223 protein-coding genes, 2 tRNA genes and 1 riboswitch (2 of these 226 running past the window's edge) are annotated in these 225,593 nt (G+C 58.4%); of the genes, 91 read left to right on the forward strand and 134 right to left on the reverse strand.

Annotated features, from left to right (window positions below; translation table 11 throughout):
- Both trpA and IT763_RS12685 read left to right on the forward strand, forming a co-directional pair.
- Window positions 1–142, forward strand: partial view of a tryptophan synthase subunit alpha gene (trpA, locus tag IT763_RS12680; RefSeq protein ID WP_016927516.1) — the 3' end only. The gene continues 665 nt to the left of window position 1, outside the view; only the last 142 of its 807 coding nucleotides appear in the window; the start codon falls outside the window, past its left edge; the stop codon is at window positions 140–142.
- Between the two features lie 217 nt (window positions 143–359).
- Window positions 360–674, forward strand: coding sequence for a BON domain-containing protein (locus IT763_RS12685; protein WP_016927515.1), 315 nt, complete (start codon window positions 360–362; stop codon window positions 672–674).
- 44 nt (window positions 675–718) lie between these two features.
- Here IT763_RS12685 and ompW read toward each other — a convergent pair whose 3' ends face one another.
- Complete coding sequence (gene ompW, locus IT763_RS12690; RefSeq protein WP_016927514.1) at window positions 719–1,351, reverse strand: outer membrane protein OmpW; 633 nt, start codon at window positions 1,349–1,351, stop codon at window positions 719–721.
- Between the two features lie 286 nt (window positions 1,352–1,637).
- Here ompW and IT763_RS12695 point away from each other — a divergent pair, with 286 nt between their 5' ends.
- Window positions 1,638–2,078, forward strand: a complete 441-nt coding sequence (locus IT763_RS12695) for a YkgJ family cysteine cluster protein (protein WP_049299411.1) — start codon at window positions 1,638–1,640, stop codon at window positions 2,076–2,078.
- Between the two features lie 34 nt (window positions 2,079–2,112).
- Window positions 2,113–2,865 carry a YciC family protein gene (locus IT763_RS12700; RefSeq protein WP_016927513.1) on the forward strand — a complete coding sequence of 251 codons (753 nt, stop codon included), beginning with the start codon at window positions 2,113–2,115 and terminating at the stop codon, window positions 2,863–2,865.
- A gap of 53 nt (window positions 2,866–2,918) precedes the next feature.
- Here IT763_RS12700 and IT763_RS12705 read toward each other — a convergent pair whose 3' ends face one another.
- Window positions 2,919–4,622 carry a SulP family inorganic anion transporter gene (locus IT763_RS12705; RefSeq protein WP_016927512.1) on the reverse strand — a complete coding sequence of 568 codons (1,704 nt, stop codon included), beginning with the start codon at window positions 4,620–4,622 and terminating at the stop codon, window positions 2,919–2,921.
- A 221-nt stretch (window positions 4,623–4,843) separates the two neighbouring features.
- Here IT763_RS12705 and IT763_RS12710 point away from each other — a divergent pair, with 221 nt between their 5' ends.
- Together IT763_RS12710 and yciA are read left to right on the forward strand one after the other, a co-directional pair.
- Window positions 4,844–5,383 (forward strand): septation protein A, encoded by a 540-nt coding sequence (locus IT763_RS12710; RefSeq protein WP_016927511.1) that lies wholly within the window; start codon window positions 4,844–4,846, stop codon window positions 5,381–5,383.
- Window positions 5,384–5,459: 76 nt separating this feature from the next.
- Window positions 5,460–5,888, forward strand: coding sequence for an acyl-CoA thioester hydrolase YciA (gene yciA / locus IT763_RS12715; RefSeq protein ID WP_004932085.1), 429 nt, complete (start codon window positions 5,460–5,462; stop codon window positions 5,886–5,888).
- A 68-nt stretch (window positions 5,889–5,956) separates the two neighbouring features.
- Here yciA and tonB read toward each other — a convergent pair whose 3' ends face one another.
- Both tonB and IT763_RS12725 read right to left on the reverse strand, forming a co-directional pair.
- A complete protein-coding gene (tonB, locus tag IT763_RS12720) occupies window positions 5,957–6,700 on the reverse strand; it encodes a TonB system transport protein TonB (RefSeq protein ID WP_016927510.1) in 744 nt (247 codons plus the stop codon).
- Between the two features lie 236 nt (window positions 6,701–6,936).
- Complete coding sequence (locus IT763_RS12725) at window positions 6,937–7,590, reverse strand: epoxyqueuosine reductase QueH (RefSeq protein WP_016927509.1); 654 nt, start codon at window positions 7,588–7,590, stop codon at window positions 6,937–6,939.
- 175 nt (window positions 7,591–7,765) lie between these two features.
- On the opposite strand from IT763_RS12725, the gene IT763_RS12730 reads away from it, so the two are divergent.
- A complete protein-coding gene (locus IT763_RS12730) occupies window positions 7,766–8,062 on the forward strand; it encodes a YciI family protein (protein ID WP_016927508.1) in 297 nt (98 codons plus the stop codon).
- Between the two features lie 109 nt (window positions 8,063–8,171).
- Here IT763_RS12730 and IT763_RS12735 read toward each other — a convergent pair whose 3' ends face one another.
- The gene (locus IT763_RS12735; RefSeq protein ID WP_197766376.1) at window positions 8,172–9,026 is read right to left on the reverse strand and encodes a LysR substrate-binding domain-containing protein; all 855 of its coding nucleotides are present in this window, start codon (window positions 9,024–9,026) and stop codon (window positions 8,172–8,174) included.
- Between the two features lie 91 nt (window positions 9,027–9,117).
- Between IT763_RS12735 and IT763_RS12740 the strand changes: the two genes are divergently transcribed.
- Complete coding sequence (locus IT763_RS12740) at window positions 9,118–10,074, forward strand: DMT family transporter (protein ID WP_193842835.1); 957 nt, start codon at window positions 9,118–9,120, stop codon at window positions 10,072–10,074.
- Window positions 10,075–10,097: 23 nt separating this feature from the next.
- Here the strand turns inward: IT763_RS12740 and IT763_RS12745 are convergent, their stop codons facing one another.
- Together IT763_RS12745 and IT763_RS12750 are read right to left on the reverse strand one after the other, a co-directional pair.
- Window positions 10,098–11,099: a LacI family DNA-binding transcriptional regulator gene (locus tag IT763_RS12745; protein ID WP_049299419.1), complete on the reverse strand. Its 1,002-nt coding sequence runs from the start codon at window positions 11,097–11,099 to the stop codon at window positions 10,098–10,100.
- A 71-nt stretch (window positions 11,100–11,170) separates the two neighbouring features.
- Entirely contained in the window at window positions 11,171–11,725 is a 555-nt protein-coding gene (locus tag IT763_RS12750) for a D-lyxose/D-mannose family sugar isomerase (protein WP_028127467.1), read from the reverse strand.
- Window positions 11,726–11,953: 228 nt separating this feature from the next.
- Between IT763_RS12750 and IT763_RS12755 the strand changes: the two genes are divergently transcribed.
- From IT763_RS12755 to IT763_RS12775, 5 genes are all read left to right on the forward strand, one after another.
- On the forward strand, window positions 11,954–12,988 hold the full coding sequence (locus IT763_RS12755; RefSeq protein ID WP_004932112.1) for an NAD(P)-dependent alcohol dehydrogenase: 1,035 nt from the start codon (window positions 11,954–11,956) through the stop codon (window positions 12,986–12,988).
- A gap of 4 nt (window positions 12,989–12,992) precedes the next feature.
- A complete protein-coding gene (gene xylB / locus IT763_RS12760; protein WP_016927503.1) occupies window positions 12,993–14,510 on the forward strand; it encodes a xylulokinase in 1,518 nt (505 codons plus the stop codon).
- Complete coding sequence (locus tag IT763_RS12765) at window positions 14,507–16,012, forward strand: sugar ABC transporter ATP-binding protein (RefSeq protein ID WP_016927502.1); 1,506 nt, start codon at window positions 14,507–14,509, stop codon at window positions 16,010–16,012. The genes xylB and IT763_RS12765 overlap by 4 nt, the downstream gene beginning before the upstream one ends.
- A gap of 76 nt (window positions 16,013–16,088) precedes the next feature.
- Window positions 16,089–17,066: an ABC transporter permease gene (locus tag IT763_RS12770; protein ID WP_016927501.1), complete on the forward strand. Its 978-nt coding sequence runs from the start codon at window positions 16,089–16,091 to the stop codon at window positions 17,064–17,066.
- Between the two features lie 33 nt (window positions 17,067–17,099).
- Window positions 17,100–18,107, forward strand: a complete 1,008-nt coding sequence (locus IT763_RS12775) for a substrate-binding domain-containing protein (RefSeq protein WP_016927500.1) — start codon at window positions 17,100–17,102, stop codon at window positions 18,105–18,107.
- A 141-nt stretch (window positions 18,108–18,248) separates the two neighbouring features.
- Here IT763_RS12775 and IT763_RS12780 read toward each other — a convergent pair whose 3' ends face one another.
- Complete coding sequence (locus tag IT763_RS12780; protein WP_025303067.1) at window positions 18,249–18,812, reverse strand: TetR/AcrR family transcriptional regulator; 564 nt, start codon at window positions 18,810–18,812, stop codon at window positions 18,249–18,251.
- A gap of 127 nt (window positions 18,813–18,939) precedes the next feature.
- Here IT763_RS12780 and smfY point away from each other — a divergent pair, with 127 nt between their 5' ends.
- Both smfY and IT763_RS12790 read left to right on the forward strand, forming a co-directional pair.
- Complete coding sequence (gene smfY, locus IT763_RS12785; RefSeq protein ID WP_206194761.1) at window positions 18,940–20,412, forward strand: multidrug efflux MFS transporter SmfY; 1,473 nt, start codon at window positions 18,940–18,942, stop codon at window positions 20,410–20,412.
- Window positions 20,413–20,612: 200 nt separating this feature from the next.
- Window positions 20,613–21,104 carry a Dps family protein gene (locus IT763_RS12790; protein ID WP_004932132.1) on the forward strand — a complete coding sequence of 164 codons (492 nt, stop codon included), beginning with the start codon at window positions 20,613–20,615 and terminating at the stop codon, window positions 21,102–21,104.
- Between the two features lie 45 nt (window positions 21,105–21,149).
- On the opposite strand, the gene IT763_RS12795 is transcribed toward IT763_RS12790, so the two are convergent.
- On the reverse strand, window positions 21,150–21,326 hold the full coding sequence (locus IT763_RS12795) for a YciY family protein (protein ID WP_025159792.1): 177 nt from the start codon (window positions 21,324–21,326) through the stop codon (window positions 21,150–21,152).
- Between the two features lie 242 nt (window positions 21,327–21,568).
- Here IT763_RS12795 and cls point away from each other — a divergent pair, with 242 nt between their 5' ends.
- Both cls and IT763_RS12805 read left to right on the forward strand, forming a co-directional pair.
- Complete coding sequence (cls, locus tag IT763_RS12800; protein ID WP_004932137.1) at window positions 21,569–23,029, forward strand: cardiolipin synthase; 1,461 nt, start codon at window positions 21,569–21,571, stop codon at window positions 23,027–23,029.
- A 56-nt stretch (window positions 23,030–23,085) separates the two neighbouring features.
- A complete protein-coding gene (locus IT763_RS12805) occupies window positions 23,086–23,409 on the forward strand; it encodes an HI1450 family dsDNA-mimic protein (protein WP_004932139.1) in 324 nt (107 codons plus the stop codon).
- Between the two features lie 73 nt (window positions 23,410–23,482).
- On the opposite strand, the gene oppF is transcribed toward IT763_RS12805, so the two are convergent.
- The 7 genes from oppF to IT763_RS12840 form a co-directional block, all read right to left on the reverse strand.
- The gene (gene oppF, locus IT763_RS12810; protein WP_004932143.1) at window positions 23,483–24,484 is read right to left on the reverse strand and encodes a murein tripeptide/oligopeptide ABC transporter ATP binding protein OppF; all 1,002 of its coding nucleotides are present in this window, start codon (window positions 24,482–24,484) and stop codon (window positions 23,483–23,485) included.
- Entirely contained in the window at window positions 24,481–25,497 is a 1,017-nt protein-coding gene (locus tag IT763_RS12815; RefSeq protein ID WP_015378086.1) for an ABC transporter ATP-binding protein, read from the reverse strand. The genes oppF and IT763_RS12815 overlap by 4 nt, the downstream gene beginning before the upstream one ends.
- An 11-nt stretch (window positions 25,498–25,508) precedes the next feature.
- Window positions 25,509–26,417, reverse strand: a complete 909-nt coding sequence (oppC, locus tag IT763_RS12820) for an oligopeptide ABC transporter permease OppC (protein ID WP_004932149.1) — start codon at window positions 26,415–26,417, stop codon at window positions 25,509–25,511.
- 14 nt (window positions 26,418–26,431) lie between these two features.
- Entirely contained in the window at window positions 26,432–27,352 is a 921-nt protein-coding gene (oppB, locus tag IT763_RS12825) for an oligopeptide ABC transporter permease OppB (RefSeq protein WP_004932150.1), read from the reverse strand.
- 83 nt (window positions 27,353–27,435) lie between these two features.
- On the reverse strand, window positions 27,436–29,196 hold the full coding sequence (locus tag IT763_RS12830) for an oligopeptide ABC transporter substrate-binding protein OppA (protein WP_206194762.1): 1,761 nt from the start codon (window positions 29,194–29,196) through the stop codon (window positions 27,436–27,438).
- 147 nt (window positions 29,197–29,343) lie between these two features.
- Window positions 29,344–30,981, reverse strand: coding sequence for an ABC transporter substrate-binding protein (locus IT763_RS12835; RefSeq protein ID WP_206194763.1), 1,638 nt, complete (start codon window positions 30,979–30,981; stop codon window positions 29,344–29,346).
- A 695-nt stretch (window positions 30,982–31,676) separates the two neighbouring features.
- Entirely contained in the window at window positions 31,677–32,321 is a 645-nt protein-coding gene (locus tag IT763_RS12840; RefSeq protein ID WP_015378089.1) for a YchE family NAAT transporter, read from the reverse strand.
- A 530-nt stretch (window positions 32,322–32,851) separates the two neighbouring features.
- Here IT763_RS12840 and adhE point away from each other — a divergent pair.
- Window positions 32,852–35,524 carry a bifunctional acetaldehyde-CoA/alcohol dehydrogenase gene (gene adhE / locus IT763_RS12845; protein WP_197758333.1) on the forward strand — a complete coding sequence of 891 codons (2,673 nt, stop codon included), beginning with the start codon at window positions 32,852–32,854 and terminating at the stop codon, window positions 35,522–35,524.
- Window positions 35,525–35,643: 119 nt separating this feature from the next.
- Here the strand turns inward: adhE and IT763_RS12850 are convergent, their stop codons facing one another.
- Window positions 35,644–36,228 (reverse strand): thymidine kinase, encoded by a 585-nt coding sequence (locus IT763_RS12850; RefSeq protein WP_015378091.1) that lies wholly within the window; start codon window positions 36,226–36,228, stop codon window positions 35,644–35,646.
- Between the two features lie 700 nt (window positions 36,229–36,928).
- Between IT763_RS12850 and hns the strand changes: the two genes are divergently transcribed.
- Window positions 36,929–37,336 (forward strand): histone-like nucleoid-structuring protein H-NS, encoded by a 408-nt coding sequence (gene hns / locus IT763_RS12855; RefSeq protein WP_004932170.1) that lies wholly within the window; start codon window positions 36,929–36,931, stop codon window positions 37,334–37,336.
- 186 nt (window positions 37,337–37,522) lie between these two features.
- On the opposite strand, the gene IT763_RS12860 is transcribed toward hns, so the two are convergent.
- From IT763_RS12860 to rssA, 5 genes are all read right to left on the reverse strand, one after another.
- Window positions 37,523–38,533, reverse strand: a complete 1,011-nt coding sequence (locus IT763_RS12860; RefSeq protein ID WP_016927491.1) for an NAD-dependent epimerase — start codon at window positions 38,531–38,533, stop codon at window positions 37,523–37,525.
- 9 nt (window positions 38,534–38,542) lie between these two features.
- Window positions 38,543–39,886 carry a UDP-glucose/GDP-mannose dehydrogenase family protein gene (locus IT763_RS12865; RefSeq protein ID WP_206194764.1) on the reverse strand — a complete coding sequence of 448 codons (1,344 nt, stop codon included), beginning with the start codon at window positions 39,884–39,886 and terminating at the stop codon, window positions 38,543–38,545.
- A gap of 40 nt (window positions 39,887–39,926) precedes the next feature.
- On the reverse strand, window positions 39,927–40,844 hold the full coding sequence (gene galU, locus IT763_RS12870) for a UTP--glucose-1-phosphate uridylyltransferase GalU (protein ID WP_015378094.1): 918 nt from the start codon (window positions 40,842–40,844) through the stop codon (window positions 39,927–39,929).
- 213 nt (window positions 40,845–41,057) lie between these two features.
- Window positions 41,058–42,071: a two-component system response regulator RssB gene (rssB, locus tag IT763_RS12875; protein WP_004932178.1), complete on the reverse strand. Its 1,014-nt coding sequence runs from the start codon at window positions 42,069–42,071 to the stop codon at window positions 41,058–41,060.
- A gap of 103 nt (window positions 42,072–42,174) precedes the next feature.
- Entirely contained in the window at window positions 42,175–43,077 is a 903-nt protein-coding gene (gene rssA, locus IT763_RS12880) for a patatin-like phospholipase RssA (protein WP_049299422.1), read from the reverse strand.
- 118 nt (window positions 43,078–43,195) lie between these two features.
- On the opposite strand from rssA, the gene IT763_RS12885 reads away from it, so the two are divergent.
- From IT763_RS12885 to IT763_RS12915, 7 genes are all read left to right on the forward strand, one after another.
- Entirely contained in the window at window positions 43,196–43,660 is a 465-nt protein-coding gene (locus IT763_RS12885; RefSeq protein ID WP_016927486.1) for a YchJ family protein, read from the forward strand.
- A 68-nt stretch (window positions 43,661–43,728) separates the two neighbouring features.
- Window positions 43,729–44,577, forward strand: coding sequence for a formyltetrahydrofolate deformylase (purU, locus tag IT763_RS12890; protein WP_016927485.1), 849 nt, complete (start codon window positions 43,729–43,731; stop codon window positions 44,575–44,577).
- A 175-nt stretch (window positions 44,578–44,752) separates the two neighbouring features.
- Window positions 44,753–44,837: transfer RNA gene (locus tag IT763_RS12895), tRNA-Tyr, on the forward strand.
- Between the two features lie 189 nt (window positions 44,838–45,026).
- Window positions 45,027–45,111: transfer RNA gene (locus tag IT763_RS12900), tRNA-Tyr, on the forward strand.
- A gap of 204 nt (window positions 45,112–45,315) precedes the next feature.
- A complete protein-coding gene (locus tag IT763_RS12905; RefSeq protein ID WP_004932190.1) occupies window positions 45,316–45,888 on the forward strand; it encodes a TIGR00730 family Rossman fold protein in 573 nt (190 codons plus the stop codon).
- A gap of 101 nt (window positions 45,889–45,989) precedes the next feature.
- Window positions 45,990–46,796 (forward strand): exodeoxyribonuclease III, encoded by an 807-nt coding sequence (xthA, locus tag IT763_RS12910; protein WP_016927484.1) that lies wholly within the window; start codon window positions 45,990–45,992, stop codon window positions 46,794–46,796.
- A gap of 44 nt (window positions 46,797–46,840) precedes the next feature.
- The gene (locus tag IT763_RS12915; RefSeq protein ID WP_016927483.1) at window positions 46,841–47,242 is read left to right on the forward strand and encodes a pyrimidine (deoxy)nucleoside triphosphate diphosphatase; all 402 of its coding nucleotides are present in this window, start codon (window positions 46,841–46,843) and stop codon (window positions 47,240–47,242) included.
- 21 nt (window positions 47,243–47,263) lie between these two features.
- Here the strand turns inward: IT763_RS12915 and IT763_RS12920 are convergent, their stop codons facing one another.
- The 5 genes from IT763_RS12920 to IT763_RS12940 form a co-directional block, all read right to left on the reverse strand.
- Window positions 47,264–47,560 (reverse strand): YnjH family protein, encoded by a 297-nt coding sequence (locus IT763_RS12920; protein ID WP_206194765.1) that lies wholly within the window; start codon window positions 47,558–47,560, stop codon window positions 47,264–47,266.
- A complete protein-coding gene (locus IT763_RS12925; protein WP_049298910.1) occupies window positions 47,557–49,482 on the reverse strand; it encodes a DNA topoisomerase III in 1,926 nt (641 codons plus the stop codon). The genes IT763_RS12920 and IT763_RS12925 overlap by 4 nt, the downstream gene beginning before the upstream one ends.
- Window positions 49,482–50,591, reverse strand: coding sequence for a tRNA 2-selenouridine(34) synthase MnmH (gene mnmH, locus IT763_RS12930; protein WP_048794888.1), 1,110 nt, complete (start codon window positions 50,589–50,591; stop codon window positions 49,482–49,484). The genes IT763_RS12925 and mnmH overlap by 1 nt, the downstream gene beginning before the upstream one ends.
- A gap of 8 nt (window positions 50,592–50,599) precedes the next feature.
- A complete protein-coding gene (selD, locus tag IT763_RS12935; RefSeq protein WP_206194766.1) occupies window positions 50,600–51,643 on the reverse strand; it encodes a selenide, water dikinase SelD in 1,044 nt (347 codons plus the stop codon).
- A gap of 157 nt (window positions 51,644–51,800) precedes the next feature.
- Window positions 51,801–52,352, reverse strand: a complete 552-nt coding sequence (locus IT763_RS12940) for an NAD(P)H nitroreductase (protein WP_004932204.1) — start codon at window positions 52,350–52,352, stop codon at window positions 51,801–51,803.
- A 160-nt stretch (window positions 52,353–52,512) separates the two neighbouring features.
- On the opposite strand from IT763_RS12940, the gene sppA reads away from it, so the two are divergent.
- The 4 genes from sppA (at window position 52,513) to IT763_RS12960 (ending at window position 57,645) form a co-directional block, all read left to right on the forward strand.
- On the forward strand, window positions 52,513–54,369 hold the full coding sequence (gene sppA / locus IT763_RS12945) for a signal peptide peptidase SppA (protein WP_206194767.1): 1,857 nt from the start codon (window positions 52,513–52,515) through the stop codon (window positions 54,367–54,369).
- A gap of 93 nt (window positions 54,370–54,462) precedes the next feature.
- Entirely contained in the window at window positions 54,463–55,479 is a 1,017-nt protein-coding gene (ansA, locus tag IT763_RS12950) for an asparaginase (RefSeq protein WP_016927477.1), read from the forward strand.
- A gap of 22 nt (window positions 55,480–55,501) precedes the next feature.
- On the forward strand, window positions 55,502–56,134 hold the full coding sequence (gene pncA, locus IT763_RS12955) for a bifunctional nicotinamidase/pyrazinamidase (protein WP_060444678.1): 633 nt from the start codon (window positions 55,502–55,504) through the stop codon (window positions 56,132–56,134).
- 233 nt (window positions 56,135–56,367) lie between these two features.
- The gene (locus tag IT763_RS12960) at window positions 56,368–57,645 is read left to right on the forward strand and encodes a glycoside hydrolase family 18 protein (protein ID WP_016927475.1); all 1,278 of its coding nucleotides are present in this window, start codon (window positions 56,368–56,370) and stop codon (window positions 57,643–57,645) included.
- Between the two features lie 45 nt (window positions 57,646–57,690).
- On the opposite strand, the gene IT763_RS12965 is transcribed toward IT763_RS12960, so the two are convergent.
- Window positions 57,691–57,963: a YeaC family protein gene (locus tag IT763_RS12965; RefSeq protein WP_004932218.1), complete on the reverse strand. Its 273-nt coding sequence runs from the start codon at window positions 57,961–57,963 to the stop codon at window positions 57,691–57,693.
- Between the two features lie 63 nt (window positions 57,964–58,026).
- Window positions 58,027–58,440 (reverse strand): peptide-methionine (R)-S-oxide reductase MsrB, encoded by a 414-nt coding sequence (gene msrB / locus IT763_RS12970; RefSeq protein ID WP_004932219.1) that lies wholly within the window; start codon window positions 58,438–58,440, stop codon window positions 58,027–58,029.
- Between the two features lie 348 nt (window positions 58,441–58,788).
- Here msrB and gapA point away from each other — a divergent pair, with 348 nt between their 5' ends.
- Together gapA and IT763_RS12980 are read left to right on the forward strand one after the other, a co-directional pair.
- On the forward strand, window positions 58,789–59,784 hold the full coding sequence (gene gapA / locus IT763_RS12975; protein WP_016927474.1) for a glyceraldehyde-3-phosphate dehydrogenase: 996 nt from the start codon (window positions 58,789–58,791) through the stop codon (window positions 59,782–59,784).
- A gap of 206 nt (window positions 59,785–59,990) precedes the next feature.
- Window positions 59,991–60,866 carry a D-hexose-6-phosphate mutarotase gene (locus IT763_RS12980; protein ID WP_016927473.1) on the forward strand — a complete coding sequence of 292 codons (876 nt, stop codon included), beginning with the start codon at window positions 59,991–59,993 and terminating at the stop codon, window positions 60,864–60,866.
- A gap of 94 nt (window positions 60,867–60,960) precedes the next feature.
- On the opposite strand, the gene IT763_RS12985 is transcribed toward IT763_RS12980, so the two are convergent.
- Entirely contained in the window at window positions 60,961–61,725 is a 765-nt protein-coding gene (locus tag IT763_RS12985; RefSeq protein ID WP_015378103.1) for a MipA/OmpV family protein, read from the reverse strand.
- Window positions 61,726–61,833: 108 nt separating this feature from the next.
- Window positions 61,834–62,109 carry a hypothetical protein gene (locus tag IT763_RS12990; RefSeq protein WP_153297016.1) on the reverse strand — a complete coding sequence of 92 codons (276 nt, stop codon included), beginning with the start codon at window positions 62,107–62,109 and terminating at the stop codon, window positions 61,834–61,836.
- 42 nt (window positions 62,110–62,151) lie between these two features.
- Here IT763_RS12990 and yeaG point away from each other — a divergent pair, with 42 nt between their 5' ends.
- From yeaG to IT763_RS13005, 3 genes are all read left to right on the forward strand, one after another.
- The gene (gene yeaG, locus IT763_RS12995; protein ID WP_016927472.1) at window positions 62,152–64,086 is read left to right on the forward strand and encodes a protein kinase YeaG; all 1,935 of its coding nucleotides are present in this window, start codon (window positions 62,152–62,154) and stop codon (window positions 64,084–64,086) included.
- A gap of 132 nt (window positions 64,087–64,218) precedes the next feature.
- Complete coding sequence (locus IT763_RS13000) at window positions 64,219–65,487, forward strand: YeaH/YhbH family protein (protein WP_016927471.1); 1,269 nt, start codon at window positions 64,219–64,221, stop codon at window positions 65,485–65,487.
- Window positions 65,488–65,824: 337 nt separating this feature from the next.
- Window positions 65,825–66,055 (forward strand): hypothetical protein, encoded by a 231-nt coding sequence (locus tag IT763_RS13005; protein ID WP_164053086.1) that lies wholly within the window; start codon window positions 65,825–65,827, stop codon window positions 66,053–66,055.
- A 196-nt stretch (window positions 66,056–66,251) separates the two neighbouring features.
- On the opposite strand, the gene IT763_RS13010 is transcribed toward IT763_RS13005, so the two are convergent.
- A complete protein-coding gene (locus tag IT763_RS13010) occupies window positions 66,252–66,941 on the reverse strand; it encodes an alpha/beta hydrolase (RefSeq protein WP_016927470.1) in 690 nt (229 codons plus the stop codon).
- 827 nt (window positions 66,942–67,768) lie between these two features.
- Between IT763_RS13010 and IT763_RS13015 the strand changes: the two genes are divergently transcribed.
- Window positions 67,769–67,945 carry a GhoT/OrtT family toxin gene (locus tag IT763_RS13015; RefSeq protein ID WP_015378105.1) on the forward strand — a complete coding sequence of 59 codons (177 nt, stop codon included), beginning with the start codon at window positions 67,769–67,771 and terminating at the stop codon, window positions 67,943–67,945.
- Between the two features lie 265 nt (window positions 67,946–68,210).
- On the opposite strand, the gene IT763_RS13020 is transcribed toward IT763_RS13015, so the two are convergent.
- Complete coding sequence (locus IT763_RS13020) at window positions 68,211–68,504, reverse strand: hypothetical protein (RefSeq protein ID WP_016927468.1); 294 nt, start codon at window positions 68,502–68,504, stop codon at window positions 68,211–68,213.
- A 225-nt stretch (window positions 68,505–68,729) separates the two neighbouring features.
- Here IT763_RS13020 and IT763_RS13025 point away from each other — a divergent pair, with 225 nt between their 5' ends.
- The 3 genes from IT763_RS13025 (at window position 68,730) to IT763_RS13035 (ending at window position 71,349) form a co-directional block, all read left to right on the forward strand.
- On the forward strand, window positions 68,730–69,212 hold the full coding sequence (locus tag IT763_RS13025) for a hypothetical protein (protein WP_033640110.1): 483 nt from the start codon (window positions 68,730–68,732) through the stop codon (window positions 69,210–69,212).
- Window positions 69,213–69,517: 305 nt separating this feature from the next.
- Window positions 69,518–70,078, forward strand: coding sequence for a 3'-5' exonuclease (locus tag IT763_RS13030; protein WP_004932251.1), 561 nt, complete (start codon window positions 69,518–69,520; stop codon window positions 70,076–70,078).
- Between the two features lie 77 nt (window positions 70,079–70,155).
- Window positions 70,156–71,349: a multidrug effflux MFS transporter gene (locus IT763_RS13035; RefSeq protein WP_016927465.1), complete on the forward strand. Its 1,194-nt coding sequence runs from the start codon at window positions 70,156–70,158 to the stop codon at window positions 71,347–71,349.
- An 8-nt stretch (window positions 71,350–71,357) separates the two neighbouring features.
- Here the strand turns inward: IT763_RS13035 and dadX are convergent, their stop codons facing one another.
- Together dadX and IT763_RS13045 are read right to left on the reverse strand one after the other, a co-directional pair.
- A complete protein-coding gene (gene dadX / locus IT763_RS13040; protein WP_197758336.1) occupies window positions 71,358–72,431 on the reverse strand; it encodes a catabolic alanine racemase DadX in 1,074 nt (357 codons plus the stop codon).
- A 76-nt stretch (window positions 72,432–72,507) separates the two neighbouring features.
- Window positions 72,508–73,812, reverse strand: a complete 1,305-nt coding sequence (locus tag IT763_RS13045; RefSeq protein WP_028127472.1) for a D-amino acid dehydrogenase — start codon at window positions 73,810–73,812, stop codon at window positions 72,508–72,510.
- A gap of 539 nt (window positions 73,813–74,351) precedes the next feature.
- Here IT763_RS13045 and IT763_RS13050 point away from each other — a divergent pair.
- Window positions 74,352–74,669 carry an antibiotic biosynthesis monooxygenase gene (locus IT763_RS13050; protein WP_016927462.1) on the forward strand — a complete coding sequence of 106 codons (318 nt, stop codon included), beginning with the start codon at window positions 74,352–74,354 and terminating at the stop codon, window positions 74,667–74,669.
- Window positions 74,670–74,715: 46 nt separating this feature from the next.
- On the opposite strand, the gene zinT is transcribed toward IT763_RS13050, so the two are convergent.
- Window positions 74,716–75,366: a metal-binding protein ZinT gene (gene zinT, locus IT763_RS13055; RefSeq protein ID WP_016927461.1), complete on the reverse strand. Its 651-nt coding sequence runs from the start codon at window positions 75,364–75,366 to the stop codon at window positions 74,716–74,718.
- Window positions 75,367–75,663: 297 nt separating this feature from the next.
- Between zinT and IT763_RS13060 the strand changes: the two genes are divergently transcribed.
- On the forward strand, window positions 75,664–77,199 hold the full coding sequence (locus IT763_RS13060) for a SpoVR family protein (RefSeq protein ID WP_016927460.1): 1,536 nt from the start codon (window positions 75,664–75,666) through the stop codon (window positions 77,197–77,199).
- 57 nt (window positions 77,200–77,256) lie between these two features.
- Here the strand turns inward: IT763_RS13060 and fadR are convergent, their stop codons facing one another.
- Entirely contained in the window at window positions 77,257–77,976 is a 720-nt protein-coding gene (fadR, locus tag IT763_RS13065) for a fatty acid metabolism transcriptional regulator FadR (RefSeq protein WP_025303107.1), read from the reverse strand.
- 243 nt (window positions 77,977–78,219) lie between these two features.
- Between fadR and nhaB the strand changes: the two genes are divergently transcribed.
- The 3 genes from nhaB (at window position 78,220) to IT763_RS13080 (ending at window position 81,898) form a co-directional block, all read left to right on the forward strand.
- The gene (gene nhaB / locus IT763_RS13070) at window positions 78,220–79,785 is read left to right on the forward strand and encodes a sodium/proton antiporter NhaB (RefSeq protein ID WP_049298923.1); all 1,566 of its coding nucleotides are present in this window, start codon (window positions 78,220–78,222) and stop codon (window positions 79,783–79,785) included.
- A gap of 120 nt (window positions 79,786–79,905) precedes the next feature.
- On the forward strand, window positions 79,906–80,436 hold the full coding sequence (gene dsbB, locus IT763_RS13075; RefSeq protein WP_004932277.1) for a disulfide bond formation protein DsbB: 531 nt from the start codon (window positions 79,906–79,908) through the stop codon (window positions 80,434–80,436).
- Window positions 80,437–81,136: 700 nt separating this feature from the next.
- Complete coding sequence (locus tag IT763_RS13080) at window positions 81,137–81,898, forward strand: aspartyl/asparaginyl beta-hydroxylase domain-containing protein (protein ID WP_033632857.1); 762 nt, start codon at window positions 81,137–81,139, stop codon at window positions 81,896–81,898.
- A gap of 113 nt (window positions 81,899–82,011) precedes the next feature.
- Here the strand turns inward: IT763_RS13080 and IT763_RS13085 are convergent, their stop codons facing one another.
- The 4 genes from IT763_RS13085 to IT763_RS13100 all read right to left on the reverse strand — a co-directional run bounded on the left by IT763_RS13085 (window position 82,012) and on the right by IT763_RS13100 (window position 84,619).
- Window positions 82,012–82,458 carry a YcgN family cysteine cluster protein gene (locus tag IT763_RS13085; RefSeq protein WP_004932284.1) on the reverse strand — a complete coding sequence of 149 codons (447 nt, stop codon included), beginning with the start codon at window positions 82,456–82,458 and terminating at the stop codon, window positions 82,012–82,014.
- Window positions 82,459–82,580: 122 nt separating this feature from the next.
- Window positions 82,581–83,237: a fumarylacetoacetate hydrolase family protein gene (locus IT763_RS13090; RefSeq protein WP_049299184.1), complete on the reverse strand. Its 657-nt coding sequence runs from the start codon at window positions 83,235–83,237 to the stop codon at window positions 82,581–82,583.
- Between the two features lie 58 nt (window positions 83,238–83,295).
- Window positions 83,296–84,318: a lytic transglycosylase domain-containing protein gene (locus IT763_RS13095; protein ID WP_049299183.1), complete on the reverse strand. Its 1,023-nt coding sequence runs from the start codon at window positions 84,316–84,318 to the stop codon at window positions 83,296–83,298.
- A gap of 28 nt (window positions 84,319–84,346) precedes the next feature.
- Window positions 84,347–84,619 (reverse strand): YcgL domain-containing protein, encoded by a 273-nt coding sequence (locus IT763_RS13100; protein ID WP_004932294.1) that lies wholly within the window; start codon window positions 84,617–84,619, stop codon window positions 84,347–84,349.
- A gap of 136 nt (window positions 84,620–84,755) precedes the next feature.
- On the opposite strand from IT763_RS13100, the gene minC reads away from it, so the two are divergent.
- The 3 genes from minC to minE are packed head-to-tail and all read left to right on the forward strand — an operon-like array spanning window position 84,756 to window position 86,562.
- Window positions 84,756–85,451, forward strand: coding sequence for a septum site-determining protein MinC (gene minC, locus IT763_RS13105; protein WP_004932297.1), 696 nt, complete (start codon window positions 84,756–84,758; stop codon window positions 85,449–85,451).
- Window positions 85,452–85,476: 25 nt separating this feature from the next.
- The gene (gene minD, locus IT763_RS13110; protein WP_016927452.1) at window positions 85,477–86,289 is read left to right on the forward strand and encodes a septum site-determining protein MinD; all 813 of its coding nucleotides are present in this window, start codon (window positions 85,477–85,479) and stop codon (window positions 86,287–86,289) included.
- A 3-nt stretch (window positions 86,290–86,292) separates the two neighbouring features.
- Window positions 86,293–86,562 (forward strand): cell division topological specificity factor MinE, encoded by a 270-nt coding sequence (gene minE, locus IT763_RS13115; RefSeq protein ID WP_004932303.1) that lies wholly within the window; start codon window positions 86,293–86,295, stop codon window positions 86,560–86,562.
- 237 nt (window positions 86,563–86,799) lie between these two features.
- Here the strand turns inward: minE and rnd are convergent, their stop codons facing one another.
- From rnd to IT763_RS13140, 5 genes are all read right to left on the reverse strand, one after another.
- Complete coding sequence (gene rnd, locus IT763_RS13120; protein ID WP_016927451.1) at window positions 86,800–87,921, reverse strand: ribonuclease D; 1,122 nt, start codon at window positions 87,919–87,921, stop codon at window positions 86,800–86,802.
- A gap of 81 nt (window positions 87,922–88,002) precedes the next feature.
- Window positions 88,003–89,691, reverse strand: coding sequence for a long-chain-fatty-acid--CoA ligase FadD (fadD, locus tag IT763_RS13125; protein WP_143778208.1), 1,689 nt, complete (start codon window positions 89,689–89,691; stop codon window positions 88,003–88,005).
- Window positions 89,692–89,900: 209 nt separating this feature from the next.
- The gene (locus tag IT763_RS13130) at window positions 89,901–90,491 is read right to left on the reverse strand and encodes a Slp family lipoprotein (RefSeq protein WP_016927449.1); all 591 of its coding nucleotides are present in this window, start codon (window positions 90,489–90,491) and stop codon (window positions 89,901–89,903) included.
- 100 nt (window positions 90,492–90,591) lie between these two features.
- Window positions 90,592–91,293, reverse strand: coding sequence for a tRNA (adenosine(37)-N6)-threonylcarbamoyltransferase complex dimerization subunit type 1 TsaB (gene tsaB, locus IT763_RS13135; protein WP_049299182.1), 702 nt, complete (start codon window positions 91,291–91,293; stop codon window positions 90,592–90,594).
- A gap of 79 nt (window positions 91,294–91,372) precedes the next feature.
- Window positions 91,373–93,289 carry an ATP-dependent DNA helicase gene (locus tag IT763_RS13140; RefSeq protein ID WP_206194768.1) on the reverse strand — a complete coding sequence of 639 codons (1,917 nt, stop codon included), beginning with the start codon at window positions 93,287–93,289 and terminating at the stop codon, window positions 91,373–91,375.
- Window positions 93,290–93,422: 133 nt separating this feature from the next.
- Here IT763_RS13140 and IT763_RS13145 point away from each other — a divergent pair, with 133 nt between their 5' ends.
- A complete protein-coding gene (locus tag IT763_RS13145) occupies window positions 93,423–93,767 on the forward strand; it encodes a RidA family protein (protein ID WP_015378124.1) in 345 nt (114 codons plus the stop codon).
- Window positions 93,768–93,828: 61 nt separating this feature from the next.
- Here IT763_RS13145 and mdtI read toward each other — a convergent pair whose 3' ends face one another.
- The 4 genes from mdtI to zwf form a co-directional block, all read right to left on the reverse strand.
- Complete coding sequence (gene mdtI / locus IT763_RS13150; protein WP_016927446.1) at window positions 93,829–94,158, reverse strand: multidrug/spermidine efflux SMR transporter subunit MdtI; 330 nt, start codon at window positions 94,156–94,158, stop codon at window positions 93,829–93,831.
- Window positions 94,145–94,513: a multidrug/spermidine efflux SMR transporter subunit MdtJ gene (gene mdtJ / locus IT763_RS13155; RefSeq protein WP_004932327.1), complete on the reverse strand. Its 369-nt coding sequence runs from the start codon at window positions 94,511–94,513 to the stop codon at window positions 94,145–94,147. Before mdtJ ends, mdtI begins: the two co-directional genes overlap by 14 nt.
- A gap of 552 nt (window positions 94,514–95,065) precedes the next feature.
- Window positions 95,066–95,707 carry a bifunctional 4-hydroxy-2-oxoglutarate aldolase/2-dehydro-3-deoxy-phosphogluconate aldolase gene (locus IT763_RS13160; protein WP_151254526.1) on the reverse strand — a complete coding sequence of 214 codons (642 nt, stop codon included), beginning with the start codon at window positions 95,705–95,707 and terminating at the stop codon, window positions 95,066–95,068.
- Window positions 95,708–95,859: 152 nt separating this feature from the next.
- A complete protein-coding gene (gene zwf, locus IT763_RS13165) occupies window positions 95,860–97,335 on the reverse strand; it encodes a glucose-6-phosphate dehydrogenase (protein ID WP_028127476.1) in 1,476 nt (491 codons plus the stop codon).
- Between the two features lie 447 nt (window positions 97,336–97,782).
- Here zwf and IT763_RS13170 point away from each other — a divergent pair, with 447 nt between their 5' ends.
- The 3 genes from IT763_RS13170 to IT763_RS13180 all read left to right on the forward strand — a co-directional run bounded on the left by IT763_RS13170 (window position 97,783) and on the right by IT763_RS13180 (window position 101,254).
- A complete protein-coding gene (locus tag IT763_RS13170) occupies window positions 97,783–98,655 on the forward strand; it encodes a MurR/RpiR family transcriptional regulator (protein WP_016927443.1) in 873 nt (290 codons plus the stop codon).
- A gap of 189 nt (window positions 98,656–98,844) precedes the next feature.
- Window positions 98,845–100,287 (forward strand): pyruvate kinase, encoded by a 1,443-nt coding sequence (gene pyk / locus IT763_RS13175; protein WP_004932339.1) that lies wholly within the window; start codon window positions 98,845–98,847, stop codon window positions 100,285–100,287.
- An 85-nt stretch (window positions 100,288–100,372) separates the two neighbouring features.
- Entirely contained in the window at window positions 100,373–101,254 is an 882-nt protein-coding gene (locus IT763_RS13180) for a leucine-rich repeat domain-containing protein (protein WP_049299180.1), read from the forward strand.
- A 49-nt stretch (window positions 101,255–101,303) separates the two neighbouring features.
- Here IT763_RS13180 and lpxM read toward each other — a convergent pair whose 3' ends face one another.
- From lpxM to znuA, 3 genes are all read right to left on the reverse strand, one after another.
- On the reverse strand, window positions 101,304–102,272 hold the full coding sequence (gene lpxM, locus IT763_RS13185) for a lauroyl-Kdo(2)-lipid IV(A) myristoyltransferase (protein ID WP_016927441.1): 969 nt from the start codon (window positions 102,270–102,272) through the stop codon (window positions 101,304–101,306).
- 150 nt (window positions 102,273–102,422) lie between these two features.
- The gene (gene mepM / locus IT763_RS13190) at window positions 102,423–103,745 is read right to left on the reverse strand and encodes a murein DD-endopeptidase MepM (protein ID WP_206194769.1); all 1,323 of its coding nucleotides are present in this window, start codon (window positions 103,743–103,745) and stop codon (window positions 102,423–102,425) included.
- A gap of 21 nt (window positions 103,746–103,766) precedes the next feature.
- A complete protein-coding gene (znuA, locus tag IT763_RS13195; protein ID WP_028127478.1) occupies window positions 103,767–104,711 on the reverse strand; it encodes a zinc ABC transporter substrate-binding protein ZnuA in 945 nt (314 codons plus the stop codon).
- 78 nt (window positions 104,712–104,789) lie between these two features.
- On the opposite strand from znuA, the gene znuC reads away from it, so the two are divergent.
- On the forward strand, window positions 104,790–105,548 hold the full coding sequence (znuC, locus tag IT763_RS13200) for a zinc ABC transporter ATP-binding protein ZnuC (protein WP_004932357.1): 759 nt from the start codon (window positions 104,790–104,792) through the stop codon (window positions 105,546–105,548).
- On the forward strand, window positions 105,545–106,330 hold the full coding sequence (znuB, locus tag IT763_RS13205) for a zinc ABC transporter permease subunit ZnuB (protein WP_016927438.1): 786 nt from the start codon (window positions 105,545–105,547) through the stop codon (window positions 106,328–106,330). The genes znuC and znuB overlap by 4 nt, the downstream gene beginning before the upstream one ends.
- A 61-nt stretch (window positions 106,331–106,391) precedes the next feature.
- On the opposite strand, the gene ruvB is transcribed toward znuB, so the two are convergent.
- From ruvB to IT763_RS13240, 7 genes are all read right to left on the reverse strand, one after another.
- On the reverse strand, window positions 106,392–107,396 hold the full coding sequence (gene ruvB / locus IT763_RS13210; protein WP_016927437.1) for a Holliday junction branch migration DNA helicase RuvB: 1,005 nt from the start codon (window positions 107,394–107,396) through the stop codon (window positions 106,392–106,394).
- A gap of 19 nt (window positions 107,397–107,415) precedes the next feature.
- On the reverse strand, window positions 107,416–108,030 hold the full coding sequence (ruvA, locus tag IT763_RS13215) for a Holliday junction branch migration protein RuvA (RefSeq protein WP_164053065.1): 615 nt from the start codon (window positions 108,028–108,030) through the stop codon (window positions 107,416–107,418).
- 112 nt (window positions 108,031–108,142) lie between these two features.
- Window positions 108,143–108,664 carry a crossover junction endodeoxyribonuclease RuvC gene (gene ruvC / locus IT763_RS13220; protein ID WP_004932367.1) on the reverse strand — a complete coding sequence of 174 codons (522 nt, stop codon included), beginning with the start codon at window positions 108,662–108,664 and terminating at the stop codon, window positions 108,143–108,145.
- A gap of 57 nt (window positions 108,665–108,721) precedes the next feature.
- Window positions 108,722–109,465: a YebC/PmpR family DNA-binding transcriptional regulator gene (locus tag IT763_RS13225; protein ID WP_004932370.1), complete on the reverse strand. Its 744-nt coding sequence runs from the start codon at window positions 109,463–109,465 to the stop codon at window positions 108,722–108,724.
- A 19-nt stretch (window positions 109,466–109,484) separates the two neighbouring features.
- On the reverse strand, window positions 109,485–109,931 hold the full coding sequence (gene nudB, locus IT763_RS13230) for a dihydroneopterin triphosphate diphosphatase (RefSeq protein ID WP_004932373.1): 447 nt from the start codon (window positions 109,929–109,931) through the stop codon (window positions 109,485–109,487).
- Window positions 109,931–111,715: an aspartate--tRNA ligase gene (aspS, locus tag IT763_RS13235; protein WP_016927435.1), complete on the reverse strand. Its 1,785-nt coding sequence runs from the start codon at window positions 111,713–111,715 to the stop codon at window positions 109,931–109,933. The genes nudB and aspS overlap by 1 nt, the downstream gene beginning before the upstream one ends.
- Window positions 111,716–111,789: 74 nt before the next feature.
- The gene (locus IT763_RS13240) at window positions 111,790–112,020 is read right to left on the reverse strand and encodes a zinc ribbon domain-containing protein (protein ID WP_320204121.1); all 231 of its coding nucleotides are present in this window, start codon (window positions 112,018–112,020) and stop codon (window positions 111,790–111,792) included.
- 215 nt (window positions 112,021–112,235) lie between these two features.
- Here IT763_RS13240 and IT763_RS13245 point away from each other — a divergent pair, with 215 nt between their 5' ends.
- From IT763_RS13245 to cmoB, 5 genes are all read left to right on the forward strand, one after another.
- Window positions 112,236–112,814: a hydrolase gene (locus tag IT763_RS13245; protein ID WP_033634190.1), complete on the forward strand. Its 579-nt coding sequence runs from the start codon at window positions 112,236–112,238 to the stop codon at window positions 112,812–112,814.
- Between the two features lie 53 nt (window positions 112,815–112,867).
- Window positions 112,868–113,683, forward strand: a complete 816-nt coding sequence (locus IT763_RS13250) for a DUF72 domain-containing protein (RefSeq protein WP_143778342.1) — start codon at window positions 112,868–112,870, stop codon at window positions 113,681–113,683.
- 102 nt (window positions 113,684–113,785) lie between these two features.
- Window positions 113,786–114,181: an MAPEG family protein gene (locus tag IT763_RS13255; protein ID WP_004932387.1), complete on the forward strand. Its 396-nt coding sequence runs from the start codon at window positions 113,786–113,788 to the stop codon at window positions 114,179–114,181.
- A 102-nt stretch (window positions 114,182–114,283) separates the two neighbouring features.
- On the forward strand, window positions 114,284–115,027 hold the full coding sequence (cmoA, locus tag IT763_RS13260; RefSeq protein ID WP_033640101.1) for a carboxy-S-adenosyl-L-methionine synthase CmoA: 744 nt from the start codon (window positions 114,284–114,286) through the stop codon (window positions 115,025–115,027).
- Complete coding sequence (gene cmoB / locus IT763_RS13265; protein WP_033640100.1) at window positions 115,024–115,995, forward strand: tRNA 5-methoxyuridine(34)/uridine 5-oxyacetic acid(34) synthase CmoB; 972 nt, start codon at window positions 115,024–115,026, stop codon at window positions 115,993–115,995. Before cmoA ends, cmoB begins: the two co-directional genes overlap by 4 nt.
- 37 nt (window positions 115,996–116,032) lie before the next feature.
- Here cmoB and IT763_RS13270 read toward each other — a convergent pair whose 3' ends face one another.
- The 3 genes from IT763_RS13270 to cutC all read right to left on the reverse strand — a co-directional run bounded on the left by IT763_RS13270 (window position 116,033) and on the right by cutC (window position 119,468).
- The gene (locus IT763_RS13270; protein WP_049299177.1) at window positions 116,033–117,877 is read right to left on the reverse strand and encodes an FKBP-type peptidyl-prolyl cis-trans isomerase N-terminal domain-containing protein; all 1,845 of its coding nucleotides are present in this window, start codon (window positions 117,875–117,877) and stop codon (window positions 116,033–116,035) included.
- Window positions 117,874–118,278 carry a hypothetical protein gene (locus tag IT763_RS13275; protein ID WP_028127482.1) on the reverse strand — a complete coding sequence of 135 codons (405 nt, stop codon included), beginning with the start codon at window positions 118,276–118,278 and terminating at the stop codon, window positions 117,874–117,876. Before IT763_RS13275 ends, IT763_RS13270 begins: the two co-directional genes overlap by 4 nt.
- 431 nt (window positions 118,279–118,709) lie before the next feature.
- Entirely contained in the window at window positions 118,710–119,468 is a 759-nt protein-coding gene (cutC, locus tag IT763_RS13280; protein WP_004932400.1) for a copper homeostasis protein CutC, read from the reverse strand.
- Window positions 119,469–119,569: 101 nt separating this feature from the next.
- Between cutC and IT763_RS13285 the strand changes: the two genes are divergently transcribed.
- Window positions 119,570–120,718 (forward strand): MalY/PatB family protein, encoded by a 1,149-nt coding sequence (locus IT763_RS13285; RefSeq protein ID WP_206194770.1) that lies wholly within the window; start codon window positions 119,570–119,572, stop codon window positions 120,716–120,718.
- On the opposite strand, the gene IT763_RS13290 is transcribed toward IT763_RS13285, so the two are convergent.
- On the reverse strand, window positions 120,715–121,281 hold the full coding sequence (locus tag IT763_RS13290; RefSeq protein ID WP_016927427.1) for a VOC family protein: 567 nt from the start codon (window positions 121,279–121,281) through the stop codon (window positions 120,715–120,717). The two genes, IT763_RS13285 and IT763_RS13290, sit on opposite strands and share 4 nt — an antisense overlap.
- Before the next feature lie 828 nt (window positions 121,282–122,109).
- On the opposite strand from IT763_RS13290, the gene argS reads away from it, so the two are divergent.
- The gene (gene argS / locus IT763_RS13295; protein ID WP_016927425.1) at window positions 122,110–123,840 is read left to right on the forward strand and encodes an arginine--tRNA ligase; all 1,731 of its coding nucleotides are present in this window, start codon (window positions 122,110–122,112) and stop codon (window positions 123,838–123,840) included.
- A gap of 62 nt (window positions 123,841–123,902) precedes the next feature.
- Here argS and murJ read toward each other — a convergent pair whose 3' ends face one another.
- From murJ to rimJ, 4 genes are all read right to left on the reverse strand, one after another.
- Entirely contained in the window at window positions 123,903–125,438 is a 1,536-nt protein-coding gene (gene murJ, locus IT763_RS13300) for a murein biosynthesis integral membrane protein MurJ (RefSeq protein ID WP_028127483.1), read from the reverse strand.
- Window positions 125,439–125,544: 106 nt separating this feature from the next.
- Window positions 125,545–126,465, reverse strand: a complete 921-nt coding sequence (locus IT763_RS13305; protein ID WP_206194771.1) for a Gfo/Idh/MocA family protein — start codon at window positions 126,463–126,465, stop codon at window positions 125,545–125,547.
- Window positions 126,458–127,105, reverse strand: coding sequence for a YceH family protein (locus IT763_RS13310; protein WP_016927422.1), 648 nt, complete (start codon window positions 127,103–127,105; stop codon window positions 126,458–126,460). The genes IT763_RS13305 and IT763_RS13310 overlap by 8 nt, the downstream gene beginning before the upstream one ends.
- Before the next feature lie 9 nt (window positions 127,106–127,114).
- On the reverse strand, window positions 127,115–127,699 hold the full coding sequence (gene rimJ / locus IT763_RS13315) for a ribosomal protein S5-alanine N-acetyltransferase (protein WP_028127485.1): 585 nt from the start codon (window positions 127,697–127,699) through the stop codon (window positions 127,115–127,117).
- 346 nt (window positions 127,700–128,045) lie between these two features.
- On the opposite strand from rimJ, the gene mdtH reads away from it, so the two are divergent.
- From mdtH to IT763_RS13340, 5 genes are all read left to right on the forward strand, one after another.
- Window positions 128,046–129,251, forward strand: coding sequence for a multidrug efflux MFS transporter MdtH (gene mdtH / locus IT763_RS13320; RefSeq protein WP_143778212.1), 1,206 nt, complete (start codon window positions 128,046–128,048; stop codon window positions 129,249–129,251).
- Window positions 129,252–129,324: 73 nt separating this feature from the next.
- A complete protein-coding gene (locus IT763_RS13325; RefSeq protein WP_016927419.1) occupies window positions 129,325–129,573 on the forward strand; it encodes a hypothetical protein in 249 nt (82 codons plus the stop codon).
- A gap of 127 nt (window positions 129,574–129,700) precedes the next feature.
- Window positions 129,701–130,348 carry a glutaredoxin 2 gene (gene grxB / locus IT763_RS13330; protein WP_049299174.1) on the forward strand — a complete coding sequence of 216 codons (648 nt, stop codon included), beginning with the start codon at window positions 129,701–129,703 and terminating at the stop codon, window positions 130,346–130,348.
- Between the two features lie 32 nt (window positions 130,349–130,380).
- Entirely contained in the window at window positions 130,381–132,021 is a 1,641-nt protein-coding gene (locus tag IT763_RS13335; protein ID WP_143778213.1) for an AarF/ABC1/UbiB kinase family protein, read from the forward strand.
- Window positions 132,022–132,173: 152 nt separating this feature from the next.
- Complete coding sequence (locus IT763_RS13340) at window positions 132,174–132,737, forward strand: lipoprotein (RefSeq protein ID WP_016927416.1); 564 nt, start codon at window positions 132,174–132,176, stop codon at window positions 132,735–132,737.
- A gap of 57 nt (window positions 132,738–132,794) precedes the next feature.
- Here IT763_RS13340 and yebF read toward each other — a convergent pair whose 3' ends face one another.
- The 5 genes from yebF to cspC form a co-directional block, all read right to left on the reverse strand.
- Window positions 132,795–133,154 carry a protein YebF gene (gene yebF, locus IT763_RS13345; protein ID WP_016927415.1) on the reverse strand — a complete coding sequence of 120 codons (360 nt, stop codon included), beginning with the start codon at window positions 133,152–133,154 and terminating at the stop codon, window positions 132,795–132,797.
- Between the two features lie 70 nt (window positions 133,155–133,224).
- A complete protein-coding gene (gene yqfB, locus IT763_RS13350; protein ID WP_004927562.1) occupies window positions 133,225–133,533 on the reverse strand; it encodes a N(4)-acetylcytidine aminohydrolase in 309 nt (102 codons plus the stop codon).
- A 39-nt stretch (window positions 133,534–133,572) separates the two neighbouring features.
- Entirely contained in the window at window positions 133,573–133,896 is a 324-nt protein-coding gene (locus tag IT763_RS13355) for a YebG family protein (RefSeq protein ID WP_016927414.1), read from the reverse strand.
- Between the two features lie 88 nt (window positions 133,897–133,984).
- Window positions 133,985–135,367, reverse strand: a complete 1,383-nt coding sequence (gene dbpA, locus IT763_RS13360) for an ATP-dependent RNA helicase DbpA (RefSeq protein WP_028127486.1) — start codon at window positions 135,365–135,367, stop codon at window positions 133,985–133,987.
- A gap of 147 nt (window positions 135,368–135,514) precedes the next feature.
- On the reverse strand, window positions 135,515–135,724 hold the full coding sequence (cspC, locus tag IT763_RS13365) for a cold shock-like protein CspC (RefSeq protein WP_004927572.1): 210 nt from the start codon (window positions 135,722–135,724) through the stop codon (window positions 135,515–135,517).
- Between the two features lie 246 nt (window positions 135,725–135,970).
- On the opposite strand from cspC, the gene purT reads away from it, so the two are divergent.
- Window positions 135,971–137,149, forward strand: a complete 1,179-nt coding sequence (gene purT / locus IT763_RS13370; protein ID WP_049299172.1) for a formate-dependent phosphoribosylglycinamide formyltransferase — start codon at window positions 135,971–135,973, stop codon at window positions 137,147–137,149.
- A 34-nt stretch (window positions 137,150–137,183) separates the two neighbouring features.
- Here the strand turns inward: purT and IT763_RS13375 are convergent, their stop codons facing one another.
- Both IT763_RS13375 and IT763_RS13380 read right to left on the reverse strand, forming a co-directional pair.
- Complete coding sequence (locus tag IT763_RS13375) at window positions 137,184–137,423, reverse strand: YoaH family protein (protein ID WP_028127488.1); 240 nt, start codon at window positions 137,421–137,423, stop codon at window positions 137,184–137,186.
- A 70-nt stretch (window positions 137,424–137,493) separates the two neighbouring features.
- The gene (locus IT763_RS13380; protein ID WP_028127489.1) at window positions 137,494–138,495 is read right to left on the reverse strand and encodes a glycosyltransferase; all 1,002 of its coding nucleotides are present in this window, start codon (window positions 138,493–138,495) and stop codon (window positions 137,494–137,496) included.
- A gap of 522 nt (window positions 138,496–139,017) precedes the next feature.
- Here IT763_RS13380 and pabB point away from each other — a divergent pair.
- The 4 genes from pabB (at window position 139,018) to IT763_RS13400 (ending at window position 144,632) form a co-directional block, all read left to right on the forward strand.
- Window positions 139,018–140,391 (forward strand): aminodeoxychorismate synthase component 1, encoded by a 1,374-nt coding sequence (gene pabB, locus IT763_RS13385; RefSeq protein WP_049299170.1) that lies wholly within the window; start codon window positions 139,018–139,020, stop codon window positions 140,389–140,391.
- Complete coding sequence (locus tag IT763_RS13390) at window positions 140,388–140,966, forward strand: CoA pyrophosphatase (RefSeq protein WP_206194772.1); 579 nt, start codon at window positions 140,388–140,390, stop codon at window positions 140,964–140,966. The genes pabB and IT763_RS13390 overlap by 4 nt, the downstream gene beginning before the upstream one ends.
- A gap of 446 nt (window positions 140,967–141,412) precedes the next feature.
- Window positions 141,413–142,777, forward strand: a complete 1,365-nt coding sequence (gene sdaA, locus IT763_RS13395) for an L-serine ammonia-lyase (protein WP_004927589.1) — start codon at window positions 141,413–141,415, stop codon at window positions 142,775–142,777.
- A 268-nt stretch (window positions 142,778–143,045) separates the two neighbouring features.
- Window positions 143,046–144,632, forward strand: coding sequence for an EAL domain-containing protein (locus IT763_RS13400; RefSeq protein WP_049299168.1), 1,587 nt, complete (start codon window positions 143,046–143,048; stop codon window positions 144,630–144,632).
- 16 nt (window positions 144,633–144,648) lie between these two features.
- Here the strand turns inward: IT763_RS13400 and IT763_RS13405 are convergent, their stop codons facing one another.
- Window positions 144,649–146,193, reverse strand: coding sequence for a TerC family protein (locus IT763_RS13405; RefSeq protein WP_206194773.1), 1,545 nt, complete (start codon window positions 146,191–146,193; stop codon window positions 144,649–144,651).
- Window positions 146,194–146,755: 562 nt separating this feature from the next.
- Between IT763_RS13405 and manX the strand changes: the two genes are divergently transcribed.
- The 5 genes from manX (at window position 146,756) to mntP (ending at window position 150,925) form a co-directional block, all read left to right on the forward strand.
- The gene (gene manX / locus IT763_RS13410) at window positions 146,756–147,715 is read left to right on the forward strand and encodes a PTS mannose transporter subunit IIAB (protein ID WP_004927601.1); all 960 of its coding nucleotides are present in this window, start codon (window positions 146,756–146,758) and stop codon (window positions 147,713–147,715) included.
- Between the two features lie 56 nt (window positions 147,716–147,771).
- Window positions 147,772–148,572 carry a PTS mannose/fructose/sorbose transporter subunit IIC gene (locus IT763_RS13415; RefSeq protein ID WP_015378156.1) on the forward strand — a complete coding sequence of 267 codons (801 nt, stop codon included), beginning with the start codon at window positions 147,772–147,774 and terminating at the stop codon, window positions 148,570–148,572.
- A 15-nt stretch (window positions 148,573–148,587) separates the two neighbouring features.
- On the forward strand, window positions 148,588–149,430 hold the full coding sequence (locus IT763_RS13420; RefSeq protein WP_015378157.1) for a PTS mannose transporter subunit IID: 843 nt from the start codon (window positions 148,588–148,590) through the stop codon (window positions 149,428–149,430).
- Window positions 149,431–149,484: 54 nt separating this feature from the next.
- Window positions 149,485–149,943, forward strand: a complete 459-nt coding sequence (locus IT763_RS13425; RefSeq protein WP_197817636.1) for a DUF986 family protein — start codon at window positions 149,485–149,487, stop codon at window positions 149,941–149,943.
- Window positions 149,944–150,161: 218 nt separating this feature from the next.
- Window positions 150,162–150,348: riboswitch (yybP-ykoY riboswitch) on the forward strand.
- Window positions 150,349–150,355: 7 nt separating this feature from the next.
- On the forward strand, window positions 150,356–150,925 hold the full coding sequence (mntP, locus tag IT763_RS13430) for a manganese efflux pump MntP (RefSeq protein WP_025159822.1): 570 nt from the start codon (window positions 150,356–150,358) through the stop codon (window positions 150,923–150,925).
- Between the two features lie 62 nt (window positions 150,926–150,987).
- Here mntP and rlmA read toward each other — a convergent pair whose 3' ends face one another.
- Entirely contained in the window at window positions 150,988–151,806 is an 819-nt protein-coding gene (gene rlmA, locus IT763_RS13435; protein ID WP_033640078.1) for a 23S rRNA (guanine(745)-N(1))-methyltransferase, read from the reverse strand.
- 161 nt (window positions 151,807–151,967) lie between these two features.
- Between rlmA and pgeF the strand changes: the two genes are divergently transcribed.
- Entirely contained in the window at window positions 151,968–152,684 is a 717-nt protein-coding gene (gene pgeF / locus IT763_RS13440) for a peptidoglycan editing factor PgeF (RefSeq protein ID WP_004927619.1), read from the forward strand.
- A 52-nt stretch (window positions 152,685–152,736) separates the two neighbouring features.
- Here pgeF and cspE read toward each other — a convergent pair whose 3' ends face one another.
- Together cspE and IT763_RS13450 are read right to left on the reverse strand one after the other, a co-directional pair.
- Window positions 152,737–152,946: a transcription antiterminator/RNA stability regulator CspE gene (gene cspE / locus IT763_RS13445; RefSeq protein ID WP_002221949.1), complete on the reverse strand. Its 210-nt coding sequence runs from the start codon at window positions 152,944–152,946 to the stop codon at window positions 152,737–152,739.
- 41 nt (window positions 152,947–152,987) lie between these two features.
- Complete coding sequence (locus tag IT763_RS13450) at window positions 152,988–153,104, reverse strand: DUF2627 domain-containing protein (RefSeq protein ID WP_002211058.1); 117 nt, start codon at window positions 153,102–153,104, stop codon at window positions 152,988–152,990.
- A 306-nt stretch (window positions 153,105–153,410) separates the two neighbouring features.
- On the opposite strand from IT763_RS13450, the gene IT763_RS13455 reads away from it, so the two are divergent.
- The gene (locus tag IT763_RS13455; protein WP_143778219.1) at window positions 153,411–153,635 is read left to right on the forward strand and encodes a hypothetical protein; all 225 of its coding nucleotides are present in this window, start codon (window positions 153,411–153,413) and stop codon (window positions 153,633–153,635) included.
- A 151-nt stretch (window positions 153,636–153,786) separates the two neighbouring features.
- Here IT763_RS13455 and IT763_RS13460 read toward each other — a convergent pair whose 3' ends face one another.
- Window positions 153,787–154,821 carry an MBL fold metallo-hydrolase gene (locus IT763_RS13460; protein ID WP_016927400.1) on the reverse strand — a complete coding sequence of 345 codons (1,035 nt, stop codon included), beginning with the start codon at window positions 154,819–154,821 and terminating at the stop codon, window positions 153,787–153,789.
- 219 nt (window positions 154,822–155,040) lie between these two features.
- Between IT763_RS13460 and IT763_RS13465 the strand changes: the two genes are divergently transcribed.
- On the forward strand, window positions 155,041–155,331 hold the full coding sequence (locus tag IT763_RS13465) for a hypothetical protein (RefSeq protein ID WP_033640076.1): 291 nt from the start codon (window positions 155,041–155,043) through the stop codon (window positions 155,329–155,331).
- Between the two features lie 46 nt (window positions 155,332–155,377).
- Here IT763_RS13465 and IT763_RS13470 read toward each other — a convergent pair whose 3' ends face one another.
- The 3 genes from IT763_RS13470 to IT763_RS13480 all read right to left on the reverse strand — a co-directional run bounded on the left by IT763_RS13470 (window position 155,378) and on the right by IT763_RS13480 (window position 157,528).
- On the reverse strand, window positions 155,378–156,739 hold the full coding sequence (locus IT763_RS13470) for an amino acid permease (protein ID WP_016927398.1): 1,362 nt from the start codon (window positions 156,737–156,739) through the stop codon (window positions 155,378–155,380).
- Between the two features lie 175 nt (window positions 156,740–156,914).
- Window positions 156,915–157,151: a DUF4060 family protein gene (locus IT763_RS13475; RefSeq protein WP_004927680.1), complete on the reverse strand. Its 237-nt coding sequence runs from the start codon at window positions 157,149–157,151 to the stop codon at window positions 156,915–156,917.
- Between the two features lie 74 nt (window positions 157,152–157,225).
- Window positions 157,226–157,528, reverse strand: a complete 303-nt coding sequence (locus IT763_RS13480; RefSeq protein WP_016927397.1) for a phage protein NinX family protein — start codon at window positions 157,526–157,528, stop codon at window positions 157,226–157,228.
- Window positions 157,529–157,698: 170 nt separating this feature from the next.
- On the opposite strand from IT763_RS13480, the gene fos reads away from it, so the two are divergent.
- Window positions 157,699–158,106, forward strand: a complete 408-nt coding sequence (fos, locus tag IT763_RS13485) for a fosfomycin resistance glutathione transferase (protein WP_049299166.1) — start codon at window positions 157,699–157,701, stop codon at window positions 158,104–158,106.
- 39 nt (window positions 158,107–158,145) lie between these two features.
- Here the strand turns inward: fos and IT763_RS13490 are convergent, their stop codons facing one another.
- The gene (locus IT763_RS13490) at window positions 158,146–158,421 is read right to left on the reverse strand and encodes a YebO family protein (RefSeq protein ID WP_033640075.1); all 276 of its coding nucleotides are present in this window, start codon (window positions 158,419–158,421) and stop codon (window positions 158,146–158,148) included.
- Window positions 158,422–158,502: 81 nt separating this feature from the next.
- On the reverse strand, window positions 158,503–158,661 hold the full coding sequence (locus IT763_RS13495; RefSeq protein WP_004927688.1) for a PhoP/PhoQ regulator MgrB: 159 nt from the start codon (window positions 158,659–158,661) through the stop codon (window positions 158,503–158,505).
- Between the two features lie 161 nt (window positions 158,662–158,822).
- Here IT763_RS13495 and IT763_RS13500 point away from each other — a divergent pair, with 161 nt between their 5' ends.
- The gene (locus IT763_RS13500; RefSeq protein WP_004927690.1) at window positions 158,823–159,056 is read left to right on the forward strand and encodes a YobH family protein; all 234 of its coding nucleotides are present in this window, start codon (window positions 158,823–158,825) and stop codon (window positions 159,054–159,056) included.
- A 40-nt stretch (window positions 159,057–159,096) separates the two neighbouring features.
- Here the strand turns inward: IT763_RS13500 and IT763_RS13505 are convergent, their stop codons facing one another.
- The gene (locus IT763_RS13505; protein ID WP_004927692.1) at window positions 159,097–159,336 is read right to left on the reverse strand and encodes a DUF2766 family protein; all 240 of its coding nucleotides are present in this window, start codon (window positions 159,334–159,336) and stop codon (window positions 159,097–159,099) included.
- A 184-nt stretch (window positions 159,337–159,520) separates the two neighbouring features.
- On the opposite strand from IT763_RS13505, the gene IT763_RS13510 reads away from it, so the two are divergent.
- Entirely contained in the window at window positions 159,521–159,733 is a 213-nt protein-coding gene (locus IT763_RS13510) for a YccJ family protein (RefSeq protein ID WP_049299165.1), read from the forward strand.
- 445 nt (window positions 159,734–160,178) lie between these two features.
- On the forward strand, window positions 160,179–160,565 hold the full coding sequence (locus tag IT763_RS13515) for a helix-turn-helix domain-containing protein (RefSeq protein WP_004927697.1): 387 nt from the start codon (window positions 160,179–160,181) through the stop codon (window positions 160,563–160,565).
- A gap of 21 nt (window positions 160,566–160,586) precedes the next feature.
- Here IT763_RS13515 and IT763_RS13520 read toward each other — a convergent pair whose 3' ends face one another.
- The 5 genes from IT763_RS13520 to lysM form a co-directional block, all read right to left on the reverse strand.
- Window positions 160,587–160,940: a DUF1304 domain-containing protein gene (locus tag IT763_RS13520; protein WP_049299164.1), complete on the reverse strand. Its 354-nt coding sequence runs from the start codon at window positions 160,938–160,940 to the stop codon at window positions 160,587–160,589.
- A 427-nt stretch (window positions 160,941–161,367) separates the two neighbouring features.
- Window positions 161,368–162,309, reverse strand: a complete 942-nt coding sequence (locus tag IT763_RS13525; protein WP_049299163.1) for a pirin family protein — start codon at window positions 162,307–162,309, stop codon at window positions 161,368–161,370.
- 105 nt (window positions 162,310–162,414) lie between these two features.
- The gene (locus tag IT763_RS13530) at window positions 162,415–162,579 is read right to left on the reverse strand and encodes a hypothetical protein (protein ID WP_004934557.1); all 165 of its coding nucleotides are present in this window, start codon (window positions 162,577–162,579) and stop codon (window positions 162,415–162,417) included.
- A gap of 23 nt (window positions 162,580–162,602) precedes the next feature.
- A complete protein-coding gene (locus IT763_RS13535) occupies window positions 162,603–162,758 on the reverse strand; it encodes a hypothetical protein (protein WP_016927390.1) in 156 nt (51 codons plus the stop codon).
- 266 nt (window positions 162,759–163,024) lie between these two features.
- The gene (lysM, locus tag IT763_RS13540; RefSeq protein WP_016927389.1) at window positions 163,025–163,471 is read right to left on the reverse strand and encodes a peptidoglycan-binding protein LysM; all 447 of its coding nucleotides are present in this window, start codon (window positions 163,469–163,471) and stop codon (window positions 163,025–163,027) included.
- 228 nt (window positions 163,472–163,699) lie between these two features.
- Here lysM and IT763_RS13545 point away from each other — a divergent pair, with 228 nt between their 5' ends.
- Both IT763_RS13545 and IT763_RS13550 read left to right on the forward strand, forming a co-directional pair.
- Window positions 163,700–163,891, forward strand: coding sequence for a YebW family protein (locus IT763_RS13545; RefSeq protein WP_004934567.1), 192 nt, complete (start codon window positions 163,700–163,702; stop codon window positions 163,889–163,891).
- Between the two features lie 123 nt (window positions 163,892–164,014).
- Complete coding sequence (locus IT763_RS13550) at window positions 164,015–164,239, forward strand: biofilm development regulator YmgB/AriR family protein (protein ID WP_016927388.1); 225 nt, start codon at window positions 164,015–164,017, stop codon at window positions 164,237–164,239.
- 82 nt (window positions 164,240–164,321) lie between these two features.
- On the opposite strand, the gene ompC is transcribed toward IT763_RS13550, so the two are convergent.
- From ompC to IT763_RS13580, 6 genes are all read right to left on the reverse strand, one after another.
- Window positions 164,322–165,404, reverse strand: a complete 1,083-nt coding sequence (ompC, locus tag IT763_RS13555) for a porin OmpC (RefSeq protein WP_016927387.1) — start codon at window positions 165,402–165,404, stop codon at window positions 164,322–164,324.
- Between the two features lie 568 nt (window positions 165,405–165,972).
- Window positions 165,973–166,956 (reverse strand): succinylglutamate desuccinylase, encoded by a 984-nt coding sequence (gene astE, locus IT763_RS13560; RefSeq protein ID WP_049299162.1) that lies wholly within the window; start codon window positions 166,954–166,956, stop codon window positions 165,973–165,975.
- Between the two features lie 10 nt (window positions 166,957–166,966).
- Window positions 166,967–168,307 carry an N-succinylarginine dihydrolase gene (astB, locus tag IT763_RS13565; RefSeq protein WP_049299161.1) on the reverse strand — a complete coding sequence of 447 codons (1,341 nt, stop codon included), beginning with the start codon at window positions 168,305–168,307 and terminating at the stop codon, window positions 166,967–166,969.
- Window positions 168,308–168,359: 52 nt separating this feature from the next.
- Window positions 168,360–169,832 (reverse strand): succinylglutamate-semialdehyde dehydrogenase, encoded by a 1,473-nt coding sequence (gene astD, locus IT763_RS13570; protein ID WP_049299188.1) that lies wholly within the window; start codon window positions 169,830–169,832, stop codon window positions 168,360–168,362.
- Window positions 169,832–170,866, reverse strand: a complete 1,035-nt coding sequence (gene astA, locus IT763_RS13575; protein ID WP_206194774.1) for an arginine N-succinyltransferase — start codon at window positions 170,864–170,866, stop codon at window positions 169,832–169,834. Before astA ends, astD begins: the two co-directional genes overlap by 1 nt.
- Before the next feature lie 52 nt (window positions 170,867–170,918).
- Window positions 170,919–172,133: an aspartate aminotransferase family protein gene (locus tag IT763_RS13580; RefSeq protein ID WP_015378175.1), complete on the reverse strand. Its 1,215-nt coding sequence runs from the start codon at window positions 172,131–172,133 to the stop codon at window positions 170,919–170,921.
- 647 nt (window positions 172,134–172,780) lie between these two features.
- Here IT763_RS13580 and IT763_RS13585 point away from each other — a divergent pair.
- On the forward strand, window positions 172,781–173,755 hold the full coding sequence (locus IT763_RS13585; protein WP_016927382.1) for an alpha/beta hydrolase: 975 nt from the start codon (window positions 172,781–172,783) through the stop codon (window positions 173,753–173,755).
- A 2-nt stretch (window positions 173,756–173,757) separates the two neighbouring features.
- Here IT763_RS13585 and IT763_RS13590 read toward each other — a convergent pair whose 3' ends face one another.
- The 6 genes from IT763_RS13590 to IT763_RS13615 form a co-directional block, all read right to left on the reverse strand.
- On the reverse strand, window positions 173,758–174,726 hold the full coding sequence (locus tag IT763_RS13590) for an ABC transporter ATP-binding protein (protein ID WP_016927381.1): 969 nt from the start codon (window positions 174,724–174,726) through the stop codon (window positions 173,758–173,760).
- On the reverse strand, window positions 174,716–175,702 hold the full coding sequence (locus tag IT763_RS13595) for an ABC transporter ATP-binding protein (protein WP_033640070.1): 987 nt from the start codon (window positions 175,700–175,702) through the stop codon (window positions 174,716–174,718). Before IT763_RS13595 ends, IT763_RS13590 begins: the two co-directional genes overlap by 11 nt.
- Window positions 175,699–176,649 carry an oligopeptide ABC transporter permease gene (gene opp4C / locus IT763_RS13600; protein ID WP_016927379.1) on the reverse strand — a complete coding sequence of 317 codons (951 nt, stop codon included), beginning with the start codon at window positions 176,647–176,649 and terminating at the stop codon, window positions 175,699–175,701. The genes IT763_RS13595 and opp4C overlap by 4 nt, the downstream gene beginning before the upstream one ends.
- Window positions 176,650–176,653: 4 nt before the next feature.
- Window positions 176,654–177,610: an ABC transporter permease gene (locus tag IT763_RS13605; protein ID WP_004934604.1), complete on the reverse strand. Its 957-nt coding sequence runs from the start codon at window positions 177,608–177,610 to the stop codon at window positions 176,654–176,656.
- A 48-nt stretch (window positions 177,611–177,658) separates the two neighbouring features.
- A complete protein-coding gene (locus tag IT763_RS13610; protein WP_250648502.1) occupies window positions 177,659–179,314 on the reverse strand; it encodes an ABC transporter substrate-binding protein in 1,656 nt (551 codons plus the stop codon).
- Window positions 179,315–179,501: 187 nt separating this feature from the next.
- Complete coding sequence (locus IT763_RS13615; RefSeq protein WP_004934613.1) at window positions 179,502–180,920, reverse strand: PLP-dependent aminotransferase family protein; 1,419 nt, start codon at window positions 180,918–180,920, stop codon at window positions 179,502–179,504.
- Between the two features lie 144 nt (window positions 180,921–181,064).
- Between IT763_RS13615 and IT763_RS13620 the strand changes: the two genes are divergently transcribed.
- Genes IT763_RS13620 through IT763_RS13630 form a run of 3 tightly spaced genes read left to right on the forward strand, consistent with a single transcriptional unit; the run spans window position 181,065 to window position 183,642 of the window.
- Window positions 181,065–182,465 (forward strand): cytochrome ubiquinol oxidase subunit I, encoded by a 1,401-nt coding sequence (locus tag IT763_RS13620; protein ID WP_206194775.1) that lies wholly within the window; start codon window positions 181,065–181,067, stop codon window positions 182,463–182,465.
- A 2-nt stretch (window positions 182,466–182,467) separates the two neighbouring features.
- The gene (cydB, locus tag IT763_RS13625; RefSeq protein WP_016927375.1) at window positions 182,468–183,475 is read left to right on the forward strand and encodes a cytochrome d ubiquinol oxidase subunit II; all 1,008 of its coding nucleotides are present in this window, start codon (window positions 182,468–182,470) and stop codon (window positions 183,473–183,475) included.
- A gap of 14 nt (window positions 183,476–183,489) precedes the next feature.
- A complete protein-coding gene (locus IT763_RS13630; protein ID WP_016927374.1) occupies window positions 183,490–183,642 on the forward strand; it encodes a DUF2474 domain-containing protein in 153 nt (50 codons plus the stop codon).
- Window positions 183,643–183,651: 9 nt separating this feature from the next.
- Here IT763_RS13630 and IT763_RS13635 read toward each other — a convergent pair whose 3' ends face one another.
- The 27 genes from IT763_RS13635 to IT763_RS13765 all read right to left on the reverse strand — a co-directional run bounded on the left by IT763_RS13635 (window position 183,652) and on the right by IT763_RS13765 (window position 216,180).
- Window positions 183,652–183,882: a hypothetical protein gene (locus IT763_RS13635; RefSeq protein WP_143778225.1), complete on the reverse strand. Its 231-nt coding sequence runs from the start codon at window positions 183,880–183,882 to the stop codon at window positions 183,652–183,654.
- On the reverse strand, window positions 183,879–184,103 hold the full coding sequence (locus IT763_RS13640; RefSeq protein WP_016927372.1) for a hypothetical protein: 225 nt from the start codon (window positions 184,101–184,103) through the stop codon (window positions 183,879–183,881). The genes IT763_RS13635 and IT763_RS13640 overlap by 4 nt, the downstream gene beginning before the upstream one ends.
- A gap of 106 nt (window positions 184,104–184,209) precedes the next feature.
- Window positions 184,210–185,295, reverse strand: a complete 1,086-nt coding sequence (locus IT763_RS13645; RefSeq protein WP_049299155.1) for an acyl-CoA desaturase — start codon at window positions 185,293–185,295, stop codon at window positions 184,210–184,212.
- Window positions 185,292–186,374: an acyl-CoA desaturase gene (locus tag IT763_RS13650; protein WP_016927370.1), complete on the reverse strand. Its 1,083-nt coding sequence runs from the start codon at window positions 186,372–186,374 to the stop codon at window positions 185,292–185,294. The genes IT763_RS13645 and IT763_RS13650 overlap by 4 nt, the downstream gene beginning before the upstream one ends.
- Window positions 186,367–187,500 carry a sterol desaturase family protein gene (locus IT763_RS13655; protein ID WP_016927369.1) on the reverse strand — a complete coding sequence of 378 codons (1,134 nt, stop codon included), beginning with the start codon at window positions 187,498–187,500 and terminating at the stop codon, window positions 186,367–186,369. Before IT763_RS13655 ends, IT763_RS13650 begins: the two co-directional genes overlap by 8 nt.
- On the reverse strand, window positions 187,497–188,114 hold the full coding sequence (locus tag IT763_RS13660; RefSeq protein ID WP_110147094.1) for a phosphatase PAP2 family protein: 618 nt from the start codon (window positions 188,112–188,114) through the stop codon (window positions 187,497–187,499). Before IT763_RS13660 ends, IT763_RS13655 begins: the two co-directional genes overlap by 4 nt.
- Window positions 188,111–189,397, reverse strand: coding sequence for a F390 synthetase-related protein (locus IT763_RS13665; protein ID WP_033640061.1), 1,287 nt, complete (start codon window positions 189,395–189,397; stop codon window positions 188,111–188,113). The genes IT763_RS13660 and IT763_RS13665 overlap by 4 nt, the downstream gene beginning before the upstream one ends.
- Window positions 189,394–190,200, reverse strand: coding sequence for an MBL fold metallo-hydrolase (locus tag IT763_RS13670; protein WP_049299153.1), 807 nt, complete (start codon window positions 190,198–190,200; stop codon window positions 189,394–189,396). Before IT763_RS13670 ends, IT763_RS13665 begins: the two co-directional genes overlap by 4 nt.
- Window positions 190,193–191,209, reverse strand: a complete 1,017-nt coding sequence (locus IT763_RS13675) for an NAD(P)-dependent oxidoreductase (RefSeq protein ID WP_016927365.1) — start codon at window positions 191,207–191,209, stop codon at window positions 190,193–190,195. Before IT763_RS13675 ends, IT763_RS13670 begins: the two co-directional genes overlap by 8 nt.
- Window positions 191,206–192,213 carry a 3-oxoacyl-[acyl-carrier-protein] synthase III C-terminal domain-containing protein gene (locus IT763_RS13680; RefSeq protein ID WP_197758348.1) on the reverse strand — a complete coding sequence of 336 codons (1,008 nt, stop codon included), beginning with the start codon at window positions 192,211–192,213 and terminating at the stop codon, window positions 191,206–191,208. The genes IT763_RS13675 and IT763_RS13680 overlap by 4 nt, the downstream gene beginning before the upstream one ends.
- Window positions 192,214–192,486: 273 nt before the next feature.
- The gene (gene narI, locus IT763_RS13685; RefSeq protein ID WP_049299152.1) at window positions 192,487–193,164 is read right to left on the reverse strand and encodes a respiratory nitrate reductase subunit gamma; all 678 of its coding nucleotides are present in this window, start codon (window positions 193,162–193,164) and stop codon (window positions 192,487–192,489) included.
- A 2-nt stretch (window positions 193,165–193,166) separates the two neighbouring features.
- Window positions 193,167–193,889, reverse strand: a complete 723-nt coding sequence (narJ, locus tag IT763_RS13690) for a nitrate reductase molybdenum cofactor assembly chaperone (protein ID WP_016927362.1) — start codon at window positions 193,887–193,889, stop codon at window positions 193,167–193,169.
- Window positions 193,886–195,430: a nitrate reductase subunit beta gene (gene narH, locus IT763_RS13695; RefSeq protein ID WP_016927361.1), complete on the reverse strand. Its 1,545-nt coding sequence runs from the start codon at window positions 195,428–195,430 to the stop codon at window positions 193,886–193,888. The genes narJ and narH overlap by 4 nt, the downstream gene beginning before the upstream one ends.
- Complete coding sequence (locus tag IT763_RS13700) at window positions 195,427–199,188, reverse strand: nitrate reductase subunit alpha (protein WP_206194776.1); 3,762 nt, start codon at window positions 199,186–199,188, stop codon at window positions 195,427–195,429. The genes narH and IT763_RS13700 overlap by 4 nt, the downstream gene beginning before the upstream one ends.
- A gap of 292 nt (window positions 199,189–199,480) precedes the next feature.
- Entirely contained in the window at window positions 199,481–201,340 is a 1,860-nt protein-coding gene (locus tag IT763_RS13705) for a carbohydrate-binding protein CenC (RefSeq protein ID WP_053090353.1), read from the reverse strand.
- An 11-nt stretch (window positions 201,341–201,351) separates the two neighbouring features.
- Window positions 201,352–202,095 carry a glycosyltransferase family 2 protein gene (locus tag IT763_RS13710; RefSeq protein ID WP_015378195.1) on the reverse strand — a complete coding sequence of 248 codons (744 nt, stop codon included), beginning with the start codon at window positions 202,093–202,095 and terminating at the stop codon, window positions 201,352–201,354.
- A 7-nt stretch (window positions 202,096–202,102) separates the two neighbouring features.
- A complete protein-coding gene (locus tag IT763_RS13715) occupies window positions 202,103–203,158 on the reverse strand; it encodes a glycosyltransferase family 4 protein (protein ID WP_049299149.1) in 1,056 nt (351 codons plus the stop codon).
- 1 nt (window position 203,159) lies between these two features.
- Window positions 203,160–204,065: a glycosyltransferase family A protein gene (locus IT763_RS13720; protein ID WP_016927357.1), complete on the reverse strand. Its 906-nt coding sequence runs from the start codon at window positions 204,063–204,065 to the stop codon at window positions 203,160–203,162.
- Window positions 204,066–204,068: 3 nt separating this feature from the next.
- Window positions 204,069–205,223, reverse strand: a complete 1,155-nt coding sequence (locus IT763_RS13725) for a hypothetical protein (protein WP_028127495.1) — start codon at window positions 205,221–205,223, stop codon at window positions 204,069–204,071.
- A 6-nt stretch (window positions 205,224–205,229) separates the two neighbouring features.
- Entirely contained in the window at window positions 205,230–206,078 is an 849-nt protein-coding gene (locus IT763_RS13730) for an ATP-grasp fold amidoligase family protein (protein ID WP_028127496.1), read from the reverse strand.
- On the reverse strand, window positions 206,059–207,357 hold the full coding sequence (locus IT763_RS13735; protein ID WP_206194777.1) for a flippase: 1,299 nt from the start codon (window positions 207,355–207,357) through the stop codon (window positions 206,059–206,061). Before IT763_RS13735 ends, IT763_RS13730 begins: the two co-directional genes overlap by 20 nt.
- Before the next feature lie 4 nt (window positions 207,358–207,361).
- Window positions 207,362–209,542 carry a polysaccharide biosynthesis tyrosine autokinase gene (locus tag IT763_RS13740; RefSeq protein ID WP_049299148.1) on the reverse strand — a complete coding sequence of 727 codons (2,181 nt, stop codon included), beginning with the start codon at window positions 209,540–209,542 and terminating at the stop codon, window positions 207,362–207,364.
- 27 nt (window positions 209,543–209,569) lie between these two features.
- Window positions 209,570–210,703: a polysaccharide export protein gene (locus tag IT763_RS13745; protein ID WP_049299147.1), complete on the reverse strand. Its 1,134-nt coding sequence runs from the start codon at window positions 210,701–210,703 to the stop codon at window positions 209,570–209,572.
- A gap of 45 nt (window positions 210,704–210,748) precedes the next feature.
- Window positions 210,749–211,798, reverse strand: coding sequence for a UDP-N-acetylglucosamine--undecaprenyl-phosphate N-acetylglucosaminephosphotransferase (gene wecA / locus IT763_RS13750; RefSeq protein ID WP_049299146.1), 1,050 nt, complete (start codon window positions 211,796–211,798; stop codon window positions 210,749–210,751).
- Window positions 211,799–211,972: 174 nt separating this feature from the next.
- Complete coding sequence (locus IT763_RS13755; RefSeq protein WP_197817630.1) at window positions 211,973–212,935, reverse strand: NAD(P)-dependent oxidoreductase; 963 nt, start codon at window positions 212,933–212,935, stop codon at window positions 211,973–211,975.
- Window positions 212,936–213,114: 179 nt separating this feature from the next.
- Window positions 213,115–214,014, reverse strand: a complete 900-nt coding sequence (locus IT763_RS13760) for a helix-turn-helix domain-containing protein (protein ID WP_028127498.1) — start codon at window positions 214,012–214,014, stop codon at window positions 213,115–213,117.
- Between the two features lie 771 nt (window positions 214,015–214,785).
- Window positions 214,786–216,180: a NarK family nitrate/nitrite MFS transporter gene (locus IT763_RS13765; RefSeq protein ID WP_016927348.1), complete on the reverse strand. Its 1,395-nt coding sequence runs from the start codon at window positions 216,178–216,180 to the stop codon at window positions 214,786–214,788.
- Between the two features lie 349 nt (window positions 216,181–216,529).
- On the opposite strand from IT763_RS13765, the gene narX reads away from it, so the two are divergent.
- Window positions 216,530–218,314: a nitrate/nitrite two-component system sensor histidine kinase NarX gene (narX, locus tag IT763_RS13770; RefSeq protein ID WP_164052450.1), complete on the forward strand. Its 1,785-nt coding sequence runs from the start codon at window positions 216,530–216,532 to the stop codon at window positions 218,312–218,314.
- Between the two features lie 10 nt (window positions 218,315–218,324).
- Window positions 218,325–218,975, forward strand: coding sequence for a two-component system response regulator NarL (gene narL / locus IT763_RS13775; RefSeq protein WP_004934684.1), 651 nt, complete (start codon window positions 218,325–218,327; stop codon window positions 218,973–218,975).
- On the opposite strand, the gene IT763_RS13780 is transcribed toward narL, so the two are convergent.
- Window positions 218,972–220,483, reverse strand: coding sequence for a YchO/YchP family invasin (locus tag IT763_RS13780; RefSeq protein WP_197817629.1), 1,512 nt, complete (start codon window positions 220,481–220,483; stop codon window positions 218,972–218,974). The two genes, narL and IT763_RS13780, sit on opposite strands and share 4 nt — an antisense overlap.
- A 429-nt stretch (window positions 220,484–220,912) precedes the next feature.
- On the opposite strand from IT763_RS13780, the gene IT763_RS13785 reads away from it, so the two are divergent.
- Window positions 220,913–221,581, forward strand: coding sequence for an A24 family peptidase (locus IT763_RS13785; RefSeq protein WP_197817628.1), 669 nt, complete (start codon window positions 220,913–220,915; stop codon window positions 221,579–221,581).
- Here the strand turns inward: IT763_RS13785 and IT763_RS13790 are convergent.
- The 3 genes from IT763_RS13790 to IT763_RS13800 all read right to left on the reverse strand — a co-directional run.
- Complete coding sequence (locus IT763_RS13790) at window positions 221,578–223,188, reverse strand: hypothetical protein (RefSeq protein WP_197758355.1); 1,611 nt, start codon at window positions 223,186–223,188, stop codon at window positions 221,578–221,580. The genes IT763_RS13785 and IT763_RS13790 overlap by 4 nt on opposite strands.
- Before the next feature lie 231 nt (window positions 223,189–223,419).
- On the reverse strand, window positions 223,420–224,994 hold the full coding sequence (locus IT763_RS13795) for an ABC transporter substrate-binding protein (protein WP_197817626.1): 1,575 nt from the start codon (window positions 224,992–224,994) through the stop codon (window positions 223,420–223,422).
- Window positions 224,995–225,126: 132 nt separating this feature from the next.
- A protein-coding gene (locus IT763_RS13800; RefSeq protein WP_016927341.1) for an ABC transporter ATP-binding protein crosses the window boundary here: on the reverse strand, window positions 225,127–225,593 show its 3' portion. It continues 205 nt past the right edge of the window; 467 of the gene's 672 nt are visible here — the last part of the coding sequence; its start codon lies off the right edge, out of view — the gene reads right to left on this strand; the stop codon is at window positions 225,127–225,129.

A 225,593-nucleotide genomic window follows, 5' to 3' on the forward strand; every position in this document is an offset into this window, starting at 1 on the left:
GGCGCTGCAGGCCGGCGCCGCCGGCGCGATCTCCGGCTCGGCAATCGTCAAAATCATCGAACAGCACCATGCCGACCCGGCGGAGATGCTGACCAGGCTGGCGGCCTTCGTCAGCAATATGAAGCGCGCCACCCGGGCGTGATCCTCTTTAGCGAGCGCCCTGCCGGCGCTCGCTTTAACAGCTTGTTTCCCCTCAAAGTTTGTTCCATTTATTTACATCAAAAATTTGAACAAACCCAGGTCTTGTCTCACAATGAACGTTGTTCGCTATGCATTTCTTCGTTTGATTTGGGGAATGCGCTCGCTGCGGCGAAAAACCGTAGCGAATTTCAACCATAACATTGCATGGAGAGTAATTTATGAAGCTGTTTAAAACCCTTTCAGCCTTGTGCATGGCAGCCGTTGTGGCGGTCGCGGTGAGCGCTTGCGCGCCGACGGCAAAATCAGAGGGAACAGGCGGTTATATCGATGACACCGTGGTCACCACCAAAGTGAAATCGGCGTTGCTGGCGGATAAAAACATCAAGTCACGCGAGATCAGCGTAGAAACCTTTAAAGGGCGCGTACAGCTGAGCGGCTTCGTGACCTCCAGCGATGACGCCAACCGTGCGGTGCAGGTCACACGCGGCGTGGCCGGCGTGAAATCGGTTGAAAACGTGATGCAGGTTAAATAATACCGACACAGGGAGGCGCAACGCCTCCCTGCTTGCGGCCTTCATCAGAAGCGGTAACCCGCCCCGAACATGAACACCCACGGATCCAGACGCGTATCGAAGCTGTGGTGCCCACCGTTCGCATCGTTGAAGCGAGTTTTGGTTTCGATGTTCATCCACCACACCGACATGTTCAGCATCCAGTGCTCATCCAGGTTGTAATCCAGGCCAGCCTGCGCCGCCACGCCCCAGGAATCTTTCAGATCGAGGTCGCTCAACCCGGCGCTTTTGCCGTAGTCGTTGAACTTCTCGTCGAAGAAGGTGGTGTAGTTAACGCCGACGCCCAGGTAAGGACGCAGTTTGTCCTGCTTGTCGCCGAAATAGTATTGCGCCATCAGCGTAGGCGGCAGTTGGTGAACGGTCGCCAAATCAGTGCCGCCCAGCGTCACCTTGTGGCGGAATGGCGTTGCGGCCAACAACTCAACACCGATGTTGTCCGTCACCATGTAACCGAAGGTCAGACCGAGCTGAGTGTTGTTTTTCGCATCCAGCGAACCCAACCCCAGTACGTTGTCCGAACCTGCATTTGGACGCACCGTCGCGGTGCCCGCGCGGAACAGGAAATCACCGGCCTGATGCGCACTTGCCAACATAGGCGCCATCATCGTCGCCAATACCATCAGAGTTGTCTTTTTCATTATCCATTCCATTTGTGTGGTTAATCGCTCGAGGGGGAATATACCTACTTTCGGGTATTTGTGATCCCATCGAGATCACATCTTATGTGTAAAAATTTAAAATCCCACCAAAAACAAGGTTACCTAACCGTCTAATAAATCAAGGGTTGATCTGCATCAAAAAAACGATTTTGTTGCAAATTATCTACATGTTCAAATTTCTGTTGCGGAGAAAAATGCGGCTGAGGTAATTTCATTTTCCGTGTTGGTTTTGGTTGGTGCCGTGAGGAGTCGGTGGGCAATCAAGATGAGCGAAATCCTTAATCCCTGTGTCAGCTGCGGCGCATGCTGCGGTTATTTTCGAGTGTCATTCTATTGGGCCGAAGCCGAAGACGGCGGCGGCACCGTTCCCCTTTCCTTAACAGAGCCTTTGACCCCGTTCCTGCGCTGCATGCAGGGGACCAACAGCAAGTCCCCCCGCTGCAGCGCGCTAGACGGTGAAATAGGTAAAGCCGTTTCCTGCTCGATCTACCTTAATCGGCCCAGCCCGTGCAGGGAGTTCGATCAGTCCGGTGAAAACGGCCTGCGCAACGAAGCCTGCGATCGCGCCCGGGAACGCTACGGCCTGCCGCCCTTGCCGGTGCCCTTGCCGCTATCGCTGTCTGACGCGACGATCGTTGAAGAAATAGGCGTAGTGCAATTCGCGGGGTGCCACAGCGGCGTGGAACAGGGTACAATCACCCACTGATTTATCTCTGTTTTCCCGACGCCAAGGAGTCTGCATGCCTATCACGGCCAACGCTTTGTACCGTGACAGTTTTAACTTTTTACGCAACCAACTGGCCAGCATCCTGATGCTGGCTTTGTTGACGGCGTTTATCTCCGTGCTGCTGAATCAGGCCTTCAGCCCTGATGCCGAACAGTTGGCGACGCTCGCTGCCACCACCAGCGATTTTGCTTCGTCTACCGGCATGGGCATTCAGGAAGTGATCCAGCAGATGACGCCGGAACAGCAGATGGTGTTGCTGAAAGTGTCGGCGGCCGCCACCTTCTCTGCGCTGGTCGGCAACGTGCTGCTGGTCGGCGGGATGCTGACGCTGATCCGTCTGGTGTCGCAAGGGCAACGCACCAGCGCCCTGCGCGCGCTCGGCGCCTCGGCGCCCGACTTGCCGCGCCTGCTGCTGCTGCTGTTTATCTGCACCCTGCTGATCCAGCTCGGCCTGACGCTGTTTGTGGTGCCGGGCGTGCTGATGGCGATCGCCTTCGCGCTGGCGCCGGTGATCGCCTCCGTCGATAAAAAAGGCGTGTTCGCTTCGCTCAAGCTGAGCAGCAAATTGGCCTTCGCCAATGCGCGCGTGCTGGTGCCGGCGATGATGCTGTGGCTGGCGGCCAAGCTGCTGGTGCTGTTCCTGGTGAGCCATCTGTCGGTGCTGACGCCGAACGTCGCCAGCGTGGTGCTGACCGCGTTGAGCAATCTGGTCTCCGCTCTGCTGCTGATCTACCTGTTCCGGCTGTATATGCTGCTGCGCGGCTAACGCCGGCGTCAGCAAAAACCAAGGGGCGCGCTTCGGCGCGCCCCTTTTTTTGTTTACCCCACCACGGCGGCTTCCGCCTGCTCCTTACTCTGAATCAGCTTCAGCGCCAGATACAGATCCGGCACCAAAATCAACTCTTTATCGCGCCCTAAGCGGTTGATGCGGAACCAACGCGTCAGCTCGGTGCGGCGCCCCGCCAGCACCAGCTTTACGTTACGCTGTAACAGGTCGCGTTTCAGTTCGTCGATGGCCGCCAGCACGCTGATATCGGCATGGGTGAAACTGGCCACCGCATCCACCACCACCCAACGTGGCTGGAACGGTGTGCCGTCGACCAAATTGAGGATACGGCGTTTGAAATACGCCACGTTGAAATAGGTCAGCGGCGAATTGAAGCGATACATCATGACGCCAGGTACCGCCTTCACCCCATTGTTATTGCCCATGGAATGGATCATGCCTTCATCGTTGACGCCCAGCAGCTGTTCCGTCGGCCGGAAGACGGTGCGCAAAAACTGCATCAGCCCCAGCAACACCGCCAGCCCGATGCCGCTGATCACTCCCACCAGCAACACGCTGAGGAAGGTAAACAGCGCCAGACGGAACGCCTGCGCGTTGCGACGGCGCAAGATCCAGATGCCACGGATGTCCAGCAGCGACCAGGCCGCATACATCAGCACCACACCCAATCCCGCCACCGGAATAAACTGCAGCGGCGCCATCAGGAACAGCAAGACAAAGGCGATGACCGCGGCGGCGATGATCGACACCAGTTGGCTCTTGCCGCCGTTGGCATCATTCACCGCGGTGCGCGAATCCGCGCCGCTGATGGCGAAACCTTGCGACAGCGCAGAGACGATATTCACCAGCCCCAGCGCGCGAAACTCGGCGTCGGCGTTTACCTCATAACCGTTTTTGGCGGCGAAGCTGCGGGCGGTGAGCATCATGCTGACAAAGCTCACCACCGCCAGGTTAAGCGCCGGGATCACCATGTCGCGCAGCAAACCGGGCTGGAAGTCCGGCCACTGGACGATCGGCAGCACGCCGCTGAAACCGCCCACCGTCACCACGCCATGCTGCTGCAGGCCGCCCGCCCAGGTCACGAACGCCGCCAGCACGATAGCGAACAGCGGCGCCGGCCAGTTAGGCCGCCATTTTTTAAATCCAAGCAGCGTCACCAGCGTCAGCAACGACACCGCCATCGTCAGCCAGTCGCTGTGCAGCAAGTTACCGGGCAGCGCATAGATGCGCTCGATCAGCTGTGCCGGGCGCACCGTGAACCCCAACACCTTGCCGATCTGATCGACAATAATGGTGATCGCCACCCCGTTCAGCAGCCCGCTGAGGATCGGCCGCGACAGCAAATCCGCCAGCGCCCCCAGCTTGAACCGGCTGGCCAGCAGGCACCAGCCGCCCATCATGGCGGTCATCATAATGGTCAGTTGCCAATGGCGTTCCATATTGCCCGCTGCCAGCGGCGTCACCACTGCGGCGATCACCGCGCAGGTGGCGGCGTCGGGCCCGACGATCAGCTGGCGCGACGAGCCGAACAGCGCGTAGGCCATCATCGGCAAGATACAGGAGTAGAGCCCCACTACCGGGCTGACCCCGGCCAGTTCGGCGTAGGCGATAGCCACCGGGAGGGCGACGGCGGCGACGGAAAGGCCGGCGCGAATATCCGGCTTGAGCCAGCTGCGTTGATAGCCCAATAAATGCGTCAAACCAGGCGTCAGGGCCTGGAGAGATTTCCACTGCATGTTGTTTTCCGCGATAAATTATCTGGTTATTATGACGCTTACTATGCGGCCTGCGGCCCGCGCTGGCAATCTGCCGGCGCTTTCTTGCGTAAGTTTATGCAAATTCCTGCTTTCGCGGCAGAAATCCGCCGGCCAAACGCCGATAATCGGCAACGCCCGGCGGTACACAGAGCTCGCCGAATCCGGTATAGTCGGCCGATGAACAGATGATGGATTGATTTATGAAGCAGTTTCTTGATTTCCTCCCGCTAATTGTCTTTTTCGCTTTTTACAAGCTGTACGACATTTACGTCGCTTCCGGCGCGTTAATTGTCGCCACCGCGCTGGCGCTGGTGTTCACCTGGGTGAAATACCGCAAGGTCGAGAAGATGACGCTGATCACCTTCCTGATGGTGCTGGTGTTCGGCACCCTGACGCTGGTGTTCCACAACGATTTGTTCATCAAATGGAAGGTCACGGTGATTTACGCGCTGTTCGCGCTGGCGCTGCTGATCAGCCAATGGGTGCTCAAAAAACCGCTGGTTCAGCGCATGCTGGGCAAAGAGCTGACGCTGCCGGACAAAGTGTGGAGCAACCTTAACCTGGCCTGGGCGATCTTCTTCCTGGCCTGCGGCCTGGCGAACATCTATGTCGCCTTCTGGCTGCCGCAAAGCGTCTGGGTCAATTTCAAAGTCTTTGGCCTGACGGTACTGACGCTGGTCTTCACCCTCCTCAGCGGTATCTATATTTACCGGCACATGCCGGAAGAACAGAAAAAATAGTTACAAAATTGTTAATGCCTGCGGCGCTTGCCGCGGGCAGTATGATGTTATTCCCTCCTTTTAAAAGCAGACTGCTATGACACAACAACGACCTTTACCCAGCGGCGAGCTGGTGCTGCGCACGCTGGCGATGCCGGCCGATACCAATGCCAACGGTGATATCTTCGGCGGCTGGCTGATGTCGCAAATGGATATCGGCGGCGCCATCCAGGCCAAAGAGATCGCCGAAGGGCGCGTGGTGACGGTGCGCGTAGACGGCATGACCTTCCTGAAACCGGTGGCGGTAGGCGACGTGGTTTGCTGCTATGCGCATTGCATCCGCACCGGGCGCAGCTCGATCACCATTAATATCGAAGTGTGGGTAAAGAAAGTTTCTTCCGCCCCGATCGGCCAGCGTTACCGGGCGACCGAAGCGGTGTTCACCTATGTGGCGGTCGATGCGGAAGGCAACTCGCGCGCGCTGCCCGAGGGCAAAATGAACTTCCGCGTCGGCTTCGAAGAGTAAGCCTGCGGCTGCGCCGCAAATGCAACAAGGGTCGCCTCGGCGACCCTTTCTTTTTGGTGTGACCGAACTCAGTTCAATTCGGTGGTGCCGTTCAGCTTGAAGCGGATAGTGACGGTGCGATCTTTCGCTTCTTTGGCTTCATAGCGCCATTTACGCATCGCCTGCTTCACTTCACGCTCGAACATATTGCGCGGTTCGGCCGACAAGATACGCACGTTGCTGACGCGCCCGTCGCTGTCGATATCGAACTGTACCCGCACGTTGCCTTCGATCTGCAAAGCCTGAGCCCGCGGTGGATAGAGCGGATTGGCGCGGCTGATCGGCCTCGGCCCGACCTCGCGTGAGTTGCCCTGCACCGGCGCGGCAGGCGCCTGTTTCACCGGCGCTTTGTCGATCGGCTTGGCCGGCGAATCGTTGTTGAACGGCGACGGTTCGCGCGGCTCGACTTTTTTCGGCTCCGGTTTGACCTGTTTTTCGACCTTCGGCTTCGGCTTAGGTTTTGGTTTCGGCTTGACCGGCTCCGGCTTCACGATCGCCTTTGGCGGCGGCTCCACGATAGGTTCCGGTTCTGGCTCCGGCTCAGGTTCGACCTGCGGCGGCTCCGGCTCGGCCGGCGCCGGCGGTGGCGGTTCGGCCATCGCGGCGGTGTTGACCATCATGACGCTGATCGGCGCGTCCTCTGGCTTCGGCAGCTCCACCACTTCTTTTACCGAAGCGTAAAGCAATCCCGCCACCAGGGCGCTGTGCAAGCCTACGGATAAGACGAAAGGCACGGATATACGGCGATTAAGGAACATCTTTTTTAGCGGCATAATGATTCTGTTTCCTCTGGTTCGCCAAGTTTAAATGCAAATAGCAATCATATTCAATAACGAAAGGCAAACTATCGCTTTAATCGTCAGTATGCGCGGCTAAAACCAGCAAACTCATAAGGATATTAACCTGGCCGTTGCTTTTTTACCGCCGGGGCGACACGCTTCATTAACGTTTGGCCAGGCGTCAAAAAGTAAAAAACCCGCCGGAGCGGGTTAATTGCGGTGAGTCAGCGTTATTCTTCATCGCCATAGTAAAGCACGCCCAGCTTGATCAGCGGCCGCCCTTGCGCCTTACGGTGCAGGTTGGTGTCACGCAGCGAATAGACGCAGCCGCAGTATTCCTGCTGATAGAAGCGTTCGCGCTTGCTGATCTCTATCATGCGCGACGAACCGCCCTTCTTGCGCCAGTTGTAATCCCAGTACACCAGATCGGGATACTTTTCCGCCGCGCGGATGCCGCAGTCGGTGATCTGCTGCATGTTCTTCCAACGCGAGATGCCCAGCGAGCTGGAGATAGTGTCGTAACCATGTTCATGCGCATACAGCGCCGTGCGCTCGAAACGCATGTCAAAACACATGGTGCAACGAATGCCGCGCTCCGGCTCATTCTCCATCCCCTTGGCGCGGGCGAACCAGTTGTCGGTGTCGTAATCGGCATCGATAATCGGCACCCCGTGCTGCTCGGCGAAACGGATGTTCTCTTCTTTACGCAGCAGATACTCTTTTTGCGGGTGAATGTTGGGGTTATAGAAGAAAATGGCGTACTCGATCCCGGAGGCCTGAATCGCTTCCATCACCTCGCCGGAACAGGGCGCGCAGCATGAATGCAGCAGCAGTTTTTTTTTGCCCGCCGGCAAATCGAGTTTTTCCCTTACCAGTTCCGTCATGTCCTCACCTCAATGGCATATCAGTTTAAGCGCGCCGCACTATACGAATAAAAAGTAGCGGCTTCAAGGCATAAGCGCCAATCCGCCGGGAAATTCGCCCGATGCCGTTCCCCTGCCGCGCCTTTTGCGCTACCTTGGTAGCACCGTTTTATAGCCATGATTTTAAAGGTGAAACATGCTTTATCTGATCTACGCGCAAGACGTCCCCAACTCGCTGGAAAACCGTCTGGCGGTGCGCCCGGCGCACCTGGCGCGCCTGCAGGCGCTGCGCGACGCCGGCCGCCTGGTGGTCGCCGGCCCTAACCCGGCCATCGACAGCAACGATCCCGGCGCCGCCGGCTTTACCGGTTCGACGGTGATCGCCGAATTCGCCTCGCTGGCGGAAGCCCAGGCCTGGGCGCAGCAGGATCCGTACGTCGCCGCCGGCGTCTATGCCGACGTGACGGTGAAACCGTTCAAACAGGTGTTCTGATCTCCAGCCCTCCGAATACCGGGAACGCCCCGCGATACAGCGTTCCCGGCGCTAGCCACATCTCTGCGTCACCGTCGTGCTCGATTCGTCTTCCCCACGCGACCGATATTCATGTTCCCCCCCGTAAATACTCACCGATGACGCTTTCCAGCATCGCCACCGCCGGTTGGCTGGCGGCCGTGGCAGAACGGAGCAGTTGCACTTCATGTGGTGCGACCGACGGCAATTCGTCGAGTATCCGCATCGCCGCCGAAACCCGTGCGCGGTCAAGCAGCGTGACGGCCAATCCCGCCTCGATGGCAGCCGCCACCACGCTGGCCGACGGGCTGCTCACAACCACCCGCCAGTGCCTTCCCGCCCTGGTCAATGCATCGATCATAGCCTCACGATAAGGGCAATCGGCGGCATGCAACGCCAGCGGCAGTGGCCGGTTAGCCTGCAGCGCCAGCGAACGGCCTCCGGCCCACACTGGCGCAGTCACCGCGAGCGGTGTCTGGCACTGTTTCCCCGAAGGTTGAACCACCAGCGCGAGATGCAGCCGATTACGGCCAACTTGCTCCGCCAGCGCCTGACTGGCAGCGGTAGAGACCTCCAGCTTCACCGCGGGGAAACTGTCGGTAAACCGCGGCAAAATATGGCGTATCACATGAGAAGCGTACTCATCAGGCAAGCCCAATTTGATATGGCCGCTTAGCGGCGCGCCCTGCAGTTCCCGCAGAATATCGTCATGGGCGCTCAGCAGCCCGAGCGTCGAGGCCAGCAGCTTGTTTCCCAACGGCGTCAACGCCACGGACTGATTGTCACGCTCCAGCAGGCGGCCGCCCGCCACCTGTTCCAGACGCCGGATATGCACGCTCACGGCGGCGGGGCTGCGATTGACAAATGCCGCCGCCGCGCGAAATTGCCCCAAACGCGCAATAGCGTGAAAAGTGCGTAAGAGATCGATATCCAATGTCGGCCGCATGATTTAACCTCATTAAACAACTGGGCGAAAATTATTCGATTTATTAAATTATAGCCACTCACTACCATCGGGCGGAAAGGAGGTGACCATCATGTCCCTGGCACCATTTCGCCCCTCTTCCCGCTGCGGCAAACATCGCGGCAGAGCCGCCCTCTGGCTGGCTGCGGCCGAGATCCTGCTGATCGTGGCCTGGAGCTCCGGCTTCGTCGGCATCCGCTTCGCCGCCGATTACGCGCCGGTGTTGCTGGTGGCGTTCTGGCGCTGCGTGGTGGTCGCGTTCGTGTTGCTGCCGCTTAGTCTGCGCGCCATCAGGCGCGCATCTCCGCTGACGATAGCTGTTCACGCCGGGATTGGGTTGCTCGCCATGACCGGTTACCTGACCGGCGTCAGCAAAGGCATCGAATATGGCGTGCCGGCCGGGTTGGCCGCGCTCATCGCCGATTTGCTCCCGCTCGGCACCGCGCTGCTGAGCATGCTGTTACAACGCCGCTTGCCCGATGGCCGCGTTTGGTCCGGGTTAGCCTTGGGAGTTAGCGGGGTAGCGCTGGCGACCGGCAGCGCCATCTCATGGGGAGACGCCCCATTGTGGAGCTACCTGTTGCCGCTGGCGGGGATGCTGTCGCTGGCGCTGGCAACGCTGTGGCAGGAACGGCTGCCGCGAATGCAAGCAATGAGTTTGCCAGCCGCGCTGGGGATACAAAGCGCGGTTTCCGCGCTGGCTTTCGCCGCCATGGCCGGCGCGGAAGGCCCGCTGCTGCCAACGGTAACGACGGGGTTTGTGGTCGGCGTGCTTTGGACCGCGCTACTGGCGACCCTGGCCGGCTACGGTCTGTACTGGTTTTGTCTAAGGCGCACTTCTGCGCTGCGCGTGACGAGCCTGCTGTTTCTCAGCCCCTTCGTCACCTTCTGCTGGGCAGGGTTAATGTTCAATGAATCTCTTTCCTGGCCCATGTTGCTAGGCGCGGCGGCGGCAGGAAGCGGTTTGTGGCTGCTCATCCGTCCCGCCGGGCGTGATGAGCCCAAAACAGCGCAACACGCTGAAAAATGACGGATAAGCGAATGGTGGCGCCGTTACGCGACGAGTTTCCCCCGTACCACCACCTTGCCCGGCTTGATCTCGGGGTCGGCAATACGACGGATCGCCAGATTCAACGCTTGCCAGGCGATCTCTTGCAAGTCGTGTGACACGCACGGGAAATGAAAACCGTAGATCTCAGCATGTGAAACCTCATCGATGCTGAACAACGACACGTCCTGCATCAACGGCAGCCGATGTTCGATGCAGGCTTTGATAATGCCCAGGGAGATCTGGTTATTGCAGCCAACGAAAAAGTCCGGGGCGCGGTTATTGGCCAGCCAACGGCTCGTCTCTTGCCAGGCGATATCCATAAAGAAATCGGCATACAGCACTTCAAACGACGCCACTTTCCCTTGCAGCGCCGCCTGCAGCCCTGTAACCCTGTCCCGTGCAACGTTGGAGTTCTCCGGCCCGGACACCACCACCACCCGCTGCGCTTTCTGTTCCAGAAGCCAGCGCCCCGCCTGAAGGCCGCAGTCCAGGTTATCGATATACACTCCGCTGCAGTGGCGATTGTCCAGCTCACGGTCGATCAATACCACCGGGATATTCAATGTTTCCAACCGCTTTAGATAGGAAGGCTGGTACAGATGATCGTTGGAAATAACCGAGAGAATGATCGCATCGACGTTGTAGCCAATCAGTTTGTCGATGATTCTGTCTTCGCTTTCCTGTGACTCATAGGAATCGAACACCAGAGTGTCATATCCCATTTTTTGCGCTTCAAGCGTCATCAACCGCGTCAGGCCGCCAAAGAACGGGTTGGCCATATCAGGGTTGACGATGCCGATGGTTCTGCTGCTTTTCGCCCGCAGATTGCGCGCCGCAGCATTGACCACATAACCGAGTTCGGCAGCGGTCTCCCGAATGCGGCGCAGCGTTTCCGGATGAACCTTGTCCGGCTGTGAAAATGCCCGCGACGCGGTGATTTTACTGACGTTTGCCTGTGCGGCCACGCTAGCCAGCGTCGCTTTCCGTCCTCGCCCCACCGCCAAATGCAGCTCCTTAGCTTAAGGTTATCATTTTGTACCATTAACAACATCATGACAGAACTTTCATCGTCGCGCTAATGGTTTACGCCTGCCAGGCGGTTAATCCGGGGATCGGTAAAGATATCCAGCTCGTCACGGCTCTCGGAAGAAAACTCGGACACCACCGCGCCCCGCTTCCCCGCCTGAAACCAGTGCCGGGTATTGGGCGCGATGGTGTATTGTTCGCCAGGCCGCAAGAGGATATAGCGATTGCAGGTATACCAAGGCTCCGCGCCCTCCGGCACCCGGCATACCGGTTCACCGCCGGCGTCATTAAGCGTCAGGTTTTCATCGTCGACAAACAGAAACACCTCGCCCCAACGGCAGCGAAACGTCTCTTGCTTGCCGGGCGTGCCGGCGAAAGGAGGATGCAAATGCTCTGGGCAAGTCTGCTCAGGAAACAGCACCAACTCTTTCGCACAATACCGAGGTGAGTTGACATAGGTCAGCAGTTGCAGCCCTGAGACGGGATAGTCAGCCAAGCCAAACGTCGCAATTTCAATACGTTGCTGCTCTTCTTCGGTCAGAACAATGTCCGCCTCGCGCAAGTATTCCAGCGTAGCGGCTATGGCACGTTGTTGTTTGCTCATCATTTCCCCTGCAAAGTAACGGTATCGATATCAGCATGCTGATATTAAAACCGTCATTGCATCGCCGATTTTGTGATCTTCATCCCCATATTGAATAACAACCCACCAGCAAAATTAACTCCCGTCGAGTAATTCCAACATCGATCACAGTTTAACCCCCCGCTTTAGCCCACTATCGCCGCATTGAAATGATATCGTTACCATAAAAATGATTCACCAGGAGGCAATATGAAAGCATTAGTGTTGGCCAAAGCGGGGGAAATCGCTATTGAGGACGTCCAGCTTGCCGAAACGCTGGGGCCCGATGATGTGCAGATAAAAATTCATTCCGTGGGCATCTGCGGCAGTGATGTGCACTATTACCAACATGGCCGCATTGGCCCGTTCGTGGTTAACGCCCCGATGGTGCTCGGCCATGAGGCCTCCGGCGTAGTGCTCGCGACAGGTAAAAACGTCACTCATCTCAGCATCGGCGATCGCGTTTGCATGGAGCCCGGTATTCCGGATCTCAACTCGGCCCAGACGCGCGCCGGCATTTACAACCTTGATCCGGCCGTGCGCTTCTGGGCGACGCCGCCGGTGCACGGCTGCCTGCGCGAAACCGTCATCCACCCCGCCGCCTTCACGTTCAAATTGCCGGACAACGTCAGTTTTGCTGAGGGCGCCATGGTGGAACCCTTAGCCATCGGCATGCAAGCGGCCACCAAAGCCGGGATCAAACCCGGCGATATCGCGCTGGTGATCGGCGCCGGGCCGATCGGCGTGGTCACCGCCCTCGCGGCGCTGGCGGGCGGCTGCTCGGACGTCATTATTTGCGACCTGTTTGACGAAAAACTCGCCGTGGCGGCCAGTTATGAGGGGCTGCACGCCGTCAATATCAAAACCGGCGACCTGGCGGGGAAAGTGGCCGCGCTCACCAGCGGCAATGGCGCCGATGTCGTGTTTGAATGCAGCGGCGCCAAACCGGCTATCGCTACGCTGGCCGAACATGCGGCGCCAGGAGCGACCGCCGTGCTGGTCGGCATGCCGATCGATGCCGCGCCGATGGATATCGTCGCCGCGCAGGCCAAGGAAATCACCTTCAAGACCATTTTCCGCTACGCCAACATGTACCCGCGCACGCTGCGGCTGTTGAGCAGCGGCAAATTGCGCGTCCAGCCGTTGATAAGCCAAACCTACAAGTTCTCCGACAGCGTGGCCGCCTTCGAGCGCGCGGCGGCGGGACATGCCTCGGACATCAAAATCATGCTGGAAATGGAGTGATCCTATGGCGCTCTATGCTGGCATAGACTGCGGTACGCAAGGCACGAAAGTCGTGATTGTCGACAGCACACAGGGCGTGATCCTCGGTGAGGGCAACGCCCCTCACCGTCTCATCAGCCAAGCCAATGGCCGGCGCGAACAGGAGGCCGACTGGTGGATTGAGGCGCTGGTCATCGCTTTTCGCCAAGCCGTGACTAACGCCGGCGTTGATGCACGGGAGATTCATGCTCTGGGGGTCTCTGGCCAACAACATGGGTTTGTGCCGCTGGACGCAGACGGCAACGTGCTGCACAGCGTCAAGCTGTGGTGCGATACCGAAACCGCAGAGGAAAACGAACGGCTCCTGCAGCAGCTCGGCGGGGCCAACGGCTCGCTGGAAACGCTCGGCCTGCGGATCGCCACCGGTTATACCGCGTCAAAAATCCTTTGGTTCAAGACACACCATCCGGCGCTCTGGGCAAAACTGCACACCGTGTTGTTGCCCCATGACTACTTGAATTTCTGGCTGACCGGGGAGCGCGTAGCGGAATATGGCGACGCTTCCGGCACCGGATTGTTCGATGTGCGCACCCGTCGTTGGAGCAAATCCGCGGTCGATCTCATCGACGACAGCGGCCGCCTGTGGCAGGCCCTGCCGCCGCTCAAAAGCGCGGAATGCTGCATCGGCACGGTGCGCTCCGCCGCCGCGGAAAAACTCGGCCTCGGCCCAACGGTGCGGGTATCGACCGGCGGCGGCGACAACATGATGGCGGCCATCGGTTCCGGCAACATCGAGGCCGGCACCCTCACCCTGAGCCTGGGCACCTCCGGCACGCTATTCGCCTGGTCTGCCGCCCCCGTCACGGCGGAATCGGACATGATTGCCGGCTTCTGCTCCAGCACCAATGGGTGGCTGCCATTGATTTGCACAATGAATGTCACCTCGGCCACCACTGCAGTACAAACGCTGCTGGACGAAGACCTTGCCGGCTTTAACGGTTTATTGGCGCAGGCCTCGCCCGGCGCAGGCGGTGTCGAGATGCTGCCGTTCTTCAATGGCGAACGCGTTCCGCCGTTGCCCCACGCGCGCGCCAGTCTGCATAACCTCGATAGCGACAATTTTACCCGCGCCAATCTCTGCCTGGCGGTGGTCGAAAGCGCCACCTATGGCCTGCGCTATGGCATCGAGCTGTTTCGCCGTCAGGGCATTGAAGCGCGCGAGATCCGCCTCACCGGCGGCGGCGCCCGCAGCGCCGCCTGGCGACAAATCGTCGCGGACGTGATGGGGTGCCCGGTAGTCTGTCTGAAAGCCAAAGAGACCGCCGCGCTGGGCGGCGCCATTCAGGCGATGTGGGCGACGACGTTGGCCGACGATCCGCAGCGGAACGCCGGCGCGTTGCTGGCCGAACTGTGCCGGCGTTTCGTTGCGCTGGATGAGACCACGCGCACACGGCCACATGCCGGCAGACAGGCGCAATACGAGACGCTTTATCAACGGTACCTGCAACGCTTGCAGCAGACCTATCCGGAGGTGCAACTGTGACGCGAGATCCCCAGACGCAAGCGCCCGCCTACCTGCTGGAGGTCAGCGGCGTCAGGAAAGCTTTTGGCCCGGTCGTGGCGCTCAAGAATGCGGAGTTTTGCCTGCGGCGTGGATCCATCCATGCCCTGTGCGGCGGCAACGGCGCGGGTAAATCCACCTTTCTCAGCATTCTGATGGGCTTTATTCAACCCGATGGCGGCGACATTTTTATCAATGGCCAACGCTGTGAATTTCATCATCCCCGGGAAGCCCTCAACGCCGGCATCGCCATCGTGCAGCAGGAGCTGAGTGCGATCCCGGATCTGACGGTGGCCGAAAACATTTGGCTGGGCCGTGAGCCGAGACGCCTGGGGTTCGTCGATTTCGCGACGCTCAACCAGCGCACGACCAGCCTGCTCAAGGAACTCGATTTCAAGATCGACGCCCGAGAGAAAATGCGCAACCTGAGCGTCGCCGAGCAGCAGTTGGTCGAGATCGCCAAAGCGCTGTCGCATGCCAATGCCGACATCATCATCATGGATGAACCCACCTCGGCGATTGGCGAGGAGGATGCGCAAAAAATCTTTCAGACGCTTCAGCAACTGGCGGCGAAAGGTAAAGGCATTATTTACGTCTCTCACCGTTTGTCAGAGATATTCCAAATCGCGGACAGCTACACCATTTTCCGCGACGGCGCCTATATCCATGAAGGCTATATCGCTGACATTACCCGTGAGCAGCTGATCGAACACATTATCGGCGGCGAGTACGACAGCGAGTTCGCCAAATTCAACCAGCCCGGCGAAGAGGTCTTGCTAGAGGTCAACGGCCTGTGTTGGCGCAGCAAGATAAAGGATATCAGCCTGCAACTGAAGCACGGTGAGATCCTGGGCATCTACGGCCTGGTGGGATCGGGCCGCAGCGAGTTTCTCGATCTTATCTTCGGCATTCAGCATGCCGACAGCGGCACGATCCGCTTGGGCGACAAGACGCTTAACCGCCATTCCCCGCGAGAGGCCATCGACAGCGGCATTGCCTACGTGACGGAAGATCGCAAGGAAACCGGCCTGGTGCTGTGCCGTTCCGTCAGTGAAAACATCAATATCGCCTCTTTTGCCGGCATCAGCCGAATGGGGTTCGTCAGCGAAAAACGGGAGCAAGCGCGAACCCGCGACATGATCCAGCGCTTCAACGTTAAAACCCACGATGGCGAACAACCCGTGGGCAACCTGAGCGGCGGCAACCAGCAAAAAGTGGTGCTGGGCCGCTGGGCGCTGCTGGATCCGGAGGTGTTGTTGCTCGACGAGCCGACGCGCGGCATCGACGTCGGCGCCAAGAAAGAGATCTACCGATTTATGTCGGAGTTCGCCTTGCAAAACAAGGGGATCATCATGGTTTCCTCCGAGCTTTCGGAAATTATCGGCATGAGCGATCGCATCCTAGTGTTTCGTGACGGGCAGTTGGCCGGCGAGCTTTCGGCGGCCGATGCGAGCCAGGCAGCACTGATGAAACTTGCGGTTTAACAGAGAGAGAAAAAAAATGAGCAGCGCCCACTCCTTATCACCAGGAATTTCATTTTTCACCCGCAATAAACGCCGTATGCACAAATACGGCATTATCATCGCCTTCTTCGCGCTGTGCCTGATCGTGGCGCTGATTGGCGAATATCAGGTCGCCCAGGGGGCCTGGAGCAGCAATTATTTTCTCAGCAATGAAAACACCCTGATCGTCCTGCGCCAGGTCTCGATCAACGGTATTCTGGCGATCGGCATGACCTTCGTCATCATTACGGCCGGCGTCGATCTCTCCGTCGGCTCGGTGCTGGCGTTAAGCGGGATCGTCGCCGCCCGTTTCGCCACCAACAACAGCGGATTGGCTATCGGCGACACCGCGACCGCCGTCATGGCGCCGCTGATCGTGGCGCTGGGCATCGGCATCGTCTGCGGCCTGGTGAACGGCACCGTGTTGGCTCGTTACCGGTTGCAACCGTTTATCGTCACCATGGGCATGCTCTCCGCGGCGCGCGGGTTAACCATGTTGACCACCAACGGCAATCCGGTATCGCAATTGAACAGCGATTTCCGCTGGTTAGGCAATGGCTATGTCGGCGGCGTTCCGGTGCCCGTCATCATCTTCATCGTGCTGTTCGCCCTCGCCTGGCTGGTGCTGAATAAAACCCTCTTCGGGCGTTACATCTACGCCGTCGGCGGCAACCCGAAAAGCGCGCGCACCTCGGGGATTAACGTCACCCGCATCAAAATACTGGTGTATACGCTGTGCGGCGCGCTGGCCGGCATCGCCGGCCTGATCCTTACGGCACGCACCGGTTCGGCGCAGACCAACGCCGGCGCAGGGTATGAGCTGGACGCCATCGCGGCGGTGGTGATCGGCGGCACCAGCATGGCCGGCGGCGTCGGTACGCTGGTCGGCACTTTCTTCGGCGTGCTGATTATCGGGGTGATGAATAACGGCCTCGATCTGCTCGGCGTGCAATCGTATTACCAACAAATTATCAAAGGCGCATTGATCGTTCTTGCCGTCTTGCTCGACCCATCGCGTAAGCAACAGCGCGATTAATAACATCAGACCCAACTCTACCAGGAGAAAACCATGAATAAGACCAAGATAGCGTTGTTTGCCTCTGCCATGATGCTCGGTAGCCTGTCGGCGGCTCAGGCCGCCCCGGTAAAAATCGCGGTATTGATGTACGGCAACAAAGCCGAGTTCGTGCAATTGATGGAAAGGTTCGGCAAGGAACACCCGGCGGTGAAAAGCGGCGAAGCCGTACTGACTTTCTACGATGGGCGTTATGATGCATCGGTGCAAAACGATCAGGCCGCCACCGCTATCCAGACGCGCGCCGATGCCATTATCGTCAACCCGATGGATTTTGAGGCCAATATCGATATCGTCACCAATGCCAACGAAGCCAAAATCCCGGTGGTGGTCACCAACGCGCGCCTGAACACGGACGCGATGACGTCTGAAGTGGTGTCTAATGACGAGTTGGGGGGATACCTGGAAGCCAAAGCCGTCCTGGACAAACTCGACTGCAAGAGCCGGAAGGTGAACGTGGTGATTATCGAAGGCCCGAAAGGCGGCAGCGGCGAGATCCAGCGCGGCAAAGGCAATGATAAAGCGATTGCCGAGTGCGGCGCCGGCCAGGTCACGGTACTTGAGCGCAAAACGGCCAACTGGTCACGCGCGGAAGCGCAGCCGCTGATGGAAAACTGGCTGCAGAAACACCGGGGTAAAATCAACGGCGTGATTGGCCAGAACGACGAGATGGCGCTGGGCGCTATCGAAGCGATCAAAGGCGCCGGCCTGAATGTGAAGGACTTCGCGATTGCCGGCGTTGACGGCGTCTCTGACGCGATTCATGCGGTGCAGGCCGGTGAAATGGTCTCTATTCTGCAAGATGCCAAAGGCCAGATGCAGGGTTCCATCGACGTCGCGCTGCGCGCCGTGAAAGGTGAAAGCTATCAACCGCAGTCGGACATCTGGAAGCAGTACGCCAAGGATCTGAAATGGGAGGGCGGCACGCAGAAGCATTACTACATTCCGTGGACCGTCGTTACCGCAGAGAACGCCCAAGCGCTGTTGGACGCCCGTAAATAATTCTCCCGCCCCCTGCCTTCAGGGGGCCCCGCAGGGGCGCTTGCCTGCGAACAAAAAAAAGCCAGCACGGAGTGGCTGGCTAAAAAGTTCTTCGAGGGAATATCTTGTGCGATAAACATACGCCTTTCACTGCGGGCTTTACTAGCTATCAGTGCGATAGGCACCCTCAGTTAAAATCAACGCCTGCATATCGGTGAACATCGTTTCCCATTCCGCTTGGTCGATATCCATCAAACCAAAGTAACGCAGCATAAAGGCGCCTTCGGTGGCGAGAAACGCCAGGCGCGCGCGCTTGCCTTCTTCCGTCGTCAAATCCAAACCGGCGATGCGGCTGCGATACCATTCGCGCGTGCTCGCCAGATGCTCCGGCGTTTGAATCAGCGTCGCCATCAGCCCGGCGGCCTTGGCGCTGGCGGTCTGATCCGAGCTTTGCGTCGCCAGCATATGCGCGCGCACGCCGGTCTGCGGCGAAGGATCGTCACCGGCGATAGCGGCGAACAGCGTCTCGTAGGCACTGCCCCAGCGATCGAACATGGCGTCAATCAGGGCGTCTTTGCTGCCGAAACAGTACTGCACCCCGCCCTTGGAGATCCCCATCGCTTTGGCGACGGCGTCGATGGTCAGGCCGGCGGCGCCCTGGGTGGCGACGATCTCTTCGGCGGTGTCCAAAACCTTGTCGCGATCGATGCTGCGTTGACGTCCCATTAAGAAACCCTTCTTTTCAATACGAACGTATGGATATATATTATCGCCAGTATACCACCCGGCATCGCCGGAGGGTTACCACAATGGCGGCGCCTTCGCGCCGCCCACGTTAACTGGATTATGACTTATGTACGCCAAGAACCGCTGGTTAATCCTGACAATGGTCGCCAGCGCCCTGTTCCTGATCGTCATCGATATGACGGTGTTATATACCGCCCTGCCGCGTTTAACCCAGGCGCTGGATGCCAGCGCCTCGCAAAAGCTCTGGATCGTCAACGCCTACCCATTGGTGGTGGCCGGTCTGTTGCCTGGCGCCGGCATGCTGAGCGATCGCATCGGCCATAAACGGCTGTTTCTCGCCGGGCTGCCGGTGTTTGCCGTCGCGTCGCTGTGCGCCGCTTTCTCGCCTACCGCCGAGTGGCTGATCGCCGCGCGGGTATTCCTCGCCGTTGGCGCGGCAATGATGATGCCCGCCACGCTGTCCATCGTACGCCACGTCTTTACCGACGAACGCGAACGCGCGCTGGCGATCGGCATCTGGGCGTCGGTGGCCTCCGGCGGCGCGGCCATCGGCCCGGTGGTCGGCGGCCTGCTGTTGGAGTATTTCTGGTGGGGCTCGGTGTTCCTGATCAATGTGCCGGTGGTGTTGCTGGTCTGGCCGCTGGCATGGAAACTGATCCCGCGCTGCGGCGGCGATAACCCGCGCCCCGCCGATATCATCGGCTCGGTGCAGATCATGATAGGCCTGGTCGGCGCTATCTATGCGCTGAAGGAATTGAGCAAGCCGGCGCCTGACGTCAGCGCCTTGCTCGCAGCGGCCCTGATCGGCACCCTGTTCCTGGCGCTGTTCGTGCGTCGTCAGCAGCGCAGCGCCCACCCGATGATCGATTTCTCCCTGTTCCGCAACCGGCTGTTCGCCGGCGGCATCGGCGTGGCATTGCTGTCGATGGTGGCGCTGATCGGCGTCGAGCTGGTGCTCAGCCAACGCTTGCAACTGGTGCTCGGCCTCAGTCCGCTGCAGGCGGCGCTGTTCATCTTGCCGATCCCGCTGGCCTCGGCGCTGGCGGGGCCAATGGCCGGTTTGCTGCTGCCGCGCTACGGTGAGCGCAGCATCATTCTCGACGGTTTCGCCCTGACCGCCTTCGGCATCGCCGGCCTCGCCCTGTTCTATCAGAGCGGCATAGCGCCGCAGCTGGCGAGCCTGGCGTTGGTGGGCTTCGGCCTCGGCGGCGTGATCACCGCCGCTTCCACCGCCATCATGCTGAACGCGCCGGAGGAGAAATCCGGCATGGCGGCATCTATCGAAGACGTCTCCTACGAGCTGGGCGGCGTGCTGGGCGTGACGTTGCTCGGCGGGCTGATGACGGCGGTCTACAGTCACAGTCTGGCGCTGCCGGCGGCGCTGCCGGTCAGCGATTTAGCCTACGACAGCATCGACGAAGCGTTGCGCCTGGCGGCCGGAATGGCGGCCGATCGCGCGCAGCAGTTGACGCAGCTGGCGCGTCTGGCCTTTGATCGCGCCTTTATTTCGGTACTGATCGCCGCCGCGCTGTTAATGGCGCTGGGCGCAGGTGTGGTAAAACTGGCGCTGCGCAAGTAACCGAGAAAAGCGACTTTTTTCGCCTGCGGAACCTGCGTAAACTGATTCGGCAATTTGCTCGACGGATTTATCGTCATCGGTTTGAGCGATGGCAATAATGCCTGTTATCGTATTTAACCCTGCGATAAATCCGGTTACTGTAACAGCTATGGAAATTGATTCTGTCTACTATCGGAACAAATAATCAGGAGAAGATTATTATGGCAACGGCAAAGAAAGCAGCGAAAACCCATATCGGCCTTGACAGTAAACAATCGGCAAAACTCGCCGAAGCGTTGAATGCGCTGTTGGCAAACTATCAGGTGCTGTATATGAACGTGCGCGGCTATCATTGGAACATTACCGGCCCGCAGTTCTTTGAACTGCACGCGAAATTCGAAGAGACATATAACGATCTGCTGACCAAGGTGGATGAGCTGGCGGAACGTATTCTGACGTTGGGCTCGCAGCCGCGTCACGCTTTCAGCGATTATCTGAAAACCGCCGACATCAAGGAACACACCAACGTGACCGATGATAAGGGTACGCTGCGCGGCCTGTTGGAAGGGTATTCAATCTTGCTGCAACAGCAGCGTGAGCTGCTGACGGTGGCGGCAGACGCTGGCGACGAAGGCACCGCGTCGTTGATGAGCGATTACATCAAAGAGCAGGAAAAACAGGTCTGGATGCTCAACGCCTATTTGGGCAAATAACTCAGACGCCATAACAAAACAGTCCCTCACGGGACTGTTTTCGTTTTACCACTCGCAGGATACCGCAAACAGCAGCGCGCGCCGATGCTGATCGTCCAGGCGCCGCCGCACCCGGATAATATGGCGATTGCTGCACGACTGGCGTTCCAGCCAGCGATGCCGCCGACGTTGGCTCTGCCGCAACATGCGCCAGCGGCCCACTTCATTTCTACTGCGTCTCATAATTCCGTCACTCGTTCGTCTAATGCCAACCGCGGGCATTATAGCCCTTTCCGCCCGCGATCCAAGCCGCCGTTATCGGCGGCACAGCGAACGCCACGCGGGCAAAAGCCGCCCTTTCAATTTCGGCAAGTGCCTTAACTTCATCATATTTATGTAACATAAGCGCCGATAAAAGGTTTCGCCTTGCCCGATCTGTGCGTACACTCATCATTGGTGGTTTGCGAACGGGATTTTTCGCCTTTATGACAACATTTTATACCGTAATCAGTTGGCTCATGGTGTTCGGCTACTGGCTGCTGATCGCCGGCGTGACGATGCGCATTTTGATGAAACGCCGTGCGGTTCCCTCTGCCATGGCCTGGCTGCTGGTTATCTATATTCTGCCGCTGTTCGGCATCGTCGCCTATTTATCGTTCGGCGAACTGCACCTGGGCAAGCGCCGGGCCGAGCGCGCCAAGGCCATGTGGCCGTCGACCGCGCGCTGGCTGAAGGAATTGAAAGAGAGCCGCCGCATCTTCGCCACCGAATACAGCGAAGTCGCCGAACCGTTGTTCCAGCTGTGCAACCGCCGCCAGGGCATCGACGGCGTCAAGGGCAACCAGCTGCAGTTGCTCACCACTACCGACGACACGTTGAAAGCGCTGATCCGCGACATCGAGCTGGCGCGCCACAACATCGAAATGGTGTTCTATATCTGGCAGCCCGGCGGCCTGGTCGATCAGGTGGCCGAATCGCTGATGGCCGCCGCGCGGCGCGGCGTACACTGCCGCCTGATGCTGGACTCCGCCGGCAGCCTGCCATTTTTCCGCAGCCCCTACCCGGCGATGATGCGCAACGCCGGCATCGAAGTGGTCGAAGCACTGAAGGTCAACCTGCTGCGCGTATTCCTGCGCCGCATGGATCTGCGCCAGCACCGCAAGGTGGTGCTGATCGACAACTACATCGCCTATACCGGCAGCATGAACATGGTCGATCCGCGCTACTTCAAACAGGATGCGGGCGTCGGCCAATGGATCGATCTGATGGCGCGCATGGAAGGCCCGGTGGCCACTACGATGGGCATCGTCTATGCCTGCGACTGGGAGATTGAAACCGGCAAGCGCATTCTGCCGCCGCCGCCGGACGTCAACATCATGCCGTTCGAGCAGGAAAGCGGCCACACCATTCAAGTGATCGCCTCCGGCCCCGGTTTCCCCGAAGAAATGATCCACCAGGCGCTGTTGACAGCGGTCTATTCCGCGCGCGAGCAGCTGATCATGACCACGCCGTACTTCGTGCCGAGCGACGATCTGCTGCACGCCATCTGCACCGCCGCTCTGCGCGGCGTCGAGGTCAGCATCATCGTGCCGCGCGACAACGATTCGATGATGGTGCGCTGGGCCAGCCGGGCGTTCTTCTCCGAGCTGCTGGAAGCCGGCGTGAAAATCTATCAGTTCGAAGGCGGCCTGCTGCACACCAAAAGCGTGCTGGTCGACGGCCAGCTCAGCCTGGTCGGCACCGTCAATCTGGATATGCGCAGCCTGTGGCTGAACTTCGAGATCACCCTGGTGATCGATGACGACGGCTTCGGCAGCGATCTGGCCTGCGTGCAGGAAGATTACATCGCCCGCTCCAAGCTGCTGAACGCCAAAGAGTGGCTGAAGCGGCCATTCTGGCATCGCCTGGTCGAGCGCCTGTTCTACTTTTTCAGCCCGTTGCTGTAAAAGCCGCGGCGAGCGTGCTTTAATAACGCCAAATCATTTGTTATCAGGATTTTTTTATGGATTTGAATAACCGCCTTACCGAAGACGAAACGCTGGAACAGGCCTACGACATTTTCCTCGAATTGGCCGGCGACAATCTGGATCCGGCGGATATTCTGCTGTTCAATCTGCAGTTTGAAGAGCGCGGCGGCGCAGAACTGTACGACCCCTCCGAAGACTGGAGCGAGCACGTGGATTACGACCTGAACCCGGACTTCTTCGCCGAAGTGGTGATCGGTCTGGCGGACAGCGACGGCGAGCCGATCAACGACGTGTTCGCCCGCGTGCTGATCTGCCGCGAGAAAGACCACAAGCTGTGCCACATTCTGTGGAAAGAGTGATTCGCCGCCAGCGCATCGGATAAAAAAAGCCCCGCTTATTCAGCGGGGCTTTTTGTTGCCGGCTAGCGGCGCATTACAGCGGATCGACCTTCAGGCACGAAACCGCATGACGGAAACTGCCCTCCAGCAGCGGACGCGTCTTGGCGCACTCCGGCCCGGCGATCGGGCAGCGAGTGCGGAACACGCAGCCGGACGGCGGATTGATCGGCGAAGGCAGCTCCCCTTCCAACAGCTGGATCTGCTTTTCCTTCTCCTTGTCCGGATCCGGGATCGGCACCGCCGACATCAGCGCCTTGGTGTATGGGTGCTGCGGATTGTGGTACACCTCGTCATAGGTGCCCAGCTCTACCGCATGGCCCAGGTACATCACCAGCACGCGATCGGAAATGTGCTTCACCACCGCCAAATCGTGGGCGATAAAGATCAATGACAGCCCCATTTCGCGCTGCAGCTGCTGCAACAGGTTTACCACCTGCGCCTGAATCGACACGTCCAACGCGGAAACCGGCTCGTCGCAGATCACCAGCTTTGGTTCGAGGATCAGCGCGCGCGCGATGCCGATGCGCTGGCATTGGCCGCCGGAGAACTCGTGCGGATAACGGTTGATCAGGTTAGGCAGCAGGCCGACCTTCAGCATCATCGCCTTAACCTTGTCCTTCACTTCCTGACGCGGCATTTTCGGGTAGTAGGTGCGCAGCGGCTCGGCGATGATTTCGCCGATGGTCATGCGCGGGTTGAGCGAGGCCAGCGGATCCTGGAAGATCATCTGGATATCGCTGCGGGTTTTGCGCCAGTCGGCGTCGTTCATGCCCAGCAGATCTTTACCCAGCCAAGCGACGCGCCCGCTGGTGGCCTTCACCAGGCCGATGATGGCGCGCGCGAAGGTGGATTTGCCGCAGCCGGATTCGCCGACCACGCCCAGGGTTTCCCCCTCGAACAGCCGCAGCGTAACGCCATCGACCGCCTTCAGGGTTTTCGGCGGCTGCCAGAACCACTGCTTGTCGTCATGAATGTCGAAGTGCACTTTCAGATCGGCCACTTCGAGCAGCACTTTCTTGTCGGTTACCGCTGTCATACCAACGCCTCCACCGGTTTAAAGCAGGCGCGCAGGCGCCCTTCCCCAAATTGCTCCAATGGCGGAGCGCTCGCGCACTGTTCCATGGCGTACGGGCAGCGCGGCTGGAACGGGCAGCCTTTCGGCAGCCGCAGCAGGTTCGGCGGGTTGCCGGGAATGGTCAGCAACGCTTCGCCTTCGGCGTCGAGGCGCGGCACCGCGTTCAACAGACCGATGGAGTATGGGTGGCTCGGCTGGTAGAACACCTCGCGCGCGCTGCCGTATTCCATGGTGCGGCCGGCGTACATCACCAGCACCTTGTTGCAGATGCCGGCCACCACGCCCAGATCGTGGGTGATCATGATGATGGCGGTGTTGAACTCACGCTTGAGCTCGTTGAGCAGCGTCATGATCTGCGCCTGAACGGTCACGTCCAGTGCAGTAGTCGGCTCGTCGGCGATCAGCAGCTTCGGCCGGCACAGCAGCGCCATGGCGATCATCACGCGCTGGCGCATACCGCCGGAAAACTCGTGCGGATACATGCGCATGCGCTTGCGCGCTTCCGGCATTTTCACCGCGTCAAGCATGCGTACCGACTCTTCAAAGGCTTCGCTTTTGCTCATTTTCTTATGCAGCATCAGCACTTCCATCAGCTGTTCGCCAACGCGCATATACGGGTTGAGCGAGGTCATCGGGTCCTGGAAGATCATCGAGATTTCTTCGGCCCGCAGCTTGTTGAGCTGGTTTTCCGGCAGGTTGAGGATTTCGCGGCCGTTGAATTTGGCCGAGCCGCCGATGCGGCCATTGCTGGCCAGCAACCCCATCAGGGCGAACGCGGTCTGCGATTTGCCGGAGCCGGATTCGCCGACGATGCCCAGCGTTTCACCGGCGCGCAGATCGAAGTTCAGATCGTTCACCGCCGTCACGTCGCCGTCCGGGGTGGAAAACGTGACGCGCAGGTCTTTCACGTCCAGCAGCGGCGACGCTTTAACGCCGACGGCGGTTTGCATCTCAGGATGTTCAATGGTGCTCATGGTGGCACTCCTTAACGATCTTTCGGGTCGAGGGCGTCACGCAGGCCATCGCCGATGAAGTTGAAACAGAACAGAGTGACAACCAGGAAACCCGCCGGGAACAGCAGCAACCACGGTGAAACTTCCATTGAGTTGGCGCCGTCGCTGAGCAATGCGCCCCAGCTGCTCAGCGGCTCCTGCGTACCCAGCCCCAGGAAGCTGAGGAAGGATTCGAACAGGATCATGCTCGGCACCAGCAACGAGGCATACACCACCACCACGCCGAGCACGTTCGGCACGATATGCCGCAGCACGATGTTGCGCGTGGAGACGCCGCACACCAGCGCCGCTTCGATGAACTCCTTGCGCTTCAGACCGAGGGTTTGGCCGCGCACGATACGCGCCATGTCCAGCCACGACACCATGCCGATCGCCACGAAGATCAGCAGGATATTCTGGCCGAAGAAGGTCACCAGCAGGATCACGAAGAACATGAACGGGAAGGAGTTGAGGATCTCCAGCAGGCGCATCATCACCGAGTCGATCTTGCCGCCCAGATAGCCGGACATCGCGCCGTACAGGGTGCCGACGATCACCGCCACCAGCGCCGCCGCCACGCCGACCATCAGCGAGATGCGCCCACCGATCGCCACGCGCACCAGCAGATCGCGCCCGGAGGAATCGGTGCCGAAATAGTGCCCCGATTCAACGCTGGGTGCGGCGGACATCATCGCCCAATCGGTATCGTCGTAGGCGAATTGCGACAGCATCGGCGCCAGCACCACAAACAGTGTGATCAGCGCCAGTATGAACAGGCTGCTGACCGCCGCGCGGTTGTGCATAAAACGCCGACGCGCGTCTTGCCACAGGCTGCGCCCTTCCACTTCCAGCTTCTCGCTGAAGTGTTCCAGAGCTTCGCTGTTCTTTTTAGTCAACATCATTCGCGTGCTCCAGATTAATAACGGATTTTCGGATCGATGACCGCATACAGCACATCGACGATCGCGTTGAACAGAATGGTCAGAGCGCCCACCAGAATGGTCAGGCTCAACACCAGGGAGTAGTCGCGGTTCAGCGCGCCGTTAACGAACAGCTGGCCGATCCCCGGCAGACCGTAGATGGTTTCGATCACCATCGAACCGGTGATGATCCCGACGAACGCCGGGCCCATGTAGGACAGCACCGGCAACAGCGCCGGCTTCAGCGCGTGGCGGAAAATGATGCGACGCATCGGCAAGCCTTTGGCGCGCGCGGTGCGGATGAAGTTGGAGTGCAGCACTTCAATCATCGAGCCGCGCGTGATACGGGCGATGCTGGCGATATAGGCCAGCGACAACGCCACCATCGGCAAGATGATGAACTTAGGCGCGCCGCCGTTCCAGCCGCCGCCCGGCAGCCATTTCAACGTGATGGCGAAGATCAGCACCAACAGCGGCGCCACCACGAAACTGGGTATCACCACCCCGGTCATGGCGAACCCCATCACCGTGTAGTCCCATTTGGTGTTCTGGTTCAGCGCGGCGATCACGCCGGCGCTCACGCCCAGCACCACCGCCAGCAAAAACGCGGCCAGACCGAGTTTGGCGGAGACTGGGAAAGAGCTGGCCACCAAATCGTTGACCGAATAATCCTTGTATTTAAAGGATGGGCCGAAGTCTCCCTGCGCAAGCTGCGCCAGATAATGACCGTACTGTTTCCAGATCGGGTCGTTCAAATGATATTTGGCTTCGATATTCGCCATGACTTCCGGCGGCAATGCGCGTTCCCCGGTAAATGGACTGCCGGGCGCCAGGCGCATCATGAAGAATGAGATGGTAATAAGGATAAATAGTGTCGGGATCGCTTCCAATAAGCGACGAAGTATAAATTTAAGCATTGCCCTAACCCTGTGCGACAGCCTGATGACGGCTTATTATTCTCAACATGGGCCGGCGGCCTGCGCCGCCGGCTCTTACCGTATCAATGCTTGATGATGTACAGGTTTTTGTCGTACACGTTATCAAGCGGGTCTTTGCCGGTGTAGCCACCAACGTAAGGTTTCACCAAACGGGCGTTCACGTAGTAATACAGCGGAACGATGGCGGAATCTTTATCCAGCTGAACTTCCGCTTTCTGATACAGTTCGGCGCGCTCGTCTTTGCTCTTCGCGGTCAACACGTTGGCCATCAGCTTGTCGAACTCGGCGCTCTTGTAGTGCGGGGTGTTACTGCTGCTGTCGGACAGCATCATGTTCAGGAACGAACTCGGTTCGTTGTAGTCGGCGCACCAGCCGGCGCGCGCCACGTCATAGGTGCCCTGATGGCGGGTATCCAGGAAGGTTTTCCACTCCTGGTTCACCAGCTTCACGTCCACGCCCAGATTTTTCTTCCAGATGGAGGCGGCGGCGATCGCCAGCTTCTTGTGCAGGTCTGACGTGTTGTACAACAGGGAGAAGGTCAGCGGTTTACCCGGGCCGTAGCCGGCGTCGGCCAGCAGTTTCTTCGCCACTTCGTTGCGTTTTTCCTGCGTCCAGCCGAACCACTCCGGCGCGGTCAGCTTGGCGCCGTCGGTGTATGGCGGCGTAAAGCTGACCGGGCCGTAGCCGGCGTCGGCCAGCAGTTTCTTCGCCACTTCGTTGCGTTTTTCCTGCGTCCAGCCGAACCACTCCGGCGCGGTCAGCTTGGCGCCGTCGGTGTATGGCGGCGTAAAGCTGTAGGCCGGCAGATCGCCCTGATTTTTCACCTTGTTGACGATGATGTCGCGATCCATGCCCAGCTTCAGCGCTTCACGCACGCGCGCATCGGTGAACGGCGCCTTCTGGTTGTTGATTTCGTAGTAATAGGTGCACAGATAAGGATCGACGTGCACCTCTTTCGGGATCTCTTTCTTCAGCTTCTGGAACAGTTCGATCGGCATGTTGTTGTAGGTCATGTCGATTTCACCGGTGCGGTAGCGGTTAACGTCGGTCACTTCCGACGAAATAGGCAGGAACGTCACTTTATTGATGATGGTTTTGGCGTTATCCCAATATTCCGGGTTGCGTTCCAGTACGATGCGTTCGTTGACAATCCAGTCTTTCAGTTTGTAAGCGCCGTTGCTGACGTAGTTGGCCGGCAGCGTCCACTTCTCGCCGAATTTCTCCACCGCGTCTTTGTAAACCGGCTTCATGGCGTAGTGCGGGGTCATTTCAACCAGATAAGGCACCGGCTCGCTCAGGGTCACCTGGAAGGTGTGGTCGTCGATGGCCTTCACGCCCAGCGTCGACTTGTCTTTTTTGCCGGCGATGATGTCATCAACGTTTTCCACATGGGCGTACTGCAGGTAGCTGGCGTAAGGCGACGCGGTTTTCGGATCCACTACGCGCTGCCAGCTGTAGACGAAATCTTGCGCCGTCACCGGCTTGCCGTTGGACCATTTGGCGTCTTTGCGCAGGTGGAAGGTCCAGACTTTGAAATCCTTGTTATCCCAGCTTTCCGCGACGCCCGGCACGATGGAACCGTCCGGGCTGTTGTTCGCCAGGCCTTCCATCAGATCGCGGGTCACGTTGTTTTCCGGCACGCCCTCGATTTTATGCGGGTCAAGCGACTGCACTTCGGAACCGTTGTTTTTGACGATTTCTTGCTTGTCGGCCAGTTGCACGCCTGCAGGAACGTCGGCGGCAAAGGCGGAGGTGGTTGCTGTGATGCCCAGCGCGGCGATGACGCCGGCGGCAATGAGCGTTTTCTTCGTGATGTTGGTCATACTTATCGACTCCAGTTTTTATTATCACAGGCTCTTCGTGGAACCTGCGTTGCCCGTAAGCGGACTCTGTTTCCCGCCGCCGCGGAACGAATGCGGCGGCCGGCCTTCCCTATATTCCTCCGCGAGCTAGCGAGAGGAATACCCCTTTTACTGCTTGATAATGTAAAGATTTTTAACGTCGGTATAGTCCAGCGGATCTTTGCCGGTGAACCCGCCTACCGTCGGCTTAATCAACCGCGCGCTGACGCGGTAATACACCGGGATCAACGCGGAGTCTTTGTCCAGCTGCGCTTCTGCCTGCTGATAGAGCGCGGCGCGCGCGGCCTCATCCGGCGCCTTCAGCGTGGCGGCCATGATGGCGTCGAACGCCGGGCTCTTATAAAACACGGTATTGATGCTGCTGTTGGACAGCACCAGGTTCAGGAACGCGCTGGGCTCGTTGTAATCCCCGCACCAGGTGGCGCGCGCCACGTCGTATTGCCCCTGATGGCGGCTTTCCAGCGAGGTCTTCCACTCCTGATTGCGCAGCGTGACGTCGGCGCCGAGGTTCTTTTTCCACATCGACGCGGCGGCGATCGCCTGCTGTTTGTTTTGATCGGAGGTGTTGTACAGCAGCGAGAACTTCAGCGGCTTGGCGTCGCTGTAACCCGCTTCCGCCAGCAGTTTCTTGGCTTCGGCGTTGCGCTGTTCCTGGCTCCAGCCGGCCCACACGGGCGGCGTAAAGTTGGCGCCTTCCGTAAAGGTCGGCGTGAAACTGTAGGCCGGGATCTGCCCCTGGCCCATGATCTTGTTGGCGATGATGTCGCGATCCAGCGTCATCTTCACCGCCGCACGCACCCGCGGATCGGTGAACGGCGCCCGCTGGTTATTGAGTTCGTAATAGAAAGTGCACAGATAAGGGTTAACGTGCAGTTGCTCGGGCACTTCGCGCTTCATTTTGACGTACAGGTACGGCGGGATCGCGCTGTTGGTGATGTCGATCTCGCCGCTGCGGAAGCGGTTGACGTCGCTGACTTCGGAAGCGATCGGCAAGAAGGTCGCCTGATTGATCACCGTCTGCTTGTTGTTCCAGTAGCTCGGGCTGCGCTCCAGTACGATGCGCTCGTTCACCACCCACTCTTTCAGGCGGTAAGCGCCGTTGCCGACGTAGTTGGCGGGCAACGTCCATTTATCGCCGAATTTCTCCACTACCGCGCGTTTCACCGGTTTGAGCGACGTGTGGCTCAGCATGCTGATGAAATACGGCACCGGCTCGCTCAGCGTCACCTGCAGCGTCTGGTCGTCCAGCGCCTTGACGCCGAGGGTCTGCGGAGGCTTCTTGCCGGTCAGGATGTCGTCGATATTGTCGACTTTGGTGTATTGCAGGTAGCTGGCATAGGGCGAGGCGATTTTCGGATCGGCCAGACGCTGCCAGCTGTAGACGAAGTCTTGCGCGGTCACCGGACTGCCGTCGCTCCACACCGCGCCGGGGCGCAAGTGGAAGGTCCATTGCTGATAATTCTGGTTTTCCCAGCTCGCCGCCGCCGCCGGCACCACATGCCCGTTGGCGTCGGTGCTCACCAGCCCTTCCAGCAGGTTAAGAATGATATTGCTTTCCGGTACGCCCTCGACCTTATGCGGATCCAATGAAGCCACTTCGCTGCCGTTGTTGATCACAATATTCTGCTGCTGCGCCAACTGAACGCCGGCCGGCACTTCCGCCGCCAAACTGCTATTTATGGCGCCGACGCTCAGCGCGCCGCTAATCAACAAGGTCAAAGAAGTGCGCTTCAGGGTTTGCTGCATAATCGAGGCTCCTTTTCACCGACAAGCATCGCTTATCGAAGTTTGTGAAGTGTTTATAAGAATTCTAAATAAACGGATACCAGCAAAAATCATTCCCGTTTTTATGGCGCATTTCAGTTAATTGACCACGGGAAAGTTGCTCGGAAATTAGCAGAAGCCAAATTCCATAGCCAATAAATTTTACGAAAATGTTAAGCAATTCTCTTTTATCGCACGAAGCCCGATCCGGCCCCCAAGCTCGGGGACGCGGAGAAACAAAATCATCGCTATGATTTTAAAGAAAAAAAGACAAAATCATTTCATTTGAAACCATCAACGCAATCTCATTACCGCACAAAGAAACATTCAGTTAACAATCCAGACATTCAAAGAACAAACACCTGCCTATGGTCGGTTAATCACTAATAACACCTGGATGAAAGTGAGACAAGCCCCACAGAATGATGTGATTAATTTAACAACAGCTTTACCGTTGAGTGGGGGCAAAACGCGCGGAAATGGGGGAGGAAAAGTGTCTGAAATAACGCTTAGCGTTTTTTTTGCACAGCAACATGAGATTTATGCAACATAAGAGTGCAACCGCATAAATTTTATTCATCCTGTGCACTATAATAATGCGAACCAATAAATAATTTAAACTTTAAAATTAATTTTAGCCGCGCCAAGGCGAAAGGTGCGCGGCTAAACAAAGGGTATTACAACAGGCCGGGGAATATCGCCTTAATACCGGTAACGATAAACTCGATCCCGAGCGCCATCAGCAACAGACCCATGATACGGGTGATCACGTTGATGCCGGTCTGCCCAAGCAAACGCACCAACAGCGGCGCGGCGCGGAACAACAACCAGCAGCAAAAGGCGAACAAGGCGATCGCGACCGTAAAGCCGAGCAGGCTTTGCCAGTTGTGATAACGGGAACTCCACACGATGGTGGAACTGATCGCCCCCGGCCCCGCCATCAGCGGCAGCGCTAACGGCACCACGCCGATGCTCTCGCGGATCGCGCTCTCCGATTTTTCCTGTTTGTTCTGTTTGTCTTCTCCCAGCTTGCCGCTGATCATCGACATGGCGATGGTCACCACCAGAATACCGCCGGCGATGCGGAACGAATCGATGGAGATGCCGAACATCCGCAAGATCCCTTCGCCCAGGAACAGCGATGTCCACAGAATAATGGCGACCGACAGGTTGGCGGTCAGGTTGGTTTTATTGCGCCCTGCTTCCGCCTGGTAGCTCGTCATGCTGATAAACACCGGCAAGATGCCCACCGGGTTGACCAGCGCAAACAGACCGACAAAGAACTTGATAAAGCCGGAAAGATCCAACAGAGATTGGCCCACAGATGGCTCCGCGTTAAGTGCTATAAAAGGTGTGCTGCCTATGCGCGCTAATGTAATGGAATTGCCGCGGGTAATCCATCCGGCGAAAGCAGCATTTTTAACTGCCAGCAAGTTAGGCAACAAAACAAATACCCTTTGTTAAAGTGATGTATGGCCTTTTGATTTTTTATGTTGAAAAAAGAGTCATCGATCACAGTTATTGATAATCACTCTCAACACCGCCAAGCTGAAAGGTGTCAGCTTGCACTTTTCATGATTTAGATCACAAATCAACTACCCAACAGTGGGTAAGCTCTTAGTCGTAGTCAGGGAGTAGAACAAAGTCGGTGGCAATCCAGCCGGTTCCGTTCTCTTCACTGCCTGCCCCTCCGGTTGGCGTAGGGTAAAGCTCTTTAAGCAAATCAGCAGCATGCGAAGAAATAACGCGGGAAAGCCCCGGTATTCGAATCACCGTTTATTCCCGTTATGACTATACTAGTGGCTCGCACGGCTTATTTACTGAAAGAGTTTAACATTATCAGGAGAGCATTATGGCTGTAACGAATGTCGCTGAACTGAACGAGCTTGTCGCACGTGTCAAAAAAGCCCAGCGCGAATATGCCAACTTCACTCAAGAGCAAGTGGATAAAATCTTCCGCGCTGCCGCCCTCGCCGCTGCTGATGCCCGTATCCCGTTGGCCAAAATGGCCGTGGAAGAATCCGGAATGGGTATCGTCGAAGACAAAGTGATCAAAAACCACTTCGCTTCCGAGTACATCTACAACGCCTATAAAGATGAAAAAACCTGTGGCATCCTGTCTGAAGATGACACTTTCGGTACCATCACTATCGCCGAACCTATCGGCCTGATTTGCGGTATCGTTCCTACCACCAACCCAACTTCTACCGCGATCTTCAAAGCGCTGATCAGCCTGAAAACCCGTAACGGCATCATCTTCTCGCCGCACCCGCGTGCGAAGAATGCCACCAACAAAGCCGCCGATATCGTGCTGCAAGCCGCTATCGCCGCCGGCGCGCCAAAAGACATCATCGGTTGGATCGACCAGCCTACCGTCGAGCTGTCCAACCAGCTGATGCACCACCCTGACATCAACCTGATCCTCGCCACCGGTGGCCCGGGCATGGTGAAAGCCGCCTACAGCTCCGGCAAACCGGCTATCGGCGTCGGCGCCGGCAATACGCCGGTCGTGGTAGACGAAACCGCAGATATCAAACGCGTGGTCGCCTCTATCCTGATGTCCAAAACCTTCGACAGCGGCGTTATCTGCGCTTCCGAACAGTCGGTCATCGTCGTTGACGCTATCTATGATGCGGTACGCGAACGTTTCGCTTCCCACGGCGGCTATCTGCTGCAGGGCAAAGAACTGAAAGCGGTGCAGGACATCATCCTGAAAAACGGCGGCCTGAACGCGGCCATCGTCGGGCAATCCGCACCGAAAATCGCCGAAATGGCAGGCATCAAAGTGCCGGCCAACACCAAAGTGCTGATCGGTGAAGTGAAGCTGGTCGACGAGTCCGAACCTTTCGCGCATGAAAAACTGTCGCCTACCCTGGCGATGTACCGCGCCAAAGACTTCGAAGACGCCGTCGCCAAAGCCGAAAAACTGGTCGCCATGGGCGGTATCGGCCACACATCCTGCCTGTACACCGACCAGGATAACCAAACGGCTCGCATCGCCTACTTCGGCGATAAAATGAAAACGGCTCGCATTCTGATCAACACCCCGGCTTCTCAGGGCGGTATCGGCGACCTGTACAACTTCAAACTCGCGCCTTCGCTGACGCTGGGTTGCGGTTCCTGGGGTGGTAACTCCATCTCTGAAAACGTCGGACCTAAACACCTGATCAACAAGAAAACTGTAGCGAAGCGAGCAGAAAACATGTTGTGGCATAAACTTCCGAAATCGATCTACTTCCGCCGTGGCTCGCTGCCTATCGCGCTGGAAGAAGTGGCGACCGACGGGGCGAAACGCGCCTTCATCGTGACCGACCGTTTCCTGTTCAACAACGGCTATGCCGACCAGATCACCAAGGTTCTGAAGTCTCACGGCATCGAAACCGAAGTGTTCTTTGAAGTGGAAGCCGATCCGACGCTGAGCATCGTGCGTAAAGGCGCCGAGCAGATGAACTCCTTCAAACCGGACGTCATCATCGCGCTGGGCGGCGGTTCGCCGATGGACGCCGCGAAAATCATGTGGGTGCTGTACGAACATCCTGAAACCCACTTCGAGGATCTGGCGCTGCGCTTCATGGACATCCGCAAGCGTATCTACAAGTTCCCGAAAATGGGCGTGAAAGCGAAAATGATCGCCATCACCACCACCTCAGGCACCGGTTCGGAAGTCACGCCGTTCGCCGTCGTCACCGACGACACTACCGGGCAGAAATACCCGCTGGCCGACTATGCGCTGACTCCGGACATGGCGATTGTCGACGCCAACCTGGTGATGAACATGCCGAAATCCCTGTGCGCCTTCGGCGGTCTGGATGCGGTCACCCACGCGCTGGAAGCCTACGTCTCGGTGCTGGCGAACGAATACTCCGATGGCCAGGCGCTGCAGGCGTTGAAACTGTTGAAAGAGTATCTGCCGGCCAGCTATAAAGAAGGCGCGAAAAACCCGGTTGCCCGTGAACGCGTGCACAACGCCGCCACCATCGCCGGTATCGCTTTCGCCAACGCCTTCCTCGGGGTTTGCCACTCCATGGCGCACAAGCTGGGTTCGGAGTTCCACATTCCGCACGGCCTGGCCAACGCGATGCTGATTTCCAACGTCATTCGCTACAATGCGAACGACAACCCGACCAAGCAGACGGCCTTCAGCCAGTACGATCGCCCTCAGGCGCGCCGCCGCTACGCTGAAATCGCCGACCATCTCGGCCTGAGCGCGCCGGGCGACCGCACCGCGCAGAAGATTGAGAAACTGCTGGCCTGGCTGGACGAGTTGAAAACCGAGTTGGGCATCCCGACTTCCATCCGCGAGGCGGGTGTGCAGGAGGCGGACTTCCTGGCGAAAGTCGACAAGCTGTCGGAAGACGCGTTCGACGACCAATGCACCGGCGCCAACCCGCGCTATCCGCTGATTGCCGAACTGAAGCAAATCATGCTGGATACCTTCTACGGCCGCGAATTCAGCGAAGCGGTCGACGAGGAAGCGACAGCTCCGGCTGCAGCCAAAGCCGCGGCAAAGAAGCCCAAGAAATAACGGTTTCGTAAACCGATAAAAAAACCCGCCAAACGGCGGGTTTTTTATTGCGCCAGAGGCGCTGCATTTCGACTCACGCCGCCAAAACGCCTCAGCGGGCTTTGGCGGCGTTTTCTCCCCTATTCCAGGGAGTGAATCGCCTCTTTATAATGCTTGCGGCAGACGGAGACATAGCTCTCGTTACCGCCAATCACCACCTGCTCACCGGCGTGCATCGCCTGGCCGTTTTCATCCAAACGCAACACCATATTGGCTTTGCGCCCACAGTGACAGATGGTTTTCAATTCCACCAGCTTATCGGCCCAGGCCAGCAAATATTGGCTGCCGGTAAACAGCTCACCGAGAAAATCGGTACGCAGGCCGTAGCACAATACGGGAATGTCCAGTTGGTCCACCACATCGCACAATTGCTCAACCTGCGCCTTGGTCAGGAACTGACTTTCATCCAGCAGCACACAATGCACCGGCTGCTGTTGATGCTCTTGCTGAATCATGGCGTACAGCATCGAGTCGTTGTTATAGAGCTGGGCCTGCGAGGATAAACCGATGCGCGAGCTGACCTTACCTACGCCAAAGCGGTGATCGATCTCCGCAGTGAACACCAGCGTGCGCATACCACGTTCTTGATAGTTATATGAAGACTGTAGCAGCGCGGTGGACTTGCCGGCATTCATCGCAGAGTAATAAAAATAAAGTTGAGCCATGGCCCCGCAACTCCGATGGTATAAGAAATATTCAAATGTCGATTAGGACGGTAAGTGTACCATAAGCCGCCCCCCAGGCTCAGCCCAAAGCGAACGAATATTGCGTTCGCCGTAATAATGCGCTTTCAAGCGAAACATATCGTTCTGTCGGCCCGTTCTTTTTACAGCTATTTACAGGATAATGTATGCCTGTCATCACTATTAATTCTTGCTAATGGTTAACCGCGATCATTTGCCCATTAATGCATAATCACGGTTTCACCGCGGCGGGTGCCGCAACCGCAACGGCGCGCCAGTCTATTATACTCGGGGCCAATACAGGGCATTTAATCACCTTCGCTGTCCCCGACGTTTCCTGACGCAATCTTTACCTATATACCCCTATTGTTTACAATGTCTGCCTAGCCATGACGTGATTAAGCCCACAGAACCCATTGTAATATTGATATAAATTACGGCGATAACTTATCGATGAAAGCCTTGCGACACGCGCCTTTTAAAGCATGCCTGTTGAAATTTTGACTTAAGTGCGACAAGGGTAATAGTTAACAGCCCTTCCTATATTAGTCGGACAGATCCGATTAACGGTTTTTTAAAAGGTAAATTTGAGTATTCAAGTCAATTTGGCTATTGCAGAAAAGAAAATAGCGCTCTATTATTATCGAGACGCCCCCCACCAATATAATTTGAGACTAGGACAATGAGCGAAGCATTAAAGATTTTGAACAACATCCGCACTCTGCGCGCCCAGGCAAGAGAATGCACACTGGAAACGCTGGAAGAAATGCTCGAGAAACTGGAAGTTGTTGTGAACGAACGTCGCGAAGAAGACAGCCAGGCTCAAGCAGAAATCGAAGAACGCACCCGTAAACTGCAGCAATACCGCGAAATGCTGATTGCTGACGGTATCGATCCGAATGAACTGCTGCAAACCATGGCTGCCAACAAGGCTGCCGGTAAAGCAAAACGCGCAGCACGTCCTGCTAAATACCAATATAAAGACGAAAACGGCGAATTGAAAACCTGGACCGGCCAAGGCCGTACTCCTGCGGTGATTAAGAAAGCTATCGAAGAGCAAGGTAAATCTCTGGACGATTTCCTGCTGTAATAGCGATTCTGCCCGTATCTGAAAGGCTCCCTGCGGGGGGCCTTTTCATTTTAAAGCTTATCGACGTGATCCTGCCTCATCCCTTTCCTTTTAGTAAATATCCTAATTCGCATTTTGTTCCTTGCATGGGGTTCCAGCAAAAAAAAAGGGCCCTAAGGCCCCTTTGTCGCATATACCCTCGTTCAATTATTGAACCTGGTAGAATGCCTTATACCAATCAACAAAGCGCTTCACACCCTCTTCAACGCTGGTTTCCGGCTTAAAACCAATGTCACGATAAAGCTCTGCGGTATCCGCGCTGGTATCCATCACGTCGCCAGGTTGCATAGGCAGCATATTCTTGCGGGCAGTTACCCCCAAAGCCTGCTCCAACGCCGTGATATATTCCATCAGTTTAACGGGGGTGTTATTGCCGATATTATAAACATGATACGGCGCGGAACTGGTCGCCGGCGATCCCTGTTCAACGGTCCATGACGGATCTGCCTGCGGAATAACCGCCTGCAGCCGCACAATCGCCTCGGTGATATCATCAATGTAAGTAAAGTCACGGTGCATTTCACCGTGGTTATATACATCGATGCTCTCCCCCGCCAATATGGCCTTGGTAAACTTGAACAGCGCCATATCCGGACGCCCCCAGGGACCATATACGGTAAAGAAGCGTAGCCCCGTCGTCGGGAGACCGTATAAATGAGCGTAACTGTGTGACATCAGCTCATTGGCTTTTTTGGTTGCCGCATACAGTGAGACAGGGTGGTCGACAGAATCTTCGGTAGCAAACGGCAACTTGCGATTGAGGCCATAAACAGAGCTGGAGGAAGCGTAAAGTAAATGCTCGACCTTATTATGACGGCAGCCTTCCAGAACGTTCAAATGACCGATCAGGTTAGCGTCCGCATAAGCCAACGGGTTGACCAGCGAATAACGCACGCCGGCTTGGGCACCCAAATGAATGACTCGTTGGAACTGATGCTCGGCGAACAATGCCGCCATGCCCTCACGATCGGCCAAATCCAGCTTGATGAAGCGGAATCCCGGCTTATCCGCCAGCCTGTCCAGACGGGCCATTTTCAGGCCCACGTCATAATAGTCATTCAGGTTATCGATGCCGATAACCTGATGCCCGGCGGTCAACAAACGCTCTGCAACGTGATAACCAATAAACCCTGCGGCGCCTGTAACCAGGAATTTCATGCCCACTCCTTAAATAACCGGTTTAATCGAGGCACCGCGGCCAATCGCATAGTAGGTAAAGCCGCGATTCGCCAAACGCTCAGGATCGTACAGGTTACGTCCATCGAAGATCACCGGCTGTTTCAACGCACTCTTGATCACATCGAAGTCCGGTGCGCGGAAATTCTGCCATTCGGTGCAGATCACCAGAGCATCGGCGCCATGCAACGCAGCCTCTTTGGTACCCATCAGCTTCAAGTCTTCGCGCTGGCCATAGATGCGCTGAACTTCGTTCATCGCTTCCGGATCGTAGGCCTGGACGGTGGCGCCGGCAGCCCACAGCTGCTCCATCAGCACACGGCTGGACGCTTCACGCATGTCATCGGTATTCGGCTTGAACGCCAGGCCCCACAGTGCGAAGGTTTTGCCCTTCAAATCGCTGCCGAAATAGTCTTTGATAAAGCTGTTCAGCTTGTCTTTTTGTTGGTAGTTGACCTGCTCTACCGCCTGCAACAGCTTCGGTTGGTAACCGATCTGCTCCGCCGTGCGGATCAGCGCCTGAACATCTTTCGGGAAGCAAGAACCGCCGTAGCCACAGCCAGGGTAGATGAAGTGATAACCGATGCGTGAATCGGAACCGATGCCCTGACGCACTTTCTCGATATCCGCGCCCAACATTTCCGCCAGGTTGGACATTTCGTTCATAAAGCTGATTTTGGTCGCCAGCATGCAGTTGGCGGCATATTTGGTCAGCTCCGCGCTGCGGATATCCATCATGATCATACGATCGTGATTGCGGTTAAACGGCTCGTACAGCTCGCGAATAGGCTCGATCACCTCTTTATTATCGGTACCGATCACGATGCGCTCAGGGCGCATGCAGTCAGCCACCGCAGCACCTTCCTTCAGGAATTCAGGGTTGGACACCACGTCGAACGGCACGTTGCTGCCGCGTTTTGCCAGAGTTTCCGCCATCACCTGACGCACTTTGTCCGCCGTGCCGACCGGCACGGTAGATTTGTCGATCACCACTTTGCGATCGGTCATGTGCTCGGCGATGGTGCGCGCCACCGCGGTGACATATTTCAGATCGGCGGAACCGTCCTCATCCGGCGGCGTACCAACGGCGATAAACTGGATATTCCCGTGCGCCACGCCCGCTTTGGCATCGGTGGTGAAATGCAGGCGCCCGGCCTCATAGTTTTGCTGCACCAGCGGCGTCAGGCCCGGTTCAAAAATCGGGATATTCCCTTTTTTCAGGTTCTCGACTTTTCGCTCGTCAACATCGATGCACATAACGTCATGGCCAACTTCAGCCAGCACGGCGGCCTGTACCAGCCCCACATAACCAATACCAAAAACTGTTACTTTCATGTGAAAATCCTAGTTTTTCAAATTAAGACGAAAGATCAAATCACTTCTTGTCAGCGGCAACAACCTGCTGCAGCCACTGAGAAAACTCTTTGCCCAGGCTGGCATGACGCATGCCGTACTCCACGAAGGCCTGCATGTAACCCAGTTTGTTACCGCAGTCATGGCTCACGCCTTTCAGGTGATACGCTTCCACCGTTTCCTGCTGCATCAGCATTTCGATGCTGTCAGTCAGCTGAATTTCATCGCCGGCACCTGGAGGCGTTTTCGCCAACAGCGGCCAAATATCGGCGGACAACACGTAACGACCGACAATCGCCAGGTTGGAAGGGGCTTTATCCGGCGACGGTTTCTCAACCACGCTGACCATCGGCGCGCTTTCGCCCGGTTGCAAATCAACGCCCTTACAGTCGGCTACGCCGTAGTTTCCGACATCCTTATGCGGCACGGGTTCAACCATGATCTGGCTGACGCCGGTGGCTTCGAAGCGCTGCAGCATTTCGTGCAGATTGTCTTTTTTCGGATCGGCGCTGTATTCGTCGAGGATCACATCCGGAAGCACCACCGCGACCGGTTCATCGCCTACCATCGGGTAGGCACACATAATCGCGTGCCCCAGGCCTTTGGCATTACCCTGACGAACCTGCATCACGGTAACGCCTTTCGGGCAGATCGACTGCACTTCGTCCAGCAATTGGCGCTTGACGCGTTTTTCCAGCATCGCTTCGAGTTCGAAACTGGTATCAAAATGGTTTTCGATCGAGTTCTTGGAGGAGTGGGTGACCAGCACAATCTCGTTAATCCCCGCCGCAATGCACTCATTGACGACGTATTGGATCAGAGGTTTATCAACCAGCGGCAGCATTTCTTTCGGAATGGCTTTGGTGGCCGGCAACATCCGCGTACCCAAGCCTGCAACCGGGATCACGGCTTTTCTGACTTTGCGATTTACAGCAGGCATTATTTCCTCTCTTAAAGCTAAAGCGCTCATTTTATGAGCTTGGGCTCGATATAAAAAAACCTTCGGAGTATACCAGCTTATGCGCGCCGAGCATTAACCAGAACACAAATAGAAAACATTTAGGACTATTACCCGTTCGGATAATCCGGAGAATAAATAAACGGTTTAATTACAGATAAGTAAATAGCTTAAGATCGCGCCGATCGCTGCCTGCTATTCAGCGCTGAGCATCAGTCGCAATCGGCCACCGCTGCCCCATACCTGACATTGCCAGGCGGTACAACGCTGGCTGATCTGATTCATGTAGGTAGCCCCCAGCGTCCCCAGTGGCACGCCGTTGCTCAGCTGGATTTGATTGTCACCGGTATTGACGTTGGCATGCAGCCCGGCGGAAACCAGAATCAGGTTTTTATTTTCGGCGTGATAATATCCCAACAACAGAGGGAATTGACCGTCTAATTTCCCCTGCCGCAATAATTGATTAACCTGCTTTAACAATGCCGACATTTGCGGCAAACGATGCTGTTGATTAGCCAGATGGTCCTGCAGCAGCCCATTAAATAATGCGCGCAACAGCAATGCCGCCAATACGCCATTATCGCCGGCGCGCGTGACGTCCAGACAATAGAATGCCAGATCCTTTTCTGACAAGGCGGCGATATCCAGCACCAGGCCGGGATTTTCGCCGGTGGTTAACTGCCGATAGTTGATCCGGCAATGCGCAATGGTCTGCTGTACCGGCGGCTGCAGTTGCTTAAGCAGTTTGACGGCTTCGGAAGGATTTTTGCTCAACGCATCCCAATCCTGAAACAGTTCAACCTCTTCAATCGCCTGGGAGGTGAACATATTGGGGTATAAACACGCCAGCACCGCTTCACGCAGGCGATTGAGATCGGTCAGCGGTTTGAGCAGTACATCCTGCACGCCCAACCGCAGCACCTTGGCGATGTCGGCCATCTTGTCGGTGGCCGAGATCACCAGCACCGGGATCTGCAGCCCCTGCAAACGCAGATGTTCAACAAATTCGATACCGCCCATTTCCGGCATCGCGAGATCGCACAGAATCAGATCCGGCTTGAAGTCATCCACGGCACTCAGCGCCTGTAAACCGTTGGTCGCCTCGCCGGTTTCAGCGCCCAGCGAGGTCAGATAACCGACCAGCACGGAACGAAAAACCTGTTCGTCCTCAACGATCAAGATGCGCTTGTGAGTGAGTGGTAATGCCATCAGCCGAGCCTCGTCCCTTTCCATAGTGTAATAGTGGCTCAAAAAGGTCACTTATGCTCGTCTGAAACAGACCAACTGCGCATTGCCAACCAAGAACCGAGAATTATCTATTTTTTATCAACGGCAACAACCGATCCAGTTGTTTTTCAACCGCCAGCAACCCCGCCTCGATCGCTTCATCGGCGCGGTGGAAATCCAGCGTTGAGATTTGCGGGCAAAAAGGCTGGATCAAGACATCCGGCGGATCGCTCGCCATCCGGTTGCGCTTCAGGCGATTCTCCAGCATTTGAATCGATGTGCTCATAATCTCCATCGCCGTCGGCGCCGTCGCCGGTTTGCGCTTGCGCATTCTGCCGACGCGTTCCCGCAGACGCCCGCGCCAGGTAGCCGCAGGCGCATCGTTGGGGCTTTCTTCCTCGATACGTATCGAGAACAGGTCCTGCTGCATCAGGTGCGCGTCATGCTGCAGATCGACCGCGATGACGATATCGGCGCCCATGGCGCGGCAAAGCGACACCGGCACCGGATTGACCACCGCGCCATCCACCAGCCAATAGCCGTCGGCCCATACCGGCGCCAACAGGCCTGGCATGCTGCAGGAAGCGCGTATCGCCTGATGAATATCGCCTTCGGTCAGCCACAGCTCACGCCCGGTGCTGAGATTGGTCGTCACGGCACCGAACTTCAACGCACAATCGGCGATATCATTGATCTTCAGCAGCTGTCCGACAGCGTTAAACACCCGCTCGCCGCGCAACAGGCCGCCGCGCTGCCAGGAAAAATCCATCAGGCGAATCACGTCCCAATAGCTGAACGATCGCACCCACTGCTCCATCGCCGGCAGGCGATGGCTGGCGAACGCGGCGCCCACCAACGCGCCGACAGAGCAGCCGGCAACGATATCGATCTCAATCCCCAGCTTCTTTAACGCATTGATCACGCCGATGTGCGCCCAGCCTTTAGCCGAGCCCGCTCCCAGCGCCAGTCCGATCTTGATTTGCCGCATAGCGCCATCCTCTCGGTAAACGGTGTTCCCTGCTTTCAGGGTAGATTGTCACTGACGAATATTGTTAGGTAACATATGCGCTAAATTCATTTTCAGCCTCGTTTTATCAGGAGTCATTTTGCCCGAATCATGCCCATGCGGCAGCGGACTGGCGTATAACGCGTGCTGCGCCCCTTTTATCAGCGGCAGTCAGCCGGCGCCGACGCCCGGCCAACTGATGCGTTCACGCTTCACCGCCTACGTGAATCATAACGTCGACTATTTGATCGCCACCTGGCACCCCGACTGTGGCGCCGAAGCGTGGCGCAATGCAATCGTCGACAGCTTTAAGAATACCGAGTGGCTGGGCCTGACGATCGTGGAAGAGAAAGCCGGTCATGAGCCGGATGAAGGCTTCGTCGAATTCATCGCCCGTTTCACCGATGGCGAAAGCGGCGAACCGCAGGCGATGCATGAGCGCTCGCGCTTCCTTCGTCGCGATCAACGTTGGTATTATATCGACGGCACCAAACCCCAGCCCGGCCGAAATGCGATGTGTCCCTGTGGCTCAGGGAAAAAATACAAGAAGTGCTGCGGGCGCTAGCCGGCCGGCGCTTCACGTTTACGCCTGCGCAGACAGGCCGTTCAGTATCAGACAGGATCCTCAAACCCATGCCGCACCAAAATGTACAACGGAAAGTGTTACGCACCATCTGCCCGGACGCCAAAGGGCTGATCGCCAAGATCACCAACATCTGTTACAAGCACGAACTCAATATCGTCCAGAACAATGAGTTCGTCGATCACCGCACCGGGCGTTTCTTCATGCGCACCGAGCTGGAAGGCATTTTCAACGACAACACGCTGCTGGCCGATCTGGACAGCGCCCTGCCGGAAGGTTCGCTGCGTGAACTGCACAGCACCGGGCGCCGGCGCATCGTGGTGCTGGTCACCAAAGAGGCGCACTGCCTGGGCGATCTGTTGATGAAAAGCGCCTATGGCGGCCTCGACGTTGAGATCGCCGCCGTAATCGGCAACCACGACACGCTGCAATCGCTGGTGGAGCGTTTCGATATTCCTTTCCATCTGGTGAGCCACGAAGGCTTGACTCGCGAACAGCACGACCGCGAAATGACGGCCAAGATCGATCAATATCAGCCGGATTACGTGGTGCTGGCCAAATATATGCGCGTGCTGACCCCGGCCTTCGTGCAACATTATCCGAATCAGGTAATCAACATTCACCATTCGTTCCTGCCGGCGTTTATCGGCGCACGGCCTTATCACCAGGCCTACGAGCGCGGGGTAAAAATCATCGGCGCCACTGCCCATTACGTTAACGACAATCTCGACGAAGGCCCGATCATCATGCAGGACGTGATCCACGTCGATCACACCTATTCCGCCGAGGATATGATGCGCGCCGGCCGCGACGTGGAGAAAAACGTGCTCAGCCGCGCCCTGTATCAGGTGCTGGCGCAGCGCGTCTTCGTCTACGGCAACCGCACCGTTATTCTGTAATCGTTCAATAAATCGGTGCATTTCGTTCAGGGATGCACCGCCAAGAATAAAAAAACGGCAAACGATTCATTTTCTGCATTTCAATACTTTACACATCCGCTTCATTTGATATGATGCGCCCCGCTTACCGAGACAGCGCTCTCGCAAGCAAGGCCAGTTAAATAGCCATGTATATGGTGGGGTTCCCGAGCGGCCAAAGGGAGCAGACTGTAAATCTGCCGTCACTGACTTCGAAGGTTCGAATCCTTCCCCCACCACCATCTTCTCTTTGTTGATGAACTTGAAGCGAAAGCTGAAATATCATTAAACATCGAGGGGGAGGATGAGAAGCTTCGACAAGGTTCGAGCCGAGCGCAGCGAGACAACGCGCTTTAGCGCGGTAATCCTTAGAAGTGCACAATAGGAATTTAGCCGATTCCTTAAAAAATCAGCAAATCCATGAATACCATGGTGGGGTTCCCGAGCGGCCAAAGGGAGCAGACTGTAAATCTGCCGTCACTGACTTCGAAGGTTCGAATCCTTCCCCCACCACCATCTCTTGCAGAAAATCCCAAACCCACTTAAAGTACATCGCATCCAACACGTGCATCTAATGTTCTCATATCAATAAATCAAGTTATCTCCCCTTATTAACCGCTTTCATCCAGCCGTTTTGTTCCTCTCTCCCAGCCGTAACTTGAACTCCGGCCGACAATTCGCTATACCACTGGCTTCTTTAGTGCAGTAAGGAACAGGTGGATGCGAAACAATATTTGCGTTTTTTGTGGCGCCAGCGAAGGCGTCAATCCCGCTTATGCCGAGCAGGCTCGTCAACTGGGGCAACTGCTGGCCGCACAGGGGCGCCGTTTAATCTACGGCGGCGGCAAAAAAGGATTGATGGGGATCGTGGCGGACGCGGTGTTGGCCGCAGGCGGTGAAGCGGTCGGCATTATCCCCGAGCGCCTGGTTGAAGCGGAAACGGCGCATCGTGGCCTGACTGAATTGGAAGTGGTGCCAGACATGCATACGCGCAAAGCCCGTATGGCGGCGCTGGCGGACAGTTTTATCGCCCTGCCCGGCGGCATCGGCACGCTGGAAGAGCTGTTTGAAATCTGGACCTGGGGGCAAATCGGCTATCACAACAAGCCGGTCGGCCTGCTGAACGTCAACGGATTCTACCGCCCGCTGAGCCAGTTCCTCGAGCACGTCGCCGATCAGGGCTTTATGCGTCACGACTATCTCGGCACCCTGCACATCAGCGAATCGGCACAGACGCTGCTGCAACAGTTTGACGACTATCAACCTAAAAATTACGACCGCTGGGCGAAATAAACCCGCTGCGCAGTCAGCGGTCCCGCCGCTGTCTGCGTTACATTTCCCGCCAAACTCTGCTACTATCACAGCACATTTTTCTCGTGAAAACGGCACCGCTCATGAAGTTTGTCTCTTTTAATATCAATGGACTGCGCGCGCGTCCGCATCAGCTGGCGGCAATTATCGAACAGCACCAGCCCGACGTGATCGGTCTGCAGGAAACCAAAGTTCACGATGACATGTTCCCATTGGAAGAAGTCAGCCAGCACGGCTATCACGTGTTCTATCACGGGCAAAAAGGCCATTACGGCGTGGCGCTGCTGACCAAAGCGGAGCCCCTGGCCGTGCGCCGCGGTTTCCCAACCGATGAAGAAGACGCGCAGCGTCGCATCATCATGGCCGATCTGGCTACGCCGCAGGGCACGCTGACGGTGATCAACGGCTACTTCCCGCAAGGGGAAAGCCGCGACCACCCGATCAAATTCCCGGCTAAAACACGCTTTTATCAGGATCTGCAAAACTACCTGGAGCAGCAGCTATCGGCGGAATCCCCGGTGCTGATCATGGGCGACATGAATATCAGCCCCAGCGATTACGATATCGGCATCGGCGAAGACAACCGCAAACGCTGGCTGCGCACCGGTAAATGCTCCTTCCTGCCGGAAGAGCGCGAATGGATGGATCGCCTGCTGAACTGGGGCCTGGTCGATACCTACCGCCACGCCAACCCGGGGCGCAACGACGAGTTCTCATGGTTCGACTACCGCTCCAAAGGGTTCGATGACAACCGCGGCCTGCGTATCGATCTGCTGCTGGCCAGCACCCCGCTGGCTTCGCGCTGCATCGCCACCGGCATCGATTACCAAACCCGCAGCATGGAGAAACCTTCCGACCATGCGCCGGTCTGGGCGGAATTTACGCTGTAACCCCATCACCCCGGCGCTCGCCGGGGTTTTACTCTGTGAAGCCAATGAAAATTATCGACGTGGTAGCCGCCATTCTGGAACAAAATGGCCGCATTTTGCTGGCCCAGCGCGGCGCAGGCAGCGATCAGGCCGGTCTGTGGGAGTTTCCCGGCGGCAAGGTTGAAGCCGGCGAAAGCCAGCCAGAGGCGCTGGCGCGCGAGCTGGATGAAGAATTGGGGATTTGCGCCCGTATCGGCAACTATGTGGGCAGCAATCAGTGGCAGCAAGGCGAACGCCTCATCCGGCTGCACGCCTGGCAAGTCGCGGAGTTCTCCGGTGAACTGCAACAGCGCTGCCACTCGGCGCTGGTCTGGGTCACGCCGCAACAGGCGCAGGAATACGCTCTGGCACCCGCTGACGTTCCACTGCTGGCGGAGTATATCGCCGCGCAAGGCGATTCACGCTGAACGCGGCGATAGGTTACATCGTCACTTCTTCAATCGCACCCAAATCAAGGGGTTGGTGCCGATGGTGTTAGGCTCACGCACGCACTGTAGCACTTCCCCTTCCACTTTAAGCACCGCACCTTCGGAATAGTTCTGATTCTGGTAGACGCAACAGCGGTTGCAGGGCTGCGCCGGCGGCGGGTTGACGCCGCCTTTTGCCGTGCCCCAAATCTCCGGCGAAACCGGCAACACCACGTCCACATCGCCGCGATTGGCGGCGGCCAGGCCGGAAAACATCAGGGCAGCGGCAGCCAATACCCCAGTGAGTCCACGCTTCATTCACTCTTCTCCTGCGCCTTGCCGGCGCTTTTCCTGCGTTTTTTGCCCCCGCTGGAGGGCGGCGGCGGCAATCCACGAAACGCCATGCTCGCCCGGCTCTGCTTGGCCTGATAAATCAGCTCTTGCAGCGTGCCGACCAACGGCTGCATAAAGTCCTGATAGCGGCAGGATTTCTCGCTGATTTGCGTCAGCGTAGCTTCCCAGTTGGCCGTCATATCAGGACGCGCAGCAAGATCCGGCAGCGAGTGAATCAGCGCGCGCCCGGTTTCGCTGGAGTGAATATAGCGTCCCTTCTTGTACAGAAACGCCCGCTTGAACAGCAATTCGATGATCCCCGCTCGCGTCGCTTCCGTTCCTAAACCATCGGTCGCCCGCAGGATTTTCTTTAGCGCTTTATCTTGTACGAACCGCGCGATGCCGGTCATGGCCGACAACAGGCTGGCGTCAGTAAACGGCCGCGGCGGCTGCGTCTGACGCTCCACCACTTCACCGCGCTCGCACAACAGCTCATCATCTTTAGCCACCACCGGCAGCGGCGCACCTTCGTTCTCCTCGTCGCGCTCCTTGCTGCCCAGCAGCGTACGCCAGCCGGCTTCCGCCAGGAATCGCGCCTTGGCGATAAATTTGCCGCCGGCGATATCCAGCTCGATCACACATTTGCGGAATACCGCATCCGGACAGAACTGCATCAGATACTGGCGCGCCACCAGCCCATACACGTTCCGTTCATCCTGCGTCAGATTAATCTTGCCGGTGCGGGCGGTGGGAATGATGGCGTGGTGCGCATCGACCTTTTTATCGTCCCAGCAACGGTTGCGGCGATCGCTGTCGATCACCGGCTGCGGATACAGCTCAGGCTGGTGCACGCTGATGGCGTTCAGCACCGCGTGGCGGCCGGCGAAATGCTCTTCCGGCAGGTAGCGACAGTCGGAACGCGGATAGGTAATCAACTTGTGGGTTTCGTACAGCCGCTGGCAAACGTCCAGCACCTGTTGCGCGCTGAGGTTATAACGCCGGGCCGCTTCGATTTGCAGCGTGGAGAGCGAAAACGGCAGCGGCGCAGTATCGGATTCCCGTTTATCGTTATAAGACGTGACCAGCGCCGGCTGGCCTTCGATGCGCTTGACCACATGCTCCGCCAACGGCCGGTGCAGCAAACGCCCCTCTTCGTCCTGATAAGGCTCACAGGACTCACTGGGCTGCCACAGCGCCACGAAGCGTTCTTCTTTCGGCGTGACGATGTGCGCCTTGACCTCAAAGAAGTCTTTTGGCACAAAGTTTTCGATCTCTTCATCACGCCGTACCACCAATCCGAGCACCGGCGTCTGCACCCTGCCTACCGACAGCACGCCGTCGTATCCGGCGTTGCGGCCCAGCAGCGTGTAGGCACGGGTCATATTGATGCCGTACAGCCAGTCGGCGCGCGAACGCGCCAGCGCAGACACGCACAACGGAATGAAATCACGGTTGTCGCGCAGGCGTTCAACCGCGCGCTCCACCGCCTGCGGGTTGAGATCGTTGATCAGACAGCGGCGCACCTTCTGGCGCTTTTCCGCCGTCAAATCCAGGTAGTCCAGCACCTCATCCACCAGCAGTTGCCCTTCGCGATCCGGGTCGCCGGCGTGAACCACTTCATCGGCTTCAAGCAGCAACTTTTTGATGGCGTTGAGCTGTTTGCTGACCGACGGCCGCGGCTGCAACCGCCATTTTTCGGGGATGATCGGCAGATCCGCCAACGACCAGCGCGCATAGCGGCTGTCATAAGCGTCAGGCTGAGCCTGTTCCAACAGGTGGCCGACGCACCAGGTCACCACGTCGTTGTTGCCGCAGGCGATATACCCGTCGCCGCGGCGATGCGGCTTGGGCAAGACGTCGGCAATGGCGCGCGCCAAACTCGGTTTCTCGGCTATGAACAGTCGCATTAATCACCGTTTTTCTGGCTGAACGTCATCAAGAATTCTCTTACTTCTGCATAGTTCCCGCGGAAGACAATCCGCTGGGCTTTCTTTTCCAACTGATAGCAATACATCGGATCGTAGTACTGCTGCAACAGGGGCGCCAACCACTCACGGTGCGCCTCGCCCTGGCCGCTGAGCCGCTGAGCCCGCAGCGCCGCTTCCAGCCGCTGCGTCAGTTGCTGGAAGCGTTCCAGCCCCAGGCGGCGGCGTATGGCGAACAGGCCGTGGTGCAGATAGTCGTCGTACTGTCGCCAGCCCTCTTCCATGCCATAGGCCTGTTCGAACTGTTCGCGCATCCCGTCGATATATTCGGCCTGCAGGCGCGCCAGACGAATATCGAACGGATCGTCGATCACCGCCACCGGCGCCTGCTGCATGCCGTTGAACAACGGCAACGGCAGATTGTTGCTGCCGATGATCCGCCCTTCGTCTTCCAGCACCCAACGGCGGCTGCCACCATGCTGTTTTTTCAGCAATAACACAGCCAGACGATTCTCAAAATCGATCTGTGAGCTTTGCCCCGCCAGCGTTCGGCCAAAAGATGAACCACGATGGCGCGCCGCGCCTTCCAGATCGACGCCGTCGGCCAGTTCGTTGACCAGCAACGTCTTGCCGCTGCCGGTATTGCCGCCCACCAGGGCCATCGGCAATGCCGCGCTTTGCGCCAACACGCCGAGCAGATAATTGCGCAGCGCCTTATAACCGCCAGTGATACGCGGGTACTCGACGCCGGCCTCATGCAGCCATTGCTGCACCAGCTGCGAGCGCAACCCGCCGCGGAAGCAGTAAATATAGCCTTCGGGTCGCTGCGCACAGGCCGCCAGCCAGGCGGCGGTGCGCTGTTCGCGCAGTTTGCCGTTCACCAGGCTGTGGCCGAGCGCGATCGCCGCTTGCTGACCATGCTGCTTATAGCAGGTGCCCACCGCCTGCCGCTCGCTGTCGACCATCAGCGGTAGGTTCACCGCCTGAGCGAAGGCGCCTTGCTGAAACTCGATCGGCGCGCGCACGTCAATCAGCGGCACGTCCTGCAGAAAAATGCGTTGATAATCGGCGCTGTCCGGCCTGCCTTGCATCTTGGACACTACACAACCTCGATCAGCGGTTTACCTGCCTGTGCGGCATGCAGCTCACCGATAGGATTGAGCGTGATGCCGTGCTGCTCGGCAATCGCCAGCACCTGCGCCTGCGCCTGCGGCAATACCGCCAACAGCAAACCGCCGGAGGTTTGCGGATCGCACAGCAGTTGGCGCTGCAAATCGCTCATCTCGCCCACCAGATGGCCATAGCTGTCGAAGTTGCGCCCGGTGCCGCCCGGCACGCAGCCCTCGGCGATATACGCCTCGACGTGCGGCAGCTTCGGCACCCGATCGAACCAGACCGTCGCCTGCAGACCGGAACCCTGGCATACCTCGCTCAAGTGACCCAGCAAGCCAAAGCCGGTGATATCGGTCATCGCCGTGACGCCCGCCACCTCGGCAAAGTCGGCGCCCGGCTTGTTAAGGCGGCACATCACGTCCGTCGCCAGCCCTTGATGCTCAGGGCGCAGCTTGCTTTGCTTCTCGGCTGTCGTCAGCACGCCAATACCCAGCGGCTTGGTCAGATAGAGTTGCGCGCCGGCCGGTGCGGCGCTGTTTTTTTTCACTCGCTCGGTATTGACCACGCCGGTGACCGCCAGGCCGAAGATAGGTTCCGGCGCGTCGATGGAATGGCCGCCGGCCAGCGCGATCCCCGCCTGTTGGCAGGCGAAACGCCCGCCGTCGATCACCTGCTGCGCCACCTCAGGCGGCAGTTTGGCGATTGGCCAGCCGAGAATGGCGATCGCCATGATCGGTTTGCCGCCCATGGCGTAGACGTCGCTGATGGCGTTAGCGGCAGCGATGCGGCCGAAATCGAACGGATCGTCGACGATCGGCATGAAGAAGTCGGTAGTGCTGATGATGCCGACGCCGTTGCCGATGTCATACACCGCCGCGTCGTCGCGGGTTTCATTGCCGACCAACAGACGCGGGTCGACAAATTTTTCCCGCTCGCTGTGCAAGATGGTTTCGAGAACTTTCGGTGAGATTTTGCAGCCGCAGCCAGCGCCATGGCTGTACTGGGTTAAACGGATCGCTGGCGATGTCATAGTCCACTCCCTTCGGTAACGGCACTCAAGATAACATAGGGTAGCGCTTGCCGAGGGGATTGATAAGAGCGCGCCGCGGATAAGCGAGCGGCCTGCTCAGAAACCATGCAATTTTGCGGGGTTTGGCGCATTTTCGCCGCGCCCCGTTGGAAAAAACTTAGAAATAGCTGACGAAAGGCGTGCTGTCTGGCGGCGTCACTTTGGTGGCGGCCTTCAACTGCGGCGTGCCCAGGTAGAGGAAACCGACGATCTCATCCTGCTCGCGGCAGCCGAAGGCTTCGCGCACCAGCGCATGCTCGGTCCAGGCGCCGGTGCGCCAGATGCCGTTAAAACCCTGCGCCAACGCCGCCATCTGCATCGCCTGCACGGCGCAACCGGCGGAAACCACCTGCTCCCAGCGCGGCACCTTGGTTTCTTCAGTGCAATGCGCGATGACGGTGATGATCAGCGGCGCGCGGAACGGCGCCTTGGTGGCTTTTTCAATCGCCGCTTCGTCCAGTTGATCCTGCTTCGCCGCCGCCTGCAGCAGCTGGCTGAAACGCTCCAGGCCCTGATTTTCGATCATCACGAAACGCCATGGCTGCAGCGCGCCGTGATCGGGCGCACGCAGTCCCGCGTTGATGATATTTTGGCGCACTTCCCCCGCCGGCGCCGGTTCCGCCAGGCGCGAAGCCGAGCGGCGATTCAATAAAAGATCCAGAGCATCCATCGTAAACTCCTGATAACAATTTTCATTCCGGCCACGTTAACATAGCTAAACGACGAGTTACAGCCTCGGCGATAGCGTCTGTGTGCCACGATTTAAAGCTGACATTTACCCGGCCGCTCATTAGGATAGCGGAACATTCTCGACTCTTGTTGGAGAGCACATGCGCACATTGTGGCAAATTATTGCCGGCATTTTCCGGTGGACATGGCGTCTGCTGAATTTTATCAGGGAACTGATCCTTAACCTGTTCCTGGTCCTGCTGATCCTGGTTGGGGTTGGCATCTATCTGTCCTTCCAAAGTTCCTCCACCTCGACGGCCCCGGCGCGCGGCGCGCTGCTGGTCGATTTAAGCGGCGTGGTGGTCGATCAGCCTTCGGTAAACAACCGGGTGCGGCAATGGGGCCGTGAACTGTTGGGCGCCTCCAGCAGCCGCCTGCAGGAAAACTCGCTGTTCGACGTAGTCGACAGCATCCGCAAGGCCAAAGACGACAAAAACATTACCGGCATGGTGTTGCAGCTGAATGATTTCGTCGGCGCCGATCAGCCGTCGCTGCGCTATATCGGCAAAGCGCTGCGCGAGTTCCGCGACAGCGGCAAACCGATCTTCGCCATCGGTGACAGCTACAACCAAACGCAATACTACCTGGCCAGCTACGCCAACAAGGTCTTCCTGTCACCGCAGGGCGCGGTCGATCTGCACGGTTTCGCCACCAACAACCTGTACTACAAGTCGTTGCTGGACATGCTCAAGGTCACCACCAATATCTTCCGCGTCGGCACCTATAAATCGGCGGTCGAACCGCTGATCCGCGACGATATGTCCCCGGCGGCGCGCGAAGCGGACAGCCGTTGGATCGGCGGCCTGTGGCAGAACTACCTGGAGACCGTGGCCGCCAACCGCCAACTGACGCCGCAGCAGCTGTTCCCGGGCGCCGCCGGCGTGCTGAGCGGCCTGCAGGCGGCCGGTGGCGACACCGCCCGCTATGCGCTGGACAATAAGCTGGTGGATGAACTGGCGTCGCGCACCGCGATCGAAAATCAGCTGGTCAAGACCTTCGGCTGGGACAAACAGGTGAACGATTTCAACGCCATCAGCATCTATGACTATCAGCCGAAGCCGGACGCCAACCAGGGCGGCAAGATCGCCGTGGTGTTCGCCAACGGCGCCATCATGGACGGCCCGCAGACGCCGGGCAACGTCGGGGGTGACACCACCGCCGCCGAGCTGCGTCAGGCACGCCTGGATCCGGCCGTCAAGGCCGTGGTGTTCCGCGTCAACAGCCCAGGCGGCAGCGTCAGCGCGTCCGAAGTGATCCGCTCCGAGCTGGCCGCCGTGCGCGCCGCCGGCAAACCGGTGGTGATTTCCATGGGCGGCATGGCCGCGTCGGGCGGCTACTGGGTCTCGACGCCGGCCGACTATATCATCGCCAGCCCGAGCACCCTGACCGGTTCTATCGGCATTTTCGGCATCATCAATACCTACGAGAAAACCCTGGATACGCTGGGTGTGCACACCGACGGCGTGGCGACCTCGCCGCTGGCCGATATCGCGGTCACCAAGGCGCTGCCGCAGGAGTTCTCGCAGATGATGCAGCTGAATATCGAAAACGGGTATAAGAACTTCCTCGATCTGGTCGCCAAATCACGCAAGATGACCCCGCAGCAGGTTGACCAAATCGCACAGGGTCACGTCTGGCTCGGCAGCGACGCCAAGGCCAACGGCCTGGTCGATCAGTTGGGCGATTTCGACGACGCGGTGAAGAAAGCCGCCGAGCTGGCAAAGCTGCAGCAGTGGCAGCTCGACTGGTTCGTCGATACCCCAAGCCTGAGCGATATGGTGCTCAGCCAGTTTGGCGTTTCCATTCACGCCATGCTGCCGGCCGCGATTCAGGCCATGCTGCCCGCCCCGCTGGCTTCGGTCGCCAACGCGGTGAAAGAACAACCGGGCTTGTTCAATAACCTGAACGATCCGCAAAACCGTTATGCGATCTGTCTCACCTGCGGAGAAGTCCGCTAACAAATAATTCTGCAGCCCGGCCACCGCCGGGCTTTTTTTCTGCCGCCATGTCCCTATAATTCAGCCCATCTTATCTTTGTTAAAATCATAACCATGCAAAAGAAATCCATTTACGTCGCCTACACCGGCGGCACCATCGGCATGCAGCGCTCAGATCATGGCTACATCCCGGTTTCCGGCCACCTGCAGCGCCAGCTGGCGCTGATGCCCGAATTCCATCGGCCGGAGATGCCGGATTTCACCATTCATGAATACGCGCCATTGATTGACTCTTCAGACATGACGCCGGAAGACTGGCAGCACATCGCCGACGACATCAAGCAGAACTACGATCGCTACGACGGCTTCGTGATCCTGCATGGCACCGACACCATGGCGTTCACCGCCTCTGCGCTTTCCTTCATGCTGGAAAACCTGGCCAAACCGGTGATCGTTACCGGCTCGCAGATTCCGCTGGCGGAGCTGCGCTCCGATGGCCAAACCAACCTGCTCAACGCGCTGTATCTGGCGGCCAACCATCCTGTGAACGAAGTCAGCCTGTTCTTCAACAACAAGCTGTTCCGCGGCAACCGCACCACCAAAGCGCACGCCGACGGCTTCGACGCCTTCGCCTCCCCGAATTTGCCGCCGCTGCTGGAAGCCGGCATCCACATTCGCCGCCAGCAAGGCATCGACAGCCCGGCTTGCAACGGCGCGTTGCAGGTGCATGACATCACGCCGCAGCCGATCGGCGTGGTCACCATCTATCCGGGCATTTCCGGCGCGGTGGTGCGCAATTTCCTGCTGCAGCCGGTCAAGGCGCTGATCCTGCGCTCCTACGGCGTCGGCAACGCGCCGCAAAAGGCCGAACTGATCGACGAGTTGCGTGCGGCCTCTGAACGCGGCATCGTGGTGGTCAACCTGACGCAGTGCATCTCCGGGCGCGTCAATATGGAAGGCTACGCCACCGGCAACGCGCTGGCGCACGCCGGGGTGATCAGCGGTTTCGACATGACGGTGGAAGCCGCCCTGACCAAGCTGCACTATCTGTTGAGCCAGCCGCTGACGCCGGAACAAATCCGCGCCCTGATGCAGCAAGATCTGCGCGGCGAGCTGAGCATCAACGGTTAACCTACTGAACTCTGGAGCGGCGATGAAAACGGCCCTGTTGTTGATCGATCTGCAAAACGACTTCTGCCCCGGCGGCGCGCTGGCGGTCACGGAGGGCGACGCCGTCATCCCGGTCGCCAATCAGGCGATCGCCGCCTGCCTGGCGCGGGGCGAGCCGGTGGTGGCCAGCCAGGACTGGCATCCCGCCAATCACCGCAGCTTTGCGGTGAACTCCGATGCGCAGGTCGGCACCCTCGGTGAGCTGGAAGGCCTGCCGCAGGTGTGGTGGCCGGTGCACTGCGTGCAAGGGAGCCACGGCGCCGATTTTCATCCCCAGTTACAGCGGCAACACATCAATGCCGTCTTTCGCAAAGGGCAAGATACGAACATCGACAGCTACAGCGCGTTCTTCGATAACGGCCACCGTGCGCAAACCGAACTCCACGGCTGGCTGCAATCGCAGGGCGTCCAGCGGCTGGCGATCATGGGCCTGGCGACCGACTACTGCGTGAAGTTCAGCGTGCTGGATGCACTGGCTGCCGGCTACCCGACGCAGGTGATCGTCGACGGCTGCCGCGGCGTGAATCTGCAACCGGACGACAGTGAGCGAGCGCTGCAGGACATGGCGCGCGCCGGCGCGCAGCTAGTTACCCTGTCACAGTTTCTCGCCAACTAAATCCGCTCGGGCGCCACCGGCGCCCTCTCTGCGCGGCGGCGAAATTATCGACGCTGCTCACAATACCGCCTTTCTTCTTCCCCAACGGCTTGTGACCGGCAGGCGCTTTTGCTGTTATGACTGCGACGCTTTTGGCGTCAATCGGTTATACGCATCCGGGGCCCGCTGAGCCCGGCTTTATTGTGCCCGCCCCTGGCGGTACGGTCGGCCTTGCCGACCACAAGGAGACTGACATGAAAATAACCCGAAAACTGCTGCCTTTGCTGGCGGCGGTGCAATTGGCTATGGCCGGCGCAAGCACGGCCCAGGCGGCCTATCTCTCCGTCGGCTACTTCAACGGCGGCGGCGACATCACAGCCGGCCCCGGTGGCGACATCGACAAGCTGGACGTGACGCAAATCACCCACCTCAACTATTCGTTCGGCCTGATTTACAACGACGAGAAAGACGAAACCAATGCGGCGCTGAAAGACCCCGCTCGCCGCCACCAGATCTACCTGTCGCCGAAAGTCACGGCCGATTTGCAACGGCTGCCGGTGCTGCGCAAACAGAACCCCGAGCTGAAAGTGCTGTTGTCGGTCGGCGGCTGGGGTGCACGCGGTTTCTCCGGCGCCGCCGCCACCGCGGAAAACCGCGCGATATTCATTCGCTCCGCGCTGCAGGCGATCGCACAGTACCGGCTGGATGGGATCGATCTGGACTGGGAATACCCGGTAAACGGCGCCTGGGGTTTGGTGGAAAGCCAACCGGCAGACCGCGACAACTTCACCCTGCTGCTGAGAGAGCTTCATCAGGCGCTGGGTAAAGGCAAGCTGTTAACCATCGCCGTCGGGGCCAACGTCAAAAGCCCGCAGGAATGGGTCGATGTGAAAAGTATTGCCCCTTACCTCAACTACATCAATCTGATGACCTACGATATGGCTTACGGCACGCAGTACTTCAATGCCAACCTGTACGATTCAACGCGTTGGCCAACCGTGGCGGCCGCCGACCGCTACAGCGCCGATTCCGTGGTAAAACATTATCTTGCCGCCGGATTAAAACCGGCGCAGATGAACCTGGGTATCGGTTTCTACGGCCGGGTGCCGAAACGAGCGACCGAGCCGGGCATCGACTGGGACAAGCCGGACGCCGCCAAACATCCGGTGACGCAGCCTTATTTCAGTGCGCGAGAAACCGCTCTGTTCAACGCACTGGGGCTGGATCTCAGCAAAGACACTTATTTTAAATACCACGATATCGTCAACAAATTGCTCAACGATCCGCAGCGGCGTTTCCGCGAGCACTGGGATGACGATGCCAAAGTGCCATACCTGACGCTGCAATCCGCCGAAGGCAAACCGCTGTTCGCTATCTCCTACGAGAACCCGCGTTCGGTGGCCATCAAGGCCGAGTACATCAAAAGCCAGGGATTGGGCGGTGCGATGTTCTGGGAATACGGCGCGGACGATAACAACCGGCTGGCGCAGCAGTTGGCGGAATCGCTGAACATAAAGGGCGAGAAACGGTAAATCGACGGGGCGATGGCGACATCGCCCCGCTTTAGGGGAGGAGCTTTACTGCGGTTTGAGTTTGACCAGCGGCTCGGCAACGAACTGCTGTTTCAGCTCTTGCTTGCTCTTCATCACGATCTGCCCGTCGGTGCCAATGCTCATGTGCTGCGGATCGACGTTGTTCATCGACTGCCACAGCATCACCGCCTGCAGGCTGTTTTCTTTCTGCTCCGGCGTCAGCGCCACGCCGTCCGGCCATTTGCCCAGCTCAACCGCCTGTACCAGGCGCTGGTATATCTCGGGCGTCATCGCCGCAATCAGATCTTTCACGTCCATCAGAGCCTTTCTCGCTTACGGATGAATAATTAGCTGAATCGATTTTGTTGGTTAAATTACCACTTAACCGGCCGTTTGGTCGCCATTTTCGCCATCGGTGAAACTCAGCGAGGCGGAGTTGACGCAGTAGCGGTCGCCAGTCGGCTGCGGGCCATCGGGGAAAACGTGCCCCAGGTGAGCGTCGCAGTGGCCGCAGCGGATTTCAACACGATGCATATTATGTGAATTATCATCAAGATAACGGATTGCATCAGCGGAAACCGGCTCATAAAAGCTCGGCCAGCCGCAGCCTGAATCGTATTTGGTTTCGGAATAGAACAGCGGCTGGTTACAGCACAGGCAATGGTACACGCCCTCGCGCTTGTTGTGCAGCAATTTGCCGCTGAACGGCGCTTCGGTGCCACGCTGTTGCGTCACATAACGTTGGATTTCATTCAGTTCCGTGACCGGATGACCGGGGGTTGTCTCTTTAGCCATTTGTGCTTATCTCTGAATGTGGATAATGTCAACGAAAACAATGATTAATAATAACAAAAAATTAACACCGCTGCAGGGGTTTTTGGCCTAAACTGTAGCCCATAAAGGCCACGTCACGATGATATGTGATAACGATCACACATCTTGCGTATGCTGACTTTATACTTGGCGGCTTGTCCCCATATAACGGATGAGGCCGAGCGCAAATGGACTGTGCAATAAGCGTGCAAAACCACCCCTCCGGTTTGACTTGCCGCAAGTATTGACACGATTCCGCTTGACGCTGGGTAAGGTTTTTGTAATTTTACAACCAACCTTTTATTCACTAACAAATAGCTGGTGGAATATATGACTATCAAAGTAGGTATCAACGGTTTTGGCCGTATCGGTCGCATTGTTTTCCGTGCTGCTCAAGAGCGTTCTGACATCGAGATCGTTGCAATCAACGACCTGTTGGACGCAGAGTACATGGCTTACATGCTGAAGTATGACTCTACTCACGGCCGTTTCAACGGTACGGTAGAAGTTAAAGACGGCCACCTGGTTGTTAACGGCAAAACCATCCGTGTTACCGCAGAGAAAGACCCGGCTAACCTGAAGTGGAACGAAGTGGGCGTTGATGTGGTTGCTGAAGCGACCGGTATCTTCCTGACCGACGAAACCGCACGTAAACACATCACCGCCGGCGCTAAAAAAGTGGTTCTGACTGGCCCATCCAAAGATGCGACCCCAATGTTCGTTCGCGGCGCCAACTTTGACAAATATGCCGGCCAGGACATCGTGTCCAACGCCTCTTGCACCACCAACTGCCTGGCGCCACTGGCTAAAGTCATCAACGACAACTTCGGTATCGTTGAAGGCCTGATGACCACCGTTCACGCCACCACCGCGACTCAGAAAACCGTTGATGGCCCGTCTCACAAAGACTGGCGCGGCGGCCGCGGCGCATCCCAGAACATCATCCCTTCTTCTACCGGCGCAGCGAAAGCGGTTGGCGTGGTTCTGCCAGAGCTGAAAGGCAAACTGACCGGCATGGCGTTCCGCGTACCGACGCCTAACGTGTCCGTTGTTGATCTGACCGTGCGTCTGGAAAAACCGGCTACCTACGAAGAAATCAAGAAAGCCATCAAAGACGCCGCTGAAGGCTCTATGAAAGGCGTTCTGGGCTATGTTGAAGACGACGTGGTTTCCACCGATTTCAACGGCGAAGTGCTGACTTCCGTGTTCGATGCCAAAGCCGGTATCGCACTGAACGACAACTTCGTGAAACTGGTTTCCTGGTACGACAACGAAACCGGCTATTCCAACAAGGTTCTGGATCTGATCGCTCACATCTCCAAGTAATGGCATGATGTTAAGCTGATAATGAGGGCGACATTTTTGTCGCCCTTTTTTTACCCGTCATCTTTCGAGTCACCGCGTTGTTGGCTGCACACGCTCACCCCAGCCACTTACTTCGGTAAGCTCCTGAGGGTTCCTGTGCTTGCCGCCTGGCCGTGACCCGAAAGCTATAGGTTTCTTTGTATCTCCGGCAAACAATAGGTCATGAAATGAACGAGAAAATTTTCACCCTGCCCGTTTCCGAACAGATTTCTCCTTATATCAGCCAGCGGCAACTCGATGAGTTGGGCGTGGTTGTGGTGTCGCACCCGAAAGTGCGCGCGGCGGTCGCGCTGCAAGGCGCGCATTTGCTGGCCTGGCAACCTAGCGGGGAGCAGCCGGTGATTTGGCTCAGCAACAATACGCCTTTCGCCAAAGGCAAGGCCATCCGCGGCGGCGTGCCGATCTGCTGGCCGTGGTTCGGCCCGGTGGCGCAACCCTCCCACGGCTTTGCCCGCAACCAGCCCTGGAGTCTGACGGCGCACGATGAAGATGACAACGGCGTCATCCTGACCTTCACGCTGAAAGACAATGAGCAGACCCGCAAACTGTGGCCGCACGCCTTCACGCTGATTGCTCGCTTCAAGCTGGGTGAAGAGTGCGAAATCGAACTGGAATCGCACGGCGATTATCAAGCCACGGCGGCGCTGCACAGTTACTTCCAGGTCGGCGACATCGATCGGGTCAGCGTGGCGGGTCTGGGCGAGCCTTATATCGACAAGGTGGCAGGCGGCGCAGAGGCGCACCAGACGGGCGAAGTGACCTTCGTCGGCCAAACCGACCGCGTCTATACCCGCCCGGAAGCTTTCAGCCAGATCCGCGATCCGGCGCTCGCTCGCACCATCGAGGTTCACCACCATCATATGAGCGACGTCATCGCCTGGAACCCCGGCGTGGAACTCTCCTGCAGCATGGGGGATATGCCGAACGACGGTTACAAGACCATGGTCTGCATCGAGACAGGGCGCGTCAGCAAACCGCTGGTCGCTGCCGGCGAGCAACCCGCCCGTTTGGGAGTCACCTTCCGCAGCCGTAAGAAGGCCTGAGGAACCGTGCGCGGAAGCGCACCACTGATGTGCAAAAGGGGCGCCGGCGCCCCTTTTTGATGCACGCCATGCACGATAACCGTGCAATGCGTGATTAGAAGGTGTAGCTCACACCCGTCATCAACAAACCGGTGTAAGATTTATCCACCATCGGGCTGTCTTTCACTTCATCCGACAACTTCACATAGCGGCCGACGAAGAAGGCGTTCCAGCTTTTGTTGATCTGATAATTGGCGCTCAATTCGAGATACGGGGCCCAGCTATCGCCAGGAGTGTAGCTGTCCAGGCCGCTGCGGCGTGATTCATTGGCGCTGACGCCGTAGTAATATTTGTTCTGGTTCTTGCTGTTCCACATCACGCCCACGCCCGGGACCAGCGTCAGCGCGTCCAGATCAAACTTGTACAGATAAGCGACATCGCCCACCAGCCCGTTGCTGTTGTTCAGCGTGTCGCCGGTGAAAGTGGTACGAAGGGTGCCCCATTCCGCGTTGTGCGAATAGGCCAGGCCGGCCATCAGCGTGCCGCGACGCTTGTCGAGGCGCTTCATGCGATCGTCGTCGCTGTCGCCCGGACGGTAGCCCCATGGCGTGTAGTAACCCATGATGCTCAGCTGGTTTTCTTGATCTTTCCACAGGTAGTAACCGGCGGTCAGAGTACGGAAGTAGAAGTCGTCACCTTCATAGTCGATGACGGGCACCGGATAAACGCGGTCCTGATAACCGCGATACGCGTCCGGACTAACCAGCGCGGCAGCACCGAGTGACCAGGTCCCTGCCTGAGCACTTTGCGCACAAACCATTGCGGAAGCGATAATTGCTAGCGTTTTGAGTTTTGAAATCTTCACTGGTTCTTTTTCCATAAATTACAGGGTTAATAGCCGCGATAGTTTATGTGAAAATTTAGTTGCGTGCCTAATCTTTACAAAGGAAAACGACCAAGATCGAATAACTTATAGCGGAATTATGAATTAATCATGGCGGAACGATGACGTTTTATCCCGCAGGCCGCGCCAGACAAGGCATTTGGCTTCCACGGTAATAACTGAGTCATTGATATGACTTAAAAAAAGCTTTTTCTGCGGCAGGAAATTTTCCGGCAAGCAAACTAAGCTTAAATCAGAAGGTGAATTTATCCTGGGCCCAGTGGCATACAGCGCAACTCGCGATAATAAGCGCACCAAGTTGGCATACGGGTTGCTGTACTCAGGCGTATTCTCATCTTTCGGGAGCCAGAACACTATCACACGCTCTCTTTAACCTGTGCTAATAACGAAAGGACGGGCATCATGAACATATTTGACCACTATCGCCAGCGCTACGAAGCTGCCAAGGACGAAGAGTTCACACTGCAGGAATTTCTTACCATTTGCCGGCAAGATCGCAGTGCCTATGCCAACGCGGCCGAACGTCTGCTGATGGCTATCGGTGAACCTGTGATGGTCGACACTGCGCTAGAATCACGCCTGTCGCGCCTGTTCTCCAACCGCGTGATCGCACGCTATCCGGCCTTCGAAGAATTCTACGGCATGGAAGAGGCCATCGAACAGATCGTCTCTTACCTGAAACACGCCGCGCAGGGCCTGGAAGAGAAGAAACAGATCCTTTACCTGCTGGGCCCGGTGGGCGGCGGCAAGTCCTCACTGGCAGAACGCCTTAAAGCGTTGATGCAGCGCGTGCCCATCTACACACTCAGCGCCAACGGCGAACGCAGCCCGGTCAACGACCATCCGCTGTGCCTGTTTAATCCGCAGGAAGATGCCACGATCCTGGAAAAAGAGTTCAACATCCCAAGTCGCTATCTCGGCACCATCATGTCGCCGTGGGCGGCGAAGCGCCTGCATGAGTTCGGCGGCGACATCACCAAGTTTAAAGTCGTGAAAGTGCGCCCTTCCATTCTGGAACAGATCGCCATCGCCAAAACCGAGCCGGGCGATGAGAACAACCAGGACATCTCCGCGCTGGTCGGTAAAGTGGACATCCGTAAACTGGAGAACCACGCGCAGAACGACCCGGACGCCTACGGCTATTCCGGCGCCCTGTGCCGCGCCAACCAGGGGATTATGGAATTCGTCGAGATGTTCAAAGCGCCGATCAAGGTGCTGCATCCGCTGCTGACCGCAACCCAGGAAGGCAACTACAACGGCACCGAAGGCATCTCCGCCCTGCCGTTCAGCGGCATTATTCTGGCGCACTCCAACGAATCCGAGTGGGTGACCTTCCGCAACAACAAGAACAACGAAGCATTCCTCGACCGCGTGTACATCGTCAAGGTGCCTTACTGCCTGCGCGTGTCGGAAGAGATCAAGATTTACGACAAGCTGCTGGACCACAGCGAGCTGACTCACGCGCCCTGCGCGCCGGGCACCCTCGAAACGCTGGCGCGCTTTAGCGTGCTGTCGCGGCTGAAAGAGCCGGAAAACTCGAGCATTTACTCGAAAATGCGCGTGTATGACGGCGAAAGCCTCAAGGATACCGATCCGAAAGCCAAGTCCTATCAAGAGTACCGCGACTACGCCGGGGTTGACGAAGGCATGAACGGCCTCTCCACCCGTTTCGCCTTTAAAATCCTCTCGCGGGTATTCAACTTCGATCACGCCGAGGTGGCGGCCAACCCGGTACACCTGTTCTATGTGCTGGAGCAACAGATCGAGCGCGAACAGTTCCCGCAGGATTTGGCCGAGAAATACCTCGAACATCTGAAAGGCTATCTGATTCCGAAATACGCCGAGTTTATCGGCAAAGAGATCCAGACCGCCTATCTGGAATCCTACTCGGAATACGGACAGAACATTTTTGACCGTTACGTGACCTACGCGGACTTCTGGATCCAGGATCAGGAGTATCGAGACCCCGACACCGGTCAGCTGTTCGACCGCGAGTCTTTGAACGCCGAACTGGAGAAAATTGAAAAACCGGCCGGTATCAGCAACCCGAAAGATTTCCGTAACGAAATCGTGAACTTCGTGCTGCGCGCCCGCGCCAACAACAACGGCCGCAATCCGAACTGGACCAGCTACGAGAAGCTGCGCACCGTGATCGAGAAGAAAATGTTCTCCAATACCGAAGAGCTGTTGCCGGTGATTTCGTTTAACGCCAAAACGTCGACGGACGAGCAGAAAAAACACGACGACTTCGTCGACCGCATGATGGAGAAAGGCTATACCCGCAAGCAGGTGCGCCTGTTGTGTGAATGGTATCTGCGGGTCAGAAAATCCTCATAACGCCTCAGGTAAGCGGCATTATCAGGGCCATGTCCACAGTCATGGACGTTGCAGCGCAGCCCAAGGAGGGGCTAACACATTGCGCTGTCGCGACCGGGACATGAAGAGTTGGCAACGTCGTTTGGGGGAAGTATGGCCTATTTCATTGACCGGCGGCTGAACGGCAAAAACAAGAGCATGGTGAACCGCCAGCGCTTCTTGCGCCGTTACAAGTCGCAAATCAAACAGTCGATTGCCGAAGCCATCAACAAGCGTTCGGTCACCGACGTAGACAGCGGGGAGTCGGTTTCCATCCCCACTGACGATATCAACGAACCGATGTTTCATCAGGGGCGCGGCGGCACACGCCATCGCGTTCACCCTGGCAATGACCACTTCGTGCAGAACGATCGCGTTGAGCGGCCTCAGGGCGGCGCAGGCGGTGGCGGCGGCCAGGGCAACGCCAGCCAGGATGGTGAAGGCCAGGATGAATTCGTCTTCCAAATCTCCAAAGACGAGTACCTCGATCTTTTGTTCGAGGATCTCGCCCTGCCCAATCTGAAAAAGAATCAGTACAAGCAGTTGACCGAGTTCAAAACCCATCGTGCTGGCTATACCGCCAATGGCGTGCCGGCCAACATCAGCGTCGTGCGTTCGCTGCAGAACTCGCTGGCGCGACGTACCGCCATGACCGCCGGTAAAAGACGCGCGTTGCACGAGCTGGAAGATGCGCTGAACCAGTTGGAAAATACCGAGCCGGTGCAATTGCTGGAAGAGGAGCGGCTGCGCAAGGAAATTGCCGAACTGCGCAAGAAAATCGAAAGCGTGCCGTTTATCGATACCTTCGACCTGCGCTACAAAAACTATGAGCGCCGGCCGGAGCCCTCCAGCCAGGCGGTGATGTTCTGCCTGATGGACGTGTCCGGCTCGATGGACCAGGCGACCAAAGACATGGCCAAGCGTTTTTACATTCTGCTCTATTTGTTCCTGAGCCGAACCTACAAAAACGTCGAGGTGGTCTACATTCGCCATCACACCCAGGCGAAAGAGGTGGACGAACAGGAGTTCTTCTATTCGCAGGAAACCGGTGGCACCATCGTTTCCAGCGCGCTGAAGTTAATGAATGACGTAGTCGAAGAGCGTTATGACCCGGCGCAATGGAATATCTATGCCGCGCAAGCGTCGGACGGCGACAACTGGGCCGACGATTCACCGCTGTGTCATGAGCTGTTGGCGAAAAAGATCCTGCCGATGGTGCGTTATTACAGCTACATAGAAATCACTCGCCGCGCTCACCAAACGCTGTGGCGCGAATACGAGGATCTGCAGGCGAAATTCGACAACTTCGCCATGCAGCATATCCGCGAACCGGACGATATCTATCCGGTATTCCGCGAACTGTTCCGTAAGCAGACCGTGTGAATAACGCCGCGTGAATGTCACCACAGCCGGAAAGCGCCGTTTTCCGGCTGTTTCTTTTTCGCATTATATATTTGCAAAACCAATGTTTATTTTTTAAACAATGACAACAACAATAATAAGTCAGATTCCCCAGAACGGTCCTCTCTATTATTTGTTCTTCTGAGGTTATTCCTAAACATCCGCCTCTGCCCCCGCACGGCTTGATAGGAATATTCCCATTCAGTTATCGTTACCCCATCGCTTAAGTCTCTTCCTAAGCGAAATTTGCCTCATTTTATTTTTCTATGGCTTCTCAGCCCGCTGCGGCGGGCATTTACCTGTCAGCAGGTTAGACATCATGATCGACTACACCCTCTATGGCCTCAACAAGCACGATGTTGATGAATACCATAAGCAAATATGTTGCCTGCTCGGCAAAAACGTGCTGCTGGTGTTGACCGCCAACAAGCCGATAACCAAACAGAACCTGCTCGCCAGCCTTATCAGGGAGATAGAAAAGCAGCCCGATGATTATTTTCAGCGGCTGCATCGCGCGGCGATAGAAATGATCGGCGTTAACGGGCGCTAAGGCGATATGCGTAAGGCAGACCTCTACGCCATTATTGCCGCCGCCGTCGTGTTGATGATGCTGTTATAGCGACATCAGCGCCTATCCCTAATTAGCGCCTATTACGCCGGCGCTTTCGTCCGGCGTAATAGGCAGCGAAGGGATAATCTGCCGCAGGATGTCACCTTTTAGTCCGGAGAACCTTCCTGCCCCTGCTTTATTTCAAACCGGCCGCTTCGTCAATCAAACTCGCCACCTCATCGGCATGGGAAACCAGCGAGGCATGGCTGGCATTCAGCACCATCACTTTCTTGGCCTGCAGCCGCTGCGCCATGCGCCGCTGATTCTCCGGCGCTATCATGCGATCGTCGCTGGAAAGTTGATACCATGACGGCTTATGTTTCCAGGCGGGTTCGCCGATGGTGTTGCCAAAGGTATCAGCCAGCGGAGCCTTCTGCGCCACCGCCATCACCAACGCCTCGTCGCCGGTCAGATCCTGGCAAAAGCTTTCGTGAAACTTGTCGGTTTTAATCCACAGATAACCGTCGCTGTCCGGGGCCAGATTCTCGACTGCCGCAGGAGGATGCGCTTGCGTAATACCGCCGGCACTTTCACCAGCATCCGGCGCAAATGCGGCGATGTAGACCAGGCCAACCACGTTAGGCTGGTTGCCCATTTCCGTGATCACGGCACCGCCGTAAGAGTGCCCGACCAACAATACCGGCCCCGCTTGCTGCGCGACCATCTTGCGCGTACGTTCCGCATCCTCAGCCAGCGACGTCAACGGCATTTCCACCGCATGAATCGCCGTATATCCCCTGCGCGACAACTCGATGATGACCTTACTCCAGTGCGCGGCGCCGCCCCAGAATCCGTGTACCAGCACGATAGTTGGTTTTGTGCTCATTGCCGACTCCTTCATCTCATAGGAAAACGCCGCAGGCAGATGAACGGCCCCTTAAGGGGCGGGTCTGGCTGCCTTCGACGCCACGCGGTCCCTATTTTATATAGTCAGACTCATGGCGTTCAGCAATAACGACGACGAGTTAACGCCCCCGATTTTCCACCGCCGCCACGGCTTATCGAAGCGGCTTACGCCGCAAGGCCGGGAAAAAAAAGGATTAAAACTAGGATTTTTACCCATACCGATCTAAAATTTCGCGCAAAAACAAAGAGAAGTAAATTGGTCCACCGGGAAAAGGAATGAAGTTGTGAAGGAAATGATCTCCATCGTTTTTATGGCATGCCTGCTGGCGCTGCTGTTTTCGTGGCTGTTCGTCTACGGTCTTAACATTCATTAACCCCGTAACGACAACCATCCCCCTCCCAGGCGGGCAAGCGGCGCATCGCGACTGATGCGCTAAAACCGGCACCTGAAGGGTTCACGTACCGTCAAAACCCGACGCCACCTCACCTTAGACTTGCTGTCCGCAAATACATCATTAGTTTTTATGAGTCATAACCCCACCGCGTTTCCCCCCTTCACCGACTCTTTTACTGCTCAGCGGAGTTCACCCCAGAAGGAAGACTTGCCTGACGCAAAATGTTACCGGTAACTATGCTGTTGATTTCTTTTGGCAATAAACGCAAAGCCGCTAATAACCCTACGTTCTTTATAGAAATAAATTATGCATACTTATGGATAAAGGTTTGAATAAAGGGCCTTTGGTCATTGATTATCCCCGGCCAAGCTCCTAGAATTCGCGCGTAAAAATACAACTGGGATCGGGTTTCATGTCGCCGCTGTGGGTTGCAACGCAATACTGTTATTTTATTGGTCTGTTAGTTTCTATGGTTTTCACCTACCTGGTTAGCCGGGACACCGTCAAAATTCGCTGCATCAGCGCACTGACCATCGGGTTAACCTGGCCGTTGAGCCTGCCGGTGGTGTTGCTGTTTTCGCTGTTCTAACGCCCCAATGTCGCGCGGTGGCTTTTAAACAGTCATGTTAATGAAAAGAGGCTGACCACCGGCGTCATGGTTTTTGGCGTGGGATAAAAAAGTGCCAGCGCAAGGCTGGCATGAAAATTGGAAGCAATGTGAGCAATGTCGTGCCGGATCGGGGGGCACAGAAGGAGACAACCCTTTTCCCCTCACCGGTGAATCAAATGATAATACGTCTCATTATTGAATGTAAAGTCATTTCCCTACGCAACTTTTCCCCTTTGGGAAACTATCAGCCGCGCGGCGATCGCCAGCGCTGATACAATCGCCCCGCCCCCCACACCAGCAGCCAGAGCAAAGCATTCAACCCCAACCACAGCATCAGCAAGTAGAAGAAAGTCTGATAACCGGGTATGCCCCGATCGGCCAAAAACGGGTTGAAGTGAAAAAATTTGACGATCGCGAACGGATTAAGATTGAAACGGTTGAACACGGCCGCTGTCAGCAACGGTGGCAACAGCGTATAAAACGCCAGGCTGAACAGCAGCAGGATTTTTGTGCCCGAAGTGTTTTTATAATCTTTCATATCAATAAATTATATCTATCATCATAGTGCAAAAACCGCCAGGCATTCGTACGCCAATCGACCCCGCGGGCGCTAAAGAGTTCCAGGCCAACGCGGAAATAAAGCCGATCCCGCGTTTAATTGTCATTTAGCGCTCGGGTGATATATACCCTGTGGATTTTAAATTACGATGTCGCCGCGCCGTCTTCAACCACAGCGTTTACATGGCATCATCAGGAGGCATTAATGAAACCGGACGCACTCTCCCTGCCGCCGAACCCGAAAAAGCTCAAGGTCATCTACGGCTGGTACATTTATGTGATCTATATCCTGCTGGTTTTCAATATTTATATGGCGGTCTACAACGTCTGCGTTCGGCACCCGATCGAGGCTCCGCTGTTGTCGCTGTTTCACAGCCTGTTTCTCGCGTTGATGCTGCAGCAGGTGCTCAAGAAGAACGTCGTTTTCGCCTGGATCTTGCTGAGCTATTTTATTCTGATGCGCCTGTATTACGCCAATGTGCTGCATGTTGAGTTCACGCTGGTGAGCCGTTGCCTGGTGCTGCTGATTCTGACGCTGCTGCTGACCGGCGCCGTGGCCGTCGGGCAACTGGCCACGCCGCCGCAGCGGCATGACTGGCTGGCGCGGCTGGGCTGGCGGCAATGGGGGGCGCTCACCGCGCTGGCGGCCATCCTGACGCCGCTGATTACCACCGACTATCTGGGATAAACTGGGGCTATTTGGGAATATGAGGTTCGGAAATGTCTACGACACGGCATATTTTGGTGTAGTTACCCGCCTTCTCACAGATCTTGTCCGTGACGAACATGCTAAGGTAGCCCAGCAACAGCAAGTAGCCGGCCATGCACAGAATAAAGATAAGCGTTCTCACCGATAGCGACCAACCTGACAAGAGTATCACGAGCATCATAACCTGAACGAGGCGCTTTAAAAGGATTTCATGTGCGCACCGGCCGCATCGGCACACGTTCTGTAGTAACATTAAGCCACCACGCCCACCACCGGAAACGCCGATGCACCATCTGATGTTAGACATTGAAACCCTGGATATAAAACCCAGCGCCGTCATTCTGGTGGTTGCGGCGGTGTTTTTCGATCCCCGAACCGGGGAACTAGGCGCCGAATTCGAAGCCGCCGTCAGCAGCCAGAAAGACCAACCGGGCCGAACCATCAGCCTTGACACGGTCGCCTGGTGGGCGAAACAGTCCGATGAAGCGCGCAAGCAGGCCTTCGGCGGCACCGAGAGCCTGAAGCGCGTGCTGAGCAGCCTTAGCCGCTTCATCCATATGAACAGCACCGACACGGTGAAAGTCTGGGGCAACGGCAAAGAGTTCGACTGCGCGATCCTCGAACACGCCTTCCAGCAGCTGGAAATGCCCTGCCCGTGGAAATTCTGGGATACCCAGGACGTGCGCACGGTGATCACGTTGGCGGAACTGCACGGCTTTAACCCGAAAAAGGCCCGCCCGTTCGAAGGTATGCCGCATCGGGCGCTGGATGATGCTCGCCACCAGGCCCGTTATGTGGCCGATACCGTCTCGGCGCTCTATTACCGCCAGGGGGCGCAGCGCTGACCCGCTTTGCCCCTTTTCATTTGCCGCCAGAGTCTCTACTCTAGCCCTCTTTGTCACTCGGACGTGCCTTTCCTGTTATGCAAAAGTTTCTGTTTATGCTTCTCAGCCTGGTGCTGCTCGGTCCATTAGGCATCGATCTTTATCTGCCGACTATTCCCGCTATTGCCGTCGGTCTGGGCAGCAGCGAAGCGCTGATCCAATCCACCATATCGCTATTTATTCTGGTGCTTGGCCTCGGCCAGGTCATTGCCGGCCCACTGGTGGACAACTATGGCCGCAAACCGGTGGCGCTGGCCGGCATTATCCTCTACATGATCGGCGCCGCGATGGCGGCGCTGGCCACCAGCCCGACGATTTTCATCGCTTCGCGTCTGCTGCAAGGGGTGGCGGTTTGCTGCACCGCCGTCGTCGCCTTCAGCGGCGTGCGCGATCGCCTGAATGGCGACGACGCCGCCCGCGCTTTCGGCTTTCTTAACGGCACGCTGAACATCATCCCGGCGCTGGCGCCGCTGCTCGGCGGCCTGCTCGCCGAAGCCTTCGGCTGGCGCGCTCCCTTCTGGTTCCTGGTCGGCTACGCGCTGCTGGTGTTGGCGCTCATCGCGCTGCGCCTGCCGGAAACTCGCCCTGCCGACACCGTGCCGGTCAAGGGGTTGCCGGTGCGTCAATACGCGCGCATCCTCAGCGAACGGCGTTTTCTCTCCTTTGCGGTGGTGAACTCCGGGGCGATGGGCATGGCGCTGACCTACGTTTCTCTGGCACCGAACGTGCTGATGGGCACCGCTGGCCTGACACCGCTGCAATTCTCGCTGGTGTTCGGCGCCAACGGTTTCTGGATCATGCTGGTCAGCTTCTTCGCCAACCGCATCATCCACAAGGTCGGCCGCCCGGTTTGTCTGGCGACCGGCGGCATTTTGATGGGGCTGGGCTGTCTGGGTCTGCTGCTGGGCGTCATGCTGCTGCCCGCGACGGCGCAAGCGCACTGGCTGGCGTATATGCTGCCAGTCGCCAGCGCCTGCGCCGGATTGGCATTCGTGATGGGCCCGGCCACCAGCTACGCGTTGGAACCCTACTCCAATGAGGCCGGCGTCGCGTCCGCGCTGGTCGGTTTCGTGCAGATGGCGGGCGGCGCCGCGCTGGGTCTGGTGGCGATGGCGTTGCCGCTGCAACCCAAGCTGTCGCTGGCGCTGGTGATGCTGGCGGGCTGCCTGCTGGCGCTGCACGCGCGGCGGCTCAGCAAGCAGATTAAAGGGCAGATCAGAAAAGTCGCCTGAGCCCCGGCTCAGGCTTCGGTGGCGACCGGCACTCGCGCCGCTAAAGCCGACAGCAGCTCATAGCCTAACGTCCCTGCCGCCGTGGCCACCTCATCCACCGGCAGACGTTTCCCCCACAGCTCCACTTCGGCGCCCAGTTCGACTTGCGGACAGGGTGTCAGATCCACCGCCAGCATATCCATCGATACCGTTCCCAGGGTGCGCGTCAGCACGCCGTCAACCCATACCGGCGTACCGGTCGGCGCATGACGCGGATAGCCGTCGGCGTAACCGCAGGCCACCACACCGATACGCTGTGCGCCTGCGGCGCTGTAACGGCCACCGTAACCCACACGATCGCCAGACTTCAGCTGCTGAATGCCGATGATTTCACTGCTCAGCGTCATCGCCGGCTGCAGCCCCGTCGCCGCAACGTCATTCCAGCAACCGCTCGGCGAAGCGCCATAGAGAACGATCCCAGGACGGACCCAGCTGCCGTGGGTCGAAGGGTGCCACAGCGTGGCGGCCGAGTTGGCCAGGCAGCGCGGCAGCGGTATATCGGTAGCCGCCGCCTCGATGGTAGCCATTTGCCGGGTCACGCCTTCAGGGCCGTCGGCGGTGGCGAAGTGGCTCATCAGCGTAAGCTCGGCAATGTTGGCTACCGCCTGCGCCCTGCGCCACACCTCATGCAGCCGCTCGGGTGCGAACCCCAGCCGATTCATGCCACTGTTCACTTTCAGATAGACATTGAGCGGCGCGTTCAGCGTGGCGTCGGCGATCGCCGCCAGCTGCCAGTCGCTGTGCACCGCCGTCGTCAGGCGATAACGGTCGAGCAACGCCAGATCCTGCGGCTGGAAGAAGCCTTCCAACAACAGGATAGGCCCTTGCCAACCCGACTCGCGCAGCAGCACCGCTTCGGTCAGATCCAGCATGGCGAAGCCGTCGGTTTGCGCCATGCTGCGCCAAACGTGTTTGATGCCGTGGCCATAGGCGTTAGCCTTGACCACCGCCCAGACTTTGGCGCCGGGGGCGAAACGGCGCACCACCTGCAAGTTATTTTCAATCGCGCCGAGATGCATCGTGGCGGTTATGGGACGGGGCATCGCTTCTCCTTGGGGCAGCGTACGGCGGCCACGCGCGCCTGCGCGTGGCCGGGAAAGTCTATGACAGCGTCGACGATTAACGTGCGGGATGCACGTCGTTCAGCGGAACCGCGTGTTGCTGACGAAACCCGGCGCTGTAACGCGCCACCGCCAGGTCATCGGAAGGGATCGCCGGCGTAATGCCGGACATCAGATCGGACAACAACTGCCCGGAGCCACAGGCCATCGTCCAGCCCAACGTGCCATGCCCGGTATTGAGATACAGGTTCTTCAGCGAGGTGCGGCCGACAATTGGCGTGCCGTCCGGCGTCATCGGCCGCAGGCCGGTCCAGAACGTCGCCTCTTCCACTCGGCCGCCGTTCGGGTAGAGGTCGCGCACCACCATTTCCAGCGTTTCGCGCCGTTTTTGCTCCAGCTGCGTATTGAAACCGACGATCTCCGCCATGCCGCCAACGCGAATGCGCTGGTCGAAGCGTGTGATGGCGATTTTATACGTCTCATCCAATACCGTAGAGAACGGCGCCGCCGCTTCGTCGGTGATAGGAATGGTCAACGAATAGCCCTTCAGCGGGTAAACCGGAATGGACACCAGGCCGCGCAGCAGCGCCGTGGAGTACGAGCCGAACGCCACCACATAGCTGTCGGCCTTGAACACTTCCTCGCCGCACTGCACGCCGGCGATCTTGTCGCCCTCCACCAGCAGACGATCGACGCTGCGGTTGAACAGGAAAGTGACGCCCGCCTGCTCTGCCATCTTCGCCAACTGTTGCGTAAACAGCTGGCAATCGCCGGTTTCGTCGTTCGGCAACTGCAGGCCGCCGGTCAGCTTGTGCGCCACCTGCGCTAGCGCCGGCTCGACGCTGCCGAGTTGGCCGGCTTCCAGCAATCTGTAAGGCACGCCGGCATCTTCCAATACCGCAATGTCTTTCGCGGCGTTTTCGAACTGTTGTTGAGTGCGGAACAGCTGCAGCGTGCCGCCCTGGCGACCTTCGTACTGGATGCCGGTTTCCTGACGCAGCGCCTTGATACAATCGCGGCTGTATTCCGCCAGACGCACCATGCGGCCTTTGTTGGTCATGTAGTGTTCGGTGTTGCAGTTCTTCAACATCTGCCACATCCAGCTCAGTTGGAAGCTGCTGCCGTCGAGGCGGATGGCCAACGGCGCATGGCGCTGGAACATCCACTTGATGGCCTTCAGCGGCACGCCCGGTGCCGCCCAAGGTGCGGCATAACCCGGTGAAATCTGCCCGGCGTTCGCCGCGCTGGTTTCCAGTGCGGGGCCTGGCTGACGATCGATCACCGTCACCTCATGCCCCGCCTTCGCCAAATACCAGGCACTGGCTACGCCCACCACTCCACTACCTAAAATTACCACTCGCATCGCTGACTCCAGCTCAAGGCTTCACAAAGCATAATCTTCTGCTCACAGGAAATTAACTCAGTGAAAAAATCCGTCCAACAACTTCGTCATCAAACGTGACAATATTCACAATTAATTTATCGTCGATGAGCCATGCATTTGCAATAGCCGTCTGCAAATAGCGATAAGATGCGGTTTAGAGGGGATTATGGCGTCATACCGCCACTGAATTGACATCAACGCTATCAATGATAGCACTCAAAAAAGGCGTGATAAGTAACATTGATTTAACAGAATATAAAAATACCAGCCAACAATTAAACAGAATAAAAACCCAATAAAATAAAAAATACCAACATAACAAACAAAGAGAGCCTCCTCCCTCCGCAGCAGAAAAATCGCGCAAAATTTCAGCTGCCGTTAACCTTGCTTTCACTACTGGAATAAAACACCCGAGCCCTTAGCCCGCCCGCTTATGTTGAACGCTGTAGCACGATATGAACGTTAAAGCCAGAAGCAGCGCCTAAAGTTCACACTATCGCTATTGTGGAGAACGCCTTATGTTCATCGCCATTTACCAGTTTTCAGTCAAACCCGGACACGAACACGCCTTTCGCCAGGCTTGGCTAGCGTTGACCCAAGGCATCTATCTGCAGCGCGGCAGCCTCGGCTCGCGCCTGCATCGGGATATGGGCGGGCAGTTTATCGGCTATGCGCAATGGCCAAGCCGAGTCGCATGGGAAAGCGCCGGTGATATTCAATTGGATGAACGCTACCGGCAAGCCCGGGAACGAATGCGTGCGACCTTGTTGGCAGATAAAACGCTATTTGAAATGGAAGTGACGGACGATTACCTGCAAATCAGACCGTTTGACTGAGCACAAGCCCACACAGGCGGGATTGTGGTTGCGGGAGCGAGCAGCATCAATGATGCAGCATCTCATCCACGACTTCTTTGGTTTGCAGTTGGAATGGGTAGTAAGTCGGCCAGTTATCCATCTCTTTCAGCAACGCTTCCTGCGACGTGTTGCCCATAAAGATATGGAAATGCGCCGATTTGCGCGGGCCGATAATGTGATCGCTGAACTGCACGAATTTCGGCGCCAGGCTGCCGGCATCCTGGCATTCAAACAGATAACGCACGCCCTTTTTACCGGAAACATACGTCAGGATCTTATGCCCGGCGTACTTATACTGACAGGCGCTGGATTGGTCACCGCGGTGAAATTCCATGACGCCGTTTTCAATGCCGATGGTATCTACATCGGTGGCGTACCCTTTGCGGTAATACGCCTTCACTTCGGCGAAGGTCTTGCGCTTGTCCTGTGCCGCTTTCTTCTTGAACACCGGGTCAAGATCCCCATTGAGCAGATAGGGATACACGGATTGCCACACCCCCTCCCAATCCGCCAGGTTGCGATCTTTGACGTCCTTATCGTCGAATACACCCGCCTCCGCCTTTTTTTCCACCTCCGTCAGCGGCTTGCCGTGTGAATGATGCCCATGGGCGCACGCCTGCCCGCTGATAAACAGCGCGGCCAGCGCCACCGCCAGTTTGCCAAAATGCCTCGCCAAAATGCGCTCCTTGTCCGTTACCATGAAAATTAAAAGTTACAATATAACATAACAATTTTCAATCCTTGTCGTGCAACAGGCATTGTGTTGCGCCCCCCTGCCGCAGGGTTATACTCGAAGAGGGAATGCGGTGCCGCGCCGCCTTCTGCCGGGACGGGCGCCGGATCGACCGCCGTTCGCTCCTTTGCGTACCGGCATTTTTATTTCACTGATTTGCAATGGTTAATTATGACTTGAACTATGCTTGTTACAGGGTCTGTCGTTTGAGCAAGACCCGTGAATAATGAGGGTGCGCTGATGACTACTTCAACACATGAAAAGGTTAAGGATGATAAACGTCTGAGCGATGGACCGGACTGGACGTTCGAACTGCTGCAGGTGTATTTGGAGCAGATTGACCGCGTCGCCAAGCATTACCGACTCGACACTTACCCCCATCAGATCGAGGTGATCACCTCCGAGCAGATGATGGACGCCTATTCGAGCGTCGGCATGCCGATCAACTATACCCATTGGTCCTTCGGCAAGAAGTTCATCGAAACCGAACAGCGCTACAAACAGGGCCAGCAAGGGCTGGCGTATGAAATCGTCATCAACTCCAATCCCTGCATCGCCTACCTGATGGAGGAAAACACCATCACCATGCAGGCGCTGGTGATGGCGCACGCCTGCTATGGCCACAACTCGTTCTTCAAGAATAACTATCTGTTCCGCAGCTGGACCGACGCCAGCTCCATCGTCGATTATCTGCTGTTCGCCCGCCACTACATCAGCCAATGCGAAGAGCGCTACGGCGTCGATGAAGTGGAGCGACTGCTGGACTCCTGCCACGCGCTGATGAACTATGGGGTCGACAGGTACAAGCGCCCGCAGAAAATCTCCCTGGTGGAAGAGAAAGCGCGCCAGAAAAGCCGCGAAGAGTATCTGCAAAGCCAGGTGAATACGTTATGGAAGACCTTGCCACGCGTCGAACGTGAAGAGTCGCCGGAGCAGGCGCGCCGGTATCCGAGCGAACCGCAGGAAAATATCCTCTATTTTATCGAAAAGAATGCACCGCTGTTGGAACCCTGGCAGCGTGAGGTGTTGCGCATCGTGCGCAAAGTCAGCCAGTATTTCTACCCGCAAAAGCAGACTCAGGTGATGAACGAGGGTTGGGCCACCTTCTGGCATTACACCATCCTCAACCATCTGTACGACGAGGGCCGAGTGACAGAGCGGTTTATGCTGGAGTTTTTGCACAGCCACACCAACGTGGTGTATCAGCCGCCGTACAACAGCCCGTACTATAACGGCATCAACCCTTATGCGCTGGGCTTCGCCATGTTCCAGGACATCAAGCGCATCTGCCAATCGCCGACCGAAGAAGACCGCTACTGGTTCCCGGACATCGCCGGAAAAGACTGGCTGGAGACATTGCACTTCGCCATGCGCGACTTCAAGGACGAGAGCTTTATCAGCCAGTTCCTGTCACCCAAAGTGATGCGTGATTTCCGGTTGTTCACCGTGCTGGACGACGATCGCAACAACTATCTGGAGATTGCCGCGATCCATAACGAAGCCGGTTACCGGGCGATCCGCCAGGAGCTGTCGGCGCAATACAACCTGAGCAACCATGAGCCGAACATTCAGATCTGGAACGTGGATCTGCGCGGTGACCGCTCGCTGACATTGCGTTACATCCCGCAGGAACGCGCGCCACTGGATAAGAGCCGCCGCGACGTGTTGAAGCACCTGCATCGCCTGTGGGGCTTCGACGTGATCCTCGAGCAGCAAAATGAAGACGGCAGTGTAGAGTTGCTCGATCGCTGCCCGCCGCGGCCTACGCCGCTGTAACCGCCGCAACGACAAAGGGCGCCAAAATGGCGCCCTTTCTTTTTCATTGACTCGCGATTAACGGCGCGCTTCGGTCAGATCGCTCGGCATGGTGCCCTGCATGCTCTGCCAAATCGCCCCGCTGTCCTTACCGTAGTTGCGCACGGTGTCCATCACCTGGTCGTACAGCTTCTCATGGCACAGCGTGGACAGCTTGCTGTAGAAGGTCAGCGCCAGCTTGCGCGCTTCCGGGTTGGAGAAGTAGTAACGGCCCACGCGGGTGTACAGCCCTTTCAGACCGTTGAAGATCAGGCCGTAGATCGGATTGCCGGAAGCGAACGCCAGACCGCGGAAGATCTCGTAATCGAGCAGATTGAAAGCGTCCGCCTGATCTTCAACCTCGGCGGCCTTCGCCAACACTTCCTGGGCCTGCTCCGGATGATTGCGCACCGCGGCGCGAATAAAGATCGACGCGATATTGGTGCGCACGGACAGCAGGTTATCGATCAGCTGAGGGACGCTTTTGTGATCGAGACGAGCCACCGTCTCAAGGATATTGAGGCCGGACGTTTCCCAAAAATTGTTCACTTTGGTCGGTTTGCCATGCTGAATGGTCAACCAGCCATCGCGGGCCAGACGTTGCAACACTTCACGTAACGTGGTGCGCGTGACGCCAATCAACTCCGAAAGCTCACGCTCCGCGGGCAAAATAGAGCCAGGGGGGAAGCGATTATTCCAAATACTCTCAATAATGTACTCTTCCGCGAAACCGGCAGGACTCTGCGCCTTTATGACCATGTGTTTGACGTTCCGTTGCGACGATAAAATCAGTAAAAGTAATCAGCTCATCATACCAGATCGTGCTGACATGACATAGCGTGAGCGAAAAACAATAAACGAAAGTGTGCATAACGTGGCAAAAAACGAGCAAAAATACCGGTCGGAGGAGTTTTCCCATGGTAAAACAAGCTCAGGTTGCGCACGCCCCCACCGCATTGTTAGGGTACGTGCTACGACTGATTGAAGGATGCATAGAGCACAATGGAAACAACCCTGCGTAGCGCCCTGCTCAAAAATTTTCTGGGGCAATCTCCCGACTGGTACAAACTGACCATTCTCATTTTTCTGGCGATCAACCCCCTGGTGTTCTTTTTCGCCAGCCCGTTTATCGCGGGTTGGCTGCTGGTGGCCGAGTTCATCTTTACCCTCGCGATGGCGCTGAAATGCTACCCGCTGCTGCCGGGCGGCCTGCTGGCGCTCGAGGCCGTGGCCATCGGCATGACCAGCCCGGTGCAGGTTTCGCAGGAAATCGAACATAATCTGGACGTGTTGCTGCTGCTGATCTTTATGGTGGCCGGCATCTACTTTATGAAGCAGCTGCTGCTGTTTGTGTTCACCAAGCTGCTGCTCAACATCCGTTCGAAAACCCTGCTGTCGCTGGCGTTCTGCCTGGCCGCCGCCTTCCTTTCCGCCTTCCTCGACGCGCTGACGGTCGTGGCGGTAGTGATCAGCGTGGCCACCGGCTTCTATTCCATCTATCACAACGTGACGTCAAACCGCCCTGACGGCGACATTGGCGATGACAGCGATTTTACCGGCGAAGAGCGCAAACAGACGCTGGAGCAATTCCGCGCCTTTCTGCGCAGCCTGCTGATGCACGCCGGCGTCGGCACCGCGCTCGGCGGGGTCATGACCATGGTGGGCGAGCCGCAAAACCTGATCATCGCCAAAAACGCGGGCTGGGGTTTTATCGATTTCTTCCTGCGTATGGCGCCGGTCACGCTGCCGGTGTTGGTGTGCGGCCTGCTGGTGTGTTGGCTGGTAGAACGTTTTCACCTGTTTGGCTACGGCGCGCAGCTACCGGAAGCGGTGCGCGACGTGCTGAAAGAGTATGACCGCAAGGCCACTGCGGGCCGTAGCAAACAAGAACGGCTCAAACTGGTGATGCAGGCGCTGATCGGCGTTTGGCTGGTGCTGGCGCTGGCCTTCCACCTGGCTGAAGTGGGGCTGATTGGCCTGTCGGTGATCGTCCTCGCCACCTCCCTGTGCGGCGTGAACGACGAGCACGCCATCGGCAAAGCGTTCCAGGAAGCGCTGCCGTTCACCGCGCTGCTGACGGTGTTTTTCACCGTGGTCGCGGTCATCATCGAGCAGCACCTGTTCAGCCCGGTGATCCAGTTTGTGCTGCGCGCCGAGCCCGCCTCTCAGCTTTCGCTGTTCTACCTGTTCAACGGCCTGCTGTCGTCGGTTTCCGACAACGTCTTCGTCGGCACGGTTTACATCAACGAGGCGCGCACCGCGCTGGAAACCGGCGCGATCGGGCTGAAGCAGTTCGAGCTGCTGGCGGTCGCCATCAATACCGGTACCAACCTGCCATCGGTCGCCACCCCTAACGGACAGGCGGCGTTTCTGTTCCTGCTGACGTCGGCATTGGCGCCGCTGGTGCGTTTGTCGTATGGCCGCATGGTATGGATGGCCCTGCCTTATACGGTGGTGCTGACGGTAGTTGGCCTGCTGTGCGTCCAGTTCACCTTGGAACCGGCGACCGAGTTGTTGACGCAGTGGCATTGGCTGACGCTGCCGTCCATCGACGCCGTCGGCCACTGAGACGGCGCCGGCAGGGTGAACCGACTATTTTTACGCTGAATCCGGCCCAGGTGGCTGGCAGCGAAGAGGAATTGGTTTACACTGCCGGTTCAATTGCTTACTGCATGGAAGAATCTAGATATGTTGCAATTCTTTAACCGCTGTTCACAAGGACGCGGCGCCTGGCTGCTGATGGCCTTGACAGCGTTGGTGTTGGAACTGGTCGCGCTCTATTTCCAGCACGTTATGCTGCTGCAGCCGTGCGTGATGTGCATTTACGAGCGTTGCGCGCTGTTCGGCATCCTCGGCGCCTCGCTGGTGGGCGCCATCGCGCCGAAAACTCCGCTGCGCTACGCGGCGATCTTGCTGTGGATCTACAGCGCCTGGGAAGGCGTACAGCTGGCGTGGAAGCACACCATGATCCAGTTGCATCCTTCGCCATTCAATACCTGCGATTTCTTCGTCAGCTTCCCGTCCTGGCTGCCGCTGGACAAATGGCTGCCGGCGGTGTTCCACGCTTCCGGTGACTGCTCCGTGCGTCAATGGCAATTCCTGACGTTGGAAATGCCGCAATGGTTGGTCGGCATCTTCGGCGCCTATCTGCTGGTGGCGCTGATTGTGCTGATCGCGCAGTTTGTTCGCCCACGCCGCCGCGACCTGTTCGGCCGCTGATCGGCAAACAAACAAAAAACGGCGCCGGAAGGCGCCGTTTTTTTAGGTATTGCTGCCACATTCCGAGATAAAGCCACCTCAGGTATGTGTAAGGAAGTAAACGAGCACGATCAGCGCTCCAGCTACGGCAAACAGGCGGATCATTTTCATTGTTATACTCTCGAACTTGCGGGAGAGCGGCCAAATTACCCAACTTATCGTTTAAAAAGAAGCATCCCGGCACAATTAAGCGCGTAATTTACATAACATTAAACTTCTGCGATATCGGCGACTAAAAACTGGCCGCTCAGGCTCATTCCTTTCAGCCTTCGAGCATCAATAAATTACCGTTACTTATGAACGACTGCACCTTTGTCACATTCAGAGCACAATATTTTGGTGAAGTTTACCCATAAAATCCTTATAGTATCGGCAAAGTGAGTACTACCGATTTCCCTGGTGTTGTTGTGTGTCTTGCCCCTCATCTTTGCAGGGGCTTTTTTCCCCCTCCTCCCCCGCACAAACCCTTACCATCCTTAAATAAATTGTTGGAATTTGCCTCTATCCGGCAGCAAGCATCAACGCCATTCGCGCACTAAAGATTAAAATCGTTCGCGATGCTTTCCCTATGCTAAATGACGTGTTGACTTTCACCCTTTCTTCCTGTGAGCCAGGTTTTGGCTGACTACAGCACATCATATGACATCAAGGACACGATACTATGCCGGATACCACATTGCCCCCTTCGTCTCAGCGCCCCTTCCTGCGGCGCATGCTGCTCAAAGCCGGGAAAAAATTCCTGCGCTGGAACGGCGAATTTCAGACTCGCCATTCGCTCATCTCCACCACGCCGCGGATCGGCAATCATGAATTCCATTGGGTGACGGCGCTGGAAGCCCGTTGGCCGGCCATTCGCGAGGAGTTGGATCGGTTACTGGAGCACCCGGAGGATATCCCAGCGTTCCACCAAATATCACCGGATCAGAAACGCATCTCTAAAGGCGATAACTGGAAAACCTTCGGGCTGTTTGTCTACGGGCAACGGGTTGATGAAAACTGCGCCATCTGCCCGCGCACAGCAGAGGCGGTCAGCGAGATCCCCGGCATGCGCACCGCCATGTTTTCGATTCTTAAACCGCACTATCACATCGTGCCTCACAAAGGCCCGACTCGAGCCGTCGTGCGTGCGCATCTGGGATTGATCGTGCCAAAGGATCGGGACAAGCTCTGGATCCGCGTTGACGACCAAATTCTGCACTGGGATGAAGGCAAGGTGATTTTGTTTGATGATTCCTACGAACACGAAGTTCGCAATGATACCGACGAGCTGCGCGCTGTGCTGTTTCTCGATGTCGACCGGCCAATGGACAAAGTGGGTACGGCGGTGAATAAACTGCTGTTCAGCCTGATCAAGGCCAGCCCGTATGTGAAGCAGCCGCTGAAAAATCTGGCTAACTGGCATCGCCGCGACAAAAAAGCGTGAAGCAAGAGTCTCATGCGCGTGAGCTCAATAGCCAAGAGGGCGGGATGTCTTAACACGCCGCCCTCTGGCATTAAAACTCGTGTTGCCGAGCAACATCTGTCAAGGCATCCGCGTTATCTGGCCCAGTCCGGCTTGTTGAGGATATGATCCTGCCAGTCCACCACTTCGCTCTCGCGCACCGCAATATGCCGCACCGTGATGCGCTCGCCGTGCATCGCCGCTTTGGAGCCGCTGATCAGCGGGTGCCAGGGAAACAGCGGCTTGCCTTCGCCGATCAGGCGATAGGCGCAGGTCGGCGGCAGCCAATCGAAGGTAGTGAGGTTCTCGCGCGTCAGTTTGATGCAGTCTTCTTCCAGCTCGAAGCGCCGCTCATAGTTACGGCATTGGCAGGATTTGATGTTGAGCTGGTTGCAGGCTACGTTGGTAAAATAAATCTCGTCGGTATCTTCGTCGATCAGCTTATTCAAACAGCATTGCCCGCACCCGTCGCACAGCGATTCCCACTCTTGTTCTGACATTTCCGCCAGCGTTTTCTGTTGCCAAAAAGCGAGTTGTGACATGTTAGCGTCCGGTTTCGGTAAATGGATAAGTCACCTGCGCACAGGTTCGAGGGGGGACTATATAGACATATTAGCCGCAAGATGCAAGCTTTGCCGCCGACGATGCCGGCGGCGAAGAGAGGTCAGATCACCCGGGTGCTGAGCGTTTTGCCGTTCAGGCTGATTTTCAACATGTCGCCGGAGGCCATCGGGCCCACGCCCTGCGGCGTGCCGGTCAGGATGATGTCGCCGGCGCGCAGCGTGAAGAAGCGGCTCATGTAGCTGATAAGCGGCAGGATTGGCGTGATCATGTCGCGCGTATTGCCCTGCTGGCGCAATTGATCGTTGACGGTCAACGACAGCTCGGCGTTTTGCGGATCGCAGAATTCCGCCACCGGGATAAATCCCGACATCGGGCAGGAACCGTCGAAGGCCTTGGCCTTTTCCCACGGCTGGCCGGCCTTTTTAAAGCCCGCTTGCAGATCGCGCAGCGTCAGATCGAGCGCCACGCCATAACCGGCGATCGCCCGCGCAACGCGATCTTCGTTGGCCTGTTTCAACGGTGTGCCGATCAATACCGCCAGCTCCACTTCATGATGCACCGCACCGAACTCTTTGGGGATGGCCACCGGCTGGCGAATATCGCACAACGCCGTTTCCGGTTTGATAAACACCACCGGTTCGACGGACGCCGCGCTGCCCATTTCCTTGATGTGATCGGCGTAGTTGCTGCCGACGCAGACCACCTTGTTCACCGGGAAATCGAGCAGCGAACCCTGCCAGTCTCTATGTTGATACATACCGCTTCTCCCAAACTGTAGAGGCTTGGCGCGCCAAGCCGATTATTGGTGTGCCGGATCAATGCCCGATCGCGTCTGCCATCATACCCACGGCGAGGGCGAAATAGTAAGAGCGATTCCAGTGCATGAGGGTGCGGAAATTATCATAGACCAGGAACGTCCGCCCCTGCAGATCATCCGGCGCGATAATCCAACCGCGCTGCACGGCATGCGGCAACGCACTGCCATCCGCACGGCGCACGCCGCGTTTCTGCCAGTCGTTGACGCTGCGCGCCTGCGCGTCTTTCAGGCCCAGTTCGGTCGGATTGAAGCCGGCGGGCAGTTTGACCTCGCGCCCCCAACCGATGCCGGGCTGCCAGCCCTCTTTGGACAGATAGCTGGCTGTAGACGCGAAAACGTCGTCAATGTTGTTCCAGATATCGATGCGCCCGTCGCCGTCGCCATCCGCCGCGTAGCGCAAGAAGGAGCTCGGCATAAACTGGCATTGCCCCATCGCGCCGGCCCAGGAGCCTTTCAGCGGCGTATCGCCGACGTGCCCCTGCTCGACTATCTGCAGCGCCGCCATCAGTTCCTGGCTGAAAAAAGCTTCACGGCGCCCTTCAAACGCCAAGGTCGCCAGCGCAGACACCACGTCTTCCCGCCCCTGAATCTTGCCGTAGGCGCTCTCCATCCCCCACAGCGCGATGATATAACGCCCTGGCACCCGATAGCGCTCGCTGGCCCGCAACCATTGCGCATGGCGCTGCCGATACCGTTCTCGCCCCTGGCGCACCTTGGCGGGCGACATCACCCGCCGCAGGTAATCGTCCAGGGTGATCTTCTGCTCCGGCTGATTGCGATCGGCCTTGATCACTCGATCGACGAAGTGGATTTGCGCAAACGCGCGATCAAGAGTCGCCTGACTGATGCCCTGTTCCCGCGCCCGGCGCTTAAGTTGATCGACATACGCCGGGAACTGCGCCGGATCGCGGCCGCTCGCCGCCAGCGTCGTCTCCTGCGCCGCCTGCGATGCGCCGGGCATCAGCACTCCGCCCAGCGCCAACCAGGCGGCCAATACGGTCTTTCTCGCCGAACGTGTCATCGCGCCTCCCCTGGCCGTGGCGACTGTCTCAGGCCTTATCGCCCGCCAGATGCTGATTAAGCAGGTTTTCAACCGGCGGCGGGAACTGCAGATAATAGCCTTCGTCTTTCAACGCCTGCTTCACCTTTTCGATATCCGCCGAGGCCAATTTCTTGCGCTCATCGAGCGACAGCATCATGGCGAATTGCGGCACGCCGAAACTTTTCATCAGCTCTTCCGGCACACGAGAGAAATCGTCTTTTTTTTCGACATAAAGATAAGTTTGATCGCGTTTCGGGCTTCTATAGATCACACAAAGCATTTTTTTAACTCTATTTAATTGAGGGAGCGTCTTGCCTGGATATAACTCTGACTATAACATGCTTATAGTACATCGGAATATCGCACCCCGAGTGGTATTCCGGGGATTTAAAGTTGCTGAGACTGAGTCAGGATAGATGTCACAATCGCCAATTGAGCTAAAAGGCAGCAGTTTTACCCTATCGGTTGTTCATTTGCATAATTCGCAGCCCGAGGTAATACGCCAGGCGTTACAGGAAAAAGTTGAGCAAGCGCCCGCTTTTCTGAAAAACGCTCCTGTTGTTATCAACGTCGCAACGCTGGAAGGCGATGCGAACTGGAAAGAACTTCAACAGGCTGTCGCGGCGGCAGGTCTGCGCGTTGTGGGTATCAGCGGTTGCAGAGATGAGCGTCAAAAGCGCGCGATAGCCCGCGCCGGGCTGCCGCTGCTGAGCGAAGGCAAAGGCCAGAAAATGGCGGCGCCGGAGCCTGCGCCAGCGCCCGTGGTGGCGGATAACGCCCCCGCCAAAACGCGCATCATCAGTACGCCTGTCCGTTCCGGCCAACAGATTTACGCCCGCAACAGCGATCTTATCGTGACCAGCAGCGTCAGCGCCGGCGCCGAACTGATTGCCGACGGCAATATTCATGTCTACGGCATGATGCGCGGTCGCGCACTGGCAGGCGCGTCAGGCGACACGCAATGTCAGATTTTTTGCACCCACCTGGCGGCTGAGCTAGTCTCTATCGCAGGGCAGTACTGGTTGAGCGACCAAATCCCGTCCGATTACGTCGGGCAGGCCGTACGACTCAGCCTGTTGGATAACGCTTTAACCATACAACCTTTAAATTAAGCCCTTTTGACAAGGAATCCATTTCATGGCACGCATTATTGTTGTTACATCGGGTAAAGGGGGCGTTGGCAAGACCACTTCGAGCGCGGCCATCGCTACCGGCCTGGCCCAGAAAGGCAAGAAAACCGTCGTGATCGATTTCGATATCGGTCTGCGTAATCTTGACCTGATCATGGGCTGCGAACGTCGGGTAGTTTATGATTTCGTGAACGTGATTCAGGGCGATGCCACGCTGAATCAGGCGTTGATCAAAGACAAACGCACTGAAAACCTCTATATCCTGCCGGCTTCGCAGACACGCGACAAAGACGCGTTGACCCGCGAAGGCGTTGAAAAAATCCTCAACGATCTCGGCGAGATGGATTTTGACTTCGTGGTCTGCGACTCACCGGCCGGTATCGAAACCGGTGCGCTGATGGCGCTGTATTTCGCCGACGAAGCTATCATCACCACCAACCCGGAAGTGTCTTCGGTACGCGACTCCGACCGTATCCTGGGCATTCTCTCTTCCAAATCACGCCGCGCCGAGAAAGGCGAATCGCCTATCAAGGAACACCTGCTGCTGACCCGTTATAACCCGGGCCGCGTCAGCCGTGGCGACATGCTGAGCATGGAAGACGTGCTGGAAATCCTGCGCATTCCGCTGGTGGGCGTGATCCCGGAAGACCAGTCCGTGCTGCGCGCTTCCAACCAGGGTGAGCCTGTCATTCTGGATGCCGAGTCAGACGCCGGTAAGGCGTATGACGATACCGTTTGCCGCTTGTTGGGGGAAGAACGCCCATTCCGCTTCATTGAAGAAGAGAAGAAGGGTTTCCTGAAACGCCTTTTTGGGGGATAAACCATGGCCTTATTAGACTTCTTTCTGTCCCGCAAAAAACAGACAGCCAATATAGCCAAGGAACGGCTGCAGATTATCGTCGCAGAGCGTCGCCGCGGGGACAGTGAGCCCCCGTATCTGCCTGATCTGAAACGCGATATTCTGGCGGTTATTTGCAAATACATTCAGATCGATCCTGAAATGCTGCACGTGCAGTTCGAGCAGAAAGGGGACGATATTTCGGTACTTGAACTTAACGTGACATTGCCGGAATCGGAAGAAGCAGCTAAATGATTGCGACGCATTAATTACCCCCTGTATATTTTATGCAGGGGGTAACTGTATGTGCATCCAGTTATTAAGCTTTATCGGTAGCAAAAAAGCGATTTTTCCCTTTGGGACTATTCCCAATTAACTTTGCCGCCGCCTCGTTTAAAGTAAATTCTGGCCAGATTTACCTTCAACGCATTATTTCCTGCCTATATTCACCCGAGCAGAGTTTCCCTACCCTGCCCAGGTGATAATCAGCGATTAATAATCTTTCAGGATGTCCTGCAACGGCGCCATTAATAAATCGCCGCGCCAGCCGCTGATTAATTCAGGGCGACTTTCGCCGTCCTTCAGTTTCCAATGCCAGTTCAGCAATTGGTTAATTTGGCGACGGGATGCCAACAGCTCGCTGCTCAACCCGCTTTGCTCGCTGACGGTAGCGATCGCCGCCTTGATGTCTTTGAACACCTTCTTGTAGCCCGGCTGATCGATAAGGTTGGCCAACGGCGCCGGCAACTCGGACTCTTCCAGCGCTTCGGCCTCCGCCACCAGCGCCAGCAGCGTTTTGCCGTGATAACGGATCTCCGGCCCGCTCAGCCCCAGAGAATCCAGTTCTCCCAGCGAAGACGGCATATAGCGCGCCACCTGCCACAGGTTCTCCTCACGCACCACGAAGTTCACCGCCAGATCGCGCTCACGCGCCTGGCGCAGCCGCCATTCCGCCAACTTCTGCAAACACCCCAGCTGACGCGGGCGCAGCTGCCAGGCATTGCTGATTTCGCGGTAGGCGACTTCCGGCGCCAGCGCCTCGCTACGGCGTTGACACAGCAGCAGGCACTCGTTATTGGCCGCCGCGGTCCAACCGGCCTCTTCGGTCTCCTGCACCAGCTGTTTAGCCATCGGCAGCAGATAGAACACGTCGGCGGCCGCGTACACGCATTGCCTTTCGGTCAGCGGGCGCGCCAGCCAGTCGGTGCGCGACTCGCTCTTGTCCAGCTCAACCTTCATGTACTCCGCCACCAGCGTCGCGAAGCCGCAGGAGAGCGGCCGGCCAGTAAAGGCCGCCAGGATCTGGGTATCGACCATCGGCGTCGGCAGCGTTTTAAAGGCGTTGAGAAACACTTCGAGATCTTCACTGCCGGCATGCAGGAACTTCACCACGGCGGTGTCGGCCAGCAGGTCGACAAACGGCTGCCATTGCTTGATCGGCAGAGGATCGATAAGGGAGAGTTGTTCACCGTCGTAGAGCTGGATCAGGCCCAACTGCGGATAGTAGGTGCGCGTTCTGACAAACTCGGTGTCCAGCGCAATCTGGGCATGCTTTCTCGCCTGCTCGCAGACCTGCTGCAATCCGGCATCGGTAGTGATCAACTGATAATTCAAAACATCATTCTCTTGTAGGATTCAAACACAACAACGCCGGCATTCACCGGCGTTGTTGATAGTCAGGCGCGAGAGCGACGCCTAGGCGGCATCGGCCGGCTTCGGCGTTTTTAGCTCATCGCGCAGTTCTCGCCGCAAAATCTTGCCGACGTTAGACTTCGGCAGTTCATCGCGGAACTCAACAATTTTAGGCACTTTATACCCGGTCAGGTGCCGACGGCAATGGGTCAACAGCTCTTCCTTGGTCAGCGAGGCGTCTTTCTTCACCACGCAGATCTTCACCGTTTCGCCAGAGGCCTCGCTGGGCACGCCGATCGCCGCACATTCCAGCACTTTCGGATGCTGGCTGACCACATCCTCAATCTCGTTCGGGTAAACGTTGAAACCGGAGACCAGGATCATGTCTTTCTTGCGATCGACGATGCGCACAAACCCCTGCTCGTCCACGGTCACCACATCACCGGTCGCCAACCAGCCGTCTTTCAGCACTTCGTCGGTGGCTTCCGGGCGCTGCCAATAGCCTAACATAACTTGCGGCCCTTTGACCCACAGTTCGCCCGGTTCGCCCGGCGGCACATCGTGGCCATTGTCGTCCACCAACCGAATGTCCGTCGACGGCACCGGCAGGCCGATGCTGCCGCTGTAGTGTTTCAGATCGTAAGGGTTACCGGCCACCAGCGGTGCGCACTCCGTCAGGCCATAGCCTTCCAGCAGGTGTTTACCGGTAGTTTTTTCCCACTTCTCGGCCACCGCTTTTTGCACCGACATGCCGCCGCCGACCGAGAAACGCAGCGTAGAGAAATCGAGCTTGTGGAACTCTTCATTGTTCAGCAACGCATTGAACAAGGTATTCACCCCGCTCATGGCGGTGAACGGGTATTTACCCAACTCCTTCACCAGCCCCGGAATATCGCGCGGGTTGGTGATCAGCAAATTGCGCCCGCCCAGATCGATAAACAGCAGGCAGTTCACCGTCAGCGCGAAAATGTGATAAAGCGGCAACGCCGTCACCACCAGTTCCTGCCCTTCGCGGAACAGCGGCGAATAGGCGGCTTTGGCCTGCTCGAGGTTGGCCTGCATATTGCGGTGCGTCAGCATCGCGCCCTTCGCCACCCCGGTGGTGCCGCCCGTGTATTGCAGGAAGGCCAGATCGGCATTAATGATGTCCGGTTTTACATATTGCAGACGGCGGCCGCGCTGCAGCGCGCTGCGGAATGAAATGGCATCCGGCAGGTTGTATTTGGGCACCAGGCGCTTGACGTATTTAACCACGAAGTTGACCAGCGTGCCTTTGGCGGCCGACAGCTGATCGCCCATGCGCGTCAGGATCACGTGCTTGATCTGAGTGTTGAACACCACTTTTTCCAGCGTATGGGCAAAGTTGGAGACGATGACGATGGCGCTGGCGCCGCTGTCGTTCAACTGGTGTTCCAGCTCTCGCGGGGTATACAACGGGTTGACGTTGACCACCACCATGCCGGCGCGCAGAATGCCGAACAGGGCGATGGGGTATTGCAACAGGTTAGGCATCATCAGCGCGACGCGGTCGCCCTTCTTCAGGCCCAGTTCATTTTGCAGGTAAGCCGCGAAAGCCCGGCTGCGTTCTTCCAGTTTGCGGAAGGTCATCACCTCGCCCATATTGATAAAGGCGGGCTGATCGGCATAGCGCTGCACGGCATGCTCAAACATTTCGATCAACGACGAATAGCGATCGGCATCAATCTCTGCGGGCACATCTGCCGGATACCGTTTTAACCAGACCTTATCCAAGGTATTACTCCTGAAATCATTACTAATTATCATCGCAGCCCTCAAACTCGCAGCCTAACCATAACAATATTTTAACTCAGCAGACCAGTTCGGGTTTTAAACATTATTCAGGTTGCGATGTACGTCACTAATTGTCGGATATTCCTTATCCCAAAAAACAAAAGGGCGGCCTGAGCCGCCCTGTCAAATGTGTTCACATCAAGCGTATGCTACTCGGTTACGATGGTTTGCACCTGTGCCGGGCCAGGGTTATACCAGCCATAGCCTGCGCCCCAACCGGGTCCCCACGGACCTCCGCGCCAGCCCCAGGGGCCCATTGGCGCAGGCGGCATCACCACCTGCTGCACCAGATGCCAGCGTTTGAAACCGGTCACGTTCATCGTCACGAAGCGATACGGCGTCATGCCGATTCGCCCCTCTTTCAGGCCGGTAATGGCGCCGACGACGGTCACCAGTTGGCCTTTGAAATCGACCGGTTCGAGGAAGCCGTTTACCGTGGCCAGCAAGCGGCCGCGCGACGGTTCGCCCAGTATCGGCCGCGCACCGCTGTCGAGCGGCACCGCCGCAATCTCCAGCACCGTGCGCCCTTGTTCGTTGGCGACGTTTACCACGGTGCCGCCGAAACGGGCTTCCGCGCCGGTAAACAGGTTGGGTGCATTTTGTACCGAGGAAAGCTGAGTCACCGGCGAAGGGCTGGAGCCTTTGATCGCATCCGGTACGGTGACGCACCCGGATAAAACCAGCGCGCCGCAGGCGACGGCCAGCAGCGACAGCTTTTTACTTGCAGTGCGGATTAACATGGTCGCAATCTCCTGAAATGGCTGTAACTTTGACCGCGTTTCATCGTTCAAGTTGCAGCCCCTCATCGCCCGGCATCAACATCAGCACAATACGCCGCGATCAGTCGCGGCCCGGCAGTTTTTTCCAGGTGACTTCATTGCGCAGATAGGTCGGCTCGGCGTTTTCCACCGCTACCGCCAGCCCTTCTTGCCAGGCTTGCAGCGCCAGCGGCAGCATGTCTTGCGCCTGCGGCAACAGCATTTGGCCGTCACGTAGGCTCAACGCGGAACCCTTGACCAAGTCGGGGTAGGTTTGCCACCCGGTGCCAACATGGGCCCATTCGCCCTGCAGGCGCTGCGCACGCTCCAGCGCCTGCGCCGGCGACAGCACGGCCTCGCCTTCGCTTTCCAACCAGCTGCCGTCCGCCTGGCGCTCGAACTGCCCCCAGTAAACTTCACCCATGCGCGCATCGATCGCCGCCAGCACGCGCTCCGCGCCGCTGACGCGCCAGGCGCCCTGCGCCATGGTTTGCAGCGTGGAAACGCCTATCATCGGCAGATCGGCGCCCAGCGCCAGGCCTTGAGCGATGCCGATACCGATGCGCACCCCGGTAAAGCTGCCGGGGCCGCGACCGAAGGCCAGCGCATCGAGCTGGTTGAGCGCCAGACCGGTTTCCGCCAGCACCTGCTGCACCATAGGTAAAATTCGTTGCGTATGCTCACGTGGGCACAGCTCAAACAGGGCGTGGGTTTCGCCTTGATTCCAGACGGCGACGGAACAGGCTTCCGTCGCGGTATCGATCGCTAAAATTCGCGTGGACATGCCAACCTCTGGCGGGAATAAAACTGGGTTTTTCATACAGGGCGCGCATTGTAGCACAGCCCCGTAAGCCCTTCATCTTTCACGTGGCCGACGCATCGGCGGCCTGCAGGAAGGCGATGGCCTGCTTCAGATCGCGGGTACGCGGCGTGGGCGGCAGGCTATTGAGGAACACCTCGCCGTAAGGACGCATCACCAGACGGTTATCGCAAATCACCAGCACGCCGCGATCGTCGGTGTCGCGGATCAAACGGCCGACGCCCTGTTTCAGGGTGATGACCGCATCCGGCAACTGCACGTCATTGAACGGGTCGCCGCCGCGCAGGCGGCAATCTTCAATGCGCGCCTTCAGCAGCGGATCGTCCGGTGAAGTGAACGGCAGCTTATCGATGATGACGCAGGACAGCGCATCGCCGCGCACGTCCACCCCTTCCCAAAAGCTGCTGGTCGCCACCAGCAGCGCGTTACCGGCGGCGACGAACTGCGCGAGCAGTTGCCCTTTGCTGGTTTCCCCTTGCAACAGCACCGGCAGCGTCATCGTGGCGCGGAACTCTTCCGCCAACTCGCGCATCATCTGGTGCGAGGTGCATAAGAAGAAGCAGCGGCCGTTGTTGGCTTCGATTAATGGCCGCAGCATGCGCGCCAGCTGGCGCGCCCCGCCGGGCTGATTCGGCGAAGGCAAAAAGCGCGGCACGCACAGCAACGCCTGTTTGGCATAGTCGAACGGGCTCGGCAGCAGCAGCGTTTTGGTCTTGGTCAGCCCCAGCCGTTCGGTGAAGTGGCCCAGCTGATCGTTGACCGACAGCGTGGCCGAGGTAAAGATCCAGCTGCCCGGCTTCTCGTCCAGCATTTCACGGAACCGGTCGGCCACCGTCAACGGCGTCAGCGCCAGCACGAAGTGGCGCGAATTGCACTCATACCAATAGCTGTAGCCCGGTTCCGTCACCGCCTTGAGGCGTTTGAGGCGCGCGCGGTACAGCGTGGCGCGCTCAAAGGCGGCGTCCAACAGCGCCGAACGCCCCAGCGACAGCTTCATCACGTCATAACACAGCTCCAGCGCATCATCGAGCAGCAACAGAGCGCGCTGCACGTTGGGTTCGCCGAGCACGTCACGCAGATTGCCGCGGAACCCCGGCTCTCCCAGATTCAGGCGAAAATCTTGCGTACTCAGGCTGAGACGGTCGGCGCTTTTTTGCAGTTGAGCGGCATCGCGCACCTCGGTGCGGTAGGCGATGGTGATATCCTTCGCCAGATCCAACAGCTGGCGGCTGGTGAGCTGCTGGCCGAAATACTGGCTGGCAATGTCGGGGATTTGGTGCGCCTCGTCGAAAATCATCACCTCGGCTTCCGGGATCAGCTCGGCGAAACCACCCTCTTTCACCACCATATCCGCCAGGAACAGGTGATGGTTCACCACCACCACATCCGCATCCATCGCACGGCGGCGCGCCTTGACCACGAAGCAATCCTGATACAGCGGGCAATCGCTGCCCAGGCAGTTGTCATTGGTGCTGGTCACCAATGGCCAAACGAAACTGTCTTCCGCCACTTCGCTGCAGGTGCTGATGTCGCCTTCTTTGGTCTGTGACGACCACTTGCGCAGCTGCACCAAATCGATCAACGTCTGCCCCGCCAGTTCGCCGCCGGCCATCGACTGCTGCTCCAGCCGTTCCAGGCACAGGTAGTTGGAGCGCCCCTTCAGCAGCGCCAGCTTGCCTTTGTACTTCAACGCCTTGGCGACGGTGGGCAGATCGCGCGCATACAGCTGATCCTGCAACGCTTTCGAACCGGTCGAGATGATCACTTTGCGATCGGCGCGCAGCGCCGGCGCCAGATAAGCGAAGGTTTTGCCGGTGCCGGTGCCGGCTTCCACCACCAGTTCCTGCTTGAAATTGATCGCCTCGGTGACGGCTTGCGCCATCTGCCGCTGCGGCTCACGCGGTTTGAATCCCTTGATAGCCTGCGCCAATGCGCCGTCTGTTGCAAAATCGTCTGTCACGCTGTCTCTCTGCCGGTGTCATTCAGCGGTGATTATGCCAAGCCTGCCGCCCGGCTACCACCCACTTTATCGCCGCGCTTTTTCATCACCGGCTGTGCTACCCTTAGCGGGACTATGATATGGAGATAAGCAAATGAATATCGAAAGAATTGATCCCGATCAGCGCTGGTCCGAAGCCGTGGTGCACAACGAAACCGTTTACTACACCAGCGTGCCGGAGAACCTGGATGATGACGCGACCGCGCAGACCGCCAACGCCCTCGCCGCCATCGACGTGCTGCTGGCGCGCGTAGGCTCGGACAAAAGCCGTATTCTGGATGCCACCATTTTCCTGGCCAATACCGCCGACTTCGCTGCGATGAACGCCGCCTGGGACGCCTGGGTCGTTGCCGGCAGCGCGCCGGTGCGCTGCACCGTGCAGGCGCAGCTGATGAATCCGAAGTACAAGGTGGAAATCAAAATCATCGCCGCGCTGTAAGCCACGCGCAGACGAAAAAAAACCGCAGACGGCAACGCCTGCGGTTTTTTATTGCCCGCTATCAGGACAGTTTGAGGATCACCATCCCCGTCAACAGCAGCGCCAGGCCAATCCAGCCTTTGGCGTTCAACCGCTGGCCGAACATGATCCAGCCTGCGGCGATGGTGGCGGCGATGCCGAAACCGCCCCACAACGCGTAAGCGATTGACAGATCGATGCCCTTCACCGCCTGCGCCAGGGCGCTGAACGCACCGAGCACCGACAGCAGCGACAGCAATCCCAGCCAAATTTTACGGAAACCGTCCGACATCTTCAGGAAGATGTTGGCGATGATTTCCAGCACGATGGCCAATCCCAGGAACCCAATGTGGTACAACTCAAACTGTTGCATGGTTGTCACCTCGCGGGCTGACCTGTTTTCGCTCTTTGCGAGTGCCGGATTTCACCAGCATGATGCCGGCGATCAGCGTAGCCAGACCCAGTACCTTCAGCGCCGAAATGGGCTCGTCGAACCACAGCACGCTGAACAGGGTAATGAACAGAATGCCGATGCCTTCCCACAGCGCATAAGCCACGCCCAACGCCACGCGTTTTACCGCCACCGACAGCAACACATAAGACGCGGTGATCATCACGTACATCACGATATGCCCGATCATGCCGCCATTGACGCTGGCGTATTTCATCGACAAGGTGCCGATGATTTCGGTCATGATGGCCAAACCTAAAAAGATCCAATAAATCATAATTTTTCTCCCAAACGGCGAATAACGCGCGCCAAGGCATATTTATCCCGATTTATCTCGTCGAACGGCCGCAGTACGGCGCGCAAGACGCAGAGATCCCTGGGGATAAACTGACCCAAACGCAAAAAGAATGTTTGCCCGGCTGAACGGTAGAGCGAAGGCGTAAGCCCGCTACCCGCACCGGTTAAGGGAGAAAGACGCTATAGTTCGCTGCACCAGTGATGCTCACTGGCAAGGATCGCAGACAGGAAGAGTTGGCACGTAGAGGTTCTGAGGGTAGTTCCGTTAATAGTCATCATAATAGTTCTCTATTATCAGCCGCACACCGTGCGATTTGCCCAATATCCTCATAAAAGTAAAATTTTCAACTGAGATATTTTTACCACAGCCAAAATAAGAAAGCAAACTGCCGTTTTCATAAAAAAGCAGAAAAAAACGGGTTAAAAATAAGAAAGTTAATCACGATAAAAATTAAAAAAGGCCCAACGGAGCGTTGAGCCTTGCGGTATTCGCAGGTGCGCAAATAAGCGCCAACCCCAGGCCTGGCGCGGGTTACAACGCGGCGCCGCTGACGGCGCTGCGCGCCAGTTCAGTGATGCGCGCGTAGTCGCCGCTTTCGAGCGCATCGGCCGGCACCAACCAGGAGCCGCCGATGCACAATACGCTTTTTAGCGCCAGATAATCGCGGTAATTGTTCGGCGTAATGCCGCCGGTCGGGCAAAAGCGCACCTGCGGGAACGGGCCGCCGATCGCCTGCAGCGCCTTCACGCCGCCGTTGGCTTCCGCCGGGAAGAATTTGAATTCGCGCAGGCCGTAATCCATGCCCAGCATCAGTTCAGATACGGTGCTGATGCCCGGGATCAACGGGATTGACCCCGCCGTCGCCGCCTGCAGCAAGGCTTCGGTCAGCCCCGGGCTGATGGCGAACTGCGCCCCCGCTTCGGTCACCTGCCGCAGTTGCTGCGGGTTGATCACCGTACCGGCGCCGATGATCGCCTCCGGCACCTCTTTGGCGATAGCGCGGATAGACTCCAGCCCGCAGGTGGTGCGCAACGTCACCTCCAATACCCGCACGCCGCCGGCAACCAGCGCTTTCGCCAGCGGCACCGCCTGCTCCAGCTTGTTGATCACGATAACAGGCACCACCGGCCCCGCCGTCAGGATCTGCTCGGCGCTGGTTTTCCAGTTTTTCATCGTTATTTCTCCATTACTCGCGGTTAACAATGGCACGCCCCTGCCACCGGGCTCCGCATGCGCGGACGTCCGGCCGTACCGTAAGTGATGTGGCCCACGCGCAGATCGCAGGCAAAAAAAAAAGCCGGCAGACGGGCTGCCGGCATTGCGCATTACTCGAACTCGTTCCAGGAACGGCCGTCGCGGGTGATCATCGCCACCGAGGCCACCGGCCCCCAGGTGCCCGCCTGATAAGGCTTAGGCGCTTCGTTGTCGGCTTTCCACGCGTCCATGATGGAGTCGACCCACTTCCAGGCTTCTTCCACTTCATCGCGGCGCACGAACAGCGCCTGAATGCCGCGCATGGTCTCCAGCAGCAGGCGCTCGTAGGCGTCCGCCACGTGCTCCTGGTTGAAGGTTTCCGAGAAGCTCAGGTCCAGCTTGGTGGTCTGCAGACGGTGCTTGTGATCCAGCCCCGGCACCTTGTTCAGCACCTGAATTTCGATGCCTTCGTCCGGCTGCAGACGGATGGTCAGCTTGTTCTGCGGCAACTGCTGGTAAGAATCGCTGAACAGGTTCAGCGGCGGGTTTTTGAAGTACACCACCACTTCCGAACATTTGGTCGGCAGACGTTTACCGGTACGCAGGTAGAACGGCACTCCGGCCCACTGCCAGTTGTCGATATCCACGCGGATAGAGACGAAGGTTTCGGTGCTGCTGCTCTTGTTCGCCCCTTCCTCTTCCAGATAACCCGGCACTTTCTTGCCCTGGACGAAGCCGGCGGTGTACTGACCGCGCACGGTGGTTTCCCGGACATTGGTCTGATCGATGCGGCGCAGTGAGCGCAGCACCTTGACCTTCTCGTCGCGGATGCGGTCGGTCGTCAGATCCGCCGGCGGCGACATGGCGATCATGGTCAGGATCTGCAGCAGGTGGTTCTGGATCATGTCGCGCATCTGGCCGGCCTGGTCGAAATAGCCCCAGCGCCCTTCAATGCCCACCTCTTCCGCCACGGTGATCTGCACCGAATCGATGGTGCGGTTATCCCAGTTGGATGCGAACAGCGAGTTGGCAAAACGCAGCGCCAACAGGTTCAGCACCGTCTCTTTGCCGAGGTAGTGGTCGATGCGATAGACCTGGGACTCATTGAAGAACTCCGCCACCTGATCGTTGATCACGCGGGAGGACGCCAGATCGGTGCCCAACGGTTTCTCCATCACCACGCGCGCCGGCTCATGGTTCAGCTTGGCTTCGCCCAGCCCTTTGCAGATGGCGCCAAAGGTGCTTGGCGGCATGGCGAAGTAGTTGATGGTGGTGCGGTGCTTCTGATCCAGCATTTTACCCAATTTGGTAAAGTTCTTGCTGTCGTTGACGTCCAGGTTGCAGAAGTCCAGGCGCGCGCTTAGCGTGGCCCAGAGTTCATCATCCAGTTTTTCCTTCATGAAGGTGCCAAGCGCTTCCTTGACCACTTCGGTATAGGCTTGTTTATCCCACTCCGCGCGGCCGACGCCGATGATCCGCGTATCCGGGTGGATGTGTCCGGCTTTCTCTAACTGGTACAGGGAAGGCAGCAGCTTACGGCGCGCCAAATCACCTTTCGCGCCGAAAATAACCAGGTCACACGCCTGGGCTGTAGAGGTTACCGCCATGTTCATCTCCTCGTTGCAGGATATTTGTAATTTTCTTACATTACTAATGTACTCTGTTTGACTACGGCCAGCAAACCCGGAGCAAAGCAGAAAAAAAGGCCTCAAGATTCCAGTGGAAAGCGCCAATCTACGCCAACGCCCTCACCACGGGCAAAACTGTAATTTTTCGTCTTTTTTGACGCTCTGTTACCATTATGAAAGTTAGACACAGGTCATATTCTGGTGAAAAAACCCTGCATACGCCGTGTCGAGACTGCCAACGGTTACCAGCACGTAGTATATTTTCACTAAACCGGCATTGATTTCTCCTTTGTTTGAAATCGACATACCCTATCGATTCCAGGTTACAGCAGCTCGTTTGGCGTCTGCTTGCACGGCGAACACGGGCGAAATTCGACGCTGTTGCTTGAAAGCCACAGGGATAAAACCATGAGTGACTCTCGTTATATGAATACGCTGGACAAAATCCAGAGCCATCTGGAACGCCTGAGCAAATCTGAAAGGAAAGTCGCCGAGGTGATCCTGGCCTCCCCGCAGACCGCCATTCACTCCAGCATCGCCACGCTGGCGCGCATGGCCGACGTCAGCGAACCTACCGTCAACCGCTTTTGCCGCCGCCTTGATACCAAAGGCTTTCCCGATTTCAAACTGCATCTCGCCCAAAGCCTGGCTAACGGCACGCCCTACGTAAACCGTAACGTTGAGGAAGATGACAGCGTCGATTCCTATACCAGCAAGATCTTCGAATCGGTAATGGCCAGCCTGGATACAGTAAAGGCAAATTTGGATATTGCCGCAATCAATCGTGCGGTTGACCTGCTCACCCAGGCAAAAAAGATCTCTTTCTTCGGGCTGGGCGCCTCCGCGGCGGTGGCGCACGATGCGATGAACAAATTTTTCCGCTTCAACATTCCGGTGGTCTACTTCGATGACATCGTCATGCAGCGCATGAGCTGCATGAACTCCGGCGAAGGCGACGTGGTGGTGCTGATTTCACACACCGGCCGCACCAAGAATCTGGTGGAGATGGCCCACCTGGCGCGGGAGAACGACGCCACGGTGCTGGCTATCACCTCGCGCGACACCCCGCTCGCCCAGGCGGCGACCCTGGCCCTGCTGCTCGACGTGCCCGAAGACACCGACGTTTACATGCCGATGGTGTCGCGGATCGCGCAATTAACGCTCATTGACGTGCTCGCCACCGGATTTACCTTGCGTCGAGGGGCTAAATTCAGAGATAACTTGAAGCGGGTCAAAGAAGCGCTCAAAGAATCGCGCTTTGATAAAGGCGTGGTCATTCCCAACAGTTTTGATTCGTGACCCGACGAAGAAAAAATCGCCGTTCAACAGACATTTGAATGACGGCATCAGAGGCGGTACCCTGTTAACATGCTCATGCGGGTAACCCGGGTGAAATATCAGTGTTGTAAAATTACATTTCACGCCTGGTTTCGTTATCCGACGTTATCGCAACACCAATATTTGCTTCACCAGTCAACGGAGTAATACATGTCCAGACGGCTCAGAAGAACCAAAATCGTTACCACCCTGGGTCCGGCTACAGACCGCGACAATAATCTGGAAAAGATCATTGCCGCCGGCGCCAACGTAGTTCGGCTTAACTTCTCCCACGGCAGCCCGGAAGATCACCAGGCTCGCGCTGACAAAGTGCGCGAAATCGCTGCCAAACTGGGGCGTCACGTCGCTATCCTCGGCGATCTGCAAGGGCCGAAAATTCGCGTTTCCACTTTCAAGGAAGGCAAAATCTTCCTCAACGTGGGCGATAAATTCCTGCTGGACGCCAACCTGTCAAAAGGCGAAGGCGATAAAGAAAAAGTCGGTATCGACTATAAAGGCCTGCCAGCCGACGTGGTGCCGGGCGACGTCCTGCTGCTCGATGACGGCCGCGTTCAGCTGAAAGTGCTCGAAGTTCAGGGCATGAAAGTGTTTACCGAAGTGACCGTCGGCGGCCCGCTGTCCAACAACAAGGGCATCAACAAACTCGGCGGTGGCCTGTCGGCCGAAGCCCTGACCGAAAAAGACAAGGCGGACATCGTGACCGCCGCCAAGATTGGCGTCGACTACCTGGCGGTCTCCTTCCCGCGTACCGGTGAAGACCTTAACTATGCCCGCCGCCTGGCGCGCGATGCGGGCTGCAACGCCAAGATCGTGTCCAAGGTTGAGCGCGCCGAAGCGGTTTGCACCGACGAAGCGATGGACGACATTATTCTGGCCTCCGACGTGGTGATGGTTGCCCGTGGCGACCTGGGCGTCGAAATCGGCGATCCGGAACTGGTCGGCATTCAGAAGAAACTGATCCGCCGCGCCCGCACTCTGAACCGCGCGGTGATCACCGCGACCCAGATGATGGAGTCGATGATCACCAACCCGATGCCGACCCGCGCCGAAGTCATGGACGTGGCGAACGCCGTGCTGGACGGCACCGACGCCGTCATGCTGTCGGCGGAAACCGCCGCTGGCCAATACCCGGCGGAAACCGTGGCGGCGATGGCGCGCGTTTGTCTGGGCGCCGAGAAGATCCCGAGCATCAACGTTTCCAAACACCGCCTGGACGTACAGTTCGACAACATCGAAGAGGCGATAGCCATGTCTTCGATGTATGCCGCCAACCACCTGAAAGGCGTCACCGCGCTGATCGCCATGACCGAATCCGGCCGCACTGCGCTGATGATGTCGCGCATCAGCTCCGGCCTGCCGATCTTCGCCATGTCGCGCCATGAGCACACGCTGAACCTGACTGCGCTGTATCGCGGCGTGACACCGGTGTATTTCGACAGCCACAAAGACGGCGTGATCGCCGCCAATGAAGCGGTCAATCGCCTGCGCGACAAAGGCTTCCTGGTCTCCGGCGATCTGGTGATCGTCACCCAGGGCGACGTGATGGAAACCGTCGGCACCACCAATACCAGCCGTATTCTGCGCGTCGAGTAATCCACACCGCAGACGACATGCCGGCCGGCTCACGTTGGCCGGCATTTTTTTTGCCCCGGTACCGCCATAAACGACGGAGAACACCATGCTCCACCAACGCAATCCCGCAGCGAGCGGTGATGAGCTCGATCTCGATGGCCACGGCCTGACACAGCTCGACGCGTCACAGTTAGCCGGCCACGCGCTGCGCAAGGTAAGCCTGTATGATAATCAGTTGGCGGCCATCCCCGCCCCCCTCTTCCGGCACCGCAATCTACAGGTGTTGAACATCTCCTGCAATCAGCTCGACCGCCTGCCGCCGGAGATTGGCCAGTTGCAACAGCTTGAGATGTTCGACTTTGGCCACAATCGCGCAAGCGAACTCCCCGAGGAACTGGGGCAGTTGCACCGGTTGAAATACCTCTATCTGAGCGACAACGGCTTTAGCGATCTGCCGCACTCGCTGGCGCAGCTACAGCAGTTGGTTTACCTCAACGCGACCGATAACCAGCTGACCGCCTTGCCGCAGGCAATACCGAGGCTGGCGGCATTGCAGGAGCTGCGTTTATACAACAATCGCATCCGCAGCCTGCCCGACGAAATCGGGCAACTGCGCGCGCTGCGCGAGTTGCATATCATGAAAAATGCCCTGACCACGCTGCCGGCGGAAATGGCTTTGCTCGGCGAGCTTGAGATACTCGACGCGGCCAACAACGCCATCGCCGAACTGCCGGAAGCCTTCTGCCGGCTGCCGCGGTTGAGCGAGCTGAACCTGCGTTTCAATCAGCTGACGCGCCTGCCGAAAAATATCGGTGAGCTGACGGCGCTGAGAAGCCTGGATCTGCGCGCCAACCGCCTGAGCGACCTGCCGGAAAGCCTCGGCGAACTGAGCCGGCTGCGCAAGCTGGATCTGCGCTGGAATGATTTCACCCACACGCCCAACGTCATTGAGATCCTGCGGGCTCGCGGCTGTATGGTGCACATCTGAAGTGACGCCGGCCGGGGTGTAGCCCGACCGGCGTTAGCGGTAGAAAGGATTAACGATACAGATCGTCGCGCGAGTAGGGTTCAATCTCCCCTTCCTTGCGCGTCTTCAGCAGTTTGAGGATCCAGGTGTACTGCTCCGGATTCGGGCCCACCAGGTTTTCCACTTCTTCATTCATACGGCGGGCAATCCGTGGGTCATCAGCGTCGGCCAGATCGTCCATCGGCTCGCGAATATAGATATCCAGCATGCTGGTTTTGCCGTCGTACACCGGGAACAGCGGCACGATCGCCGCACGGCATACCTTCATCAGCCGCCCGACCGCCGGCAACGTCGCCTTATAGGTGGCGAAGAAGTCGACAAACTCACTGTGCTCAGCGCCGTGATCCTGATCGGGCAGATAGTAACCCCAATATCCCTGCCGAACCGAACTGATAAACGGTTTGATGCCGTCATTGCGCGCGTGCATGCGGCCGCCGAATTTACGACGCACGGCATTCCACAGGTAGTCGATCAGCTGATTGCGCTGGTTGTGGAACATCGCCGCCATCGGTTGGCCGCGCGCGGCCATCAACATCGCCGGCACATCTACCGCCCAGCCATGAGGCACCAGAAAAATCACGTTGCGCCCTTCAGCCCGGATCTTGTCCAACACCTCTTCACCGTGCCAACGCACGCGCTTGAGCACTTTCTCGGGCTTGGTACAGGCCAATTCCGCCATCAGCACCATCGACTGCGGCGCGCAGGCAAACATCTGGTCGATGATGTGCTCACGGTCGCTTTCCGGCAATTCCGGCAAGCAATACAGCAGGTTGATGCGGGCACGACGGCGCGCGCCTTTCGCCAGCTTGCCGGCCAGTTTGCCGACCGCCCCCAGCACCGGATCGCGCAGACGCGCAGGCACCAGCGAAACGCCGGCCATCAGGCCGGTTCCCAACCACACGCCCCAGTAGCGCGGGTATAAAAAGGCTTTTTGAAACTGCGGGATGAACTCTACGTTCGATTTCTTCTCGTTTTGCATGCACATGCTCTTGGCTTAGCGATTCGGCTAATCATAATTGCCAGCACCGATTTTGCAATTAACAACCGCGAACCGCCCAGATAAAACAGCATCGGCCCGCAATCAGGCCGATGAAATTAGCGGCGCCGAAGCGCCGGAAAAAGGGGGACGTTAATCCAGTTGCAGCTGAGGAACCACTTCCTTCACCTGCGCCAGATAATCGCTGCGGTCTTTGCCGCCCAGCCCTTCGGAACGCGGCAGCTTGGCCGTCAGCGGGTTCACCGCCTGTTGGCCGGTCCACAGTTCAAAGTGCAGGTGCGGCCCGGTGGAGCGGCCGGTGTTGCCGGAGAGCGCAATGCGATCGCCGCGTTTCACCTTCTGCCCTGGTTTCACCAGCAGTTTTTTCAGGTGCATATAACGCGTGGTGTACTGGCGGCCGTGGCGGATCGCCACATAGTTGCCCGCTGCGCCGCTGCGCTTGGCGATCACCACTTCACCGTCGCCGACCGCCAGCACCGGCGTGCCGACCGGCATGGCGAAATCGACGCCCTTGTGCGGCGCCACGCGGCCGGTCACCGGGTTCACGCGGCGCGGGTTGAAGTTGGAGGAGATGCGGAACTGCTTCATGGTCGGGAAACGCATGAAGCCGCGCGCCAGGCCAGAGCCCTGGCGATCGTAGAATTTGCCGTCTTCGGCGCGGATCGCATAGTAATCCTTGCCGCCGGTGCGCAGACGCACGCCCAACAGCTGGCTTTGCGATTTCTTACCGTCGAAATGCTCACGCGACATCAGCACGGAGAACTGGTCGCCTTTGCGCAGCTTGCGGAAATCGAGCTGCCACTGCAACGCCTTGATCACCGCATTGATTTCGTTACGGCTCAGCCCGGCGTCGCCGGCGCTGCTGACGAAGCTGCCGTTGACCCGGCCGCTGATCACGTTGTTGCGCCATTCGCCCTGCTGCGCCTCTTTAGACTCTTTGAAGCTACTGCCGACGCGGTCATAGGTGCGGGTTTCGCGGCGCGAAACTTCCCAGGTCAACGGCTGCAGATCGCCCGCATCGTTCACGGTCCACGACAGCTGTTGGCCGATCTTCAGATTACGCAGATCGCGGTTTTGCGAAGCCAGCAAGGTGACATCCGACATATCGATGCCGTACTGCGTCAGAATGCTGCCAAGGGTGTCACCGGTGGAAACCACATATTCATGCACGCCGTCGTCGCCGGCATCTTTCTGATCCAGCTCATCCTGCGGGATTTCGTCATCGGGGGTGGGTTGGTCGGCATCTATCGGTTCACTGGCTTCGGGGAGCAATGACCGCATCTGGCTGGATTCTAACTCGACGCTCTTGGCGATGGGGTTGTGTTCTGGGTGGTAAACAAAAGGCCGCCAAACAGCGACGGCCAATGTGACGACTGTCAGCGACCCCAGCATGACGCGGTGGGGCCGTGGCAGGTTGTTATACGCCAGAGCGATAGTTCGGACTATCTGCTGCACTCGATATTATCCTCATAAGCTTTACTTCAGGCAGCTCACGTACTGGTTTGACAGCTGAGCCAGGAATTTCCCGTAGCTGTCCTTCCCCAGCGCGATGCCGGTGCCCAGCGGGTCCAGCGTTCCGGAACGCACTTTGGTACCCTTGGCGACGGCATTGATTACGGCCGGCCTGAATTGTGGCTCAGCAAAAACGCATACCGCTTTCTGCTCAACCAACTGTGTTCGAATTTGGTGTAGGCGCTGTGCTCCAGGCTGAATTTCGGGATTGACGGTGAAATGGCCCAGCGGACTCAAACCGTAGTGTTTCTCAAAGTAGCCGTAAGCATCATGAAAAACAAAATAACCCTTACCTTGCACAGGCGTAAGCATGTTACCAACATTTTTGTCAGTTTGCGTCAGCAGATTCTCGAACTGGCGCAGGTTTGCGTCTAATTTGTCCTTATTTTGCGGCATAAGTTCCAACAATCTGTCGTGAATCGCGATCGCGGTCACTTTTGCTATCTCCGGCGACAGCCAAACGTGCATATTGTACTCGCCGTGATGATGCCCATGATCGTCATCGGCATGGTTATGCGCTTCGCCTGCATGATCATGATCGTCGTCCTCTTCGCCTTTCATCAGCAACGGCTTCACCGCCGGCAGTTCGCTGACAGCCAGCTTTCGGGTCGCGGAGATAGGCACCAGCGCCTTGTTCAGGAACGCTTCCATATCCGGCCCAACCCATAGCACCAGATCAGCGGAACGCAAGCGTTGGATATCCGAAGGACGCAACGCAAAATCGTGCGGCGAAGCGCCGTCCGGCAGCAACACTTCGGTCGGCGTCACGCCGTCGGCGATGGCCGAAGCGATAAAGCCTAATGGGCGAATCGAGGTCACCACCGCAGCGGAAGCGCTGCTCAGCGGGCCGGCCATCAACAGTGCGCTGGCCAACAGCGTACGCTGCAGCCATTTATTTTTCTTTGCCATCATCAGTAATCCCATCGTTTTCATCAACAAGGCGTGATATTATAACATTCGCTTCGTTCTGCAACCTGTAATCTCGAGATGTCTACACTGATAACGCTAAAAAATATCTCCGTCGCCTTCGGCAGCCGCAAGGTGCTGTCGAACATTTCCCTCAGCCTGCAACCCGGCCGTATTCTCACGCTGCTTGGCCCGAACGGCGCGGGCAAATCCACGCTGGTGCGCGTGGTGCTGGGATTGGTCAAACCGACCGCCGGCACGCTGGAGCGTGAGCCCGATCTGCGCATCGGCTATGTGCCGCAAAAGCTGCACCTCGACGCCACCCTGCCGCTGACCGTCAGCCGTTTTATGCGTCTTAAACCTGGCGTAAAGAAAGCCGACATTTTGCCGGCGCTCAAGCGCGTGCACGCCGCCCACCTGCTCGACCAGCCAATGCAAAAGCTCTCCGGCGGTGAAAACCAGCGCGTGCTGCTGGCGCGAGCGCTGCTGAACAAACCGCAGCTGCTGGTGCTGGACGAACCCACGCAAGGGGTGGACGTCAACGGCCAGCTGGCGCTGTACGATCTGATCGATCAGCTGCGTAAAGAGCTGGGCTGCGCCGTGCTGATGGTGTCGCACGATCTGCATCTGGTGATGGCGAAAACCGACGAGGTACTGTGCCTCAATCAGCACATCTGCTGCTCCGGCGCGCCGGAGGTGGTGTCGATGCATCCTGAATTCATCGCCATGTTCGGCAACCGCGGCGCAGAGCAACTGGCGGTGTATCGCCACCATCACAATCACCGCCACGATCTGCAGGGAAGAATTGTCTTGAAGAAAACCGGGAGCCGCGAAGCATGATTGAACTGTTACTTCCCGGCTGGCTGGCCGGCGTGTTGTTGGCTAGCGCCGCCGGGCCGCTGGGTTCCTTCGTGGTCTGGCGCCGCATGTCCTACTTCGGCGACACCCTGGCGCACGCCTCGCTGCTCGGCGTCGCCTTTGGTCTGCTGCTGGACATCAATCCCTTCTATGCGGTGATCGCCATTACGCTGCTGTTGGCTTTGGCCCTGGTGTGGCTGGAACGTCGCCCGCAGCTCTCGGTGGATACGCTGCTCGGCATTCTGGCCCACAGCGCCCTGTCGCTGGGGCTGGTGGTGGTGGCGTTGATGTCCAACGTGCGGGTCGATCTGATGGCCTACCTGTTCGGCGATCTGCTGTCGGTCACGCTGAGCGACATCGTGATGATCGCCGGCGGCGTCGCCGTGGTGCTGTTGGTGCTGTGGTGGCAATGGCGCGATCTGCTGTCGATGACCATCAGCCCGGAGCTGGCGCACGTCGATGGCGTCAATTTGGCGCGGGCGCGCACCGTGTTGATGCTGGTCACCGCGTTGACCATCGGCCTGGCGATGAAATTCGTCGGCGCGCTGATCATCACCTCGCTGCTGATCATCCCTGCAGCCACCGCCCGCCGCTTCGCGCGCACGCCGGAACAGATGGCCGGCGTCGCGGTGCTGCTCGGGATGGTGGCCGTCACCGGCGGCCTGACCTTCTCGGCGTTTTACGATACGCCGGCCGGCCCTTCGGTAGTGCTGAGCGCCGCCGTGCTGTTCACGCTGAGCCTGTTCAAAAAACAGCAGGCTTGATTAAAGCCGGGATATGACAAGGGCCGCATCTGCGGCCCTTTCTTATTGGCGGATTAAAAATTTACTCTTCGCGTTCGAGACCAAAGTGCCGGTAGGCATGCTGCGTCGCCAGGCGGCCGCGCGGCGTGCGCTGGATAAAGCCCTGCTGGATCAGGAACGGTTCAATCACGTCTTCGATGGTTTCGCGCTCTTCACCGATCGCCGCCGCCAGGTTGTCCAACCCGACCGGGCCGCCGGTAAACTTGTCGATAATCGCCAGCAGCAGTTTGCGATCCATATAGTCGAAGCCTTCGGCATCGACGTTGAGCATATCAAGCGCCTGCGCCGCCACCGAACCGCTGATCACGCCGTTGGCGCGCACTTCAGCGAAATCACGCACCCGGCGCAATAGGCGGTTGGCGATACGCGGCGTGCCGCGCGCGCGGCGGGCCACTTCATGGGCGCCCTCGTCGGACAGCTCCAGCCCCAGGCACCCGGCGCTGCGCGAGACGATGTGCTGCAGATCCGCCACCTGATAAAACTCCAGCCGCTGGACAATGCCGAAGCGATCGCGCAACGGCGAGGTCAGCGAACCGGCACGGGTGGTGGCTCCCACCAACGTGAACGGCGGCAGATCGAGCTTAATCGAACGCGCCGCCGGCCCTTCACCGATCATGATATCCAGCTGATAGTCTTCCATCGCCGGATACAATACTTCTTCCACCACCGGTGACAAACGGTGAATTTCGTCGATGAACAACACGTCGTGCGGTTCGAGGTTCGTCAGCATCGCCGCCAGATCGCCCGCCTTCTCCAGCACCGGGCCGGAAGTGGTGCGCAGATTCACGCCCATTTCGTTGGCCACGATGTTGGCCAGGGTGGTTTTCCCCAGCCCCGGCGGGCCGAAGATCAGCAGGTGGTCGAGCGCGTCGCCGCGCTGCTTGGCCGCCTGGATGAAGATCTCCATCTGCTCGCGTACGTGCGGCTGACCCACGTATTCGGTCAGCAGCTTGGGACGAATGGCGCGATCGAGGACTTCTTCCTCATTGATCGGTTCGGCGGAGATCAGGCGATCGGCTTCAATCATTATCTACCTCTTAGCGGCCTTACAAAGCAGCGCGCAACGCGTCACGGATCAGGGTCTCGCAGTCGGCACCCGGCTTGGCAATTTTGCTGACCATGCGGCTGGCTTCCTGCGGCTTATAGCCCAGCGCTACCAGCGCCGAGACCGCTTCGGCCTCCGCGTCAGCCTCAGGCGCTTTCTCCGCGGTGGACGGCAGGCTGATCTCGCTGCTGCTGTTGAACAGATCGCCGTTCAGCCCTTTGAAGCGGTCTTTCATCTCGACCACCAGGCGCTCGGCGGTTTTCTTGCCTACGCCCGGCAGCTTGACCAGCGCGGTGATCTCTTCGCGCTCCACCGCGCTGACGAACTGCTGCGCGGACATGCCTGACAGGATGGCGAGCGCCAGTTTCGGCCCGACGCCGTTGACCTTGATCAGCTCGCGGAACAGCGCGCGCTCCTGCTTGTCGTTGAAACCGTACAGCAGCTGCGCATCTTCACGCACCACGAAGTGGGTAAACACGATGGCCTCTTGCCCCAGTTCCGGCAGCTCGTAAAAGCAGGTCATCGGCATGTGCACTTCATAACCCACACCGTTCGCCTCCAGTAACACCAGCGGTGGCTGCTTTTCCAGAATATTTCCTCTGAGACGACCTATCATTTACCCTCCTGCAGAATGACCGGGCATGGCGCCCTGCCATGCCGTTGCTGGTAAAGCTTATAACATAAAAAAGGCTGGATGAATATCCAGCCTGAGCAATCATCGCTTCGCGTCAGCGCAAACGCCCGCGCGCCAGGTTCAACCGCCCTTCGCTCATCCGCAGCACGTTCTGGCTGAGATGGCAATGGGTGATGGCGATGGCCAGGGCATCCGCGGCATCCGCCTGCGGGTTAGCCGAGAGTTTGAGCAGCGAACGCACCATGTGCTGCACCTGCGCCTTTTCGGCTGCGCCGGTGCCGACCACGGTTTGTTTGACCTGCCGCGCCGCATATTCGAACACTTCCAGATTCTGATTCACCGCCGCGACAATCGCAACGCCGCGCGCCTGACCGAGCTTGAGCGCCGAATCCGGGTTCTTGGCCATAAATACCTGTTCGATGGCGAAGAAATCGGGCTGAAACTGGGTGATGATCTCGCTGACGCCGGCGTAAATCAGCTTCAGCCGCGTCGGCATGTCGTCCACCACCGTGCGGATGCAGCCGCTGGCGATATAGCTCAACTGACGCCCCTGCTGGCGGATAAGGCCATAGCCGGTGACGCGCGAGCCGGGATCGATACCGAGTATGATCGCCATATCTACATCCACCTTGCATGCACGGCGCCGCCGAACGGCGGCGCCCGTTTTACCGGATTACAGCGTCGCCGCCACTTCGTCGGAGATTTCACCGTTATGGTAAACTTCCTGCACGTCGTCGCAGTCTTCCAGCATATCGATCAGGCGCAGCAGCTTAGGCGCGGTTTCCGCGTCCATGTCGGCCTTGGTCGATGGGATCATCGACACTTCCGCCGCTTCAGCTTCGAAGCCCGCCGCGGTCAGCGCGTCTTTCACCGCGCCCAGGCTTTCCCAGGCGGTGAACACGTCGATGGCGCCATCGTCATAGGTCACGATGTCTTCCGCACCGGCTTCCAACGCCGCTTCCATTACGCTGTCTTCATCCAGGCCCGGTGCGTAGGTGATCACGCCCTTCTTGGTGAACAGATAAGCCACGGAACCGTCGGTACCCAGGTTACCGCCGCATTTGGTAAAGGCGTGACGCACTTCCGCCACGGTGCGGTTGCGGTTGTCGCTCAGGCATTCGATCATGACGGCGGTGCCGCCAGGGCCGTAACCTTCATAGATGATGGTTTCCATATTGGTATCATCATCGCCGCCCACGCCGCGCGCGATCGCGCGGTTCATGGTGTCGCGCGTCATGTTGTTCGACAGCGCCTTGTCCATCGCCGCGCGTAGACGCGGGTTGGAATCCGGATCGCCGCCGCCCAGCTTCGCGGCGGTGACCAGCTCACGAATAATCTTGGTGAAAATTTTACCGCGCTTGGCGTCCTGCGCCGCTTTACGGTGCTTTGTGTTGGCCCACTTACTATGACCTGCCATAAAAAATCTCCGAAAAAAACTACTGGACTGAATTGATCACGAACTCTTCAATCGCCTGCTGATTGCTCCACGACTTGGTCAACTTCACGGCCTCGGCCGCCTCAAGCCATTGGTAAGCGTGATGCTCGGTAATTACCGGATCGCGCTCCTCGGGCAACGCCAGACAGAACCAGTGCTCTTTATTGCGCGTGGTTCCCGGCGCATAGCGATGTCGCAAATGGACAAAGAGTTCAAACTCCACGCAGCGCTGGCAATCGAACAACGGCAGGTGCTCTGCTTCGATATCGATGCCCACTTCTTCCATGACCTCACGCCGTGCGGCATGCGGCGGCGACTCATCCTGTTCCAGGCTGCCGGTGACCGACTGCCAGAACTCGGTATCGTCGCGCCGCTGTAACATCAGCACCCGACCACTGGATTTCGCGTAAATCACTACCAGGATAGATTCAGGGCGCTTGTAACTCATCACTCGCTCTCTTGTTCCGCACCGGCTTTCTTTACCACACTGATCGCCAGCTCCTGCAGCGACGCCGGGTTGGCGAAGCTCGGTGCGTCGGTCATCAGACAGGCCGCCGCGGTGGTTTTCGGGAAAGCGATGACGTCGCGGATGTTGTCGGTGCCGGTCAGCAGCATCACCAGACGATCCAGGCCGAAGGCCAGGCCGGCGTGCGGCGGCGTGCCGTACTTCAGCGCGTCCAGCAGGAAGCCGAACTTCTCGCGCTGTTCATGTTCGTCGATGCCCAGAATGCTGAATACCGTCTGCTGCATTTCGCTGCGGTGAATACGCACCGAACCGCCGCCCACTTCGTAACCGTTGATCACCATGTCATAAGCGTTGGCGATAGCGTTGACCGGCGCGGCGGCCAGCTCTTCCGGGCTCATGTCGCGCGGCGAGGTGAACGGGTGGTGCATCGCCGCCAGGCCGCCCTCTTCGTCTTCTTCGAACATCGGGAAGTCGACCACCCACAGCGGCGCCCAGCTGTCGAGTTGGGTCAGCCCCAGATCGCGTCCCAGCTTCAGGCGCAGCGCGCCCATCGCATCGGTGACAATCTTGAAACTGTCTGCGCCGAAGAACAGGATGTCGCCGGTCTGCGCGTCGGTGCGCGCCAGGACAGCTTCCAGCACTTCCGCGCTGAGGAATTTGGCGATCGGGCTCTGCACGCCTTCCATGCCGGCGGCGCGGTCGTTGACCTTCAGCCAGGCCAGGCCTTTGGCGCCGTAGATGTTGACGAAAGCGCCGTACTCATCGATCTGCTTGCGGGTCAGCTGTGCGCCGCCCGGTACGCGGATCGCCGCCACGCGGCCTTTGGCGTCGTTGGCCGGGCCGGAGAACACTTTGAACTCGACGTCCTTGACCAGGTCGGCCACGTCCACCAGCTCCAGCGGGTTACGCAGGTCCGGCTTGTCGGAACCAAAGCGACGCATCGCTTCGGCGAAGGTCATGACCGGGAAATCGCCCAGATCCACGCCCTTCACGTCCAGCCACAGTTCACGCGCCAGTTTCTCCATCACTTCACGCACCTGCTCGGCGGTCATGAAGGAGGTTTCGACGTCGATCTGGGTGAATTCAGGCTGACGATCCGCACGCAGATCTTCATCGCGGAAGCATTTGACGATCTGGTAGTAACGATCGAAGCCGGACATCATCAGCAGCTGTTTAAACAGCTGCGGAGACTGCGGCAGCGCGTAGAATTTGCCCTTGTGCACGCGGCTCGGCACCAGGTAATCGCGGGCGCCTTCCGGCGTCGCCTTGGTCAGCATCGGCGTTTCGATGTCGAGGAAGCCGTGGCTGTCCATGAAGCGACGCACGAAGCTGGTGATTTTGGCGCGAGTCTTCAGACGCTCGGCCATTTCCGGGCGACGCAGATCGAGGTAACGGTATTTCAGGCGCGCTTCTTCGCTGTTGACCTGGTTGGAGTCCAGCGGCAGCGGCTCGGAGCGGTTGATGATCTCAAGCGCGTGGGCAAACACTTCCACTTCGCCGGTGGCCATATCTTTATTGATCTGGCTGTCCGGACGCGCACGCACGGTGCCGACGATCTGGATGCAGAACTCATTGCGCAGGTCGTAGGCCTTGTCGAACGCCACTTTCTGGTCCGGATCGAAGAACACCTGCACGATGCCTTCGCGGTCGCGCATATCAATAAAGATCAGGCCGCCCAGATCGCGACGACGATTGACCCAACCACACAGAGTGACTTCCTGGCCCACGTGGGACAGATTCAACTGCCCGCAATATTCAGTACGCATACGCTATCCTTTTACACAGCCGATGCCGCGCCGGGCTACTGCGCCCCTGTCGCGCGGCTGTTATCTGATAAATTCTACTTGTTACCCGGTTTAAAATCCGTCGCATACCAGCCGGTGCCCTTAAGCTGGAAGCCGGAGGATGAGATCAACTTGGTCAACGCGGGCTGCCCACACGCCGGGCAGTCTGCCAGCGGCGCATCGGAAAATTTTTGCAATTTCTCTAACCGATGGTTGCAAGCACCACATGCATATTCATAAATCGGCATAGGTCGTTGGATTAAAGAGTGTTGAAAAAAGGGAGTCATTATAAAGGAAATTCATCCGCCCGATAAGTGCGAACACAGCATTGTTACTGCACTAAATGGCGCGTTTTTGTCCGAATCAACACATCGGTTAACAAATTTCCCATTAACCTGCGACAGTTTTTTCACGTAGCCTGATTCTCCCCCGGTTTTGCGCCGAACGCAGCTCGTCCGACGCGCCGAACAGTTTTTATCCACTTCGCAACGAGATGAAATCCATGCTGAAACTTGACGCCCAAACCACCGCTCTGGTGCTGATCGATTTACAAAACGGTATTCTGCCCTACGCCGGCGGCCCGCACGGCGCCGACCAGGTGGTGGCGAACGCCGCCCTGCTGGCCGCGCGTTTTCGCATGCTGGGCGCGCCGGTGCTGTTGGTGCGCGTCGGTTGGTCAGACTCCTTCGCCGAGGCGCTGAAACAACCGGTGGATAAACCGGCTCCCGCGCCCGCCGGCGGTTTGCCGGCCACCTGGTGGGAGTTCCCCGCGCCGCTGGCGGTCTGCGATAACGATATTTTGATCACCAAGCGCCAATGGGGCGCCTTCTACGGCACCGATCTGGACTTGCAGCTGCGCCGTCGCGGCATCAAATCCGTAGTCTTGGGCGGCATATCCACCAATATCGGCGTGGAGTCCACCGCCCGCGCCGCCTGGGAACACGGCTATGAGCTGGTGATCGCCGAAGACGTCTGCAGCGCGCAGAACGCGGAAATGCACCGTTTCGCGTTCGAACACATCTTCCCGCGTTTGGCGCGGGTGCGCGACACCGGCGAAATTCTTGCCGCGCTCGACCGGTAACGTTAAGTTGTAGCCTGATAATCCAAGCACAAGTAAAGGAAGACGACGCCGTGATCTACATCGGACTGCCGCAGTGGCAACATGCAGCCTGGAACCGTATCGGGCTGCGTGATTTGGCGGATTACAGCCGCTACTTCAACTGCGTGGAAGGCAACACCACCTTCTACGCGCTGCCGAAACTGGACATCGTGCAGCGCTGGCGCGACATGACCGGCGACGATTTTCGCTTCTGCTTCAAATTCCCGTCGGACATCAGCCACAAGGCCGCCCTGCGCAACTGCGCCGCCGAGCTGCAGGCGTTTTACCACTGTCTGAGCCCGGTGCATCAGCGCATCGGCCAGTTGTGGCTGCAGCTGCCCGCCGCCTTCGGCCCCGATGAGCTGCCGCGCATGTGGCAGTTCTTCGAAAGCCTGCCGCAGGAATTCACCTACGGCGTAGAAGTGCGTCATCCGGCGTTTTTCGCCAAGGGCGAGGAAGAGCGCGCGTTGAATCAGGGGTTGCACCAGCGCGGCATCAATCGGGTGATCCTCGACAGCCGCCCGGTGCATTACGCCGCCCCCAACACCGCTGCCGTACGCGATGCCCAGCAGAAAAAACCGAAGCTGCCGGTACACGCGCTGGTCACCGCCGACCAACCGTTGGTGCGCTTTATCGGCGGTGACCAGTTGGCCGATAACCTGCGCTGGTTCGAAGCCTGGCAGCAAAAACTGCCGCAGTGGCAGCAACAGCATCAGCCCTATCTGTTTATTCATACGCCGGACAACGGCGATTCGCCCCAGCAGGCGCAAAAAATTTGGCAGCAGTTGCGCCTGGCGATCCCTGATTTGCCTGCGCCGCCAGACTGGCCAGAACAAGATGCACTGTTTTGACCTATTAATCTGACCAATAACATCAAATATTTCCCCGCGACAGTGAATACAATGACGGCTATGATGCTGACTGCCAGTTTTGGTTAGGGAACGGAGTTAAAAATGGTAAGCGCGCTTTATGTGGTGCTCGGCGCATTGTTGTTGATCAAACTCTCTTATGACGTAGTCAGATTAAGGATGCAGTACCGCGTAGCCTACGGCGACGGCGGTTTCTACGAATTGCAGACCGCCATACGCGTGCATGGCAACGCCGTTGAATACATTCCTATCGCTGCCGTATTGCTGGTGATCATGGAAATGAACGGCGCGGAAATCTGGATGATTCACCTCTGCGGCCTGATGCTGATGGCCGGGCGGCTGGTGCATTACTACGGTTTACGCAACCGTGAGGTTCGCTGGCGCCGTTCCGGCATGGCCGCGACCTATATCTCTTTGTTGTTGATGGTTCTGGCAAATATCTTCTATCTGCCTTGGGATCTGATTTTCAGCCTGCACTGATCCCGTTTTATCATCAGGCGGCCGCGCCGCCTGCTTCCGCTCCGCTTTTTTGCGCTTTTCTGTTAGACTACGCAGCTTCGAATTCTGAACTGATTTGCCGCTATGCCAAACCGCGATACCCTTTTCTCCGCCCCCATCGCCAAACTGGGCGACTGGACCTTCGACGAACGCGTCGCCGAAGTGTTTCCCGACATGATCCAACGCTCGGTTCCCGGCTATTCCAACATCATCTCGATGATCGGCATGCTGGCCGAACGCTTTGTGCACCCCGACAGCCGGGTGTATGACCTGGGCTGCTCGCTGGGCGCAGCGACGCTGTCAATGCGGCGAAATATCAAGGTGCCCGGTTGCACTATCATCGCCGTCGACAATTCGCCGGCGATGGTGGAACGTTGCCGCCGCCATATTGACGCCTTCCGCGCCGACACGCCGGTTGACGTCATCGAAGCCGACATTCGCGACATCGACATCGAAGACGCCTCGATGGTGGTACTGAACTTTACGCTGCAGTTCCTCGAGCCGGCCGATCGCCTGCGCCTGCTGGAGAAAATCTATCGTGGCCTGCGCCCGGGCGGTGCGCTGGTGTTGTCGGAAAAATTCAGCTTTGAAGACGCCGAAGTCGGCGAGCTGCTGTTCAACATGCACCACGATTTCAAACGCGCCAACGGATACAGCGAGCTGGAGATCAGCCAAAAACGCAGCATGCTGGAAAACGTGATGCTGACCGATTCAGTGGAAGCGCACAAAGCGCGTCTGCAACAGGCCGGATTCGAGCATGCTGAGGTGTGGTTCCAGTGCTTCAACTTCGGTTCACTGATCGCCCTGAAAGCGGGGGATGCGCAATGATCGAATTCGGTGATTTCTATCAGCGCATTGCCAAGAGCCCTCTCAGCCACTGGCTGGATACGCTGCCCGCACAACTGAGCGCCTGGCAACGCGAATCGCTGCACGGCAAATTCAAGCAGTGGTTCAACTCGGTGGAACATTTGCCGACGCTGACCCCCACCCGTCTCGATCTGCTGCACGGCGTGCGCGCTGAGATGGAGCCCGGCCTGTCGCCGGGCCAGCTTGAAGGCGTCGAGAAAATGCTGCGCACCCTGATGCCGTGGCGTAAAGGGCCGTTCTCGCTGTATGGCATCGATATCGATACCGAATGGCATTCCGACTGGAAATGGGATCGCGTGCTGCCGCACATTTCTCCGCTGGCCGGACGCACCATTCTCGATGTCGGCTGCGGTAGCGGTTATCACCTGTGGCGCATGATCGGCGCCGGCGCACATCTCGCCGTAGGCATCGATCCGATGCAACTGTTCCTGTGCCAGTTCGAAGCGGTGCGCAAGCTGTTGGGCGGTGATCAGCGCGCCCACCTGCTGCCGCTCGGCATCGAGCAATTGCCGGATTTGGCGGCGTTCGACACCGTGTTCTCAATGGGGGTGCTGTATCACCGCCGCTCGCCGCTCGATCATCTGTATCAACTGAAAAATCAGCTGGTAGCTGAAGGCGAACTGGTGCTGGAAACGCTGGTGGTGGAAGGCGATCGCCACCAGGTGCTGGTGCCGGGCGATCGTTATGCGCAGATGCGCAACGTGTATTTCATTCCTTCCGCCGAGGCGCTGAAATGCTGGCTGGAGAAGTGCGGTTTCGTCGACGTGAAGATTGCCGATATGTGCGTCACCAGTCTCGAAGAGCAGCGCCGCACCGACTGGATGACCAGCGAATCACTGGCCGAATTCCTCGATCCGAACGATCGCAGCAAAACGGTGGAAGGCTATCCGGCGCCCCTGCGCGCCGTGCTGACTGCAAAAAAACCCTAGCGCTCGCTTAATCGGGCCGGCCTGCGCCGGCCCCCAGTTACCCGTTGCTGGCATCGACAATCCGCAGCTCATAGACCATCGTCGCGTTCGGCGGGATCTGCGGCGCATAGCCCGTTTCACCGTACGCCAACGCCGGCGGCACCACCATCGTCAGCGAACCGTGATTTTTCAGATGACCGATCGCCTCGCGGAACAACGGTGGATAGGCGGAGAGCGGCTGAGACATCACCTTTCCACTGCGATCCATATCCTGAATCACGCTGCCGTCGGTTAAGCTCTCTTTCACCACGATGTCTACCCGCGCGTTTTCCGCAATGGTTTCATCACCCGTATAATCGATGCGATACCAGAAGCCGGAAGGCGATTTCTGCGTGCCCTTCTTCTTTTTGAACTCGGCAACGAACGCCTCACCCTTGCTGGTCTGCGTCTTCGCCGCCTGGTTTCTGGCGTCACTCACCGCTTTTTCCGACTCCGCCAGCGCGCGGGTCAACTGCGCATCGCTCAACTGGTAATGGCCGTTGAAGGTATCGATCACGCCGGCCAGCAACATGGTTTTATCGGGTGTGATGCCCCAATTTTTACGCTCAGCCAGCATCGTTTGGATATCGCGCCCCAAGGCGACGCCGGCAGCATAGCTCTGTTGCTCCGGTTTTTTCTTCAGCGTTTTCACTTCCGGCAACCATTTGGCCCGCGATCTCAGCCCGCTCAGTTCGTCTTGCAAAGCTTGCTGAGCCTGATGGGCGGCAGCCAGCTCCGCTGCCGTTTTATCCGCCCGTTGCGTCGCTTCATCCCTCTTCTGCGCTGCCTGCGCGCTTTCCGCCGTCACCGCCGCCAGACGTTGTTCCAGCATTTTGGCCTGCTCGGTTTGCGCTTTGTTTTTTTCCTGCAGTTGCGCCAACTGCCGCTGCAGTTCCTCCGTCGCTTTGGCGGCTTCTATCGCCTGCTTTGCCAACGACGCCTGCAGGCTTTTCTCTTGTTGCTCGGCCTGCCGACGTTGGTCATCACGCTCTTTCTGCAGCTGCGCCAGCCGCTGTTGAAGCTCGCCCACCGCCTTGGCGGCTTCGGCTTTTTGTTGTTCCAGCGCCCTCTTCAGGCTTTTCTCTTGTTGCCCCCCCTGCTGTCGTTGGACGCCCTGTTCTTTCTGCAGCTGCGTCAGCTGCCGCTGCAGTTCATCCGTCAACTTGGCGGCCTCGACCTTTTGTCGTTCCAGCTCAGCGGCGGCCGCTTTTTTGTCCTGCTCATAACGCTGACGCGCTTTATCATTGGCGGTTTGCGCCGCCGCCAGCTTCTCCTCCCAAACCTGCTGCCGAACGTTTTCCGCCTGTTTGGGCAAGGCCGCCAGCCGTTGTTCCAGCAAGGCAATGCGCCGATCTCGCTCCGCGGTTTGTTGCTTTTGCCGCGCCAACGCGGCTTGCGCCTCGGCGATCTGCGCCTGAGCCTTGCGCTCCTGCGGCGTCAGGTTCAGCGCCTGTCGCACGCCGCTGGCGAAGTCGCTCAACGCGCTCAGATCGGGAGCCGGTGCCGGTTTATCGGCAACCGTCAGGGATGACGCAACGCGCAGCGCGGTCAGCTCCTGCTGCAGTGATTGAATAGCGGCTTGCTGTTGTTCCAGTCGAGTCTCTTTCTCACGCAGCGCCTTTTGCAACTGCGTCAGTTGCTTTCTCTGCGCAGCCGTTTCACGAAGTTGAACCGGCCGGGACGCCGGCTTTTGGATTTCCCGGGGCGGGGTAACTGCGGCGTCAGCCGCCGGTGCATCCTGTTGCTGGTAGCGCTCGGCAAACTGCAATAATGCAGGCACATCGTCATCCGCCACGGCCAGCGTTGGCGCAAGCGCCAGCGATATCATCAGGCTCAGCAGTGCCTTTCTCGCACGAGGGATCATTGGGCGCGTTCTCCGCGCTCAGCCAGACCGGTCATCATGGCAGAACTGATGTCTGCGCACAGACGGCTGGTGCGATAACGATACAGGGCGTCAACGGTTTCCTGCGTGCCCGTATTGATCCGCTGGCGCACGCCGGCATACTGCGCCGCACCGCTCATCAAGGTATCGAACTCGCGTTTGAATTTCTGATATTTCTCGTTATCCATGCCGCGCATGGCATCCAGTTCGCGTTGGCACTGCTGCATGCGCTCGGCCTCACGCTGCCGCTTATCCTGCTCCGCAACTTCTTCTGCGCTGGGCGGCTTACTCAATGTAGAAACGGGCCGCTTGGCGGTCTGGCAGCCGGTCAGGGCCAAGGTCAGTAAAAGCGCAGCGGTCCAACAGTGTGCCGTTCGGGTCATTATCATTATCTCCTTGTTAAGTCCGCCGCCAACGCGCTCTGCAGTCGAGCTGACGGCTCTCCTCATTGATGCTGTGATGTTCCGGCCATCAGCCAAGCCGTGTTCGGACATGAAAATGCAGACGCAGCATTGAGAGGCATGGCGCCAATAATTCACTGCATCAATGCATATCAAAAAATCATTTAATATTATGATATTTAAAGGATTTTAATTCACAAACTTATCAGCAGGGCATGACGTTCGCAAGAAGAAATGGGGGGTTGGTCGACCGAGATACCGCGTTGAAACAGGCTAATGGTCTTTACAAAACATAAAAAAAGCCCCGGCAAAACGCCGGGGGCCTGGTACTTGCGTGATCGCCGAGGGCTCAGTGACACGCAAAGGGGTCTTACGGCCCGGAAACCGGTTGTCAAACGCGGCTAACTGCGTGCTTATGCGCTTTGCGCCAGAGGATCAACCAAGGCCAGCGCGTTTTTCATCGCCTCCACCATTTCGCCATCCACGCAATAATGGCTAAATTCGTCAAACTCGTTATCGGAGCACATGGTAACGCCCGCCTTGCGATAACGCATGGTCGACGGCACCAGATGGCCGGAAGAGCTGTGCAGTTCATGCAGGCCGATATCGACAAACTTGTGCAGATTGCTGAGGCGCACGCCAGCACCCGCCATGATCACCGGGCCCTGGCTGGCCTGGCGCAAATCGCGCAGCAACGGCAGGCCAAGTTCGGCGCTCTGCTGCTGGCCGGAGGTCAGAATGCGCGCCACCCCCAGCTCGGTCAGTTGCTCCAGCGCCACCATTGGATTCTGGCACATGTCGAACGCGCGATGGAACGTCACCGCCATGCCCTCGCACAGCCTCATCACTTCGCGCATGCGCGGCAGATCGATGTGCCCTTCGTCGTCCAGCATGCCAACCACCACGCCGGGGAACCCCATCTCGCGAATTTGGCGGATATCTTGTTTGATCACTTCGAAATCCACCGCGCCGTAGCAGAAATCGCCACCGCGTGGGCGAACGATCGGATGCACCGGGATCGAAACCCGCTCACGCGCCAGACGCAGCGTGCCATAGCTCGGCGTCAATCCCCCTTCGCTCTGGCTGGCGCACAACTCGATGCGATCGGCGCCCGCCCGTTCGGCCGTCAGCGCACAGTCGACGCTAAAGCAACAAACTTCCAGTTTTATCATTGTCACCCCCAGATAACGGCCAACATACGGCGGCAATTGTTCATTTCTTCATTTCTCACGTAGGCTCATGCATAGGCATAAACCGGCTCAGGGTTATCACTATGGCATTCAATTTTGATCAATGGGTAGACCGCAGTCACAGTGACAGCGTTAAGTGGGATAAATATCGCGGCAGCGACATCATCCCGCTTTGGGTCGCCGACAGCGATTTCACCTCACCGCCGGCGGTGATCGAAGCCTTGCAGCGCCGCGTAGCACACGGCGTATTCGGCTACACCCACCCATCCCCTGATCTTGTTGAGGTTTTTACCCGCCGCATGGTAGAGCGCTACGATTGGCACATCAAGCCTGAATGGATCATTTTCCTGCCTGGCCTGGTGTGTGGCCTGAACCTGTGCGTGCGGGCCTGCACCGAAGAACATCAGAGCACGCTGGCCCCCTCGCTCATTTATCCGCCGTTTCGCAAAGCGGCCAAATTCGCCGGGCGTAAACACCTTCCGGTATCGCTAACAGCGGTCAACCAGCGTTGGGGACTGGATTTTTCCTCGATGCATGATCAGCTCACCGGCAACGAAAAACTCCTGTTGCTGTGCAACCCGCAGAACCCCGGTGGCACCGTGTATCGCCGAGAGGAGTTGTTGCAGCACCATCAGTTCGCTCGCGAACACGATTTAATCGTCTGTTCGGATGAAATCCACTGCGAACTGCTGCTTGAGCCCGGCGCGCGCCATATCCCCTTCGCCACCCTGAATGAAGACGCGGCCCAACGCAGCGTGACGCTGATGTCACCGTCAAAGACGTTTAATCTCGCCGGGCTCGGCGCCTCAATGGCGATCGTTCCCAACGAAGCATTGCGACAAAAGCTGAAACGCGCGCGCAGCGGCATCGTGCCGGAGGTCAATCTGTTGGCGCTGGTGGCGGCGCAGGCGGCTTATCAATACGGACAACCCTGGCTGGACGAGCAGTTGATTTATCTGCGCGCCAATCGCGATCGGGTGACAGAACGCATCAACGCCATGCCGGGATTGAAGTTGTTGCCGATTGAAGCCACCTATTTGGCCTGGATCGACTGCAGCGCGCTGCCGGTGGACAATCCGCATCAGTTCTTCGAGCGCGCGGGCGTTGGATTAAGCGCCGGTTTGGATTTCGGCGATCGGCGCTTTGTGCGGCTTAACTTTGGTTGCCGATGGGCCCTGCTCGATGAAGCGCTCGATCGCATGGCGCGAGCCTGTGCGGCGCTGCCTGGCTAACCTTGTTCGCTGGCGACGATGTCTCGAATGGAATACGGATGAAACTTGATCGTGACCGTTCCGTCGGTGATGGCCAGCGTCGGGTTCGGTAGCCGCTCGCCCTCGCCTTTTGGCGAGCTTTGCTTCAGCTTGATCCCCGGCGCCAACAATGCCTCATCGGCAAGGTGGCTCAACGCCCGAGCGTACAGCGTCTGAGGATCGCCACTGAGCACTAATTCGACGTGTTCCCAGCCTTCGTGCGGATAGCGCTTCTCCCCAGGATACGGCAGCTCGATGCAGTCTATCCGCCACGGCCCTACGGCCAGCGGCTGAGACAAATCGAACAGACAGATAGGCCGCCCGTTGATCATCGATTCGGATAGCAGTGTCCCGCACTGCATCAGCCCCTGGCGCCAACGTTCAGCGGTGGCATTCTGGTGACAGCGCAGGGAGATGTGATCGGCGGTGAACGCGGCCAGATCAAGCCGCAATTTGGCGGCAAATTGATACAGCGCCTGCTCGAAACGCGGCAAATCGAGCGTCAGATCGTCAAGCTCGGCAACGGTCTGCAAGGGAGTGGTCATAGAAACCTCAAAACAACGGAGCGCAAAGTTAAACGCCGTAATTTACACGGTGGCGGCAGCGCTCGCCACCGTGGCGACGTTTTTCGGCGGCGGTTCAGAATGATTTTTGGTTGCGGACGGGGAGAATAAAAACCAGTTTCTTATTAAGATGACAGCTTATTAAAGCAACATAAAAATAAAAAATAAGATTTTTCGCAAGCCATTATACCTTCTCTTCATGACGTTATGATTTAAGTTATTTTGCACAAAACTCTCTGCACTCCATTGGTCAAGTCGATTGAATAGTCTGGTTTAATCAAACCTGATTCACTTATCGAAGTCACATAAAACCATAAGCACAACCTATTGTAAAAAAAGAAAATAAACCCCATTAATTGATGGGAAGCTAAGGATTATCTTAATTTACCCCCAGACAATTGATTCACCAAGACAACTCCGCTACTTTGGAGGAAATTTAAATTCGAGATGATCATTATGTTATTGCTGACGATATCCTTGGTGTTGATAATTATCGCCGTATACGCCATCTACCGTCATTTCAAATCACGCAGCGTCAACACGCTGGATGCCGGTCGCCGCAATAAAAAACGCTAGCTTCGCAACTCTCCCCTTCGTACATTCTGTTCAGGTCATTCTGCTTTCACCTTCCGGCAATCAACGCGCCGCACCCGACAACTGTTTCATCGCAGCGGCCGCGCCAACTGCTGACGGGCTTCGTCAGATCGGTTACAATTACAGGCTGTTTTGTGGCGGTCGCCCATCGCGCCCGCCACCGTTGAATCCCGCAGGGGCTGGCTTCAGCCCCTCGTTCGTCATTAAGGTAACCCGGTGAATATTCAGGTTCTTCTTTCAGATAAAGTCAGCCAGGCGCTGATCGCCGCTGGCGCGCCAGCCGATTGCGAAGCGCAGGTCCGCCCTTCCGCCAAGGCGCAGTTTGGCGATTACCAGGCCAACGGCGTGATGTCAGTCGCCAAAAAGCTGGGCATGCCGCCCCGTCAGCTGGCGGAAAAAGTGGTGCAACTGCTGGATCTCGGCGACGTCGCCGGTAAAGTGGAAATCGCCGGTCCCGGCTTTATCAACATTTTCCTGAACAGCGATTGGGTCGCCCGCCAGGCCGATCAGGTGCTGAACGCACCGAAGCTGGGCATTGCGCCGGTTGAACCGCAAACCATCGTTATCGACTATTCCGCGCCGAACGTGGCGAAAGAGATGCACGTCGGCCACCTGCGCTCCACCATCATCGGCGACGCCGCGGCGCGTACCCAGGAGTTTTTGGGCCATAAAGTGATTCGCGCCAACCATGTCGGCGACTGGGGCACTCAGTTCGGCATGTTGATTGCCTACCTGGAAAAAATGCAGAACGAAAATGCCAGCGATATGGGTCTGTCCGATTTGGAACAGTTCTATCGCGAAGCCAAGAAACACTACGACGAAGACGCCGAGTTCGCCGAGCGCGCGCGCGCTTACGTCGTGAAGCTGCAGGGCGGCGATCAGTACTGCCTGAAAATGTGGCGCAAGCTGGTCGACATCACCATGGCGCAAAACCAGCTGACCTATAACCGCCTGAACGTCACGCTGACCGAAGACGACGTGATGGGCGAAAGCCTGTATAACGCGATGCTGCCGGGCATCGTCGCCGATCTGAAAGCCAAAGGGCTGGCGGTGGAAAGCGAAGGCGCCACCGTGGTGTTCCTCGACGAATACCAGAACAAGGACGGCGACCCGATGGGCGTCATCATCCAGAAAAAGGATGGCGGCTACCTCTACACCACCACCGATATCGCCTGCGCCAAGTATCGCTACGAAACTCTGGGCGCCAACCGCGTTCTGTATTACATCGACTCCCGCCAGCATCAGCACCTGATGCAGGCCTGGACCATCGTGCGCAAGGCCGGTTACGTGCCGGAGTCCGTCTCGCTGGAGCACCACATGTTCGGCATGATGCTGGGCAAAGACGGTAAGCCGTTCAAAACCCGCTCGGGCGGCACGGTGAAGCTCTCCGATCTGCTGGATGAAGCCATCGAACGCGCCGAACAGCTGATCGCCGGCAAAAACCCGGACATGCCGCAAGATGAAATGAAGACCGTGGCCCGCGTGGTCGGCATCGGCGCGGTGAAATACGCCGATCTGTCGAAAAGCCGCACCACCGACTATGTCTTCGACTGGGACAACATGCTGGCCTTCGAGGGCAATACCGCGCCTTATATGCAATACGCCTATACCCGTGTGGCATCGGTATTCAAGCGCGCCGGGATCGACGAAAGCAGCCTGACACTGCCGCTGACGCTGACCGAAGAGCGTGAAATTGCGCTGGCTACCCGCTTGCTGCAGTTCGAAGAGGTGCTCACCACCGTTGCACGTGAAGGCACGCCTCACGTCATGTGCAGCTACCTGTATGATCTGGCCGGCTTGTTCTCCAGCTTCTACGAGCACTGCCAGATCCTGAACGCCGACAGCGAAGAAACCCGTCAGAGCCGCCTGAAGCTGGCGCTGCTGACCTCTAAAACGCTGAAAACCGGCCTGGATACGCTGGGCATCGAAACCGTCGAACGCATGTAAGTCGCACCGCGCGGAAAGTAAAAAGGTCGCCAAGGCGACCTTTTTTTGTTCTTGCATTCGACTCAGGCGACGCGGCGCGCAAAATCACGCGGGCGGAAGCCCAACCCGGCCAGCACGCCAAAGTAGGCCACCACACCGGCCACCACCACCGCAGCCAAACGCAGCAAACGTTCCAGCATATTGCCCTGATCCCAAGCCGGCATCAGCCACATCACGCCAATCAGCACCGCCGACATCGCCAGCACGGCGATCACCAGCTTAGTGAGGAACAGCGCCCAACCCGGCTGTGGCTGGAAAATCTTCTGCTTGCGCAGCTGCCAATACAGCAGCGAGGCGTTCAGGCAAGCCGCCAAGCCGATCGACAGCGCCAGGCCGGCATGCTTCAGCGGACCAATAAACGCCAGGTTCATCACCTGCGTCATGATCAGCGTGATGATAGCGATCTTGACCGGCGTTTTGATGTCCTGCCGCGAATAGAAGCCCGGCGCCAGCACTTTAACCACGATCAGCCCCATCAGCCCCACCGAGTAAGCCACCAGCGCGCGTTGCGTCATCGCCGCGTCAAAGGCGCTGAACTTGCCGTACTGGAACAGCGAGACGGTCAACGGTTTGGCCAAAATGCCCAGCGCGATGGCGCTCGGCAACGCCAGCAGAAAACACAGGCGCAGCCCCCAATCCATCAGGCGCGAATACTCGTCGTGGTTGCCGCTTGAGAAGCTTTTGGCCAGCGACGGCAGCAGGATGGTGCCTAATGCCACACCCAACACGCCAGAAGGAAATTCCATCAGGCGGTCGGCGTAGTACATCCAGGACACCGAGCCGGATACCAGGAACGATGCGAAGATAGTGTTGATGATCAGCGAGATTTGGCTGACCGACACCCCAAGGATCGCCGGCCCCATCTGACGCATTACCCGCCAGACTCCGGCATCGCCCAATTTGAGGCGCGGCAGCACCAGCATGCCGATCTTGCGCAGGTGCGGCAGCTGGTAGCCCAGTTGCAGCACGCCGCCTACCACCACCGCCCAGGCCAGCGCCAGCACCGGCGGGTGGAAATACGGCGCGGCGAACAGCGCGAAGCCAATCATGCTGACGTTAAGCAGCGTTGGCGCAAAGGCCGGGATCGAGAAGCGGTTCCAGGTATTGAGGATCGCCCCCACCAGCGACGCCAGCGAGATCAACAGAATATAGGGGAATGTGATGCGCAGCAGCGCCGACGTCAGGGCAAACTTGTCGGGCGTATCGGTAAAGCCCGGCGCGGTGAGATAGATAACCCAGGGCGCGGCCAACATCCCCAGTACCGTCACCACCGCCAGCACCAGCGTCAGCAGCCCGGAGACATAGGCGATAAACGTGCGTGTCGCCTCGTCGCCCTGCTGGCTTTTGTATTCGGCCAGGATCGGCACGAAGGCCTGCGAAAACGCGCCTTCGGCAAAGATACGGCGTAACAGATTCGGGAGTTTGAACGCCACGAAGAAGGCGTCCGTTGCCATGCCGGCCCCGAACACCCGCGCGACGATCGCATCGCGGGCAAAGCCCAACACCCGCGAAAACATCGTCATCGAGCTGACGGCAGCCAAGGATTTGAGTAGGTTCATGTGGTTGTCTGATAGGTACCGTAAATATCAACGCCTGCAACAGCAGGCGTCAGTGAAACAATCGGCTCAGTTTACGCATCCGGAAAAGAATAGCTACCGCCATATGTTACATAGAGTTATCCCGTAGCAAACGCTCGACCACCCGCTGGGCAAACAGCGCCTGTTCGCCGCCGGTTTCCGGCGCGCTCTGATTGGCGACGGCATCAAGGAAATGCCGCACCGCACCGTCGAAGCCGCGTTGCACCAGCGTACTTTGCCAGCCCGGCACAGGTTGTTCCAACTCGCCCTGCGCATCTTCACGCAGCCAGTGGCGCATATCGGTCAACTGATACAGCGCGCCGTCGGTCACCGCCTGCACGCTTTCGCGCTGGCTGCCGCCGCGGCGATGCATGCTGGTCGTCACCTGCGTGTCGCCGCAGGCGAAGTGGTGCTCGGCGTACAGCATTTCGCCTGCGGCGTTGGCGCGCACGCTGCCGCTCAGCAGTTGCTCGCCTCCGCCCGCCAGCCACAGCGCCGTGTCCACCACATGCAGGTAATCATCCAACAGGGTAAAACGCAGATCGCGCGGGCCGACGCTGTCCGCCCGATGTTTATCCATGCGAATGGAGGCCGGCTGATTCATTTGTTGCTTGAGCTGCCGGTAAAGCGGTGCGAAACGGCGGTTGAACCCCACCATCAGCGTTTTGCCCCGCCGCTCGGCCAACTCAAGCAACTGCTCGCCCTGCTCCAGCGTATCCGCCAGCGGTTTATCGACGTAAACGTGCACACCGCGGTTCAGCAGCTCGCCTATTACCGAAAAATGGCTGGCGGTGCTGCTGTGAACAAAGACCGCGTCGCACTGTTCGGCCAGGCTGTCCAACCGAGAGAAACAGGCCATGCGGTAGCTGTCGCACAGCGGCTGCGCTTTTTGCTGATTGGGCGAAAAACCGCCCACCAGAGTCCAATCCGCCGCCTGACCGAGGATTGGCAGGTAAGCCTTCTGCGCGATACTGCCCAATCCCACCACGCCTACACGCAATTTAGTCATTCGCATCCCTCACCAACAGGTGTTGCAACTGCCGTTTCAGTTCCGCCACTTCGCTTTCCAATGCGCTAACCCTGGCGCTCAGTTCGCCGTCGTCCTCGGGTTCGAACGCCGCGGGCGGCGCTTCATCAATCTGGCCGCTGAACAGATGCATGAATCGGCTTTCGCGCTTGCCCGGCTCACGCGCCAGGCGCACCACGAACGGGCCATCTTCTCGCGTGGCCAGCTGTTGCAACACCTGTTCGACTTCGCTGACATCGCTGAACTCGTGCATCCGATTGGTACGGGTGCGCAGCTCGCCGGGCGTTTGCGCGCCGCGTAGCAGTAAGGTGGCGATCACCGCCAGTTCGGCGGGCGAAAGTTTCAGTTGGCCGAACTCGGAGTTGCAAAACCGCTGTTCGTACTTCACTACCCGGTTGCCGAACCCGCTGAGGGTGCGCAGGAAATGTTTGCGCAGCAACAGATCGAGGAGCTGCTGCACTTCGCTTTCGCTCAGATCCATCACCGGTTCACGGTTGGTTTTTTGGTTACATGCCAGCGTAATGGCATTCAGCGAAAGCGGGTATTGATCCGGGGTCGTGACCTGTTTTTCCAACAGGCAGCCGATAACCCGAGCCTCTCTGGCGTTCAATTCATATTTCATCGTTTGGCCTCAACGTGGGGGGAGCCACTCTTTATTGGTGTATGCCGTCAAAACGTGGTCTTGCCACTGGCCGTCGATCAGCAGGTAATCCTTGGCGTAACCTTCGCGTTCGAATCCCAGACGCGTCAGCAATGCGCCGCTGCGCTGGTTGTGCGGCATATAGTTGGCCATGATGCGGTGCATGCGCTGTTGGCGCAGCATATAGCGGATGGCGGACTGCAAGGCTTCGAACATCAGCCCCTGTCCCTGCCATTTCTCCCCCAGCGAATAACCGAGGAAACAGGCGTGAAACGAACCGCGCAGCACGTTGCTGAAGTTCGCCACGCCGCGCACCTCCTGCTCTTGCGGATCGAGCAGGATAAAATAGTAGGCGCTGCCCTGCTTTTGCATTTCAGCGATCATGCCCAGACGCGCCTGCCAGCCGGAAGGATAACAGTGGCTTTCGTCGCGCACCGGCTCCCAGGGTTTGAGAAAGGCTCGGTTCTCGGCATAATAATCCGCCAGACGATAGGCGTCCCGTTCATGCACTAAACGGACCACCATCCGGTCGGTAGTAAGACGTACTTTTGGCGATGCAGAGCGGTAGCCGAACATCATTTCCCCCGCAGTCAAAACGGTTCGATAAGAAGTATTTATTGGGAAGTCGCATGGTTAATTATCCGGCGCCGATCTAATGCCATGACTTTATTTAGCCAATAGCGCCTCAGAACCGCACTTCCCTGCATTCAATATAACCGTAGCCCGCCCTCGAGGTAAAATCCCGGTCGCTCAGTAAATCACCGAATACGCGTTTTACAGCGTTTTTCCGCCTATTTTGCAGCGCAAGTAACACCTTGACGATAAAAAAATATTATCTACTCCGCCCCTGTCGCCGTCCGGCAATTGGGTAGAGAATGGTGGGGTTGCCTTCCCCCTCTCTCTTAATTGCTCATGGTGATGCATGTCTCTGGTGTCGCAAGCGCGCAGCTTGGGTAAATATTTTCTGTTGCTCGACAACCTGCTGGTGGTTTTAGGCTTCTTTGTCGTGTTCCCGCTTATTTCGATCCGCTTTGTCGATCAATTAGGATGGGCGGCGCTGATCGTCGGCATCGCGCTGGGTTTGCGCCAGCTGCTGCAACAAGGGCTCGGCATCTTTGGCGGCGCCATCGCCGATCGCTTCGGCGCCAAGCCGATGATCGTCACCGGCATGCTGCTGCGCGCCGCCGGTTTCGCTACCATGGCGATGGCGGATGAGCCTTGGATCCTGTGGTTCTCCTGCGCGCTGTCCGCCCTGGGCGGCACGTTATTCGATCCGCCGCGCACCGCTTTGGTAATCAAGTTGACCCGCCCGCATGAACGCGGCCGTTTTTTCTCGCTGCTGATGATGCAGGACAGCGCGGGTGCGGTGGTCGGCGCGCTGCTCGGCAGTTGGCTGCTGCAGTACGATTTCCACTTTGTCTGCTGGATGGGGGCGGCGATCTTCGTGCTCGCCGCTGGCTGGAACGCTTGGCTACTGCCGGCTTACCGCATCTCTACCGTGCGTATACCGATGAAGGAAGGCATGCTGCGGGTCGTGCGCGATCGCCGCTTCCTCACCTATGTCCTGACGCTGACCGGTTATTACATGTTGGCGGTACAGGTGATGCTGATGATGCCGATCGTGGTTAACGAAATCGCCGGCTCACCGGCGGCGGTGAAATGGATGTATGCGATTGAAGCGGCGCTGTCGTTGTCGCTACTCTATCCGCTGGCGCGTTGGGGAGAAAAACACTTCCGGCTTGAGCAGCGCCTGATGGCGGGCCTGTTGCTGATGACGCTCAGCCTGTTGCCGATCGGTCTCGCCACCAGCTTGCAGGGCGTGTTCACGCTGATCTGCTGCTTCTATCTGGGATCGATCATCGCCGAACCGGCGCGCGAGACGCTGAGCGCTTCGCTGGCCGATCCACGTGCGCGTGGCAGCTATATGGGCTTCAGCCGCCTTGGTCTGGCGCTGGGTGGCGCGTTAGGTTACACCGGCGGCGGCTGGATGTACGATACCGGACGGACGATGAACATGCCGGAGTTACCCTGGTTGCTGCTTGGAGCCGTGGGCTTCGCTACGTTGCTGGCGCTGTACTGGCAGTTCAGCCCGCGGCGCAGTGCATCGATGATGCTGCGCGGCGGTTAACGCCATAGAAATCCGGCCGAATCGGCAACAGCTGCTATCCTGTTAGTAAAAACACCCACAGGAGCCCGTCGGCATGAACGAAGAAGCAAAATTACCGCAACTACTCGAACATATGATACTGAACTTGCGCATGATTTATGCGCGTTCCACCCTGGTGGAAAAGGCTCTGGCCCATATCCTCGCCAGCGACGCCGGCCTGAAAAACGATATTATCAAACAGCTGCAGGTCGTCACTGCCACCAACGAACGTGACAAGATCGACTTGGAAGAAGCTCGCATTCACCTGATCGATGTGCTCAACTCGGTACCGGCCAAGAAATAACGCCCCCTAGCCCGCGCCGGTGCGCGGGCAATATCGCAATAACGCACCATCCAACACACGCACGTCAAGACAGCCTCGATAAGCTGTGGTAACTATTGCTGTTAAAACCTGACAACCCGGAGCAAGCATGAAACTGTTCATTTACGATCATTGCCCATTCTGCGTTAAAGCCCGCATGATTTTCGGCCTGAAACGTCTGCCGATTCGCCTGGTCACGTTGCTCAACGACGATGAGACGACCCCGCTCAACCTGATCGGCCAAAAAATGGTGCCTATCCTGGTCAAAGACAACGGCGAAGCGATGCCGGAAAGCCTGGATATCGTACGCTATGTCGATAACCTGGACGGCAAGCCGGTGCTGACCGGCCGCACCAACCCCGCCATTGCCGAGTGGCTGCAGCGGGTCGGCGAGTACAGCGCAAAATTGCTGTTGCCGCGTATTGCGCATGCCGATTTCGAAGAGTTCGCCACCGACAGCGCCCGCCGTTATTTTATCGATAAAAAGCAGGCGTCAATCGGTGATTTCGCCGAGCATCTCGCCAACAGCGCCGATCTGATCGCCCAGCTGGAGGCCGATCTGCAAACCCTGTCACCGCTGATCGTCTCCGCCGAAGCGGTAAACGGCGAGCTGTCCGAGGACGATATCCACCTGTTCCCGCTGCTGCGCTCGTTGTCGATCGTCGCCGGGGTTGCTCTGCCGGACAACGTGGAAACCTACCGCAACCGCATGGCGCAACGCAGCGAAGTGCCGTTGCTGCTGGACATGGAACAATAACGTTTGAATAACCCAAAGGATATGGCGTACTGATGCTGAAAATGGTGCTCGCCACCGCTCGCGATCGGGCGCGGCTGAAGGAAATTACCTCCGTTCTGATTCGTTACGGCCTGCAAGACGTTCTGCGTCTGCTAGGCCTGGGGGCTTTGCTGCGCGGCGCCCGCGCTGAACCCGCCCAATTGGACGCACAAACCCTGCCCGAGCGGCTGCGCGAAGCGCTCGAGGCGCTAGGCCCAACCTTCGTCAAATTCGGCCAGATCCTGGCCACGCGTTCTGACCTGTTGGATCCGGCCTGGACCGACGAACTGGATCGCCTGCACAGCCAGGCGGCGGTGCTGCCATGGGAAACGCTGGCGCCGCAGATCGTTGCCGATCTCGGCGATGATCCCGAGCAACTGTTTGCTGAATTCGATCGCACACCGCTGGCGGCGGCGTCGATGGCGCAAATCTACCGCGCGCGCCTGCACAGCGGCGAACAAGTGGTGGTGAAAGTGCTGCGGCCCGGCCTGGCGAAAACCATTCACGCCGATCTGCGGCTGCTGGCCTCGCTGGCGGAAACCGTAGAGCAGCAGAGTCAGGCGCTGGCGCGCTATCGACCACGGCAGATGGTCAGAGCGCTAGCGACGGCGCTCAATCATGAACTGGATTTGACCCATGAAGGGCATAACTGCGATCGCGTCGCCGGCATGTTCGCGCGCGAACCCGACGTGGTCGTGCCCAAAATCTATTGGCAATGGTCTTCCCCACGTCTGTTAGTGCAGGAGTACTTGCCCGGCACCGCGCCGGAGAACCCCCGGCAGTTGGCGGAAGCGGGCTTTGACGGCCCGCTGCTGGCGCAGCGCGGCGCCCGCGCCTTTATGAGCATGGTGCTGGAGCACCGGCTGTATCACGCCGATCCGCACCCCGGCAACGTGATGGCGCTGAGCGGCGACCGCGTCGGCTTCATCGACTTCGGCATGGTGGGCCAGCTGTCCGAACGGCGGCGCAACCAGCTGCTCCTGCTGCTGCAGGCCATTGCCGAACGTCAGTCCGAAGGCATCGTCAACACGCTGATCGCCTGGTCGGACAGCGAGCCGCTGGATCTGATGGATCTGGAGCTGGCGGCGCAAAACTTTCTCGACAAACAGGCCGCCACCACCCTGACGTTGGGCAAGGCTCTGACCGACCTGCTGGTGATGGCGCGTGAACACCAGTTGGCGCTGCCGCCCGATCTGGTGCTGCTGTTCAAGGCGTTAATCACCGCCGACGGCGTGCTGCACCGATTGGATCCGGCCTTCGACATCGTCGCCACCCTCAAACCGATGCTGCAACAAACGGTGCTGCAACGCTATGCCCCTGACGCCGTGCGCCAGCGGTTGTTGGCCCTGGGCGGGGAAGCGCTCGACGCCGGGGAAGAACTGCCACAAACCCTGCGGCTGTTGGTGCGCCGCCTAAAACGCGGGCAGCTCAATGCCGATATCAACGTCAGTAATCTCGGCCAGTTGAGCAAGGCGTTGGAACGCGCCGCCGTCACCCTGGCTATCGCCATTGTCACCGCCGCTTTTGCCCTGGGCCTGGCGCCTTATCTGATGCACTCCTCACTGCAGCTGTGGGGCATTCCGCTGTTCCCGCTGTTGGGGGGAGCGGCCTGCCTGGCCGGCGTGATCCTCTTGGCGCTGCGATTGCGGCGCTGACGCTTTCGGCGTTATCCGATAGGTGTCGCCCGCTTTTGCGCGCACTATCCTCTGCACATCGCCGCCTGCCGTTTTCACGCGCAGGCGGAACGTTTATAATGATTAATCAATTATCTGCAGCACTTTTCGCCAGCAGTCGCAATGAGGCATTAATGAAGAAGATCCTGATGGGCGCAGCCGCCCTGCTGTTCGCCGGCGTATTGGCCGGTTGCAATCAACTGACCCAGTACACCCTGAGCGAGCAGGAAGTGAATGATTACCTGCAGAAACATAACGACTACCAGAAGCAGATCGGCGTGCCCGGCCTGCTGGACGCCAACATCGTGCTGACTCAGTTGCAAAGCCAAATCGGCCGCAGCGAACCGGGTAAAGTCACCCTTTCCGGTGACGCCAAGGTCAACATCACGTCGATTCTCGGCCCGCAGACCGCGGATCTGAAGCTGACGCTGAAGGCGCAGCCGGTCTACGACCGGGCGCAGGGCGCCATTTTCCTGAAGGACATGGAGCTGACCGATTACAGCGTGCAGCCGGAAAAAATGCAGACGGTAATGAAAGCGCTGACGCCGTATCTGAACCAGTCGCTGAAATCCTACTTCGACCAAAAGCCGGCTTATGTGCTGAATCCTGACAACAGCAAAACCGAAGCGCTGGCGAAAAAACTGGCGAAAGGGTTGGAAGTGAAACCGGGTGAATTGGTGATCCCATTCAGCGACTGACGCCGTCTGAGGACATCAAGCCCGCCGCTCGGCGGGCTTTTTATTGCCGGGAAAGCGTTACTGCGGGGCGCTGTAGGCGATTTCACCGGTGTTGCAGTTGAGCGTCACGTTGTAGGTTTTATCTGCCTTGGTGCCACGCACCGTCAACGGCACCTGCCATATCTGATCCTTGCCGCTGATGGCATCCGGGCTAACCCAGGCGATCGGCGTTGCGGTGCCCAGCAGCTTTTTGTCCGACTCCCAGCGCGTAATGCGGTTCTGCAAGAAGTCGCGCTTGACCTGGGCGGCGATATCCGCCGGTTGCAGACCCGCACACTGGCCTACCTTGGCGGCGCGCTGTTCGTGATCCTGCGCCCACACCGCCGTCGATGCTCCCATCATGGCCAACAAGGCGATAGCCAAACCCGTTTTTTTCATATGTCCTCCCGTTGTGATTAGCGCTATCCGGGCGCCCATCCCTGGCTCACAACAGGGCGTCGGCAAAGGGTTACCGTTTGACGAACTCAATGACAAACAGCGCATCCAGGCCCGGATAGATTTCCTTGATCACCTGCTTCAGTTCGCCGAGCGACATGTTCTCCTGCTGCGCGTGGCGTTCGGTCAGCGCATCCAGGCGCACCGGCGTTACCGACAGCACTTCGATAAAGCAGAAAAATACGCCGTCCTCATTGCGACTGACGCGCAATACCTCGCCCGGTTCGAAGTGCGACTCACTGGCATCCCGAATGGTGATGGTTTTGCGCCCGGCCAGAATGTCTTGCTCAAAGCGGCTGAAGAAAGTTATTTCACGGCTCATTTTAGATCCTTTTTCATCACAACACCGCAACATAAGTCATTATGCCGCCTGCTTTTCTGACGCAGATCCCTCTTTTGGGTTAGAGGCCGCTTTTTTCGCTTTGCTTTCCGCCGGTTTCTTGAGGGTTTCCGCCGGCGATGCGCCGCGCAGAATCAGACCCAGCGCATCTTTATTTTCCGCCAGGAAGAAGCTCAGCCCTTCGCGCTGTTCGTCATCCAGGTTCAGCGGCGCCTGCAGCAGCCACTCCCCAAGGTTGTCCGCCAGATCCAGCATTTTGTCGTAGGCGTCGGCTTCTTTCTTGCTCGCGAAAGTCATTTTTTCCTCACCGTTTCTCACCACCACATATTTAACTTCAACCGCCATGCGTGCGTCCTCAAACACTCAAATTACTGTAATTATATACAGTATAAATAGATCGTGGCGGGAAGGCAAACCGCTGCCCGCCTTCGGCTTATTTCAGCAGCCGCACCTTGCAGCTTTTGCCTTTGATTTTGCCCTGCTGCAACTGTTGCAGCGCCTTGCGCGCGCTGGCTTTGCGGATCGCGACGTAGGCATGCACCGGGAACATGTCTATCTTGCCCACTTCCGCCGCCGTCAGCCCGGCGTCGCCGGTCAGCGCGCCAAGGATATCGCCGGGACGAATCTTCGCCTTGCGGCCGCCGTCGATGCACAGCGTCACCATTTCCGCCTCCAGCGAGCCGTTGGCCGCCCCGCTCAGCTCGGACACCGGCGACCAGTCGACGCTCATCTGCAGATAGTCTTCAATCGCGTGCGCACGCGCCATTTCCTGCGGCGTGCACAGGCTGATCGCCAGCCCGCTCATGCCGGCGCGGCCGGTGCGGCCGATACGGTGCACATGCACTTCGGGATCGAACGCCAGTTCGTAGTTGACCACCAGCTCCAGCTCTTTAATATCCAGCCCGCGTGCGGCGACGTCGGTCGCCACCAATACCCGGCAACTGCGGTTGGCGAAACGCACCAACACCTGGTCGCGGTCGCGCTGTTCCAGATCGCCATGCAGCGCCAGCGCGCTGATGCCGCGGGCCTCCAGGGCCTCAAGCACCGTCTGACAGTCGCGTTTGGTATTGCAGAACACCACGCAAGACGCAGGTTGATGATAGCGAATGGCCGACACCAGCAGCGCTGGGCGCTGATCGCGCGTAGTCTCATAAAAGCGTTGTTCAATGGAGGTCTGCGCTTCGCCATCGTCCACCTCGACGCTTAGCGGCTGGCGTTGAACGCGCGCGCTGATGCGCTCGATGCCTGCCGGGTACGTGGCGGAAAACAGCAACGTCTGACGTTGCGGCGGCGTATAGCTGATCACATCGTCGATGTCGTCGGCGAACCCCATGTCCAGCATGCGATCGGCCTCATCCAGCACCAGCACCTTCAGCTCGTCCAGCTGCAGCGTTTTCTTGCGCAGGTGTTCCTGGATACGGCCCGGCGTCCCCACCACGATGTGCGGCGCATGCACCAGCGAATCGAGCTGCGGCCCCATCGGTTGGCCGCCACACAGCGTCAGAATTTTGATGTTTTGCGTGAAACGCGCCAAGCGACGCAGCTCTTTGCTCACCTGATCGGCCAACTCGCGGGTGGGACAGAGCACCAGCGCCTGTGTGGCAACCTGAGTAACGACGATGTTATTCAGCAAGCCAATGCCAAATGCCGCCGTTTTGCCGCTGCCGGTTTTCGCCTTGGCGCGCACGTCTCGCCCTTGCAGGATAGCGGGCAACGCGGCGGCCTGCACCGGCGTCATTTCGGCGTACCCCAGTTCGTTGAGGTTGGCCAACTGTTCGGCTGGCAGCGGCAGGGAAGAAAAAGAAACTGTGCTCACGGCGATAACTCTTATATGACGAATGGAATGGCGGCGCGCCCGCAGGTTGGCGCCGAATCAGCGGTAAATGATAACAGAGATGGGCGGCGTTACGGGCTGCGGGCATAAAAAAACCCGCCGGCGGCGGGTTTCTTGGCAACGCAGTCGTTAAATCGCAACGACGTTGGCTGCGGCAGGGCCACGTTGGCTGTCCTGGATGGAGAATTCAACCTGCTGGCCTTCAGCCAGGGTCTTGAAACCATCGCTAACGATAGCGGAAAAATGAACGAAAACGTCTTTAGAACCGTCGGCAGGCGTAATGAAGCCGAAGCCTTTGCTTTCGTTGAACCATTTAACGTGACCAGTGATCTTGCTCATTTGTGTTTCCTTTACTTGATAAACCTGCCTTGACGGCACGAGACGCGAAAACCTTGCTATATATAGGCCTTCTTTCGCCGTCGCTTATTAACGCACAATCGCCCAGGCAGGGCAAATATTTCTGCTTGTTATAAAAACAGTAAGTTAGCAACAAACCTGGCGTGGCGGCTGTGAACGCAATCGTTTTCGTATATACTGCCCGCCGATCATCAATCCGCTTACTTTCACCGATCCAGGTACGAAACTATGTTAACGATTGGAACCGCCCTGCGTCCTTCCGCCACCCGCGTCATGTTGCTCGGCTCCGGGGAGCTGGGTAAAGAAGTCGCCATTGAATGCCAGCGCCTCGGTCTGGAAGTGATCGCCGTCGATCGCTATGCCGACGCCCCCGCCATGCATGTGGCGCACCGCAGTCACGTCATCAATATGCTGGACGGTGACGCGCTGAAAGCCGTTATCGAACAAGAGCGGCCGGACTATATCGTTCCCGAAATCGAAGCGATCGCCACCGCCATGCTGGTCGAACTTGAACGTCAGGGCCACCGCGTGGTGCCCTGCGCCGAAGCCACGCGCCTGACCATGAACCGCGAAGGCATCCGCCGTCTGGCGGCGGAAGAACTTGGCCTGCCCACCTCCAGCTACCGCTTTGCCGACAGCGAAGCGACTTTCCGGCAAGCGGTCGAACACATCGGCTACCCGTGCATCGTCAAACCGGTGATGAGTTCTTCCGGCAAAGGACAAAGCCTGATCCGCACGCCTGAGCAGCTGCAAAGCGCCTGGGATTACGCGCAACAGGGCGGACGCGCCGGCGGCGGCCGGGTGATCGTCGAAGGGTTGGTAAGATTTGATTTTGAAATTACGTTGCTGACCATCAGCGCCGTGGACGGCGTACATTTCTGCGAGCCGATCGGCCATCGTCAGGAAGACGGAGATTATCGCGAATCCTGGCAACCGCAGCGCATGTCAGCCACGGCGTTGAGCCGTGCTCAGGCTATCGCGGAGAAGGTGGTGAAAGCCCTGGGCGGGTTCGGACTGTTCGGCGTCGAGCTGTTCGTCTGCGGCGACGACGTGATCTTCAGCGAAGTGTCTCCGCGGCCGCACGATACCGGCATGGTTACGTTGATCTCACAGGATCTGTCCGAGTTCGCCCTGCACGTTCGCGCGTTTCTCGGGTTGCCGATTGGCGCCATCCGCCAGTTCGGCCCTTCCGCTTCAGCGGTGATCCTGCCGCAGCTCACCAGCAGCGATGTGCGTTTCAGCAGCCTGGAAAATGCGCTGCGCGGGCACAACCAGCTGCGCCTGTTCGGCAAACCGGAGATCGCCGGGCAGCGTCGCCTGGGCGTGGCGCTGGCGACGGCGAGCACGACGGAACTGGCGGTGGAGCAAGCGAAACAAGCCGCCGCCGCCGTGGCGGTCAACGGCTGATACTCACGGGGCCGCTTGCGCGGCCCCGATAACGTCAATAGTCTTCGTCTTCTTCAGCATCGTCATCCTGTGACGCCTCCGGTGCGGCCTCATGCTGCTCGTCTTCATCATCGAACAGTACCGCAACCTGAGCGCCCTGATGCTTCTCGCGAATTTCCTGCGCAACGCGAGCAATGGCCTCACCGCTGCTCATGCCCTGCTCCATCAGTTGATGGATGCGATCCGCCGCTTCCTGCTGCTCCGCGTGATTCAGTAATGGCATACCTGCATGCATGTGTCGTTCTCTCCGGCAAAAGGGAGAAGGAGTATACGCGCTAACGCGGCGGATCCCAACGTCTGGTGCCTCAGGCCGGTTGCGAACAGCCGTTATCGTTGCGCCACTGCTTTAGGCGATGCCGCCACAGCATGACATGCCACCCCTGCTTCAGGCCGCGCGCGTTGGCGAACATCGCTCTGTCGATGCCGCGCTGATAGAACTCTTCGGTGATCTGACTCTGAGCGGCCGGTTCCGGCTCACGACGAATGCTGTGGCAAATGCCCAGCGCTTCGCGTGTGATTTGCCAATGGAAAGCCGGACGAATGGCGACAGTGCCCGCATAGCGCTGGTTGAGCCGCTCCAGCATTTCGACGATTTTCATATAGTGGCGTTGATACTCCACGTTCGCCTTACCGATGCGGCGACGGTTACTGATCGACTTGTCGTGCACCCGTTGACGGTACAGCGGCGTACTTAAATATTTGACCCGTTTGGCATTAAACATGACTTCCGTCGTCCAGGGAATATCCTGGTGATGTAATCCCGGCTCGAAATAAAGCCGATGCTGGCGAATAAAGTCGAGGCGATATATTGCCAGCCATACAACGTGAATAAACTTTCGCGATTTCAGCGCACGTTCAAACCACTGCACGCCGGTGATAACGTCGGTGGTGCGCAAACGCGCCTCAGGAAAAATCAGCTGCAATTCATCTTGGCTGGTAAAATAGCGTTCGCCATTACATTGCATCACGTCTAATTGATGTTGTTCCGCCTGTTCCAGCAGCGTGGAATACATCTCCGGCGCCAGCAAGTCGTCGGCATCGGGAAACGCCACATATTTGCCTTGGGCAACGGCAAGCCCGGCATTACGCGCGTTAGAAACACCGGCATTGGCCTGATCGATCACACGAATATGCGGATGTACCGCCGCGTAACGGTGTGCGATCTCTCCCGAACCGTCAGTGGAACCATCATTGACGATGATCACCTCCAACCGTTGCTCACGCTGGGCCAGCAGCGAGGCCAGGAAAGGCTCCAATAACTCCCCCGCATTGTGCATCGGGACGATCACGCTCAGCATTAACGACATAGTCAGCTCTTCAATGATAATGTAACAAAATAATAATTTTATTTTTCTAAAAGACTCATTCGGTCAGCGTACGCTTGGGATAGGCGTGAAACCTGCAAATTCCCGCGGTGACTAATGGGACCGAACCGGCCTTTCTTTCTCAAACCAGCGCCAGAAAAGCGCTGAGTAATTAAGCCATTAATTCCAAAGGGCGGCGACGTTGGCTAAAATCGGGCATAACAACATCCCTCCCGCTTCTAATAACAAGCAGAAATAATAAATTTATGAAATTAACGAATCTTTTTTTATATTTCTCGGGTATTGCGCCCTCGATAAATAGGCTTCCAGTGCATTTGATGTTAAATTTTTAACATATCGAAGTATAATCAATGGCGCAAAAAATGCCTTATTTCAGGTTTATTGAACTGCCGTTTATGTGAACTGTTCTGCATGTCGCGCATGGCAAAACATGCATGACGTGACCGTCTATGGCACACTAGCCGCCAGATATCGCCGTCCTCACAGCCAGGTTTATTGACGTTCATGAGCGTAACCGCCCCAAACATAAAATCTTTGCCCTACAGCCGCCGTGCCCTGATGACGCTTTTCGCCCCGCTTTCATCGCAACCTTGGGCGATGCTGCTGCATTCGGGCTTCGCCGACCATTCGCATAACCGTTTCGATATCCTGGTCGCACAACCGCGCGTTACACTCACCACCCACGGTGCCGGCACGACAATTGAAAGTGACAGCGTCACCATTCAGTCGCAGGAAGATCCGTTCTCCCTGCTGCAGCAGCAACTGGCGGCGCAAGGCTGGCAGCCGGCGTTTAATCCGGACCTGCCGTTTCAGGGCGGAGCTCTGGGGCTGTTCGGCTACGATCTCGGGCGCCGGGTGGAAACCCTGCCGCAGTTGGCCGAAGCCGACCTCGCCTTGCCGGATATGGCAGTGGGCATTTATGACTGGGCAGTGATCGCCGACCACCAATTGCAAACCCTGACGCTGCTCAGCTATGGCGATGTCGAGCAGCGCTGGCGCTGGCTCAATAGCCAAACTGCGCCTACAGAACGCCCTTTCACGCTGCTGAGCGACTGGCGCGCCAATATGAGCCGGCGGCAATACGGCGAGAAGTTCCAACGTATTCAGCACTACCTGCGCAGCGGCGACTGTTACCAAATTAATCTGGCACAACGGTTCTCCGCCGACTATCTGGGGGATGAATGGCAGGCGTTCTGCCGCCTGAGCGCCTGCAACCGCGCGCCATTCTCGGCCTTCCTGCGCTTGCCGCACAACAGCGTACTGAGCGTCTCTCCCGAGCGCTTCCTGTGGCTGGAGCAGCAACGCATCCAAACCCGCCCGATCAAGGGCACGCTGCCGCGGTTGGCGGACGCGGAACAGGACGCCGCGCAGGCTCGCCGTTTGGCCGATTCACCCAAGGATCGCGCTGAAAATCTGATGATCGTCGATCTGCTGCGCAACGATATCGGCCGCGTCGCCCAACCAGGCAGCGTACGGGTGCCGGAACTGTTCGCCGTGGAGCCGTTCCCCGCTGTGCATCACCTGGTGAGCACCATCACCGCGACCCTGCCAAACCATACCTCGGCGGCCGAACTGCTGCGCGCCTGCTTCCCCGGCGGTTCGATCACCGGCGCGCCCAAGGTGCGAGCGATGGAAATCATCGAAGAGCTGGAGCCGCAGCGCCGCAACGCCTATTGCGGCAGCATCGGTTACCTGAGCGCCTGCGGCACCATGGACACCAATATCACCATTCGCACGCTCGTCACCGAAAACGGTCGCATCCACTGCTCCGCCGGCGGCGGCATCGTGGCGGACAGCCAGGAGCAGGCGGAATACCAGGAGACCTTCGACAAGGTTGGCCGCATTTTGCCGCAGCTAGGGGAGTATGCCCTGTCGTGATCCCATCGAACTCACCGGCCTCACTGCGCGCCTTTATCAGCCGCTTTCAACTGCAGCTGCCGCAGGCGACGCAGATTTCGCACAATGTGCGCCCGGCGGCGGTGCTGATCCCGATCGTCTGCCGCGCCGAGCCGACGCTGCTGTTGACCCGCCGTGCCGACTCGCTGCGCAAACATGCCGGTCAAGTGGCCTTCCCCGGCGGAAAAACCGACGCCGAAGACGGATCGGCGATCGTCACGGCGCTGCGAGAAGCGCAGGAAGAAGTGGCGATACCGCCGCAAGTGGTGACTGTCCTCGGCCAAATGGCGCCGCTCGACAGCAGCACCGGATTTCAGGTTACCCCTATCGTCGGCCTCATCCCGCCGGACGTGCAGTTCCACGCCAATGAAGGCGAAGTGGCGGATGTGTTCGAGATGCCCCTGCGGGAAGCGCTGACCCTGTCGCGTTACTATCCGCTGGATATTCATCGCGCCGGCCATACCCACCGCATCTACCTCTCCTGGTATCACAGCCAGTTTATCTGGGGGCTGACCGCCGCCATCATTCGGCGCCTGGCGCAACAGGTCAGTATTTAGCCCGCATTACGTGATCTGACTCGCAATCTGGCACGGTTGCCGGCCTCCGCGGCGGGTAAAGCGATCGATATCACTTCATTTGATCGCTTTTTCAACTACCGTTCCGTTTGAATGGTTTTAAAAAAACTGTAAACCCTCTCTTAAACCTTACGAAATACCTGTAAAATACCACCGTCCGAGATAAACCACTGTAGAAACAGGGATTAAGCCGGCGGCGTTCAGCACGGAAAGCTGGCGCGATTACCGTTAATGGAGCTTGGGCGAAAGCGGATACCCCGCACAAGGGTTCGCCCCGGGTAATCAGTAAAAAAAGCGACACCAAGGATTATTTAATTTCATGCGAAAAAGGCAGCTGAACCCGCACGGCCCTTTTACAATATCGCTGTTCCCTGCGCGGTTTTTGACCGCCGCAGCCATAACAATACGTCTCTTTAAGGAGTTTTAGCGTGATTAGCGTTTTCGACATGTTTAAGATCGGCATCGGCCCGTCCAGCTCTCATACGGTTGGACCGATGAAAGCCGGCAAACAGTTTGTCGACGATCTGGTAAATAAAGGCCTGATGCCTTCTATCACGCGTGTTGCCGTAGACGTTTACGGCTCACTCTCATTGACCGGCAAAGGTCACCATACCGATATCGCCATCATTCTCGGCCTGGCCGGCAACATGCCGGACACCGTCGATATCGATAGCATTCCGGGTTTTATTCGCGATGTAGAACAACGTCAACGCCTGATGCTGGCCAACGGCCTGCATGAAGTCGATTTCCCTCGCGACGGCGGCATGGTCTTCCGCAGCGACAACCTGCCGCTGCACGAAAACGGCATGCAGATCCACGCCTTCGCCGGCGATAAAGAAGTGTACAGCAAAACCTATTACTCTATCGGCGGCGGTTTCATCGTCGACGAGGAGAATTTCGGCAAGGCCGCCGAGCAAGAACTGCAAATGCCATATCCGTTCAACTCCGCGCGCGAAATGCTCGACCACTGCCGCGAGACCGGCCTGTCGCTGTCCGGCATGGTGATGCAGAACGAACTGGCGCTGCACAGCAAGCAAGAGATCGAGACCTACTTCGGCAACGTGTGGCAAACCATGCGCGCCTGTATCGATCGCGGTCTGAACACCGAAGGCGTACTGCCGGGGCCGCTGCGCGTACCGCGCCGTGCCTCCGCGCTGCGCCGCATGCTGGTGGCGTCGGACAAACTGTCCAGCGATCCGATGAACGTGATCGACTGGGTCAATATGTTCGCGCTGGCGGTTAACGAAGAAAACGCCGCCGGCGGCCGCGTGGTCACTGCGCCGACCAACGGCGCCTGCGGCATCGTGCCTGCGGTGCTGGCTTACTACGATCACTTCATCGAGTCCGTCAGCCCGGATATCTACATCCGCTACTTTATGGCGGCGGGCGCCATCGGCGCGTTGTACAAGATGAACGCCTCCATTTCCGGCGCCGAAGTCGGTTGCCAGGGTGAAGTCGGCGTTGCCTGCTCCATGGCGGCGGCCGGTCTGGCCGAACTGCTGGGCGGCAGCCCTGAGCAGGTCTGTGTGGCGGCGGAGATCGGCATGGAACACAACCTGGGTCTGACCTGTGACCCGGTCGCCGGCCAGGTGCAGGTGCCGTGCATCGAGCGCAACGCCATCGCCTCGGTCAAGGCGATCAACGCCGCCCGCATGGCCCTGCGCCGCACCAGCGAGCCGCGCGTTTCGCTGGATAAGGTGATCGAGACCATGTACGAAACCGGCAAAGACATGAACGCCAAGTACCGCGAAACGTCACGCGGCGGCCTGGCAATCAAGGTGCAATGCGACTGACAGACAACCCCGCCATCCGGCGGGGTTTTTTATGGGTAATCAATTCATTGGCCGCTTTTTGTGACAATGTCACCAGAAAAAATCCTGCATTTCTCTCATCGATCCGGCGGTTAGCCTGCAAATTGACCTTCTGTTTTGCCAAATCGAAATAATTTACTGAGTTACCATCAATCTTGTATAACCTCAGGCTAGAATTAGCCGAGCGCAACTTAAGGATCTATGACCTGACCGTGACTCGGGGCTGGATTACCGAACAAGGATTTACCGGATGTTGATGACCCACCTCGCCGCGTCCCGATATCGTTATTACCGTTGGCTGCTGGCCGGAGCGGTGGGCGCGGCTATTCTGTTGGTATCGCTGTATACCCGTTATTATCAAGAGGTCAAAAGTATCGAGCTGAGCCAACAGACATTGGCCACCCGCACCGTCGGCAAGCTCAACCAGTTGCTGACACCGGCTCAGCTGCAGGCGGAGCGCAGCATGGACATGCTGGACCAGCCCTGCGAGAACGTTTCGTCGACCCTGCGCTTTCGCGCCGCGCAGAATCAGGCGCTACGCGCCATGTTGCTGGTAAAAAACGGCATTATTTACTGCTCCAGCCTGTTTGGTTCCCGTCATTATCAGCTGGCCGCGGTCATGCCTACCTTCGTCAACAGCAACGCCAGGCTGGCGCTGCGCCCCTCGCTGGCGGTGAGCAAAGGCCTGCCCACGCTGGTGATGTGGACGCCATCCCCACGCGATAAAACCAGTGGCGTGCTGCACGTGTTTAATATCGAGCTGTTGTCCAACTTTTTACTCGAGCCGCAGGAGCCTTACGTTCAGCGCGTGGTGCTGAACGTGGCTGACAGCAGCCTGGAATACGGCCGACGCGAAATCCTGAGCCGCGACACCCTGACCAACGATCTGCGCTACACCGCCGGCTCTGCGCTATACCCGTTCTCGATTTCGCTGTTCGGCCCGCAGATCGGCATGCTGGCGCTTTCCGCACTGCCGCGCCATATCCCGCTGGCGCTGCTGATCAGCCTGTTGGCCGCCTATGTGGTCTATCTGCTCACCGCTAACCGTATGAGCCTGTCTTATCACATCGGCCATGCCATCACCCATCGTGAGTTCCGCGTCTATTGCCAGCCCATCATTCATAGCGACACCGGGCGCTGCGCCGGCGTCGAAATGCTGCTGCGCTGGAAAAAGAAGCGTCAAGGGTGGATCTCCCCCGACGTGTTTATTCCGCTGGCCGAGCAGCATGAGCTGATCATTCCGCTGACCCGTTATCTGATGAACACCGTGACGGAAAATCTGCAGCTGTTCCCGCCGCGACCGTCGTTCTACATCAGCATCAACGTCGCCGCCGAACACTTTAAAACGCTCAACATCATCGACGATATCCGCCGGATTTGGCTGCCGGCGCATCCGATGCCGTCACTGATGCTGGAGCTGACCGAGCGCACCGCGCTGTCGGCGATCCAGCATGACCAGATCCGGACGCTGAAAGACATGGGGATCATGCTGGCCATCGACGATTTCGGCACCGGCCACAGCTCGCTGAGCTACCTGAAGAACCTTAGCCCGGACGTGTTAAAGATCGACCGCGGGTTTACCGCGGCCATCGGCACCGACGCGGTCAACGCCACGGTGACCGATACCATCATTACGCTGGCGCAGCGGCTGAAACTGAAGCTGGTGGCTGAGGGGGTAGAAACGGCGGAACAGGCCGACTATCTGCGCTCACGCGAGGTCAATGCCCTGCAGGGGTATTATTTCGCCAAGCCGATGCCGATCCACGTTTTCCCGCTGTGGTTGCAGCAGTACGAATCGCGCGTCAGGAAAGCGGAAGATCATCCGCCGGAGGCCTGAGCCTCCGGCGGGTGGGTTACGAATGCGCCGGTTCGTCGAAGACGGCGCGGGTGACACGCACCAACTCGATGCGATAGTCGGAGACCTCGACAATATCGAAGCGCAGGTGGTTCAGTTCAATGGTGTCCTCCACCACCGGCATCTGGCCGTAGTGGGCTAACAGCAGCCCCGCCAGAGTGGCGTAGTCTGCGGTTGGGCTGACCAGGTCGTCACAGGCCAGCGCCTGTTCCAGCGAGTGCAGGTCGGTCCCGCCCTTGACCAGCCAGCCGTCGCCTTCCGCCACGATGTCCGGCGTTTCATCTTCGTCCGGAAACTCGCCGGCGATCGCTTCCAGCACGTCCAGCGGCGTCACCAGCCCCTGCACCACGCCGAACTCGTTGGTGACCACCACCAGGCGCCCTTTGGCGCGGCGCAGCACCGCCAGCAGCTTGATGACATCCATGGTTTCCGGCACCACGATCGGCGGCGTGCGCGCGGCAAACTCGGCGATATCTTCCCCTTGCTCCAGCGCCACCAGCAGATCCTTGGCGCGTACCACGCCGACGATCTCATCCACAGAGTCGCGACACACCGGGAACAGGCTGTGCGGCGTATCCAGCAACTGTGCGCGCACCTCCTCACGGGAGCGCTCGCAGTCGACCCAGGAGATATCCGTGCGCGGCGTCATCACGCTGCGCAATGAGCGCGAGGCCAGCGTCAGCACGCCGCTGATCATATAACGCTCTTCCGCCGCAAAGGTTTCATCCCGCGGCAAGGCGACCTCATCGTCCGCCTGCTGCGCGCGCTGCTGCCCCATCAGGCGCATGATCGCTTCCGCGGTGCGCTCGCGCATCGGGCGACGCGCCTGATGCTTGATGAAGTTGCGACGCGCGATCTGATTGAACAATTCAATCAGGATCGAGAAGCCGATCGCGGCGTACAGATAGCCTTTAGGAATATGCAAGCCGAAGCCTTCGGCGATCAGGCTCAGACCGATCATCAACAGGAAGCTCAGGCACAGCACCACAATGGTCGGGTGCGCGTTGACGAAGTTGGTCAACGGTTTGGACGCCAGCAGCATCACCGCCATCGCGATCACCACCGCCGCCATCATCACCGGCAGATCGTTCACCATGCCCACGGCGGTAATCACCGCATCGAGCGAAAACACCGCGTCAAGGATCACGATTTGCACCACCACCGCCCAGAACTTGGCGTAACCGCGGTTGGCGCCATCCTGGTGCGTCTGCCCTTCCAGCCGTTCATGCAGCTCCATGGTGGCCTTGAACAGCAGGAATACCCCGCCGAACAGCAGGATAAGATCGCGGCCGGAGAAGCTGAAATCGCCGACGCTGAACAGCGGCGTGGTCAGGGTTACCATCCAGGAGATCACCGACAGCAGGCCCAAACGCATCAGCAATGCCAGCGACAGGCCGATGACGCGCGCCTTATCGCGCTGCTTAGGCGGCAGTTTGTCGGCCAAAATGGCGATGAACACCAGGTTGTCGATGCCCAACACGATTTCCAGCACCACCAGCGTAAGCAACCCCGCCCAAATAGAGGGGTCCATTAAAAATTCCATATCAGACTCCAGAGAAAAGTGGGAATGAGCGCACGCCGCTCAAACGTGACGATGCCGCCGCTGCATGGGCGCAGTCGACAATAGCAAAGTGACGGGATGGGATTACCGGGAGATGGCCGAAGGGCCGAACAGCATATGCAACGCCAGCAGGTGGCGGGTGAAACCTGGAAAAACAGTTACTTCGGTGACAGTCCATAGGGAGGGCTGAGGCCCTTCACTCCTTAGTGATGAAAGAGGAAATTACTGTATCAGGATTTTTCTGGGGGACAAAGCGGCTTTTTCAACGGCGGTTTAGGGTGACGCCACGCCATATCGTCTGCGACAGCTAAGATTTCTCCGAGCATTCAATAGCGGAGCAGCGTCACAAAAAATATTTTTTCACTCACTAAAATAAATCTCGCGTTCGTGAAGTATCACGCACAGGCATTTGAAACTGCGTGAGAAATGTTAGGCGTGCGTTTCTTTTTTTCTACCATAATGTATCTGAACCGCGGAAGTGACTGCCAAGACGGCGCGGAGAAACGACACAAACCGCGTCTGGAGTTCAACGAGGAGGTAGCGAGTGGCAATAGCTATTATCATCGGCACACACGGGGCTGCAGCGGAACAACTGCTGAAAACGGCGGAGATGCTATTGGGCGAGCAGGACAACGTCGCCTTTATAGACTTCGTTCCCGGTGAGAATGCCGAAACGTTAATCGTCAAGTACAACGAGAAAATCAGTGGATTGGATACCAGCGGCGGCGTGCTGTTCCTGGTGGATACCTGGGGCGGCAGCCCGTTCAACGCCGCCAGCCGCATTGCGGTCGACAAAGAAAACTATGAGGTCGTCACCGGGGTCAACATCCCGATGCTGGTGGAAACCTTCATGGCGCGGGACGACAACCCCGCTTTCGATGAACTGGTGGCGCTGGCGTTGGAAACCGGCCGAGAAGGCGTGAAAGCGCTGAAAAAACCGCAGGAAGAACCCGCAAAACCCGCAGCGCCCGTCGCCAAAGCCGCTGCCCCTCAGGCGCCGTTGGGGCCTAACGACCACATGAAAATCGGCCTGGCGCGCATCGATGATCGCTTAATCCACGGCCAGGTCGCTACCCGCTGGACCAAAGAGACCAACGTCAGCCGTATTATCGTCGTCAGCGATGAAGTCGCCGCCGACCATGTGCGCAAAACCCTGCTGACTCAGGTTGCCCCGCCGGGCGTCACCGCCCACGTGGTGGACGTGGCGAAGGCTATCCGCGTCTGGAACAACCCCAAATACGCCAACGACCGCGTGATGCTGTTGTTTACCAATCCGACCGACGTCTGGCGTCTGGTGGAGGGCGGCGTGGATATTCAATCCGTCAATATCGGCGGCATGGCGTTCCGCCAGGGGAAAACCCAGGTGAACAACGCCGTTTCCGTCGATGAAAAAGATATCGAAGCGTTTAAGAAACTGAACGATCGCGGTATCGAGCTGGAGGTGCGTAAGGTCTCGTCCGACAGCCGGCTAAAAATGATGGACCTGATTAACAAACTCAATTAGTGGCGCCAGCCGCTGATTATTTTACTCAGAGCTTTTTTGGTCATAGGAGAAGTGCAATGGAGATCACCACTCTTCAGATTGTGCTGATATTTATCGTTGCCTGTATCGCCGGGATGGGTTCCGTCCTCGACGAGTTCCAGTTCCACCGTCCGCTGGTCGCCTGTACCCTGATCGGCTTCATTCTCGGCGATATGAAAACCGGCATCATCATCGGCGGTACGCTGGAAATGATCGCGCTCGGCTGGATGAACATCGGCGCGGCGGTCGCGCCGGATGCCGCCCTGGCGTCCATCATCTCGACCATCCTGGTCATTGCCGGTGGGCAAAGCGTCGGCGCCGGTATCGCCCTGGCCATTCCGCTGGCGGCGGCCGGCCAGGTGTTAACCATCATCGTGCGAACCCTCACCGTGGCCTTCCAGCACGCAGCCGACAGCGCGGCGGAGCGCGGCAGCCTGCGCGCCATTAGCTGGATCCATGTCGGTGCCCTGCTGCTGCAGGCGATGCGTATCGCCATCCCGGCGGTCATCGTCGCCATCTCGGTGGGCACCGCCGGGGTGCACGCCCTGCTCAACTCGATCCCGGAAGTGGTCACCAGCGGCCTGAACATCGCCGGCGGCATGATCGTGGTGGTCGGTTACGCAATGGTGATTAACATGATGCGCGCCGGCTACCTGATGCCGTTCTTCTATCTCGGTTTCGTTACCGCCGCCTTCACCAACTTCAACCTGGTGGCGCTCGGCGTCATCGGCGTGGTGATGGCCGTGCTGTATATCCAGCTCAGCCCGAAATACAACAAGTCTCAGGTTGTCCAGGCCGGCCCGGCTAACGCGAACGATCTCGATAACGAACTCGACTAGGAATAGGTGAGAGAAATGGTTGATACAACTGCTCAAAAGAAACTCACGCCGGCCGATATTCGCGGCGTATTCCTGCGTTCGAACCTGTTCCAGGGTTCATGGAACTTCGAACGCATGCAGGCGCTGGGTTTTTGTTTCTCGATGGTGCCGGTGATCCGTCGCCTGTATCCGGAAAACAATGACGATCGCAAACAGGCGATCAAGCGTCACCTGGAGTTCTTCAACACCCACCCTTACGTGGCGGCGCCGGTGCTCGGCGTGACCATGGCGATGGAAGAACAACGCGCCAACGGCGCGCCGATCGACGACGCCGCAATCAACGGCATCAAGGTCGGTTTGATGGGGCCTCTAGCGGGCGTCGGTGACCCGATCTTCTGGGGCACCGTGCGGCCGGTATTCGCCGCGCTTGGGGCGGGCATCGCCATGAGCGGCAGCCTGCTTGGACCGATCCTGTTCTTCGTGCTGTTCAACCTGGTGCGCCTGCTGACCCGCTACTACGGCGTGGCCTACGGTTACCGCAAAGGGGTCGATATCGTCAACGACATGGGCGGCGGCTTCCTGCAGAAACTGACGGAAGGAGCGTCCATTCTCGGCCTGTTTGTCATGGGGGCGCTGGTCAACAAGTGGACGCACGTGAATATCCCGCTGGTGGTGTCCAAGATAACCGACCAGACCGGGCATACCAACGTCACCACGGTGCAGACCATCCTCGACCAGCTGATGCCGGGCCTGGTGCCGTTGCTGCTGACCTTCGCCTGTATGTGGCTGCTGCGCAAGAAAGTCAACGCGCTGTGGATCATTATCGGCTTCTTCGTCATTGGCATCTTTGGCTATTGGATTGGCCTGCTGGGCCTGTAATCGTTCGAAACGGCCGGGGGGCAACCCCCGGCTTTTTTATGTGTGGAGCAAGAGATGTCACTGACCGACGCCGTACTGATGCTGTTTATCGCCCTGCTGTTGCTGTATTCGCTGTATGACGAATTCGGCATGGATCTGCTGAAAGGCAAAACGCGGCTCAAAGTGCCGCTCAAACGTCGTAACCGCCTCGACAGCCTGATTTTCATCGGCCTGATCGCCATTCTGATTTACCGCAATGTCACCGACAACGGCGCGGTATTAACCACCTATCTGCTTATTTCTTTGGCGCTGCTCGCTATCTATGTTTCTTATATTCGCGCGCCCAAGATGGTGTTTAAAGCGCACGGATTTTTCTTCGCCAATGTGTTTGTCGAATATAACCGCATTAAAGCCATGAATTTATCGGAGGACGGCATTCTGGCCGTCGACCTGGAACAGCGCCGGCTGTTGGTTCAGGTGACGCACTTGGACGACCTGGAGAAGATTTACCACTTTTTCATTGATAATCAATAAATAAAGAAAAACTCATTTTACTTTCGCTCAAACCTTGCGCTGCTTGTGGATAATTAATCGGCAGCGCCATTTCCTTTCTGACTATTATTTCCGCAACATTGTTACCCGCGTCTACATTATATTCCCACATGAACTCAGATTAATGAAAACGAGTCTCAATTAAGAACAAAAATCACGCCAGAATAAAGTTGTCGGCACCGGAAATAATATGGTATGGTTGCGCCGTCATTGGGGAGTAGCCGGTTTCTGGAGAATAAAAACCAGAAACGCCCGTATCAACATACTCGTTTCGCCGTATGAAACGTGGTGCGGGCAGCCAGGTAAGGTTGGCGAGACCATAGACACGTAACTCCGTCGTTTGGTTGGGGGTGGGTTACGTGTATATGGAGCCACCCGGCCGAGGCTATTTCACATGAACCTTTCAGCAACGCTTATTCTCGCTTTCGGCATGTCCATGGATGCTTTCGCCGCTTCGATCGGCAAAGGTGCCAGTCTGCATCAACCGCGCTTTCGCGAAGCGATCCGCACCGGCCTGATCTTCGGCGTGGTCGAAGCGATCACCCCGCTCATCGGTTGGGCCATCGGCCTGTTCGCCAGCCAATACATCATGGAATGGGATCACTGGGTCGCCTTCTCGCTGCTGTTTATTCTCGGCATGCGCATGATCGTCGAAGGGGTGCGCAACAGGCCCGACGAAGAAGAGAAGGTCAAACGTCATGGTTTCTGGTTGCTGGTGGCCACCGCCATCGCCACCAGCCTCGACGCCATGGCGATCGGCGTCGGTCTGGCCTTCCTGCAGGTGAACATCGTGCACACCGCGATGGCCATCGGCTGCGCCACCATGATCATGGCGACCCTGGGCATGATGATCGGCCGCTTTATCGGCCCGCTGCTGGGCAAACGCGCCGAAATCCTCGGCGGCGTGGTGTTGATCGGTATCGGCGTCAACATCCTGCTGGAGCACCTCGGCTACCTGGCCTGAGGTGACCGAACTGCAAAAAAACCTGCCGCGGCAGGTTTTTTTGTTTCTGAGTTCAAGGCCCCTTAAGCGCGACGTCGGTACAACGCCAGCACGAAATCCGTCTCGCACACAAACTCGCCGCCCTCGGCCAACCGCTGTTGCACCTCCGGCGTAGCGCGCCAGGCGAACGGCGTCATCTGCAGCAGATTGGCGGCCTGCGCGCCCGGTAGGGTCATCGTATAGGCCAGCGCCTCTTTGCGCTCGCAGTCGAATCCGTCGAACTGTTCATCCTGTTCGGCATGCAGCTGCACCTGCTGGTACACCTGCTCTTTCAGCTGGTACAAATGACGCGGGCCCGGCGACACCGTCAGCACCACGCCGCCCGGCTTCACTACTCGCGCCAGCTCCTCCGCCTTGCAGGGTGCATAAATGCGCAAGACCGCATCCAGCGCCCCGTCGGCGAACGGCAAACGGTGACTGGAGGCAACGCAGAACGAGACCGCCGGATAACGTTTAGCGGCATAGCGGATCGCCACCTTGGCGACATCCAGCCCATAGACCGCCATAGTGCGCTCCTGCGCCAGCCTGGCGGCCACGGCGGCGGTGTAATACCCTTCCCCACAGCCGATGTCCAATAACGTGCCTGCATCGGCCGCCAGCGCCAAATCCAGCCACTCGGCCACCTGCGCTTGCAACGGCTGATAATATCCACCGTCGAGAAACGCGCGCCGCGCCTGCATCATTTCCGCGCTGTCTCCCGGCTGCTTCGATCGTTTGTGCTGCACCGGCAGCAGATTCACGTAGCCTTCTTTGGCTTGATCGAACTGATGATTGCCGTCACAACGCCAGTGTTGTGATGAAAAATACAGCGGTTGATGACACAGAGGGCATTGATAAGACATGAATGGGCTTCCAGAAAGACAGGGCGCGGCTAGTCTAAAGAAGGCGTCGGCTTGATGCAAGGCGCATCCCCGCTCGCTTTCGCCGCCAACAACACCTGGCCAAGCGGGGAAAAAGCTGGCTACACTGAGAGTCTGTTTTCTCACGCAGGTGAACATAACTTATGAGCGATCGTTCCGCGCTGCTCGATGCGGTGCCCCATATTCAGCACGGCTTCGGCAGCAAACTCGCGCTGCTGCCCGGGCACCTGCTGCCCTACAGCGCCACGCTGCCGGAAAAAAAACAGGTGCACGGCACCCGCATCGTCGACGTGCTGCAGCCGGCGCAGGCGTGCGGCGAGGCCGATGGTTTCTACACTCGCCAGCCCGGCATTCTGCTCAGCGTACTGACGGCGGATTGCCTGCCGGTGCTGTTCAGCCGCCGTGACGGCGGCGCCATCGCAGCGGTTCACGCCGGCTGGCGCGGACTGCTTGACGGCATTCTGGAACAGATGGCAGCGCGCATTCGCCAGGACGGCGACACCGCCGATTGGGTCGTCTCCATCGGCCCTGCCGCCGGCCCGTGCTGCTACGAAGTCGATGAAGCGCTGGTGGAGAGTTTTAAACAGCGCCTGCCGCTGCCCGCCACGCTGATCAGCCCGCATTACCGGCATCTGGATCTGGCCGCAATTGCCGAATACAAGCTGGCGGCGCTCGGCTTCGCCGCCGTTGACCGCGCCGGCAGTTGCACCATCTGCACGCCGGACGTCGACCCGCAGCGGCCGCAGCGCTTCAAATACACCAGCTATCGCCGCAACAGCCACCGGCGCGCGCAGGATCCGACGCATCCGGGGATCAAAGGCCGCAACCAGTACGCCGGCATCATCATCGCCGCCGGATGACGGAAACGAAAAAGCCCGCGCGAAGGCGGGCTTTTTGTACAGCTGACGCTGATTAGATAGCAGTAACGTTTACTGCAGATGGGCCTTTCTGGCCATCTTGGATTTCGAACTCAACGTTCTGGCCTTCAGCCAGGGTTTTGAAGCCGTTACCCTGGATTGCAGAGAAGTGTACGAACACGTCTTTGCTGCCGTCAGCCGGGGTGATGAAACCGAAACCTTTAGACTCGTTGAACCACTTAACTTGACCTTTGATCTTTGCCATCTTGAGTATTTCCTTTGGATTGTTTAAACCGCCCGAGGGCGTTACATAGACAAACTAGAGTCGTTACTGCTTGAGGCACTAAGATAAGGATCGGCAGAGAAGCGGTATTCAACGCTAACGTCTTTACTCAGAACTTCTTTACTGAAAATGCCACACATATACAGAACTGTACCTCGTTTTACCCAGATGCGTTATCACATACTCTGTATGCGATGGCAAGCCATTTTTAATCACTGAACGACATGTCGCACATATTTGAAACGGTCGAGCGCCACATTTGCTTAAATAGGCCAAAAGATGTTGAAGCATCGGCTATTTTCTGCTTGCCAGAATCACTGCGCCAGACCCCGCATTCTGCTGGAGTTTTAACAAAACTTTCATCGTATTGACGCCTTTCCGTCTCATCATTTCCGCTTTTTGGCCGCTTATAGCGTTAAAAAATTTGAATCTTTATGGAATTTGATATGCAACATCTGAATATCGATGAACGGGGGCCAATTTATTCATCGCTCCTCCGACCATTTACCGCCGGAAAGCCCATTCATCATCGGCTTTCAGCCCTGCCGCCAAACGGCGCGGGCGACAACGGCGCGCGGGTCGGCGGCGACGTCTCCGCCCTGCGCAACGGATGCATAAGCATGCAAAGCGCCGGCACATATCCCGCTTGCCTGTGGTTCTATCATAAATAATCCGAAGGTCATTATCCCCAATAGCCGGAATAATCTTATGAATAGCAAAAGTGTGGCGTTGAATTAAATCCTGAAGATCGGGTGGTTATTTGAATCACCACCCGATCTTATCAATTTTGCTAATTACTGCCGCGCTTTCAAACCGTTGCTCTTATTCTTTCCTCTGTACCGCAGGGCGAAGAGACAACGCTTGCTGAGCATCCTGCAACGCGATGCGCTCGCCAATCTTCAGCGGGAGGAATTGATGCTGCTCCAACCCCGCCTCGCTCAGGGCCAGGTTCAACTGCTGCGGCGGTTCGTCCAGCGATTCATCCGCCAGTTCGAATACCCCCCAATGGATGGGAATGGCGCGCGGCTGATTCAGCTCGCGATACAGCGCCACCGACTGCTGCGGATCCATATGCTGCTCCTGCATAAACCAGCGCGGCGCATAGGCGCCAATCGGCAGCGCAGCCACGTCGAACGGCCCCAGCCGTTGACCGATCTCCGCCAGCCGTTCCGAATAACCGCTGTCGCCGGAAAAATAAAACCGCAGCGCCGGATGGTGGATCACCCACCCGCACCACAGCGAGCGATTGCGATCCCACAGCGTGCGCATGCTCCAGTGCCGCGCCGGCGTGGCGTAGACCGTCAGCTCGCCCAACGGCAGACTCTGCCACCAGTCCAGCTCATGCGCCTTCAGCCGATAACGGCGGAACCAGCGCTTCAAGCCAAGCGGCACGATGAACTCGGCCTGAGGGAAACGCCGCGCCAATTGCCGCACCGTGCGCCTGTCAAGGTGATCATAATGGTTATGGGAGATCAGCACCGCATCCACCGCCGGCAGCTGCTCCACCGTCAGCGGCGGCGGCGTTCTGCGCTTCGGGCCGTAAAAGCTCAGTGGCGATGCGCGTTCGGACAACACCGGATCGATCAGGATATAACGCCCGCTCAACCGCAGCAGCATCGAGGCATGCCCCAACCACCAAACGCAGTCGTCGCTGCCGCTGAGATCGGCAGGTTGCCACCAGCGTTCGGTAAATTGTGCGTAGCCCTGCTGCGGCGGTCTGGGCAGCCCCTGCCGCTTGCGTTCATCTTGCCAACGCTGAAGATCGCCCTCCTGACGCCGCGAAGGTTCCAGGTTGCGAAATCCCTCCGGCGTATGATGCGCCTTGGCCGCGTCGTAATAACGGTTGATTCTTTTCATCCTGCCTTTTCTCCCGACCACTGCGCCCTGCGCGGGCATGACTTTCAGTGTAACAAACCCGATGAAGCTCGCACTTTGTCAGCCGTGCGCTGCATCTCGGGACCTTTTGCCGTATGCTGTTGTCTCACTCCGGTGGAAAGCCAGGGCCGCCAAGAGCCCGTTAAGACTCTCTTAAGATCTTTGTGATTGACTTGTAGGGCATACAGAAAAGGAGAAGTTATGAGTCGTTCTACATCCCGCAAATCAGGCTCAAGCCTGGGGCGCCGTATTCGCAGCGCGCTGCTGGCGCAGAAGCAATACTGGAAAATGTATTTCGCCATGAAGTTGCGCCGGCTGCGCGTGCCTGCACCGTTGGTGCTGCTGGGCGGTTCGCTGCTTGGATTCTTCATGTTGACTCTGCTGATGCTCAGCGTAGTCGCCATCGACGTGATCAGCACTCTACTGCTGCTGTGCCGGAAACTGCTGGGGCGGGGTCACGGTGAGGGCCGCGCCTTTATGCCGCGCGGCTAACGAGAAAAGGAGCGGAGGCGTGCCATACGCCTCCGCAGCACACGGATTAACGCTTGCCGCCTTTGCGGCGCGTCAGCATAAACCCGCACCACAGCACCGCAACCCACACCGGCATCAGCAACACCGAAATGCGGATCCCCTCGCTGAAATACATGATCACCAGAATCAGGCCGAGGAACGCCAGACACAGGTAGTTGCCGAACGGATACCACAGCGCCTTAAAGCTGGGAATGACGCCCTGGCGGTTCTTGGCGGCGCGGAATTTCAGGTGCGCTAGGCAGATCATCACCCAGTTGATCACCAACGTTGAAACCACCAGCGCCATCAGCAGCTCAAACGCCTTGCCGGGCATCAGGTAGTTGATCAGCACGCCGATCGAAGTAATCAACGCCGACAGCGCGATGGACAGCACCGGCACGCCGCGTTTATTCACGCGCGTCAGCGCCTTCGGCGCATTGCCCTGGCTGGCCAGCCCGAACAGCATGCGGCTGTTGGCATAAACGCCGCTGTTGTAGACCGACAGCGCGGCGGTCAATACCACTACGTTGAGCACCGTTGCCACCAGATTGCTGTTCAGCGCATGGAAGATCAGCACGAACGGGCTGCCGCCCTCCACCACTTGCCCCCACGGATAGAGCGACAGCAGCACGGTCAGCGAGCCGATATAGAAGATCAGGATGCGGTACACCACCTGATTGGTGGCTTTGGGAATGCTGCGACGCGGATCGGCGGCTTCCGCCGCGGTGATGCCGACCATTTCCAGGCCGCCAAACGAGAACATGATCACCGCCATCGCCATCACCAGCCCCGAGAAGCCGTGCGGCATAAAGCCGCCCTGCTGCCACAGGTTGGTGATGCTGGCCTGCGGCCCGCCGTTACCGCTGGCCAACAGCCAGGCGCCGAAGACGATCATGCCGACAATCGCCACCACCTTGATGATGGCGAACCAGAACTCGGTTTCGCCGTACAGGCGCACGTTCACCAGGTTAATCAGATTGATCAGCACGAAAAACAGCGCGGCGGAGGCCCAGGTGGGGATCTCCGGCCACCAGTACTGAATGTAGATGCCGACGGCGGTCAATTCCGCCATGCCGACCAGAATGAACATTGCCCAGTAGTTCCAGCCGGAAAGGAAGCCGGCGAAATCGCCCCAGTATTTATAGGCAAAGTGACTGAAAGAGCCGGCGACCGGCTCCTCCACCACCATTTCGCCCAGCTGGCGCATGATCAAAAATGCGATAAAACCGCCGATGGCGTAGCCCAGCAGCACGGCGGGGCCGGCCATTTTAATGGTTTGCGCAATGCCGAGAAATAAACCGGTACCAATGGCGCCCCCGAGGGCAATAAGCTGTATGTGTCTGTTTTTTAAACCGCGTTTTAGCGGAGTATCCTGATGCTGACCGCCCATCTTATCCTCATATGGCGTATACCCTTGCCGCTATCGGCCAAGATTTCACCAATCAATAAATGTATCTGCGGGCGGCTTTTTAACACTTAACCCCGTGAGCATCAAGGAGAAGCGCCCCGAGACGGCAGGCCGGAGCGCGATTTTTTTACCGCGAGAAAGCGGATAACGGCAGCGTTCAGCCAGGCATACCGCACAGTTTGGTCAGATTGCGCGCGCCGATCATCAGCGTGGCGACATAAGATTGGCTACGCGTGACCACTTCCACCGCCACGCGATCGTTTTGATATTTTATCAGGTAGGTCGAGGGCCAGCCCTGACGGCGCTGGCCGAAGCTTTCGGCATGACGATCGATCGCCGCATGGGCAATCACCAGATGAGACAAGTTTTTATCACCTTTGATAATGCGCTTCATAAACAGCCTCCGCCAACGACAGCTCTGTTATTAGAAAAAGGAGAAACTCTTACCAATCACCGGTATTGTTCGACTCAGTTAACCTGTCGGCTCATCAGGAAGCAGATCATCGCCGCGCGCAGCGGGCTGGCGCTGTCCGCCTGCCATTCACCGCCCTGAGTGCTCATGCGCGCCTGCCACTGCGGGCTGTCGCTTTGGTTGTCGGGGTTCAGACTGATTTTGTTGGCGCAAATGATCGGCCAGGCATCGGAGGGATTCTTGCAGTAATCTTTACCTTTCACACCACCGTAGGGATACCACTTGTCCGGGTTCTCGCCGGTCAGCAGCGCAATGCTGCGGTTCACTTCGGCATCGCTTTCTTCGTACCATTTAATCATCGGCTTCATCCATCTTTCGTAAGGTTCGCGCTACATTACGATGTCTGTACGACAGTTTTATGACAGCGCCGCCGGTTTTCACATTATCTCTACTAATGCTTTGTCCCCTTTATCTTTCCTTAGCGCCTGCGTAAACTTTTCTCCCTGTTCAGCGCCCAGAGAACGCATGCATGTTGACCGGCCTTAACCATCTGACGCTCGCCGTCAGCAATCTCGATCGCAGCTTCGATTTTTATCGTCATCTGTTGGGATTTATCCCGCACGCCCGCTGGCAAGGCGGCGCCTATCTTTCGTTAGGGCCGTTGTGGCTATGCCTGTCGCTGGATGAAACGCGCATGCAACAACGCGAGCGCGATTACACCCATTACGCCTTCAGCGTCGCGCCGGAACACATTGAGCAGGTCAGCGAGCGGTTGCGCCAGGCCGGCGTCGAAGAGTGGAAAAGCAATCGCAGCGAAGGCGAATCACTCTATTTTCTCGATCCCGATGGGCATCAATTGGAGATCCATGCCGGCGATTTGGCCAGCCGCCTGGCGGCATGCCGGAAAAAGCCGTATCAGGGCATGGTGTTTTACTGAGGCGCCCCGGCGACGCAGCCGTCGGCCGGGGCATCATGCTCAACGTTCGGGGATGAAACCTTTGAAATCCAGCGCGGGGTTGAGATCGTCGTCAGCAGCAGCGGCGCCGTCTGCGCCGGCGCGGTGCGCCATACGCTTCAACAGCGCCGTTTGCTGGCGTTGTTGCTCGGCAATCTCCTGCAACAGGCGAATCTGCTCGTTGGCGCGCACGCTGGCGCGGTTCACCAGGAACCAGACCCACAGCCCGGCCAGCAACGCCACGGCGGCGAGGGCCAGCGACAACAGGCCGTTCTGGCCAAAACCTAAATCGTACATGGACAACCCTATCTACTGCGAAATTCAGGCCGCCATCTTAACACTCGCGGCGGCCGTGCGAACATCCCTGCCAAAAATTGCTTACCAGGGCACGAAGCGGGTCACCGAACAGATGCCCAACGCAAAATTTCCACCATCGTCGCAATAGCTGTCCAGCGCCAGCAGGTAGAAAAACAGGCAGGCAGCGACGGCCGTCATTATCACGAGGATTTTTTTTCGCAACAAATTTAGCAGCCTCATTGTTATCTTGGTAATCTATCGCGCATGTTATCACAGCGAAGTTAAACGAAGTTTAACTTTCCGTTTAGATTTCTGGCTATCGCCCGGTTTTCAGACTGTTACCCTTGCCCTCGCATAGGCGCCGTGGCTAGATGAACCCTCAGGGATAACGAGGAAATACGATGAGCAAATTGATTAAGTGGGTATTGGTGTTGGCGGTCATTTACGGCGGCTTTTTGATCTCGGGCTACGGCGTGCTGATCGGCAGCAACAAAAACGTTGGCGGGTTGGGATTGCAGTGCAAATACCTGACGGCGCGCAACGTGGCGATCGCCCAGTACGTGAATGGCGACAACGGTTTCATCGGCGTAGCCGACTGCCCGCTGTTCAAGAAAATCGAAACGGTGGTGGATTAACCGCCACCGCCCGACGCCGCCGCTCTGCGGCGGCCCCGCCTCAGTTGCGGGTAAACTTCATCTCGATCAGCGCAATCGCCTTGTCAATCGCTCGGCGGGTCACCGGATCGGCGCCGGCAGGATGCGTGGAGAAATCGATGCTTTTGAGCTGACCCGCCATCTTGTCGCGCACTTCGGTCGGCGCAATCACGTCGATAACGTCCAGAATCTGTTTGATGACCAGTTGGCAAGCGACCAGATCGGAAGCCAGTTCCTGCTCGTTGCTCAGCATGTCAGACATAATAAATTTCCTTCTTGATTCAAACGCCGCACAGAATAGCATGGCGTCCGCGCCATTGCCCGCTCTCCCCGTCTTTTTCCCCATTCTGCGCACCGGCTGGCAAAAGCCTGCGGCGGATTGGCCTATACTTGCTGCATGGCGGTGGTAAAAACCACTCGCAAGCCACAACCAACAGGAGAAAGTTATGGCGAATCACAATGTGAAATCCTGGGCGACAGTGCGTGAAACTTCGGTGGAAATCGCCGAAGCCATTTTTGAGCTGGCAGGGAACGATGAAGTGTTGGCGCAGAAAATCTGGGAAGAAGGCAGTGATGAAGCGCTGGTGAAGGCCTTTGCCAAAACCACCGCCGACCAGCTTTATTGGGGAGAGGAAACCGTCGAGCGGAAAAACGTTTGAGCGGTTACGCAACAAAAAGCCCGGGTTTCTGACCCAGGCTTTCCCGATTAGCGCTCGCCCCGCTCAGCGGCGTGCATGTCTCTTGCTCTCACGGTTCTTCACCTCCCACACCTTCCGCATTTTTCATGCTCATCACCGGCGTCGCCATAAAAGCGCCGACGCCCACGATTACAACCAGAGTAATAATCACTGTCATTAACATGCGATCACCCCATCAACGTTGAGTTGTTACGGCTGACTCTGTTTTGGCGGTTCTTGCTGCGGCTTTCTTTGCGCCCCCCACCGCGGCGGCGACAGTCCCAGATTAGCCGTTTTTCCTTTCGGCTGACAAGCGGCGGTCAAACGGTTTTTCCGAATAATTGCCCCCCGTCACGGGCGGCATTTTTGTCCACGGCGGCAAGTTGTGTATACTTCACCGCTATGTAGGTCTCACACTGACGCACTGATGATACAAGAACACCACCTCTCGTTGGTCTGCGCCCTCAGCAAATGGGTCGAAACTCACCTCGGACGAGTGATCCATCTCGAAGAGCTGGCCGAGTACTCCGGCTACTCGCTGTGGCACATGCAGAAGCTGTTCAAAGAAGCGACAGGGATTTCGCTCGGTAAATACATTCGCGAACGCCGTCTGGCCGGCGCGGTCTATCAACTGCGCAGCAGTGAAGCGTCGATCTTCGACATCGCCCTGGACTTTGGCTTCGGTTCTCAGTCCCACTTCACCTACATGTTCAGAAAGCGTTTTAATATCACACCCTATGATTTCCGCCAGGATTTGAGCGTTGACCTGCACATCGATCCGCCGCTGCACGTCATTCACCAAAAATCCGCCTGAAGCCCGCCGCAAATCGGCGGGTTAACGCGCCCCCCAGACCGCCAGCATCGCAATCGTGGCCGGCAGCGCCTGCACCCACAGAATTTTGCGGCTGGCGCTCAACCCGCCGAACACCCCGGCCGCCAGCACACACCCGAGAAAGAACAGCTGCAGTGCCATATCCTCACGCCAGTAGCTCCATGCCAACCCCAAGGCCAGAAAGCCGTTGTACAGCCCCTGATTGGCGGCTAACACCCGCGTGGCTGCGGCGAAATCCGCCGTTGTGCCGAATGCGCGCCTGCCGAGTGGCGTACGCCACAGGAACATTTCCAGCACCAGGATATAAAGATGGAGCGCTGCGATGAGCAGCAGCAAAATATCGGCAAAGAACTTCATGGTGGTTCCAGTCGTTTATTGAAGATGTCATCAATTATAAACTCCTTCGCTCACCATCCCATCGGCGGAGATAAAAAAACCCGCCGAAGCGGGTTTATGCAGGAGTCATTTTTTGAGGTTAGTTTAATACGGCGACCAACAATGCCGCGACAGAGACCCAAAACAGCGCCGTGGCAACCACGACATGGGACAATCTTGCACGATAAAGTACTTGGCTCATAATGACCTCACTGACATCTGACTAACGGGAGACAACCTGACTTCCTGAGGATTATCCTAAACTTCTTCCCACTGTCGTTATATGCGCCAGATCACTTTTCCGCCGAGAACCCTTATATTGTCGTAAAGCTGGAGCCGCGATCACATTAATTACGCCTTATTAGAGCGAAATAAGCCGAATAATCGCGGCGATTATATCCTAACGCTATCAAACATCGTTCCAAGGCAGGCGTGGTGCGGCCATGCGCTCACCAGAATAACCGCTAACCGTCGGGAAACGCGGCGCGCCTTGTTCCCAATCATGCTGAGCCCGAGTAATTTCAGCCTTGGTATGGCCAACGAAATTCCACCAGATAAGGATCTCTTCGTTTAATGGCGCCCCACCGATGAGTAATCCCCGGCTCCCCTTCTGTGCATTTAACCCAATAGAGTTATTCTTCATGCCCAAATAGGCGAATTCATCAGGTGAAAAGATTTCACCATTAAGTTCAAATGCACCAATAAGGGGCAAAAAGCCGATTTCATAATCATCGCGCAACGGCAATTCGATTCTTGCCGCTTCTTCCCATTCCAGATCAATGGCGATTAATGGCGAAAGAGTAAACACCGGTGAACGATAAGCGCCAAATTCCCCGACCAACAAACGATGATTCACGCCGTTATTCTGCCATTGCGGCAAGTCAGGATAATGATCGAAGCGTGGCGCCATGTCGGCATGTTCGGCCGGCAGCGCGATCCATAATTGCGCAGCATGCAACCGCCGCTGCTCGCCCACCGACTGTTCCGTATGCGCAATGCCGTGCCCCGCGGTCATCAGGTTAACCTGCCCCGGGCGAATTACCTGCTCACTGCCGAGGCTGTCTCGGTGCAGCACCTCACCCTCTATCATCCAGGTGAACGTTTGCAGCCCGGTGTGCGGATGCGGCCCCACATCCATGCCGAGCGAAGTGCCGTTGAATACCGTCGGCCCGGCGTGATCGAGAAAACACCAGGCGCCGACGGTGCGCCGCTCCCGGGTTGGCAACGCGCGGTTGATCGGAATGCCCCCCACTTCGGCGTTACGCACGGCAATACGTTGTATCTGGCGCACGCCGTCAACGACGGGGCACTCGCGTGAAGGTGAAGAGAGCGTAGGACGTGGCTGACTCATCGCAAAGACCTCCTGAATGGCGCCGATTCGCCAAGGGTAACCGCCCAAGCTTAACACAGGACAGCTCCCCCGCAGAGCGACGACGTGCAGGCACGTCCGCGCGGTTCAGGGTGCTTTGATATAGCAGCTCTTGATGTCTATATCGTCATGCGCGTGCCTGAGATCGGAGAAATAGGTCACGCCAAAGAGAATTGATACCACCAGCAGCACGGACACCAACAGGCCGATGATCGCCAGCAGTTTGGTTTCATCATGGAGATTAGGCTCCATTTTATCTCCCCTAGTTAATCGCGTCAGGTCACCCACAGCGTGACCGCCAGCGTAAAGATAATCAGTGAGCAGGACGCCACCGCCAACACGACGATCGCAAATTGCGCATCACCCAAGGTTTCTCGATAATTTTTATCCGTTGAGGCGTTACGCTGTTGTTTCACTAAATCGGTTTTCACTCGTTCAACTGCTGCATTGCTGTTTGACGGGGCAAAACATCCCCTCAGAATAAGGCGCCAACGTCGCTGACTTGGTCGCTCCGGCCTCAACCGGGGGATGACGCTATCAATTTTCCCCATCAGGGTCAACACCGCGCCTGCCGGCGAGCGAGCAGGTACACAGGGGAGATGTAACTGGAATGGAGATCGCAGGGAAATAAGAGACGCCTATTGCAGAGGACAAAAAAAAAGCCCGGTACGTAACCGGGCCTGGGTAGACCGATGCGTTATTGCGGGATACGCAACACCTGCCCCGGATAAATCTTGTCCGGGCTCGACAGCATCGGCTTGTTGGCTTCGAAAATCTTGTTGTACAGATTGGCGTTGCCGTACATCTCTTTAGAGATCGCGCTCAGCGTATCGCCCTTCTTCACGGTATAGAAGCGGCTCTCGGCGTCGGATTGCGCTACCGCCACCTTGTCTTCCACGCCGCTGATCCCCGCCACGTTGCCGATAGCCACCAGGATCTTCTCTTTTAACTCCTGGCTGACGGCGTCGCCGGTCACTACGGCTTTACCATCGACCACCTGCACATCAACTTTGTCGGTGCCCGGCAGGCCGCTCTTATCGAGATGTTCCTTGAGTTTGGCGCTTTGATCTTCGGCGGAGGCATTGCCGGTGACTGTATCCCACAGTTTTTCGCCCGCTTCTTTGACGAAGTTAAACAAGCCCATATTCACTCCTTTTGATGGTTGCAGTAATGCGTTTAAGTAAGGCTTGTTAAGCTTAGCATCGACAAAAGGATATGCCATCCGCTTACGGCGTCAGAAACGGGTAGAGTATTCCGAAAGTGTCGTCAGCGGCGTTTCCATGGCGATTAATCGCGCAATGATGCTGAAAAATCGCGCTTTTCTACCTACACTGTTGCAGACAAGGCAACTCGACGAAGGAGGCGTGCAACGATGTACGCATTGGTGATGTTTGTCTGTTATCTGGATGGCGGCTGCAGTGAAATGGTGGTCGATATATTGCGCGACGAGCCGCAATGCCTGGTCGCGATGAAGGAACAGAACTTGCGACACGCCGGCTGTTATCCCATGGAAGAGTTTATCGACGGCTTCTGGTTGCCAGCCAGCGAATATTCCGATTTTTAACCTCCTCCCCGCGCGATGCTGAGGAATTTCTGATTTCATCGGAAACTTCGTCTTCCTCCGAGGCATAAGGCCGCTGTTTTGCTAAATTGCGGCTCCCGAAGAAGAGAGAGACAGAGAAAGGTCATGCCAGCATCGGCTCATTCCAACGAGCAATATGAAACTCTGCTGCGCGACGTCAGCCTGGCGTTAGGCGACGCAGTGTTGCAGTTAATCAAAAACCATAAAAAGGTATCCGGCGGCAATATTCTTTCACAGCTGGTGACCGAAATAGAGCGGGAGCAGGATCAGCAACGTTTCGCCGCGCTGCGTTCCGCCATTGAGCTGGTCGGGTTGGCGCCAAAAGGCTGAGTTCCCGATAAAACAAAGGCAGGGCTTGCGCCCTGCCTGATTACCAATCCCGACACAGGATGAAGGTAATGAAATTGCAGAATTAGAAACGATACGTCAGGCTGACGGCAACGATATCATCGTTGGCCAGTTTCAGTTTGTTATCGTCGCTCAGTTGGTTGATTTGATAATCGACGTAGGTGTACATATTTTTGTTGAAGTAGTAAGTCGCCCCCACTTCCACGTATTTCACCAGGTCGGCATCACCGATCCCTTCGATATCCTTGCCTTTGGACTGCACGTAAGCCACGGAAGGACGCAGGCCGTTCTCAAATTGATACTGAGCCACCACTTCGAAGTTTTGCGTTTTATTGGCGAAGCCGGAAGTGCCGTTGACGCTGATCGGCGTCATGTTACGGGTTTCGGCATACATCGCGGCCAGGTAAACCTGGTTGGCGTCGTATTTCACCGCGGTGGTCCAGGCGGTAGCGCTGTCACCCTTGCCATACTGCAGCTCTTTTTGCTTGCTGGTGCGGTTGGAATCAGAGAACGCCGCCGCTACGCCGATGCCGGTGCCGCCGATGTCCTGATAGTCCAGAGACAGGCCGTAACCGTCGCCGTTTTGCTTGGTCACGCTGCGGCCGTCACCGTCGTTTTTACCCTGATACTGCACCGCCAGGTTCAGGCCTTCCACCAAACCGAAGAAATCACGGTTGCGGTAGGTGGCCAAACCGTTGGAACGGGCGGTCATAAAGTTATCGGTATAGCTGTAGGAGTCGCCGCCGAATTCCGGCAGCATGTCGGTGTAAGCCTCGGCGTCATACACCACGCCGTAGTTACGGCCGTAGTCGAAAGAACCGTAGTTGCCGAATTTCAGCCCCGCGAAGCCCAGACGCGTTTTGGTGCCGGCGGTGCCTTGCGCTTCGTCGTGATTGGCCTGGACGTTGTATTCCCACTGGCCGTAGCCGGTCAACTGGTCATTGATTTGCGTTTCGCCTTTGAAGCCCAGGCGAACATAGGTCATATCACCGTCGTTGGACTTACTGTCGCTGAAATAATGCTTGGCGTTAACGCGGCCGTACAGGTCGAGTTTATTACCATCCTTATTGTAGATTTCAGCCGCGTTGGCGAAGGAGGTGATCGCCCCGAGGGCGACAGCTAAGGCTAATACACTGCGTTTCATCATTTATTTTCCTAGATATTATAATTAGAACCCTGCCCGTCACGCCCAATTTATAATTTGGGCTGTGATTTTATCTTTTGGTATTTTATGAGCTCCCCTAATGCTGGGGTGATGTGACATTAGCATCATGAATCAAAACTTAAAATCAAAAAGTTCATGAAACAACGAGGAGAAAGCATGTTTATGTGTAACTAAATATTACAAAAAAGAAATCACTCAACTCATTGAATATAAGAATTTTTTATCACATAAGTTATAACCAAAACGGTGCAATGCACTATTATGGTGCAATTCAGTTTCGTTTTGCGTGCTTTCTGCGCGATTCAAAAGTAACAACAAAATTAGCATGGTTATTAAAAACGTTACTTATTTCACATTTTTATCTTAACAAACTCACCAGGCAATTAAGGCTTTCAGATAACGACCTGACACTGCCTTCTATTCATTCGCATAAAGACACGGATTCGTGACGAATAAAACTCGCCTTACGGGAATAAAAATAGCGGGAAATAGCAGATTAAAATAATGAAAGGAATAACGGCGGCGCGCTGACGGCGCCACCGTGGATAAATCAATACAGCGTAGAGCGGGAAACTTCGCTCAACAACATGCCGGCACGCAGGCCCAACGCCACGCTGGGGTTAGGGAACAGTATCCACGCCCCCTCCTGGCCGACGCGATAGTCCTCCTGCGGCTGCTCGCACAGCAACATGCCCGGTTCCAGCTCGGTGAAGTTGGCCGTGTCATCGTCCAGATGCAGTTTGAAATCTTCGCTGTGCTTGATCAACGAGTGCATCACACGGAAAACCCGAATCTCGGCGCCCGCACGCACCGGCAGCGCCCCTTCGCTGACCGCCGCCCGCAGAGCGCGATCGATGGCGGCGAACTGCTGCAGATCGTTGCTGCCGAACGGCCGCGCCTTGCCCAGCTCGAGCGTACAGCTCGCCGCATTGAGATGTTCGCTGGAGTAATGGCTAAACGTCCCGCCCGGCGCACTGTGTACCACCAACGCATCCAGATCGGCGGCATCCAGCAGCTTCAACATCGGCTCACTGTACGGGCGTTTCTGAAAGGGAAGAATGCCGAAACGCGGCAAACGCGATTCGCGGATGGCGGTGTGCAAATCGTAATGGAAACGCGCCGCCTGCTCCCCATCGAAAAAGGCGGCGAGCGCACGCTCCAACTGTTGCGCGCGCACGGTTTCGCCGCTGGCGGCGAAGTTGCGGTAGCGGCCGCCGAACATGCGGTTCATATCGCTGTGCAGATAACGCTTGCCGGCCCGCATCGCCGCCGGGTTGCCCAGCACCACCAACAGTCGCGCCGTCAGCGGCAACCGGCCGGCAAGGAGATCGCCGACCAGTTGATTGAGCAGTTCAATCGGCGCGGTTTCATTGCCGTGCACGCCCGCCGACATCACCATCGCCTGGCGGTAAGGCTGTCGCGGCGTAAGCTCCAGCACCCCTTCCCCCTGCCAGCGCCACCGCAGCTGCGGTGTTTCACCTTGCCATTCGACGGGTTCGTTCCCTTCCAGCGTCAGGGGCAGTAGATCGATCATGCTGCCTCCCTTAGCGTTGGAACGGATAAATGGCGCCGAGACCGAGGATCGACGTCAACGCATCCAGCGCCTCGCGCCCTTCGCGCAGCAGCAGCGGATCGGCCAGGTCATCCTGCGTCAGGCGGTCGCGGTAATGACGATCGACCCACTCGTTCAATGTTGCGAACAGCCGATCGTTCATCATCACGCGCGGATTGACCGCTCTCAACTCTTGTTCGTTGAGCGCCACCCGCAACCGCAGGCAGGCAGGGCCGCCGCCGTTGCGCATGCTTTCACGCAGGTCGAACACGCGGATTTCATCGATCGGGCCGCCGCTGCCGACCATGTCGTTGAGGTAACGCCACACGCCGGCGTGCTGACGCGACTCCTCCGGCACGACGATCATCATCTTGCCGTTCGGTTTGGTAAGAATTTGGCTGTTGAACAGATAGGTCGCCACCGCGTCCGCTACCGAGACGCGCTCTGTCGGCACTTCGATCGCCACCAGCTCGCTGTCCAGCGTCGCCATCTTGCGGCGCACTTCATCCAGCGCCTGTTGCTGGCGGTAGAACGCCTGCTGATGATGGAACAGCACGTTCTGGTTGCTGACCGCAATCACGTCGTTATGGAACACGCCCTGATCGATCACCGCCGGGTTTTGCTGCACGAAGACCGTATGCTGTTCATCCAACTGGTGCAGGCGAGCGATCGCCTCGCCGGCTTCGCGCGTCTGGCGCGCCGGATAACGCGCCGGCGCCGTTTCGCCGCCGAATTCCTGACGACCATAGACGAACACCTGCACGCTGCGCTTGGCGTAATCACCGCCCAAACGGTTATGGTTGGCCGCCCCTTCGTCGCCGAACAACGCCACCTGCGGCAGCGCCTCGTGGTGGGCGAAATGCCGATCGTCGCTGAACATCGCCCGCAATACGGCGGTGGTGGTCTCCGCTTCGATGGCGCGGTGGAATTTGTTGTTCAGGTTGGCGGCGGTGAAGTGCACCTTGCCGTCGGCGCTGTCCGCCGAAGGCGACACGGTGGCCGCATTGGCGGTCCACATGCACGACGCCGAGCTGAGCGCCGACAGCAGGCGCGGCGACTGACGCATCGCCTGCGCCAGCACCGCCTCATCGCTGCCGCTGAAACCCAGGCGACGCAGCATCGGCAAATGCGGCCGCTCCTGCGGCGGCAAGACCCCTTGCTGGAAACCGAGATCGGCCAGCGCCTTCATTTTCAGCAAACCTTGTTTCGCCGCCAGCTTCGGGTTCGATACGCTGTTTTGATGCAGCGTTGACGCCTCGTTGCCGAACGACAGCCCGGCATAGTGGTGCGTCGGCCCCACCAAACCGTCGAAATTGACTTCATATCCTGACATGTTTATCCCCTGGGGATAGCGTGCGGCAGCGCCATCGCGCCGCCGCAGACGATTAACGGAACGACAAGCCCGGCGAGAGCGTGGCCGGCAGCGACAGGCTTTCGCTTTCCAGCGAAGCCATCGGCCAGGCGCAATAGTCCGCCGCATAGAAGGCGCTTGGGCGATGGTTGCCTGAGGCCCCCACGCCACCGAACGGCGCCGCGCTAGACGCCCCGGTCAGCGGCTTGTTCCAGTTGACGATGCCGGCGCGCGCTTCCAGCAACAGCCGCTCGAACAGCTCGCGCTGCGGCGATACCAGCCCCACCGACAGGCCGTAGCGCGTCCGGTTGGCGAGCTGCAGCGCCTCGTCAAAATCGCGATAACGCACGATGGTGGTCAACGGCCCGAAATACTCTTCGTCCGGTACGCCGGCCACGCCGGTCAGATCGACGATGCCCGGGCTGAGCAGCGAACTGCCCGGCTCCAGCAGACGCATGCTCAGCAGCGATTTGCCGCCCAGCGCCAGCAAACGTTGCTGCGCTTTCAGCATGTTTTCCGCCGCGGCCGCCGACACCACCCCGCCCATGAACGGCTGCGGTTCGGCATCCCAACGGCCGACGCGCAGTTCGCCCGCCACCTGAACCAAACGCGCGATAAAAGCGTCGCCTTCCGCCCCTTGCTTCACCAGAATCCGACGCGAACAGGTGCAGCGTTGGCCGGCGGAGATAAACGCCGACTGGATAGCCAGGTTGACCGCCGCGTCGCGATCCTCGAAGCCGTCGACGATCAGCGCATTGTTGCCGCCCATCTCCAGCGCCAGGATCTTCTCCGGCTGCCCCGCCAATTGGCGATGCAGGTGATAGCCGGTGCCGGCGCTGCCGGTGAACAGCAGACCGTCGATATCCGCACTGGCCGCCAACGCTTCGCCGGTTTCGCGGCCGCCTTGCACCAGATTGATCACCCCGTCCGGCAGACCGGCCCGCAGCCACAGTTTCAGGGTCTCCTCGGCGGTCAACGGCGTCAGCTCGCTCGGTTTGAATACCACGCAGTTACCGGCCAACAGCGCCGGCACGATATGGCCGTTCGGCAGATGGCCGGGGAAATTGTAAGGCCCAAACACCGCCAGCACGCCGTGCGGACGGTGGCGCAGCACCGAAGCGCCGTCGGCCATCGCCGTCTGGCTAAAACCGGTGCGCGTCTGATAGGCCTGCAGCGAAATGCCCACTTTGCCGATCATCGCCTGAATTTCAGTCAGCGTTTCCCAACGCGGCTTGCCTGTCTCGCGGCTGATGGTTTCCGCCAGCGACTGCTTGTGTTCTTCCAGCAAGGCGGCGAAGCGTTTCACCAGCTGTTCGCGCTGCTCGAACGGCGTGCGCGCCCAAGCGGGGAACGCGGCGCGCGCGGCTTCGCAGGCGGCGGCGACGTCGTCGGCGTCGGCGGCGTTAGCGCGCCACAGCGGCTGGTTGCCGACCGGATCGGCCTTGCCGAACTCGGCGCCGCGGCCCTGCCGCCAGACGCCGTTAATCAACAGAGCAGGATGGGACATCATGCTTTCTCCTGTGCAATAAGGGGGAGCACCCGCACCGGGCTGCCCTGTTCGACGCCCAGCGCCGCAGCGGTGGCGGCGTTGATATGCAGGCGGTCGTCATACAGATCGGCATTGACCAACAGTGCGCGGTAATTCTGATAGTTGTCGTTGGCCACCAGATGCACCGGCGCATCGGCGCGCATCGGCGTGTCATCCAGCATCACTTTCACCAGGCGGCTCTGCTTGACCGCGCGGATATGGTCGATCTCCGCTTCCAGCGTCGGACCGCCGTCGAAGATATCGACGTAGCCCTGATAGCTCAGGCCTTCCGCCTCCAGCAACCGGCGCGCCGGCAGGGTTTGCGGGTGTACTTCGCCAATCACTTTCTGCGCATCTTCGGCCAGAAAATCGACATACAACGGGTGTTTCGGCATCAGCTCGGCGATAAACGCCTTTTGCCCGGTGCCGCTCAGGTAGTCCGCCTTGGCGAACTCGATGGAGAAGAAACGGTGGCCGACGCTCTCCCAGAACGGCGAACGGCCGTTTTCATCGGAGAAACCGCGCATCTCGGCGATCAGACGGCGGGAGAAGCGTTCACGGAACGCGGCGATAAACAGGAAACGCACCTTCGACAGCAGTTTGCCGTTCTCGCCGTGGCGATAATCCGGATCGAGGAACAGCGTGCACAGTTCCGAATGCCCGGTATGGTCGTTGCTCAGGAACAGCGTCGGCACCGATTTATAGACGTTCAGCTGTTTGGAAGCGTGCACCTGCGTGCCGACGCGGAAGCTGTACCAGGGTTCCGCCAGGCCGACGGCCACTTCGATCGCGCAGACCCCCACCGCCTGCCGGCGCTCGCTGTCTTCCAACACGAACAAATAACACTGGTCACTTTGCGGAAGTTCGCCTTGCCAGGTTTTTAACGCCCGCTCAATGCGTGCCGACAAGGTATCTTCATTCTGCGGCAGTGAAGTGAGACCGATGCCGGATTTACCGGCAAGCGTCAGTAAATCCGCCAGATCGCGACGCTCTATAGGGCGAATAATCATCATAATGCGAACCTCTTCTGAATCAGGCTGCGCCGGTGAAGGCGCAGCCCGCTGATTAGCTGCAAATGCGCGCCACGGCGCGCGCGAATCGCGCCAGCCCCTCTTTCACATCCTGCTCAGGGATGATCAGCGACGGCGTGAAACGCACCACGTCCGGGCCGGCGATCAGCGCGATAACGCCTTCTTCGTTGGCCAGTTGGGTGATCTGCTTCGCTTTGCCGGCATAATCTTTCTTCAATTGGCAGCCGATCAGCAAACCGCCCCCGCGGATCTCGGCGAAGATCGGGTACTGGCGGTTGATGTCGTTCAACCCGTCGATGAACCACTGGTGACGTTGCTTGACGCCTTCCAGCACTTCCGGCGTGTTGATGATGGAGAACACTTCCCCCGCCACCGCCGTCGCCAGCGGGTTGCCGCCGTAGGTGGTGCCGTGGGTGCCGACGCCCAGCGTTTTCGCCAGCGCATCGGTGGTCAGCATCGCGCCGATCGGGAAGCCGCCGCCCAGCGCTTTGGCGGTCGTCAGCACGTCCGGCACCACGCCGTACTGCATGTAGGCATACAGGTGGCCGGTGCGGCCGACGCCGGTCTGCACTTCGTCGAAGATCAGCAGCGCGTTATGACGATCGCACAGTTCACGCAGCCCCTGCAGGAAACTGGCCTCCGCCGGCAGCACGCCGCCCTCGCCCTGGATCGGCTCGACGATCACCGCGCAGGTGCGATCGTTGATAAGCTCGGCCGCTGCGGCCAGATCGTTATACGGCGTATGGGTGATGCCGCCCGGCAGCGGCGCAAAATCCTGCGAATATTTCGGCTGGCCGCCGGCGGAAACGGTGAACAGCGTACGGCCGTGGAACGCGTTGTTGAACGCCACAATCTGATCTTTACCGGCGCCGTGCTGGTCGTGCGCATGCTTGCGCGCCAGTTTCAGCGCCGCTTCGTTGGCTTCTGCACCCGAATTACAGAAAAACACCTTGTCGGCGAACGTGGCGTCGATCAGTTTTTTGGCCAGACGCAGTACCGGTTCGTTGGTATAACCATTGCCCAGATGCCACAGTTTGCCCGCCTGCTCCACCAGCGCCGCCTTGACCGCCGGGTGCGCATGGCCCAACGCGTTAACCGCGATGCCGCCGGCGAAATCGATGTAAGACTTACCCTGCTGATCCCACACCTGCGATCCTTCGCCACGCACCAGAATAAAATCGGCAGGGGCATAAACCGGGACCATCCAGTCATCGAAAGACTGGCGGGTAACTGCGATTGGCTGTTCCATAGTGACCTCATAATCTCAGCAAAGGCTGAATTTTGACTGTAAGGGCCGCTCAAGCCCGGTTAGACCGCCACAATGCAAAAAAACCGTTGTTCAAAACCGACTTTCGCGGCGGAGAAAATGCTGTCCCTCACCGCTGATTTAGAAACAAATCTGTTACATAAAATCGGTTTTTCACTATTTATGGCGTATATCCGGTCCCTGAGCGGGGAGTAAATGTTAACGAGCAGTTAAAATACATGTCGTTTGATAAAGAGTGTAGAGCAGCTATCGTGCCAAAACGGGATTTTTGCCGGATTTTGCTATTTTTTACGTTAAAACAACGGCTTATAGTGAATATTTATTCATTTTCTATGCATTGGTAATGCATAAATTAAAAAATAAGGCCTAAAATCATCATTGCGTGCGAAATCCTATTCAATTACGAAAAACTTCAGGATTTCTGATCGGGCTCGCAAAAATAATTTCACCCAATTTGCTCGCTATCACACTTTTTGCCCCCATCGGGTGCGGCGGCGCGCCAGCATGGTGCAACGCGGCAGCGACGCCACCCGATAAAGGAGCCGCGTTGACCGCGGTTCCTGCTTTGTACGCCAGCGGCTCCACTGTGATCCTGACCGCCCCTTCTCTTCTGCGCACAAGGAGCCACCATGCCCAAGAAAACCGTCGATCTCAGCCAGCCGCACGCCCAACACGACATCCGCGCGTTTCTCGACGCGCTGAATGCCGCCGGCGGTAAACCCATGGAGCAGATGAAGCCCAAAGAGGCGCGCAGGGTTTTGGAGGACGCGCAACGCAGCGTCGAGGTGCCGCTGCGCGAGGTGGAAATCAGCGAGAAAACCATCCACGTTGAGGGCCAGGATATTCTGCTGCATCTGGTGCGACCGGCCAGGGTCAAGGAGGCGTTGCCGGTATTCATGTTCTTTCACGGCGGCGGCTGGGTGCTGGGCGATTTTCCCACCCATGAACGGCTGGTGCGCGATCTGGTTTACAGCTCCGGCGCGGCGGCGGTGTTCGTCAACTACCCCCGTTCCCCGGAAGCGCATTACCCACAGGCGATCAATCTGGCCTATGCCGCCACGGAATGGGTGGCCGAGTACGGCGAAAAAATCAACGTCGATGGGTCACGGCTGGCGGTGGTCGGCAACAGCGTCGGCGGCAATATGGCGGCGGTGGTCAGCCTGATGGCCAAAGAGAAAGGCATACCGGCGCTGCGTTGCCAGATCCTGCTGTGGCCCGTCACGCACGCCCATTTTGATACCGATTCCTATCATCAGTTCGCCGAAGGCCATTTCCTGACCCGCAACATGATGAAGTGGTTTTGGGACAGCTATGCGCCCGATAAGGCGCAGCGCAAAAACATCTACGCCTCGCCGCTCAACGCCACGTCGGAACAGCTGCGGGGCTTGCCGCCGGCGCTGGTGCAAACCGCCGAGCTGGACGTGTTGCGCGATGAAGGGGAAGCTTACGCGCGTCTGCTTGACGCCGCCGGCGTCGAGGTCACCGCCACCCGCTACAACGGCCTGATCCACGATTACGGCCTGTTGAATCCGCTCGCCCACGTCCCGGCGGTGCATTCGGCGATCCACCAGGCCGGGCGCGCGTTGAAGCACTATCTGTCCTGACGCTAGCCAACCACGTGGCAAGCCACCTGATGGCCGGGAGCCACGCTGCGCAGATGCGGCGCCTGTTCACGGCATTGCGCCGTGGCCAGCGGGCAGCGGGGATGGAAACGGCAGCCGCGCGGCGGGTTGGCCGGGTTCGGCGGCTCGCCGCCGGCCGCCCACGCCGGCGAACGTTGCGCATCCAACGTCGGCACCGCCGCCAACAAGGCCTGCGTGTAGGGATGCAGCGGCTGGCGAAACAGCGAATCGCGGTCGGCGCTCTCGACGATCTGCCCCAGATACATCACCGCCACGTCCTGGCACAGATGCTCCACCACGCCGAGATCGTGCGAAATAAACAGCAGCGTCACCCCCTGCCGTTCCTGCAAATCGGAAAACAGATTGATGATCTGCGCCTGGATCGACACGTCGAGCGCCGATATCGGTTCATCGGCGACGATAAATTCCGGTTGCAGGATCAGCGCGCGCGCGATGCCGATGCGCTGCCGCTGGCCGCCGGAAAACTCATGTGGAAACCGCCCGTAATGCTGCGGCGACAGCCCGCAGATCGCCAGGGTATCGAGCACCCGTTCGCGCAGTTCCGCCTTGCTTGCCAGGCCGTGCTGCAACAGCGCTTCGCCGATGGCGTCGCCCACGCGCAGACGCGGGTTCAGCGAGCTGTACGGATCCTGAAACACCAGCTGCATTTTCGGCCGCAGGGCGCGCAGCGCGTCTTTGTTGAGGCTATCCAGCGCCTGCCCTTTGAACAGCACCTCGCCGGCGGTTTTATCGTGCAGGCCGAGCAGCGTGCGGCCGACGGTGGTTTTGCCGCTGCCGGACTCGCCCACCAGTCCGAAAACGCGGCCCTTGCGGATGCTGAAGCTGACGTCGTCCACCGCCTTCAGTTGGCCGGTGGTGCGCCCGAACAGCCCGTCGCGCAGCGGGAAATATTTCTTTAACCCTTTCACTTCCACCAAGGGTTCAGTCGACATGCGGGCGCCCTCCGGCGTTGAGGAAGCAGGCGGATTGGCGCTGCTGAGTCCCGTACAGCGGCGGAATGCCATCGCGGCAGCGCGCGGTGGCCTGCGCGCAGCGCTCGGCAAACGCGCAGTGTTCAGGCAGCCGCGCCAGATCCGGCACCTGGCCGGGAATGGAGTACAAACGGCGACGCCGCTGTCCCGGCACCGGCCGCGAGGCGATCAGCCCTTGAGTATAAGGGTGCCGCGGTTCGGCCAGCACTTCCCGCGTCGTGCCCTGCTCGACGACGCGCCCGGCGTACATCACCGCCAGCCGATCCGCCATTTGTGCGATCACCCCAAGATCGTGGGTGATCAAGATCATCGCCATATTGTGTCGCCGGCTCTGCTCGCGCAGCAACGCCAGGATTTGCGCCTGTACCGTGACGTCGAGCGCCGTGGTCGGTTCATCGGCGATCAGCAGCGCCGGCCGGCACCCTATCGCCATGGCGATCATCACGCGCTGCAGCATGCCGCCGGAAAGCTGGTGCGGGTAGCAGCGCATCAGCGCCTCCGCGCGCGCCAACCCCACCTCCTCCAGCCGTTGCACCGCCTGACGCCAGGCCGCTTTCGGCGACAGAAGCAAGTGCCTGATCAGCGGCTCCACCAGTTGTTCGCCGAGGGTCAACACCGGATTAAGCGCGCTCATCGGCTCTTGAAAAATCATCGCCAGCCGGTTGCCGCGCAGATCCGCCATCTTGGATGCCCGTAGCGACAGCAGGTTTTGCCCTTCAAAGCGAATCTCACCGCCGTCTACCTGCGCCAGCGGCTGCGGCAACAGCCCCATCAGCGCCATGGCGGTCACGCTTTTGCCGCAGCCCGATTCGCCGACGATCCCCAGCGTTTGCCCGGCCTGCAGTTCCAGGCTGACCTGCTGCACCGCCCGCACCGGCCCCTGCTCGCCCTGAAACGACACCGACAGTCGGTCGAACGCCACCAGCGGTTGACTCATCGTTTTACCCCGCTCATTTTCGGATCGAGCGCGTCCCGCAGGCCGTCGCCCAAGATATTGATCGCCACCACGGTGACGAAGATCGCCAGCCCCGGCGGCATCCACAGCCAAGGGCGGCGCTGAAAGTCGATCAGGCTGTTGGCGGCGTCCATCATGTTGCCCCACGACGGCGTCGGCGGCACCACGCCCAGCCCAAGGTAGCTCAACGCCGACTCGCTGAGGATGGCGTTGGCCACCGCCATGGTGGCGACCACCACCAAAATCGGCACGGTATTGGGCAACAGATGGCCGAAGAGGCGCCGCCGGGTGGAGAGCCCCAGCACTTCGGTGGCCAACATGAAATCCCGCTCGCGCAGCGACAGGATCTGGCCGCGCACCAGCCGCGCCAGTGACGGCCAGCCCAGCAGGCTCAGCATGATCATCACCATGTAGATGCGGTAGTCCGGCGACACATCGAGTTCGGTCAGCATCGCGCCCATGATGATCAACAGCGGCAGGCCGGGAATGGTCATCAGCAGATCGGCGAAGCGCATGATCAGCCGATCCGCCACGCCGCCCAGATAACCGGAAAGCGCCCCCAGCACGTAGCCCAGCGTCACCGACAGCAGCATCGACACCAGGCCGATGGTCAGCGATATCCGCCCCGCCAGCAGCAGCCGGGTGCAGATATCGCGGCCGAGAAAGTCGGTGCCCAACCAGTGCGCGCCGCTGGGCGCCTGATTGATATTCAGCACATCGCCGGCATCGTCGCGCCACGGCGACAACGACGGCCCAATCAGGCACAGCAACGCCAACAGCACCAGCAACGCCAGCGAAATCATCGCCGGCCGGTGGCGGCGCAGCCGTCGCCAGGCCTGCGCCGCGGGCGGTGGCGACAGTTGCGCCAGCGCCGGCAGTTGCGCCTGGCGCCAGCGGCGACGGCGGCCGAAAAACAACGTAGCCAACATCGTGTTACCTCAAGCGAATGCGTGGATCGGCGTAGGCGTACAGAATGTCCGCCAGCAGATTGCCGAGAATGGTCAAGGCGGCCAGAAACAGCGTGAACCCCATCAATACCGGGTAATCACGCGCCGCCAGCGAATCGATATGGATATGTCCGGCGCCCGGCCAGTTGAAGATTTTTTCGGTGATCAGCGCGCCGGAGAACAATCCCGGCAGCTCGAACCCCAGCAGGGTGATGATCGGCAACAGCGCATTGCGCAGCGCGTGTTTGAGGATCACCGTTTTCTCCCTGAGCCCTTTGGCGCGCGCGGTGCGAATATAGTCCATGCGGATCACCTCCAGCATGCTGGCGCGGAAATAGCGCGTCAGGCTGCCGGCCTGCAGCATCACCAGCGCCAGCACCGGCAACAGCAGGTGCGCCGCCACCTCCAGCGCCCAGGCCAGCCCGCTCGCCTCGCTACCGGTGCGCAGCATGCCGCCCGCCGGCAGCCAGTGCAGATCGACGGCGAACCATTTGATCAGCAACAGGCACAGGAAGAACGTCGGAAACGACATGGCGGCGAACACCGCCACGGTGATCAGATGATCGAACAGCGAATAGGGTTTCATCGCCGAGATCACCCCCACCGCCAGCGCGATGCCCCAATACAACACCATCGCCACCGCCGCCAGCAGGAACGAGTTCCAGATGTATTGGTTCAGCAGCGTGCTGACCGGGATCTGGTACTGCAGTGAAAAGCCGAGGTCGCCCTGCAGCAGCCGGCCAAGCCAGTGCAGATAGCGGCTGAACAGCGGCTGATCCAGCCCGTACAGCGCCCGCAGCTCGGCGGCGCGTTGCGCGGTCAGGTTGATGTTGCCGTCGATAAAGTCGCCGGGCGCCAGGGCGAAAATGCAAAAAATCAGCAAGGAAGCCAACAGCAGCATCGGGATAGTCTGCAACAGACGGCGCAAGATAAAGTTTCTCATCGCGGGTTCCATCGCCGCCGCCCGGAATAGCGCGGCGGCGTCAGGGCGTTACAGCGCCGGTTTGACGTTCGGCAGGCTGCCGACCAATCCGTTATAGATATCCGGTTTAAAGCCGGTGACGCGCGCGCTGCTGGCGCTCAAAATCTCGCGGTTGCCGAGCAGGATCACCGGCGGATCGTCCGACAGCGCCTGATACAGCTGGTGGTACAGCGGCTTGCGCTGGGCGATATCCAGCGTGGCGTTGGCCCTGGCGATCAGCGCATCCACCTGTGGGTTATGGTAGCCGGTCTCGCTCTCGCGGCTGATGAAATCGCGCACGCCGTCGTGCGGATCGTTCAGCGTACTGGTGCTGAGGGACGCCAGGTCGTAATTGCCCGCCTTGCGCTGCGCCAGCAGCGCGTTGAAATCCAATACCTGCGGTTTCAGCACCACGCCGAGCCGGCGGTAGTTATCCTTGGCGATCGGCACCAGCGCGTCGTTGATCAGCTTTTTGGTCACCAGCAGCGTCAGCTCCAGCTTTTTACCGTCTTTCTGCCGGATACCGTCAGCGCCCACCTGCCAGCCAGCCTCGTCCAACAGCTTTTTGGCCTTATCGAGATCGTAAGCGTAAGGATTGATGCCGTTGGCGTCGTAAGCCCAGGAGATCGGCGAAATCGGCTGGTTGGCGACCTTGCCATACCCTTGGTACACCACGGCGATCAATTTTTGCCGATCCAGGCCGTAAATCAGCGCCTGACGCACCCGCTTGTCCTGCAGCGCCGGGCGTCTGAGGTTGAAATCAACGCGGCTGTAATCGCTTGAGCTGTAAAGGTTGATATTGGCGAAGCCGAGCAGCTTGAGCTGTTCGATATCGTCCGGCTTGGCGGTAAAGGCGTCGTAGTCGGTCTCACCGGTCTGGAACAACTGGAAGTTGGTGGCCGGGTTGGTGACGCGGTAGATAAAGCGCGCCATCGGCGGCGGGCCGAGGTAGAAGTTCGGGTTGGCGTGGAAGCGGATCTCCTGCCCCGGCACGTACTTGTCGTAAATATAGGGGCCGTTGCCGAGCGGCTTGCCGTTGAAAGCGCGCACGCTGTCGAGCTTGCCGCGCTGATAGTCTTTGCCGTAGTAAGCCCGCGACAATACCGGCCCGCCAATCAGTTGCAACGTGGTCGCGCCCGGTTGGGTGGTGACGATCTGAATGGTGCGATCGTCGATCACCTTCAGCCCGCTGATGCCGGCGGCGGTACCGTTTTTATACTCGGCGCCGCCCTGGATGTGCGCCGGCGTGATATCGGTGTCGCCGTCATAGGCCGGATCGTGCAGCAGCGTCAGGGTAAAGGCGATATCGTCGGCTTTCAGCGGCGAGCCGTCGCTGTAGACCAGATTCGGCCGCAGCTTGATGGTATAGGTCAGATTATCGGGGCTGACCTGCCAGGATTCCGCCAGGCGCCCTTCCGGCTTGCCCTGGCTGTCCAGGCCGATCAGGCGGCTGAAGATCACGTCGGTCACGTTCTCGTCCCAGCCGTTGGTGAACAGATACGGGTTGAAAATCCCCTGCGGTTCCGAGATGCCCGCCACCACGGTGTCTTTGCGCAGCTTGGCGGCGGCCGGCACCCGGCTGACGTCGCTGGCCGGCGTGATGCCTTCGGCCAGCGTTTCCGCCTGCGCGCCGGCGCTCAATCCCAGCGCGCAGATCAACGCCAGCGGCGTCAACCGATAACGCAACAGTTTGTTTAGCTTGTTTTTTATTCTACTCACCCACTGCCCCTCGTCTACCCGTTGATAAAAATGTGACAAAATTTATCGCAGAGTAATGGGCGGCTGGAGGGCTGTCTAACAACGAAACCGGCATTCCATTGCCGAAAAAAGCATTATGAATTTTTCTGGGGCGAAGCGGCGGGGAAAATGCGGTTCAGCCGGCCGCCGCCAGCCCCCGAATAAGTTTGGCTAAGGTTTTTATCGCCTCTTCAAAGCGGTCATTCCATTCAAAAGAGGCGTTGAGACGGAAGCAGTGGTTGAAATGGTCGCCGGTGGTGAACATGCGCCCCGGCGCGATGCTGATGCCCCGGGAAAGGGCCCGCCGGTACAGCTCCATCGACGACAGCGCCGGATCGAGCTCCAGCCACAGGAAGTAACCGCCGTCGGGCTGGCTGACCTTCACCGTCGGCGGGAAATGGTGGGCGATCGCCTGACGCATCGCGCTTTGGCGCTGGGCCAGCAGGCGGCGCAACCGCCGCAGGTGGGTGTCGTAGCCGCCGTGCAGCAGATAATCCGCCAGCGCCATCTGGGTCGGCACGCTGGTGGAAACGGTGCTCATCAGCTGCAAACGCTGGATCTGCTGCGCATAACGCCCCGCCGCCACCCAGCCGACGCGAAAGCCCGGCGCCAGGCATTTGGAAAACGACGAACAGTGCAGAATTTGGCCGCCGCTGTCGAGCGCCTTGGCCGGCAACGGCCGTTCGGCGCTGAAGTACAGCTCGCCGTAGACATCGTCTTCGATCAGCGAGATCTGCCGTTCGCGCAGCAGCGCCACCAGACGCTGTTTGTTAGCTTCCGGCAGGGTGGCGCCCTGCGGGTTCTGGAAGTGGGTCATCAACCAGCAGGCTTTGATCGGATACTGTTCCACCGCCTGCTGCAGCGCGTCCAGATCGATGCCGTCCTGCGGATGGGTGGCGATCGCCACCGCCTTCAACCGCAGCCGTTCCAGCGCCTGCAACGCGCCGTAAAACGCCGGCGACTCGATCGCCACATAGTCGCCCGGTTGGGTCACCGCCTGCAGGCTGAGGCTGAGCGACTCCATCGCCCCGGCGGTGATGACAATTTCGTCCGGCGCAACCTGCATGCCGCTCAGCGCATAGCGTTGGGCAATGTGCCGCCGCAGCGCGTCGTTGCCCGGCGGCAGGTTGGCCAGCGAACTGTGCGGCGTGAACTTGCGCGCTACGCTGCTCAGCGCCCGCGCCAGCTTCGGCTGGGCGAACAGCGTGGCGTCGGGAAACGCCGAACCGAAAGGCACGATATCCGGATCCTTGCAGGCCTGCAGCACGTCGAAAATAAAGGCGTTGATGTCCACCTGCTCACTCAGCAGCAGTTTCTCGCCGCGCGAAGGCTGAGGCAGCGGCTGCGGACGCGCCGCCACATAGTAGCCCGACTGCGGCCGGGCGACGATCCACCCCTGGCTCTCCAGCAGTTGGTAAGACTGCACCACCGTCATCAGGCTTAATCCGGCGCGTTTGCCGCTCTCGCGCAGCGAAGGCAGCTTGTCGCCCGCCCGCCACACCCGGTTCTGGATCTGTTCTCTAATCTGCTGCGCAAGCTGCTCGTATCGGGTCATAACCATTAACTGTTATATGAAAAAGTAAAATAACTGTCACTATTATAGTCACTGTACTTCGTGATTAACTTAACGCCAAGCTTTTCACATAAAAATGACAGCTATACTCAAGAGGTTAATTTATGTTCAACCCTAGGAGGCGCCATGCTGGGTCTTGATGCACTGGAACTCGCCAGAATACAGTTCGCCTTCACCGTGTCTTTCCATATCATCTTCCCCGCCATCACCATCGGTTTAGCCAGCTATCTGGCGGTGCTGGAAGGATTATGGTTGAAAACGCACAATGAAGCCTACCGTGAGCTTTACCATTTCTGGTCAAAGATTTTCGCCGTTAACTTCGGCATGGGCGTGGTGTCCGGGCTGGTGATGGCCTATCAGTTCGGCACCAACTGGAGCTTCTTCTCCGAGTTTGCCGGCAGCATTACCGGGCCGCTGCTGACTTATGAAGTGCTGACCGCCTTCTTCCTCGAAGCCGGTTTCCTCGGCGTGATGTTGTTCGGCTGGAACCGCGTCGGCCCAGGGCTGCACTTCTTCGCCACCTGCATGGTCGCGCTCGGCACACTGATCTCCACCTTCTGGATCCTGGCCTCCAACAGCTGGATGCAGACGCCGCAGGGGCATGAAATCATCAATGGCCAGGTGGTGCCGGTCGACTGGCTGAAGGTGATCTTCAACCCGTCCTTCCCGTACCGCCTGTTGCACATGTCCACCGCCGCCTTCCTCTCCTCGGCGTTCTTCGTCGGCGCCTCTGCCGCCTGGCATCTGCTGCGCGGCCGCGATACCCCGGCGATGCGCAAAATGCTGTCGATGGCGATGTGGATGGCGCTGATCGTCGCGCCGGTGCAGGCGATGATCGGCGATGCGCACGGCCTGAATACGCTGAAACATCAGCCGGCGAAGATCGCCGCCATCGAAGGCCACTGGGAAAACCCGCCGGGCGAAGCCACGCCGCTGATCCTGGTCGGTTGGCCGGACATGCAGCGTGAAGAGACCCGCTTCAAGCTGGAGGTGCCCTACCTCGGCAGCCTGATCCTGACGCACAGCCTGACCGAGCAGGTGCCGGCGCTCAAATCCTTCCCGCCGGAGGACCGCCCCAACTCCACCGTGGTGTTCTGGTCGTTCCGCATCATGGTCGGGCTGGGCATGCTGATGATTCTGGCCGGGGTGTGGAGCCTGGGGCTGCGCTGGCGCGGCGGGCTGTATCAGTCGCGCCCGTTCCTGTACTTCATTCTGTGGATGGGTCCATCCGGACTGCTGGCGCTGCTGGCGGGCTGGTTCACCACCGAGATAGGCCGCCAGCCGTGGGTGGTGTATGGCCTGCTGCGCACCAAGGATGCGGTCTCCGCGCACGGCGATCTGCACATGAGCATCAGCCTGCTGGCGTTCATTATCGTCTACTGCTCGGTGTTCGGCGTGGGGTATTCCTACATGATGCGCCTGATCCGCAAAGGGCCGCAGCCGCATGAACACCAAGAAGACAATACCGAGGGCCGCCCGGCGCGTCCGCTGTCCGCGGTCAACGACACTCTGGACGACAGGAGCTGAACATGGGTATCGATCTTCCGCTGATTTGGTTTGTCATCATCGTGTTCAGCACCATGATGTACGTGGTGATGGACGGTTTCGACCTGGGCATCGGCATCCTGTTTCCGTGGGTGAAAGAGAGCGGCGACCGCGATCTGATGATGAACACCGTCGCCCCGGTGTGGGACGGCAATGAGACCTGGCTGGTGCTGGGCGGCGCGGCGCTGTTCGGCGCCTTCCCGCTGGCCTATTCGGTGATCCTCGACGCGCTGGCGATCCCGCTGACGCTGATGCTGATCGGGCTGATTTTCCGCGGCGTGGCCTTCGAGTTTCGCTTCAAGGCGACGCCGGAGAAGCGCCATATCTGGGACAAGGCGTTTATCTGGGGCTCACTGTTCGCCACCTTCAGCCAGGGTGTGGTGGTGGGCGCCGTGATCAACGGCTTCCCGGTCGAAGGCCGCACCTACGCCGGCGGCGCGCTGGACTGGTTGACGCCGTTCGCGCTGTTCTGCGGGCTGGGGCTGGTGGTGACCTACGCCCTGCTCGGTTGCACCTGGCTGGTGATGAAAACCGCCGGTGATCTGCAGGCGCGCATGTATCACCTGGCGACGCCGCTGCTGGCGATCCTGTTGCTGGTACTGGCTGCGGTCAGTGTCTGGACGCCGATCGCCCATCCGGAAATCGCCGCCCGCTGGTTTACGCTGCCGAACCTGTTCTGGCTGCTGCCGGTGCCGCTGCTGGTGCTGCTCAGCGCCTGGGGCATTCACCGCGGGGTGAAACGCGGCGCGCACTACTCGCCGTTCATGCTGACGCTGCTGCTGGTGTTCCTCGGCCTGAGCGGGCTTGGCATCAGCATCTGGCCGCACCTGATCCCGCCGGCCATCAGCCTGTGGGACGCCGCCGCGCCGCCGCAGAGCCTCGGTTTTATGCTGGTGGGCGCGCTGTTCATCATCCCGATCATTCTGGTCTACACCTTCTGGAGCTACTACGTGTTCCGCGGCAAGATCAGCCATGAACACGGCTATCACTGAGGAGGGAGGACGCTATGCAAGATAAAACGGCGGCAACCGCTCCGGCGCCCTGGTGGAAACGCATCGGTTGGCTGGTGATCATCTGGAGCGCCAGCGTGCTGGGGCTGTTCGTGGTCGCCTCGCTGTTCCGCCTGCTGATGACCGCGGCGGGCATGAAGTCGCATTGACGCGGCGCCTTATCTGGACGCGCTGTTGGGAAAGTAAAAAGAGACCACCAGCGTGACCAGCGGCAAGGCGCCGATCTTGACCAGTTCGAACACTTGACCGAGCGCTTCGTTTTTGTCCCAATAGGCGTGGGCGGCGAATACGCCCACGCTGACGGCGAATATACCGCACAGTAAGACCAAGACCTGCTCCAGATAAACCTGGCTGGCCTCATCGCGCAGATTACGGCTTTCGATGTTCATGGGAAGATCTCCACCACCCGCCCCACCGCTTCAAGCTGTTCACCATTCTCCCGTACAATGCCAAGAGAAGTGCCATCCTGTTTCATCCAGTACTTATCGGCAATGGCGATCAGTGCAAACGCCATTTTAATTACCTCGGTTTTTTCCATCCCGTGACGCCGGGCAATATCGTTCAGATCATCATCAATTTTATTCGATAACCGAATCGGCAAGCTGCGCATACTCCACCTCCTGTGGTCGTTGATTCACCGAGGGAAAGTCTACTGGAACGCCAAATATCGTTCAATTAGTGAACTACGTAACGCCTCGCACAATCCGCATGCAACGCTATTGCGGCTTGCGCCCCATCGCGCTGAGGAAACGTTGCTGCAGGCGCAGCAGCTCCTCCAGTTCCAGCAGGCGGTAGTCGATGCCGAAACGCGGCGCCACCTCGCCGATGATGCGGCTCAGCGCCGGGTAATGGCGGTGGCTCCAGTGCGGAAACAGATGATGCGTCAAATGCAGGTTCGCCCCGCCGAGCCAGTATCCCAGCCAGCGCGGCCGGGTCAGCCAGTCGAAGGTGGTGGCGAACACGTGGTGATACCAGCCGTGCGGCATCGCGCCCTGCGCCGGCGCCTGATAAAAGTTGGCCTTGGCCCAGTGGGTGCCGATGATCAACATCACGAACAACAAGGAAGAAAGCATCTGGCTCAGCAAGTAGACCAGCAGAATTTGCCCGATGCCGATAGCCGGCGGCAGCAGCCAGCACGGGATCGCCAGCGCCAGCAGCAGGTGCGCCGCCTTACCCGCCAGAAACGCGCACCAGCCGCGCGCGCCCTGCTGCGCCATGCGCGCCGCCACGCGGGTGCGGCCCGCCCTGTCCAGCCAATCGAACAGCCAGATGTAGTACGGGAACGTCAGCGCCGCCACCAGCGGCCAATAATAACGCTGCGCGCGCATAAAGGGCCGCCAGCGCTGGAACGGCGTTTGCCGCAGCACGCCATTGGCGTCGATGTCGGGATCGTAATGTTCGATGTTGTTATGGGCATGATGGAACAGCACGTGCCGCACGCGCCAGCAGTCGGGATCCAGCCCCAGCGGCACGCTCACCAGGGCATTCAGCCCGCGGTTGGCCCAGGGCCGACGGAAAAACGCGTTGTGCGAGGCGTCGTGCACCACGTTCACCGTCAGGAACATGCCGATAAAGATAAAACCGAAATAGCAGGCGAAAAATGCCCAGCCGTTCTGCTGTTGCAGGCCCAGCCCGTAACACAGGCCACACAGCGCCAGCAGCAGCGCCACCTTCGCCAACATGCCGCCGTCGGCGAAACGGTGATCGCCGTTGGCCGCCAGATAGTGCTGGGCGGCCTGCATCAGCGCGCGGTGCAACCCGCTGTCGTCGCGCCGATAGGCTAACGGACGCAGCGGTTTCACGGCTGCCCCATCCGGCGCAAAAAGCGCTGTTGTTGCGCCAGCAATTCACGATAGCCGATGCAGCGATACGCCATGCCGTGCCGCTGCGCCACCTCCGCCAGCGCCGCGGCCAACGCCGGGTAGTGGCGGTGATTCCAGCCGGGGAACAGGTGATGCGTCAGGTGATAGTTCAGCCCGCCGGTCAGGTGCTCCAGCCAGTGCGGCTCGGGTTGCCAGTCGCAGGCGGTGGCGAAATTGTGCCGGTACCAGCCTTGCGGCATGCTGTCACCCGTCGGCGCCGGGTAAAACTCGGCCTGCGCCCAGTGGGTGCCCAGCAGCAGGAACACCACCAGCAGCGAGGCGCACATCTGGCCGACCGCATAGGCCAGCAACACCCAGCCCCAACCGATGCCGTGCTGGTGGCCCACGATCAGCGGCACCACCAGCACCAGCGCCACATGAAGCAACTTGCTCAGCACGAACAACGCCCAACCGCCGCGTCCCGCCAGCACGCGTTTTTCCCGCAGCGGCGTTTTATCGAGCCGATCGGACCAATCGAAAATCCACGCGATGTAAGGCAAAGAGAGCGCGGCGATCAGCGGCCAGTACAGATGCTGATAGCGCATATGCGGTCGCCAGCGCTGGAACGGCGTCTGGCGGAAAAAGCCATTCTCTTCGGTGTCCAGATCGTAGTGTTCGACGTTGGCGTAGACGTGGTGGTAATCCACGTGCCGCGTGCGCCAATAGTCCGGATCGACGCCCAGCGGCAGCGTCACCAGTCGCCCCACCAGGCGATTCGCCCAGGGCGCGCGCAAGAAGGCGTTATGCGAAGCATCGTGGTTGACGTTGACGTTGAGCAGCATGCCCATGGCCACGAACAGGAAATAGCAGAGGAAAAACGCCCAGGGCTGATGCTGCAGCAGGCTCAGCGCGTAAAACCCGGCACACAGCGCCAGCAACAGCGCAGCCTTGGCCAATCGCGCGGCATCGGCATAGCGATGATCGCCCGCCAGGCAGGCGTGCGCCGCGCGCTTGAGATCGCGGTGGAATGCCTGTTCGCCATCGGCGGGAAAACGCAGCGGCGGCAATGTTTCAGCCATGCGGTTCCTCCACGGCGGCCGGTGCGGCCCCCCGTCCCCAGCCCAGCGCGACGCACAGGGCATGCAACGCCACGGCGGCCATGGCGATATGCCAATAACGCTGCGGCCAGCCGAGGTAGCCGATAAACAGCAGCGGCATGCCCAACGCGACCAGCAACCAGACGGCGCTCGCCCAAGATCGCCCTTCCGTCATGCCGCCCAGCGCCACCGAGCCCAACGCCAGCAGCACCAGCAGCGCCATTTGCGGCCAGCTGATGTCGCCGTAGCCGTAACCGTATTGGTAGACGTAACCGACCACCAGCGAGAACAGCAGCATGGCGCCGCTGAATACGCTGAGCGCCGAACGGCGATCGCGTAGCCGGCCCGGCGCCGGGCGCCATGCCATACGGAAATAGCGCAGGAACGGCAGATTGCTCGCCCAGAACGGGTTGGCGGATGGCCTGTCGCCGCTGACGCCGTAGCTGAACGGCGTGGTCGGCAATGCCGGGCAGAAGGTGCCGAACAGCTTGTCCCAGAAGATAAAGCTGCCGCCGAAATTCTTATTGGAATACGCCATGTCCTTGACGTGATGCACTCGGTGATGCGCCGGCGTGACCAGGACTTTCTCCAGCACGCCAAGCTTCGGCGTCAGCGCGTTGTGATTGAACAGCTGAATGCTGTAGTGAAAAATCGAGACCGCAACGAACACCGGCAATGGCACGCCCGCCAGCGCCAGCAGCAAAAAGAACGGGATCGACGTCAGTGACGAATACCAGGAGTTGCGCACCCCCAGCGACAGATTGAAATGCTCGCCCTGATGGTGCACCACATGCACCGCCCACAGCAGGCGGAAACGATGATGCAGACGGTGCAGCCAGTAGAAACCGAAGTCCCACGCCAGCAAAGCAAACAGCCACATCAACAGCGGCGGCCAGGCGTCCAGCAGCCCCAGGCTGAAATGCGCGGCCACGTAGCCGTAGCAGGTGATCTCCAGCCCGCGGAACAGCCACAGCATGATATGGCCGGAGTTCAGGTTGAACACCAGATCGTGCCAGTTGACCGGCTCGCGACGCCCCCACTGCAGCGCCACCGCCTCGGCCACCACGATGAACAGCATGAACACTATCGGCAATGCCAGATCGCTCATCCCACTTCTCCTTTAACCGCGCGCCGGCGCAGGGTGTTCATGCGCAGGGCCAGCCAGCCGGCGAACAGCGCAAGCAGCGCGCCGCCGGCCAAATCGACAAACAAATGCCGGCGCAGTTGCAGAATCGAGAACGCGATCGCCACGCCCCACAGCATCCACAGCGCCGTGCGCACTTTGCGCTCGCCGTCGCTCAGCGCCCACACCGCCAGCACCGTCAGCGCCATATGCAGCGAAGGCAGGCAGTTCTGCGGCGAGTCCACCTGGGTTAACGCCGCCAGCAGTTGCGCGCTGATCCCGACGCCATCGTTCGGCGGATAAGCCATGGTGGTCGGCCACAGCAGATAAACCGCCCCGGCGCCCAGCGCGGTGAGCTGCATCGCCCGCGTCAGCCATGTGACCCGCTGCAGCGGCGCCAGCAGATAGCCCGCCGGAACGATGAGGAAGAAAGAGAGATAGAGCCAGATGGCCGTGGGGCTGAACGGGATCGCCCGGTCAAGCGCCGACGGCGGCAGCAAGGTTCCCGCTCCCTGCAAGCGATCGGTCAGGCTATACACCACCCCAACCGTGCCCCAGCCGAGCAACATGTGTCCTAGTCTGAACAGCGTATTCTTCATGTTTCCTCCGCCTGGCGAACGATGCGCCGCCGCTTGCGATCGAACTGCGGCAGTACCGTCTGCGCCGTCAGCCGCCATTCGAGGCGCTCAGTGGCGATGCCCTGGCGAGCGAACAGCGCGATCAGCTGCGCCTGACAATGCGCCAACGCCGCCGGGCTGCAATCGGCAATCAATTCCAACCGCCGTTCGCCGCGCTGGATCAGGCGGTAATCGCTGGTCAGCGGCAGCGCATTGGCGATCGTTCGGCTGCAGGCATCGGCGAACACCGCCTGCGGTTGCCGCTGCGCATCGGGCAGCATCAGCTGATCGTCGCGCCGCCCCTCGATACGGGCGATCGCCCGCGTCGGTTGCCCGCACGGGCAGGGTTCCTTGCGCAGCACCAGTACATCGTCCAGCCGATAACGCACGATCGGCTGCGTGCTGCGGGTAAAGTCGGTGATCAACGGCGTAAAACGCCGTTCGTCGATCCACTGCGGTTCGATATGCAAAAACTCTTCGTTCAGATGCAGCGTACCGTGCGCGCAGGTCGCGGCAAGAAATCCTTCGGTGGCCTGATACACTTCGCCGACCGCCGGAAATACCTGCAGCAGCAGGCGGCGGTCCTGCTCTTCCAACACCTCGGCCACCGAGATCGCTTTTTTGACCGGCAATTTCACCTGCCCGGCCAGCACCGCCAGCGCCAAGGCGCGCAGCACCTGCGCCGGGGCCACGATGATGCTGGGCGCCTGCCGTTCCAATGCGGGCAAATGCTCGCTGAACGGCGCAAGCAGATCGTAAAACGCCAGGCTCAACCAACGGTTGTTCACGCTGTGATAGAGATTATTGTCCGCCCGCAGAAACAGCGCAACGCGCTCGCCGGCCAACAGCCCGTCCGGCAGCATCTTCGCCAGCATGCCGCCGGCCCACACCTGCTGCTCGCGCGGGCTGACGACAAACACGCCGCGCTGCCCGGAGGTGCCGGACGACAATCCGACGCTGTAGCGCCCGATCTTCGGCGTGAAATCGCGATCCGCCTCGCTGCGCTGCGCGCAGGCCAGCACCGCATCGCGCTGCAGCCCGGCGGTGTTCATCCGGTCGAACTGCGCCATCATCAGCGCCTTGTCCATCTGCGGCCATTCGGCGAAAGGCCGGCGGCTGAAACGCTGAAAATAGGGGCTCTTGCTCAGCACCCGGCGGGCAAAGCTCTCAAGCTGCCGGGCCTGATGCGCCTCCAGCGCCGCACGATCGCCAAAGCGCAGGCGCCGGGCGCGGAAATAGTGCCAAAGGGTCATGAAAGGGATCACAGATCCCCCTCGTGGCACAGCAAAATGTTGACCTGCCCGCCCGCCCACAGCTGGTTGAGCCGCTCCAGCGTGCGGGTGTACGCCGCCGCATCGTCCATCACCAGATTGGCCAGGCGCGAAGGCCCGCGCAGCGTCTGGTAACTCTGCGGCGACCAGGCGGCGTCGCTGGCCAGCAGCGTCCAGCCGGCATCGGTGAGAATAAAGGCGCCGATATGGCCGGCCGCATGCCCCGGCAGCGGCACCAACACGATCTGCCCTTCGCTGCCCGGCAGCGCGTAACCGCGATCGAACGGCGCCAGCAGCGCGGGCAACGCCACCGAGGGAAAAGCCTCCATAAACTGCAGGCGGCTCTCGAAATCCGCCGGGATCAGGCCGGGAATAAAGGCGCGCTTCAGCGCCGCGAAACCGCGCAATCCACGGGTTTGCCGCCAGCCTTCGCCGGAGCAAATAAAGTCGAGTTGGCTGAAATCCTGCAGCCCGGCGATGTGGTCCGCGTGAAAATGCGAGACGATCAGCGCCTGAATATCGCCCTCGGCGTAACCGGCTTCGCGCAGTTGATGCGCCAGCGACTCGGCGGGATCGAAATAGACCGGTGTCATGCGGCGATAAAGGCTGAACACCCCCGACTGCGTGTGCTGCTGAAAATAACGCGCGTAGCCGGTATCCCACAGCCAGCGGCGCTCCCCCACCTCCAGCAGATAGGCGCGCGCCGGGAATTTGCATACCCGGAACCCGGCGCCGCGCAGCGCCATGCAGCCGATATGCGTGCAATAGCCCACGTCAAAAACGGTGACCTTAGCCATGCTGTCCGCCTCCTTGCCGCCGCAGCCACTCGCCGGTCAGACGAATGCCCTCTTCCATCGAATAACGTGGCCGATAGCCCAACTCTTCGATCGCACGAGTCTGGTTCAGCGTCATGTCAAAATGCACCGCCGCCACGCTGTAGCGCGTCAGCAGCGGTTCCTTGCCGCTCAACGTCGCCCACAGCTCCATGCCGCCGGCCAGCGTATGCAGCAGCGGATAGGGCACGGCCTGCAGCCGGTAACTCAGCCCCAGCTCCTGACGCAGCAGCGCATCCAGCATCTCCGCCAGCCGCTGCGGTTGGTGGTTGGTGATGTTGTACACGGCGCCGGACGGCAATCCGCGCTGCCGACTGGCCAGATCCATCGCGTGCACCACGTTGGGGGCAAAGGTCAGATCCAGCAGCGCTTGTCCGCCGCCGGGCAATCGCAATACGCCGCGATCGCGTTCGAGCTGCTGCAACAGCCGCGGCACGATCACCCGATCGTGCGGGCCAAACAGGCCGCGTGGCCGCAGCATAATGTAGGTGGTTTGCGGATAGATCTTCGCCTGCGCCAACAGGCGTTGTTCGGCGGCGTGCTTGCTGGCGGCATAGTGATTGGCGAAGCGCCGGGCGCGGTAACCCTCGTCAAGATCGTAATGCGGCTGAAAATCGAAGTAGATTGCCGGCGTGGAGATATGCACGAAGCGCCGCACGCCGCAGCGCCCCGCCGCCTCCGCCAGCTTCTCCGTCGCCGCGGCGTTGATGCGGTGAAACTCCGCTTTGCCGCCCCAGGGGGAAGACTTGGCCGCGCAGTGCCACACCCACTCGCAGTCGGTCACCAACTGCCGGCACTGCTGCGGCGTCGCCTGCGCCAGATCGAGCGCACAAAACTCGGCGCCCAGCTGACGCAACGCTTCGCCGGCCCGTTCATCGCGGCCGGTGGCGCGCACCTGATGTCCGGCTTCCAGCAGCCACTGCGCCGCGTTGCGCCCCAGCCCGCTGGTCGCCCCGGTGACCAGCACCCTCATGGCAGCAACACCATGCCGGCCAACGCCAGCCCCGCGGCGGTGCCGATCAGCATCACCGGCTGGCCGGGGTTGAAGCGCCCGGTGGTCACGGCGGCATGCAGCGCCGTCGGGATGGACGCCGCCACCTGGTTGCCGTGGTGGCGGTAGATATCTACCAGCGCCTCGCTCGAAACGTGCAGCCGCTTGCGCATGTGTTCGAGCGACAAATGGCTGGCCTGGTGTGGCACCACGGTGGCGATCTGCGCCAGGGTCAAGCCGCTGGCGCTCAGCAGCCGATCGAGGTAACCCTCAATCAGCGCCGACGCCTGACGGAACAGCGGCTTGCCCTGCATATGAAACAGAAAGTCTTGCTCGCACATGCCGGCGCGCGGGTTGCGGCGCGTGCCGCCGGCGCGGATCTCGCAAAGTTCGCTGCCGCCGGGGTAGGTTTCCACCAGGCTGGCGAGGATGCCGCTGGCGCCGTCGCCGCGCTCTACGATAGCGCAGGCGGCGCCGTCGCCGAAGATCAGCGACGACTCTTCATGCTGCCAGTCGATGCCGCGTGAAGCGAGATCCGCTGAGACGATGGCAATACGCTGATACGTTCCGGCGTTCAGCAGCCCCGCCGCCACCTGCAGCGCAGAGATAAAGCTGACGCAGCTGCTGTTGATGTCGAAGCCTGGCGTGCCCGCCGCCAGCCCCGCCACCTTGAGAATATGCGCGGCGGTGCACGGCAATGCCTGCACCGAAATCGCCGAGGCGGAGATCAGCAGATCGATCGAGTCTGCCGGAATGGCGCGGCGAGCCAGCGCATCTTGCAGCGCAGCGGCGGCGAGCTCGGCCTGGCTGGCGTCGTCGGCGGCGTGATAGCGGTAAACGATGCCCGAGCGTTTTTCAACGTAACCGGCCGGTTTCCCCAGGCGAGCGTCGAGCGTAGAGGAGGCCACGCGGTTGGGCGGCAATGCGGCCCCGGTGGCGATGATTTTCAGAGGCAACAGCTCGGGTGAGCGACATTGTGTGGTCATTATTGTTATTGATTAACCTGACTATCCATAAAGCGATTCTCCCGCACGGCACGAAGGCCACGCGGATCATCCCCGGTTTTTATGTCCCAAAATGCCTTTCATCAAGGCGGTATCTCTTGTTATCGACTACCACGGGCCGACGTCCGCCGGCGGAAGCATAAGCGTAACATAACTGAGATAGTGAGTTTACGACAAGGCGGCGAGAATGGGCAGACGGCGGGGGAATTATCGGAATAGCGCCGCCGCTGGCGATCGGCGGCGGCGGGGTCAGGCTCAGCGGCGGTTGCGCACCAGCTGATAACGGCGGGTCAGGTACTCTACCGGCGCGCTCCAGATATGCACCAGGCGGCAGAACGGGAACAGCACGAACAGCGTCATCCCCAGCACCATGTGCAGTTTGAAGATCAGCGCCACCCCTGCCAGGTGCGCAGAGGCGCCGGCGTGGAAGGTCACTACCGCCTGCGCCCAGGCCACCAGCTTCATCATTTCGCTGCCGTCCATATGCTGGGCGGAGAACGGAATGGTCAGCAGCCCCAGACACACCTGCACCAACAACAACGTCAGGATCATGATGTCGGCGAAGCTGCTGGTGGCGCGTACCCGCGGGTTGGTCAACCGGCGCTTCAGCAACAGCGCGCCGCCGATCAGCGTCATCAGGCCGCAGGCGCCGCCGGCGATCATCGCCAGCTTCTGCTTCACGTCGATCGGCAGGAAGGCCTCATACATCCAGTGCGGCGTCAGCATGCCGAGGAAGTGGCCCGCGAAGATGCCGATAATGCCAATGTGGAACAGGTTGGACGCCAGCCGCATGCCCTTTTTATCCAGCATCTGGCTGGAGCCGGCGCGCCAGCTGTACTGCCCGTAGTCGTAACGCAGCCAGCTACCGATCAGGAACACCGCGCCGGCCAGATAAGGGTAGATATCGAAGAAGAACTGATTCAAAAATTGCATGATTAGCGTCCTTTGGTTCCGGTTAACGCATCCGTCAGGTCCAGATACTGTGGCGCCACCGCGCCGGCGAAGCGCCGCTGGTGCGCCGTCTGCTGGGCGGAGGCGCAGCCTTGTTCGCCGAGAAACTTGATCTGCTCCTCTTCCCACACCGCATCCAGCGCCTGCGGCGTATCGTCGCGCGCCTCTTGCGCCACCTGCGTCTCCAGCGCCTGGGCCTGCACCTCGCTGCCGGACAGCGCCAGCAGCAGATCAAACAGCACCGCGTACGGGCTTTCGCGCTGCTGCAAACGCGCGCCCAGCAGCGCCAGGATCGGCGCGATGTCCCGCAGCCCTTCCCGCGCCTGCGCCGCGCTGCGGCTGGCCAAATACTCCAGGTACAGCGGCAGGAAGTCCGGCAGCTCACGGCTGTCGATCTCCAGCCCGGCGGCGCGGTACTGCGCCATCAGGTCAACCATCGCCTGGCCGCGATCGCGCGACTCGCCGTGCACATGCTCAAACAGCAGCAGCGAGGTGGCGCGGCCGCGATCGAACAGTTCGCAATAGTCAGCCTGCGCGTCCAGCAACGGGCGCGCGCACAGGCGGCGGATAAACAGAATCAGCTGCGCGCTGTGGTGCAGATCCAGCTCGCTGGCCGGCTCCAGCGCTTCGATCAGCGCCTGCTGATGGTCAAACAGCGCCTGCTCCGGGTAATCCAGCAGGCGGGCGATCACTTTCAGGCTGATCATGAGGCATCCTCCGGCCGCGCGGTTTTCGCGGTCACGTCGATGGCATCGATACGGCGGCTGTTGAACAGATTGAACTTGCCATCGCTGCCGTGGCAGCCGTCGCCGAAGCTGAAGCCGCACCCCTTGCTTTCCGGGAAGGCTTCGCGCGCCAGCTCGCGGTGGCTCGACGGCACCACGAAGCGATCTTCATAGTTGGCGATCGCCAGGTAGCGATACATCTCCTGCGCCTGCGCTTCACTCAGACCGACCTGCTCCAGCGCGCTGGTGTCCACCACGCCGTCGACGGTTTCCGCCCGCTTGTAGTGGCGCATCGCCAGCATGCGTTTCAGCGCCAGCAGCACCGGCTCGGTATCGCCGGCGGTCAACAGGTTCGCCAGATACTGCACCGGGATGCGCAGGCTCTCGACGTCCGGCAATACGCCGCTGTGCGCCAGCTCGCCGGCGTCGGCGGCCGATTGAATCGGTGACAACGGCGGCACGTACCACACCATCGGCAACGTGCGGTATTCCGGGTGCAGCGGCAGCGCCAGCTTCCAGTCCATCGCCATTTTGTACACCGGCGACTGCTGAGCGGCTTCAATGACGCCCTGCGGCACGCCGTCCGCCAGCGCCTGAGCAATCACCTTCGGATCATGCGGATCGAGGAAAATATCGAGCTGACTCTGGTACAGATCCTTGTCGTTCTCCACCGCCGCCGCCTGCTCGATGCGATCGGCGTCGTACAGCAGCACGCCGAGATAGCGGATGCGGCCCACGCAGGTCTCCGAACAAACCGTCGGCTGGCCGGCTTCGATACGCGGGTAACAGAAGATGCACTTCTCGGACTTGCCGCTTTTCCAGTTGAAATAGATTTTCTTGTACGGGCAGCCAGTCAGGCACATGCGCCAGCCGCGGCACTTGTCCTGGTCGATCAGCACGATGCCGTCTTCGCCGCGCTTGTAGATCGCCCCGCTCGGGCAGGTGGCGACGCAGGCCGGGTTGAGGCAGTGTTCGCACAGGCGCGGCAGATACATCATGAAGGTGTTTTCGAACTGGCCGTACATCGCCTTCTGCAGGTTGTCGAAGTTCTTGTCCTGCGAACGTTTTTCGAACTCCCCGCCGAGGATCTCTTCCCAGTTCGGGCCGCTTTCGATCTTGTTCATGCGCTGCCCGGTGATCAGCGAGCGCGGGCGCGCCACCGGCTGGTGCTTGCCCTGTTTGGCGGTGTGCAGATGCTGGTAGTCGTAATCGAACGGCTCGTAGTAGTCGTCCAGCGCCGGCACGTCCGGGTTGGCGAAGATTTTCGACAATACGCCGACGCGGCTGCCCATGCGCGGCTCCAGCTTGCCGTTGATTTTACGGATCCAGCCGCCCTTCCATTTTTCCTGATCTTCCCAGGCGTGCGGATACCCGACGCCGGGCTTGCTTTCCACGTTATTGAACCAGGCGTACTCCATACCCTCGCGGCTGGTCCAGACGTTTTTGCAGGTGACCGAACAGGTGTGGCAACCGATGCACTTGTCCAGATTCAGCACCATGCCGACTTGCGAACGAATTTTCATTTGCTGTTCTCCTGCTGACTGCCCTGCGCGTAGTCGTTGCCTTCGTCGTCCAACCAATCAATGCGGTTCATCTTGCGCACCACCACGAACTCGTCGCGGTTGGAACCGACGGTGCCGTAGTAGTTGAAGCCGTAGGCCAACTGCGCATAGCCGCCGATCATGTGGGTCGGCTTCGGACAGGCGCGGGTCACCGAGTTGTGGATGCCGCCGCGTTGGCAAGTGATCTCCGAGCCCGGCAGATTCACAATGCGCTCCTGTGCGTGGTACATCATGGTCATGCCGGCCGGGATACGCTGGCTCACCACCGCGCGCGCCGTCAGCGCGCCGTTGGCGTTGAAGGCCTCGATCCAGTCGTTGTCCGCAATGCCCAGATCTTTGGCGTCGTCTTCGCTCAGCCAGACGATCGGGCCGCCGCGCGACAGCGTCAGCATCAGCAGGTTGTCGCTGTAGGTGGAGTGAATGCCCCACTTCTGGTGCGGCGTCAGGAAGTTCAGCGCCTTCTCCTTGTTGCCGTTCGGCTTGCTGTTCAGCAGCGGCTGCGCGGCGCGGGTGTCGATCGGCGGCCGGTATACCAGCAGGCTTTCACCGAAGGCACGCATCCACTCATGGTCCTGATACAGCTGTTGACGGCCGCTGAGGGTGCGCCACGGGATCAGCTCGTGCACGTTGGTGTAGCAGGCGTTATAGGAAACGTGTTCGTCCTCCAGACCGGACCAGGTCGGGCTGGAGATGATTTTGCGCGGCTGCGCCTGAATGTCGCGGAAGCGAATTTTCTCGTCTTCCTTGTTCAGCGCCAGATGCCGGTGATCGCGGCCGGTGACGTTGCTCAGGGCTTCCCAGGCTTTCACCGCCACCTGGCCGTTGGTTTCCGGCGCCAGCGACAGGATCACTTCCGCCGCGTCTATCGCGCTCTCGATCTTCGGCCGCCCCGCCGCCGGGCCGTCGGCCTTGACGTAGTTAAGCTGCTTGAGGAAGTCGACCTCGGTTTGGGTGTTCCAACTGATGCCCTTGCCGCCGTTGCCCAGTTTGTCCAGCAGCGGCCCCAGTGAGGTAAAGCGCTCGTAGGTGGCCGGGTAATCACGCTCCACCGCGATGATGTGCGGCGCGGTTTTACCGGGGATCAGATCGCATTCGCCCTTCTTCCAGTCCTGTACGCCGTAAGGCTGCGCCAGCTCGGCGGCGGAGTCGTGCTGGATAGGCAGGGTCACCACGTCGGTTTCCTGGCCCAGATGGCCGACGCACACCTCGGAGAAGGCCTTGGCGATGCCCTTGTAGATTTCCCAGTCGCTCTTCGAGTCCCAGGCCGGATCGACCGCCGCCGACAGCGGATGAATGAACGGGTGCATGTCGGAGGTGTTCATGTCGTCTTTTTCGTACCAGGTGGCGGTCGGCAGCACCACGTCGGAGTACAGGCAGGTGCTCGACATGCGGAAATCGAGCGTCACCACCAGATCCAGCTTGCCTTCGCCGCCCTGCTCGCGCCATTCCACTTCCTGCGGCATCACGCCGCCCTGCTGGCCGAGATCTTTCCCCTGGATGCCATTTTCGGTGCCCAACAGGTATTTGAGCATGTACTCATGGCCCTTGCCGGAGGAGCCCAGCAGGTTGGATCGCCAGACGAACAGGTTACGCGGGAAGTTCTGCGGATTGTCCGGCTGCTCGGCGGCGAAGCCCAGCGAGCCGTTCTTCAGGCTGTCGACGGTAAATTCGACCGGCGATTGGCCGGCCGCGCGAGCCTGCTCCGCCAGGCGCAGCGGGTTAGCGCCCAGCTGCGGCGCAGACGGCAGCCAGCCCATGCGTTCGGCGCGCACGTTAAAGTCGATCAGGCTGCCGCCGAAGCGCGACTTGTCCGCCAGCGGCGACAGCAGCTCGTCGGTGCCGACGGTTTCATAGCGCCATTGACTGGAATGGTTGTAGAAGAACGAGGTGCTGTTCATGTGGCGCGGCGGGCGCTGCCAGTCGAGGCCGAACGCCAGCGGCAGCCAGCCGGTTTGCGGCCGCAGTTTTTCCTGGCCGACGTAGTGCGCCCAGCCGCCGCCGCTCTGGCCGACGCAACCGCAGAAGATCAGCATATTGATCAGGCCGCGGTAGGTCATGTCCATGTGATACCAGTGGTTGACGCCGGCGCCGACGATGATCATCGAACGGCCGTGGGTCTTCTCGGCGTTTTCCGCGAACTCGCGGGCAATGCGGATGATGTTGTGGCGCGATACGCCGGTGATCTGCTCGGCCCAGGCCGGGCTGTAAGCCTTGACCTCGTCATAGTCGGCGGCGCAGTTGGCGTCGCCCAACCCGCGCTCCAGGCCGTAATTGGCCAGCGTCAGATCGTACACGCTGGTCACCAGCGCTTCGCTGCCGTCCGCCAGCCGCAGGCGTTTCACCGGCAGCTTGTGCAGCAGGATCTCGTCCAGCGCCACGCTGTTGAAATGCTCGCTGTCGGCGCCGCCGAAGTACGGGAAACCCACCTCGGCGACGTCGTCATGCATGCCCAACAGGCTGAGCTGCAACTCGACTTCCTGTTGCGCCTTGCCTTCACGCTGTTCCAGGTTCCACTTGCCCTTCTCGCCCCAGCGGAAACCGATGGAGCCCTGCGGCGCCACCAGATCGCCGCTGCGGCTGTCGATAGCGACGGTTTTCCACTCGGGGTTGTTTTCCTGGCCCAATCCGTCCACCAGATCGGCGGCGCGCAGCAGGCGGCCGGCGGCGTAGTGGCCGCCTTCACGCGGCTCCAGCAGCACCAGCATCGGCATGTCGGTATAACGGCGCACATAGTCGCGGAAGTAGCCGACTTCGCGATCGAGATGGAACTCTTTCAGCATCACGTGACCCATCGCCAGCGCCATCGCGCTGTCGGTGCCCTGCTTCGGATTCAGCCAGTGGTCGCACAGCTTGGCGACTTCGGCATAGTCCGGCGTCACCGCCACGGTTTTGGTGCCCTTGTAACGCACTTCGGTAAAGAAGTGGGCGTCCGGGGTGCGCGTCTGCGGCACGTTGGAGCCCCAGGCGATAATGTAGGAGGAGTTGTACCAGTCGGCGGATTCCGGCACGTCGGTCTGCTCGCCCCAGGTCATCGGCGAGGCCGGCGGCAGATCGCAATACCAGTCGTAGAAGCTCAGGCAGGCACCGCCGATCAGCGACAGGTAGCGGGCGCCGGCGGCGTAGGACACCATCGACATCGCCGGGATCGGCGAGAAGCCGATAATGCGGTCAGGGCCGAAGGTTTTGGCGGTATAGACGTTGGCGGCGGCGATCAGTTCATTGACCTCTTGCCAGCTGGAGCGGACGAAACCGCCGCGGCCGCGCGCCACCTTGTAACTTTTGGCTTTTTCCGCATCGCCGACGATAGAGCCCCAGGCCGCGACCGCATCGCTGTGCTGCGCTTTCGCTTCGCGCCACAGTTTGAGCAGACGCTTGCGCATCAGCGGGTATTTCAGCCGGTTGGCGCTGTACAGGTACCAGGAGTAACTGGCGCCGCGCGGGCAGCCGCGCGGTTCATGGTTGGGCAGATCGGGACGGGTGCGCGGATAGTCGGTTTGCTGGGTTTCCCAGGTCACCAGACCATTCTTCACGTAGATTTTCCAACTGCAGGAACCGGTGCAGTTCACGCCGTGGGTGGAACGCACCACTTTGTCGTGCTGCCAACGGCTGCGGTAGCCGTCTTCCCAGTCGCGGTTAGTGTTCAAGGTCTGGCCGTGCTCGCCAGAAAAAGGCTCCGCCAACTGCTTGAAATAGCGGAAACGGTCTAAAAATTTGCTCATCCGGAATGCTCCTGAAGGCTCTTGTCGTTATAAGAAGACATGCTCAATCTGCCGCCAGCCTACTGACGGCCAACCGGCGGCAAATTGATTGCGATCAAGAGAAAGCGGGAGGCGACGCGCGCGTCGGGGGTGAAATACCACCAAAGTATAGGTGCGATAAATTAGGTTAATTAATTGAATTAAAATGAATAAAGGAGAATATCAAGATGAAGGCGGACAGCTGGGAGGCAAGGCGGGGTATTTGGGGGTAGGACGCGGGAGAAACCTCCCGCGTGATGCTGACTCGTCGCTTTCAGCGTTGAAGCCACAGCGTCGCGGTACCCACGGCGGGCAACGTCAGCTTGACCTCCGTGCCCTCTCCCTGCTGCCGCCAACCCGCCGGAAGGCGCAAGCGGGTGCTTCCCTCTCGATAGTAAGGATTGGCTACCAACAGCAAGGCGCGATCGCCCAGAATAAACATCCGCGCCGGCATTTGCGGGTCGCTTCCCGCCAGCGGCGTCGATTTTCCCGTCAGCAGATAAGGGGTGAAGGCGGCGATTTGCTGCGACACGGCAGCCACGCCACGCCAGGTGGCGTCAAACTCCCGTTGGTCGAAGCGGCCGGTTTTACGCTTATAAAACAGATCGGTATAAGAATAAAACAACAGCCCCTTGGCGCCGCCGATCAGCGCCTGCCAGGCCTGATTGCGAATTTCCGCCTCTGACGGCGGATGTGGCTTGCGGCTGGCGTCATAAGCGGCGTGATCCATGATTTGCATCACCACCCAGGCTCCGCGTGCCTGGCGGGCGGCCTGCACCGTCAGTTCGGTATAACGCGTCGTGCGCGTCAGATCGCGATCGTTCCCCACCGGGTAAGGGTCGGTCGCCAAAATGTCGCTGCTGTTAAAGTAGGCGTCCAACTCCCCGGTTTTGTTCAACACCTGGAAGGTGGGATGATCGCCGTCAAGCCGCTTTATTTGCAGGTTTTTTTCCTCGATCTTATCGAGATATTCCGGCCCCAGTTCATCGTTGATGTACCAGGCGAGCAGGTTGGGCTGAGAGCGCAAGCGCTGCACGTACCAGGCCGTCATCGCCGCGTAGTCGCCACCGCGCGCGGCCGGCGCGAAGCGGCTGCCGCGGTACTGATCTTTGACGGAGTAAATGACCAGCAGCCCGCGCTTGCCTGCGTTGCGGAAAAAGGCGTAAGGATCTTTCTTTTCCCCATAATCATAATTCAGCACCGTGTTGAATCCCGCCGAGGCGATGCGCGCCAAATGCTCATCGGTAGCCACGTTGGCGTAAATGCCCAACGGGAAAAGCCGTTGACCATCGCGCAGGGTAAAGCCTTCGCTGTCGATCGCGACTTTGGCCGCAGGCTGCCCGACGCGAAAAGACAGCTCGCTGCCCTGTGCCGGCTGGGATTGCTGACCGGTGACCTGCTGACGCAGGCGGTATTCCCCCTGTGCCAGGCCGGCCGGCGGTTGGTATTCGATACGGCGCTGCCCTTCAACCTGATAACGGTCGCGGCTACGGTGAACAACCTGCCCCTCGGCATTGAGCAATTCGCTGTCGACCTGCAAATGCTGCGGCTGCGCAGTGACGACCAACGTGTCGACCTTTCCCTGCGCCGACGCGCCGAGCTGATACAACGCCGGCATAGACGCGCGAGCACACGCATAGGCGTCGTCAAACCAGGCGGTACCGGTGCTCCCCTTACGCAGATAAACGCCAAAAGTGATTCGCGCCGCCTGCGGCGGCACGGTATAGCTGGCGTTCACCTGCCGCCAGCCGCTGTCGCCGGTCACCCCAGCCGGATAACTGCCTTCCAGAAAGCGCCCCTGCGCATCAAAGCTCTGCAGATAAACCCCAGCCCCGCCGTCGCGGCTTTGCCCGCGCACGCCGCGGGTCTTGAGCCAGACGCCGAAATCTATCGTCTGTCCGGGCTCAACCTGCAGCGCCTGGTTGAAGGTACGGTATCGCGCTATATCTGCATTGTCATAACGCAGACTCCCCCTGCCACTGTGCGTATCGCCGTCGGCCTGCGCGCCCTGCGCTCGCCAGCCGCTGAGCCCCTGCTCAAAGCCGGGGTTGGTCAACAGATTGGGTTGGCAGTTCTGCGCCAGAGCCGCTGCGCCCCACAAGGCGCAACAGCCCAGAGCCGCCCGCTGATACATCCCCCTTATGGTCATTTCCTTTTCACCACGGCATTGAACAGATAGGTGGCGAACAAATAGCAGGATTTCTGGTAAGACAGCCCCAAATGCTGACGGTAAATCCGCCATTGCCAGTCCGCAGCGCGGATTTTGTTGCCCGACAGCGAATGGGTAGACAACCGGTAACAGGCCAGCGGTTCGGGAATGCAGTAGGCCAGGCCGTTACGCGCCTTCTGCAGCACCGCCAGCCACATCAAGTAGTCCTCATGCCCCACTTTTTGCTGATATACCTTACCGATGCGCTTCTGGTTATAGATGCCGGTGAGATTGCCGATCCAGTTGCTTTTCAACATGTCCTGATAGCCGATAAGCTCATCCGCACCACGGGTGTTTTTGATCAATTTCAGGTCGTCTTCGAAGGTGTAATAATGGGAACACACCACGTCATAGCGGCGGGTTTGCAAAATGCTCGCCTGGCGCGACAGCTTGTTGGGGAGCCATACGTCATCACTGTCGCAGAAGGCGATATAGTCCCCGCTCGCCGCCTCAATGCCGATGTTGCGCGTTTCCGCCACGCCCTGGTTATGCTCATTGCGTATATAGGTGAGGCGATCGTGGATAAACGGCCGCACCACCTCGGCGGTGTTGTCGGTGGACGCATCATCGATCACATACAGGTGATAGTCGGTAAATTGCTGATTCAGCACGCCAAGGATCGATTCTTTGATAGAGTTTGCCGCGTTGTAGGCGGGCATTATCACGGATATCTTTTCCATTCTGTCCTCACTCAATGAGCTGTTGCCACTGGGGATAAATACGTTCGGGAGAAAAACGGCGAGACTTATCTAGCGCGGCGACAGAAAAGCGATCGCGCAGGTCCGGGTCGCGCATCAGTTCGAGCACGCCTTCGCTGAAGGCGGCGGCATCGTCATCGGGCACCAGATAACCGTTGACGCCATTGTCTATCAGCTCGGCCGGGCCGGTCTTGCAATCGTAGGCCACCAACGGCAGGCCGAAACTCATGGCTTCGATCAGCACCATCGGCAACCCCTCATAGCGCGACGTCATCAAATACAGACTGGCCTGGCGATAATAGGCCGCCACGTCGGCGGTGGCCGGCAGCAGGCTCACCTGCCGCTCCAGCCCGGCGCCTTTAATCTGCCGCCGCAGTGCGTCACGCTCAGGGCCGTCGCCAATAATCAACAGCCGCCAATCCGGCATTTGCGCCGCCACCCCGCGCCACAGCGCGATCAGACGATCGAAGCCTTTCTGATTGCTCAACCGCCCCACCGCCAGCGCCACCTTTTCCTGCAGCGCCGGCGTCGGCGCCTGTGCGCCGAACGGCGAAACGTTCTCGATCACCCGGCATTTCCCGGCGCCCACCCAGCGAGCGATGGCGTCGCGATCTTGCCGCGTCAGGAAAATCACGCGATCGCCCAACCGGTAAACCAACAACTTCAGCCATTTAAATACGCGCGGATACTGGTGAAAGCTGACGTGCTCGCTCAATAACAGCCGGCTGCGGGCACAGAACAAACGTAGAAAAGGCGTCATCACCACCGACAGTTTTCCCATGGAAACGGTAATGATCGCGTCCGCGCGTTCACGCCGCAGTGCGAACGCCAGCCGCCATGGCCAGAACAGCGAATCGCCGCCGCCACAGCGTAGCCGGACGTTGATCGCCAGCGGAAAGAAGCTCCGCTCGCCACACAGCGAAAACACCGCCACCTCGTAATTCGGCAGACGCGCCAGCGCATTGGCCAAACCGCTGGCGACCCGTTCAGTGCCGCCCTTGCCCGCCATATTTTCGATGACGATGATTACCTTGCGTGCTTGCATATCATCTCCTGAATCCCTGGCGCACATTGCGCAACAGCCGGCCGCCAACCGAGAACAACCCCAGCCGCGTCAGACAATCGCCATACCATTTGATCATCTTGAACTTGCCGCTCAGGCTGTGCCGCACGATGCGCGATGAGTAATAATTGAACGCCTGGGCGTTTTCCGAATACAGCGAGGCCAGCAGGTGCTTGCAGGCGAATCCGCTGATATGGCGATCGCTGGGGCTGAGGAAGGTATTGATAAAGCGGTCGCTGGCCTCCAGATTAAGCTTCGCCGTCATGCGTCCGTAACGCCCCACGTCGAGAAACACCCCGCCACCGGCGTCATACGCCACTTGCGCGCCCAAATTGGTGGCGTTGACCAGAAAGCCCCAATCCTGATGCTTGTTGAGAAACTCGGGAAATAAAAAGCGGCGATCGCTTTTTTTACGCATGCTGATGGTGGATGACCGAATATCGCCCATTTCCAGAAAAAGAAAATCCTCGCCGGAAGAACCGGATTTGTAGTGAAAGTTGAAGTCGCGTACCGAATCGCCGCTCACCTCTGCATAATTACCGAAGATAATATCAATATGGCGATCTTCATGCTTCTTCATGCGGCGAATAATATAGTTGGTAGTAAAGTAATCATCCGAATCGAGAAAAAACACGATCTCCGATTGCGCTAAATTGGCGCCCAGGTTGCGCGATACCGCCGCATTGCTCTTCTGTTTTTTCTCATGTAGCATCACGTTGCTATTAGTCGCCGCCATCTGGCGAATATATTTGATATCATCCTCGTCAGAGCAATCATCAACCAAAATCACCTGATAGTCGAACCCTTGGCAAGCGCTGAAAATCCGCTTCAGAGTTTTAGGCAGGTAACGCGCACTATTATAAATAGGGATCACGATCGAGAAATCCATTTCTTAACCCTCCAACTTAGAATTTATCATTTCTTTTCCACGGCAAAGCAGCAATAACGACACGTTAAATACCGGGACCAAAAAATAGGTTTCCGTAAAAGTTGTCAGCAGAAAAACAACCACCACCCAGCGCATGAATCGACTCAGCCTGCGCATATTACCCAACAGGTGAAAATAACAAAAAAGCATGACAACAGAGGCGATCCCACCAGCCGAATAAAACATGGCGATGAAGAAGAAATCGACCGGCTTATAGGGTTCGATATTCATGCCGAACAGCGGATTGGGTAGCCCCACCGCCTGAAACATCTGCCAGGAGAACCAGATGCGCCCGGTCAACGCTTGGTTCAACAGCGCATCCAATGCCGGATTGCTCCCCCAGCGTATAACGCTGGCGAACTGGAAGCCTACGATGGCCAACGTCAGCGCAATGCAGACTTTTCTATTGGGGGTAAAACGCAACAGCGGCGCCAGCCAAAACAGCAACAACATCAACAGTGCCAACATAAAACAGGTGCGGGAATAGGAATACATCAGCACCGGGATAATTAACGCCGACACCGCCAGTGAGGCGATATTTTTCATTCCACGCGTTAATTTCGCATGGTCGATCAGGCACAGCAGCATAGCGAACAAGGCAAAAGAATAATACGCCAAGGTATTCGGGTTATCGAAACCCAGCGTTAATCTGTTGCCATAGCGCTCATCAAGGTAAACAAATCCATTGGTGTAAAAGGTATAAGGGATAACCATCAACAGCCCGGCAACCACAAAAGCGATAGCGAACATTTCAGCGCCGCGCACCATCTCGATGCGGCGGAATAAAATTATCACCGCAGAGCTGAATACCGCGCCAAAAAGGTAATCGCCATGTCCGGTGGCGATATTAACCAGAAACAGCAGAACCAAAAAACCCGCAACCGCTTTTTCCGCCATCGTAGCGATGAAAAATGCATAGCCGACATAGAGCAACATCAGGGCATTGAGCCCCATCACAGTTTTATTAATCAGCTCGCTGTTGAACGATCCCGAGGTCAGGAAAGTTTTCACGAAAAAGATCAACAGGAAGGTCAATATGATTGATTGATTGACCAAATCCCGCGACTGATTATAACCAACATTGGCATGCATGTGAAAATTGGAGGCGACTCTCTGCATAAGCGTTTACTCAGTAAAATAACTGCCCCATTCCTGCTCGATGTTTTCCGGCTTAAGCTTGCTTAATCCCGCACCAGGCGTAAACGTCAATTCACCGAAATAGACCTTCTCACCGACCTGGTAGAAATCCACGCGGACATAAGAGAACTGCTGCGCAACCTGGCGAGCCAAACGCGTCATTTCTTCCAGCCGCGTAGGTCGCGGCATCGGTTCGTCGGCATTCGGCAAGTTGATGCGGATTTCGGTGCGGTTCCAGTCGAGATCAAAAATATCGCGCCGATGGGTGCCGAAACGCTGGTAATCCACCTGGATAAACATGCGAATTTCATGGTTGTCGTTGAAACAATGAAATTTGATATCGTTCGGCACCTGCTCACCATCCAGCAACATGCGTTCCACCATGATGCAGGGTTCGATGTCCAGATAATGCTTTTCGCGACTCTGCTCGTAAAAGTTGCTGCGCATCCACGAACTGCTGAGATCGTACAATTCCGCGTAGCTAACCTGTTGCTTGTCGAACACCAACCGGTTATAGCCGCTGCCATGGTTGGCCTTCAGCACGAAGGCGTCTGGCAACTGCCTGAACGTGTCGTAGCTGAGTTCAGTGCCATGCGCATACAGCTCCACCAGATACTCTTCGCCCCACAGGCCGGCAATAAATTCGCGGACCTTGTATTTGTCCGACAAGGTGGTGTAGATGCTGCGCGGATAAATTTTGCGGCGCATGATCTTTTCGCTGAAGCCGGTCGGTTTTGACAGGTGCGGCAATTTTTTGAAATAGAGCGCGTATTTAACCTGATGGTGCCAGGCATCGGGCAGGCGCTTGGAAATGCTTTTAACCAGGGTGTTTAACATGCTCTCTCCTTAATTTGCTGACAAGACGCGGCAGGCAGTAAAAACAGGTCAGCTGCAGTCGGGTAATTTTCCCGCCACGGAATAAACTGTTCAGAACGAAGAACGAAATGAATTCCGCCAGTAGCGTAGACACCGCAGCGCCGGTCAGGCCGTAACGCGGGATCAGCAGCAGATTCATCGCCACGTTCAGCAGAGCCACCAACGGCATCTTGATGGCGATAAAGCGATAACCGGCGAACAGCACGATGCTGCGATACGAAACCGTCCCCATCACTGAGAACAGCGAGGTCAGCGTACAAATAGCCAGGATGTCGGCGGCCGGTTGAAAAGCGGCGCCATACAGCAGCGCAATAGCCGGGTGGGCGAACCACCACAGACCCAGCAGCACCGGCAACGACAGGCCCAATACCACCAGATAAAGCACCCGGATGCGGTACTCCTGCTCCAACGGGTCGCGACAGTTGGCAATACCCGGCATCAACGAGGTGATCAGCGCCATCGGCACAAAAACCCACCCCTGGCTGAGGGTGGTCGCGGCGCTGAACCAGCCCACCGCCTGCTCGCCGACCAGATTGCCCAGCATGATTTGATCGATGCGGGTATAAATCACTATCGCCAGACTGGAGATGGCCAACGGCAGGCCCACTTTCAGCAAATAACGGCCATAGCGCCCGGCCTGGCGCGGCGTAACCCGCGGCGAGGCCGCAGCTTCCCCACGAAATAGCCAGAGGCGCACCAGATAAGGTACGGCGCTGCTGAGGATGTAGGGTACCGCGAACCACACCAGCGGCAGCGCGGCGCTCACCAGCGCCAGCCGCAGTCCGATCGACAACAGCAGCGCCAGGTTGTTGATCAGCGTATTGCGTTTCGACTGCAGGCGGGCATCGTAATAAATTTTGTACACGTCCTGAATCGAGAAATAGGCGCTGATAAGCAGCAACAGCGTCATCAGTTGACCGGCTGGCGGCTGGCTGAAATAGCTCCATATCAGCATCGGCAGCGCCACCACCAGGAACAGCCGGCGGCGCAAACGCATCGAAGCCAACATCAGGCGAATGCCGCTCGGCGGGCGGCGGGCGACGCGGTTGAAAATGATGCTGTCGGCGCCCAGCTGCACCAGCGGCACCACGATGGCGATCGTCGCCAACAGATAGTTGAGAGCGCCAAACTGGGCGGGCCCCAGATAGCGCGCAACGTAAATGGAGACGAAGATGCCGGACAGGCTAAGCGAAACGCGTTCCAGCATCAGCCACAGGGCATTGATGATAATGGCCTTCACCCGCTTATTCCTCTGCCTGCCGCTGATCTTCCCGATGGCTTGGATAGGCGAAGTTGTAATAGCTCATGTCGGTCGCCGCCCTTTTCACGATGCCGTTGAGGATTACGCCTCTGATCGCCACGCCATTCTGTTCGAAACGGCGCATGCTGGTTTCGATCTGCTTGACGGTGTTCACCTCAAAACGCACCACCAACAGTGACGTACCGGCGTGATTGCCGACGATGGCCGCGTCCGTCACCGCCAGAATCGGCGGCGTATCGATCAGCACCAGATCGTAGTTTTGCCCGGCCCAGCGCAGGAAATCGGCGAAACGGCGATGCATCAGCAGCTCGGACGGGTTCGGCGGCACCTGACCACGTGGCACGAAGTCCAGATTGGCGATGGCGGTTTTCCGCACCGCCTGTTCCGTCATCACTTTGCCCACCAGCATGTCGGACAGCCCTTGATGAGCGTCGTCCGATAACCAACGATGCAAAAATCCTTTACGCATATCCGCGTCGATCAACAGCACCCGCTGCCCGGCCTGCGCCACCACCACCGCCAGGTTGGTGCTGGTAAAACTCTTGCCGCTTTCCGGACTGGCACCGGAGACCATCAAAATGTTGTTTTTGGCCTCCAGCATGGCGAAATGCAGGCTGGTGCGCAGGCTGCGAATGGCCTCCACCGACAGATCCGCCGGCTCGACCACCGCCAGGATCGGCAGGCGACGACCGCCGGATTTGGGCAACAGCAGGCGTTGTTCGCGATTGCGTTTCGCCTGCCATGGCGACAGCGGCACGGTGGCGTAGACGTTGATGCCTCGCTTCTCCAGCGTATCGATATCATTGATGCCGCGATGGAAGGCCGTGCGCAGCAGCACCACGGCCGCGGTGCCCGCAGCGCCCAGTATCAACGCCAACAACACGATTAGCATCTTTTGCGGCTGAATCGGTCGGATAGCGGTTTCCGCCTCGTCGACGATGCGAATATTGCCCACCGTGCCGGCCTTGCTGATGCTCAGCTCCTGCTGTTTGTTCATCAGTTGCATGTAAACCTGCTGATCCACCTGCACGTCGCGGGTGAGACGCAGGATCTCCTGCTGCATTTTCGGCAGCGTCTGTACCTGTTTGCCGAGCCGCGCCTTTTCCGCCTCCAGCGTGGCGCGCTTTTCCATCAGCGCCCGGTAAGCCGGGTGCACGCGGGTATAAAGCTTGGAAATCTCCGCCTCCTTGAAGGTCAGCTCGTTGAGCTGGGCTTCGAGCTGCACCTGAGTGTCCAGCACCGACTTGGCTTCCAGCGACAGATCCACCGAATCGTTTTGCTGGCGGAACTGGTTGAGCTGGTTTTCGGCGTTGTTCAACGAGGTTTGCGTTTGCGGCAGCTGCTCCTGCAGGAAGGCCAGCATTCTCTGCGCCTCTTCCGTTTTACGATCCACGTTCTGCTGCAGGTAGTTATCGGTGATGTTCTTCAGCACCGCCTCGGCACGCTGCGGATCTTCACTCGGCAGCGTAAACGTCATGATGCCGCTGTCCTTGCCGCTCGGCACTACGCCCAGGTATTTACGCAGATCGTCCACCGCTTCTTGACGCGCGACTTTAACCACGGTGAAACTGGTGCCCGGCGCCGCATCCAGCGCCGAAACGGTCATGCTCCACTCGCCCTGCGCCACCGGTTGCCCAACCACGCCGCTGAACAATTTGGCGCCGTCATGGCTCAGCTCGTAATGTTGCCCATCGCGCACCGTCAGCGTCAGCGCTTCGCCCTGCATGTCCGCCGGCGTTGTCAGCGTACCGATGTCCAATACCGGCGTCTTTTCACCGCTCAGTCGGGCGAAACCTTTACCGAACACCGGGAAATAGTCCGGTTCGACGCGCACCGTCAGGCCGAGGGCATCCACCGTTTTGCCGAGCACGTAGCGCGACTTGACCAGCGTCACCTCATCCTGCGTCGTCGAATTTTGCCCCAGCGAACTGTCCAGCGTTTCACGCAGCAGCGAATCGCCGGACAGCTGATTCTCCACCTGCACCACCGCCGTGGCCTGATACACCGGGGTAGCCAACAGGGCGTAGGCGACGCCCAGCGCACCGGCCACGCCGGTCACGACGGCGATCCGCCAGCGGTTATCCCACAGCGGCCCTACCAGACGCTCCCACTCCAGCTTTTCATCTTGTTCGGCCACCATCACGGACAGCGCATTGTTTTTCATCTTCTGTTCCTTATTCACCCTGCGGAGTTACCAGTTGCGCACGCGCAAGGTAGCCTCGCTGAGATCGTTAAAACTGCTGATGGTCGGCACCAGCTGGCTGATCAAACGGTTCCAGCGCGCGATAGGCGCCGCGGTGACGTACACGACGTCGTAAGGGTGCAGCTGAAATTCAGCGCCCATCGCCAGCGCGCTGGCGTCGGAGAGATCGAACTGATACAGCGTCGCCAGCCGCTGCGGGGGGTTGCCGCCGCTCGGCCGGATCACGAACACCCCGGTCGCATCCGCCACCGTCTGGCTGATCCCTTCGGAAGATCCGAGGGCTTCGGTCAGGGTCATGCCGCTGCGATCCATCTTCAGCGTCGCTTGCTTGCCCACCTCGCCCATCACGAACACTTTCAAGTTGTCATTGCGCGGAATGTAGAGGATGTCGCCCGGCTGCAGCAGCGCGTTCTGGCTGATGTCGCCACGCTGCATCAGCGCCTGCAGCGAGATGGCCCGCTCTTTGCCCTGATGCGTCAGCACCACGTTGCGCCAGTCGGCATTGTCCGTCAGGCCGCCGGCGGCGTTGATCGCATCCAGAATGGTCAGCGGTACGTTGGTGATCGCCTGCTGACCGGAGGTTTTCACCTCACCGGTCACATAAGCCTTCTGCGAGCGGAACGCGGCGATGCTGACATCCACCTGCGGGCTTTCCACATACTGCGCCAGACGGCCGGCGATCAGGCTGCGCACTTCGGTGACGGTTTTACCCACCACCGCCACGCGCCCGATATAGGGGTAAAAGATCGTGCCATCCGCATGCACCCAGTTACCGGTGTCGCTGGCGCTGCGATATTGCCCGGCCGGCGTGGTCAACTCGGGGTGATCCCAGACGGTGACGTTCAACACGTCGCCGACGCCGATACGGTATTGGTAGCTCTGCAACCGCTGGTCCAGCGCCGGATTCGGCTGGGCGACCGGTTCAACGCGCCGCATTTTCTGCAGCAGCATCGGTGACATGCGGTAGACCTGTACCTGGCTGTTCAAATCGAAATCGTCGTCTTGTTGCACGACGATGGCTTTTCCGCTGGTCGGTAAATGTGAGCCGGGAACCACCGTACAACCGCTCAATAACGCGGAGGTGAAGGCCAACGGCATCAAAAGAGGCAAATGAAAATTCATGGAAGTACCGTGATAAACGGGCTGCTGCCGCAGCCCGTGAGAGGATTAACGCCCGACGGTTGGATTATCGCTGAGCATCGTCGCCTGACGCGGTTCGCGCAACATGGCGAAATAACCGCAAAAACAGAACAGAAACGCCACCAGCATCAGGCTTTCCTGCAGTTGCAACACTTCACTGCAAATGCCGATGCAGGCCAGCGTCACCGCCAGCATGGTGCTCATCGCCAGTGCCTGGCGCGCATTGAGTCCGCGACGCATCAGAATATGGTGCAAATGATCGCGGCCCGCTTTGAAGGGGCTTTGGCGGCGCAACAGGCGGCGCACCATCACGGTCACCATGTCCATCAGCGGAATGGCGATCAGCCACAGCGCGGTGACCGGGCGCATTACCGCCTGCTGCCCCTGCGTCGCCAGTAACACCAGCCACAGCACGCTGAAGCCGATCACCATGCTGCCGGCGTCCCCCATAAAGATTTTGTTACGCGCGCCGAACAGGCTCAGGTTGAACAGCAGATAAGCCGCCAGCGCGACGATCACGCCCAGGCACCACAGCGCCAGATCTCCCCGGCCACCCAGTCCGAACACGATGGCCAGCGCAACGAAGGTCACGCAGGACAAGGCGCCCAGTTGCCCGTCGATGCCATCCACCATGTTGTAGGCGTTGATCGCCCCCCATACCGCCAGCGGCGTGAGCAGCAACGCGCCATAACCGAGCATCACTTCCTGATGGCCCCAGGCATGGCCCAATGAGGAAAGCTGCATCCCTGCCGCCAGCATCATCGCCAGCGCGATCCCTCCCTGCACCATGACGCGCGGCGCCACGGGCAGATCAAAGCGGTCATCCAGCACGCCCAACACCACCAGCGCCGTAATGCACAGCAGATAGACGGTGCTGTCGGGCAGCCAGGCGGGTTGCCACAGCGCCATCAGCATCAGCGTCAGGTACACGGCGATGCCGCCGACCAACGGAATATGTCCCAGATGTTGCTTGCGCGCATTGGGCTTATCCACTAATCCCACCGTCAAGGCGACCCGGCGGGCAATAAGGATCCACGCGACCGCCAGCACAAATATCACGCTCAGTTGATATAACATCGTTCCTCCAGCGAATAAGCACGCTACCGCCCTTGAGTTACAGCTCCCAATGCGCTATTAACAAAAACAAAATTGATCCTGCCAGGATATAAGTCAGCATGAATTAATCCTGAAAAATACAGATTTATCCGCTTGTCGGCGGAAATAAGTAAATAACGTCAGCGTGCGGTTAAGTTATCTATCAGAAAACTCATGTTTAATGGTTCTTTCGATTGCCGAATCAAGTTCAACAGGCGCCACGAAATTATTTTGCACATTACTTTTAAACTGCGTTCTGGCGCAGAATTTCTGTACTCTGACGCGGCTTATTGGGAATTTCTTTCGACTTATTTTACTCACAACATCCAATGCGGTTGCGCCGCATATGCCTACGGCATAAGGAATGCGAATTGTCTTATTTTTTCTCCCCAATGAAGAGGAAATGACGTCGACCAATTGATTCATCGTAAAGTCCGGTTTATCGACGTAGTTGCTGACCTGATAACTTGACTGTTGTTCCAGAGCATGTTCCAGCCGCGCGGCAATATTTTCAACGTAGGCCATCGACTTCATATTATTGCCGCTGCCAATCATCACGAAACGTCCGCTGGCGATCTGACGGAACAGGTTATACACGTTGCCGCGGTTGCCTTCGCCGAATACCACCGTTGGACGGATGATAGTCAACCGATTTTCCACATCGGCCTTGCGCCAGGCTTCATAAACGTATTCCGCCTCGAGCTTGGACTTGCCGTAATGGTTGAAAGGCTCGAAACTTCCTTCTTCGCCGGTTTCCTGTTTAACGAAGCCGTAAACAGCGACGGAGGAGGTGAAAATGATTTGGCGGATATTCAGAGCGGAGGCGGTCATGCAGACATGCCGCGCGCCTTCGACATTGACCTGATAATAGAGCGAAATGGGATCGACGTTGTCCTGATGTTCCGCCGCCAGATTAATGATGGCGTCGCAGCCCGTCAGCGGTTCTTGCAAAGTCTGAGGTTGCGTCACATCGCCATACTGATAGAGCGCGGGAAAATGTGCGCTGGGTTGCTTATCCACGATGACCAACGTCAGATCATCGCGCGCACTGAGACGTTTCGCCAGGCGTGTTCCGATAAAACCGGAACCCCCGATAATAGCTACTTTACGCTTATCCATAATTTGTCACTCAGCAGGTTCTCATTATTCCTGTCGCCCCATTGGGACAGGACGCTAATACGCGTTAGGTAATGAGTTCCAGACTGGACAAATCGAACCTGGCTTTCAAATAACAAATAATGAAATAAAAGATTTCATCAAATGTAAAATTATCGCTAAAGATAAAACCTCATTCAGCGCTAATTTTTAACATCGTAAGCAACTTGATATTGCAAGGTTTTATTCGGCAATATGAGATTAATCCGACCTTTGCCGGGCGTCGAAGAGGTCTCATATTTTACCGGCAATTTAAGCTGCCCTTGCTTAGGATCGACACATTCGATGGTGGCTTGATCCATGTTCTCTCCCTGGTAAAGGCAGAGCAGAGTTTGCGGGCTGTTGGTATGGGGGTTATTCAGCGTCAGCGTCAACACCACGCGCGTGTTGTTCTGAATATCATTGATCACCGGGGGGCGGGTTTGGTTGCCGAGCACATATGAAAAATGTGAAATAACCAGCAAAGAGGCGAATACCGTCAGGTATTTCACTACACGGCTGGCGGGTATGCTGAAAAAGCGACGCACCGCCGCCGACTTTTTTTCACGCACCGGTTCTTTGGATGACTCCACCGTTGCAACAGGCGCAGCAACCAGCGTCGATTTATGCGGCTTATCTATTTTTTCATCGTTTGTTTCAGACGACTCACTTTCACTTTCAGAAAGTTCCGCTTGAATATCAACACCAATATCTTCACCACCATTTAATATATCATCATCAGCGTAGTCTTCATCCTCGGATATAAAGTGAAAAGCCGCTTGATTTTCCACCTTGTAACCCAAACGAGGAATGGTTCTGATAAGCGTGTGTTCCGTGTCGCTAATCTTTTGGCGAATAGATTTAATTGTTTGATTTATCGTTGAATCTGAGCAATAGGTTCCTTTCCAGATATTTTCTATAATTTCCGTTCGGGTAACCAGTTCTGGTGATCTGGCGACAAGCAGCGAAAGAATTTGATACTCCTTCCAACGCAGACGAAATTTCTCCCCGGCAGGAGTCAGAACATCGAGATTCCTAATCTTTATTCTTTTATCAAGATTCACTTTTAATTTCCTTAGCGTGCCTGTCCTGCACACTTTGTATAGAAATATCAAAAAATGTTCAAGAAATTAAATGTAAACTCAACAGGTTGCATTCATCGGATATTGGCCTTTATAAAAATTTTCTGATTTCATTTTTTACATTAGGCCATATTAAGGATGTTCCGTTTATCCAAATGACTCTTTTTCCCTGCTGGCAACATGGATTTCTTTCATGGTCACCGTAAAATTCAAATGAACACCTCATTGATTTAAAAAGGAAAAACTAACCATGTTGTTCGATTGTTAATCGAATGAAATTGTGAAATTTCATTCCTATCCGTGAATTCATTGTGTTTTCCCACCTAATCTGATTGTCAGATAGACTACAAAAAGCCGAAAAAAACAGAATGAGAGTTATCTGATTTAACCCCGTCACACATTCCACTCAGCGTGTGCAGCATCTAAGACAAAACCCTATTACTGATTTTATAACAATCGCACTAATTATGCCTTCCCCTCCCGGAAATTTCATTTAATCTGCGAAAAGACATTAACGCCTTAATGTAAGAATACTCTCAATAAAACGAAAAAAACGTGCAAATAATATAATCCGTTTTGGCGAAAATATTCCCACATTGAGAGATAGTGCTATAAAAAAAGAAAAAAACGGCAAGCGAAGATGAGAATTTTACCTAAAGGCAGAAAATTTCACTGAGGAGGCGAGGTGAGATGACTCGGAATGAGAGAAATATCCCTCCCCTGTCGGGAGGGATTGAGAAAGCGGTTTGATACTCAGGCCTTTTTCTTGCGGCCATACACCGCCCAGGTGATGACCACACACAAGATATAGAACACCAGGAATACTTTCATTGCCCCCGCCGGCGAACCGGTCAGCGCCAGCGAGGTGCCGAATGCCTGGGGAATAAAGAAACCGCCTGCGGCGCCGATCGCTGAGATAAAGCCCAATGCGGCGGCGGAGTCCGTCACCGCTTCACGCTGTGCGCTCTCGTCACTGCCGCCGGCCGCTTTCACGCGATCGACAGTGATTTTACGGAAAATGACGGCGATCATTTGGAAAGTCGATCCGCTGCCCAGCCCCGCCGTGAGGAACAACACCATAAAGATGCCGTAGAAAGCGATAAACGAACCGCCCTCGCCCGCTGCCGGCAAAGTCAGGAACAACAGCGCGGCGAACACGGCCATCACCACAAAGTTGATCAACGTCACCCGCACGCCGCCGAAACGGTCAGACAGCGCGCCGCCGACCGGCCGTGCCAGCGCACCGAGGAACGGCCCGAAGAAAGCGTAATGCAGGATCACGACCTCCGGAAATTGCGTCTTCGACAGCATGGCGAAACCGGCGGAGAAACCGATGAAAGAACCGAAGGTCGCGAGGTACAGCAAACTCAGCATCCACAAATGCCCACGTTTGAGCACTGGCAGTTGCTGGCGCAGCGATGCCTTGGCAGCCGCCAGATCGTTCATGCCGAACCAAGCCGCCAAGGTGGCGACCAGCAGGAACGGTACCCAGATCCAGGCGGCATTTTCCAGCCACAGCTGCCCCCCTTCTGCCTGATCTTGCGCCGTGCCGCCAAACAGACCAAACAGGCTGAAAGAGATCGCCAACGGCGCGACCAGTTGCATGACGCTGACGCCCAGATTCCCCAACCCGCCGTTGAGACCCAACGCGCCACCCTGACGCGCTTTCGGGAAGAAGAAGCTGATATTGGCCATGCTGGAGGCAAAGTTGGCGCCCGCAAAACCGCACAGCAGGGAAATGATGACGAATACACTGTACGGCGTGCTGCTGTCCTGCACCGCGAATCCCAGCCACAGGCACGGCACCAGCAGGAAGCAGGTGCTGATAGCGGTCCAGCGACGGCCGCCAAACAGCGGGATCACGAAGGAATACGGCACGCGTAAAATAGCGCCCGAGACCGACGGCAGCGCTGTCAACAGGAACAATTGGTCAGTGGAAAAGTTGAAGCCAACCTTGTTCAGGTTGACCGCCACGGCGCTGAACAGCATCCAGACGCAGAAGGCCAGCAGCAGACAGGGAATGGAAATCCACAGGTTGCGGGTGGCGATGCGATGGCCACGCTGCAGCCAAAAGGCGCTGTCTTCAGGATGCCAATCCTGAATCAGCGCACCGGTTTTCTTTGATGAAGGCGTTGCAAGTTGCGACATAAAAACCTCAGACACGGGGGATTATTCCGACACCCTAGGGGGCGGCCCCGGCGGCAAAGTTGATGTATATCAACCCGAATGCAAGTAGTTGGCGGCACAAATAGCGCCTTCATCCCCTTAGGGGTACGTTCTGCATAAAAATTAAATCATTTACAATCAATAAATTAGAATGAAGCACTTCGTCATCCTCACCGCTTCGCCGCCCCCCTGGAAACTAATGGGTACTTCATTCGAGGTATGGGGTTATGCTCAGGGATAATCAAAAATACGGCTGAATCGTTACTTGTTTACCCCGTCGCCGCCTTCGCCCCTGAGCTTCAGCGGCGCCAAATGCCAGGAACCCGCGCTTATGAAACGCCTGTTGGCCCCGCTTTCGATCGTGAATCAGGTCGCCCTGCTGATGTTGCTGTCGGGCATTCTGGGCGTGGCCGGCATGGGGATTTCCGCCTGGATGTCGCAAAGCATTCAGGGCAACGCGCATGCCATCAACAAGGCCGGCTCGCTGCGTATGCAAAGCTACCGTCTGCTGGCGCAGGTGCCGCTGGATGAACGGCATGAAGCGTTGATCCGCGAACTGGAGCGCGACGAAAACAGCCCCGACCTGCAGCGTTCGGTGGAACAGGAAGGGTTGACGCAACCTTTCGACGCCTTGCGCGACTACTGGCAACAGACCCTGCAACCTCGCCTGCGCAGCGCGCAGCGCCCGGCCGACGCCGCGCCGCAGGTGGCGCACTTCGTGCAGCTGTTGGATAAGCTGGTGTCGGATATCGACAGGCAAACCGAGCGCCGCCTGCTGATGGTGACGCTGGTGCAGGCCGGCTTTATCGCGCTGACCCTGCTGCTGCTGATCGGCACCACCTGCTACCTGCGCCGCCGGTTGCTGCATCCGTGGCGGCAGCTGGTGGAAATGGCGTTGGCGGTGGGCCGCGGCGACTTTAGCCGCCGCTTCGCGCAGCGCGGCCATCAGGATGAAATGGCGTCGCTCGGCGGCGCGTTGAACACCATGTCCGACGAACTGTCGGCCACCTACAGCGGGCTGGAGCAGCGCGTAGCCGAGAAGACCGCGGACCTGCAGCAAAAAAATCAGATGCTGAGCTTCCTCTATCGCGCCAGCCGCCTGCTGCACGCCAGCGAGCCATTGTGCAGCCGCCTGACGCCGCTGCTCAACCAACTGCAAATCCTGACGCCGCTGCGCGCCATTCAGGTGCGGCTGTATGAAAACGACAGCCGGGAGCCGCTGCTGCAGCTGAGCGGCAACCAGCCGTTGCGGCCGGAGCATTGCCATAATCCGGTGTGCAGCGCCTGCCTGCACGACAGCGACCGCCAGCATCCTGACAACCCGTCGCTGAGCTGGAGCCTGAGCGACAAGCTTGGCGACTACGGCGTGATCGTGGCGCAACATGCGCCGCAACAGCCGCTGAACGATGAGCACCGCCAGCTGGTCAACACTCTGGTGGAGCAACTGACCAGCGTGCTGGCCATCGAACGTCAGGTAGACCACCAGCAGCAGCTGATGCTGATGGAAGAACGGGCGGCGATCGCCCGCGAGCTGCACGACTCCATCGCCCAATCGCTCTCCTGCCTGAAAATGCAGATCGCCTGCCTGCAGATGCAAGGCGAAACGCTCTCGTCCGCCAGCAAGGCGCTGGTGCAGCAGATGCGCGAAGAGCTGAACGGCGCCTATCGCCAGCTGCGCGAGCTGCTGACCACCTTCCGCCTGCAGCTGACCGAACCGGGCCTGCTGGCGGCGCTGCAATCGACGGTAGCGGAGTTCAATCCCAAACTGGGCCTGAACATCAGCCTCGATTACCAACTGGGGCCGCGCACGGTGCCCGCCTACCAGGCCATTCATCTGCTGCAGATCGCCCGCGAGGCGCTCAGCAACATCCTTAAGCATGCCGCCGCCAGCGAGGTGAGCATTCAGGTCATCAACAAACGGGGCGAAGTGACCCTGAGCGTATGCGACAACGGACGCGGCCTGCCGGCCGAAACATCCCGCCCCGACCATTACGGCTTGATCATCATGCGCGATCGCGCCAAGAGCCTGCACGGCTGTTGCGACATTTTACCGCGCAGCGGCGGCGGCACCGAGGTGCGAGTCAGCTTCACGCCGGATAACCACGCCATCGACTAACGGAGACACCATGACGACAGAAACCGCCGCCACCATCTTACTGATCGACGACCACCCGATGCTGCGCAACGGCGTAAAACAGCTGATTGGCATGGACGCTCGCCTGCAGGTCATCGCCGAAGCCAGCAACGGAGAACAAGGGGTCGCGCTGGCGGAGCAGCACGATCCGGATCTGATCCTGCTCGACCTCAACATGCCTGGCATCAACGGGCTGGAAACGCTGGATCGCCTGCGCCAGACCGACCTGTCGGGGCGCGTTGTAGTGTTCAGCGTGTCCAACCATGAAGACGACGTCGTCAGCGCGCTCAAACGCGGCGCCGACGGTTATTTGTTGAAAGACATGGAGCCGGAGGATCTGCTGAAGGCGCTGCATCAGGCGGCGGCCGGGCAGATGGTGCTCAGCGAAACGCTGACGCCGATCCTCGCCGCCAGCCTGCGGGAAAACCGCCCCAGCGCCGATCGCGATATTCAGCAATTGACGCCGCGCGAACGGGATATTCTGAAGCTGATCGCCCAGGGGCTGCCGAACAAGCTGATCGCCCGCCGCCTGACCATCACCGAAAGCACCGTCAAGGTACACGTCAAACACCTGCTGAAAAAGATGAAGCTAAAATCCCGCGTCGAGGCCGCCGTGTGGGTGCTGCAGGGTAAAAACGGTTAGTCGCCGCCGTACAGCGGCCCGGTTTGCGCCGGGATCGGCGGCGGCGTCAGGGTTTTGATCGGCGGCAGGCCCGCGTCATCACCGGCGGTCGCCGTCAGCGGCGGCGCCACTTTCAGCTCTATCCAGTTGGACGTCACGCGCTGCTGTTTATCGTCCTCCAGCGTGACCGATAGCCGGTAGCTGTTGGCGGCGCCCGGCGCGTCGTCCCACGGCGGCACGATCGCCGTCCAGCCCTGCGGATCGTTGGCGTTGTGCGGCGGCGTCAGGCTCAGCGCCTGGGTATCCCCCTGCCAACTGACGTGAGCGATGCCGTTGAGCGCCTTGATTTCCAGCACCAGCGGCACGGTTTCCCCCGCCTGCAGGCTCCACGGCGGCGTGGCCAGGAACACCTGCAGCGTTTTGCGCTGGCGGAACTCCAGCACCGGCACGTTCTTGCGTTCGATAGGATCGTAGCGGCTGCCGCGCAGCGACTTGGCCTGCGCCACATACTCCGGCGAAATCTGCTTCACCAACGGCACCCCGAGCCGATAGCTCAGCGCCAGCTCGATCTGATCCTGGCTCTGCCCGCCCGCGCCAATCTTATGCAGCGCCTTCATCGTCACCAGCGGCACCGGGGTGTAATTGAGCCCCAGCTGCATCGCGCGCGGATCGTTTTGTTTTTTGCCGCTGCCGAACAGATCGACATTATCGCCGAGATACTGCTCATAGCTGAGCGAACCGCCGATCTGGCGATAAAACGGCAGATAGCCTTGCGTCGTGATGTCGTAACCGCGCGCCGGACGGCTGAAAAACACGCCATCGCCAGACTGTTGCGCCAGCGCCGACAGCGGGTAGTAATAGTTGGTGGAGAAACGCAGGTAGTCTCCCCAGGCCTCCGCGCCGACGCTGCCGCGATTGCGCTGCCGGGCGAAATCGCTGTCGAGCGCCGTGTTGTACCCCAGCAGCCAGTCACCGGCGATCCAGCGCTGCCCCAGCGCGAAATTACCGAGCGCCCCGGCGCTTTGCTGTAGCCAGCCGATCTGGCTGTAGGTCAGCAATCCGTCGACGTCGTACAGCGGGCTGAATAACTGCCCGTTGCTGCCGGTAAAGTCCCCCTCACCGGTCATCTCCAGCGATAATCGGGCGGTGCCCAGCGGCGACAACAGTTCCTGCGCCTGCTGTTGCAGCGCGCCGGTCGCCTGGCCCAGCAGATAATCCTCGGCGCGGCTGCGCATCTGCTGACGGGAAACGTTATTCAGATCTTTTTCGCCGAACTGCTTGGCCATCTCGGCCCACTGCTTCTCGCGCGCGGCGTCATCGGGCGCGCCGCCCAGTTCGGGCAAATTCGCGGCCGGATCTGCGACGGCCTGTGCGGAAGAGACAACGCTCTCCGGCGCCGGCGGGGATTCGGCGCAGGCGGGCGCCGCGCCGGCCAGCCACACCAGCGCCCCGGCCAGCCACACCGCCTGGCGGCTGTGCCAGCGTCGTTTTTTGGTTTTGATGAGTCCCGCCTGAATTTCGTCTTTCATGGCACCGTTGGCCCCCCTCCCTCCTGGAGCGGGCCAACCCACTGCTTTGCTGTCGCCTTTCCCGCGGCAGATCTGGAAACCCTACACCCCGTCCAGGCCGGGGCGCCTCTCCCTTAAAGTCTAACGGCTTGACGAACAGAAACAATAGGATAAACCCCAATCACTCCCAAGTGACGCCGTCACTTACACCCTTTACCGATCCATTCCGGCCGCCAGGTGAATTCACACCATTTCAGCACCGGTTTTGCCGATAAAAAGCGCAACACCCCACTGCTGCGCGCCTCCGCGCATGACATTGCCTCACTCTGCAATACGTGAAGTGGCGATGCGTACAACTGCGCATTCCTCACAGCCCACCGCATTTCACCCCGATGAAATACGCATTTTGCCGTTATTTTAAACATCTATTTCACGACTGACGGAGCCCCGATGTTTCTTTCCTTACTGTGGCCTGCGCTGTTTTTCACCGCGCTGCTGTCGGCAGGTGCGCTCGCCTTCACGCTCATCACCCGATTGGAGCGAACGGCGGCCGTGCGCGCCAGCCCACCGAAATTGCGCCGCCGTAGCCTGCTGCTGACGGCCTTCGGTTTGGCGTTGACGGCGCTGCCCTTCGACCTGCCGGCAGCACACCGGCTGTGGTTGCCGCCGGCCGCGGCGCTGCTGATCGCCCTGGCCTGGCTAGACTGGCGCCACCGGTGGTTGCCGGACCGGTTAACCCAGCCGCTGCTGTGGGGCGGGATGCTGTGCAATCTTGACGCTCGCTGGGCGACGCTGGGCGACGCGGTTATCGGCGCCGCCGCCGGCTACGGGGGGTTGTGGCTGCTCAACGCGCTTTATCGGCAGGTGCGGCGGCGTAACGGCATCGGCCAGGGTGATTTCAAACTGCTGGCGGCGCTGGGCGCCTGGCTCGGTTGGACGATGCTGCCGCTGCTGGTCTGTCTGGCGGCCATGTTCGGATTAGGCATGGCATTGACGCGCGGCCGCCGCAACCGCCGCGCCTGGCGAACGCGGCAACCTTTCGGCATCGCCTTGGCGGCCGCCGGCTGGCTGTTGCTCTTGATGGACGCCGGCCAAAACGCGCCGGCGTTATTCGGTTAGTTCTTCAGTGTCTCGATCAGCCGATTGAGCAATCCTGCCACTTCCGCCGTGCTGGCCGTTGTCGGATTGGCCAGTGGCTGGATCACGGCGAGCCTGGTGGTGGATAACACCTCATCGCTGCGGATTTCCAACGCATCGGCGGGTGGCGTGCTCAATGAAACGCCGTCCGGCCGCCAGTAGCTGCCGCGCGTAGTCTGCACCTGATAACTGCCAAAGCCGAAATCTTTCTCGACGCGGTAATATATTTCGCAGCTTAACGGCCCGGTGCGCCGCAACATAAAGGCGCCTTTCGCACTATAGCTGCCTTTATTGACGACAAAGGCGGTTGCCTGCGAAGACAGATCGAACGTGATATATAAATCGCACGCCAGCACCTTGGTGCTTACGCCCTGTTGAAGAGTAATGCGCGTTGTAGGTTGCCGATCCGGCGCGGTCAGGGTGCCTAAAAAAGTCCACGATTGCTGTTTCGAGATATTGCGCGGCAAATGGTTGCTGGTGGCGGAAGGGGCAATTCCCCGCTCGCCCAGACTGTACATCGCTTCGACCCCGCTTAAAAACGACGTAACGTCGACGGTGCTTTTGCCGGCCACCGGAACGCCGCCGTTGTATACGTTACTGAAGGTTACCTCGGTATTGTTGCTGCAGGCGGCGATCGCCGCCGGGAACGGCGTCTTAGAACCGCTGTAAAGAGTCAACTGACCGATGTCCCAACGAGATTCGTTGATGAATCGGCACAACACGCTCCCGCTCTCCACATTCTGCGCGTCCTGGATATTGATATTGCCTATCGTGCCCTGGGCAAAGTTGGTGGACAACACGCTGACATTGGCGGCGCGTTGCGTATTGCGGTTCTCGCAACCCAACGAATTGATCGTGCCGTTAAAATCTTTGAACGAGTAGATATCGCCGATACAGTCATCCGCAGCCAACGAGCCGATAGTAGAGTAAAACCCTGAAATTCTGAACGCAGTCCCCTTGGCGCGAGCGGCGTAGAGGCCGTCTATAAAATTGGTGGTGCCGGACTTGTCCATCCACAGCACCCCATCGCCCGGCCGATTGGCGTTTGCCTCCATCTGCACGTTCACCAGCCAGTTAATGAACATATCGCCCGAGACAAACAGCGAATAACCGCCGACCTTGGTGTAGATGTCGCGAATATCAAACTTCGTCATATTGCGATCGCTGAACCACACGCCGTGAGTGTCGTCTACGCCGGTATCATCCCGCAACGTCAAGCCGTGCAGCGTCAGATTGGCAAAGCCTTTCACCACGATCACCGCTTTCTTCGTTTCGCCCTGTTCGTTGGTGTAACTGCTGTCCGTCGTCTTGACAATTTTGGTCGCCCGTCCCAATCCGACCACCCGCAACCCGATGCCGCCGTAGATGTCCGTTGTCGTCTGAATGACTACGTGTCCGGCGACCGTATACACCCGCTTCCCAAGGGACAGCGTACCGCCGGCTTGCAGCGCCGCTGCCGCCGCTTTGTTGATCGCCGGCCCCCAGTTGCTTCCGTCGCTGTCCTGATAAAACTGTTCCGGCGTAACAACCTCACCGGTGGCGAGCAAGGTTGCTGCGCGCGCTCCTGAAGCGTTTTCGTTATTGTCCATAATATCTCCTGACGTGATGTGTCCGCATCATTGCGGACGGCCGCGGTGAAAGGCGTCAACAACGCCGCCTTTCAGTGCCAATCTATCACCGTCATATGAGCGCGTTATGAAATTTCATTTTATTTCACCCTGACACAACATCTCGCGATCCGAGGTGACAACAGCCAGCGATTTCACTCGCTGTTGGCCTTTGGTGCGACAGAAAGCTCGGCCGGGCGCGCGGCATTGCCGCTACTTGCTGACCCGATCCAGATACAGCATGCTGTTGGCGATATCCAGCCGGGCACCTTCGACGTTGTCTCGCAATGCCACCAGCGTTTGCCCCTGCAGCGCCACCACATAGGGCGAACTGGTCTGCAGTTCCCGTTGCAACGTGACGTAACGTGCGCTGCGCGCGGCGCTGTTCCCTTCCGCAGCCGCGGCGCGCGTTTCCGCGCTGATGGCGGGAATATCCCACTGGGTGCGCCAGGCCAGGGTTTTCGGCCCACCGGGCACGTTATAGGCAAAGGCGCTGGCGTTGGTGTTCGGATCCAGGTAGTCGGCGCCCCAGTAGGTGAAGATCGCCTGAAAATCGCGGCCGCGCATCTTGCCCCACAGATCGCTTTCTACCACCGGATGGATATCCAACCGCAGCCCGGCCTGCGCAAAACTGGCCTGCAGCGCCTGCGCGATGTCGGTATACGGCGGTTGGTTGATGACGATAAGATCGATGCGCGTACCTTCAGCGATGCCGGCATCGCGCAGGACCTGTTTGGCTTTGTCCACGTCGAGCTTAAACGGCCGATCGTCGAGTGCCCCGTCCAATCCCTGCGGCAAGAAGGCCTGATGCACGCGATATTGCCCTTTCAGCAGTTGCTCGGCGATGCTCTGATAATCGACCAGCCAGCGCGCCGCCTGCCATAACGCCGGATTGCCCAGCGCCGGATTGTCTTTGCTGCCGGTGTTGAAACCGAGGTAATAGATCCGGGGCGCATCGGCCTGCTCGATGCGCACGCCAGACGCGTTACGCAGTGAGTCGAACTGGTCGGCCCCCAGATCGTAGGCCACGTCGGCATCCCCTTTCAGCAACAGCAAACGGCGGGTACCGGCGTCGCTGACGTTCTTGAACAACACCGTTTTCAACCTTGCCGGCGACGGAGCGTAGTCATTACGGCCAAACAGCAGCGCTTCATGCGGCACATAGTTATTCACCCGATACGGGCCGCCGCCGGCGGAATGGCTGCGCAGCCAGGCGTTACCGTAGTCCCCCTGCTGCGCGTGCTCGTTCAACAGCTTTTCATCCACGATCGAAGCCACATTCGCCGTCAGCAGCCGCAGCGCCAATTCGCTGCCGATGTTGGCGGGCCAACTGAGTTGCACCTGGTTATCTCCCACCTTCTTCAACTGCTGCTCAACGTTATCCGGCGTCCAGCCAAACTCGCCGAGAATAAACGACGGCGCCTTGTTCAGCTTCACCGCGCGAACCAGCGAAAAAATCACATCTTCTGGCCGCAGCGGATTGCCGGAAGCGAAACGCTGCTGCGATTTCAGGGTAAAGGTCAGGCTGCGGCCATCGGCGCCCGCTTGCCAACTGCCTGCGGCGTCCGGCGCCAGCTTTTGCGGCGCGGCGCGATCCGGCGCCACCAGGCGTTGATAGAGGTTGACCAGATTGGCCGAGCTGACGGTTTCAAAGCTCTCCGCCGGATCGAGGCTGATAATGCCCTCCAACGAACTGACCACCACCAAGGTATCCTGCGGGGTGGCAGCCTGCGCACCGAAAGCGGCCGCCAGCGCGCCATACAATAAGGTTGGGATTAACCGTTTCATCGATACACTCTCCATAATCACGCGGTTGCGTTGTTTTTCGAGTGTAGGGGGTAAGAATTGACAGAAGAACGACGATAAATTGCTTTATTTATTACCAAGATGGATATGCCCGCCGCATTGACGGGCATTGGGTCAAACGATGATGCGGCCGTGCGCCATTGCCACCGAACGATCGCACATGTGGTCAATCACGTCCGCATCGTGGCTGACCAGCACCATAGTCAGATCGCCCGCCTGTTTCAGCTCGTTGAGCAGATTGAGGATCTCCGCCTGCACCGACATGTCCAACGCCGAAGTCGGTTCATCCAGCAGCAGCAACTTCGGCCGCAGCAACAATGCGCGCACGATCGCCACGCGCTGCCGCTGGCCGCCCGACAGCTGATGCGGGTAGCGATCCAGCAGGCGCGGATCCAACCCCACCTGGCGAAAGCCCGCGCTGATCTTGCGTTCGATGTCGCTTTCCTGCATCAATTTGAGCGGTTCCGACAGCGTACGCAACAGCCGGTGCTTGGGGTGTAGCGAAGCATAGGGATCCTGAAACACCATCTGCACCTCGCGCCGCAGCTCGCCGGTAAATGCCTGCCCCGGTTGCAGCCGCC

The organism is Serratia sp. CMO1 (assembly GCF_015689115.1).
Classification (GTDB): domain Bacteria; phylum Pseudomonadota; class Gammaproteobacteria; order Enterobacterales; family Enterobacteriaceae; genus Serratia; species Serratia marcescens.

Bases quoted from the DNA above. Each gene is read 5' to 3' on its own strand.
- IT763_RS12850 (WP_015378091.1), bottom strand. From the start codon at position 36,228: ATGGCTCAACTTTATTTTTATTACTCTGCGATGAATGCCGGCAAGTCC.
- IT763_RS13045 (WP_028127472.1), bottom strand. From the start codon at position 73,812: ATGCGAGTGGTAATTTTAGGTAGTGGAGTGGTGGGCGTAGCCAGTGCC.
- IT763_RS13335 (WP_143778213.1), top strand. From the start codon at position 130,381: ATGCTGAAAATGGTGCTCGCCACCGCTCGCGATCGGGCGCGGCTGAAG.
- IT763_RS12710 (WP_016927511.1), top strand. From the start codon at position 4,844: ATGAAGCAGTTTCTTGATTTCCTCCCGCTAATTGTCTTTTTCGCTTTT.
- mnmH (WP_048794888.1), bottom strand. From the start codon at position 50,591: ATGCAAGGCAGGCCGGACAGCGCCGATTATCAACGCATTTTTCTGCAG.
- IT763_RS13495 (WP_004927688.1), bottom strand. From the start codon at position 158,661: ATGAGGCTGCTAAATTTGTTGCGAAAAAAAATCCTCGTGATAATGACG.
- IT763_RS13305 (WP_206194771.1), bottom strand. From the start codon at position 126,465: ATGACTAAATTGCGTGTAGGCGTGGTGGGATTGGGCAGTATCGCGCAG.
- IT763_RS13085 (WP_004932284.1), bottom strand. From the start codon at position 82,458: ATGTCACAACTCGCTTTTTGGCAACAGAAAACGCTGGCGGAAATGTCA.
- narJ (WP_016927362.1), bottom strand. From the start codon at position 193,889: ATGATCAGCCTGAAAGTGATCGCCCGCCTGCTGGATTACCCGGAGCAG.
- IT763_RS13145 (WP_015378124.1), top strand. From the start codon at position 93,423: ATGAATATCGAAAGAATTGATCCCGATCAGCGCTGGTCCGAAGCCGTG.
- narX (WP_164052450.1), top strand. From the start codon at position 216,530: ATGAAACGCCTGTTGGCCCCGCTTTCGATCGTGAATCAGGTCGCCCTG.
- IT763_RS13310 (WP_016927422.1), bottom strand. From the start codon at position 127,105: ATGAAATATGAATTGAACGCCAGAGAGGCTCGGGTTATCGGCTGCCTG.
- IT763_RS13340 (WP_016927416.1), top strand. From the start codon at position 132,174: ATGAAGAAGATCCTGATGGGCGCAGCCGCCCTGCTGTTCGCCGGCGTA.
- mntP (WP_025159822.1), top strand. From the start codon at position 150,356: ATGAACCTTTCAGCAACGCTTATTCTCGCTTTCGGCATGTCCATGGAT.
- yciA (WP_004932085.1), top strand. From the start codon at position 5,460: ATGACACAACAACGACCTTTACCCAGCGGCGAGCTGGTGCTGCGCACG.
- rlmA (WP_033640078.1), bottom strand. From the start codon at position 151,806: ATGTCTTATCAATGCCCTCTGTGTCATCAACCGCTGTATTTTTCATCA.
- IT763_RS12815 (WP_015378086.1), bottom strand. From the start codon at position 25,497: ATGAGCACCATTGAACATCCTGAGATGCAAACCGCCGTCGGCGTTAAA.
- pabB (WP_049299170.1), top strand. From the start codon at position 139,018: ATGAGCGTAACCGCCCCAAACATAAAATCTTTGCCCTACAGCCGCCGT.
- IT763_RS13270 (WP_049299177.1), bottom strand. From the start codon at position 117,877: ATGATCCCTCGTGCGAGAAAGGCACTGCTGAGCCTGATGATATCGCTG.
- IT763_RS12805 (WP_004932139.1), top strand. From the start codon at position 23,086: ATGGATTTGAATAACCGCCTTACCGAAGACGAAACGCTGGAACAGGCC.
- IT763_RS13585 (WP_016927382.1), top strand. From the start codon at position 172,781: ATGCCCAAGAAAACCGTCGATCTCAGCCAGCCGCACGCCCAACACGAC.
- IT763_RS12700 (WP_016927513.1), top strand. From the start codon at position 2,113: ATGCCTATCACGGCCAACGCTTTGTACCGTGACAGTTTTAACTTTTTA.
- cspC (WP_004927572.1), bottom strand. From the start codon at position 135,724: ATGAGCAAGATCACTGGTCACGTTAAATGGTTCAACGAAAGCAAAGGC.
- IT763_RS13015 (WP_015378105.1), top strand. From the start codon at position 67,769: ATGTCGCCGCTGTGGGTTGCAACGCAATACTGTTATTTTATTGGTCTG.
- IT763_RS13470 (WP_016927398.1), bottom strand. From the start codon at position 156,739: ATGGGCGGTCAGCATCAGGATACTCCGCTAAAACGCGGTTTAAAAAAC.
- IT763_RS13660 (WP_110147094.1), bottom strand. From the start codon at position 188,114: ATGAAGAATACGCTGTTCAGACTAGGACACATGTTGCTCGGCTGGGGC.
- IT763_RS12965 (WP_004932218.1), bottom strand. From the start codon at position 57,963: ATGGACGTGAAAGATCTGATTGCGGCGATGACGCCCGAGATATACCAG.
- narI (WP_049299152.1), bottom strand. From the start codon at position 193,164: ATGCAATTTTTGAATCAGTTCTTCTTCGATATCTACCCTTATCTGGCC.
- IT763_RS13790 (WP_197758355.1), bottom strand. From the start codon at position 223,188: ATGGACAATAACGAAAACGCTTCAGGAGCGCGCGCAGCAACCTTGCTC.
- IT763_RS13520 (WP_049299164.1), bottom strand. From the start codon at position 160,940: ATGAAGTTCTTTGCCGATATTTTGCTGCTGCTCATCGCAGCGCTCCAT.
- IT763_RS13725 (WP_028127495.1), bottom strand. From the start codon at position 205,223: ATGCAGAGAGTCGCCTCCAATTTTCACATGCATGCCAATGTTGGTTAT.
- IT763_RS13255 (WP_004932387.1), top strand. From the start codon at position 113,786: ATGGTAAGCGCGCTTTATGTGGTGCTCGGCGCATTGTTGTTGATCAAA.
- narL (WP_004934684.1), top strand. From the start codon at position 218,325: ATGACGACAGAAACCGCCGCCACCATCTTACTGATCGACGACCACCCG.
- IT763_RS13240 (WP_320204121.1), bottom strand. From the start codon at position 112,020: ATGACTCCCTTTTTTCAACACTCTTTAATCCAACGACCTATGCCGATT.
- IT763_RS13245 (WP_033634190.1), top strand. From the start codon at position 112,236: ATGCTGAAACTTGACGCCCAAACCACCGCTCTGGTGCTGATCGATTTA.
- minD (WP_016927452.1), top strand. From the start codon at position 85,477: ATGGCACGCATTATTGTTGTTACATCGGGTAAAGGGGGCGTTGGCAAG.
- IT763_RS13275 (WP_028127482.1), bottom strand. From the start codon at position 118,278: ATGACCCGAACGGCACACTGTTGGACCGCTGCGCTTTTACTGACCTTG.
- purU (WP_016927485.1), top strand. From the start codon at position 43,729: ATGCCGCACCAAAATGTACAACGGAAAGTGTTACGCACCATCTGCCCG.
- oppB (WP_004932150.1), bottom strand. From the start codon at position 27,352: ATGCTTAAATTTATACTTCGTCGCTTATTGGAAGCGATCCCGACACTA.
- IT763_RS13755 (WP_197817630.1), bottom strand. From the start codon at position 212,935: ATGGATAAGCGTAAAGTAGCTATTATCGGGGGTTCCGGTTTTATCGGA.
- IT763_RS13640 (WP_016927372.1), bottom strand. From the start codon at position 184,103: ATGCGCAGCTTGCCGATTCGGTTATCGAATAAAATTGATGATGATCTG.
- IT763_RS13095 (WP_049299183.1), bottom strand. From the start codon at position 84,318: ATGACACGTTCGGCGAGAAAGACCGTATTGGCCGCCTGGTTGGCGCTG.
- hns (WP_004932170.1), top strand. From the start codon at position 36,929: ATGAGCGAAGCATTAAAGATTTTGAACAACATCCGCACTCTGCGCGCC.
- ruvA (WP_164053065.1), bottom strand. From the start codon at position 108,030: ATGATAGGTCGTCTCAGAGGAAATATTCTGGAAAAGCAGCCACCGCTG.
- fadR (WP_025303107.1), bottom strand. From the start codon at position 77,976: ATGGTCATAAAGGCGCAGAGTCCTGCCGGTTTCGCGGAAGAGTACATT.
- IT763_RS12830 (WP_206194762.1), bottom strand. From the start codon at position 29,196: ATGACCAACATCACGAAGAAAACGCTCATTGCCGCCGGCGTCATCGCC.
- IT763_RS13525 (WP_049299163.1), bottom strand. From the start codon at position 162,309: ATGAGTCAGCCACGTCCTACGCTCTCTTCACCTTCACGCGAGTGCCCC.
- sppA (WP_206194767.1), top strand. From the start codon at position 52,513: ATGCGCACATTGTGGCAAATTATTGCCGGCATTTTCCGGTGGACATGG.
- IT763_RS13740 (WP_049299148.1), bottom strand. From the start codon at position 209,542: ATGAAAAACAATGCGCTGTCCGTGATGGTGGCCGAACAAGATGAAAAG.
- oppC (WP_004932149.1), bottom strand. From the start codon at position 26,417: ATGATGTTGACTAAAAAGAACAGCGAAGCTCTGGAACACTTCAGCGAG.
- IT763_RS13375 (WP_028127488.1), bottom strand. From the start codon at position 137,423: ATGCATGCAGGTATGCCATTACTGAATCACGCGGAGCAGCAGGAAGCG.
- IT763_RS13675 (WP_016927365.1), bottom strand. From the start codon at position 191,209: ATGAGGGTGCTGGTCACCGGGGCGACCAGCGGGCTGGGGCGCAACGCG.
- narH (WP_016927361.1), bottom strand. From the start codon at position 195,430: ATGAAAATTCGTTCGCAAGTCGGCATGGTGCTGAATCTGGACAAGTGC.
- IT763_RS13020 (WP_016927468.1), bottom strand. From the start codon at position 68,504: ATGAAAGATTATAAAAACACTTCGGGCACAAAAATCCTGCTGCTGTTC.
- astE (WP_049299162.1), bottom strand. From the start codon at position 166,956: ATGATCGATCTACTGCCCCTGACGCTGGAAGGGAACGAACCCGTCGAA.
- IT763_RS13620 (WP_206194775.1), top strand. From the start codon at position 181,065: ATGCTGGGTCTTGATGCACTGGAACTCGCCAGAATACAGTTCGCCTTC.
- IT763_RS13325 (WP_016927419.1), top strand. From the start codon at position 129,325: ATGAACGAAGAAGCAAAATTACCGCAACTACTCGAACATATGATACTG.
- IT763_RS12985 (WP_015378103.1), bottom strand. From the start codon at position 61,725: ATGGAAAAAGAACCAGTGAAGATTTCAAAACTCAAAACGCTAGCAATT.
- oppF (WP_004932143.1), bottom strand. From the start codon at position 24,484: ATGACAGCGGTAACCGACAAGAAAGTGCTGCTCGAAGTGGCCGATCTG.
- IT763_RS13550 (WP_016927388.1), top strand. From the start codon at position 164,015: ATGCCAGCATCGGCTCATTCCAACGAGCAATATGAAACTCTGCTGCGC.
- IT763_RS13425 (WP_197817636.1), top strand. From the start codon at position 149,485: ATGTCACTGACCGACGCCGTACTGATGCTGTTTATCGCCCTGCTGTTG.
- lpxM (WP_016927441.1), bottom strand. From the start codon at position 102,272: ATGCAAAACGAGAAGAAATCGAACGTAGAGTTCATCCCGCAGTTTCAA.
- IT763_RS12755 (WP_004932112.1), top strand. From the start codon at position 11,954: ATGAAAGCATTAGTGTTGGCCAAAGCGGGGGAAATCGCTATTGAGGAC.
- lysM (WP_016927389.1), bottom strand. From the start codon at position 163,471: ATGGGCTTGTTTAACTTCGTCAAAGAAGCGGGCGAAAAACTGTGGGAT.
- IT763_RS12780 (WP_025303067.1), bottom strand. From the start codon at position 18,812: ATGGGACGTCAACGCAGCATCGATCGCGACAAGGTTTTGGACACCGCC.
- IT763_RS13005 (WP_164053086.1), top strand. From the start codon at position 65,825: ATGATCGACTACACCCTCTATGGCCTCAACAAGCACGATGTTGATGAA.
- xylB (WP_016927503.1), top strand. From the start codon at position 12,993: ATGGCGCTCTATGCTGGCATAGACTGCGGTACGCAAGGCACGAAAGTC.
- znuA (WP_028127478.1), bottom strand. From the start codon at position 104,711: ATGGCAAAGAAAAATAAATGGCTGCAGCGTACGCTGTTGGCCAGCGCA.
- IT763_RS13680 (WP_197758348.1), bottom strand. From the start codon at position 192,213: ATGACCACACAATGTCGCTCACCCGAGCTGTTGCCTCTGAAAATCATC.
- opp4C (WP_016927379.1), bottom strand. From the start codon at position 176,649: ATGTTGGCTACGTTGTTTTTCGGCCGCCGTCGCCGCTGGCGCCAGGCG.
- IT763_RS13460 (WP_016927400.1), bottom strand. From the start codon at position 154,821: ATGAAAAGAATCAACCGTTATTACGACGCGGCCAAGGCGCATCATACG.
- cydB (WP_016927375.1), top strand. From the start codon at position 182,468: ATGGGTATCGATCTTCCGCTGATTTGGTTTGTCATCATCGTGTTCAGC.
- IT763_RS13405 (WP_206194773.1), bottom strand. From the start codon at position 146,193: ATGGAATTTTTAATGGACCCCTCTATTTGGGCGGGGTTGCTTACGCTG.
- znuB (WP_016927438.1), top strand. From the start codon at position 105,545: ATGATTGAACTGTTACTTCCCGGCTGGCTGGCCGGCGTGTTGTTGGCT.
- yeaG (WP_016927472.1), top strand. From the start codon at position 62,152: ATGAACATATTTGACCACTATCGCCAGCGCTACGAAGCTGCCAAGGAC.
- IT763_RS13505 (WP_004927692.1), bottom strand. From the start codon at position 159,336: ATGTCTGACATGCTGAGCAACGAGCAGGAACTGGCTTCCGATCTGGTC.
- IT763_RS13080 (WP_033632857.1), top strand. From the start codon at position 81,137: ATGCCGGATACCACATTGCCCCCTTCGTCTCAGCGCCCCTTCCTGCGG.
- IT763_RS13705 (WP_053090353.1), bottom strand. From the start codon at position 201,340: ATGTATCAGCGGGCGGCTCTGGGCTGTTGCGCCTTGTGGGGCGCAGCG.
- pgeF (WP_004927619.1), top strand. From the start codon at position 151,968: ATGAGCGATCGTTCCGCGCTGCTCGATGCGGTGCCCCATATTCAGCAC.
- msrB (WP_004932219.1), bottom strand. From the start codon at position 58,440: ATGGCTAAAGAGACAACCCCCGGTCATCCGGTCACGGAACTGAATGAA.
- IT763_RS12940 (WP_004932204.1), bottom strand. From the start codon at position 52,352: ATGGATGCTCTGGATCTTTTATTGAATCGCCGCTCGGCTTCGCGCCTG.
- mdtH (WP_143778212.1), top strand. From the start codon at position 128,046: ATGTCTCTGGTGTCGCAAGCGCGCAGCTTGGGTAAATATTTTCTGTTG.
- IT763_RS13490 (WP_033640075.1), bottom strand. From the start codon at position 158,421: ATGTACGATTTAGGTTTTGGCCAGAACGGCCTGTTGTCGCTGGCCCTC.
- gapA (WP_016927474.1), top strand. From the start codon at position 58,789: ATGACTATCAAAGTAGGTATCAACGGTTTTGGCCGTATCGGTCGCATT.
- fos (WP_049299166.1), top strand. From the start codon at position 157,699: ATGTTGACCGGCCTTAACCATCTGACGCTCGCCGTCAGCAATCTCGAT.
- rssB (WP_004932178.1), bottom strand. From the start codon at position 42,071: ATGGCATTACCACTCACTCACAAGCGCATCTTGATCGTTGAGGACGAA.
- IT763_RS13630 (WP_016927374.1), top strand. From the start codon at position 183,490: ATGCAAGATAAAACGGCGGCAACCGCTCCGGCGCCCTGGTGGAAACGC.
- IT763_RS13715 (WP_049299149.1), bottom strand. From the start codon at position 203,158: ATGCAAGCACGCAAGGTAATCATCGTCATCGAAAATATGGCGGGCAAG.
- IT763_RS12685 (WP_016927515.1), top strand. From the start codon at position 360: ATGAAGCTGTTTAAAACCCTTTCAGCCTTGTGCATGGCAGCCGTTGTG.
- IT763_RS13030 (WP_004932251.1), top strand. From the start codon at position 69,518: ATGCACCATCTGATGTTAGACATTGAAACCCTGGATATAAAACCCAGC.
- IT763_RS12730 (WP_016927508.1), top strand. From the start codon at position 7,766: ATGCTTTATCTGATCTACGCGCAAGACGTCCCCAACTCGCTGGAAAAC.
- IT763_RS13060 (WP_016927460.1), top strand. From the start codon at position 75,664: ATGACTACTTCAACACATGAAAAGGTTAAGGATGATAAACGTCTGAGC.
- IT763_RS13580 (WP_015378175.1), bottom strand. From the start codon at position 172,133: ATGGAACAGCCAATCGCAGTTACCCGCCAGTCTTTCGATGACTGGATG.
- IT763_RS13050 (WP_016927462.1), top strand. From the start codon at position 74,352: ATGTTCATCGCCATTTACCAGTTTTCAGTCAAACCCGGACACGAACAC.
- IT763_RS13465 (WP_033640076.1), top strand. From the start codon at position 155,041: ATGAGTCGTTCTACATCCCGCAAATCAGGCTCAAGCCTGGGGCGCCGT.
- dadX (WP_197758336.1), bottom strand. From the start codon at position 72,431: ATGCCCCGTCCCATAACCGCCACGATGCATCTCGGCGCGATTGAAAAT.
- IT763_RS13650 (WP_016927370.1), bottom strand. From the start codon at position 186,374: ATGGCTGAAACATTGCCGCCGCTGCGTTTTCCCGCCGATGGCGAACAG.
- minC (WP_004932297.1), top strand. From the start codon at position 84,756: ATGTCACAATCGCCAATTGAGCTAAAAGGCAGCAGTTTTACCCTATCG.
- IT763_RS12770 (WP_016927501.1), top strand. From the start codon at position 16,089: ATGCACAAATACGGCATTATCATCGCCTTCTTCGCGCTGTGCCTGATC.
- IT763_RS13730 (WP_028127496.1), bottom strand. From the start codon at position 206,078: ATGTTAAACACCCTGGTTAAAAGCATTTCCAAGCGCCTGCCCGATGCC.
- IT763_RS12740 (WP_193842835.1), top strand. From the start codon at position 9,118: ATGTCCCTGGCACCATTTCGCCCCTCTTCCCGCTGCGGCAAACATCGC.
- cmoB (WP_033640100.1), top strand. From the start codon at position 115,024: ATGATCGAATTCGGTGATTTCTATCAGCGCATTGCCAAGAGCCCTCTC.
- IT763_RS13595 (WP_033640070.1), bottom strand. From the start codon at position 175,702: ATGAGTCAACCGCTGGTGGCGTTCGACCGACTGTCGGTGTCGTTTCAG.
- IT763_RS12860 (WP_016927491.1), bottom strand. From the start codon at position 38,533: ATGAAATTCCTGGTTACAGGCGCCGCAGGGTTTATTGGTTATCACGTT.
- aspS (WP_016927435.1), bottom strand. From the start codon at position 111,715: ATGCGTACTGAATATTGCGGGCAGTTGAATCTGTCCCACGTGGGCCAG.
- IT763_RS13515 (WP_004927697.1), top strand. From the start codon at position 160,179: ATGATACAAGAACACCACCTCTCGTTGGTCTGCGCCCTCAGCAAATGG.
- IT763_RS13450 (WP_002211058.1), bottom strand. From the start codon at position 153,104: ATGTGTGGCATTTTCAGTAAAGAAGTTCTGAGTAAAGACGTTAGCGTT.
- IT763_RS12925 (WP_049298910.1), bottom strand. From the start codon at position 49,482: ATGCGACTGTTCATAGCCGAGAAACCGAGTTTGGCGCGCGCCATTGCC.
- purT (WP_049299172.1), top strand. From the start codon at position 135,971: ATGTTAACGATTGGAACCGCCCTGCGTCCTTCCGCCACCCGCGTCATG.
- astB (WP_049299161.1), bottom strand. From the start codon at position 168,307: ATGTCAGGATATGAAGTCAATTTCGACGGTTTGGTGGGGCCGACGCAC.
- cutC (WP_004932400.1), bottom strand. From the start codon at position 119,468: ATGATAAAACTGGAAGTTTGTTGCTTTAGCGTCGACTGTGCGCTGACG.
- IT763_RS12980 (WP_016927473.1), top strand. From the start codon at position 59,991: ATGAACGAGAAAATTTTCACCCTGCCCGTTTCCGAACAGATTTCTCCT.
- IT763_RS13545 (WP_004934567.1), top strand. From the start codon at position 163,700: ATGTACGCATTGGTGATGTTTGTCTGTTATCTGGATGGCGGCTGCAGT.
- IT763_RS12915 (WP_016927483.1), top strand. From the start codon at position 46,841: ATGAAAATTATCGACGTGGTAGCCGCCATTCTGGAACAAAATGGCCGC.
- IT763_RS13700 (WP_206194776.1), bottom strand. From the start codon at position 199,188: ATGAGCAAATTTTTAGACCGTTTCCGCTATTTCAAGCAGTTGGCGGAG.
- grxB (WP_049299174.1), top strand. From the start codon at position 129,701: ATGAAACTGTTCATTTACGATCATTGCCCATTCTGCGTTAAAGCCCGC.
- IT763_RS13500 (WP_004927690.1), top strand. From the start codon at position 158,823: ATGAGCAAATTGATTAAGTGGGTATTGGTGTTGGCGGTCATTTACGGC.
- ruvC (WP_004932367.1), bottom strand. From the start codon at position 108,664: ATGGCGATCATACTCGGTATCGATCCCGGCTCGCGCGTCACCGGCTAT.
- IT763_RS13170 (WP_016927443.1), top strand. From the start codon at position 97,783: ATGAATACGCTGGACAAAATCCAGAGCCATCTGGAACGCCTGAGCAAA.
- mdtI (WP_016927446.1), bottom strand. From the start codon at position 94,158: ATGCAACAGTTTGAGTTGTACCACATTGGGTTCCTGGGATTGGCCATC.
- smfY (WP_206194761.1), top strand. From the start codon at position 18,940: ATGTACGCCAAGAACCGCTGGTTAATCCTGACAATGGTCGCCAGCGCC.
- IT763_RS13290 (WP_016927427.1), bottom strand. From the start codon at position 121,281: ATGACCACTCCCTTGCAGACCGTTGCCGAGCTTGACGATCTGACGCTC.
- murJ (WP_028127483.1), bottom strand. From the start codon at position 125,438: ATGAACCTACTCAAATCCTTGGCTGCCGTCAGCTCGATGACGATGTTT.
- selD (WP_206194766.1), bottom strand. From the start codon at position 51,643: ATGACATCGCCAGCGATCCGTTTAACCCAGTACAGCCATGGCGCTGGC.
- IT763_RS13780 (WP_197817629.1), bottom strand. From the start codon at position 220,483: ATGAAAGACGAAATTCAGGCGGGACTCATCAAAACCAAAAAACGACGC.
- IT763_RS12695 (WP_049299411.1), top strand. From the start codon at position 1,638: ATGAGCGAAATCCTTAATCCCTGTGTCAGCTGCGGCGCATGCTGCGGT.
- IT763_RS12725 (WP_016927509.1), bottom strand. From the start codon at position 7,590: ATGACGGAACTGGTAAGGGAAAAACTCGATTTGCCGGCGGGCAAAAAA.
- xthA (WP_016927484.1), top strand. From the start codon at position 45,990: ATGAAGTTTGTCTCTTTTAATATCAATGGACTGCGCGCGCGTCCGCAT.
- IT763_RS12905 (WP_004932190.1), top strand. From the start codon at position 45,316: ATGCGAAACAATATTTGCGTTTTTTGTGGCGCCAGCGAAGGCGTCAAT.
- ruvB (WP_016927437.1), bottom strand. From the start codon at position 107,396: ATGATTGAAGCCGATCGCCTGATCTCCGCCGAACCGATCAATGAGGAA.
- IT763_RS13420 (WP_015378157.1), top strand. From the start codon at position 148,588: ATGGTTGATACAACTGCTCAAAAGAAACTCACGCCGGCCGATATTCGC.
- IT763_RS12865 (WP_206194764.1), bottom strand. From the start codon at position 39,886: ATGAAAGTAACAGTTTTTGGTATTGGTTATGTGGGGCTGGTACAGGCC.
- IT763_RS12920 (WP_206194765.1), bottom strand. From the start codon at position 47,560: ATGAAGCGTGGACTCACTGGGGTATTGGCTGCCGCTGCCCTGATGTTT.
- IT763_RS13225 (WP_004932370.1), bottom strand. From the start codon at position 109,465: ATGGCAGGTCATAGTAAGTGGGCCAACACAAAGCACCGTAAAGCGGCG.
- IT763_RS13400 (WP_049299168.1), top strand. From the start codon at position 143,046: ATGTTGATGACCCACCTCGCCGCGTCCCGATATCGTTATTACCGTTGG.
- cmoA (WP_033640101.1), top strand. From the start codon at position 114,284: ATGCCAAACCGCGATACCCTTTTCTCCGCCCCCATCGCCAAACTGGGC.
- IT763_RS13035 (WP_016927465.1), top strand. From the start codon at position 70,156: ATGCAAAAGTTTCTGTTTATGCTTCTCAGCCTGGTGCTGCTCGGTCCA.
- IT763_RS13415 (WP_015378156.1), top strand. From the start codon at position 147,772: ATGGAGATCACCACTCTTCAGATTGTGCTGATATTTATCGTTGCCTGT.
- IT763_RS13720 (WP_016927357.1), bottom strand. From the start codon at position 204,065: ATGGATTTCTCGATCGTGATCCCTATTTATAATAGTGCGCGTTACCTG.
- astA (WP_206194774.1), bottom strand. From the start codon at position 170,866: ATGATGATTATTCGCCCTATAGAGCGTCGCGATCTGGCGGATTTACTG.
- IT763_RS13160 (WP_151254526.1), bottom strand. From the start codon at position 95,707: ATGAAAAACTGGAAAACCAGCGCCGAGCAGATCCTGACGGCGGGGCCG.
- IT763_RS13530 (WP_004934557.1), bottom strand. From the start codon at position 162,579: ATGGAGCCTAATCTCCATGATGAAACCAAACTGCTGGCGATCATCGGC.
- IT763_RS13455 (WP_143778219.1), top strand. From the start codon at position 153,411: ATGCAACATCTGAATATCGATGAACGGGGGCCAATTTATTCATCGCTC.
- IT763_RS13480 (WP_016927397.1), bottom strand. From the start codon at position 157,528: ATGATTAAATGGTACGAAGAAAGCGATGCCGAAGTGAACCGCAGCATT.
- tonB (WP_016927510.1), bottom strand. From the start codon at position 6,700: ATGCCGCTAAAAAAGATGTTCCTTAATCGCCGTATATCCGTGCCTTTC.
- IT763_RS13795 (WP_197817626.1), bottom strand. From the start codon at position 224,994: ATGAAACGGTTAATCCCAACCTTATTGTATGGCGCGCTGGCGGCCGCT.
- IT763_RS13745 (WP_049299147.1), bottom strand. From the start codon at position 210,703: ATGAATTTTCATTTGCCTCTTTTGATGCCGTTGGCCTTCACCTCCGCG.
- zwf (WP_028127476.1), bottom strand. From the start codon at position 97,335: ATGGCGGTAACCTCTACAGCCCAGGCGTGTGACCTGGTTATTTTCGGC.
- ompC (WP_016927387.1), bottom strand. From the start codon at position 165,404: ATGATGAAACGCAGTGTATTAGCCTTAGCTGTCGCCCTCGGGGCGATC.
- IT763_RS13380 (WP_028127489.1), bottom strand. From the start codon at position 138,495: ATGTCGTTAATGCTGAGCGTGATCGTCCCGATGCACAATGCGGGGGAG.
- IT763_RS13615 (WP_004934613.1), bottom strand. From the start codon at position 180,920: ATGACCCGATACGAGCAGCTTGCGCAGCAGATTAGAGAACAGATCCAG.
- IT763_RS13655 (WP_016927369.1), bottom strand. From the start codon at position 187,500: ATGAGCGATCTGGCATTGCCGATAGTGTTCATGCTGTTCATCGTGGTG.
- minE (WP_004932303.1), top strand. From the start codon at position 86,293: ATGGCCTTATTAGACTTCTTTCTGTCCCGCAAAAAACAGACAGCCAAT.
- yebF (WP_016927415.1), bottom strand. From the start codon at position 133,154: ATGAAAAAAACGGGTTTGGCTATCGCCTTGTTGGCCATGATGGGAGCA.
- IT763_RS12775 (WP_016927500.1), top strand. From the start codon at position 17,100: ATGAATAAGACCAAGATAGCGTTGTTTGCCTCTGCCATGATGCTCGGT.
- mdtJ (WP_004932327.1), bottom strand. From the start codon at position 94,513: ATGATTTATTGGATCTTTTTAGGTTTGGCCATCATGACCGAAATCATC.
- IT763_RS12735 (WP_197766376.1), bottom strand. From the start codon at position 9,026: ATGCGGCCGACATTGGATATCGATCTCTTACGCACTTTTCACGCTATT.
- pyk (WP_004932339.1), top strand. From the start codon at position 98,845: ATGTCCAGACGGCTCAGAAGAACCAAAATCGTTACCACCCTGGGTCCG.
- IT763_RS13590 (WP_016927381.1), bottom strand. From the start codon at position 174,726: ATGTCGACTGAACCCTTGGTGGAAGTGAAAGGGTTAAAGAAATATTTC.
- IT763_RS13100 (WP_004932294.1), bottom strand. From the start codon at position 84,619: ATGCTTTGTGTGATCTATAGAAGCCCGAAACGCGATCAAACTTATCTT.
- IT763_RS13635 (WP_143778225.1), bottom strand. From the start codon at position 183,882: ATGAACATCGAAAGCCGTAATCTGCGCGATGAGGCCAGCCAGGTTTAT.
- IT763_RS13510 (WP_049299165.1), top strand. From the start codon at position 159,521: ATGGCGAATCACAATGTGAAATCCTGGGCGACAGTGCGTGAAACTTCG.
- IT763_RS13765 (WP_016927348.1), bottom strand. From the start codon at position 216,180: ATGTCGCAACTTGCAACGCCTTCATCAAAGAAAACCGGTGCGCTGATT.
- ompW (WP_016927514.1), bottom strand. From the start codon at position 1,351: ATGAAAAAGACAACTCTGATGGTATTGGCGACGATGATGGCGCCTATG.
- IT763_RS13670 (WP_049299153.1), bottom strand. From the start codon at position 190,200: ATGGCTAAGGTCACCGTTTTTGACGTGGGCTATTGCACGCATATCGGC.
- astD (WP_049299188.1), bottom strand. From the start codon at position 169,832: ATGTCCCATCCTGCTCTGTTGATTAACGGCGTCTGGCGGCAGGGCCGC.
- IT763_RS13000 (WP_016927471.1), top strand. From the start codon at position 64,219: ATGGCCTATTTCATTGACCGGCGGCTGAACGGCAAAAACAAGAGCATG.
- pncA (WP_060444678.1), top strand. From the start codon at position 55,502: ATGAAAACGGCCCTGTTGTTGATCGATCTGCAAAACGACTTCTGCCCC.
- IT763_RS13130 (WP_016927449.1), bottom strand. From the start codon at position 90,491: ATGTTAATCCGCACTGCAAGTAAAAAGCTGTCGCTGCTGGCCGTCGCC.
- nudB (WP_004932373.1), bottom strand. From the start codon at position 109,931: ATGAGTTACAAGCGCCCTGAATCTATCCTGGTAGTGATTTACGCGAAA.
- IT763_RS13605 (WP_004934604.1), bottom strand. From the start codon at position 177,610: ATGAGAAACTTTATCTTGCGCCGTCTGTTGCAGACTATCCCGATGCTG.
- tsaB (WP_049299182.1), bottom strand. From the start codon at position 91,293: ATGTCCACGCGAATTTTAGCGATCGATACCGCGACGGAAGCCTGTTCC.
- wecA (WP_049299146.1), bottom strand. From the start codon at position 211,798: ATGTTATATCAACTGAGCGTGATATTTGTGCTGGCGGTCGCGTGGATC.
- IT763_RS13355 (WP_016927414.1), bottom strand. From the start codon at position 133,896: ATGGCGGTTGAAGTTAAATATGTGGTGGTGAGAAACGGTGAGGAAAAA.
- IT763_RS13710 (WP_015378195.1), bottom strand. From the start codon at position 202,095: ATGGAAAAGATATCCGTGATAATGCCCGCCTACAACGCGGCAAACTCT.
- rssA (WP_049299422.1), bottom strand. From the start codon at position 43,077: ATGCGGCAAATCAAGATCGGACTGGCGCTGGGAGCGGGCTCGGCTAAA.
- IT763_RS13785 (WP_197817628.1), top strand. From the start codon at position 220,913: ATGTTTCTTTCCTTACTGTGGCCTGCGCTGTTTTTCACCGCGCTGCTG.
- ansA (WP_016927477.1), top strand. From the start codon at position 54,463: ATGCAAAAGAAATCCATTTACGTCGCCTACACCGGCGGCACCATCGGC.
- IT763_RS12705 (WP_016927512.1), bottom strand. From the start codon at position 4,622: ATGCAGTGGAAATCTCTCCAGGCCCTGACGCCTGGTTTGACGCATTTA.
- adhE (WP_197758333.1), top strand. From the start codon at position 32,852: ATGGCTGTAACGAATGTCGCTGAACTGAACGAGCTTGTCGCACGTGTC.
- rimJ (WP_028127485.1), bottom strand. From the start codon at position 127,699: ATGTTCGGCTACCGCTCTGCATCGCCAAAAGTACGTCTTACTACCGAC.
- yqfB (WP_004927562.1), bottom strand. From the start codon at position 133,533: ATGAGCCGTGAAATAACTTTCTTCAGCCGCTTTGAGCAAGACATTCTG.
- nhaB (WP_049298923.1), top strand. From the start codon at position 78,220: ATGGAAACAACCCTGCGTAGCGCCCTGCTCAAAAATTTTCTGGGGCAA.
- IT763_RS12790 (WP_004932132.1), top strand. From the start codon at position 20,613: ATGGCAACGGCAAAGAAAGCAGCGAAAACCCATATCGGCCTTGACAGT.
- IT763_RS12750 (WP_028127467.1), bottom strand. From the start codon at position 11,725: ATGAGCAAACAACAACGTGCCATAGCCGCTACGCTGGAATACTTGCGC.
- cspE (WP_002221949.1), bottom strand. From the start codon at position 152,946: ATGGCAAAGATCAAAGGTCAAGTTAAGTGGTTCAACGAGTCTAAAGGT.
- galU (WP_015378094.1), bottom strand. From the start codon at position 40,844: ATGCCTGCTGTAAATCGCAAAGTCAGAAAAGCCGTGATCCCGGTTGCA.
- IT763_RS13010 (WP_016927470.1), bottom strand. From the start codon at position 66,941: ATGAGCACAAAACCAACTATCGTGCTGGTACACGGATTCTGGGGCGGC.
- IT763_RS13475 (WP_004927680.1), bottom strand. From the start codon at position 157,151: ATGAAGCGCATTATCAAAGGTGATAAAAACTTGTCTCATCTGGTGATT.
- IT763_RS13090 (WP_049299184.1), bottom strand. From the start codon at position 83,237: ATGTATCAACATAGAGACTGGCAGGGTTCGCTGCTCGATTTCCCGGTG.
- IT763_RS13025 (WP_033640110.1), top strand. From the start codon at position 68,730: ATGAAACCGGACGCACTCTCCCTGCCGCCGAACCCGAAAAAGCTCAAG.
- dsbB (WP_004932277.1), top strand. From the start codon at position 79,906: ATGTTGCAATTCTTTAACCGCTGTTCACAAGGACGCGGCGCCTGGCTG.
- IT763_RS12835 (WP_206194763.1), bottom strand. From the start codon at position 30,981: ATGCAGCAAACCCTGAAGCGCACTTCTTTGACCTTGTTGATTAGCGGC.
- cls (WP_004932137.1), top strand. From the start codon at position 21,569: ATGACAACATTTTATACCGTAATCAGTTGGCTCATGGTGTTCGGCTAC.
- IT763_RS13180 (WP_049299180.1), top strand. From the start codon at position 100,373: ATGCTCCACCAACGCAATCCCGCAGCGAGCGGTGATGAGCTCGATCTC.
- IT763_RS12795 (WP_025159792.1), bottom strand. From the start codon at position 21,326: ATGAGACGCAGTAGAAATGAAGTGGGCCGCTGGCGCATGTTGCGGCAG.
- IT763_RS13285 (WP_206194770.1), top strand. From the start codon at position 119,570: ATGGCATTCAATTTTGATCAATGGGTAGACCGCAGTCACAGTGACAGC.
- IT763_RS12960 (WP_016927475.1), top strand. From the start codon at position 56,368: ATGAAAATAACCCGAAAACTGCTGCCTTTGCTGGCGGCGGTGCAATTG.
- znuC (WP_004932357.1), top strand. From the start codon at position 104,790: ATGTCTACACTGATAACGCTAAAAAATATCTCCGTCGCCTTCGGCAGC.